Below are 223,790 nucleotides of genomic sequence, written 5' to 3'. Positions count from 1 at the left end.
ATGCGGCAGCGCTTGCCGACAAGCAGAGCGCGGAGGCGCGGCTCGATGTCGCAAAGGCGGAACTCGCGCTGGCCGAACTGCGGCTGAGCAAGGCCACGATCCGTTCGCCGATAGATGGCATCGTGCTCTACCGAAATGTCGATGTCGGCCAGACGTTTACAACCTCGCTGGAGGCCCCTACTCTCTTCGTGATCGCCGGCGATCTCAGCCGGATGGAGTTGCGCGTCGATATCGACGAGGCCGATGTCGGCAAGGTCGAACCGGGACAGAAGGCAAGCTTCACCGTCGAGGCTTTTCCGGACAAGCGTTTCCCGGCCGAAATCGATACGATCCGCTATGCCTCCGAACTCAACAGTGCTGTCGTAACCTACAAGGCGGTGCTGCTGGTCGACAATTCCGAGCGCCTGCTGCGCCAGGGCATGACCGCCACAGCCGATATTCTCGTCAGCGAGACCGACGACGTGATCCTGGTGCCGACGGCGGCGCTGCGCTTCGTGCCCGCGGGCTACGACGCGCCGACATCCGCCGGCGACGAGCGGACCGCATGGTTGCTCAGAAACGGAGAACCGCTGCCGGTCCCGATCACGGTCGGCGCCAGTGACGGCCGTTATACCGTCGTTGTCGGCGGCGATCTCAGGGCCGGCGACATGGTGATCACGGGCAACGGTCGCGACGCACGGGAGGGCCGCTGACATGAGCACCGCACCCCTCATCGAATTCCGGAATGTTTCGCGGATCTACGGTTCCGGCGAGGCAGAGATCGCGGCATTGAACGGCGTTGATTTTGCAATCGAGGCCGGCGAGTTCGTCTCGATCATGGGCCCGTCGGGCTCCGGCAAATCGACGGCGATGAACATTCTCGGCTGGCTCGACAGGCCGACCAGCGGACAGTTTTTCTTTCAGGGCGTCGATACCACCGAACTGCCCGGCCCCAAGCTGACATTGCTGCGCCGCCATCTTCTGGCCTTCGTGTTCCAGCGCTACAATCTGCTGCCGCGCTCCTCGGCGATCGAGAATGTCGAACTGCCGCTGCTCTATCGCGGCATCAACCGCACCGAGCGCCGCGAACGGGCCGAAAATGCGCTGAGCCAGGTAGGCCTCGGCGATCGGCTGCACCAGCGCACCATGGAGCTTTCCGGCGGCCAGCAGCAGCGCGTGGCGATCGCCCGCGCCCTGATCACGGAACCCGCCGTGCTGCTCGCCGATGAGCCTACGGGCAATCTCGATACCAAATCCAGCAACGAGATCATGGAACTGGTCACCAGCCTCAACGTCGATATCGGCATCACAGTCGTCATGGTCACCCATGAGGAAAATGTGGCGCGTTATGCCAGCCGGCGCATGCATTTCCTCGACGGCAGGGTCGACGGCAGCTATCGGCCGGGCCGCATCGAACGGCGGGAGAACGACAATGTTTCTTGAAATGCTCAAACTCGCGCTGCGCGCTATGCGGCGCAACCTGTTGCGCTCGTTCCTCACCGTGCTCGGCGTCATCATCGGCGTTTCGGCGGTGATCGTCATGGTGACGGTGGCAAACGGCACGGCGGAACGGGTGCGCGGCGAGATCGCCCGGCTCGGTACGGATATCCTGTTCGTGCGCCCCGGCCAGCGCGCGCCGGGCGCGGCTTCTGAAGCCGCGAAGGGCTTTACGGAGCGCGATATCGCGGCGCTGCGCAACCAGATCCCTGATTTACGCGCCGTAGCCCCTCAGAATATTTCCGACGCCACCGTCGTCGCCGGCGGCGCGAACCGCAAGACCGTGGTGATCGGCACCAATGACGAGTTTCTCACCGCCCAGGACTGGACCATCGAGAGCGGCAGCGATTTCGCCGGCGCCGAAGCGACCACCGGCGATACCGCCTGCATTCTCGGCGCCACCGTGAAACAGGCGCTGTTTGCCGATGATGATCCCGTCGGCCGCAATGTCCGCGTCGGCAATGTGTCCTGCGCCGTCGTCGGCACGCTTGGCGCCAAGGGCGAGACCGGCATGGGCCACGACCAGGACGACATCGTGCTGATGCCGATCGCAACCTTCCAGCGGCGCGTCGGCGGCGACAGCTATATCGAGAGCATCCTGCTCGCCGCAAGGGATGGCGTCTCCACACATGACCTCGCGGCCGAAGTCAGCGATCTGTTGCGTGAACGCCGCAACATCCTGCCGGGCCGGCCGGATGATTTCGAGGTCAACGACATGACCGAGATCACCAATGCCGTCTCGGGCACCAGAAGTCACCTGACGGGCATGCTTGCCGCCATTGCCGGCGTCAGCCTGCTGGTTGGCGGCATCGGGATCATGAACATCATGCTGGTTTCGGTCACCGAGCGCACCCGGGAAATCGGCCTCAGGCTCACCGTCGGCGCGCTCGAACGGCAGGTTCTGCTGCAATTCATCGTCGAGGCGCTGGTGCTGTCGATATCGGGCGGGGTTGCCGGCATATTGATCGGCCTCGGCCTTGCCTATGCCGCCGTGCAGTATCTCGCCCTGCCCTTCGTCATTGATCCGTGGCTGATTGCCGGCGCGTTCGGATTCTCGGCCCTGATCGGCCTGATCTTCGGCTATTTCCCGGCACGGCGGGCGGCGCGGCTGAACCCGATCGATGCGCTGCGGTTCGAGTGAACGCGTACACTTTGTCTTTGCTTGTTCTGACTATCGGCTTTCGCCCCTGCTTGTCAGCCTATGATCTCTCCCCTTGAGGGAGAGATGCCCCGACAGGGGCAGAGAGGGGTGAATTCTTACCGAGAGCACGGGGTATGCAGCCTATGCCCATACCCCTCTCTGTCGCTTTCGCGACATCTCCCCCTCAAGGGGGGAGATTGAAGGCGGCCAGGCCTCAAACAATACCGGCATCTCAAATGCGTTGCGTGGCATCTATTGGATGCCCTCGCCTCACCCCACAAAAGCCCGCTCGATCACGAACTGCGAGGGCTTGTTGTTGGCGCCTTCCGTCAGGCCGGCGGCCTCCAGCAGCGCCTTGGTGTCCTTCAGCATCTCGGTCGAGCCGCAGATCATGGCGCGGTCGGTCGCGGGGTTCAGCGCGGGAACGCCGAGGTCTTCGAAAAGCTTGCCGCTGGCGATCAGGTCGGTGATACGCCCGGTGCGCACGAAGTCTTCGCGGGTTGCGGTCGCGTAGTGTCGAAGCTTGTCGCCGACGATCTCGCTCAGAAGTTCGTCGTTCTCGATCTCGTTCACCAGATCGAAACCGTATTTCAGTTCGGCGACCTCGCGGCAGGTATGCGTCAGGATCACCTCGTCGAATTTTTCAAAGGTCTCCGGTTCGCGGATCAGGCTCGCGAACGGCGCAATGCCGGTTCCGGTCGAAAACATGTAGAGCCGTTTGGCGGGCGTCAGCGCATCGAGCACCAGCGTACCGGTCGGCTTCTTGCGCATCAGCACCGTGTCGCCGGGCTGGATCTTCTGCAGATGCTGGGTCAGCGGCCCGCCCGGAACCTTGATCGAGAAGAATTCCAGCGTATCCGCCCAGGCCGGGCTTGCGATCGAGTAGGCGCGATATATCGGCTTGCCGTCGACCATCAGACCGATCATGGCGAATTCGCCGGAGCGAAAACGGAAGCCGGCCGGCCGGGTCATTGTGAAGCGAAACAGGTGCTCGGTATAATGCTCGACGCTCAGCACCGTCTCGCCATAAACCCCGGCGGGCAAGGCAGTCGCAAGGTCGTCGGTTTTGGTCTGCACGTTCATGTCTGGTCCTGTCATTCTGTCTCGTCGGCGCCTTCGATCCGCTTGCGGGTCATATCCTCCAGCGCTCAAATACTACCGCTGGCGCATAATTGCAAAGCCAGCGGAAAATTCGCGTTGCTCACGCGCCCGCTCTGCGCCGCCAGCTATAGCCGGGAACCGTGGCAGCGGGTCTGGCAGCGGGCTGGTAGTATCGCGTCACCGCCGGCAACCGCCCTTCCCCGAGCCGTCGGATCGCGGTCTCGTTGGTCACGGCAAAGCTGTCGAACCCGCAGCGCAGCATATGCACAAGCGGATCGATCAGCACATCGCCCACGGCGCGCAACTCGCCGATATAGCCAAGCCGCTCGCGCAGCAACGTCGCCTGCGAGAACGCCCGTCCATCGCTGAAGGCCGGGAAGGTGAGCGCGACCAGCGTGATCCGATCGAGATAGGGCGCAAGCCGCGTCGGATCATCGAACGGGCCGAGCACAACGCCGACAGGCTCATTGCCTTCGACGCCATGCTCGATGATTGCGGCGTAGGGAATAAGCGCGCGCTCGCCCTCGCCCGCCTTGCGCTCCTCGGTCTCCACCACCCATGGGTCGTTTTCGACGAAGCCGCTTTCTTTCCAGATTGCAGTCATGCGGGTCTCCTCAGGCGGCCCTGGCTTTTTCGGGATAGAGCGCATCCTTGAACGGCTGCGCGCCAAGCCGGCGATAGGCGTCGATGAAGGTTTCGGATCTGTCGGTTCGAAGCGAAAGATAGGTATCGACGATCGTCTCCACCGCATCGGTCACCTTGGACGGCTCGAAGCCGCGCCCGATGATCTCGCCGATCGAGGTGTTTTCATCCGCCGATCCGCCGAGTGTGATCTGGTAGAGCTCCGCGCCCTTCTTCTCTACGCCCAGAAGGCCGATATGGCCGACATGGTGATGGCCGCAGGCATTGATGCAGCCGGAAATCTTGATCTTCAGTTCGCCGATCTCGGCCTGGCGCTCGGCATTGCCGAAGCGGGTGGAAAGCTCCTGCGCCAGCGGGATCGACCGCGCATTGGCAAGCGCGCAATAGTCAAGCCCCGGACAGGCGATGATATCGGTGATCAGCCCGGCATTGCCGGTTGCAAGCCCCGCGTCCTCAAGCGCGCGGTAGACCGCCGGCAGATCGGCGCGGGCAACATGCGGCAGAACCAGGTTCTGCTCGTGGCTGACGCGGATTTCGTCAAACCCGTAGCGCTCGGCGATATCGGCGACGACCTCCATCTGATGATCGGTGGCGTCACCGGGAATCCCGCCGATCGGCTTCAGCGAGATCGTCACCATCGCATAATCGCTGCGCTTGTGGGCGACGGTGTTGCGGGTCAGCCAGTTGATGTAGCTGGCATCGGCGGTATCGAACCGGTCCCGCTCGCGCGCGGGCAGTTCCGGCGGCGCGAAATAGCTGCGGATCGCCTCGACGTCGTTGGCCGGCAATGTCAGCTCGCCGCCCTTCAACGCGTCGAACTCCTGCTCGATCTGCGCCTTCAATTCCTCAAGTCCGGTCTCGTGAACGAGGATCTTGATGCGGGCCTTGTACTTGTTGTCGCGGCGGCCGTTCAGGTTATAGACGCGCAGGATCGCCGTCGCATAGGCCAGAAGATCGGCTTCGGCCAAGAAATCGCGCACCTTCTTGGCGATCATCGGCGTTCGCCCCTGCCCGCCGCCGACATAGACGGCAAACCCGAGTTCGCCGGCCTCGTTCTTTTTCAGATGCAGGCCGATATCGTGAACCTGGATCGCCGCCCGGTCGCGCTCCGCGCCCGTCACCGCGATCTTGAACTTGCGCGGCAGGAACGAGAATTCCGGATGCAGCGACGACCACTGCCGCAGGATTTCGGCATAGGGCCGCGGATCGGCGACCTCGTCGGCGGCAGCTCCTGAGAAATGATCGGCGGTCACATTGCGGATGCAGTTGCCCGAGGTCTGGATCGCGTGCATCTCGACGCTTGCGAGATCGCGCAGGATCGCCGGAATATCGGAAAGCCTCGGCCAGTTGAACTGGATGTTCTGGCGCGTGGTGAAATGGCCGTAGCCGCGATCATAGGTCCGCGCCACATGGGCGAGCATCCGCATCTGCCGGCCATTCATGGTGCCATAGGGCACGGCGATGCGCAGCATATAGGCGTGAAGCTGCAGGTAGACGCCGTTCATCAGCCGGAGCGGTTTGAAAGCGTCCTCGGTGATTTCTCCCGAAAGCCTGCGCTCAACCTGATCGGCGAACTGGTCCACGCGCTGGGTTACGAAATCGCGGTCGAATTCATCATAACGATACATGAGGTCTTACGCCTCCACGCGTTCTGGTTTGGCGGCGGCATAGCCAGCCGCATAAGGAATGGTCGGGCCTTCGGCGCGGATGCGCTCGCGCAGACGCAGCGGCCAGATGCGCCCGTCGGGACGCTCCTCGACGTCGATGACGGCGAGATCGACCACCTTGTTTGCGGAAAAATCACGCTTGCCGATCGCATCCAGGCTTTCAATCGCCTCCTCGTGGCGGGCGACCAGCGCTGTCTGCAGATCCTCGCACCAGCGGCCATTGGCATCGAGCCAGACGGCGAGACCATCGGTCAGGCGGTTTGCGGTCAGAACCTTAGCGGACATGGGCAACTCCCTTGAATTTGGTCAGGGCGGCGTTGTTGTTGAGCGCGAGCGCGCTCGAATGCTTCAGATTGGCGCCGGCCACCGCATCGCCGATGATCACCATCACCGGGCCGGTCAGGTCCTCGCGGGCCTCCAGCAGCGCCATTTCGGACAGCACGCCGTGAAACAGGCGCTGATTGCTCCGGCTGGCATTCTCGATCACGGCGATCGTGGTATCGGCGGGAACGCCCGCCCGCTGCAGCTGTGCGCCGAGTTTTGCGGCGACGGAACGGCCCATATAGACGGCAATGGTGGCGCCCCGGACCGCAAGCGCGGCCCAGTCCGGCAGGGTTTCACCATTGAGGTCGTGGCCGGTCGTAAAAACCAGGGTCGATGCCACGCCGCGCAGCGTCAGCGGCAGCTCGAAATCGGCGGCGGCAGCGGTGGCGGACGTGATGCCGGGCACGACCTCATAGGAAACACCGGCCGCGCGCAATGCGGCCATTTCCTCGCCGGCGCGGCCGAAAATCAGCGGATCGCCGGATTTCAGCCGCACGACGCGCTTGCCTTCTCTGGCAAGTTCCACCAGCAGATCGTTGATTTCGTTCTGAGATTTCGAATGGCAGCTCTTGCGCTTGCCGACGGCGATGCGTTCGGCGTCGCGCCGGCCCATATCGACGACCGCCTGCGGCACGAGCGCGTCATAGGCAATCACATCGGCTTCCATCATCAGCCGGTGGGCGCGGATCGTCAGCAGGTCCTCAGCGCCCGGTCCGGCGCCGACAAGCGCCACGTGGCCGGAAATCTTGGCTCCATCGGCAATGATCTCGTCAGCGAGACACTCGGCCTCAAGCGCCCTTCCCTTCTCGATCGCGTTTGCAACCGAGCCGTTGAAGAAACGCGACCAGAAGGCGCGGCGGGCGGCGCCGCGCGGGATATTGGCGTCGACCTTGTCGCGCAGGCGGTTGGCGAGTTCTGCCAGCGGACCGAGCGAACGCGGCAGCATGGTGTCGATCTGCGCCCGGATCATCTGGGCAAGCACCGGCCCCGCGCCTTCCGTTCCGATCGCAACGGCAACCGGCGGGCGGGCGACCAGCGCCGGCGTATAGAAATCGCAGTCATCCTTCTGATCCACGGCGTTGACCGGTATCGAGGCCGCGCGCGATGCCTCGGCGATCAGGTGGTCCTGCTCGCTGAGCCCGGTGGCGGCGAAAGCAAGGACCGCGCCTTCGATCTGGGCGGGATCGAATGCCGCTTCCACGAGGTCGTAGCCGTGTTCGGCGAGAAACGCGCGATAGTCCTCGCCAATACTCTCGCCATAGGCCACGATCCTGGCACTGGTCTTGGCCATCAGCCGGGCCTTGGCAAAAGCCTCGTCGCCGCCGCCGAAAATCGCGACCTTGCGGCCATCGACGCGGAAAAACGCCGGAAAAGTCGTCAACAAATCGTCTTTCGTGCCCATTGCGCACAGTCCTTCTCAAGATTGCGGCTACAATCGCCCGGCGACCAGGAAGTTTGAAGAAACGAAAATGCGCGACGTCCGGGGATGGAACATTTCATTCCTCAATTCAGCGCGATGCAGGGCAAATTTACCCGCTGGGCTTGCACGAGGCTTGCGCTTGAGCGCCAATCCCCCTTTAGTCAGGCATTATCATCTGCCGAAGTGGAATCGACATGGACGACCAGACCCTCACCGACCGCCTGCTTGCCGTGATCGAAGACGATATCCTGCCCATGACCTTCAAAGGGGTCAGCGGCGGCAACAAGGTTTTCGGCGCGGCGATCCTGCGCAAGGCCGACCTGTCGCTGGTGATCGCCGGCACCAATGACGAGACCGCCAATCCGCTCTGGCACGGCGAGATCCATACGCTGAAGCAGTTTTACGAACTGCCGGAGCCGCCGCTCACGAAGGAACTGATCTTCCTGTCGACCCACGAACCCTGCACCATGTGCATGTCGGCGATCACCTGGGCCGGCTTCGACAATTATTTCTATTTCTTCAGCCATGAGGATTCGCGCGACAGCTTCGCAATTCCCCACGATCTGAAGATCATGAAGGAGCTTTACGGCCTGGAGCCGGGCGGCTACCGCCGCCGGAACGCCTTCTTCACCGCGCGCTCGATCGTCGAGATGGCCGAGGCGAGCGAGGAGCCGGCGCGCGCCGGCTTCAGGGAACGGATCGGCCGGCTCCGGCAGGCCTACGCCCTTGCATCCGACACCTACCAGTCGCATAAGGGCGACACAAAAATACCGCTCGGATAATCCCGCAATACGGAGCCAGAAACCGTGGAAGCCTCCCGCGATATCGCTCGCCTCATCGACATCATGGCCGCCCTGCGTACGCCCGAAACCGGGTGTCCGTGGGATCTGAAGCAGGATTTCGATACCATCAAGCCCTATACGATCGAGGAAGCCTATGAGGTTGCCGACGCGATCGAGCGCAAGGATTTCGACGATCTCTGCGACGAACTCGGCGATCTCCTGCTGCAGGTCGTGTTCCATGCCCGCATGGCGGAGGAAAAGGGCCTGTTTTCCTTCGGCGACGTTGTGCATGCGATTACCGCCAAGATGATCCGCCGCCATCCACACGTCTTCGCCGTCAACGCCGCCGATACGCCGGAGGCGGTCAAGATCCAGTGGGACGAAATCAAGCGGCAGGAAAAGGCCGAGCGCGCCGAACGGCGGGCGAAAAACGGGATCACGGAAGACCTCAAGGCTGGCCATCTCGGCGGCGTCCAGCGGACTTTCCCGGCGCTGACGGAAGCGCTCAAACTGCAGGAACATGCTGCCCGCGTGGGCTTCGACTGGTCCGAGCCGGAGCCGATCCTCGACAAGTTCGAGGAGGAGATCGGCGAATTGCGCGAAGCGCTTCAGGGCGGCAATAAGGCCCGGATTTCAGACGAACTCGGAGATCTGATCTTCGCCGCCGTCAACCTCGCCCGCCATACAAATACCGATCCCGAACAGGCGCTGCGCGGCACCAACACAAAATTCCGCCGCCGCTTCAACCATATCGAGGAATCACTTGACGCATCCGGCGAAACGCTCGACGCCGCAACGCTGGAGCGAATGGAAGCGCTCTGGCAGGACGCCAAGGCGATCGAACGAACGCTTGCAGAATAGCCAAAGCAGTTTCTGATCGCGCCTGCCGTTTTACCTGTTGACTTAGAGTGCGCTCGAAGCCGTAGCGTTTCAGGCGTCGTGACAAAAGCAGGATTTCGATGAAGATTGGTGAACTCGCAAAACGCTCGGGTCTGACGGCGCATACCATCCGCTATTACGAGAAGATCGGCTTGCTGCCCGATGCCGGTCGCGATCACGCAGGTCATCGCGACTATGACGTCTCGGCGCTGGTGTGGATTGAATTTCTCGGTCGCCTGAAAACGACGGGAATGCCAATCCGGCAAATGCTCCGCTATGCGGAACTGAGACGGCAGGGGCCGGCAACGCAGGCGCAACGCCAACGCCTGCTCGAGCAGCACCGTGATGCCGTGCGCGAACACCTATCGGAACTCACATCCTGTCTTGATGTCCTCGACACCAAAATCGCCGGCTATGCCGGCCGTGACCGGAATGAGGATTGAAGACGCTATGAATCAACAGAACCAGACAATCGGCGAAAGCCGCCTCGAACGTGGCAAGCGCATGCTGGCGGCAATCGACGGGCGGGCGGGACAGAACGTCATCGATGCGCTTGACGATATCGCCCCCGATTTCGCCCGCTATGTCTTCGAGTTTCCTTTTGGCGATATCTATGCCCGCCCGGGATTGAGCTTGCGCGACCGCGAGATTGCAACGGTCGCCGCGCTCACCGCGCTCGGAAACGCGTCCCCCCAGCTCAAGGTCCACATCGAAGCAGGCCTGAATGTCGGGTTGAGCGAAGAAGAAATCGTCGAAACCATCATGCAGATGGCGGTATATGCAGGCTTTCCGGCCGCGCTCAACGGGTTGTTCGCGGCCAAAGAGGTTTTTGGCGCCCGCTCTCAGGCCGACTAACCTATCGTTGCAAGAAGACATTAACTGGCGGGTCTATCCCGCCAGCATGCTCTCCAGCCGCTGCGCTTCAGAGCCGGCGAGCCTTAAATCGAGGCTTACCGAGCCATCCTCGAGATCGCGCCGCTCGTCGACGAGCGCATGCTCGTAAAGCCAGGGCAGCAAATGCATTTGCTCTGGGCCGAGCGTGATCGTCACTTCGGTCAGTACGCCGGAAAGCCGTTCGGCGATCCGGTCCACGAGCGCGTCGACTCCTTCGCCCGAAATGGCAGAGACGGCCATGACATTCTCGGCGGACGAAGCCCGCGCCATCAACGCGTCATGCTCTTCCGGCCCCAGCAGATCGACCTTGTTCCAGACCTCCAGAATGCGCTCATTCTGCTCGGCTTCATCGATGCCGAGATCGGTGAGAATGCGCAGGACGTCAGCCGATTGCGCGTCGCGGGCCGGATCGGCCATGTCGCGGACATGGAGGATCAGATCGGCCTCCAGCACCTCTTCCAGCGTTGCGCGGAACGCGGCCACCAGATGGGTCGGCAGGTCGGAAATGAAACCCACGGTGTCGGACAGGATAACGGTGCGTCCGTGCGGCAGCTTCATGCGGCGCAAGGTCGGATCGAGGGTCGCAAACAGCATGTCCTCGGCCAGCACCCCTGCCCCGGTGATCCGGTTGAACAGCGTCGACTTGCCGGCATTGGTGTAGCCCACCAGCGCCACGATCGGATGCGGCACCTTCTTGCGCTTGGAGCGGTGGAGCTGTCGGGTGCGAACGACCTGCTCCAGCTCGCGTTCCAGCTTGGTAATGCGCTCGCGCAGCATCCGGCGGTCTGCCTCGATCTGGGTTTCGCCGGGACCGCCCATGAACCCGCCGCCGCCGCGCTGGCGTTCAAGGTGGGTCCAGCTGCGGACCAGACGGCCGCGCTGATAGTTCAGATGCGCGAGTTCGACCTGCAGCCGGCCTTCCTTGGTGGAGGCGCGCTCGCCGAAGATTTCGAGGATCAGCCCGGTGCGGTCGATGACCTTGGCGACCCATGCCTTTTCGAGATTGCGCTGCTGGACCGGCGACAGCGGGTGATCGACCACGACGAGGCCGATATTTTTTTCATCGAGGATAGCATCGAGTTCTTCGATCTTGCCGGTGCCGAGCAGGGTTGCCGGACGCGGATCGTTGACCGTCACGATTGCGGAAGCCGCGATCTCGAGACCGATCGCGCGGGCAAGGCCCTCGGCTTCCTGCAAGCGGCTTTCGGGCGCGCGTGAGGACAGCCCGGAGCGTTCGCTCTCGGCGCGCGACTGCTTGATGACCGGCACGATCACGAGGACACGGGAGGAATCCCTGTTCTCGTATTCGCTTTCGGGAAATTGCGTATTATCGGAAATGGAGGTTCACCAAATCAGGAAGCGTTTTCATCGCCTTCGAACATCTGCACCGGCTGGCCGGGCATGATCGTCGAAATCGCATGCTTGTAGACAAGCTGCGAATGACCATCGCGGCGCAACAAAACACAGAAGTTATCGAACGACGTTACCACGCCGGTCAGCTTGACCCCGTTGATCAGGAAGATCGTAAGGGAAATTTTCTGCTTACGGACCGTATTGAGAAAAAGATCCTGCAAATTCTGAGAACGTTCCGCCATCGCGCCGCTACTTTCTTTCTCTTGCCGGCCTGGGCCGGTTCCACCTCTTCGTCGCTTCCGTGAATACAAAAGCAACAGATCATGAACTTCTGGTAGCAAATCACCGGCGCTTCCGCAACGGCGAAAAAGATGAGGCTCGTCGACACCTTTTCCCGGCCCTGTTCCCGGCCTGGCCAGACGTACCGGCCGGGGCGCTCAGAAATACTGGATCGAAACCCGGAACAATTGCTCTACGTGCCTCACAGCCGATGCCGCCGCGAACAGGATGACGCGGTCATGCGCCTTGATCTTGAGATCGCCATGCGGCTGGATAACCTCTTCGCCGCGGTAGATCGCACCGATGCGGATGCCATCGGGCAGATCGAGGTCGCGGAACGGCGTGCCAACCAGCGGCGAGGTCGCCAGCGCCTCTGCCTCGATCACTTCGGCCGCCCCCTTCTGCACGGCATAGACCGAACGGATACGGCCCTTGCGCACATGCTGCAGCACACGCGAGATCGTCACCGCGCGGGGATTGATATAGGCATCGATGCCGAGCGACTTGGTGACATCGTGAAACGACGGATTGTTCAACAGCGCCAGGTTGGACTTGCAGCCAAGCTGCTTGGCGATCACCGAAGCCAGAATATTGGTCTGGTCGTTATTGGTAAGCGCGACCATGAGATGGGCGTCGGGAACATCCGCCTGCATCATGATATTCTGGTCGAGCGCTGAGCCCTGAATGACGATGCAGTGATGAAGCGCGTCCGACACCGCGATCGCCTTGTCGCGATCCTGCTCGATCATCTTGACGCGGGTCTTGGGCTGAAGGTCCTCGATCGATTTGGCGACGAAGAAGCCGATATTGCCGCCGCCGGCGATCACGATCCGGCGGGCCTCCTGCTCCTCATGGCCGAACAGCGCCAGCGTGCGCCGGATATGCTCGTGTTCGCAAACCACATAGACAAGGTCGCCGGCCAGGATCTGGTCGGTCGAATGCGGGATGATCACCTCTTCGTTGCGATAGATGCCGGTGACCGTCGCGTTCAGATCCGGGAACAACTGGCTGAGCTGAACCAGCGGCGTGTTCAGCACCGGGCAGTCGTCATTGCACTCGACGGCGAGCATCGCGATCTTCTCGTCGGCGAACCGCACGATATCGGTGGCGCCGGGAAAGGAAATGCGCCGCAGCACCATCTTGCCGACCTCGACTTCCGGCGAGATCGTGACGTCGATCGGCATGTGATCGCGCGAAAACAGGTCAGAATAGTGCGAATGCAGATAGCTTTGCGAGCGGATACGGGCGATCTTGGTCGGCACGTTGAACAGCGAATGCGCCACCTGGCAGGCGACCATGTTGATCTCGTCATGCAGCGTGACGGCGATGATCATGTCCGCCTGGTCGGCGCCGGCCTTGGCCAGCATATCCGGATGGGCGCCATGGCCGACATAGCCGCGCACGTCCAGAAGCTCGGTAATGGCGGTGATGAGCGAGGCGGACGTGTCGATGACGGACACATCGTTATATTCCTGGGAAAGCCGTTCGGCGATGCCGAAACCGACCTGACCAGCGCCGCAGATGATGATTTTCATAAGAACCCCTCGGGGGTTTGGTAAGTTCAGTTGGCCGCAATCTGCCCGGTTTCAGCTCAAATGCCAAGCGACTTAAGCTTGCGGTGCAAAGCCGATCGCTCCATTCCGACAAATTCGGCGGTGCGTGAAATGTTCCCGCCGAAACGGTTGATCTGGGCCATCAGATAGTCGCGTTCGAAGCGCTCGCGGGCTTCCCGCAGCGGCAGCGTCATGATGTGGGCGTCGCCCGAGGTCTGGATCTGCGGAAGGACATCGGAAAGATCGGCCGGGAGCAGATCGGCGGAGATCGGTACCGAGGCATCTTCCTCGCGCGACAGAATCAGCAGCCGCTCCAGATTGTTGCGCAACTGCCTTATATTCCCGGGCCAGTCATGCGCCTGCAATATCGCCATGGCGTCATCGCCGATCGAGCGCTGGCGGATGCCGGCCTGCTCGCAAAGCTGGCGCATGACGAAATCGATCAGGAACGGAATATCCTCGCGCCGCTCGGACAGCGAGGGAATGCGCACCGGCACCACCGCCAGCCTGTGAAACAGGTCCTGGCGAAACAGTCCCTCGTCGATCCGGCCCTTGAGATCGAGCGCGGTGGATGACAGGATCCGGACATCGACCGAAACCCGCCGGCTGCCCCCGACACGCTCGAATTGCTGATCGACGAGCACCCGGAGGATCTTCTTCTGGGTTTCCGGCGGCATTTCGCCGATCTCATCCAGATAGAGCGTACCGCGATGGGCGCGTTCGAGCGCGCCGGTCTTGCGCGTCCGTCCGCCGCCGGCCTCGACGCCGAAAAGTTCGGTTTCCATGTTTTCCGGGGTGATCGCCGCGGCGTTCAGCGCCACGAAAGGCCCTTCCGCGCGCTGGCTCTTCTTGTGCATCAGCCGCGCCACAACCTCCTTGCCGGAACCGGAGGCGCCGAAGATCATCACACGGGAATTGGTCGGCCCGACCTTGTCGACCATCTGACGCAATTGCGACACCAGCAGCGATGAGCCAACCAGTTCCTCCGGGTCGCCGCTCTTGCGCTTGAGTTCCTGCACTTCCGTCTTCAGCCGCGAATTTTCCAGCGCGCGCTCGGCGATCAGCACCAGACGATCGGCCTTGAACGGCTTTTCGATGAAGTCGAAGGCGCCGCGCTTGATCGAGGAAACGGCCGTTTCGATATTGCCGTGGCCGGAGATCATCACCACCGGCAGGTCGGCGTAGCGCGATTTGATCTCCTCCAGCAGCGCCAGACCGTCGAGGCGGCTTCCCTGCATCCAGATATCGAGAAAGATCAGCCGCGGAACCCGGTCTGTGATCGCCGCCAGCGCGCTGTCGCTGTCATGGGCAACACGGGTTTCGTGTCCCTCGTCGGAAAGGATACCCGAGACGATATCGCGGATATCGGCTTCGTCATCGACGACAAGAATATCAGAGGCCATCTTGTTTTTCCTTGTCCGTTTCCTGGCGCGCGGCTTCGCCGTCGTGGATATGCGGCAGCTCGACGCGGATCATCGCCCCTCGCCCACCGGCGAAGTCCTGGGGCGCATCATGCAGTTCAAGTTTGCCGCCATGTTCTTCGATGATCTTGCGAACGATCGCAAGTCCGAGCCCGGTACCCTTTTCGCGCATGGTGATATAGGGCTCAAGGATCATGTGGCGGTTTTCGACCGGCAGTCCCTTGCCGTTGTCGATGAAGTCGACGACGTAGCGGTCACGTGCCTCGTCATGCGCGGCCCGCACCAGTATCTTGCGCTCGTCATCTAGTTCATTTGTCGGAACGGCTTCAATGGCTTCGACGGCGTTCTTGATCAGGTTTCCGAAGGCCTGGCCCAGCATGCGATCGTCGAACAGCCCCATCAGCGGCTCATCCCCGAGATCGCGCATGAAGGTCACATCGGTGCGCCCCATTTCCAGCAGGAAAATCGCGTCGGAGAGGATCGTGCGCAGGTCGCCCTGGGTCTTGGAAGGCTTGGGCATCCGGGCGAAGGAGGAGAACTCGTCCACCATCCGGCCGATATCGCCGACCTGACGGACGATTGTATCAGTACATTGATCGAAGACCCTGCGGTCCTCCTCGTCCTCAATCTTTTTCCCGAAGCGGCGCTTGATCCGCTCGGCGGAAAGCTGGATCGGGGTCAGCGGATTCTTGATCTCGTGGGCGATGCGCCGCGCGACATCGGCCCAGGCGGTGGAACGCTGCGCGACGATCAGGTCGGTGATATCGTCGAGCGTGATAACATAGGCATTGGAGCCGTCGCGCGAATCCTCGCGCGTAACCTGCACCGAAAGCGTCCGCTCCTTGCCAAGCCGCACGAGATTGATCTGCTGACGGAAATTCTGCCTGCTCCGGCGCATGGCGGCGGTCATCACAAGATCGATCTCGGGCGATATGTCCTCGAGCTTGCGGCCAAGCAATTCGTCGTCCCTTGCCGCCAGAAGTTCGCCGGCGGAGACATTCACGATCGTGACCGTGCGGTGCTCATCGACGCCGATAACCGCGGCCGTCACCCCGGAAAGCACCGCCTCGATAAACCGGCGGCGATCGTCGACCTCATCCTTGGCGACCAGAATTTCACGCTGCTGTTCCCGAATTTCGGCGACCATCTTGTTGAATGTGCTGGAAAGCCTGCCGACATCGCCATCGATCGAGCGCACCGGCACGGCAACCTTCATATCGCCGGAGGCTACCTGGTCGGCGGCCCCGATCAGCAGGCGGATCGGCAGCACGATGCGGTCGGCGACGGCAATGCCGGTCCAGATCGCGGCGAGCAGCACGATCAGGGCGAAACCGAGATAGAGCACCGCGAAGGCGACCTGGATCGACACCCGCCCCGCTTCCATCGAACTATATTCGGAGACATTGTCCTCGATCATCCGCATCGCGCCCATCACGTTCGGATCGACGGCGCGAACGGTATAGAGCAGGCTGTCAGGGATCGCCTCGAGCGCGATGATCGCGCCGACCAGATTGGTGTCGCCCGGTGGTATAAGCGTTGGCGAGCCGGTAGCTGCCTTTTCCAGCGCGTCTTTCGGGATGTCGGGCAGCGGCGTATCATCGCCGAGATCGGCCTCGACGATCACGCTGCCGTCCGCCCGCACGAGGAAGGCGCCGAGCAGGCCGCGACCCCGCGCCTGACGCGACATCAGGTCCGAAAAACCCCGGCGGTCGAGCAGGTAAAGCGAGCGGTTTCGTTCCAGGTCGTTGCCCATGGACAGCGTCTGGCCCTGCAGGTAGCTGGCATTTTCCATCATATAGGCCTGCGCCACATTGAGCGAGGACTGGACGATGGACTGGGTTCTGAGCGCAAACCAGCGGTCGAGGCCGGCATTCAGCGTCAATGTCGCAAAGATCGCCACAAGAATGGCGGGGGTGATGGCGACGATCGAAAACAGCGCCACAATGCGGATATGAAGCTGGGCCGCTGCGCGGCCGCGCCTGCGGGCTTTCAGAAGCTGGCTGACCTCGCCGCCGATCAGGTAGGTCAAAGTGAGCACGAACAGCGAATTGGCGGCGACGAGTGCGATCACGACCTTGCCGGTCGGCTTGATCGGCGTCAGGCCAAGCAGGATGAAAAGCGACAGGAAGGCCGTGATCAGCGCGCCGCTGACGAAGAACATGCCGGGCGACCTGAGAATAGCCCGCGCCCCGCCGCGCCCGTACGGCGCGCCGTCATGTTCCCCCTCGTGGTGAACGGGATCAGTGTCCGCCATGCTGCCTTCTGCAGTCATTCTCACCCTTTTCGAAAGGCCGCTCGAAGCGTCGCCGACCGGCACCCGAGCGAGCAAACGCAGCCATTCGAAACGACTCGCGTTTTTCCCCTTAGCGTGAGGATATGCAACAGATTGTGGCACAAATGCAACGGAAAGCTGCAACAGGCAACACTCAGACCGAGATGATCAGGAGCTGCGGGAACTGCGATAGACCGATACGCCAAGCTCCCGGATCTTCTTGCGCAGCGTGTTGCGGTTGAGGCCGAGAAGATCGGCGGCGCGGATCTGGTTGCCGCGCGTGGCCGTCAACGCGGCCAGGATCAGCGGATACTCGACCTCGTTGAGCACCCGTTCGTAAAGGCCGGAAGGCGGCAGGTTGTCGCCGAATCCGGCGAAATAGCTGCGCATGTTTTCCTCCACCGCCTGGGCTATGGTCGGCATGCCGTTGCGCACCGTGGCGCCCTCCGCCGGCGCGTCCGGCTGCTCGGACTGCAGTTCCTGCTCCACGATCTCGCGGGTGATCACCTCCTGCGGATAAAGCGCCATCAGGCGGCGGACAAGGTTTTCCAGTTCGCGGACATTGCCCGGCCAGCCATAGGATTTCATCACGTCGAGCGCCGGCTGTTCGAACCGCTTGCCGCCGAGACCCTCGACCTCGCCCTCGTTGACGAAGTGACGCACCAGATCGCCGATATCCTCGGCGCGTTCGCGCAGCGGCGGCAGCCGCAGCGGCACGACGTTGAGCCGGTAATAGAGATCCTCGCGGAACAGGCCCTGATTGATTGACTGCTTCAGGTCCTTGTTGGTCGCCGCGACGATCCGGACATCGGTGCGGATCGGGGTGCGGCCGCCGACGGTGGTGTATTCGCCCTGCTGAAGCACACGCAGCAGCCTGGTCTGCGCATCCATCGGCATATCGCCGATCTCGTCGAGAAACAGCGTGCCGCCCTCGGCCTGCTCGAACCGGCCGGAAGATCGGCTCTGGGCGCCGGTAAAGGCGCCTTTCTCGTGGCCGAAAAGCTCCGATTCGATCAGATCACGCGGAATGGCCGCCATGTTGATGGCGACGAACGGACCGTTGCGACGCTTGCCGTAATCATGCAGCGCGCGTGCCACCAGTTCCTTGCCGGTGCCGGACTCGCCGGTGATCATCAGCGTCAGGTCGGTCTGCATCAGCCGTGCCAGCACGCGGTAGATTTCCTGCATCGCCGCCGATCGGCCGACCAGCGGCATGCCGTCCTGCATGTCGTCGCCAAGCTTGGCCGGCTTGCGCTTCGGCTCCGAAAGCGCGCGGCCGACGATCGCGATCAGCTCGGTCAGGTCGAACGGCTTCGGCAGATAATCATAGGCGCCCTTTTCCGAGGCGCGCACCGCCGTCATGAAGGTATTCTGCGCGCTCATGACGATAACCGGCAGCTCCGGCCGCGATTTCTTGATGCGCGGCAACAGGTCGAAGGCGTTTTCGTCCGGCATCACGACATCGGTCAGCACCAGGTCGCCCTCGCCGGCGGATACCCAGCGCCAGAGCGTGGCGGCGTTGGACGTGATGCGAACGTCATAGCCGGCCCGGCTCAGCGCCTGGTTCAGCACGGTGCGGATCGCCGCGTCGTCATCGGCAACAAGGATCGTAGCTGTCATGTCATGTATCCATATTCGGGCTGGCCATTTCGCGCGGCAGCGGCAATACGTCTTTCGAAACCGGCATGAGAATGCGGAAAATCGTGCGGCCGTTCGCGTTTTCGCATTCGATGATCCCGCCATGGCCGCCGATGATCTTGGCAACCAGAGCAAGGCCCAGGCCTGTGCCGTTCTGCTTCGTCGTGATGAACGGGTCGAACAGATGCGGCATCAGGTCCTCCGGCACGCCGGGACCATTGTCCTGTACACAAAATTCAAGAGGCAGCGAAATCTTCTCCCTTGTGCCCGCCACAGACATCCGGATGCCGGGTCGGTAGGCGGAGGTCAGGATGATCTCGCCATCCGGCCTGTCGGCAACAGCTTCGGCGGCATTCTTGACCAGATTGAGGAACACCTGCACCATCTGGTCGCGATTGGCGAAGATCTGGGGCAATGACGGGTCGTATTCCTCGGTGATCTTGATGTTGCGGGCGAAACCGGCCTTGGCCACCGCCTTCACGTGATCGAGCACGGAGTGAATGTTGAGCGGCACCCGGTCGATCGCCCGTTCGTCGGAAAACACCTCCATCCGGTCGACAAGCGAGACGATCCGGTCCGATTCATCGCAGATCAGCCGCGTCAGCGCCCGGTCGTCGTCGCTGGCATTGGTTTCCAGAAGCTGGGCCGCGCCGCGAATGCCGGAAAGCGGGTTCTTGATCTCGTGGGCAAGCATCGAGGCAAGGCCGGTCACCGACCGGGCCGCCGCACGATGCACCAGTTGCCGGTCGATCTTGTCGGCCATGGAGCGGACCTGAAAGACGAGAACAACGGCGCCCTCCTCCCCCACCGGCGCCACGTAAATGTCCACCAGCTTGTCCTGCCCAAGACGCGGCGACGACAGGTCGACGCGATATTCGTTGACCGGCGCCCGGCGCTCGCGCACCTGCGCGATCAGGGCCAGAAGCGGGCTGTCGAAGGGAATGAAATCGGAAAGCGTCTTGCGCGACAGATGCGAGGCGCTCGCGCCGAAGAAAACCTCCGCCTCCCAGTTGGTATAGGAGATGCGGTCGTCCTCCTCGATCAGCACGACAGGATTTTGAATGGCATTCAGAACCTGAAGCGCGACGGCTGCCGCGCCGAGGCGCTGGCTGCCATTGCCGATGACGGTATTCATGCCGCTTTCCTTTCGGGAGGTGCGTGTTCGAAGATGGCGGCAAGCTTCGCCGTGACGAAATCGGGATCGTCGGAGGTCATGATGGAAGACCTTGTATCGGCGCTGACCCCGGGCGCAAGCCGCTCCAGATACCAGCCGAGATGTTTGCGCGCGTGACGGACGCCAACGCCAGGTCCGTAAAAGCGTATCATGGCCCGATAGTGCTCGATCGCGATCCGCGCCTTCTCGGAAAAGCCCGGTTCAGCGAGACCCGCCAGATAACCGGCATGCCACGGCCGCCCCTGGCACGCTCTGCCAACCATTACCGCCGTGATGCCGGGGCGCGACAACAGATAGTCAACGTCCGTCCGGCTTTCGATATCGCCATTGGCGATGAAGGGCACCGTGACGGCTTCCGCCACCCGCTCGATCGCCTGCCAGTCGGCCCTGCCCTTGTAGAACTGCATCCTGGTGCGGCCGTGAACCGTGATCGCCTGAACGCCCGCCTCTTCCGCGCGCTTCGCCAGATAGGGCGCGTTGATGCTGTCATGATCCCAGCCGAGCCGCATCTTGACCGTGACCGGCACCTTGACCGCGCCCACCGTCGCCGCGATGATTTCAAGCGCCCGTTCGGGCTCGCGCATCAGCGCCGAACCGGTATAGCCTCCGACAACCTTCTTGGCCGGGCATCCCATGTTGATGTCGATGATATCGGCTCCGTTCGCCTCGGCGATCCTCGCCGCCTCCGCCATATAATGCGGATCGCGCCCCGCGAGTTGCACCATATGCGGCTTCAGCCCCGCGCCGCGCAGCCGGACCCAGCTTTCCGCGGTATTGAAAGTCAGCTCACGGCTTGCAATCATCTCCGTGACCACGAGCCCCGCGCCGTGCCGCCACGCAAGCGCGCGAAACGGCAGATCGGTGACGCCCGACATCGGCGCGAGAATCAGGCGGTTGCGAATCTCGATCGGGCCGATCCGAAAGGAATCGGAAGGTTTGCGGTGAGGCAAGTGGCTATCTTTCATGCAGCATATCACTTTGCCCCATTTTTAGACAAGACGCCAATCCTTGCCAAGCGTTTTCGCTGGCGCTTTATAAAATTTAGGCAAATGCTGGAAAAATGGGTCAATCCGGGTAAGTTCCGGCGATCGGGAATCAACACGCAGGTTCTAGCCGAACATGGCAGCAGGTGAAAGCTACAATCCGGGGGTCGTTGTGGTTGCGGCCGGGCGCGGAGAACGCGCCGGCGCGCCCGAGGAAGGGCCGAAGCAATATCGCCTGATCGGAGGCCTGCCGGTGATCGCCCACACATTACGCGTGTTTGCGGATTGGGGCGGTGCCACTTGCGGCATTATCGTGGTGATCCATCCGGATGATGAAGCCGTTTTCAACGAAGCGCTTGGCCATGTGGCGGATGCCGACAACATCCGTTTCGTGCATGGCGGCCCGACCCGCCAGCAATCGGTGTTGCGCGGCCTGGAGGCGCTTGAACGCGATGCCCCCAGCCATGTGCTGATCCATGATGCGGTGCGGCCGTTCTTCGATGCGGCTCTGCTCGAGCGGATATCGCAGAGCCTCCGCGCAGGCCACGACGCCGTGCTGCCTGCCGTGGCGGTCGCCGATACGCTGAAGAAGGCGGGCGACGACCGCACCGTCAGCGCCACGGTTCCGCGCGCCGGCCTTTACGCTGCCCAGACACCGCAGGCCTTCAGCTATCCCGCAATACTCGCCGCACATCGCAAGGCGGCGGCCGGGGGCCATTTCGAGTTCACCGACGATGCCGGCATAGCCGAATGGGCCGGGCTTGCGGTGCGGCTGGTCGACGGGCTCGCCGACAATGTGAAACTGACCTACCGGAGAGACGTCGCCATGGCCGACGAGAAGCTGTCGCGCAGCCTGATCGCCGATATCCGCACCGGCAATGGCTACGATGTCCATCAGCTCGTTGCCGGCGACGGCGTCACGCTCTGCGGCATCAAGATACCGCATGACATGACGCTTTCCGGCCATTCGGATGCCGATGTCGCCTTCCACGCGCTGACCGACGCGCTGCTCGCCACCTGCGGCGAAGGCGATATCGGGGATCATTTTCCGCCGTCCGACCCGCAATGGAAGGGCGCCGCCTCGCATATCTTCCTCGCCCATGCGGCGAAGATCGTGCGCGACAGGGGCGGCGTGATCCTGAATGCCGATGTCACGCTGATCGCCGAAGCGCCGAAAATCGGCCCGCATCGGCTTGCCATGCGCGAAAATATCGCCACATGCCTCGGTATCGATCTCGCCCGCTGCTCGGTCAAGGCCACGACCAACGAGACCATCGGCTTCGTCGGCCGCCGAGAGGGCATCGCGGCGATCGCCACGGCCAGCGTGAACTATGGAAACATGACATGATCGACGCCGACATCACCGAGCGCGCCCGTATCCTGATCGAGCATTGCAAGGCCGCGGGCCTCACTATCGCCACCGCCGAATCCTGCACCGGCGGCATGGTGGTGGCAGCACTGACCGATATCGCCGGTTCCTCGGCCGTCGTCGATCGCGGTTACGTGACCTATTCCAACGCAGCGAAGATCGAGATGCTCGGCGTCAGCGCGCGAACGCTTGCGGCACATGGCGCGGTTTCACGCGAAACCGCGCTGCAGATGTCGGCGGGCGCGCTGATGCGCTCCGACGCCGATCTGGCGGTCGCGGTTACCGGCATTGCAGGCCCCTCCGGCGGCAGCCCGGAAAAACCGGTCGGTCTTGTCCATCTCGCCGCGCGCGATCGCCATGGCCACCTTCACCACATCGAAAGCCGCTATGGCGATATCGGCCGCGACGGCATCAGGCTCGCCACCGTCCAGACGGCGCTCGGCATGCTGGAAGGCCTGATTCAGGCGTAGATTTCATCGGCCCGCGTTTCGAACGCTTCCGAGAACTTGCGGAACGCCCGCTCGAACATCGATCCCATCATCGCGCCCAGAATCCGGTTCTTGAATTCGTAATTGATATAGAACCGGATCGCGCAGGCGCCCTCGCCTTCCGGCTCGAACCGCCAGCGATTGTCGAGAAAACGGAACGGACCGTCGACATAGCTGACATCGATCTTGCGCTCGGCCTGGTTCAGCAGCACCTGGGTGGTGAAACTTTCGCGGATGCCCTTGTAGCCGACGGTCATGTCGGCGATCAGCAGCGTCTTGCCGTCCTTCTCGCGCGACGAGCGGACGGTCAGCGCCTCACAAAGCGGCAGGAATTGCGGATAGCGTTCGACGTCGGCAACCAGATCAAACATGCGATCGGCGGAATGATTGACGTGACGGGTTGTGTTAAACTCTGGCATGATGTTTCAGCTAATGTGGCAGGGCGCAGATGGCAAGTCTTTCGTTTCGGGATGGCGAAGTTTGAAGACTGCAAAGCTTGTTCAAGGCGCGACAGCGCGGTTCTTCGCCGCCATCCCCGCCCTTTCGGGTCACCCTCGGGCTTGACCCGAGGGTCCAGGCAGCATTCCCCGTGTCGCCTGGATGCTCGTGTCAAGCACGAGCATGACTCACCGAAGATGATGGAGAAAATGTCTGGCCGGTGGATTTTGCAGTCGCGAATTGCCTTCCCCCTTGCAAATCCTGCCGCATACCGGATAATCCACGCATATCGTGCTGGGAGAAACCACATTCTCGTGGTGCCGAAGGAGCAACCGCCCCGGAAACTCTCAGGCAAAAGGACCAGCGCGAGGTTCTAAACTCTGGAGACAAGGTCACGGCATTTCACGTGCTGTGGCTGGCCGAAGGGATAATAATCTCAGGCACACGGGACAGAGGGGGCTCATTCGCTGGGCGTTCTTCGGAACGCCAACCCTTGAGCCGGCGTTTTTCCATAAACGCAATCCGGAGGCAAACTCTTGGTCTCGCCACTGAAACAGACCCCGCTTCACGCGCTTCATCTGGAACGCGGCGCCCGCATGGTGCCGTTCGCCGGCTACGACATGCCGGTGCAATATCCTATGGGCGTTCTCAAAGAACATCTCCATACCCGCGAAAAGGCAGGCCTTTTCGATGTTTCGCACATGGGGCAGGTTTATCTCTATCCGATTTCCGGCAATCTCGCCGATGCAGCACTTGCGATTGAAAAGCTGGTGCCGGTCGATATCGCCGGGCTGAAACCCGGCCGCCAGCGCTATGCCTTCTTCACCAATGACGAGGGCGGCATTCTCGACGACCTGATGGTCGCCAACCGCGGGGATCACCTGCTGGTCATCGTCAACGCCGCCTGCAAGGATGCCGACCTCGCCCACATGAAGGCCTATCTTTCGGACCTCTGCAATGTCGAGGAACACTTCGATGACAAGGCGCTGCTGGCGCTGCAGGGTCCGAAGGCGGAAGCCGTTCTGGCGCCGCTGTGCCCGGCCGTCACCGAGATGAAGTTCATGGATGTCCGCGCCGCCGAAATTCTCGGCGTCACCTGCGTCATCTCCCGCTCCGGCTATACCGGCGAGGACGGCTTTGAAATTTCCGTGCCGGCCGAGAAAGCGGAAGAACTCGCCCGCGCGCTTCTCGCCCATGAGGACTGCGAACCGATCGGCCTCGGCGCCCGCGATTCGCTGCGGCTCGAGGCCGGGCTCTGCCTCTACGGCAACGACATCGACGAGACCACGACGCCGGTGGAGGCAGCCCTCGTCTGGGGTATCCAGAAGGCCCGCCGTCCGGGCGGCATTCGCGGCGGCGGCTTTCCCGGCCACGAACGGATCTTCCGCCAGCTCGAGGACGGCGTTTCCCGCCTGCGCGTCGGACTGAAGCCCGAGGGCCGCGCGCCCGTCCGCGCGCCCGCAAAGCTCTTTGCCGATGACAGCGGCGAGACCGAGATCGGCCACGTCACCTCCGGCGGCTTCGGTCCCTCCGCCGAAAGCCCGGTCGCCATGGGCTATGTCGCGGCCGAACGCGCCGCCACCGGCTCCACGATTTTCGCCGAGGTGCGGGGCAAATACCTGCCCGTCACCATCGCCGACATGCCTTTCGTCACACCTACCTACAAGCGCTGAGAGAGCGGGAACATGACCATCAAATTTACCGAAGAACATGAATGGCTGAAAATCGAGGGCGATGTCGCCACCGTCGGCATCACGGCGCACGCCGCCGAGCAGCTCGGCGACCTCGTTTTCGTCGAACTGCCCGAGGTCGGCGCGACCTTCGCGAAGAATGACGACGCAGCGACCGTCGAATCGGTCAAGGCCGCTTCCGATGTGTTCTGCCCGCTCGATGGCGAGATCACCGAGGTCAACCCGGCGATCGTCGACAATCCGGAACTGGTCAACTCCGCGCCGATGGGCGATGGCTGGTTCTTCAGGCTGAAGCTTGCAAACCCCGCCGATGCCGACGCGCTGATGGATGAAGCGGCCTACAAGGAGTTCATCGCCTGATGACGACCCCCGCGGAATTCAAGTTCACCGACTACCAGCCCTACGACTTCGCCAACCGCCGCCATATCGGCCCCTCGCCTTCCGAAATGGAGGCGATGCTGAAGGTGATCGGCTATGACAGCCTCGACGCGCTGATCGACGCCACCGTGCCGGCCGGCATCCGCCAGAAGGCGCCGCTCGCCTGGGGGCCGGCGATGACCGAGCGCGAGGCGCTCGACAAGCTGCGCGAGACCGCCAACAAGAACAAGCCGCTCGTCTCGATGATCGGCCAGGGCTATAACGCCACGATCACGCCTCCGGTGATCCAGCGCAACATTCTGGAAAACCCGGCCTGGTACACCGCCTATACGCCCTATCAGCCGGAAATCAGCCAGGGCCGCCTCGAGGCGCTTTTGAACTTCCAGACGATGATGGCCGACCTCACCGGCCTCGACATCGCCAATGCCTCGCTGCTCGACGAGGCGACCGCCGCCGCCGAAGCCATGGCGATGGCGAACCGCGTGGCGAAGTCGAAGGCCATCGCCTTCTTCGTCGATGAAAACTGCCACCCGCAGACCATCGCGCTGATCAAGACCCGCGCCGAACCCGTCGGCTGGGACGTGATCGTCGGCAACCCCTTCACCGACCTTGCGCCCGAAACCGTGTTCGGCGCGATCTTCCAGTATCCCGGCACCTATGGCCATGTGCATGACTTTTCCGGCGTCATCGCCGATCTTCATGCAGCCAACGCCATCGCCACCATCGCCGCCGATCCGCTGGCGCTGACGCTCCTGAAGTCGCCGGGCGAGATGGATGCAGACATCGCCATCGGCTCGTCGCAGCGTTTCGGCGTGCCGCTCGGCTATGGCGGCCCGCATGCGGCCTATATGGCCGTCAAGGACGCCTACAAGCGCTCCATGCCCGGCCGCCTCGTCGGCGTTTCGATCGATGCCCGCGGCAACCGCGCCTATCGCCTCGCCCTGCAGACCCGCGAGCAGCATATCCGCCGCGAAAAGGCGACGTCGAACATCTGTACGGCCCAGGTGCTGCTCGCCGTCATGGCGTCGATGTATGGCGTGTTCCACGGCCCGGAGGGGCTGAAGGCAATCGCCCAGCAGGTCCACCGCAAGGGCGTGCTGCTCGCCAAGGGCCTCGAGGCGCTCGGCTTCACGGTCGAGCCGGAAACCTTCTTCGACACGGTCACGGTGGAGGTCGGGGCCTTCCAGGCGCTGATCATGAAGAACGCGGTCGAAAACGGCGTCAACCTGAGGAAGGTCGGCGACACGAAGATCGGCATTTCCGTCAACGAGCGCACAAGGCCCGCCCATGTCGAGGCCGTGTGGGACGCGTTCGGCGGAAAATTCTCGATCGCGGAGTTCGAGGCCGACTACCGCCTGCCGCAAAGCCTTTTGCGGACAAGCCCTTACATGACGCATCCGATCTTCCACATGAACCGCGCCGAAAGCGAGATGACCCGCTATATGCGCCGGCTTGCCGACCGCGATCTGGCGCTCGACCGCTCGATGATCCCGCTCGGCTCGTGCACCATGAAGCTCAACGCCACGGCCGAGATGCTGCCGATCACCTGGCCGGAATTCGCCGATATCCACCCGTTCGCGCCGGAAAGCCAGACGGCGGGCTACCGCGAGATGATCGCCGACCTGTCGGAAAAACTCTGCCAGATCACCGGCTATGACGCCTTCTCGATGCAGCCGAATTCCGGCGCGCAGGGCGAATATGCCGGGCTGCTGACGATCCGCCGCTATCACCGGGCGAATGGCGAGGCCCACCGCAATATCTGCCTGATCCCGACCTCGGCGCATGGCACCAACCCCGCCTCCGCCCAGTTGGCCGGCATGAAGGTGGTGCCGGTGAAATCGCGCGACAATGGCGATATCGACATCGACGATTTCCGCGCCAAGGCGGAACAGCATGCCGAAAACCTCGCCGCCTGCATGATCACCTATCCCTCGACCCATGGCGTGTTCGAGGAGACGGTCACCGAGGTCTGCGACATCACCCATGAGCATGGCGGCCAGGTCTATCTCGACGGGGCCAACATGAACGCGATGGTGGGTCTCTCCCGGCCGGGCGATATCGGCTCGGATGTCAGCCACCTGAACCTGCACAAGACCTTCTGCATACCGCATGGCGGCGGCGGGCCGGGCATGGGGCCGATCGGCGTCAAGGCCCATCTGGCCCCGCATTTGCCCGGCAATCCGGCAACGGATGCCGACGGCGGCGCGGTCTCGGCCGCCCCGTTCGGCTCGCCCTCGATCCTGCCGATCTCGTGGAGCTACTGCCTGATGATGGGCGGCGAAGGGCTGACGCAGGCAACCCGCGTGGCGATCCTCAACGCCAACTACATCGCCGCCCGGCTGAAGGGCGCCTACGAAGTGCTCTACAAGTCGGAAAAGGGCCGCGTCGCCCATGAATGCATCATCGACACGCGCCCCCTGAAGGACCTGGCCGACGTCTCCGTCGACGACATCGCCAAGCGCCTGATCGACTGCGGCTTCCACGCCCCGACCATGAGCTTCCCCGTCCCCGGCACGCTGATGATCGAGCCGACGGAATCGGAGACCCGGGCCGAGCTGGATCGCTTCTGCGACGCCCTGATCGCGATCCGCGCCGAGATCACGGAGATCGAGGAAGGCCGCGCCGACCGCGAGGACAACCCGCTCAAGAACGCCCCGCACACGGTCGAAGACCTCGTCGGCGAATGGACCCACCCCTATTCCCGCGAACAAGCCTGCTTCCCCCCCGGCGCCTTCCGCGTCGACAAATACTGGCCGCCGGTGAACCGCGTGGACAATGTCTATGGGGATCGGAATCTGGTCTGCGCCTGCCCGCCGATGAGTGAGTATGCGGAGGCGGCGGAGTAAGGGAGAACGGGAAGTAGTTGGCTAGCCCCGGCAGCAACAAGCGGGCGGGTCTAGCCGCACTGCCCAACCTTCTCACCTACCTAACGTTTGGGTTTGAGCCTTGCGTGAAATAGTTGATTTGATCGCTCAATAAACAAAGCTGCATTTTCGGAAATTCGACATATATCTAGACGATGTCTAGGCTGTGTATTAATCCATTGTGAACACACATATTTTCATCCATATTCATCACTTTTGTTTCGCTCTCATATGCGAATACTCTATGATTTCCTGACGTAATATTTCCAATTACATTAAAGTGAAAAAGTATCTTTAAAATTTGACTTTCACTTAGAATTCTTTTGCTGTTGGAGTTTTGATTTAGGTATTCCCGATATCTGTCGTTAAATTCTTTTCTAGTAAAAATGGGCTTTCTTATCTTTGAAAGAACGCCAAGAATTTCTGAAACATCTTCAATAACAGGAAACAGCTCATCCACGACTTCACGGCGCATATAAGCGGAGTGCGCAGCCCCCGCGCCTTTGATGTCAATGTTGTCAATCTTTAAATGTTCATTAAAGAGAGCTACGTTGGCACACTCTCTGATGTGACTAATTACATCCCTTGGCCGCAGAAAAGTTCTACTTGTCAAGAATGTAAAGGTGTCCACTGACCCTTTTCGCCTAAAGCGAGTATTGCGCACACCAAAAACGTGATCCCAAGCAGCCGATATCTCTACCTCCTTCTCGGTAATCTTCTTAATCGCCCTTGAAAGCCTAAAATTTATAAGCTCGCGTAGCTTCCTCTCGTTCCAGTTAAGGGTAATAGCTCGATCTAGCCATTTATTTCTATCTACATCTCTACACAGATCAAAAATATCATCCCTTAAAAAGATAACAGGCCGCAAATTAATCCCCTGGCTCGAAAAATCGCTTCTTATTATTTGGACAGCTTTAAATAGGCTGATGAGCAATTCGAAGTAAGAGTCCTTCCGATCAGGATTAAGGACATCTCTGTAGTCCTCGTCGAGTTCGTCAAAAATAACATAGTACTCGCTATCGTCAGCAACAGAAAGAATAAACTCTCTCATAGCTTCATTTGCTTTTACATAGTCAAATTCACCGTCCTCAGTTGAGCACTGTATCCCTCCGCCAAACCCAGCGAGATTCACATTATAACCTCTCGCAGTAATTTTTTTTACCGATCGAACCAATGCACCTTTTATGTCAAAATCAAAGGATTTCCGTAGGTCAAAGTCAACTTTACTGTAGACCCTCTGGTTCTCAGCGAGCATAGAGCAAATATAATGGTAAATAACATAAATCCATAGCGTGATAAATTGGTTTGGTCTATTATAATCATTATCGGCGTATTTGTATAAAGAGTTAAAAGGAAAGTTTTTAAAAGAGAGCAATCTGGTAAATTTATTATACCTACTCTCGTTGTGAAGGTATTCAGCTATAGCTGTTTTTCCGGTTCCTTTTCGTCCGATCACATAATTCTTTCTTCCATTTTCGATATCAGAAACGTCAGAAAAATGAAAAAAGTAGACGGCATTATCCTCATCTTTCGCTTCAATTGACCATTGAGATATCTCCTTTAATACACCTGAATTTTCCATACCACGTCCTTTGTCAAAATCGAATTTCGAACGATTTTTGAGTCTCTAATCGGTAAAATCAAGAAAATAATCTCAAAGACTTCTCCACGATGGATCGCTCAAGGCACCAAAAACTCAAACGGCGTCGCCTCTTTCATCAGCCCCGCAACATCCCCACCCGGTACCGCCGGATCGTTCAGCGCCAGCGTCTTCGCCGCTGCCCCCTCGCTCAAATCAAAATCCCCCAGATCGACCCAGAACACCGACGGGTTGATCACCGAGTCGAAATAATAGCGTTTGTGCTCGTGCTCGGCGACGGTGCGCCAGAGGGTGGAGGAGATGTTGGGTTTGTCGGGGTCCGACATGCCGAGCGGGGTGGAGATGGCGCGGATCTGCGAGAATACCGAGGCGAGCGCGGCGCGGCGGTCCTTCAGCGGTACGGCGGTCTTCAGGTTGTAGCTGGCGCGGGCGAAACGGTCGGCGGCGTTGACCGTGCCCGGCAGGAAGCTCCTGCCGCCGACGAGATCCCAGTAGGAGTTGATGGCGAGCTGCTGGTCGTAGGTCGGCGAATTGGTCATCACCCGGTAGTCGCGGCCGTGATGGATGGTGAGTTTGCCGCCGACGAATTCGAGGATCGCGCTGTCGCCCGCGGCATCGGACAGCGCCAGATGGACATTGGCGGGCGCGCCGTTCGGCGCATCGCCGCTGATGATGGTCAGCGGGTCATCCGCCATCGCCGCGACGGCCTCGGCGACGGTCGCGAAATTGTCGAGCATGTATTGCAGCCAGGCGCCGACCGAGATCAGCGGCTTGCCCCGCGCGGCCGGATCGCCATAGGACGATTCCACCAGATAGAGCATGTTGCCGGCAAGGCCCGCCTCGTTCATGCCGTCGGAGGTGGCGAGATTATAGATCGCGACGATCACCGAGCCGTATTTCGAGGTCCATGTGGCCGAGCCCTCGCCCACCCCGCCATTGCGGGGCATCCCGCGCGGAAAGACCCAGAGGTCGGATTCCATCGTCACGTCGCGCCAGTCCATCGAGCGGCCGGTGATGTAGGTTGAGGTTCCGGTCTCGTAGAAAATCCGCGTGCACATGATCTGTCCTCCGTCGCACCTGTTTTTGGTTGGCTGAGGCTAACCCGGCAGCGCGCGGCGGACAATCAAAATCGCGTCAGAACCGGCTGTGCTTCGCCACCAGTTTGGCGAGGATCGGTCCCAGCGCCATCACGAAGAAGAACCGCGCGATCTGCATCGACATCACGAAGGCGACGTCGACATCGGTGGAGGCGGAGATGATCGCGATCGAATCCGCGCCGCCGGGGCTGGTCGCGAGATAGGCCGACAGCGGGTCGATCCCCGTGAGCCACACCAGGATGGCGGCCAACACGCCGCAGATGGCAACCAGCGCGACGATCGAGGCGATGACCCGCGGCATGGCACGGCCGGCATGGAGGATCACCTCGCGGTCGAAGCGCGCGCCGATGCCCCAGCCAACCGTGGCATAGGCGACGGCAAGCAGAACCTGCGGCAGTTCGATCTCGATCAGGCCAAGCACGTTGAGGATCGAGCCGAGGATCACCGGCACCAGCATCGGTCCGGCCGGGATCGGCATGCGCCTTCCGGCCATCACGCCGATCAGCACCAGAGCAAGCGTCTGGGCGAGCGACCACCAGTCCGGTTCCGCGAACCACAGCATGGGTGCCGCGGTTTCAGCCGTGCCGCCGGTCCACAGCCGCGCGAAGGTGGCGGCAACGACAGTGACGATCACCACGCGGGTATATTGCATGAAGGCGACGAGCCGCATGTCGGCCCCGAACGAGCCCGACATCAGCGTCATCACGCTCGCCGCGCCGGGAAACGCGCCCCAGATCGCGGTTGTGCCGGGCAGCACCTGATAGCGCGCGAGCATCCAGCCGATCGCGATGCTGGCGAACACGACCGAGAGCACGCCGGCGGCAAAAATCATCCAGTCGGCGCCGATTTCCTGCAGCACCGGCCATGTCAGCGTCCGGGCGATCAGACAGCCGATCACGCCCTGCGCCAGGTTGAACGGCAGTCGCGGCATGGCGATCCGCCGGCCGGTGAAGACGATCACGATCGCCGCCAGCATCGGCCCGAGCAGAAGCGAGGCCGGCAGCGCGACAAGCTGCAACATGATCACGAGAACGACGGAGAGCGCCAGTAGCGGAAGCCAGATGCGCAGAAGCTGTTTGTTGCCGCCTGTGGCGGGGGCCGGTTTTTCCGGCCCTTCTGCGGAAGTCATCGTGCGGTCAATCCTGAAACGCCGGACCGCCCGCGCGCCGGGCAATCCCCCTTGTCCCCGTCAGGCATCGGGCGGGGACGCTGATACACCGAAACCCTTCCCGTCATCCGGGTATCGGCTTCGCTCTTCTATACGCGCTGGCCAGGAAAACGCAATTGCGTCACATCGTGCAATTCTTCCGGCGCATCGCGATGTCGAGGGCGTTGACGCGGCCCTTGGCATAGGCGATCGCGGTTTCCTGGTCCTTCACGCTCGCTTCCGACATGCTGCCGAGACTTGCGCCGAACATCCGCATATCGCCGACGATCGCGCCGTCCTGCAATTGCGCAAGGTCCTTCAGTTTCGCGTTCTCGACCTCGTACTGGCTCAGAAGCGTTTCGCAACTGCTGCCGGCGAATTCCTCGGGCGAAACCGGGATCGCGCCGATCGAATCGGCGCGCTGGGTGCAGGCGGCAAGCGTGGCTGCAAGGGCGATGACGGTTAGGGCAGAGCGCATGGATATGACCTTTGCGGAAGAGAGTAAGCGACAGCGTATCAACGCCGGTGCGCGGGGCAAGTTCCGTGAACATAGCCGATAAATCCGCTCAGTCCTCGTCGAATCTGGCGTTGCTACGGCCGTTCGTCAGTTCACGCACAAGTTCTTCCAGCGCCGGGGCATCCACTTCCGGCACCTGCAGATGAAAATCGGCGCCCGTTTCGGTAAAATCGCGCCTGCCCACCACCAGGCCTTTGAACGCCTGGAGCCTGGCCACGACCAGCGCCAGATCGGAGAACGCGACGGGCAGAACCAACGCCGTCATCGCCACCACCGGCAGCTTTTCGGCCAGCCGCAGGCATTCCGCCGCGCTGCCGCCATAGGCGCGCGCAAGCCCGCCCGTGCCAAGCTTCACGCCGCCGAACCAGCGCGAAACCAACACCGCAACACAATCGACCTCCTGCCCCTCGATTGCCTGAAGGATCGGTTTTCCTGCCGTCCCGCCCGGCTCGCCGTCATCAGAGAAGCGATATTCGGTTCCAATGCGCCACGCCCAGCAATTGTGGGTGGCGTCGGCGAAGCTGTTTTCTGCGATGAACGCCCTTGCCGCGGCCTCGTCGTCAACCGGCGCGGCAATGGTGGCAAAGCGGCTTTTCCTGATCTCCCGCTCCGATGTCGCGGGGCCTTTCAGCTTGAACATGACCGACACCCTTCCGCGCCTTTCAAACGGCACGAAAGGGGCAAAGTCAAGCCGGGCGGCGCGTGAGCTTCAATGTTGCAACAGAAGCGACGAAACCGGTCAGCCCGGTGGCGAATGCGCCCCATGCCATATCGACCGCGACGACGGTCCACGACCAGCCGGCAAGGGTCGCCATGTTGGTGAGATCGTAGGTGCCATAGGCCATCAGCCCGAAAAGCGCGCCATTGACGAGGCCCCTCAGAGCCGCGCCGGCTTTCGCGCCGGGCAGCACGGCGAAATAGCATATGCCGATCAGATACATGAAATAGAAACTCAGGCCGGCGTTCCAGTTCGGGGATGGCAGCAGCAGCGGGCCGATTTCGGACTGGTAGAAATCGAACGCGACCGTGCCCAGCCAGATGAAATCCAGCGCGGAAAAGCAGATTGCCGTAAACGCGAAGGCGATCAGGGAACGTTTCATCGTCTTGCCTCAGATACCCAGAAGCGGCTGGAGCATGCGCATCAACCGGCTCTGGAACCGGAGCGGCGCATCGGTCACGACAAGGCAGATACATTCGGATTCGGGACCGACGACCGGGCTATGTACAGTCTCGTCGTCCTCCTCCTCGAAATCGCCGGGCCCATAGACCTGGCCTTCGGCGGTAAAGCTTCCGCTCAGCACCAGCGTCAGTTCACGGCCGCCATGGCTGTGTTCGGGCAGCGGCTTGCCGGCATCGACCCTCAGCAGACGCACCTGAATGTCTTCGTCTTCGGTCGCAATCTGCGCCTGATGGGCATAGAGCCCGAGACGACGCCACGGTGCGTCCTTGAGCGAGCCGCCGACATAGGAGCGAAGCGGCTCGGGTATGAGCAATGCGCCTGAAGCGGCTGATGCCGGTTTGGCCGCGACGCCCGTATCGACGTCTGCCGTCTTCAGCCGGTCCACAAGCGCCGCCCATGACGCATCCTCGGAGACGCCAGCCGTTTCCGGCGCGGCTTCCTCTATCAACGCGCCGCCCGCCGCTTCCATAAGCCGAAGTTTTGCGCGGCAATGCGGACAAAGCGCCAGATGGGTCGCGACCGCGAGCGACCAGCCCTCTTCAAGGCTGCCTGCCGCATATTCGAGCAGAAGCGCTTCGCTGATATGATGATGGATGGTGCCGGTCTTCATCGGTTTTCTCCAAGCGCGGCTCGCAGCCTGGAAAATGCTGCTCTGATTCTGGATTTGACGGTGCCCAGCGGCAGGTCCAGCCGTTCGGCAATCATGCTGTGAGACACATCCTCGAAAAACGACATCCGCAAAAGCTCGGCCTGCTCCTCCGGCAGGCCGGCGATCGCGGCGCGCATCCGCGCTGCATCCTGGTCCTGCTCGAACCGGGCATCTGGCGCTTCGGGCGCGTCGGGAACCAGTGCCGGATCCTGCGGGTCGAATTCCGGCCGGCGCGCCTTTCGAAGGCTGTCGACCCTGACATTTCGCGCAACGGTGAAGATCCACGCCGATGCATTGCCGCGCTCGGGATCGAAGAGCCTGGCCTTGCGCCATACCATCATCATGGTTTCCTGCATCAGTTCCTCGGCAAGCGCCGGGTCCGAGGCCCGTTTCAGCATATAGCCGCGAATGCGCGGGCCGAAATGGCGGAACAGCTGCTCATAGGCAGCCATGTCCTGCGTCCGTCCGACGCGCTTCAGGCACTGGGTCATTTCCTCTACCGACAGATCGGCCAAACTCCTCACCTTCCCGGTGCGCATCCGTTTTCGCATGACACGGCCTGTAACCCCTGGTCGGGGCGCTGCAGGTATCGGACCGGTGACCGGTATGAGGCGATTGCTTTCAAGCATACCGGCTACTACGGCCGCGATTTCCGTCCGGATCACAGGGTTCAATAAATTTTCCGCCTTTTCAATCCATCAAACGGTTTGTCTCGTATTTCATGCTGTACAAACAGGCGGAAAGACAGATGCAGCAACTCCGGGAAAACACTTACAGAAAAATCCGCGCCGACAGGAAGGTCGCGGTCATCGGCTCCGGTATTTCCGGATTGTCCGCCGCCTGGCTTCTGAGCCGGTCCTGCCAAGTCACGCTGTTTGAGGCCGACGGCCGTCCGGGAGGACATTCGAATACGGTCGATGTCGCCATAGGCGATCGCAACATCCCGGTCGATACCGGCTTTATTGTCTATAACGAACGCAACTATCCCAATCTTACCGCGCTGTTTTCCTATCTTGGCATCGAGACCGAGGCCTCCGAGATGTCATTCGCGGCCTCGCTCGACAATGGCGCCTTCGAATATGGCGGCAGCAATATCGCCACCCTGCTGGCACAGAAATCGAACATATTGCGCTTCAGCTTCTGGCGTATGGTCTATGACATCTTCCGGTTCTACCGTCATGCGCCGTCGATTGCGAAGACCAGTACCGACCGCGATCTGACGCTTGGCGATTATCTCGATGCACGGGGGTATTCGAAGCGGTTCGTGCAGGACCATATCCTGCCGATGGGGGCTGCGATCTGGTCAACGACGCCGGAGCAGATGCGCGCCTATCCGCTTGCCGCCTTCACCCGCTTTTTCGAAAGCCACGGCCTGTTGTCGCTGGTGGACCGGCCGCAATGGCGAACGGTCACCGGCGGCAGCCGCGTCTACGTCACGCGCATGCTGGAGCAGATCAGCGGGCCTGTGCATCTCAACACGCCGGTGCAAAGGATCATCCGCGAAAAAGACGGCGTCAGGCTGTTTGTCGACGACGCCGAGGAGCGTTTCGACGCGGTGATTGTCGCGACCCATGGCGACCAGGCATTGAAACTGCTCGATGATGCCGGCGAGGAGGAGCAAAGGCTTCTTTCCGCGTTCCGCTACACCACCAACGAGGCCTGGCTGCACAGCGACGAACGCCTGATGCCGGCCCACCGCAAGGTCTGGTCCAGCTGGAATTATCTTGAACGCCGCGACGGCGGCGCGCCCAGCCTCTGCGTGACCTACTGGATGAACCGGTTGCAGAATATCGACGAGCGTATCCCGCTGTTCGTCACGCTCAACCCATGCGAGGCCATCCGGCCCGAACTGGTCCATGAGCGCCTCACCTACACGCATCCGCTGTTCGACAAGGCGGCGATCGAGGCGCAGCGCGATCTCTGGCGCATTCAGGGCCGGGGCAATGTCTGGTATTGCGGCGCGCATTTCGGCAGCGGGTTCCATGAAGACGGGCTGCAATCCGGCCTCGCCGCCGCCGAGGCGGTTGCCGGGGTGCGCCGCCCCTGGACCGTCAACGACGAATCCGGCAGGATATTTCTCGAACCGGAGCGCGTGGCGGCCGAATGAGTTTTCGCTCTGCAATCTTCAGAGGAAAGGTTGTCCACCGGCGACACCGGCCAAGGAAACACGCGCTCGACTATCGCGTTTTTTCCCTGCTGATCGATCTCGACGAACTGCCTCTGCTGGCCCGGCAACTGAAACTGTTCGCCCATAACCGGTTCTCGCTCTTCAGCGTTCACGATCGCGACCACGGCGCGCTCGATGACGGCGATCTGAAGGCGTGGGCGCTCAGTGAGCTGGAAAAGGCCGGTCGGAGGGCGTCGCGCGTCGAAATGCTCTGCTACCCGCGCATTCTGGGATATGTGTTCAACCCGCTCACGGTCTATTTCTGTTACCGCGAGGACGGCCGTCTGACGGCGATCCTCTACGAGGTGTGCAACACCTTCAGGGAACGGTTCACCTACATCATTCCGGTGGACGACGAGGACCGGCCGGTCCGCCAGACGGCGGACAAACAACTCTACGTCTCGCCATTCATTCCGATGGAATGCACGTACCATTTCACCATCCGGCCGCCGGAGGAAAATGTAACGATCTCCATCAATGAAACGGATGCGGACGGCGCGCTGCTGTTCGCCTCCTTCAGCGGCAGGCGTGAAGCGCTCAGCGACCGCGCGCTGGCGCGCGCATTTTTTTCCTATCCGCTGATGACGGTCAAAATTATTGCAGGTATTCATTTCGAGGCATTGAAAATGATATTGAAAGGCATGCCGGTGTTCAGGCACCGGCCTTCGGAGAGCCGCATTCAAAGCGCGGTTGCCGACGGTGCGACAGGGGACGAGAATTATCATGAGCAAGCATCATCCTGAGAATGCAAGTCATCGCCGGCTCAAGCTCTGGCAGCGGCTGATCGCCGGGATGGCCGACCGGATTGCCGTCGGCTCCCTTGCGATCACATTTCCCGATGGACGGATCTATCGGACGGAAATTCGCCAACCCGGTCCCGCCGCCGCCATCAGCCTCAAAAATGCCCGGCCGTTGCTGGAACTCCTGAAGGACGGCGATCTCGGCTTTGCCCGCGCCTATATCGACGGCGACTGGGATACGCCGGATCTTGCCGCCGTGCTCGATCTTGCAACCGCCAACGAGACCGAGCTTTCGAACACGCTCTCCTCGTCCTTCCTGTTCCGCCAGATCAGCATTCTCAGGCACAGGCTGAAGCGCAACAGCAAGTCCGGCAGCCGCCGCAATATCGCCTTCCATTACGATCTCGGCAACGCCTTCTACAAGCTCTGGCTCGACGAGACGATGACCTATTCCAGCGCGCTCTACGAAGGACGGGAGCGCTCGCTGTCCGAAGCCCAGATCGCAAAATACGACCGGATCATCGCCCGGCTGCAGATCGGGCCCGAGGACCGGGTGCTGGAGATCGGCTGCGGATGGGGCGGGTTTGCCGAACACGCCGCGGCCCGCACCGGATGTCACGTCACCGGGCTGACGCTGTCGCAGGAGCAGGCGAAATATGCCCGCGAGCGGCTCGCCGCCAAGGGTCTTTCAGACCGGGCGGATATCCGGCTCGAGGACTACCGGGATTGTACCGGGACATTCGACAAGATCGTCTCGATCGAGATGTTCGAGGCTGTCGGCGAGGAAAACTGGCCGGTGTTCTTCAACACCGTCAACGAACGCTTGACGCCCGGCGGCACGGCGGTGATCCAGTCGATCGCGATCGAGCATCACCGGCTCGACTATTATCGCCGAAATCCGGATTTCATCCAGACCTTCATCTTCCCGGGCGGCATGCTGCCCTCGATCGAGAGTTTCAAGAACGGCGCCGGCAACGCCGGGCTCGCGGTCAAGGAACTGTTTTCCTTCGGCAAGGACTACGCCCGTACGCTGCTCGAATGGGAACGCCGGTTTCTGACCGAATGGGACGCGATCCGCCCGCTCGGCTTCGACGACCGGTTTCAGCGGATGTGGCGCTACTATCTCAATTATTGCGCGACAGGGTTCGATACCGGCAGGATCGACGTGGCGCAGTTCCACCTGATCAAGCCTGCGGCGTGACAATTGCGGCCCGGCATCGCAAGAAACGCAGCGCGATGAACGCGGTATCGGCGGTTCCCACGGCGACGATGCCGAGCCTTGCTGCGAACGCTTTGCGGTTGCGCGCGAGCCACCAGACAGCAACATAGAGCGGCATCGTCAGCGCCGCGATCAGCGAAAGCGACACGGCGCTTTCCGCGACAAACCAGACATAGAGTGGATAGACCGGCTTGTTCAAAGCAAGGATGAGGGCGACGGACCCGGCAGCATCCGCCAGCGGATCTCGCGCCGAGTTCATCGGTCGGCCTTTTTGGGGATCGGGAAGAATGCCCTGACGCGCTTCCTGTAGTCGCGGAAAGCGTCGCCGCGCGATGCCTCCATATGCTTTTCCAGATAAGGGATGCCGGAAACGTGGTTGAGCAGCCAGTACATCATGATGGGGGCAAGCAGCGAGACCGCAACCGGCAAAATTGCCTGAAAGCCCGAAAGCGCAAGGCACGGCCATGCACACCACCACAGCCATTCGAAGAAATAGTTGGGGTGGCGCGAATAACCCCACAGCCCAATATCGCACACCGTCTTGCCCGCGGGTTTTTCCCGCTTGAAACGCGAAAGCTGCCGGTCGGCCGTGCCCTCGCCCGCGATCGCGATGATCGCGATTGCCAGCCCCAGGAAGTCCAGAATGCCGGGGAACGGCGCCGGATTGAGGATCGCGGCATAGATCGACAACGCCAGGATGAAGCTCGCGAATGCCTGGATCATCAGGAACCACCAGAGCCGGAAGCTCGCGGATGCGCCCCATTCCTCGATCAGCGCGGCATAGCGCGGATCGTCCTTCTTGCCGAGCGAGCGCGTGGCGATGTGGCTTGCCAGCCGCGCGGCCCACAGGCCGACGACCAGCCCCGCCAGCCATTTTCGCGATGGATCGCCGCCCTCGGAAAATATGATGACCGACAGACCGCCCAATCCCGTCAGCACCGACCAGATCGCATCGATCCAGCCGCTGTTGCGTGTCATCCGCTGGACCGCCCAGGCGCCGGTCATGCCGACGCAAAGGCCCGCCAGAACCAGTATCAGAAGTGTTATCGACATTACCGCCCCCGGGTCGTTGTTGTGCTCTGCACACTATTACGGGGGACGGCGCCGGTCGGATCGGTCAGCCCGGAGAAAGACCGCGCTGCCGCTCGGAACGGCGGCGCATCAGCTCCAGGAAGGTGAGCAGTACCACCGAGAGCGCGACCAGGATCGAGGCGACGGCCAGGATCGTCGGCGATATCTGCTCGCGCAGCCCGGTGAACATCTGCCAGGGAAGCGTTTTCTGCGAGGCGGAGCCGAGGAACAACACCACAACCACCTCATCGAACGATGTGATGAATGCGAACAGCGCCCCGGAAATCACGCCGGGCAGGATCAGCGGCATCTGCACCTTGAAGAAGGTCGTCAGCGGATTGGCGCCAAGGCTTGCCGCCGCGCGCTCCAGCGAGCGGTCGAAGCCGACCATGGTGGCGGTCACGGTGATGATCACGAACGGCGTGCCGAGCACGGCATGCGCCAGCACGACGCCCCAATACGTGCCCTGGAGGCCGATGCGCGAATAGAAGAAATACATGCCTGCCGCCGAAATGATCAGCGGCACGATCATCGGCGATATCAGGATCGCCATGATTGCCCCGCGAAACGGGACATGGCTTCTGGCAAGACCGATCGCGGCCAGCGTGCCGAAGGCGGTTGCCAAAAGCGTTGCCGCCGGCGCGATCATGACCGAGTTCCGCAGCGCCTGCTGCCAGTCCGGATTATGGAAGAAATCCTGATAGTGCTTGAACGAGTAGCCGGCGGGATCGAGCGCCAGCATTTTCGGCGTGAAGGTGAAGAAGTTCGCGGCGTTGAAGCTGAGCGGAATGATCACCAGGATCGGAAAGATCAGAAAGAAGAAGATCAGGCCGCAGATGACCAGAAAGACATAGTGCCAGATCTTCTCAAGCGGCGAATCATAGGGCTGAATGGCCATGGTCCCTCTCCTATCCGAGCTTCACATTGTCGATGCCGACGATCTTGTCGTAGAGCACGAACATGAACATGACGACCACCAGAAGCAGCGTGCCAAGTGCTGCGGCAAGCCCCCAGTTGAGCGAACTGGAAATGTGATAGGCGATCCGGTTCGAGATGAAGATACCGGAGGTTCCGCCGACGAGTTCGGGCGTGATGTAATAGCCGATCGACAGGATGAAGACGAGCACCGCGCCGGCGCCGATGCCGGGCACGGATTGCGGGAAGTAGATCCGCCAGAACGCCGTCCAGCTCGTGGCGCCCAGGCTGCGGGCGGCGCGCACATAGGTCGGCGAGATCGTCTTCATCACCGAATAGAGCGGTAATATCATGAACGGCAGCAGAATGTGGGTCATGGCGATGATCGTGCCGGTGGCATTGTTGATCATCACCAGCCGGTGGGCATTGTCGACGATCCCCGACCACACCAGCAGGTCGTTGATGACGCCCTGCTGTTGCAACAGCACCTTCCAGGCGGAGGTGCGCACCAGAAGCGAGGTCCAGAACGGCAGCAGCACAAGCACCATCAGCAGGTTGGCGCGGCTCAGTGGAAGATGTGACAGAAGGTATGCAATCGGGTAGCCGAGAACGAGGCACGAACAGGTGATGATCATCGAGAGCATCAGCGTCCGCGCGAACAGGAACAGGTAGATCCGTTCGTTTTCCGGCTTCATGCCGATGCCGTCCGGCCCCATTTCCGCATCGACGGCGTTCAGAAAATAGCCCGGCGTATAGGCCGGCGAGTACAATTTCAGGATCGCCCAGGTATCGAGGTCGCCCCATTTGGCATCGGATTCGATCAGTTGCGCCTTGATGTCCGGCGAACCCGGCTCGATCTGGCGCACCGTGCGGCCGGCCTTGCGGAACAGGCTCGACATGCCGGACTGCTCATAGTTGAGGCGCGAGCCGAGACGGGTGTGGGTCTTTTCCTCGACCGCAACGGTCAGATCGTCATAAAGCGCCTCATAGGCGGCTTCGTCCGGCAGTTGCCCCGTGGCCGGGTCCCAGTCGCTGAGCGCCACGGTGGTCTTCGGCAGGGTGTCGGCGACGATGTTGTTTTCCACCGAGCGGAACAGCATATCGCCGATCGGTGCGATGAAGGCGACGAGAACGAAGGCAAGCAGAGGCGCTATCAGCAGCAGAGAACGCATCTTCTCGCGCCTCAAGGCCCTCCTCAACGCCTGTTTGAGCGGTTTGCCCTCGCCGGTCAGGATTAATTGCTCAGCCACGCCGATCTGTTCCCCTGTTTTTTATTAGGTTTGGAGCGGATTGCGCAAAAGGGTCGCCGCGCCGTCTTGCGCAATCGGCTCCCTGCCCCGGCGTACCGGGACAGGGTTGTTCAAAGAACTTAGATCCTATGCCTTACTGGGCAAGCCAGGACTGGAACTTCTGCTCCACATCGTCCTGGTTGTCGGCCCACCACAGGATGTTGTTGACCAGGTAATTGCCCATATTGGCCGGGTTGGTCGGCATGTGCGGAGCCATCGGAATGCCGAGCTCGGCATGGTCGCCGACGAGCGGCTGCGACGACGCGCGGGCCGGGCCGTAGGAGATATACTTGGCCTGGTCGGCAAGGCGCTGGGTGTCGGTGGCGAACATGATGTAGTCCTTCACCAGAGCCAGCTTGTCATCGGGAAGACCGGCGGGGATGATCCAGCCGTCATAGTCGAACACTTCCCAGTCCCACAGCATCTTCACCGGCTGATCCTGCTCGGCGATCACGCTGAACAGACGGCCGTTATAGGTCGAGCCCATCACGATTTCGCCGTCGGCGAGAAGCTGCGGCGTTTCCGCGCCGGCCGACCACCAGATGATATCGTCCTTGATGGTGCCGAGCTTGGCGAGCGCGCGTTCAACGCCTTCGGGCGTGGACAGAACATCATAGAGATCTGCCTTGGCTACGCCGTCGCAGATCAGCGCCCATTCCAGGTTTTTTTTCGGACGCTTTTCAAGCGCGCGCTTGCCCGGGAAGGTCTCGGTGTCGAAGATGTCGCAAAGCTCGTCCGGCTCCTGGCCGTTCCAGGCGGCGACATCGGTGCGATAGCCGAAGGTGGTCGAGAACACGATCTGCGGAATGAAGCAGTCATTGATCACGGCGTCGCCGAAATCCTCGACCGCGGGCGTGCCGTCGGGCGCGGGCTTGGTCCACTCGTTGAGGTCGATTTCCATGGCCAGGCCTTCGTCGCAGAGACGCTGGCTGTCCGGGCCTTCCACGTCGACGATGTCCCAGGTGACATTGCCGGTTTCAGCCATGGCGCGCAGCTTGGCGACGGCCTCGTTGGACGATTCATCGTTGATGATGGTGACATCCGGATGCTCGGCGAGATAGGGCTGGTGATAGGCATTGTCCTGCGAGGCCGAATAGGCGCCGCCCCAGGACACGATCGTCAGGTCCTCGGCCAAAGCCGCATTGCCCATCGCCACGGTCGCGGCGGAGGCGAGAATTATACTACGGAGTTTCATATCAGTTCCCCTTTTTACAGATTTCACTGGTTACGATTGTTTGAACGGCCGCGTCCGCGGCCGCCACGGTTCACCTGCGGTCAGGCGGCGTAATCGAGGGCCTTGCAGTCACGGGCGGCAAAACCGACCGTTCGTGTCTGGCCAACCTCGAGATCCCAACGTTCGCCGCGATTCCTGACCTTGACGATGAATTCGTCATTGCCGCACACGCTCATGCGCACGCGGATATGGTCGCCGAGGTAAATCAGTTCCTCGACCCGGCCGGTCACCTTGTTCTCGACCGTATCGGCCGCGATCAGCTCCACCCTTTCGGGCCGGAGCGACAGTGTGGTGCGGTCGCCTTCGCTCGCGACATTCACCTTGTCGGCGACCAGTGTGGTCCCGTCCTCGACGCGAACGGTGCATTCATTCCCGTCGATGGATGTGACGGTTCCGTGCAGGGTGTTGTTCTCACCGATGAACTGGGCGACGAAGGAATTGCCCGGCCGCTCATAGAGCACCTCGGGCGCCGATAGCTGCTGGACGATGCCGTCGTTGAACACGGCAACCCTGTCCGACATCGTCAGCGCCTCCGTCTGGTCGTGGGTGACGTAGACGAAGGTGACGCCGAGATTGTCGTGGATGTGCTTGATCTCATACTGCATCTGCTCACGCAGCTGCTTGTCGAGCGCGCCGAGCGGCTCGTCCATCAGCACCAGTTCGGGATCGAACACCAGTGCGCGCGCAACGGCAACGCGCTGCTGCTGGCCGCCGGAAAGCTGGCCCGGCCTGCGGTTGCCGAACTTGCCGAGCTGGACCATGTCGAGCGCGTTTTTGACCTTTTCCTCTTGCTTGGCTTTGCTCATGTTTCGCAGTTGCAGCGGAAAGGCGAGGTTCTCCGCGACCGTCATATGCGGAAACAGCGCATAGTTCTGAAACACCATGCCGATGCCGCGCTTGTGCGGGGGCACGTTGTTGATCGGTCGCTCGTTGAGGTAGATTTCGCCGCCCGTCGCGGGTTCAAAACCCGCAAGCATCATGAGGCACGTCGTCTTGCCTGAGCCGGAAGGCCCCAGCATCGTCAGGAATTCGCCTGGCGGGATATCGAGATTCAGCTTTTTGACGACCAGGCTTTCGCCATCATAGCTTTTTTGAACATTTTCATACTTAACCGATGCACCACGGTTATTCGCCATATTGTCCCCATCTGGTTTTGCCCACCGCTTTCTGTTGCGCGATTTTCAGGCAGTCCGTACCCAATACTGCAATTCGCGCCCGTCAAATCAACCTCAAATTTCAACTTCATGGGCAGAAAGGTCGATTTTGCCTTGCGGTTCAGCCGGAGCGCCGGCTGCATAAGACTTTGGTCTAATGGTTGCGGGTAGAATGCGAACCGGATCGCACTCCGCTGTTGCGTTGTTTCAAAATTCGAAGGGCAGTATAGCGCGAGCGCCGATCGCCCCCGCGACTGTTTGCGACGCGGGATGATGCCGCCTGCGGCGGCAATCAGGCGTCAGGGGAGATCGCATTCGATCGTCAGGCCATCATAACCCGGTACGACGTGGTCCGGCGTTTCCGCCATCACCGTGTCGTAGTCGAGCGGGGTATGCATATGGGTCAGCACCGCCCGCCGCGCGGCGAAGCGTTCGATCCAGCCGAGCGCCTGCGACAACGACAAATGGCTCGGGTGGGGGTCATATTGCAGTGCATCAATAATGATCAGGTCCAGCCCCTGAAGCTTCGCGATCGCCGCGGCGGGAAAGTCGCTGACATCGGTACAGTAGGCGACGTCGCCGATCCGGAACCCGAGCGAAATGATATCGCCATGCTGCTGGGGGAACGACTGGAATTCGATGGTCCCGCCCGGCCCGTCGATCTTCACCGGCGTGTCGAGGTCCTCAATGAGGTTCGGCTCGGCGATCGCCGGATATGTGCTGCCTTCGGGAACCCGCAGACAGTAGGAAAAGCCATCCAGTATCCGGCTCATCGTCACCGGCTCCGCGTAGACCGGGATGCGGCGGCGCTGGGCATGGAAATAGCCGCGGATATCATCGATGCCGTGCAGATGGTCGGCATGGGCATGGGTGTATAGCACCGCGTCGAGCCGGGTCACGCCGGTGCGAATCATCTGCTCGCGAAAATCCGGCCCGGTGTCGATCACCACCGTCGTCACCCCGCCATCGGGGGCGAACTGTTCGACCAGAAGAGCGGTGCGGGTACGCCTGTTCTTCGGATTTTCCGGATCGCAGCCCCCCCAGTCGCCGGTAATCCGGGGCACACCGGGTGACGACGAGCAGCCGAGAATGGTAAAACGCCGCCTGTATCCCAAAGCTCACACCCGCGTCATCTTGGAAAAGCAGCGAAACGCGTTGTCAGTCGTGATCGCGGCGATCTCGGCTTCGCCGATGCCCTTCACCTCGGCCAGAACCCGCGCGGTATTGACCACATAGGACGGCTCGTTGCGCTTGCCGCGATAGGGCGTCGGCGCAAGATAGGGCGCGTCGGTCTCCACCAGCAGCCGGTCCATCGGAACATCCGCCGCGATCGCCCGTATTTCCTGCGAGTTCTTGAACGTCAGGATACCTGAAAACGACACATAACCGCCGAGCGCGACACCGGTTTCGGCAAGCGCCCTGCCCGATGAAAAGCAATGCAGAATGAACGGAAAGGCGCCCGCTTCGCTCTCCTCGGTCAGAATCGCGGCCATATCCTCATCGGCATCGCGGCTGTGGATTACCAGCGGCAGGCCGGTACGCCGCGCCGCATCGATATGGCGCCTGAGGCCGGTTTTCTGCGCCTCGGCCTTTTCCGGCTGATAGTGATAATCGAGCCCCGCCTCGCCGATTGCGACCACCTTTGGATGCGCCGTCAACGCAATCAGGTCTTCCGCGGCGATATCGAGTTCCTCATCGGCATTGGCGGGATGGGTACCGACGGAGCAGAAAACGTTCTCGTATTTTTCTGCGATATCAATGATCTGTGGGAACTTCTTCACGCGGGTTGAGATCGTCACCATCTGCGCGACGCCCGCTCCCTTCGCGCGCGCGACCAGTTCGTCCCGCTCGGCGTCGAAATCCGGGAAGTCCAGATGGCAATGGGTATCGATCAGCATGAATGTCTTTCTATTGTTCTGGCTATTCTTCGGGCGCGACGTAGCGCGGAAACACCGGTTCAGGCTTTGCCAGCGGCGTACCCGGTTTCAGACGACCCGCCTCACCCAGATGCGCGAATGTGCGTTCGGTTTCCGGCACGGCGACCAGATCGAGCAGTTTCGCCGCTGATTCGGGCATGGCCGGCTGCAGCAGGATCGCAACCTGACGCACCACTTCGGCCGTGACGTAAAGCACCGTCGCCATGCGTTCCGGATCGGTCTTCTTCAGCGCCCAGGGTTCCTGTCCGGCGAAATAGCGGTCGGCATCCGAAACCACGCCGATGATCGCTGCGAGCGCGCGGTGGATCGCCAGCCGGTCCATGTCGGCGCGCACCGTCGCGATCACGCTATCGGCGCTGGCGAGCATGGCCTTGTCCGCGTCGTTAAGCGGACCGCAGGCCGGCACCTGACCATCGCAGTTCTTGACGATCATCGACAGCGAGCGGCTGGCGAGATTGCCGATCCCGTTCGCAAGGTCGGAATTGATCCGGGTCCCTATCCCCTCGTCGCTGTAACTGCCGTCATGACCGAAAGAGACCTCGCGCAGGAAGAAATAGCGGATCGGATCGAGCCCGAAATGTTCAACCAGGTTGAACGGATCCACGACATTGCCGACCGATTTCGACATCTTCTCGCCCTTGTTGAGCAGGAAGCCATGGGCATAGACCCGCTCCGGCAGCGCCACGCCGGCTGACATCAGGAAGGCCGGCCAGTAGACGGCGTGGAAGCGGATGATATCCTTGCCGATGATGTGAATGCCGGGCCAGAAATCCCAGAGCGCGCCGGTTTCATCGGGAAAGCCGAGCGCCGTGATATAGTTGGTCAGCGCATCGACCCAGACATACATGACGTGATCGGGATTGCCCGGCACGGGTATGCCCCAGTCGAAGGTGGTGCGCGAGATCGAAAGGTCCTTCAGGCCGGATTTGACGAAGGACACAACTTCGTTGCGGCGTTCATTGGGACCGATGAAATCGGGATGCGCCTCGTAATAGTCGAGCAGCCGGTCGCCATAGGCGGACAACTTGAAGAAATAGCTCTCCTCCTCGACCCATTCCACCGGCGAGCCGAGCGGTTCGCGGCGCACGCCATCCTCACCGAGAGTGGTCTCGCTTTCGTCGAAATAGGCCTCCTGACGGACCGAATACCAGCCGCCATATTTGCCGAGATAGATATCGCCATTCTCCTCCATGCGCTTCCACAGTGCCTGGACGGAGATGCGATGGCGCTCCTCGGTGGTGCGGATATAGTCGTCATTGGAGCAGTTGAGCCGCGCCAGAAGGTCGCGGAACACCGCCGAGTTGCGGTTTGCGAGTTCGATCGGCGGGATACCTTCCTTTTCGGCGGTCTGCTGCATCTTCTGGCCGTGTTCGTCCGTGCCGGAGAGGAAACGCACATTCTTGCCGTCGAGGCGGGCAAAGCGCGCCAGCACATCGGTTGCAATCATCGTATAGGCGTGGCCGATATGAGGCGTGCCGTTCGGATAGAAGATCGGCGTCGTGATGTAGAAATTGTTGGCCTTGTCGCTCATGTCCGAAGTCCGTCCGCTTGGCTGCTGCTGCCGGGCGCGTGAAACGCGGCGCCGGCGTCGATCGTTTCGCCGGTCTTAACGCCAGTGCCGCATCGCATCAAGTCAAACCGAGCGGAGCGCGGCGTTCATTTGACGGCAAGCCTGATGCGGGAGAGCAGATCGAGGACAAGCTGCTTGCGGTCGAGATTGAAGGCGTCGGCCGTCGCCACATCATTGCCGACCTCGGAGGAGAGCGCGGCCAGCCGCTCCGCCCGCGCGATCGCCCCGGCCTCCGCCGCCTCACGCGCCCGGCTTCGGATATCCTCTTCGATATGGCCGAGCAGGAAGTCGAACACGGTTTCGTTGTCGCGCTTGGCAAGGGTGTCGGCAAGCCGGTGCATCATCGCACGGGCCTCGGCGTCCGAACCCTCAAGCGTGGCCTGATAGGCGTCGATGATCTCGCCGCCGCCGTAATTGACCAGCTTCAGCGCCTCGGACACGCTGCCATTGGCAAGCGCTGCAAGCCGTGCCCCGTCTTCGCCACCGCTATCAACACCCAGAGCGCCGAGCGCCTTCAGCAGATCCTCCGGCGCAAGCGGCCGCAGGCGAAACGGCAGGCAGCGCGACCGGATGGTCGGCAGCAATCGTCCCGGCGTGTGCGAGATCAGCAGGAACATCGCGTTCCTGGGCGGCTCCTCGAGAATCTTGAGAATGGCGTTGGCGGCCGAACGGTTGAGGTCGTCGGCGGCGTCGACGATGACGATCCGCCAGTTTCCGGTTCCCGATGTCTGCGACAGGAAATGCCCGGCCCGGCGGACCTCGTCGACGGTAATGGCGGTGCGCCGCTTGCCGGTTTTCACATCGACCGGCCGTTCCAGATGGAGCAGGTCGTGGGACGCGCCGGCGATGATCTGGCGCGTCAGGGGGGCTGCATGATCCGGCGCGATGAGATGATCGGGCGCGGAGTGCGGCTCGGGATAATGCAATACGTGGTTTGCGAACCGGAAGGCGAGCGTCGCCTTGCCGATCCCCTCGCCGCCCTCGAACAGGATCGCGTGATGCCCCTTGCCGGAGCTATAGGCCGTCGCAAGATAGGCCTCCGCCGCTTCGTGCCCGAACAGATTGCGATTGGCGGCCGGATGGACCGCGCCTTCGAGAACCATGTCGTCAGCCATCGCCATGAACCTCCAGAAGGGGTGAAACCGCCTGCCAGACCGCGCGCGCGACAGTCTCGGGCGCGTCGTCGGCGCGGATCACCCGGCATCTGTCCGGCTCCGCCTCGGCGATCTTCAAAAAGGCCCGGCGGCGCGCCTCGTGGACCGCGATATCATCCTTTTCGAACCGGTCCGGCGCGCCCGCAAGCGCCTGTTCGGGCGAACGCGCCTTGACGCGCTTCAACCCTTCAAGCGCATCGAGATCGAAGATCAGGGTGAGATCGGGGATCGTGCCGTCGACGGCGACCCGTTCCACGGTCGAGACGAAATCAGCGGCAAGCCCGCCCGCAGCGCCCTGATAGACGCGCGAGGAATCCATGAACCGGTCGCACAACACGATCTTGCCCTCTGCCAGGGCGGGCCGGATGACCTCCTCGACATGATCGTTGCGGGCCGCCGCAAACAGCAGCACTTCCATGCCGACGCCAAACGGTTCGGCGGCGCCCGAAAGCAGCACGTGCCGCACGGCCTCGGCGCCGGCGGAACCTCCCGGCTCACGCGTGACCACCACCTGCCGACCAAGACCCGCAAGGCGGCCGGCAAGCAGGCGTATCTGTGTCGACTTGCCGGCGCCCTCGCCGCCTTCGAAGCTGATAAAAATTCCACGCTTCACGCTGTCTCATTCCTCCGACCATCGGTTCGTCCGGGTTTAGAGGAATTCACGCCGGGGCAAAAGGCCTGCGCGGGCTATCTTTTGAACGGGATCGGGACCGCGTAGCCGGTATTGTCGGCGAGGATCGATTCTGTGGCCGCACCGGCGTCGCTCGCCGTGACGGGCTTTGCTTCCTCCACCAGCGCCAGTTGTGCGGGCGCCGGTTCCGGTTTTACCGGAGCTTCAGCAACCTCGACGGGCTTTTCGCTCGCCTCTGTCTTGGCCGCGACTGCGGGGATTGCGGCCGGCGTTTCCGCGTTTGCGACCTGCACCTCGCCGAAACGCCCGGGATCGACGCCCTCGGGAACCTCTTTCTTCTCGTAGGAGGCCACCAGATAGTTCATGTCGTCGGCATTGCGCGAGGCCGGGCCGACGTAATCGACGCGGACATTGGCCACGCCCGCCCCCGTCATTTTCAGCATTTCCGCGGCTTTTTTGGAAAGGTCGATGATCCGGCCGGACACAAAGGGTCCGCGATCATTGACGCGGACGATGACGGAACTGTCATTGTCGAGATTGGTCACGCGGACATAACTTGGCAGCGGCAGCGTCTTGTGGGCGGCAGAGAGGTGATACATGTCGTAGATCTCGCCGCTCGCCGTGCGCCCGCCGTTGAATTTCGGCCCGTACCAGGAGGCTAGACCGGTCTTGGAGTATTTGGTGTCGGACTTCGGCGTGTACCATTTGCCGCGCACCTGATAGGGCTTGCCGATCTTCTGATAGGCAAGCGCATCCGCTTCGGAAATGCCATTGGCCGCAGCATCGGCGACTTCCGCCGCTTCATCTTTGATATCTTCGGATGTATCGCCCGTGGTCGTGCACGAAGCCATCAATGCAGTCAAAGCCAGCATTGCCAGCGAGGTGGAAAACCGGATTTCTTTCATGCCAACATTTCTTCCGTCTATGTCGATGTACCGTCAGAACTGCCTGCCGGAACCCCTGGACCTTGAAATTGTGTCAAACTCTCCTGTGCGGATGCTTGATGGCCGCTTTGTGGCGCGTTACCAAAATTGGCGGAAATGCGCAACCCAAAATTGATCCTGACGTGTTTCGACCGCCGCCGCGTGTCCGGGTCAGTTCATCCGATATCATCGGGATTGACCGGCCCGAGACCACGATGCTAAAGGCCAGCATCTACGCGGCATATGCGAATATTTCGTGAATGCGCCGCTGCCGGAGGAGTGGCCGAGCGGTTTAAGGCACCGGTCTTGAAAACCGGCGTACGGGAGACCGTACCGTGGGTTCGAATCCCACCTCCTCCGCCACCCCCGCCGATTCTGCGCTAAGGCGCGATATTCTTCGCTACAGTGGCCCAATTGCCGCCGGTTGCCGTTCATTCCCATGCGACCAGCCTGTTTTCTGAACGGACTTTTTTGGCCAAATTCGCGGTAGGCAGACACGATCCACTGCCCTGATGACCGGCTCGCAGATTCAGGCTGGACATATTTAGACCATCGGTCTAAATATGTCCGAGTGACTGAGATTGTTATGGATCATCCCTTGGATCAGCGGCTTCAGGCCCGTGTGCGACTGCGGCAACTGCCTGATCACCAGCGGGCCGCCTGGCTCGATGTGGCGGAAGAGGAATTCAGGGCGCTCGGGTTCGAGGGCGCGTCGATGAACCGAATTCTAACGCGTGCCGCGCTCAGCAAGGGGCAAGCCTACTATTATTTCGCGGATAAGAGCGAACTCTACCGCGCCGTCATCGAGCGCGCCATCGCCGAACTTGCCGACCTGATCAACGCAAGGCCGGTTCAGCCAGAGTCCATTGCTGATTACTGGGAACAGTCCGCCGCGCTTTTCGGCCATGTGACGGCGACCCTCAAGCAGAACGACCGCTTGGCTGAATTGGGTCGCGGCGTCTACCAGGAAGCGGCGGCTCAGGCCGCCATCGCGGATCTGCTCGAAGCGTTTCACGCCCAATTTGAGCGGTTGATAGAAGCCGGACAGCAGATCGGCGCCGTCCGCTCGGACCTGCCGCTCGCCTTGCTGACGGACATGGCTTTCGCTGCTGCGCGTGAAGCCGACCGTTGGTTTGCCCTGAATGCGCAAAAACACGATTCGCAGAGCCTCCGCGTCCTCAACCGCCGGGTGTTCAGCATGTTCGCCGCAATGCTCGCGCCAGGCGAATGCGGCGCGGCGTCAGCGAATGTTTCCGAATCACCCGAGGATTAGTCGAATGTCCAACTCCCGCCTTGTCATCACTACGCTTCTGGTCGCATCCGCCCTGAATCTGGCGCTTATGATTCCCGGGGGACTCGTTGAAACCCGAGATTTCAGCGCCTATCCCTCCGTTGTGCTCGGCGCATTCAACGTGTTTTTGACGGTGCTTGGTTTGGGCAGTCTTGTACTCGCCTATACGATCACGAAGGCCGGTAGAGGACATAACTGGTCCGCCCTTGCCGGCCTCAGCTTCGTCGGCGTTTATCTGCTCGATCTCGGGCGTATTTTTCCTGTGCCGCCCAATCCGATGTCGACGCTCCTGGCGACGCTGGAATGGATCGGCACAGGTCTGGGCGTCGCCTTGGTCATAGTCTCGCTCGTTCTGTCACGGCGCGCCGTGGCGACCTCAGCTACGCCATCGTTGCCGAAGCCGGTCATGTTCGGCCTTGGTCTGGTGGCGCTGATCATTGTCGCCTTTGCGACAAAGGCCGCAATGGGCGTCTAAGGCCCATTCCGATCAGACGGCAGCTAAGGCGCGGTTGGCTGCGTAGGGCGATTGCAGCGCCAAGCGGCATTAGAGGGTTATAGCGTAGACGTAGTGCTCATCTTCGTCGGCGTGGCCCGCCAAACCCGCCGATTGCCGCACAGGCTATCCTGGAACGATGCCCCCGAAGGGCAGTTGATAGCCCACCCCTGTCGTTTGATCTATGCGCCAGATGCCGCAAAGCTGCTGAACAGATCGACCACACTGCCCGGGGCAGTGTTACCGAAGAACAGCCTCAGGTTCTGCGCCGAGAGACCCGCGACTTCGCGGCTTCGCGCAAACAGGGCCGCCTCATACCTGGATAAGGCCGCTTCAATGTCGTGGGGGGTGTCGATGATCGCCTGGGCGAGTTCGGCGCCGTCGTACATGGCCAAGTTGGCGCCTTCACCGGCGAATGGGGACATAAGGTGGGCCGCGTCGCCGACCAGCGTCAGGCCGGTCTTTCGCGGCCACTCATGCCCGACTGGCAGCGCGTAGATCGGGCGGATCGTGGGATCGGCAACGCTGCCGGTGATGAAGCTGACAAGGTGCGGCGCCCAGCCTGCAAATTGCCGGGCGATGAAGTCCAGCCCGGCGTGAGCCTCGCTGAAATCAATGGACCTGACCCACTCTTCCGGCTCGTTCAGCGCGACATATCCGGCAACGCTGCCATCGGCATTGCGGTGCGCGATTATACCTTTTCCCGGCGCTGCAGCGATGAGGGTGCCGGCTCCGATTTCCGCCACGCTTTCCGCATGGCGAGTGTCGTCGGCAGCAAACGCTATCTCGATGAAGCAGGTGCCGGAATAGACCGGCTTGGAATCGGAAAGCAGTGGGCGGACCTTCGACCAGGCGCCGTCAGCGCCGACGAGCAGATCAACCGTCGCCTGGGTTCCGTTGGCGAAGCCGACCGCGTGCCGGCCCTCTGCGGTCCGCGCCAGGTCCGTGACCTTGTGATCCCACCGTATCGCGGTGTCCGGAAGCGAGGCGATCAGCATGGCGCGAAGTTCACCACGATCGACCTCCGGGCGCCGGGGCGTGCGGTTCCCTGCCTCGTCCAGCAGGATGATCCCATCCTTGTTGACGACGCGCTTTGCATCTTCACCTGGCCGAACAAGCCGCAGGAATGCGTCATACAGACCAGCCGCCTTGAGCGCGAGTTGACCGTTATGCTCGTGAATATCGAACAAGCCTCCCTGCTTTCTGGCGATCGGTGACGGCTCGGCTTCGTAGATCGTCGCTTCGATCCCGTGCTGGTGTAGGGTACGGGCGAGCGTCAGGCCGGCAAGGCCGGCGCCGATGATAGCTATGGTGTTTCGCATGTGCGCGCTCCAGTGCAGCAGCATCCTTCGATGCTGGCGGTTGTTGGGAGACGCTGGGCGGCCACGTAGGGCGGGACGACGTGTATGCGACGGCTTGCGGAGCATGGGCGCTGTGCAAAAGCAGTCGTTTTGCGCGACCCTCAACAGATACAGGAAACTGTCGGATTCAACAAGGCCCGGTACCTGCTCCTCGCGGTCTTCAGGATACCGTTGTATTCGAGACGGCATCTATGCGCGGCCTCCGCGCCCAAAAGCCGCCTGTCCGCGGACCACCAGACCAAGTTCATTCGGCAACTGGCGGAACCGCGGGTAAAAGCTTCGAAAGTCACGACGTGCGGCGTTAGAGGTCTACAGCGTAGACATAGTGCTCATCATCGTCGGGCGTGGCCCGCCATTGTATTTCTTCGTAAATTTGATATTGCGGTTATAAAACAACAAGTTATAAATTTTGATATAGTTGTCCTGCTGTAGCGCGCAAAATCGGATGGCGCCGCGCTTTGCGGAGCTCAATTTTCACAAAAACGAAAACGGGTTGAAATAGAACTGTCACACGACCGGTGCATTGATGGCGGCGAGGATTGCAAAGCATTGCAAAACGCCACTCCACCGGTCTCAGGACGGTTCGTCCGACTGCGACCGACAGCTCGGAACAGACCATATGAGCGCGATCGAAATCGAGAATGTCGACAAGTCTTTCGGCAAGACCGGCGTGTTGCACGGTATTTCGCTTTCGATCCGTTCGGGCGAGTTCGTTGCAGTGCTCGGCCCGTCCGGCTGCGGCAAAACCACGCTGCTGCGCACCCTTGCCGGTTTCGAGCAGATCGACCGCGGCGCAATCCGGGTTGGAGACACGCTCCTTTCCGGCCAAGGCCGGCATGTCGCCCCGGAAGAGCGCGGTATCGGCGTCGTGTTTCAAAGTTACGCGCTGTGGCCGCACATGACCGTGGCCGGCAATGTTGCCTACGGCCTCAAGGTCAAGGGGCTTGGCCGCAGTGAGCGCGAGGCGCGCACGGCCCGCGTTCTCGATACGGTCGGGCTGACGGCATTTGCGGATCGCCGGCCAGCCGCGCTTTCCGGCGGTCAGAGGCAGCGCGTGGCACTTGCCCGCTGCCTTGCCATGGATGCGGGCCTCGTGTTGCTCGATGAGCCGCTTGCCAATCTGGATGTCCATCTGCGTGGCGAGATGGAGGAAGAATTCGCCCGCTTCCACACCCGCTCAGGCGCCACCATGTTCTATATCACCCATGACCAGTCGGAAGCGCTCGCGCTTGCCGACCGTGTCGCGGTGATGGACAGGGGGACGATCAGTCAGTTCGCGAGCCCTTCCGAGCTCTACAGCCAGCCGGCAAATGAAATGGTCGCGACCTTTATCGGCGAGGGCCAGATCGCGCCGATCGCGGATTTCCAGCCTGATCGCAGCGGCTATGGCTTCGCCCGCTTCTTCGGTGAACGCGTTCGGGTGCGCAACCGCCCCTCGGCCCTGCCACGCGGCGAGGCATGCGTCGCCTTTCATCCGGGTGACCTGAGATTGACAGAGACAGGCGGCCTTGCCGCCACCATCCGCCGCATCACCTATCGCGGCGACATCCTGCGGGTCGAGCTTTCTGTCGGCCCGGATGAGAAAACCCTTTTCATGAACGTCCCTGCCCCGGCAAGCATCGAAGCCGGGCAGCGCGTGGCCGTCACGCTTGCAGACGGCTGGGTCCTGCCGGACCTGAAAGCAGCAGAAATCTCCCACTGAGCACAAACAATCAAGGAAATCCCCGATGAAACTTTCCATGCTTGCCCTTGCGACCGTCAGCGCGCTTGTCTTTACGGCTGCCCACGCTGAGGAAACCATCACGCTTTACACCAGCCAGGCGCCGGAACAGGCCCAGGAAACGGTCGACGCTTTTGAGGCCGCCAATCCGGATATCAAGGTCAACTGGACCCGCAACGGCACATCGGCGCTGATGAACGTGATGCGCGCCGAAATCGAAGCCGGCAACATCCAGCCCGACGTCCTGCTGGTTGCCGATCCGATCAACCTCGGCACGCTTAAGGCCGAGGGCCATCTCATGGCCTATCCGGACGCCCCGGTGGACGGCTATGACAAGGCGGCCTTCGACAAGGACATGACCTTTTTCGGCACCAAGGCGATCACCACGGGCATTGCCTACAACACCGACATCGCCGAGCCGGTCGAAAGCTGGAACGACCTTCTGGTCGAAGACAATCGCGGCATGATCGCCGTGCCGAGCCCGCTTTATTCGGGTGCCGCGCTGAACCATCTTCACGCCCTGATCAACACGCCGGAAATCGGCTGGGCCTTCTATGAGGGTCTGAACGATCTCGACGTCGTACCCGAGGGCGGCAACGGCCCGGCAACCAAGGCAGTCGCTTCCGGCATGGCAAAATACGCAATCCTCGTCGACGCCAACACGCTGCGCGCCAAGGCCGATGGCTCCCCCGTCGACTATATCGCCCCGAAGGAGGGCGTATCCTTCATCGGCGAACCGGTTGCCATCATGAGCACGACCGAACACGAGGAAGCCGCGAAGAAATTCGTCGACTTCCTGCTTTCCAAGGAAGGTCAGGAACTGGTCTCCGCCCAGGGCAACATCCCGCTTCTGCCGGGTGTTGCCGCACCGGAAGGCTATCCCGATCTCTCCTCGATGAAGCTGATCGGCTATGACGTCGATGAAGCCGTGAAGAACAACGACAAGGTGCGCGAACAGTTCGCCGAGATCTTCGGTCTGTAATCGCAATGTCCCTGTCGACCACAGCCACCGGAGAGCGTCCTTCATGGACGCTCTCCACCCTTTCCGGGCTCCTGAAGAACGAGCGCGCGCTGATGCTGGCGCTGGCGCTGTTTGTCGGCGTCCTGTCGATCCTGCCGCTTGGCAGGCTCGTCTACGCGGCCTTTGTGACGGGCGCCGGTTTCGACCTTAACCGCATCGCCGACGTTCTCGGCGGCCGCCGCGTGTTCGAAGCGACGGTCAACACGATCTGGATTTCGCTGGCAGCCACAGCCCTTGCCACGGTCGCCGGAACGATCGCGGCGCTTCTTGTCGGCGTGAGCGACATGCGCTGGCGGACCGCGTGGGTGTTCGGCTTCGTTCTGCCGCTGATGATCCCGCCGCAGGTCATCGCGCTCGCCTGGATCCAGGCCTTCTCGCCGGCAAGCCCGGTCATGAACCTTCTCGGCATCACCCTTCAACCCGGTATGCGGCATCCACTTTACTCGGCCAGCGGAATCGTCGTTCTGCTCGGCCTTTATAACGCGCCTCTGGTATTTCTGGCCGTGCGTGCCAATCTGCGCCGCGTACCCGCCGATCTGGTGGAAGCTGCCCGCGCGGTGGGCGCCTCGCCGCTCCGGGCGACAATCGGCGTGATCCTGCCCTTGATCCGCGGGGGCGTTTTTGCCGGAGCGGCCTTGGCCTTCGTGTCATCGATCGGCAATTTCGGCATTCAGGCCATGCTCGGCATTCCGGCCCGCGTGCCGACGCTGATCACTCTCATCTACAGGCAGCTCAACGCCTATGGCCCGTCGGCGTTGAACGACATGGCGCTCCTGGCGCTGCTGCTGGCCGGTTTGACCGTCCTCGGCATGGGCATTGCCGGCTTCCTGAGCCGCATGGGCGACCAGCGCGTCGATGGCGCCTCCAGACCTTTCAAATTTCCGCTTGCCCGCTTCCGCCTTCCCGTCACCGCTCTGGCATGGGGCTACCTTCTGTTTGCGTTGGCGCTGCCGCTTTCGGCACTTGCCGCTTCCGCTCTGGTGCGCGGATACGGGCAACCGCTCACGCTTGAGACGCTCACCTTCGACAATTTCTCCAATGCGATCTTCCATCACGAGGGCATCCGCAAGGCCTTCTTCACGAGCCTCTGGCTGACGGGTGTCGCGGTTGCCATCCTCATACCGGTTTCCGTCGCGCTCGGCTATTTCCTGAGCTGGCGTCGAGGCGTCACCCCGCGCCTGCTCTACCTTTCCTCCCAGCTTGCCTACGCCTTGCCCGGCATCATCATCGGGGTGGCCATGATCCTGTTTTTCCTGAAACCCCTACCGGTCGTGGGCGCAAGTCTCTACGGAACGATCTGGGTCATTCTTGCGGCCTACCTCTCGAATTTCCTGGCGCTGGCGCTGCAGCCGATCCTTGGCGGGTTTGCGCAGATCGAGCGGTCGCTCGACGAGGCTGCGCAGGTGGTCGGCGCGGGTATCTTCCGCAGGCTCAAGGATATCATCCTGCCGGTCCTGGCGCCTGCCGCCGCGGCCTCTGCCATCCTGGTGTTCATGACCGCCATCAACGAGATCCAGACCTCCGTGCTCCTGGTATCGTCGCGCGCGCAAACCATCGGCCCGATGATCATTTTCCTGGAGGAAGCCGGGTCATCGACGCTGGCCGCCGCTGTCGGTTGCCTGATGATCATCGTCATCCTCGCGCTGATGATCTTCAGCCTCACCTTCGCAAGAAGGCTTCCGCAGGGAGTGCTGCCTTGGCACGACTGAAGGTGATCAGCGGACTGAACCGCAAGAGCGCGGCCATCTTTCTCGTCGAGGCGGCGGGCAAGCGCGTCCTGTTCGATTTCGGAGACGGCCTCGATAAGGACGAGCATCCCGATATCGATGTCATCGGCGCCGTCGATGCGATCTTTCTCAGCCATGCCCACCGCGACCATGCCGGTTCGATCGGACGCCTCGGCGCGGTCGGCAATCCTTGCGTCTTCGCAACCGCCCGGACGCTGGATTTCCTTCAGGGTAGCCTCCCTCCGGGCGTGGCGCAGGTCATTCCCGAACAGGGGTCTTTCGAAGTCGGCGGACTTGCGCTCACGACCGGACGGTGCGGTCATGCGCCCGGCGGCGTCTGGTTCCACATGGAGACTGCGGCTGGCGGTTTCGTCTACACCGGTGACATCAGCCTTGAATCGCGCGGCATGGCGTTCGACTATCCGCCGCCGGCGTCGACCCTTCTGGTCGACGCATCCTATGGCGACCGAGCGCAGGATCTCGATGACCAGATCGCGGCCATTTCCGACTACGCGGAAGGGGGCGCCGTGCTTTGCTGTCCGTCCGCCGGACGCGGGACGGATATGGTGCTCGCCCTCGCCTCTCAGGGCCACGAGGTGCATGTCAGCGCGGACGTTGGCCAGGAAGTCGAGGCCGCGACCGGCAGATCATTCCCCGTTGTGGACGGGAAAAGCGCAGAGCCTGACCAGGTGATCGTTGCGACCGAACCCAATGCAGAGGCCGGGCTTTCGGCAGGGCTCCTGCAGCGCGGGGGCTTTCGCTTCGTATTTTCGAGCCATGTCCCGAACGGAACGCCGGCGCGTGTCCTGATAGAGCGCAATGAGGCCGTCTGGCTTGCCTGGAATGTCCATCCGCGCAAGGGCGATGTCATAGACCTTGCGGATCACTGCGGGTCGCGGCAGGTTCTGCCAGCCTTTGTCGACATGACAGCCGCCCCTGAACTTGCCCGTGCCCTTGGTGCACGTCTAACACTGGAACCCGAGACGGAGATTTGACCATGACAGAAAAACGCCTCGGTGTTCCAGATCACGTGCCCGAGGGCGAAGCGCGCGAGGATGACCGCCCGCTTCTCTTTCCGGTCATCGAAGATTTCGGCCCGCAAGGAAAGACGCTCTTTCTCGGCAATCTCGCGGCCGCCGAAGACCCCGATTGCCTGCTTCAGGCGGGGATCACGGAAACCCTCAACGTCTCGATCAACATGTTTCCCGGTCCGCTGCTCCTCTCAGACGGCACCCATGTCCGGCGCTACCAGATCGGGATGATCGACGGCACCGGCAACGATCCGCATCTTCTGGCGGCAAGCGTGTTCACCGTCGAAGGCCTGATGCGCGGCTATGTTCCTTCGAAGCCGCATTATCCAAGCCATCGCAAGGGAAATGTCCTGGTCCATTGCCGCGGTGGGCGCTCGCGATCGGTTACGCTGATCGCACTGTGGCTCTCCGCATTCGCCCCTGAACGGTTCGCAAGCTTCGAGACCGCGCTTGCGCATCTGAGACGGCTGCGCGGGCTCGACGACAGCTATCCGCTGCAGCCGATGCTTGCCCTCGCCGATGAGGTCAGGTCGCGCAACCTGCTTGGCGAAAAACACGCGACATAGGTGGGGCATGGCCGAAAAATTCATCTCCGCGGGCGATGTCGCCCGTCTCGCCGGCGTATCCCGCTCTGCCGTCTCGCGCACGTTTACCGAAGGCGCCAGCGTGGCTCCCAAGACCCGCGACCGGGTGATGAAGGCAGCCGAAGAGCTTGGCTACCGGGTCAATCTCCTTGCCCGAACGCTGCACAAGGAACGCTCGGATCTCGTCGGCCTTGTCGGCGCGAACCTCTCCAACCCCTATATTTCCGCCCAGGTCGATGCACTGACGGCGGCGCTCTACGCAAACGGGCTGCAATGCATGCTGCTCAATCTGGCGGGTCAGCAGGACGACATGGGGAACGCGGTTGCAAAGCTGCTTGAATACAGGGTCCGCACAGTCGTGCTTCTGTCTGGGGCCGTGCCGGATACGCTGATGCGGTTGGCTGCGGCCAATGGCGCGCGCCTCGTGCTTATCAACCGGCCGCTGCCGGAGAAAATAGGTCTTGTCGATCAGATCGAGGCGGATTCGGCTGCTGGCGGCGCGCTGGCGGCACAGCGGCTGATTGCGGCCGGTTGCAGGAACGTGGCCGTTGTCCTGTCGGGCTCCCGCACTTCCGCCAAACTGGCACGCGCGGAAGCTTTCATCGCGGTGATGAAGGATCATCTTGTACCGGTGACCCAGTGGAGCCGGGGGCGCAACAATTACGAGACCGGTGTCGAGGCTGCCCGCAGGCTCCTTGCAAAGCCCGGCATCGACGGAATTTTCGGAGTGACCGACGAAATCGCGCTCGGCGTGATGAACACGGCGCGCCATGAGCTTGCCCTGTCCGTTCCCGGCGATGTCTCGGTGATCGGGTTCGACGACGCTCCGATTTCCGGCTGGTCTTCGCACCAGCTCACCACCGTCAGCCAGTCGCTGTCCTCGCTGACTCGGGCAACGCTGAAAGCCATTACCGGACCGGCAAACGCCCCCTCCTCCCACCACTTCATCCCCGTGAGCCTGATCGAACGCCAGTCGGTGCGCGCGGGAGGTGCTGCGGGCGAAACAACAGGCATTTGAAACGCCTGGGAACGGCGGCCGGACAGCGGCTAACGGGCCCGGGCGGAGCCTAGGCTGCCCTCGAAATTCGGACACCGACGTAAGCTATGATTTTCAGCTTGCTGATCTTCGACGAAAAGGAGATCACACAGTGCCTTTCGTTACGGTCGGCCTGCGTTTTCTGAACTGCTACGCTTGGGCAACCGACTTACGCGATCCTCGACCAGTTGCGAGTGAGGGCATGGAACCATCACCAAATGCTACACAATATGCTACGCATAGTCCCTAATATCAGAATTCTATGTCATTGATTTTTTATGCTTTTATATAAAAGCCAAGCTCCTATTGAAAGACACCTCTCCGCCATTTTTCTCAAGGCACAAAGCTTCGCGCAGGCGGCCTCGCCCGGACGGCTACACCGCCACGGGCGCGGCGATGGCCGGGTGGGGGTCGTAGGCGGTTACTTCGAAATCCTCTATCCGGTAGCCGTCGATCGATGCCGGACGGCGCAGCAGGCGCAGTTTGGGGAACGGGCGTGGTTCCCGGGCGACCAGTTGCTGCGCCATTTCGAGATGGTTCAGATAGAGGTGATAGTCGCCCGCCACCCAGATCAGTTCGCCGGGGACCATATCGACCTGTTGCGCCACCATCGAAAGCAGCGCCGCCGAGGCCGCGCAGTTGAACGGCGCGCCGAGGCCGACATCCAGGCTTCTCTGGAAAAGGAGCATGGAGAGCTTCAGCCTGCTCTCGCCCGGCCCCGCGCCCTTGTTTTCAGAGGTATGGAACTGATAGGTCATATGGCAGGGCGGCAGCGCCATCTGGTCCAGTTCGCCCACATTCCAGGCGTGAAACAGCATGCGCCGGCTCGCCGGATTGGTTTTCAGCGTCTCGATGACGGTTGCGATCTGATCGTGTTCCTTGCCGCTGGCATCGAGCCAGCGCCGCCATTGCTTGCCGTAGACGGGGCCGAGATCGCCCCATTGGCGGGCAAATTCGTCGTCGGCGAGGATGCGTGCCTCGAAGGCCTCCTGCGCGATCGCCTCGCCCGTCGCCTTGCGGTATTTCTCAAGCGGCCAGTCGGACCAGATACGGACGTTTTCCCTCAGCAGCGACTGGATATTGGTTTGCCCGGTCAAAAACCAGAGCATCTCCTTGATCGCCGTTTTCCAATAGACGCGCTTGGTCGTGAACGCCGGAAACGTGCCGTCGGAAATGTCGAACCGCATCATCGCGCCGAAGGCTGAAAGCGTGCCGACGCCGGTGCGGTCTATCCGGCGGTCGCCTTTTTCCAAAAGGTGCTCGAGCAGATTGAGATACTGGTATTCGGGATGACGCGCCATTCGCAACTCCGTGGACTTCGGGCGGCAAGTCTGGACACGGCGCGTGTCCAAAGCAAGATATCCACGCTGAATTTCGAGGGTTGTCCAACCGGAATACGGCCCTTGCCCATCGCGCGCATCGCAATTTATCGGCCATGCCCCTTTCCAGAAGCTTTTGAAACACTTATATCACGGGTGCCGGCTTGACCGGCTATGGTGATAAACGGCAATGCAATAAGCTTTTTGGACCCGGGGGCGGTACCCGGCGCCTCCACCACGATCAGGCGGAAAGGCCTGATTTTGATGGGGGCGAAACAGGATCGACAAGAGTGTAAAGATTGACCTTTTGCCCGGCATGATACCACCGTTATCGGGTCACAAGTGTAGTTGCAAATGACAACAACGCTCAGGGTTACGCTGTAGCTGCCTAATGGCGGTTCCAGAAACCCAATCGAAGTCCTTGCGGGTAGCACCGTAAGGCGGGGTCCGGAGGCACCTGGCAACAGAAGCCTCCACCTGAATTTGAACAAAATCCCCTATAATGATTGCGATTCGGAAAAAGCCGACTTATGGCTGGGAACAAGACGCATCAACCGGGCGACAGGCAGGAAGATTTTATGGGGCAGGACCATATTCGCTACGACGTTTTGGCACAGGACGCATTGCGGGGCATGATCCGCAAGGTTCTGGCCGAAGTGGCCGCAACCGGTCACCTGCCCGGCGAACATCACTTCTTCATCACCTTCCTGACCGGCGCGCCGGGCGTGAAGATCTCGCCGGCGCTGAAGGAAAAATACGCCCAGCAGATGACCATCGTCATCCAGCACCAGTTCTGGGATATGAAGGTCACCGACACCCTGTTCGAGATCGGCCTGTCGTTTTCCGACGTGCCCGAGCGCCTCGTCGTTCCCTTCAATGCGATTGTCGGCTTCTACGATCCTTCCGTCAATTTCGAACTCGAATTCGATGTCGCGACGCTCGAGGTTGAGGACGAGACCCCGACCGATCCGCCGATGACCGATGGCGACGACGGACCCGGCGGTGACGACGGCGCCTCCATCGTCTCGCTCGACGCCTTCCGCAAGAAGCACTGACCTGCAATGTGCGCCGAGATCGTCAATCTGCGGCAGCAGCGCAAACGCATCGACCGCCGCAAATCCGAACAAAAAGCCGCCGAGAATCGCGCGCTTCATGGCCTTGCCAAGGGCGAGAAGCAGCGGGAGAAGCTTGAACGCGACAAGGCCCTGCGCCAGTTCGATCAGGGACGGCGCGAGCGCGGCGACGACGAGGCGTGATTCGCAAACACTCCGTCAGCCTTCATGGCCATCGCACCAGCTTTTCGCTCGAGGATGAATTCCACGCCGAGTTGACCCGGATCGCGGACACCCGCGATCTCAGTCTCGCAGCCCTTCTCGCCGAAATCGACGACAACCGGGAAAGCGACGTCAATTTGTCGTCGGCAATCCGGCTTTTTGTGTTGGCGACATTGAAGGCGGGAAGCTGAAAGGCGTCAGGCCTTGCCGTAAAACGCCTTGTGAAAGGCAACCTTGCCCCGCGGCATCACGCCATCGAAATCAAGCGCCATGAAATGCCCGGGCGGCGCACCGTCCAGCGTCAGCGCCGGTTCGTGACGGAAGCCGAAGCGCTGATAGAAGCCGGGCGCGCCCAATACCACGACCCCGCGCGCGCCGTCGTCCTTCAGAAGCTCCAGCCCCCCGAGCACAAGCGCGGCGCCGATCTCGCGACGCTGAAACGCCGGGTCGACGGCGAGCGGGCCGAGACCGAACCAACCATCGTTGCCGTCGGATATGCCGACCGGCGAAAACGCGATATGGCCGACGGGGCGCCCCTCCTCCTCCGCCACCAGCGCCAGCGACAAGGCCCCGGCCTTGCGCAGCCTGCGGATGATATCGGCTTCGTGGCCGTCGCTATAAGGCATTGCCGCAAAGGCTTCGGCCACGAGTTCGGAGATTGCCGCCACATCGTCCAGGCGTTCCCGGCGGATGATCATTCCACCGTCACCGCCTTGGCCAGATTGCGCGGCTGGTCGGCATCCGTGCCCATGAATACGGCGGTATGATAGGCGAGAAGCTGGATCGGCAGCGAGAACACCATCGGCGCGATGAATTCCGGCATATCCGGCAACACGATGGTCTGCATGGTTTTCAGCTCGGAGGCCCGTGCGCCGCTTTCATCGGTGATGAAAATGATCTTGCCGTCGCGGGCCGCGACTTCCTGCATGTTCGATACCGTCTTTTCGAAGAACCGATCATGCGGCGCGATCACGATCACCGGCATGTTTTCGTCGATCAGCGCGATCGGGCCGTGCTTCAGCTCGCCGGCGGCATAGCCTTCGGCATGGATATAGGTGATTTCCTTGAGCTTCAGCGCGCCCTCCAGCGCCAGCGGATAGCTGGTGCCGCGGCCGAGATAGAGAACGTGATGGAAGTGCGAAAGTTCGCGGGAGAGCTTTTCGATCTGCGGCTGCACGGCGTGCAGCACCTGGCTCATCAGCCGCGGCACTTCGGAAAGCGCGTGCACCAGCGTCCTTTCGTCGTCTGGCGCGAGCGTGCCGCGTTCGCGCCCGGCCCGCAGCGCCAGCGAAGCCATCAGGGCCAATTGGCAGGTGAATGCCTTGGTCGAGGCGACCGAAATTTCGGGGCCCGCCAGGATCGGAAACACCGCATCGGCCTCGCGCGCGATGGTCGATCCGGTAACGTTGACGAGCGCGCCGGTCTTTGCGCCCTGCTCCTTGCAATATCTGAGCGAGGCGAGCGTATCGGCGGTCTCGCCGGACTGCGAGACGAAGAGTGAAAGCGTTTGGTCCAGAATCGGCAATTCCCGATAACGGAACTCGGAGGCAACGTCGATCTCCACCGGCAGGCGCGCGTACCGCTCGATCCAGTATTTGCCGATCAGGCCCGAGAGATAGGCCGTGCCGCATGCGGCGATGGTGAGCCGGGAAATCTTCGAGAAATCAATCCCGTCATCGGCCTTGGCGCTTCGCCCGGCTGCGAAATCGCAATAGCGGCCGAGCGTGTGCGAAATCACCTCCGGTTGGTCGAAGATTTCCTTTTCCATGAAATGGCGGTGATTGCCCTTGTCGATCAGCATCGAGGACAGTTGCAGCGGCTGGCGCTGGCGGCCCACCGGCGCGCCGGTAAAATCGCAGAATATGACCCCGTCGCGATCGACGATCGCCATATCTCCGTCTTCCAGATAGGAAATTCCGGTCGCCAGCGGCGCGAGCGCTATGGCATCGGAGCCGACATACATCTCGTCATCGCCATGGCCGATGGCAAGCGGCGGGCCGTAGCGGGCGACGAACAGCGTATCCGGCCGATCCTTGAACAGGATCACCAGCGCGAAGGCGCCGCTGACCCTTTGAAGCATGGCCAGCACCGCATCGCGCGGCGCCATGCCCTCGCGGCGATAGCCGTCCAGCAGGCGGGCAACCACTTCGGTGTCGGTGTCGCTCGAAAACGTGACGCCCTGGGCCTTCAGCTCCGCGCGCAATTCGGCGAAATTCTCGATAATGCCGTTATGGACGACGGCGACATCGCCGGCGATGTGGGGATGGGCATTGGCCTCGTTGGGAACTCCGTGCGTTGCCCAGCGGGTGTGGGCGATGCCGGTCACGCCGTCCACCGGATCGTCCGCAAGGCAGGATCGCAGGTTTTCGAGCTTGCCCGGCGCACGGCGGCGCACCAGTTCCGTTTCCTCGATCACCGCGATACCGGCCGAATCATAGCCCCGATATTCAAGCCGCTTCAACGCATCGACCAGCCGTCCGGCCACCGGCCTGACACCTACGATCCCGACAATTCCGCACATATGGTCACTTGCCCCCGGTTTTGTTGCGTGCCGCCTTGATGGCCAGCGAGCGGGCGCGCAGCAATTCGGCGCGCCCTTCCTTGTTTTCCTGGCGTCCGCGCGCAAGCGCGAGCGCATTATCGGGAACATCGCGGGTTACCACGCTGCCGGACGCGACATAGGCGCGGTCGCCGATGCGGACTGGAGCCACGAGCGATGAATTGGAACCGACGAAACTGTCCGCCCCGATTTCGGTCCTGAACTTGTTGACGCCATCATAATTGCAGGTGATCGTTCCCGCTCCGATATTGGCCCGCGCGCCAACGTTCGCATCACCGATATAGGTCAGGTGGTTGACCTTGGCGCCGACGCCGATATCGCCGTTCTTTACCTCGCAGAAATTGCCGACCTTGGCATCCTCGTGCAGCACGGCGCCCGGCCGCAGCCGCGCGAACGGCCCGACCTTGCTGCCCGGAGCGATCTTCGCGCCCTCGATATGACTATAGGCATGGATCGTGACATTTTCTGAAATTTCCACGCCGGGACCGAAGAAAACGTTCGGCTCGATCAGGCAGTCGGCGCCGATGACGGTATCGTGGCAGAGGAACACGGTTTCCGGCGCAATCATGGTCACGCCGGAGAGCATCAGCGCGCGGCGGCGGCGGCCCTGCCAGATGCGCTCAAGTTCGGCGAGTTCCGCGCGGTTGTTGCAGCCCAGCACTTCCTCGGCATCGGTCATCACCACACTTGCGCGCCCGCCACTCGCCAGCGCCGCCTCGACGATGTCCGTCAGATAGAATTCGCCCTTGGCGTTGTCATTGCCGATCGCATCCAGCAGTTCGAGCGCGCGTCTTCCGCTGAAGGCCATCAGGCCGCTGTTGCAGCGCGTGACCTTACGCTCCTCGTCGCTGGCATCCTTTTCCTCGCGAATGGCGTAAAGCGCGCCGTCGCGGGTCAGAAGCCGGCCGTAACCTGTCGGCTTCTCGCTTTCAAAGCCGATCACCACGACGTCGTTGCCCTCGCCAAGCCCCGCCCGCGCCCTTGCCAGCGTATCGACCGTCACCAGCGGCGTGTCGCCATAGGTCACGATAACATCGTCATAACCGCGCTCAAGCGCCGCGCGGGCGGCAAGCACGGCGTGGGCGGTGCCAAGCCGCTCGCGCTGCTCGTAGGTCTCGAGCGCCACGCCGGGCAGCGCACAGGCGTCAGCAACCTTGTCGCCGTCGCGACCGACAACCAGCGCGACCGCATCGACGCCGGAACGGGAAACCGTGTCGACCACATGCGCCGCCATCGCGCGGCCCGCCACTTGATGCAGCATCTTGGTCTTTTCCGACTGCATCCGCGTTCCGTCGCCCGCTGCCAGAACAATCGCCAGTGCACTGCGTGACATGAAATCTCCTTCCGTTCCCGGCCGTTATTCCAGTACGGTTTGTAGCCCAATCCTGACCGACTCCTATTCAAAAAATATGAACAAATTTCATGTGCGGCGCGCGCGGATGAAGAGTTTGCAAAATATCCTTGTCCAGGCTCCCCGCTTGTTGCTGAAGCGGCGCGGAAACGGTCTTGACCCAGGTCAATGAAACCCGGGCGCAGTTGATCGCAAATGGCAGGATGATAGCGGCGGCAAAAGCCGCTCTGCGATTTCGACAAGCGGGAAACGGATGTGAGCAAGACCATCCTGGGCAAAAACCTGGCGCCGTTTTCGGCCCTCTCATCGACACATGGCACGATTGCCGGGCTGTGCGATGCGCTGGAAGCTGTTGCCGATTCTCTTCCCGGCAATATCGATCGTCGGAGTTGCCAGTGTCTGGCGGAAACTCTGGTGCCCCTTCTCAAACTGGCGCAGCAACAGGAGGAACGGCAGGTGTTCCCCGTATTGCGCGTAAGAGGCGGCGCCGCCGAAACATTCGAACGGCTCCTCTACGAACATTTCGAAGACCTCTGCTTTGCCGAGGAAGCAAGCGAAGCGCTCTCGGGGCTCGCCAGCGAAAACGACGTCAATACGGAGGCGGTCGGCTATCTGCTGCGCGGCCTGTTTACGATGCTGAGACGCCACATCGCCTTCGAAAGGCAGTTCCTTGAGAGCCAGTCGGCGACGGAATAGGCAGCGTTTCCGTGAAAGCAGGAGACGCGTCAAGACCGCTTCCGGCGGTTCCAGCGGTCGTGATACCAGAGCCACTGCTCGGGATATTCCCGCACCCAGCTTTCAACCTTGTCGTTCAGCACCTGGGCCGTGGCCGGTATGTCGATCGCGCCTTTTTCATTTCGCGGAAGCGTGATCTCGTCTTCCAGCACCAGCCGGAACCGGTTGTCCGGCAGACGGATGCAGCGTGCCGGATAGATCGCGCAGTCGAATTGCCGTGCGAGCTTGCCGAGCAGCGGATTGGTCTGCACCTCCTGCCCAAAAAATGACGAGTGGGTGCCGCGCTTGAACTTCTGGTCCACCAGCACGCCAACGCCGCCGCCCTGATCCAGCGTTCCCGCCAGCGCGAACGCCGATCCGGCATGCGAAGGCACCAGATCGCCCATGCGCTTTCTTCGGAAACGGAACACCTTCTTGGCGATGTACGGATTGTTCGGGGGGCGGAACAACACCGAGACATGGAGGTGGAACGACGCGGCGGCGACCGGCAGCAGCTCGAAATTGCCGGTATGGGCGGTGAAGACGATGAACGGTCGATCCCGATTGAGCAGCGTCAGAAAACGCTCCGCGCCCTCGACCTCGATCCGGCCATGGATGTCGTTCTCCGGATCGAAATCGAAAAGCTCGTCCAGAAACACATATTCCGCGGCCAGCCGGCCGATATGACCCCAGCTTGCAATCGCGATGCGCTTGATCTCGGCCTCGCCCTTTTCGGGAAAAGCTTTCCCGAGGTTTTCGAGAATCAGCTTGTGGCGACCGGTATGGGGGCCGACTTTTCGCATCACCCAATCGGCAAAGCGTATAGAACCGTCCGCGGGAAACAGCTTGAACACCGAAAGCAGCGCGAAAATCAGATAGGCCACCAGCCATTGCTGGAACTGGCGGGCTTTCAGGACAATACGGGTTATGAAGGATTTCAACGGATCGGGCCCATATTAGAACAATGCGGCGCAACTGCCGCGCCGTCCGTGTTTTATCGGCGAAAGCACGTCAGTCAAGCCAAGCCGCAATCAGTCCTCGATCCTGAGCACGATCTTGCCGAAGACCTGTCGCGTTTCCATCCGCTCCAACGCCTTGTCGATGCCGTCGAAATCGACCAGCGTATCGATCACCGGATGAACCAGCCCCTGCGCCATTTTCTGCATCGCATTTGCCATGTTTTCCATCCGGCAGCCGAAAGAGCCGAGCAGCTTGAGCTGCTGCTGGAACAGCATCATCAGGTTGATGCTGGTGGATACGCCCGAGGTCGATCCGCAGGTCACCAGCCGGCCGCCGCGCTTCATCGCCAGCATCGAGCCCGCCCAGGTATCGGCGCCGACATGCTCGAACACGACGTCGACGCCCTTCTTCTTCGTGAGCTTGCGCACCACGCCCTCGAACCGGTCCTCGCGATAGTTGATGATGTGATCGGCGCCGAGCGCGCGGGCCTTTTCCATCTTGTCATCGGAGCCGACCGTGGTGATCACGGTGCAGCCGGTCTTCTTTGCAAGCTGGATCGCGGCCGAACCGATGCCGGAGCCGCCGGCATGGACGAGGATGGTTTCGCCCGGCTGGAGCTTCGCATTGTCGAACAGCATATGCTCCACCGTCCCGAATGTGACGGGCGCGAGTGCCGCGGCAACCGGATCGACGCCGGGCGGGGCCGCAACGAGCTGACGGGCGGGAATATTGATCTTTTCCTGCGCGAAACCATCGAGATGAAAGCCGTGAACGCCGCCGACATGTTCGCACAGATTCTCGCGGCCCTCGCGACAGGCCTTGCAGCGCCCGCAGATGCGCGCCCCGTAGATCGCCACCAGATCGCCCGGCAGCACGTTCGAAACCCCTGCCCCGATCGCCTCGACCACGCCGGACGCTTCAGCGCCGATCGTCAGCGGCAGCTTGCGCTTGGCAAACGCCATGCCGCGCCAGCCCCAGACATCGATATGGTTGAGGGCGACCGCCTTCAGCCGCAGCGTCACTTCGCCGGGCGCCGGCGCATCGGGCTCTGCCACGTCGCGCAATTCGATCTTGCGGTCATCGGTCAGTTGCAGGGCGCGCATGGACAATTCCTTCATATTCAGAAACTTAATGGCATTTCATAACTAGATGCATCAAAATCTTCACCGGTTCAGGCGGGCTCTCGCGTCATCACCAGGCAGGCGTTCTGGCCGCCAAAGCCGAACGAATTGGAAAGCACCGATCCGGCATCGGCCGACCGCTTCACATTCGGAATAACATCGAGTTCGATGGTCGGGTCCGGGTTGACGTGGTTGATGGTCGGCGGCAGCACGCCGGTCAGCATCGACTGGAACGAGAACACCGCCTCGACAGCGCCCGCCGCCGTCAGCGTGTGCCCGATCATCGACTTGTTGGACGACAGCGGGATCGACTTCAGCCGCTCGCCGAAGACGGCGCTGAGCGAGGAATATTCCATCTTGTCGTTTTCCGGCGTGGAGGTGCCGTGGGCGTTGATATAGTCGATCCCGTCGATATCAAGCCCCGCATCCTCGAGAGCCGCGCGGACCGTCGCGATCGCCGGCGCGCCATCGGGCGAGGACCGGGTGCGGTGGAAATGATCGGCCTTCTCGCCGCAACCGCGCACGATGCCGTAGACCTTCGCGCCGCGGGCGACAGCGGAGGACAGTGATTCGAGGATCAGCGTTGCCGCGCCCTCGGCGATCACGAAACCGTCGCGATCCTTGCTGAAGGGCTTGGAGGCCTTTTCCGGCGGGTCGTTCTGGGTCGAGAGCGCCGAAAGCAGCGAGAACCGCACCAGCGCCTCGGCGCTGACGGAGCCGTCGGTCGCAACCGTCATGGCGCGCTCGGTGCGGCCCTGGCGGATCGCCTCGACGCCGAGCTGGATCGCCGTCGCCCCGGACGCACAGGCCGTCGATGTCGTCACCGGCAGGCCGCTTGTGCCGAACCGGTCGGCGATCCGCTCCGAAATCGAGCCGAACAGCACCGCCTCGTGAAAAGCGGGATCGCCCTTCTCGCGCATGGCGGCAAGGAAACGGATATAGGCGTCGTTTTCCTCGACCGGCGGGCCGGCGCGGTCGGCCAGCGCGAAGCGCATCGACCATTCCGGCTCCACGGGCGGGGCAGCGAGAAACAGCGGCGCGTTGAAATCGCCCGAAAGACCGGCGGCGGCAAGCGCCTCCTCGATCGTTGCCTCGGCAAAGGCATAGGAGCGGGAGACGGCATTGTCTTCCGCCGGGATGAAGTCGACCGTGCCGGCAATGCGGGTGGAAAGGTGATCGGTCGGAAAGCGCGAGATCTGGTGGATACCCGACACGCCTTCCGTCAGCTTTCTCCAGTTGTCCTCGATGCCGCGACCGAGCGAGGTTACCACGCCCATGCCGGTGACGGCGACGAGCGGGCGGCCGAGATGATCTGTATAGGCATTGGTCATCTGCCGGTCCTTCCTTATTTCTCGGCCGAGAGCACGGCAACGCCCTCGCCGCGCTGGTGCCCGACAGTGGTCACCGCGATCTTTTCGGCCGGCGCCGTCATCGGCTGCTCGCGACCGGAATTGAACACGGGCGGAACGGCCTTCCTGTCGAGCGAAAGCGCTGCCAGCGCGATGCCGAGCGTGAAATTGGCTTCCATGGCGTGGCCGGTCATGCCGGTATAGCCGCGTAGCGGCGCCGACGGGAAATGCTCTTTCAGGAAAGCGGACTCGCGCATGGTGATATCGGTCAGGCCGGTTGCGCCGGAAAACACGGCCTCGTTCGCGGAGCCGGAAAAACCGGCATCCCTGAACAGCCGCTCGAGCCGCTGTTCGAAACGGCCATCGTCACGCTTCCCGCGATCGCCCTCGACGCCGGAAAGCACGGCATAGATGTGCGCGTCGCGGGCCTTGGCATGTTCACGTGATTCGAGCACCACGAACGCCCCGACCGTGCCCATGATCATGCCGCCTTCAGCTTCCGCGGGCCGGTCCCACAGCGGCGTCCAGTCTCCGCGGGAAAGCGCATGCGCCGATTCCATCATCAACAGGATATCGCGCCGCTCGGCGATGAACGATGCGCCCACCAGCGTATGGCTCGACTGGCCGGCCAGAATGCGTGCATAGGCCGTTGCGACTGCGGAAATGCCGGCAGCTTCCTCGCCCATGAAGGTGCGCGAGGAACCGGCAACCTTGTGCACGATCGAGATATTGCCCGCGACCAGATTGGCAAGCTGGGCCAGAAACAGCGTCGGGCGCAGTTCGGTGGTCAGCTTCTCGTTCAGCAGGATCTCGCGATCATTGCGCTCGCGCGCCTCATTGGCGATCAGGCTGTCGACGGCGATATCGCGTTCGCCGCCGCCGGCGGCGACGATCATGTCCATCGTCGCGCAAAGGTCCTCATGTTCCTTCATACCGGCATCGTCGAGCGCGAGGCCGGCGGCGTAGACGCCGAGGCGCTGCCAGTTTTCCATCTGGCGCTGGTCGCCGCGCTTCGGGATCTGGTCCTTCCAATCGATTTCCGGCAGCGGGTGCACCGGATAGGGCGCGCAGATGTCGGCATCGATGCGGATTTCGGGTTGGCCGCCGGTCAGCATCGCGACGTGCGGCTCAAGGCCGACGCCGAAACTTGTGACCAGGCCGACGCCGGTGACCACGACATCATTGGCGGATTTTGCCATTTCAGGACCTCTCCGCGACCTGTCCGGCAATTGCCGCAAACAGGCCGACTTCCTCGGCGCGCCGCTTCACGATCGGCGCAAGTTCATTGTCATCGAAAGACATCGTGCGGAATTTGAGCTGGGCGCTCGCGATCGGCTTTCCGCCGGACGCGATCTTTGCCTTGGTGACGGCAAAACCAGAGCCTTCATGTTCCAGTCGGGCTTCGATATCGAGTACGGCGTTCGGCGCCACGAAACCGCGCAGCTTGGCGCTGTCGACCATCATCAGAAACGGCATCGCCGTGCAATCGTTAACGGCGAGGAGCAGCATGCCGGATGCCTGCGCCATGGTCTCGATCAGCAGCACGCCCGGCACCAGCGGCATGCCCGGAAAATGCCCCTCGAAAACCGGGCTTTTTTCGGGAACCGTGGAACGCGCGACAACCGTACCGGCGCTGATATCCGCCGACACGATCCGGTCAATCATCTGGAAATATTCGAGCAGCATGAATGCTTTCAGCCCCTGCATCAGTTCCGCAGCGAAGCCAGGCGGGCTGAGATGCCGGTCCGCAAACCGGCCGCCCTTACGACTGCTTTGCCGCTCTCAACTCGTCGATCTTGGCGCAGAGATTCTTCAAAATGAAGTACTCGTCTGCGTCGACCTTGCCCTCGTTGACGTCCTGCGTCCACTTTTCGAGCGGGATCTTGATACCGAATTCCTTATCGATCGCAAAGACGATATCGAGGAAATCGAGGCTGTCGATGCCGAGATCGTCGATCGTATTGCTTTCCGGCGTAATCTGATCGCGGTCGATTTCACTCGTTTCCGCGATGATATCGGCAACTTTATCAAATGTAGCGCTCACGCCTATTACCTCTTCATCTTTGAATTCTGCCCTCCTCATAGGCAAAGATTGGCGAAAAGCCAATGGCCGCAAGGTGAGTGAGGGCAATTTTTCGACTGTAGCTCAGACAGCCGCCGAATGGCGACCCTTCCCGCGTCCAAGATAGGTATCGAAAACCGCAGCAACAGACCGGGCGAACGGAAACGCCTCATTTTTCAACCGAAATCCGAACCGGTCATGGTCGCACACCTCCGGATTTTCCCGCGCATAGGCCTCGGCCTCGGCAATGATGACGTCGGCTGCCGCACCGAATCGGGCTCTGAGTTCGCAGGCGGAGAACCCGTAGGCGCACATGATTCGCTCGATCACGAAAGCGCGCAGACGATCCTCAGGTTGAAGCGCGATGCCGCGCACCGCCGCCAGATCGCCGCTCTCGACCATACGCCGGTACTCCCCGGTCGCCGGCATGTTCTGCCAGTAGCCCTCGGGCAACTGGCTGATCGACGACGCGCCGAGACCGATCAGCGCATCGGCGCTTTCATCGGTATAGCCCTGGAAATTGCGCCGCAGCCTGCCGGCGCGCGCCGCGCGCGCAAGACTGTCCTCGGGAAGAGCGAAATGGTCGATGCCGATCGCCTCATAGCCGGTCTCGGCAAGCCACCCGGCCGCAAGCGACATCTGGCGGAACCGGGCATCCGCATCCGGAAGCGCGTCTTCGGGGATCAGCGCCTGGTGTTTCTTCATCCATGGCACATGGGCGTACCCGAACAAGGCGATCCGATCGGGTTTGAGGGAAATGATCTGCTCGACGGTCTTCGCCATGGTGTCGATCGTCTGATACGGCAGGCCGTAGAGCAGATCGCAATTGACGGACTTCACGCCGCGCGCCCGCATCGCCGCGATCACCTCGGCCGTCTGCCCGAAAGTCTGAAGGCGATTGATGGTTTTCTGCACCCTGGTGTCGAAATCCTGGACCCCGAGGCTCGCCCGCGTCACGCCGATCCCGGCAAGCGCATCATAGCGCTCCTCATCGAGATCGTTCGGGTCCATCTCGACGCTGATCTCGGCATCATCGGCGAAATTGAAGGCCTCTCGCAGCCAGCCCATCAGGCGGTGCATGTCTTCGGGCTCCAGCATGGTCGGCGAGCCGCCGCCCCAATGCAGGCCCGTCACCTCGACATCGGGCGACACCAACCGGCCCACGGTCTCGATTTCGTGTCTCAGGCTCTCGAGATAGGCGGCAACGGGTTCGTATCTGAGCGTGTGCTTGGTGTGGCAGGCGCAAAACCAGCAGAGGCGGTCGCAATAGGGAATATGGACATAGAGCGAGAGTTTCTGGCCGGCGCCGAGCATCGCGATCCAGCTTTTCGCCGTATCCGAACCGATGCCCTGGTGAAAATGCGGGGCCGTCGGGTAGCTGGTATAACGCGGAACCGGCTCTGAAAATTTCCTCAACAACTGCCGTTGCGACGTCATGACGCGCCCCTTCCTGACTGATGATGCAATCGGGATAGACGGTAGCGCTTGCGGCAGCTTTGACTTTAATCAAGTATGGCTGCAGAGTGGTTCCGTTAGGCTGGGAACACGGTTGGAGCGGCGCCTGGCTAAATCGACCGGTGTCGCAGAAAATAAAGCAAGTGGTTCCACGCCACGGCGGATTGGAAACGCGCAATGACCGAAAAAACCTATCGAACCTATGAAGGCGACGACATCGTACCTCATGTATGCCGGGCCTGCGAGGCGCGGCACGGCGGCATCTGTTCCGTCTTGTCGTCCGAACAACTGGCGCTGCTCAACAAGCATTCCTCGCGCCGGGTGATCGAAGGCGGAGCGGAAGTCGTTGGGCAGGGCGAGAGTGTCGACAGCTATTCGAACATTCTGCGCGGCGTGGTGAAGCTATCCAAGATGATGTCCGATGGTCGCCAGCAGATCGTCGGCCTGCAGTTCGCGCCCGATTTCATGGGCCGCCCGTTCTCGCGCGAGAGCGCGCTGACGGCGGAAGCTGCGACCGAGACGGAAATATGCACCTTTCCGCGCGCGGCGCTGGAACGCATGATCGCGCAGTCGCCCGAACTCGAACACAAGCTCTACGACCAGTCCTTGCAGGAACTCGACGAAGCGCGCAACTGGATGCTCACGCTCGGCCGCAAGAGCGCGCGCGAAAAGGTCGCTTCCTTCCTGCATCTGATCGCAACCCATATCGATCCGCTCGCCGACGACGGCTGCACCTTCGATCTGCCGCTGTCACGCGCCGATATCGCCGATTTTCTCGGCCTCACCATCGAGACGGTCAGTCGCCAGATGACCAAGCTGCGCAACGAGAAAATCATCATCGTCGAAAACAACCGCCATGTCAGCGTGCCGAATATCGACAGGCTGAACGCGGCCGCCGGCAACGACTGAGGCGGGCTCAGTCGCCGATCACCACCGTGACATTTTCAAGCCCCATCGTTCGGGCGAGTTCGAACAGCAGCGCCGCGTTGTCGGGGTGCAGGCGCACGCAACCGTGCGAGGCGGGACTGCCAAGCCGCGACAGCTGATCCGTGCCATGCACGGCATAACCGCGGTGAAAGAAGATCGCAAACGGCATCGGCGCGTTGTTGTATTTGCGCGAGCGGTGGTTCTTCGACAGCCATTCCGCGCCGTAGACGCCGGGCGGCGTCGAGTAACGCCCCGCCCCCGTGGAGACCGGCCAGACATAGCGCTCATACCCGCCGACGATGACCTTCATGGTCTGCGTCGTCAGGCTGACCGCCGCAACCACCTTGCCCGGTTCGAAAATCTCGTCGCCGGATTTGCGGGCGGCATTGGCAGTCGACGCCGCGCCAAGCAACACCAGTAGTGCAAGCAGTATCCCACGCATAGCAACCCCCGACACACATATGTCCATCGAGAACAGTATGTGCGCCGGAGTTTACTATCAACGCGATACTAATTTTAAGGTAAACACAACCGGCGAAAGCGCCGGTTCGATTTCCGCATCAGGGAGCAAGGGTGCGCGCGACCAGATCAACCGCCTTCACAGCTTCGATCGTCATCGCGACCTCCTGCTCGGGCTTGTCGTCCCAGGGGCTCGGCGGGAAGAACTGCGCGGAAGGTTTCTGGAGCGTGAGACCGTCGGCGATGCCGCCGCAAACCACCCGCACCGACCCCTTGCGCAAACCGAACAGTTCCGGGGCAACGACATAGACGCAGGCGCAGCTGTCATGCACCACCATTCCGTCATCGACCTGCTGGCTGTAGAAATCGATATAAGGATCGGAAATCCGGGCAAGCAGTTCGACCGCAGGTCCGCCGCGCAGCGCCAGATCCTTCATCATCGTGCGCGTCATCACCGTCTGGATGGTGACGTCGAGGCCGATGATCACCACCTTCCACGGCGCGGTGAAAACGATATCGGCGGCTTCAGGGTCGCCGTGGATGTTGGCCTCGGCCGCCGGCGTCACATTGCCGTTCTTCTCGAACGAACCGCCCATAACGACGATCTGCTTGACGAGGCCGGCGATTTCCGGGTCGCGCGCCAGCGCCATCGCCAGATTGGTCATGCGGCCGACGGCGACAATCTCGACCTCGCCGGGATGCTCGCGCACCGTATCGATGATGAACTGGAAGGCCGGGCGCGGATCGAGCGGCACATCGTCGATCGTCTCCGGCATCTCGATGTCGCCGAGGCCGTTGACGCCATGCACGATCGTCGGCCACGGCGCCATTGGCCGGCCCGGATCGAAGGTCACGTCGGCGCCGCGCGCGACGGGCGCATCAATGCCGAATTCACGCTTCAGAAACTGCGCATTGCGCGTGGTCGTGTCAGCCGACGCATTGCCGAACACCGAGGTGATGCCGAGGAGTTCGATATCGGGATGGCGTTCCAGGAAGAGCAGCGCCATGGCATCGTCAATACCGGGGTCCGTGTCGAAAATTACCTTGTGCATGAAAACGCATCCTGTTTTCAGAAAGTGGAGAACGGCGTTTGCGCCGCGTCGAGAAAGGCCCTACACGATCCGGAGACAAAAGGAAACGCCGCTTGTCCGCGCGGTGGTTCACCTGCCCTTCGGAGGGTATTTTAGTGTTTGAATCCAGTATAGAATTGCTGCTGATCCTGTTTGCGGCCGCCTACATCGCGGGCTTCGTCGATTCGATTGCGGGCGGCGGCGGGCTGATCACGATACCGGTGCTGCTGATCGCCGGCGTGCCGCCGCTGCAGGCGCTCGGCACCAACAAGCTGCAGGGGATATTCGGCGCCGCCTCGGCCACGATCTCCTATACCCGCGCCGGTCGGGTCGATCCGAGGACGCAATGGCCGATGGCGTTGCTCGCCGTTGCCGGCGGCGCGCTCGGCGCTCTTGTCGCCACGATGATTTCCGGAGATGCGCTGCGCGCCGCCCTGCCCTTCCTGCTGGTCGCGATCGGGCTCTATTTCGCGCTGCGCACGGGTCTCGATGACAGCGATCGCCACGAGCGGCTTTCAGCCCCGCTTTTCGCCGCGCTGATCGTGCCCGCCATCGGCTTTTACGACGGGGTATTCGGGCCGGGAACCGGATCATTCTTCATGATCGCCTTCGTGACGCTCGGCGGTCTCGGCATGCTGAAAGCCACCGCACACACCAAGTTCCTGAACCTTTCGACCAATATCGGCGCTTTCGCGGTATTCCTGTTCGGTGGCGCGATCCTGTGGAAGGTCGGGCTGATCATGGGCGTGGGCCAGTTTCTGGGCGCCCGCACGGGTTCCAATCTCGCCATGAAGAACGGCGCGAAAATCATCCGCCCGCTGCTGATCCTGTCCTGCATGGCGATGGCAGTCAAGGTGTTCTTCGATGAGAATAACCCTGTGTATCAATGGCTTATGATGAATTTTTAAGATAGAGCGGCAAGCCGGCGGCCATGAAGACCACCTCCGCCGAGACTGCCGCGATGCGCTGGTTCAAAATACCGGCGGCGTCGCGGAAACGCCGGGCCAGCGCGTTGTCCGGCACGATCGACAGGCCCACCTCGTTGCTGACCATGATCAGGCGATAGGGGCAACGCGCGACGAAATCCGCAAGCCGCGCGCCCTCCGCCTCGATATCGCGCTCCGCCAGCAGCAGATTGCTGAGCCACAGCGTCAGACAGTCGAGCACGACCACCGGCGCATGCTCCCGTTCCAGCGCTTCCAGACGCTCGACAACCGCAAATGGCGCTTCATGGGTGACCCAGTCGCTGCCGCGCTCGGCCCGGTGTCGCGCGATCCGCGCCGTCATTTCGGCATCGTCCATGCTTTCAGCGGTCGCGATATAATGCAGGTTGTCGCCGCTTTGGCGCGCCAGCATTTCGGCATGACGGGACTTGCCGGAGCGCGCTCCGCCGAGAACGAGGCAAGCGGCGTTCATCCGGCCGTTCCCGGTCGGAGGCTCGATCGGGAGGAAGATGCGCCGGCGGGCGGCAGCTTGGCGAAAGCGAACGATTCGTAGTTCATGGAGGCGTCCGCTGTGTTGATCGCAAAGCGTCACGATGACCGAACGGGGACCATCCCCGCAGGCGTTTCTGCCGCCCTCGCCGGCGCGCATCAATGATAACGGCGACCGGCGGACAGCGCAATCCGCCAACGGTCAGAACTTGTCGGCGACCTTTGCCGCGACGTCTTCCGGCAGCCAGGCCTGCCAGACATCGGGATACTCGGCTAGGAAATGGCGCGCCGCAGCTTCATTGCCGACCCCTTCCTGATCCATCCAGGCCAACACTTCGTTTACCGTGCCGTTGCTCCAGGAGCGAGTGTTGAAATAGTTCATCAATTCGGGATTTTCATCGACGAAATCGGCGGAGATCAGCGTGTAGACGGCCGAGACGGGATAGGTATTGAGCTTCGGGTCGGGACAATCCGGCACGATGGTGCAGCTATCCCACTCCTCCTTGCTGAATTCGACCCCGAAGCTGAGTTTGACCATGGGGTGATCGCCGAGAAGTGCTGTGGGAGCCCAGTAATAACCGAGCCAACCTTTCGTTTCCTCGAAGGCCTTCCTGATCGATTCGTCGAGAGCGGGAGCCTCCTTCACATCGTAGAGCGTGAAGCCGGCCTTGTCCGCATCGAGAGCGCGGAACAGATTTTCGGTCGAGGTCCGGCAGGCCCAGCCTTCGGGACAATTGAAGATGGCCGGCTTGCCGCCCTCCTCGGCCGGCATGAAAAGCTCCGGATGCTGCAAAGCCTGCTGCACGGTGGTGATGCCGGGATTGGCATCGACAATGAATTTGGGAATCCACCAGCCCTGAACGCCGCCCTCGCTCAAAAGCGCCGCGCCGAAGGCGACGCGCTTGTCGGCGACCGCCTCTTCCAGCGCCGGCGACATGCTTTCAAACCAGAATTCCGGTACGATTTCGGGCTTGCCGGTCTGCACGATCGTCTCGACGGCGCTGTTGGTGTCGCCTTCGACCAGCGTCACCGTGCAGCCGTAGCCCGCCTCCGCGATCAGCTTGTCGACCCAGGCCGCAAGCCCGGCCGAGGGCCAGTTCAATTCCGCGATCGTCATGTCGCGACAGTCGACCGCGGCGGCAGCGGGACTGGAAAACAAGGCAACGGCGGAGGCCAATGACAAAGCGACGACATGGGACTTCATTGTTGCTGTTTCCTCCGATAACCGCACTGGGCCGGTTTGCCGCCCCTTGAGGGCTGTAACGCCCCATTCGTTCAAGGATACGTCTGTCGCGCTAAAATAACAAATCGCAAAGCATGGCTTTTGTGCCGAAATTCGCCAGGTTTCCGCCTTTATGCGCAACCGCTAACCAACCGGTAAGGTTCTGCCGCTAGAAAAGACGTCAGCGGACGGTTGCGCGGCAAATGACCTCCCGGCTCTATCAGTTTCGCGTTTCCGGGATTGCCGTTTCAGGTATTGCGTATGCAACCGCCGCACAGGGTCGGGCGAGGCGCTAGATCTTCTTCACCACCCAGGAATAGCTGTCGGTCACCACATGCAGCGGCGCCGTCAAAACGGTTCCGAGCGTCTGGCGCGACGGCACTATCCCCATCAGCGCCGCCATCGATCGCCCGCTCAGGCGCCGAAGCAGGCTCGGCGTGTCGGTCTCCGACGCCACGCTCGGTTTCTCAGGCACGGTTACGGATGAAGGCAAGCCGGCATCCGGGTTGCGCCCAAGCGCGACATTGACGAGTTCGCCCGGCTCGCGGCAGACAGCAATGATAGTGGGATAGCCGGCGGCGTCATAAGCCGACAGGGCCTTTTCCAGCTCGCCATCGCAGGCCTCCACGGTGGCGTAGCGGGTTTCGGCCATATCAATGTAGCTGCACTGGTTCAGGCTGTCATCACAGCCGAAAATCGTCATCGCAATCAGCGCCGCCTGCATGCCTCACCTCATTCGTTTCAGGGCTGACTACATCTTCCGCGCGAATACGCCTCAAACAAGGCGGCGACGCTCAAACGCCGCTCCAGATTCTTTATTTTGACGCATCGGGTTAACGAAAAACCGGATTCCACTTTTTCGCCCGACACTGCCTTACTGAATCTGCGCATCGGGCAGAGGGAGCATACGCGTACTCCCGGCAAAGGCCGATCGACTTAGGCCTCGGCTGCCACGGAAGCCCGCTGTTCCTTGAGGAGTTGAAGGGCGACGACGCAGGCGTTCTCTACGTGCAGGGAGGCAATCCTGGCGGCTTCCTCCGCGTCGCGTTTCTCAAGCGCTGCTGCCAGGGCGTCGATTTCGGCGAGGCTCTGGTCGATGCGTTCGGGATGCATCAGCGAGGTCGCGCGGAGGATATTGATCCGCGAAAACAGGCTTTGCAGCACCTCGCGGACGAGGTTGTTGCCGCAATTGCCGAGCATGGTGTTATAAAGCCGGCTCTTGGCTTCCAGCACTTCCGACTTGTCACCGGACAGGGCATGCTGGCGAAGCGCCTCGGCGCCCCTGGCAAATTGACTGATGGCTTCATCGGAGCCGTTCAGGGCGAATTCTCGCGCGGCGAACCCTTCGAGCACGCCACGCAGCGCATAGAGTTCCTTCGCTTCCTCCAGCGAAATGACGGCGACGACCGGGCCCTTGTGCGGCACGATCTCGAGCAGCTTTTCGGCTTCCAGCTTGCGCAGCGCTTCCCTGAGCGAGGTGCGGCTTACGCCGAGTTCCTCGCACAGTTCCCGTTCGATGAGCCGGGCCCCCGGCTTGTACCGGCCGGAGGTGATCGCCTGGCGGACAGCGTTCTCGATCTGCCGACGCAATGTGTCAGGTTGCAGCGCTGTCCCACGTGAATTCATCAAGCCATCCCGTATTACATTATGACTATCCGCCATTAACACGAAATACCCGCACGCAACAAGCCGCCTGCCGCGCGGCCCCGCCCGGCAGGCGGCTATTTGTCGGCGGAGCGATAGTCGGCTTCGGCGACCTCCTCCAACCAATCGGTCCTGCCGATCGAGATGGCGGTGTGCAGCAGATAGCTGTCGGCGGCCGCGCCATGCCAGTGCTTTTCACCCTTGGCGATCCAGACCGTGTCGCCGGTGTTGAGTTCCTGCGCCGCTTCGCCTTCCTTGCAGACCCTGCCCTTGCCGGCAATGACCGTCAGGACCTGGCCGGTTTCATGGGTATGCCAATAGGTGCGCGCGCCGGGCGAGAAGAACACGTTGTTGATCACAACGCCATCCGTCGGCGGCATCACGGGATCGGCGTGAACCGTTCCCGTGAAAGTCTCGGTTTTCACTTCCGATGGGGCGCCGGTCTGGCGGCCGTGGAAAATCTTCATATCCTCAATCCTTTTCGTGGAGGCGAACTTTGCCGGAAATGTCGCCGATGGCATCGACGACACGATTGCTGATGACATCGCCATAGCCAAGCGCGGTTGCAAGGCCGAAGCTCGCCATCGGCCCGGAGGCGTTCAGCGAGGCAACGCCCAGTTCGTGGAGCAGATCGCAATAGAGTAGCACGTCCTTGGTCATCAGCTTCGAGGTAAGCCCGCCCTCGAGATAATCGCCATCGACGATCTTCGGGAACCGGTTCAGGGTCGCGAAGTTCACGCCGCTGCTGGCGTTGAGAACCTCGAGCAGGCGGTGAAGGTCGAGACCGGCCTTCCTGCCGGCGACCATGACCTCGGCTGTGGCGGCCAGGCTGACGGCATTCAGAAAATTGTTCAAGAGCTTGGCGGTGTGCCCCGCGCCGCTTTCACCCATCAGAATAACCTTCCTGGCGATCAGCGCAAACACGGGTTCAAGCCGCCCGATCGCACCGGCGTCACCGCCGACCATCAGAGTGAGCGCGGCCTTCTCCGCCGCCGCAGCGCCGCCGGAGATGCCGGCATCGACATAAAAGGCGCTCTTCTCCGAAAATTTCGCCGCGATCCGCCGCGTCGAGGCCGCCGAAGCCGTGCTCATGTCTGCGACGATCTGTCCGGCGCGGACATGGCTCAGCAGACCGCCCTCGCCCTCCACCACCTTCTCGATCACCGTGCTGTCGGGCAGGGACAGAAAAACGATGTCGGTCTGCTCCATGATCTGCCGGGTCGAGGAGGCCCGCACCGCACCGAAACGGTCCGCGGCGCTCTCGTCCATGTCGAACCCCAGCACCTCGATGCCGCCCGCCACGATGCAGCGGGTCATCCGCCCGCCCATGTTTCCAAGTCCGATGAAGCCTATCGTGTCGATTGACATCCTGCGCTAACCTTTACTGAGCGTATCCGTTTTACAAAGGGGCAATGCTGTTGCCCTCCGACCCGCAACGACGCGCGGTGCTATTCGTTCGGCGCGGACTGATCCTGCTGCTCGGCGGACCAGTCATTCAGCACGGCGCTTGCCGTCCTGAAGGCGGCAAGCGCCGCCGGCGCGCCGCAATAGACCATCGCCTGCAACAACACCGCCTGGATCTCCTCGGGCGTCACGCCATTGTTGAGCGCGCCCCTGACGTGGACTGCAAGTTCGTGATGCTGGTTCATCGCGGTCAGCATTGCAAGGTTCAGCATGCTGCGGGTGCGGAACGGTAGCGTTTCATCGCCCCACACCTCTCCCCAACAGTATTCGGTCACAAGTCTCTGCGCCGGGCGGTTGAACTGATCCGCCTTTTCCCACGACTTTTCGACATGAGAAGCGCCCAGCACCGCCTTGCGGTTCCGGAACCCTTTTTCGAACATTTCGTTTTCAACTTCACCTGACATGACATCCAACCTTCCCCGCTCCGCGCGGTCGTCCAGTTCCCAAATGGCAAAGGGCAGGCGTCATTGGCCCGCGCCGTAACCGATCATCGCTTTCGTTTCGAGATATTCGCGTAAACCCGCCTCGCCCCATTCGCGGCCGTTGCCGGACCGGCGAAAGCCGCCGAACGGCGCCGCAAAGTCCGGCGGCGGGTAGTTTATGTGCACCTGACCACCTGAGAGCCGCCGCGCGAACCCGCGCGCGCGTTCCGTGTCGGCAGACTGAACATAGGCGGCAAGCCCGTATGAGGTGCCGTTGGCGATCGCGACCGCCTCATCGTCGCTGTCGTAAGGAATGATCGCGAGCACGGGGCCGAATATCTCTTCGCTCGCGATCGTCATGTCCGGGGTGACGTCGCTGAAGACGGTGGGCCGCACGAAGTAACCCTTGTCGAGCCCCTCGGGCCGGCCGGGTCCGCCGGCCACCAGCGTCGCGCCTTCCTCGATGCCCTTGCGGATGAAGTTCTGGACGCGCTCGAACTGGCTCCGGTTCACGATCGGGCCGAGTTGCGTGTCCTCGCGGTCCGTCGGTCCCACGCGATAGGTCGCGGCGGCTTCCGCGGCAATCGATGCGGCTTCCGCCATCATCGCGCGCGGCACCAGCATGCGGGTCGGGATCGAGCAGGACTGCCCGGAATTGGTGAAACAGCCGGCCACGCCCCGGCGCACGGCATCGTCGAGATTGACATCGTCGAGCAGGATATTGGCGGATTTGCCACCGAGTTCCTGGGCCACGCGCTTGACTGTGGGAGCGGCCGCGCGCGCAACTTCGATCCCGGCCCGGGTCGAGCCGGTAAAGGAGACCATATCGATATCCTCGTGGCCCGCAATCGCCGCGCCGACCTCAGGGCCGGCGCCGTTCACGAGGTTGAACACGCCCGGCGGCACGCCGGCCTCATCGATCACCTCGGCCATCAGCAGCGCGCTCACCGCCGAATACTCGCTGGGCTTCAACACCATCGTGCAGCCGGCAGCAAGCGCCGGGGCGACCTTGACGATCACCTGGTTCACGGGCCAGTTCCAGGGCGTGATCAGCCCACAGACACCGACCGACTCATAGCGCAGCCGCGTGGTGCCCTGGTCTTCCTCGAAGCTGAAACGATCGAGCACGTCGAGCAGCGCGTTGACATGGATCGGCACGCGGGGGGCCTGAAATTTCGTGGAAAACCCGATCGGCGCTCCCATTTCCAGCCGCATCGCCTCGGCAAATTCATCGAAACGCCGGTTATAGATATCGAGAATCCGTCTCAGAAGCCGCCGCCGCTCGTCCACCGATGTCCCTGCGTAAGCGGGGAAAGCCCGTCGCGCGGCGGCAACGGCCCGGTCGACATCTTCCTTGCTTCCAAGCGCAAGCCGGGCGTAAATCTCCTCGGTTGCCGGATCGACGAGATCCATCCAGTCCGGATTGGCCGGATCGACCCACATGCCGTCAATATAGAAGCTGGCGAAATCCTTCATTGCGGGTCTTCCGAAAGGAACCGATATATCTCGGTGTGGTCGGTCGCGGGCGAAACGCCTTCGGCAATCCGGTGCCAGGCATTTATGCCGTAAGCGCCGAAACTCAGCGTGTAGCCGACCGATTCGGCAAGCGAGCCTGCAATCGAGAGGTCCTTGTCCATCAGCTTGAGCGAGAAACCAGAGCCGAACGTGCCCGAGAGCATGAACTGCTTGACCTTGTTTTCGGAGGTATTGCTGCGACCGCTCGAGGCGTTGAGCACATTGGTCATGACGTCTTCGGCGATGCCGAACCGCTTGGCGACATGCAGCGCCTCGACCGTGATCATCAGCCCGCAGGCCGAGACCAGATTGTTGAGCGCCTTGGCGGCGTGACCGGCGCCGGCCGGCCCGATGAACAGGATGGACTGCCCCATGACCTCAAGGATCGGGCGGGCTTCATCCATCTGAGCCTCGCTGCCGCCAACGAGGATCGCCAGCGTACCGTTTTCGGCGCGTTTGACGCCGCCTGAAACCGGCGCGTCGAGATAATGAAGACCGCGCCCGGCAAGCGTCCCGGCAAGTTCGCGCGAGCGCACCGGCTCCGAGGAGCTCATGTCGATCATCAGCGCGCCGGGTTTCAGCCGGTCGGCCCAGCCGTTTTGCAGCAGAACGGTCTCCACGATGGCAGAATTCGGAAGCATGGTGATCAGCACGTCCAGCTCTGTCGCCGCAGCCTCCGTCAGGGGCATGGCGGAAAGCTTCGCGCAGATATCGCTGACACGCTCCGGATCCGCGTCTGCGACATAGAGCGTGTGGCCGGCCCCCTTGATGCGCGCGCACATCGGCGCGCCCATCATGCCAAGCCCGATAAAGCCGACCCTGCGCGCGCTCATGACCCGCTCTCCGAAAACCTGAATTCCATTTCCGATACGCCCTCCCTGGCGAATTTCTAGCGCAAGGCCGAAAAGTCGGTGGGCGCGAGAAAGCTGTTCTCGACCCGGGCGACGATCGGCGCGTTTCGTTCGGATTCGGCGCGCGCGGCAATCCAGTCGGGGTCCGACTGGAACGCATTCCAACGCTTTTCGCGATCGGCCATGCTCTCCCATTTCAGCAGATAGGTGAGCGCATGATTGTCCGGGCCGACGACAGTCGTCCAGAAGCCGATCTGCTCGATGCCGTATTTATCGAAGAAGCCCAGCGTCGTTGACCGGAACCGTTCCATCAGCGCCGGCAGACGGCCCGGCGCACAATAATAAATCCGGAGCTCCACGATCATTCGACAATTCCTTCTCTTGACAGGGTTGGAGTCTATTTGCGCTATGACATTCCGTCAATAATACAATGTTTGCTTTCGCGAGTTAATCAGCGTATTTCACAGAGTGAAACCAGCGCCTTGCGAGCGTTCGTCCTCGTCAAGCTTGACCGCAAACGCCGCGGTTTGATCATTGAACGACGGATACCGGTTCATCACCGCTGGATCATGTCCGGGGACGATGTGGCTGTCCCTGCCGGCCAGTTCCTTCAGCCGGTGATACCCGACCACCGTGTCGGAAACGCTGTCGCAGGTCGGAAACACCCGCCCCGTCTGAAAGTGCTCGTAAAGATGGCTGGCGTCGGATGCCAGCACCACCGGGCCGCGTTTCGTCTCGACCCGAACGCATTGCAAGCCACGGGAATGGCCGCCGATGTGATGGACGGTGATACCCGGAAAGATCTCGCGATCGCCGACGCAGAACGAAACCTTCCCGGCATAAATACGTCGGACCATCCCGGTGATGTCGTCCACCTCATAAGGGTGGTTAAGGTAATGATGACACATGCAGGGACCGGTGGCGTAGCGCATCTCGCTTTCCTGCATGTAAAAGCAGGCATTCGGGAACAGATCGTTATTGCCGGCGTGATCGTAATGCATATGCGTGGTGATCACGTGTTCGACGGCGTTGAAATCCACGCCGACGGCCGACAGAGCCGTGTGGACCGGGGTTATCAGTTCACGGCCGCGGCGCCCGCCGGACTGCGGATTGAACCCGGTGTCGACCACGATCGTGCGGGCCTCGTTGCGGATCACCCAGACATAGTAATCGATCGGCATCGAGTGGTCATGGGCATCGCCGCCGATGAAGTTCTGCGACGCCGGACGATCATTGCGGGCGTATTTCAATGCCAGGATTTCGTATCTGTCGGTCATTCTGCTCTCGCCTCAACTATCCGATTTTCCCTTACCGGAAACGGAAAATGCGCGTCCGGCGATCGCGCGACCGCCGGACGCTTGTTGCTACTTCTTCGGCCACATCGGCGCGGACAGCGCCAGGTCTTCCGGGAACACGGTGACCGGAACGCCGTCCTGCCACTGAATGACCGTAAGGCTCGCTCCCTCGCGACGGCCCTTGTCGTCGAAGCTCAGCGTGCCGCCGGGATAGTATTCGGCCGGCCCGGCGTCGAGTTCGCGCAACGCGTCGCCGAGGGCGGCGCGATCGCGGCTGCAGCTCTTCTCAAGCGCTTCCTTGAACAGCCAGATATCGCCATAGGTCGAAACGGCATTCTGGGTCATCCAGGGTTCGCCGTAAACATCGTTCAGCCGCTTGATCAGATCCTCCTGCCCCTTGGTGCCCCAATTGGCGACGGCGGACATGACGCCCTCCAGCATTTCCGGCGGCATCGTGTTCAGGACTTCGGGTTCGGCAATCGCGATGCCAAACGAAATCACCGGAACCTCGACCCGGAATTCCTTCATCTTTTCAAGGATGAGCTTGCTGTCCGAAATCACCGTCGGCAGGAAGAACAGCAGATCCGGACGCTTCTGGCGAACCTGCTGGACCAGTGCCGTGGCGTCGGCGAGCGGCGGCGTGAACACTTCCTCGAACACGAGGTCGAGGCCGACATCGGCCAGCAGACCGTTCTTCATGCGCTCGACCGAGGAGAGCGACGCGGCGGTATTGTCGGTGATGACGGCGACCGTCTTCGGCCGCTTGCCGGTCTGTTCCTCGGCAAGATCCAGAATGATCGGCAGGGCGAGCTGTGCCTGTACGCCGGCGGTGGCCGAGGTCTGGAATACGTTCCTGAAGCCCCGATCGGTGATCTGGTCGGAATAGGAAAGCGTCAGCATCGGCAGGTTCGCGCGCTCCGTGACCTCGGTAACGGCCAGCGTGAACGAGCTGAGATAGGCGCCCGTGCCGCCCACCAGTTCCGGATATTCGGCGACCATACGCTGGGCGGCATTGGTTGCCTTCTCGACGGTATCGCCGGAATCGATCACGACCAGCTCAAGCGGCGCACCGTCCATGCAGGCAATGCCGCCGGCATCGTTGACATCCTGCACGGCAAGCTCTGCGCCCATTTTCATCACGGTTCCCGGCCGGGCGTAGATGCCCGAAGTCGGCGCGATCAGGCCGATCTGGACCGGCTTTTCCTGCGCCAGCGCCGGAACACCGGCAATCGCGGCGGTGGTCGCCGCCAGGGCCAAAGCGAAACTTCTCTTCAAATGATCAGTCATGTCTTCCTCCTCCTTTATTGATCTCAAATTACATTCCAAGATAGGCTTGGCGGACGCGGTCGTCGGCCATCAGCGTGTCGCCATCTCCCTCCAGAACGATGCGGCCGGTTTCGAGCACATATCCGCGATCGGCAAACTGCAGCGCTTCGGCCACGCGCTGCTCGACCAACAGAATGGCAAGGCCCAGATCCCGCCTGATTTCCATCAGCTTCTCGAACACGAAATCGGCGGTCGAGGGCGCGAGCCCCATCGACGGCTCGTCGAGCATGATCAGCTTCGGCGAGGATGCGAGGCCGCGACCGATGGCGAGCATCTGCTGCTGGCCACCGGAAAGCGTACCGGCATATTGCGAGGATCGCTCGGCCAGCACCGGAAACCAGGTGTAGATCCGCTCCAGGTTTGTCGCCCATTGGTCCCGTCCCGCCTTGGGGACAGCGCCCATTTCGAGGTTTTCCAGAACCGTCATCGAGGGAAACACCTGCCGGCCTTCGGGAACATGGGCGATGCCGAGATGCGGCCGCCGCGACGGCTCGAGGTCGGAAATATCCTCGCCCTCGAAGCTCAACTTTCCGCTGTTTCGGGTGAGCGTTCCCGAAATCGCCTTGAAAAGCGTCGTCTTGCCCGCCCCGTTCGGCCCGACCACGGAGATGAACTGCCCGGCTCCGACGCTGATCGAAACATCGTGCAACACGGGAACGCTGGCGGAATATCCGACCGTGAGATTTTCAATCGTCAGCATTTGCGCTCCACTTCTTGCCAAGATAGGCCTCGATGACGTGGGGGTTCCTGGTGACCTCCGATGGCGGGCCCTCCATGATGACCTGGCCATGATCGAGAACCAGGAAGCGGTCGACGAGTTGCACCATTGCCTGCATCGTGTGTTCGATGATCGCCACCGTCATGCCGCCGGCAGAAAGCCGCCGGATCACCGCCACGACCTCCGCGGCCTCATCGCGACCGAGGCCGGCAAGCGTTTCGTCCAGCAGCAGGGTGTGGGGTTTTCCGGCAAGCGCCCTTGCAAGCTCCATAAGACGCAGTTCCTTGGTGGTGAGTTCGCCGGCGAGACGGTCCGAGATCGCCGACAACCCGACCTGACGCAGCGCGTCGTCGGCAATCTCTTCGGCCTCAGCCTCGCTGCCGGCCGTGACGTAGGCCCCGATGCGGACATTGTCGCGTACACTCATGCGCGTGAACGGGCGCATGATCTGGAACGTGCGGCCGACCCCTGCCCGGCACAGCACATGCGGCTTGCACCGCGCCATATCCTGTCCATTGACGAAGACTTCGCCGGATGTCGGAACCTGGAACCCGTTCAGCAGGTTGAAAAGCGTGGTCTTGCCGGCCCCGTTCGGACCGATAATCCCCAGGATCATGCCCCGGCGCACCTGAAAGCTGACATCCTGAACCGCCTTCAGCCCGCCGAAATTCTTGGACATGTTGCGCACATCGAGCACGATGTCCGATGCGTCGGTTGCCGGAGCGAATTCCCTCGGTTCGACGACGATCTCATCCAAAGGCTGGGTCGCCGGATGGGTCTCGACTTCGTCCTTCTTTCGGGCAGCCCCCATCCAGTCGCGCACCTTCCAGAAGATGCCCTCCGGCGCGAGCGTGATCAGCACCACGATCGCGACGCCATAGACGACGCCCTGGATGCCGGGGAGTATGCTGCCGAGTTCGGCATGCAGTATTTCGGCGATCGGGATGAGGAAACCCGCGCCGATGATCGGACCCCAGAACGTGCCGATCCCGCCGAACATGGCAACCGTCAGCGCCTGCGCGGACACCAGCATGCCGAAGACAGATTGCGGCGTGATCACCAGGATGACCACGGAATAGAGCGAGCCCGCCATCGCCGCGATTGCGCCGCTGACGGCGATGGCTCTCAGTTTCCAGCGCAGCGAGTCGATCCCGGCCGCCTCGGCGGCCGCCTCGTTCTGCTTGATCGCGATCAGCGCCATGCCGAACCGGGACGATTCGATCTTGCGCGACAACAGCACGACGACGATGAGAAACACCATCGCGATCAGCGTGTAGATCCGTCCGTCGGAAAACTGCATGTAGGCGGCCGGATTGTCATGGACGCGCGGAACGCTGACTTCAGGGAAACCGAGCCACAGGAAGACGTACATGAATGCCAGCGGATAGGCGAGCATGCTGAGCGCGAAATAGTGGCCGCGCAGGCGAAATGTCGGAAAACCGATCGCAAGCCCCAGCGCCGCGCCGATCAGGCCGGAGCCGAAAAACATGATCCAGGGCGACAGCGACCAGTAGATCTGCGCCAGCACAGTGGCGAACGCGCCGGCTCCAAAGAACGCCGCGTGGCCGAAGGATATCAGCCCGGTATAGCCGCTCAGGATATTCCAGCTCAGGCCGAAGGTCGCCCAGATCAGAATGAGCGTCAGCATCAGCTGGTAATAGGAATTGGTGACGAACGCCGACAACGCCAGATAGGCGAGCGCGGGAACGATGAAGTAAATGAGGGATCTTCTACTCGGATTTTTCATCATGTCCGTTCCACGTTGCGGCCGAACAGACCCTGCGGCCGCAGCATCACCACCAGCAGGAAGCACACGAAGATGGTCGCGTTCTGAAGCTGTGTCGGGAGCACCAGCGTCGAGAACTGCTGGACGAGGCCGATGATCATCCCGCCCCAGAACGCGCCGATAATGCTGCCGATGCCGCCGAGCACGACGCCGGCATACATGATGATCACATATTCCAGGCCGACGAACGGGCTGAAAGGATAGCTGGTGGCGAGAAGCCCGCCGGCAATCGCCGTGACCGCGGTTCCGATAGCAAAGGCGATCCGGTGCGCCCGGTCGACATCGATGCCCATATAGGTCGCCGCCTCCGCGTTGTCGGCGGCGGCCCTCAGCGATTTTCCGAGGAAGCTCCGCTGGATGAGCAGCCACAGGGCGATGATGACCGCGCTGGAGACCAGCATCGCGAAGATACGGGATTTGTTGAAGAACAGCATGACGGGCATGCTCTCGCCGAACGGTTCGAGCACCCAGGCTTCGCTCGAAAGCGGCGTGCGGATCGAGACCAGGTCGGCGCCGACGAGGATCATCGCGCCATTTTGAAGGATCAGCGCGATGCCGAGCGTCAGGATCAACTGGGCATAATGGCCCTCCCCCTCCATCCCCGAGGATTGCCGGCCGGTGACCCGGCGGATCAGGAAGCGATGGATCAGCCAGCCAAAGGCGTACATTGCCGGCGCCGCGGCGAGCACGGAGACATAGGGGCCGAGTCCGCTTCCGAACAGGGCCTGAAAGCCGAGCGCGGTGAACACGAAATAGGCGGCATACATGCCGACCATCATGAAGTCGCCCTGGGCGAAGTTGATGACCCGCATGATCCCGAAGATCATCGCGAGACCGACGCACATCAGCCCGTAGATCGCGCCGAGCGATACGCCGGTGATCAGGAGCTGCAGGATATTCTCGATGAAGAACTGGAAATCCGTCACGAGACGCGCTCCCCGACTTCTGCGGCCGCAAGCCCTGCCAGCGCGGCGAGACTTGCGGTATCATTGCCGCCGTCCGCAAGATGATCGATCGCCCGGTCGAGATCGCCCGCCCGGCCTGCGCCCAACCGCGCTTTCGCAACCTTCGCAAGCCGCGCGCGCACAAGTCCGGGCGATGCCGAGCGGATATCGTCGAGCGCTTCCTCGATCACCGCGCCCGCGGTCGTCTCGATCCTGACCCGCGCGCCCTGTTGCGCGGGAAATGCGCGGTTGAGGTCGTCGGAAATCGAAACGCTGGTCATTCCGATCAATTCCGCGATCCTGGGATCATCGAGCATCGCATAGTTGGCCTCCGCGATCTCGCCGCGCGCAATCGCCGCCGCCATGCCGAAATAGATGCTCATCTTAGCCTGCAGCGGCGTCTCGAACGGCCCGCGATAGGCGCAGCCCGGATAGTTGAGCGCGGCGGCGTAGGTCGACAGGTGAATGGCCTTGATACTGTCCCCCGCGCCCACGCGTTGCGCGGCTGAAAGCGCCACCTGGCATGGCGACTGGGCGAAATTGCAGGCCGGCACTTCCTTGTTGAACACCGCCATGATCTCGCATTCGCCATCGGGATAGAGAACAAACTCGCGCGGCGCCTTCTGGCGGCCGAAAGCGGCGAACAGCCCCGCCACGCCGTCGATGGCCGATGCCGAACCGTGGGCTCCAAGCCGCGCCAGCCGAAGCGCCGTCAGCACGTTGCGGGAGGCGAAACCGGGATGGAAATACATGTCGTCGGCGCCGCTGTGCGGCCATTCGTTGAGACCGCCGGCCGTGTTGATGGCCAGCGCCAGCGCATTGACCGTGGTCTGCCTGTCGAGACCGAGAAGGAGAGCGCCCGCAAGCGTGCCGGACAGCGGGCCGATGAGCCCCGTCGGACGGAAAAGCCGGGCCATTTCCGGGGTCATCAGCGCCCGGCCGATCCGGCCGCCAATCTCGTATCCCGCGATTGCCGCATCGAGCGGCCGCGTCTTCAGGTCCGCCGCCTCGCCCGCAAGCGACAGCAGCACCGGCCAGATCACCACGCCCATATGCGAAAGGCTTCCGGCATGCATATCCTCGCGGACAAGGCCATGTCCGCGCACCGCATTGGCGAAAGCCGCATCCTCGGCGGTAAAGCCGCCGGCCTCGCCCACAATCACGCAGTCGCCCGCCCTGCCTGCCGCAAGCGCAAAGGATTGCCGGCTCCATGGCAGATCCGCCGCTTCCAGTGCACAGGACAGAAAATCTGCAAGGCAGGTCGCGGCCTTGTCGCGCGCAGCCTCGGGAAATGTGTTTTTTTCAAAGGCCTGATCGACCAGATTCGTCAATACGGTCTTTGCGGTCATGAAATTCTCCTCCCCATTGTACCCGTGCCCCTGCATCCCGGCTTCCTTGTTTTCAAGGTCGGCACGAGCAGCCCTCAGGCGCCCTTGATCGACATGCCGCAATCCACTTTCAACGTGACGCCGGTGATACAGCGCGCATCCGACGATGCCAGGAATGCCACCGCGCGGGCGACATCCTCCGGCTCCGCAAGGCGGCCCAGCAATGATTTCGCGGTCCGTTCCTGCCAACCGCCGTCGGTGATGACGGCGGATGCGCCGGGCGTGCGCACGGAACCGGGCGCCACGGCATTGACCCGGATACCCTTTGGTCCAAGTTCGGCTGCCTGCTGGCGGGTCAGCGCGTCGAGCGCGCCCTTGATCGAGGAATAGACCGAGGCCGTACCGATCGCGATCGACACCGCGATCGACGACAGGTTGACGATGCTGGCGCTCTTGCTGTTTTCCAGAAACGGTATCGCCGCCTGCGACGCCCAGAACGTTCCCTTCAGTCCGACATCGAGCATCCGATCGATCTTTTCGGGCGGAAACACTTCCAGTTCGGCATAGTGGAACGCCACCGCGTTATTGACGAGGAGATCGAGCCCGCCGTCTTTGGCGAAACCCTCGATCGCGGCCATGGTTGCCGTGCGGTCGGAGATGTCGCAGCAAAGCGGAACGAGCTTGCCGTCCTCCACCTCGTCGGCCATCCGCGACAACCCATCCCGGTCGATGTCGAGCGCACCAACGGTCATACCGCGGGCGATGAGATCAAACGCGATCGCGCGTCCGATGCCGTTTGCCCCGCCTGTCACGACCGCGCGCAATCCTTCGAGCATGAAAACCACCTCCCGTTTCACGCAGCCTCCCTGCCGCGTTCAAATGATTCCGTAACATATACGTACAATAATACAATAATAAAATCTGAGATCGACAGGCTTTTGCGTCCACCCACCGCTGTTTCCAGAGCGCATTGCGCGGAACCGCAAGGGACGCATCGCCGTCATATCGCGCGATGAAAAGCGCGGAAGGCACGCAGAAGGCACAAGGTCCACCCCTTGCGCGGATGGACCTTGTGCCTTCGACGCGCCCCGTTCGAAACGGAAGCTCAAGCGCGATGGCAGGGATCGGACGTCACAGGCAGCGGTCAACCGCGAGACCGTCGGGCGGCAGCTCAACACGCGCGTGTCGGCCATGTCGCCGGGCAGTCAGTTCAGCCTGTCTTGGAAACAAGTCTCAGCGTCTTGATTTCGAAGGCCGAAAACGCGAGTTCGACCATATCATCATGTGGTTCCAGCGCGGCAATCGGCTCCTCGAGAAGATCGGTTTCGGCAATGGCCTTGAGACCGGGGGCGAGCCTCACCCACGCCCGCTGGCGCGCGCCGAGGCGCTCCCATAGCCGGACGATAAGTCCCTCGCCGTCTTCGGCGCGTTTCACCGCCTCGACGGCGATCGCCGGGTTGTCGATGACGATCGGCGGCGAGAGCGTCTGCCCGAAAGCGTCTCCCTCACCCTCGATGGCGCTGAGCGGATGGTTGAAACGCTCAGCGATCGCCGACACCGACGACGTGTCGACGCCGTCATGGGGCAGCATCGCATAGCGAAACCGGTGCTCGCCCTGATCCGCCTCGGGCCAGGGATAGGTGGGCGATCGCAACAGTGTGAGGCGAACGGTGGTATCGCGGGCGTCGTAGCCATATTTGCAATCATTGAGAAAGGCGACGCCGAAACCCGGTTCCGACATCGAGACCCAGCGATGCATCGGGCTTTCGAACCGCGCCTCGTCCCAGCTCGTATTGACATGCGACGGGCGGCTGACATGTCCGAACTGGATTTCGGCTTCCGTGGCCGACGCATGAACCGCAAGCGGGAACTCTACCTTCACCATCGTATTGTGCTCGCGCCAGTCGATGAAGGTGTCGAATTCCAGCAGACGCCCCTCCGCTTCCAGCGAAACGACCTGCACGATGCGAGACGCCTCATACATCCATTCGAAGCGGATCGCCGCCCGCCATGGGCCGGTTTCCACGATTTCGGCGCCGACCAGTCCGTCGATCTCGAAAACCTGGTCCTCGAAGGTCCGGTCGATGTCCCAGGCATCGAAGGCCTCGGGCATATCTCGGAACGCCTGCAGGCGGTTGCCCTTCCGCTTCAGGCATTCGCGTTGCGCCTGCTTGTCGTAGAGCGAGACCAGCCTGCCTGCCGCATCAAAACATGCACGGATACAATCATTTTCCAGCCGATCGGACGTCACGGAAAGCGACGATGGTTCGCCCGCCCGGTCCTTGCCTTCCGCCAGCGCCAGACGAACGGCGCCAAGCCCCGGAACCGCATCGATCGGGACGGCCTGCCGGACCGAGCCGTCGGGGAGGACGAGGGTCTGCGATGTCCGGCCGCCAACGGTAATCGCGGCGTCGCGGTCGAAGCGTACCAGTCCTTCGGTCGCTTGCGCGAAGGGATTGACCACCAGGACCTCGCCTGCCCCCGCAAGCCCGGCGACAAGGCCTCGCCGCAACGCCTCCGCCCGCGCGAAAAAACGCGCATAGTCCTCATCGCTGTCGTCATAAACGAGGCCGATGGAGGAGCCCGGCAGGATATCGTGGAACTGGTTCAGCAGCGCGATGTCCCAGAGCGCGGCGAGTTCTTCGACCGGATAAGGCCGGCCGGAACCGAGCCAGGCGAGGCTCGCGAGCAGTTCGAGTTCGCGCAGCATCGCCTCGGCGCGGCGATTGTTGCGCTTGACCTTGGCGACCGAGGTAAAAGTGCCGCGGTGGAATTCCAGATAGAGCTCGCCGACCCAGACCTGATAGGCGGACGGTTCTTCATGCATGCGCGACACGATCCGTTCGAGCGCCGGTCCCATGAAGCCCTGCGATACGCGCGGGCACCCCGGAATGCCGCGTTCCATCCGCCGGATATGCTCAAGCATCTCCCGGGTCGGGCCGCCGCCGCCATCGCCGAAGCCATAGACCAGAAACAATTCGTCATTGGTCTCCTTCCTGGCATAGCGCCGCCACGTGCCCATCACGTCGCTTGCGCGGAGATCCGGGCAGTAGGAGGTCTCGATCGAGGTGCTGTCGGCAGGCTGGGTGGTCAGGAAATAGGTCGGCGCGCGGGTACCGTCGATGCCCTGCCAGAAAAAGGTCTCGCTCGGCATCCGGTTGGTATCGCTCCACGACATCTTGTGGGTAACGAAGACGGACAGACCGGCAAGCTTCATGATCTGCGGAAACGCCGCGCTGTAGCCGAACGTATCCGGCAGCCACAACACGCGCGGACGGACGCCGAATTTTTCGCGATGGTAGCGAACGCCGCGCAGGACGTGGCGCGCCAGCGATTCCCCGCCGGTCATGTTCGCGTCCGGCTCCAGCCACAGCGCGCCCTCGATCTCGAACCGGCCAGCGCGCTGCTGCTCCCTGATGCCGGCAAACAGCGCCGGATAGTCCTGCTCCAGATAATCGAGCAGGATGCCCTGATTATACATGAACCGATATTCCGGATATTCCGACATGAGCTGAAGCGCGGTCGCCATCGAGCGCGCCATCTTCTGCCGGGTTTCGCGAATCCGCCAGAGCCAGGCGACATCGATATGGGTGTGGCCCGTGACCGTGATATGCGGCGCGAGTTCGGTATCGGCGGCCTCATAGATACGCGCCGCGATCCGGCGCGCCCGCATCAGGCTTTCGCGAAACCGGGTTTCATTTCCGGGACGATAGTCGACGACTTTGACGGCCTCGCGAACCGTCTTCACGATGAAATCGCGACGATGGTCGTTGACGTCGAGATGCTTCGCCACGTCGAGCGGGGTCTTGAGGTCGTAATAGAGCGCCTCGGCCTCGGTATCGTGCACGAGGAGCCGCGCGCCAAAACCGAGCTGGCGCCGGTCCTCGATCGTTCCGGCCTCGATCATGATCTCGAATGTCTCGCCGGCGCGGGCCTCCTTCGACAGCAGGATCTCGCGATGGTTATAGTCCGCGCCCTGTGCGATCTCGCCATTGACCCGCACCAGGCATTGCGGATCGGATCGGCCCATCACCCGGCCGAACATCGCCTCGATGCCGAGGCAGATCCTTTTGCCTTCAAGCGCCGGCGGGATCGAGACCGTGCCGTGAAACCAGAAATAGCTCTGAGGCTCGCCCCAGACCGTGTCGGCTGTGACCGGCTTCCAGTCCGGCCCCGGCCCCGCCAGCATCGCGGCCCGCTCGGACGGCGCAGCCTGCCTGAAGACGAAGTCGACGGTGGTCTCTGTCGCCACGAAAATGCGGTCGCGCAATATCTCCACGAAATGCGCGAGCTTGGAGAATTCTTTCATAGCGACCTCCCATGACTATCCGGCCTGGATTCCCGAAATTCCCTCCCATGCCGAATTAAATAACACTTTTAAGATTTTGTTTTGTATCGTTTTATATATTCTGTTCCAGATCACCTCTGCCCGGACCCGATATAGATCGGGTTGGAGAGCGCGCGGAGGAATGGCTGGGCCGCGATCGCCGCCTCATCAACCCCGCCCGGCCATGGCTTGTCGCCAACGGCTTCCCTGAAAGCCTCCATCAGAGCCGGCCTGCTAGCCTCCGCGATGATTTCAGCCCGAACAAACCCTTTGGCCGTGCCGCTGTAGCCGCCGCGCCAGTCATCCGCATCGACCGGCTGACGCGCGATTTCGCCGGTGGCGTCGTACCAGACGAGGCAGTCGCCGTTCGCGCCGCGCACAACGGCCTCGGCCTCAATCGGACCGTCGGGCGCCTCGCCGCCCATGGCCATGTCGCCGACGGTGATTTCCAGATGCGGCCCCGTCGGGCTCTCGGTGACATAGCCCCGCCCCGCCTTCATGGCCGCCAGAATATTGTCCTCCGACAGGCCATCCATCCACAGAACCGTGGTCGGTCGCGCCAGAACCAGCGGCCCCTCGGGCAGGAGCCGCTCCGGCTGATGGTAATCGCTGCCGCCGATCGCCGAGATCCGCAGTCCAGACGCCAGCCGCGCCTGCCAGCGCGAAAGCGACACCCAGTTCCACAGCGGCCAGGCCGATTGCCAGACCTCCATCAGCCCGCATTCGGGTAGCGGGTAATCCCAGGGAATCGTCGGCTTGTCGTGGTTGATGGACAACAGCCCGCCGCGCCGGTGAACGGCAGCAGCCATCGCGTGGGCATCTTCCGGCGTCTCCATACGGAAATCGATCCAGTCATCGACGCCGAAGACATTGGCATGGCCGATCGCCGTGGTGACCTCCATCGCCCGCACGAAGACAAGGTCCGGCGAACTCTCGCGGTGGAAATAGCGCCGCTGGGTGATGGTGTTGTGATCGGCGACAGCGAGAAAATCGAGCCCGGCCTGCCGGGCGGCCGCGTGCAGCACTTCGGGCGCGCCGCGCGCATCGGAGTGAAAGGTGTGGCAGTGCAGGTCGCCGCGATACCAGCCGGCGCCCTCGCGCACGGGAAAACGGCGCCCGGGCTGCGGCAAAACCGGACGCTCGGCATTGTCTGCGCTCACCGTGATCCTGACCTCTGTGCCGGTCTGCGGCAGCTTGTAGAGGCCGAGCATGACCTGCCATCGTCCCGGCGGCATCTCGCCATGGATATAGCCTGGGGTCGCGTCATCGGTGGCGATGAAGAACCGGTCGCGGGCCCCACCGCTCCAGCCGCGAAAGCCGTGATCGGCCGGAAACGGGGTGATCCGCGGATCGACGCAGCCCAGATCGATGACGCAGTCATCGGCCTTCGGATAGTCAAGCGTCACATCGATGCGCGTGGTCCCCTCCGGAACCGCGAAGGGCACGTAGGCATAGGGCGAGCGCGCCTGATCGGCCGGCGTCAGCGTCAGCGTGATTTCCCGCATGTCACGCCGCTTCGTCATCATGCTTCAGCCGGTAGCCCTCGGCGTCGAACAGCGTGATGTGCTCGGCCCGGAGGCTGAGGGTCACGGTGTCGCCGAGCGCAATCTCGTCGTCGGTGAATATCCGGGCGGTAAAGCGGGCCGCGTCGTCGCGTTCGAGCGTCACCAGCTTTTCCGGTCCCATGTTCTCGTTGGCAAACAGCGCCCCGGTAATGGTGTTCGGCCCGGCATCGCCGATCGCCAGATGTTCCGGCCGCACGCCGAGCGTCAGTTGGTTGCTGCTTTTGAGAACCGCCGCAACCGATGCATGGACGGCGAGCGGTTCGATGGCAATACCGTCCGCGCGCAGATGCAGCCTGCCATCGGCGATCATCGCCTCGACCGGCAACAGGTTCATCGGCGGATTGCCGACGAAATTGGCCACGAATGTGTTCGTCGGGCGGCGATAGATCTCGATCGGCGGCGCATATTGCACGATCCGCCCCCTGTCCATCACGGCCACGCGGGTGGCCAGCGCCATGGCTTCGGCCTGATCATGGGTCACGTAGACCGCCGTCATGCCAAGGTCGTGCTGGAGATGGTTCAGAAAGCCGCGCGCCTCCAGACGCAATTTGGCGTCGAGATTGGAAAGCGGCTCGTCGAACAGATAGACCTGGCTTGGATAGACCAGGGCGCGCGCCAGCGAGGTGCGCTGCTGCTGGCCGCCGGAAATCTGGCTCGGCAGGCGCTTCATCAGGTCGCCGATCTTGAGGACGTCGGCCACTTCCTTCGCACGGGCGTGGCGCTTGTCGACAGCCTCGCCGCGCACCTTCAGCGGATAGGCGATATTGTCCTCGAGGTTCATATGCGGGTAGAGCGCATAGTCCTGGAACACCATCGATATCTGCCGGTCCTTGGGATGGAGATAGGTGACATCCTTGCCATCGATCAGCACCTGGCCGGAGGTCGGAAACTCCAGCCCCGCCATCATTCTGAGGCTGGTGGTCTTGCCGCAGCCGGACGGGCCGAGCAGGCAGACGAACTCCCCGTCCCCGATTTCGATGTTGAGCTCCGAGGCGGCCGTGAAGGCGCCGAACCTCTTGGTTACGTTCTTGAATTCAACCGATGCCATGTGACTGGGTCCGTTTAGGCCTTGATCCCGCCGAAGAACCGGAAGCCGAACTTCCAGCTGACGAACAGGTAGAGGGCGATGACAGGAAGCGAGTAGATCAGCGCGTAGGCTGCAAGCAGCGTGACCACGGGCGTGCCGGCCTCCGAATAGAAGGAGTAGATGGCGACCGACGCCGGCATCAGATCCTCGGAGCGCAGCAGGATGAAGGGAATGAGGAAACTGCCCCAGATATTGACGAAGGCCCAGACCACCACAACGACGATACCCGGACGGATGACCGGCAGCGCGACGTCGAAGAAGGCCTGCACCGGCGAGGCGCCGGCGACCATGGCGCTTTCCTCATAGGATCGCGGAATGCCGTCGATGAAGTCGCGCAGGATGAACATCGCCGTCGGCAACAGCCCGCCGGCAAACACGAGGATGACGGCGAGATGGCTGTCGATCAGCCCCATGGCGGACACGATCAGGAAGATCGGCACCATCGCCGCCGATCCCGAAACCACCGAGGAAAACAGCAAAAGCACGTAGGTGACGGCACCCTTGCCCGGCATCGACGAACGCGAAAGCGCATAGGCCGCAAGCGTTGCCGCAGCGCCGACAAGCACGACGCCGCCAACGCTCTGGATCAGGGAATTGAGAAGCGCGCGGATGGCAAAGCTGTTTTCGAACACCGTCACGAAATTCTGCAGCGTGAACGGATCGGGAATGGCGAGCCCCAGTTCGGCGCGCGCATTGAACGGGGCAAACAGGAACCAGACCAACGGCAGCGCGAACACGGCGCCGAGAATGGCCGCGAATGCCGAAAATCCGACGCGGGAGAGATATCGGCTGAAACCGGGCTTCATTGCGCTTCTCCCGCCGCCTTCTTGCGCGCCACCCTGAGATAGATCAGGGCGAAGGCAAGATTGATGAACATGATGACCACGCCGACGGCCGCGCCTTTGCCAAACTCGAAATCGCGGAAAGCGATGCGATAGGTGTAGATCGACAGAACCTCGGTCCGGTAGGACGGTCCGCCCTTGGTGAGCAGGTAGGGCGTGAACACGTTGAAGGTCCACATCGTGATCAGGATCAGGTCGGTGACGACATGGCCGCGCACCAGCGGCAGAGCGATATCGCGAAACTTCTGCCACGAGGAGGCGCCTGCGACATCGGCCGCCTGAAAATAGCTCGGCGGGATCGACGAGAAGGCCGAATTGAACAGCATCATCGAAAAGGCGGCGCCCCGCCAGGTGTTGAAGAACACGATCACCCAGAACGGATAGTCGAGCAGCCAGTCGCCGCGCGGCAGGCCGAGGCTGGTCAGTATCCCGTTGAGCGTACCATTGTCGTAGTCGAGGAAGGCGAACCACGCGAAGCCGATCACCACCTCGGGCAGGATCCAGGCCCCGATGACCGCGGTTTCCGTCAGGCTCTTCACCGGCTTGGGAACCGCCTGCATCAGCCACGCCAGAAGCAGGCCGAGCACCGCCTGGCCGATAACGGCCGAAAACAGCACGAACTGGATCGTCAGGATCAGCGAGAAGCCGAACTGACCGCGGGTGAAGAAGTTCGAGGGATCGAACAGCGCGATATAATTGTCGAGACCCACGAATTCCGGATTGACCGCCGTCTTGCCGAGAAGCGTCCGGTTGGTGAAGGAAACGAAGATGATCCAGAAGAACGGCGCGATAACGAAAGCGCCGACAAGCGCTGCCGCGGGCGCCATGAACAGCGACCCCGCTTTGTTGGATAGAAGCGTGAACTTTTTCAATGTTTGGCTCCGCGCGGGAATGCGGATGCCGCATGGTCCAAGCCATGCGGCATCGCCGAAAGTCTACTGAAGGCTTACGGTATTGTCGGCGCCGACAATCTCGGTCACCGCGGTCTTGTATTGCGCCATGGCTTCCTCAGGCGACATCTCGCCGGAAACGACGGCTTCGGTCATCCGCTGGACCTCGGCCGAAACCTTGTTGTAGTCGGCGTCGTTCGGACGGGCCGTCGTCAGGGGCAGAAGCGCCTCCGAGCTCTCCGACAGGAACGGCGAATCCGGAATGCCGACATCGTCGCGCAGGCGGATACGGGCCTGATAGGTCTGGAAGGCCTCGAGCTGGTCCTTGCTGTTCATGTAGGCCAGCAGGTCCCACGCCTCCTCCGGCGCATCGGTGTTCGGATTGAGCACGAAGCCGGTGCCGCCGGAAATCGTCACGAAATCCTGGCCGCCGAAGCCCGCGCCCGGTTCACGGGCCGGCATCTTCTTCCAGGTCATGAGATTGTCGCGGTCCTTGAGCTCGAATTCCGAGCCGGGCGCGGTGACCGACCGATAGAACCAGTCGCCCTCGACCAGCATGGCGGTCTTGCCGTCGCGGAAATTGGCGAAGGTGCGGTTACGGCCATCGCCCAGAAGCTGGGCGCGCCGGTCGCCAAGTTCCTCGTCAAGATAGACCGTCTTGTAGAAATTCAGCGTATCGACGATACCGGGGCTCGAAACGATCCATTTGCCGTTCTCGTCCCTGAGGCCCTGATCGGCGCCCAGAACGAGCATGTAATAGCCCTGCATCGTGGTCGCTTCGCCCATGGAAACGCCGGCATTGATCTGCAGCGGATGGGAATCCGGCACGGCTTGCTTGATCTTGCGCGCGGCGGCGAGCAGATCGTCCCACGAGGTCGGCTGCCAGCTGTCGGGGTCGATGCCGGCCTGTTCGAACAGATCCTTGCGGATGAAGATCATCCGGACATCCGTGCCAAGCGCGATCCCGTAAACCTTGCCGTCGAACGACATCAGTTGCTTTGAACCTTCGGAGATGTGGTCCCAGCCCTCCCATTCGTCGACGGCCGGCCCGGCCAGTTCGTCAAGCGGCTTCAGAAGGCCCGCTTCGACGAAGCTCGGAATGAGAAAGCCGTCGAAGCCGTTGACGTCGGCGCCGGCACCCGTGGAAAAATCGAGCGCCTGCTGCTGGGTGAGTTGCTCGTCCTGCCCCGCAAACTCCTTGAGCGTGACGCTCACGTCCTCGCCGTTCTCGGACTTCATCTTCTCGAAGCCCGGAATGACGCTGTTCTTGATCCACTCGGCCATCTGGCTGTTGGCGCCGCCCTCTACGCAGCGGCATGTAATGCTGAGATCGGTCGCAAACGCCGGTGCGGCCATCGCACTGGCGCCGGCAAGCGCGATCAACAAGGTTTTCAAACGTCCGGCCATCACAAATCTCCTCCCTGATTGAACGACGCCGGCAGCCCGGCGCGAGCCATGTCATGCGCGGACGCCTCCACGCACCGCAATTCCAAGAATGCACACGTTTTCATTTTTCCGTCAACACGATCCATCGAAAATCGACTCCTCAGATTTTAGGATTTTCCGCGAGAAGCCATACTATCACTGATTTTATAAGAATATTGTGACAGGTGGAGCAAAGACGCGCTTGACTTCACACAGGGGTTCGGTGGATAAAATCCAGGTATTTTTGCAAACGATTTCATATTCGCGAGGCATTGGCATTGTCGGATCAACCGGTCAGAAACGGCGCAAGAGCAACGGCCGACATGGTCGCCGCGGCAGCGAATGTATCGCGCACCGCCGTCTCCCGCGCCTTCAACCCCAACGCCTCGCTGAAACCGGAAAAGCGCCAGCGTATCCTCAAGATCGCGCAGGAACTGAACTACACCCCCGACATGGCGGCGCGCGCGCTGGTGACCCGTCGCTCGCATCTCGTCGGCGTCATCGTTCCGGCGGTGTGCAGCCCGTGGGAAAGCCAGGAGATCGATGCGCTCACCACGGCGTTGCAGGACAAGGGGTTCGCCACGCTGCTGTTCAAGACCCGCGCCGACCGGGCGATGGACGTGCGGCTCCTGACCTATATGAGGGGCTTCAACCTCGATTCGATCGTCGCGTTCGCCGAAAATGTGCGGCCCGATACGCTGGCGCGCTATCTCGACCGGGCGGTTCCGATCTATCTCAGCTACCCGCGGGAAGATGGCGGGCTGCCGCCGCTGTTTCGCGAAAGCAAGGCCCATTTCGACCGGGTCGACGTGCTGCAGCGCGACGGTCTGGAAAAAGCGGTCGCGCTCGTGCAGGGCTATGGCGGAAAGCGTTTCGCCTATCTCGCCGGCGACCCCCACACGCTGGCCAATACCGAGCGAAGCCGGACGCTTGTCGATATCCTCAAGGCCAGAGGGCTGGGCGAACCGGTGATCATTCCCGGCGACTTCACCTATGAGACCGCCTTTGCGGCAACGATAGACCTGTTCCGCCATGGCAGCGATGTGGATGCCATCTTCGCCGCCAACGACGTCAGCGCGTTCGGCGCGATCGATGCGCTCCGACACGAACTGGGCCTTCGCGTGCCCGAAGACGTCAAGGTGGTCGGGTTCGACGACATCGACCAATCGGCCTGGCGCAGCTACAATCTGACGACCGTCAAGGTCGATCTTGCCGAGCGCGTGGCAACGCTCATCCGCCTGATCCTGCGGCGCCTGGACGACCCCGCGGCGCCCGCCATGTCCGAAACCATCCGTACGCGCCTCGTGGTGCGCGGCACCGTCGGCTAGCCCGCCCAATTCAGAAAAGCCTGCCCCAATGCGCCAGCCGACCATTCACCTTGTCTTCAAGACTCACCTCGATATCGGTTTCACGGACCATGCGGAAAAGGTCCGCCGCCAGTATCATGAGGTGTTCATTCCCCAGGCGCTGACCACGGCCGAGCACTTTCACCGTGAAAACCCGAATCGGCCGGCGTTTGTCTGGACCACCGGCGCGTGGCTGATCTGGGACCATCTCGAAACCCGCCCGGCCGCCGAAGCCGAACGGCTGGAGCGCGCGATCACAAACGGCCTCATTCGCTGGCACGGCCTGCCCTTCACGACCCATTCCGAGCTGATGTCCCCCGCGCTGTTTCGCGCGGGCCTATCCTATTCGCAAATGCTCGATGCCCGTTTCGGCCTTGAGACCCGGGCGGCCAAGATGACGGATGTTCCGGGCCACACGCTCGGGATCGTGCCGCTGATGGCGGCGGCGGGCCTTCGCTTTCTCCATATCGGCGTCAACACCGCCTCGCCCGTTCCCGCCTTTCCGCCGCTTTGCCGCTGGCGCGCGCCGGATGGATCGGAAATCGTGGTGATGTACGAGGCGACCTATGGCGGCGTCCAGTTCCCGGAAGGTCTTTCGGATGGGCTCGGCTTCGCCCATACTCAGGACAATATCGGCCCGCAGACGGTCTCGCAGACGGCCGAGATCTACCGCGCGCTCCGCCACGCCCATCCGGATGCCGATATCCGCGCCGCCACGCTGGAGACCTATGGCGAAATCCTGTGGGCACGGAAGGAAACCCTGCCCGTGGTTGAAATCGAACCGGGCGACAGCTGGATCCACGGCGCCGCCGCCGACCCGGTGAAGATCGCCCGTTTTCGCAGCCTTCAGCGACTGTACGACGCGTTTGAAGCCGACGGGCTGAACGATGCCCGCAAAGGCTTCGGGCGCGACCTTGCCATGCTTGCCGAACACACCTGCGGCGTGGACATCAAGACCTATCTGCGCGACGAAAAGGCCTGGGACCGCCCAGCCTTCGAGGAGGCGCGCCGGAACGACTACCGTTTCGCCTACAGCGAAGCCTCCTGGGCGGAACAGCGCGGTTATATCGATATGGCGGCGGCAAATCTCACAGGCGAAGACCGCATCCGCGCGGACAACGCCCTTGCCCAGACGGAACCGCCGCGCCGGCAATCGGCGCCGGCGCTTGTGCAGGCGGACGGGTTTTCGCTGGGCGAATGGTCGTGCGGCCTCGATCCCCGGACCGGCGACATCATCCGGCTGACCGCGCCGGACGGTCGGGCTTTTGCGGGCGACGCCCTGATCGGCTATCGGCACGAAAGCTACGATGCCGGCGATGTCGCCGCGCATATGGACAGCTACCTGACCCATCGCGAGGAATGGGCAATCCTCGACCACGACAAGCCCGGCCTTTTACGCGCGAAAACGGCGCGCTCGGCGGTCTTCGCTCCCCGGTTTCTCGGCATCGAGCATGCCGGCGAGACCGTCGTCATCCATCAGGACATGCCGCCGGAAGCCCATCGCGATCTCGGCGCGCCGAAAAGTATCGAACTGCATCTGTCGAGCGAGAGCGGAAAGCTCCGCCTGGCGCTTGTTCTGCGCGAAAAGCGCGCCAATCGCATGCCGGAAGCCGGCTTTCTCTCGTTCGCCGGCAGCCAGTTCAGCCGATGGACCTTTCTGAAGACCGGATTATGGCATGAGGCCGGGCGCACGGCGGTCAATGGCGGCGGCCAGCTTCAGGCAATCTTCGCCGCGCAATGCCGCCCGGCGAGCGGCCCCGGCCTCGAAATCGTGCCGCTCGACACCCCCCTCGTCGCCCCCCATGGCCAGCCGTTCATGCCCTATGCGAAAGAACCAGCTGCCTATGATAGCGGCATACGCTTCAATCTCTACAACAACAAATGGGGCACCAATTTCCCGATGTGGTGGGAAGGCGACATGCAGGCCCGCTTTCACCTGTCGGTCACCGGCAAGGCTTGACGGCATGACAGCGGCCCGTGGGCCGCGTCCCGGCGATGGTTGGCGGCGCCTTGGCGAAGGTGATGCCGGCAGTGACGCTCGTCGCGTGCGGCAAGCTTGCTCTAATCGGGGACACGTGGCGATACGCGCTCAAAGAACTGCCGGGCGGATCGCCGCGCCAGCCAACAGATCGCTGCAGAATACTCTAATAGGGAATTTCGTCGCGCAGGAAGCGCTCTTACACGGATCAAACTGCCAGAGCGACAGACATCAGCTTTTTCATGGGCTGAGTAGAACACGCATCGCGTGTTTTTGGTGCGGTCGAGAAGACCTTGCATGTATCAATTTTACAAGCATTTTCAACGTCAAGGTGACCCACGATATGGATACATTGACCTTCGCGAGAACAGCAGCTTACGGTGCGAGTGCCCCACGCATCCACAGTTTTCGCAGGCTGTGGAAAAGCAAAATCAGCGACAAAACCGCCGCCCCGCGAGACATTAGCGTACATGCGGCTTTCACCAAATCGACGGCCCCATAATTAGTAAACTTATTTTACGATTTCGCTGATTTCCTATTTACAAACGTAAAATAGTTTGTCATATTTAACTCATCGAAACGCAGACAACTCGGAGATAAGACAATGATCCATCAGTGCCACATGCCTCTAGATGCCCGCGCGGCCTTTGACGACGGAGACCTTGAAGCGCTCCGCACCGAGTTTTTGAAGGCCGACGTTGCGGTCAAAGAAGCCTATAAACTTTCCATTTTGCCTTACGAAAAGAGCCAATCGTTCCGTCATTTGCCCGATTACAAAGACTACGTTCTGCGTCAGCAGGGCGCGATATACTATGGCGTGATGTCGCTGCTAGGCTTGGACGCCATCAACGATAGCGATGCTGACGCTAAAACAAAAGAATTTTTGAAGGTTAAGTAGGAGCAAGTCCAATGACCAACTATCACTCAACACTCAAGGAAGCAGTCGAAGCCGCGTTCATTGAAGCGCAGGAAAATATCGACGGACTTGATATCGACGCGGCAAACCACTTGATGGCTCAACGACGCGTATATGGTGACGGCTCGACCGGTTGGGCTGTTCGTTTTTCTGATAGCTTCGATTCCGATTGGATGACGCATCTTTACGATAGCGCACGGGATTGCGCAGGTAACGTCGATGAAGTCGTTAAGCGGATTTCGTCAGACTGGGACGAAAACTGGGATGAGATCCAGGAAGAAAACGCAGCCGGCGACTTCAGCTTGGGCAGCAGCGACTTTGTAACACGCTCGCACTGAAGTAATTGAAATGACCCCCGAACAATTCTCACGCGCCGCGCTCGAACTTCAAGAGCGCGGCATTATCCCGACCGGCCACGGCTGGAAAACAGCACTTGCCAACAAGCTCGGTCTGACCCGGCAGCAGATCGACAATTTCGAGCGCGGCGGAACCGCGAAGCGACAGACGGACTACGCCATCGCCGCCCTTCTGGCCGGTCTCAATCCCTACGCCTGAAGCACAAAAAAACCGCCCCGGTCTCCCGAGGCGGCTATCGGCTTGAAAGCCAGCTCCATATGTTTTCCTTCTGCCCGACCAGCCAGACGGCGATTGCCAGCAGAAAACCGCCCGCGACCCACAACATCCTGCCCAGCCGGCCGGCGCCCTCGACCTGGGCTTTCTTGAGCGCGTAATCCTCAAGCGTCGGGGCCGCGTCGTTGACGGCTTTTTCGACATTCTCAAGCCGGTGATTGATCCGCAGCAGCTCGCGTTCGTGGGTTTCCTGCCGCTGATGCATGCCGCGCCGGCTTTCGCTGGCCCGGACCTCGGAATCCTCAAGCCTGTGATCGAGGCGGTCCACGCCCTTTGCGACCTCGTCGATGCGCTTGAGGATAAGGTCGGTAATGCGACTTTCCTCCACCTACCGCCCTTCCTGTCATCCGATTGATAGCGGTCGTTGGTCACGCGATCACCTCCGGATAACAACCCTGAGCGCGCCGGCGCCGGAACCGACATAGAAAATCCACTGGATCATATTGCCCGCCCAATCCCGCATTTCAGGCGTCGGAAGATTGGCGACATCCCAGGGGAAATTGAAGACGCTGTCGAGGATGACCGCAGACCACCAGAGCGCCAGCGGACCGAGGAATGCGGCAGCGAAAATCCAGAACCACGGAAACGAAAGCTTGGCGGTGTTGTAGTCCGCCATGATCCGCGTTTCGTTGACGACCTGCCGCAGATACTCGGCCGACAGATCGGCCGCTATCTTTTCCCGGTCGTTGGCAAGTTCGCCGCGCTTTTCGATCAGCGTGATCGCCCGATCGACGAGGCCGCCCGCACCGAGCTTCAAGAGCCATGCGATAGCGGTTGCGATCATACCTCGACACTCCGACCTGTCAGCGTATTCAAGCGCCGCGCGATGACATCGCGGTAGCGCCAGGCGAACCACGCTGCGGCAACGATGACGACGCCACCGACGATCCACCCGACAGGCAGGCCGGACGCCCAGGCGACAGCGCCGGAGGCCACGGCCGAGGCTCCGGATTTCTCCGCAGCATCCTTCAGCGCTGCCATGTCGCGCCTGAGCTGTGCGATCGTCGCCGGGCCGATGATGCCGTCATTCTTCAGATGCGGGTGCGCCATCTGATAGGTCATCACGGCCGCTTTCGTCTTCTGCCCGAACCAGCCATCGATCTCGCCGGGATCGAAGCCGCGCTTCTTCAGCATCTCCTGCACGTCGCGCACAACGGGATCGCCGGTCTCGGGCGCGGTTTCGGTCGCTTCGCGCGCCACACCTTCCGGCGCGGCCGCGACGGTATCGACGCCGGTGTAGACACCCTTTTCGAACATCAGCGCCTCTTCCTTGCGCCGGCGCACGAGGCCGGGCAGGCGCTTGCCCTTCGATGTGTTGTAGTGCGAACCGAGATAGTCGGCCGCCTGCTTGATCTTTCCGGCCCGCCAAAGCTTACCGAACGTCCATTTGCTCACCACCCGGCCTCCGAGGTTATAAGTCGCGCTCGCCGACGCATCCATCTGGTATTGCGTCCGGTTCGCCGGGGAATTGGCGACAACCTCGCGGCCATAGCCGGTATCGAGGACCACATTCAGTATCCGTTCGGCATCATCATTGGCGATCGTCGTCTTGCCGGGCACGATTTTCGTGATCCCGATCTTCGCCAGCTCCGTCCGACAATAGGGCGAAGCCATCGTGAAGCCCGGCCCGAGCGTCGGCGTACCGGTCGGATCGAGATAGGCAGTGCGGGGATTGCCCTCATGCAGGCGCACAAAAGTTGCCCCCCGGCGCGAGACCGTGGTGATTTCCATGTCGATTGTCCTTTTTGAAAGAGCCGCTGGCGGCCTAATAAATCCTGACGACACCGCCAGCCATACGCCCGCGTTTCATGGCGGCGTCATAGTCGATCTTGCCATCGGCATCGACGCCAAACTCAGTAGCGACTTCTTCGGCGGTCGCGCCGGTAAGGCCAACAGAACCGGTAATGGTGATCGTCGGAGCCGACGTATAGCCATCACCACGATCGCTGATCGCAACCGACGTGACCACCCCGCCCGAAACCGTGAATGTGCCGGCCGCACCAGATCCGCCACCGCCAGTGATCAGCAGCGCAAACGTCCCGTTCGTCCCGCCGCTGCCCGCCCCGGTGATTGCAAGATTTGCCATCGGGCCGGGAAGGTATGGGCGGGCGATTTGTCTCGACAGCGCGATATGGCCGTTGTCGCCGGCCAGAATATCGCGATATATCCAGCCTTCCGGGCGATCATCCTCGCCACAGGTCGCAATGGTTTTTGTGCCGGTGAGCTTGGCAAATCGGCCCTTTTCGATTGTCGAGTTCGTATTGTTCAATACCCGACGCTTGGGCGCGGCATCCGGAACCCATTCAAACTGGATATCGACAATGCTGACCGGATAGGTAGTAATCGATGCGTTGATGGCCGATAGAATATCCCCGTTCGACGTAGCCCGCAGGTTGGTGTTGAATGTATGGGTCTCCCCGCCGATCGTCAGGGATTTACTGGTTGACGAGCAGTCACCCAACTTTTCCCCCAAACTGTTGCCCATCATCACTGACCCTCTGCCAGTTCCATCGACTGTTCCGAAAAGATTTCCGCCGACCGTTCCTCCCACGTCTTCCCCCGCCGTCGTCTTCAGAACGTTCTCGCCCGCCGGGATACTGACAGGATAAGACGTGATCGATGCGTTGATTTCCGAAAGGATCGTTGCGTTCGATTTGACGGACTCGTTTTCCGTAAATGTGTGGGTCTCCCCGCCGATCGTCAGTGTCTGGCTGATAACCGTGCAGTTGCCGATTAGCTGCCCGATGGCGTTGTCATTTGGAGCGGAGATAAATTTGTCGCCGCGCCCGAATTCATCGACCGTACCGAAAATGAGCGCAGCGGCGTCACCGCTAGCGGTCTCACCCGCCGTCGTCTTGAGCACGTTCTCACCGATCGGATCTTCTCGCAAAAATGGCGTTGGCAACACGCCGCCGATCCGCCATGCGTTGCGGTCCTTCGCCAAGTCCGGCCTCACTGCAAAACCGCCAGCCGTGCCGATCCGAATGAGGCCCGGAAAATCACAGTCGATCAGTGTCAAACTGCATACCGCCGATGTTGCAAGCGTCGAGAGTTCGATTGCTGTCCGGTCAGGCGAGGAACATCCGCGCATAACCACGCGCGCCGGCTTGTAGCTGTGTTTGATCGTCGGAGATGCGAGCGTCGGCCCGCTATTGTGAAATCCGAATGCCGCTCGGGTCGCGTCTGGATCAAGATGCTCGCCAGTTACGTCCTCGAAGTATATCGCTTGGCCCGACGAAATACCGCAGCCAAAGAGCCACCCGTCGTGACCTTCGCCACCGACCATCTTGACCCGCTTATAGCTCTGCATCAGCCGGGTTGTCTGGTTGATGCCGCCGACCATGTTACGGTTGAAATCGTCGCTATGAATGCAATATTCGGATGGCGTATCCGAAATCATCGTGCAATCAAAAATCTTGCCCGTGATGCGTTGTTCAAGCAGCGGCTCCGGGTCCGTGTTTTCGCGCCGAACAATAGTCCCGCCCTCGCCATTCATGCGAAACTCGACCCATTCAGGAGAATATAGACCGGTCATATTAAATTCGCCGTCATCAACAACATCGATCAGCACACGATTGTTGTAGTGGGCAAACTCGCAGATCGGAGAGCCGTTGATCAGCGTTGCGCCGGAAATAGGCGAGTATGTCGCCTCCACCGCCGCGCGCAGCGTCGTATAGGTCTCGCCAGCGCCAACGCGGATGACCTGATCCCACCGATCCGTGTCCAGGTAATCAGCCACATCTTCAGCCGAATAGATATTGTCCGGATGGATGCCAGCCGCCGCAGTCGTGGTGCCGCCCAGATTGGCAAAGTACGCCGTCACGGCCGACCAGTCGAGATCAAGCACGGCGTACATGCCCGTTTTCGTGGCAAGCAAATTGTCCGTCAGCTTCAGCGTGTTCGGGATCGCGGCGATGAAATCGGCGAATGTGATCGTGCCAGAGGCTACATCTTTTCGCGTCGAACAGACGGCAACACCCAGATCCTCGTCATAGATTTCAAACCCCATACGCGTCAGGTTCGTCGGACTACCAAACTGCGAAATACTGCAATTCGAAATCGTGTATCGGTGGCTCGGCTCAGCGCCATAGACATTAATGCCGCGAACGAACCGACGCAGAGTTTTGCTTCCGGTCATCGCCGCCGCAAATGGCTTTTTGCCATCCGGAGAGTAGGACTGAGATTCCTCGATACTCTCGCTGATATCGTTCGAATAGACGTTTGAAAGCTGGAGCGCGTTGGTGCGATATCCGCCCTCATCATAATCATATTTCAGCGAAAAATAGGTCCCGAAAACTTCACCGCCGCCGAAATCAACCAGAGCGCGTCCGATCTTGGTGCTGATCGGAACGCCCATATTGGTCGTCAGCGTCAGAAGATCGATCCACACCAGGCCGGTATATTCACTGCCGGAAACCGCGATATAGCCCGCGCCAGCGCCAGCCTTGTATTCGCGGAATTCCTCGGTGTAGGTCGAGACCCCGTCATAGCTGGCAAAGCGCAGCCGGAAGCGCCCTCCGGAATTCGCATCGCGCGCGATCTCGCGGACACATAGACGGGCCGGAAGCGCAACACTGGTGCCATTGACGGATGTATAGATTTCGACCTTCAGAAGCCGGATCAGCGGGTTGGTCGGCGGCGGCGGGATTATGAATGCGGGATTGACGGCCGCCTTCTCGCCAAGCTTCGCATTGACCTCCGCATCGAACGAATCGATCAAAACCTTCAAGCCGCCGGCGTCTACCACCGGAGTTTCAAAATCTGCCATGACTATGTCCTGTTAGCTGATGGTGCGGGTAAATGGCCCGGAAGGGGTTCCGAGCGTGTAGCTTTGACTGACCGGCACAACCCAATAATCATAGGTGCCTGCCGCTTCGCCGCCGATCGTCGCCGAAAGTGCTGCCTGCGGCTGCAGCCCGTATTGTTCGTGGATCACGGCAGCGCTCGCGAACACCGCGCCGCGGCGCACCTGCCAGCCGAAGAATACCGCGTTCGCCGGGGCGGTGGCCGCGACATCCACTTCGCCGACGCCGCCGGTGACCGTGACGGAAACAAGAATGAAGGATCTGGAAAGCCCCGGTACAATCACCCAGCCGGAAGGCCCGCGATTGCCATTGGCGCGGATCCGGAAATCCTGCAGCTCTGTCTGGCTCAAAATACCGCCATACATGATTGTCGGGTCGGCATCGCTGTCGGCCAGCGCATTGATTTCCGCAGGCCAGCCTGCGCCATCGAGCCGTATCTGCCATTCATGCTTGTCGACCGATCCGGACGGCGACGGCGAGAATTCGCACCGGAAACGCGGCACCACGACGCCGGACTCTGTCGTGTCGTTGGAGTCATCCATATAAACGTCGACATCGTCTGGCGGCGCCACCGCCGGCGTCTCGGCATCGAAATCATATTGCGCGACGGCAACCTCTTCCGTGTCCGCATCCCACGCGAAAATCGCATTGGAATATTCCCGGAGCGAAAGCCCGCAGCGCCCGAACACGCCGCCCGTCGGATCACCGTTCTTGTCGGTTTCGGCAAAAAGCTGCGGGTCGGAAGTCTCGACCTCCCACGTCCCGTCCCATGGCGAAAACGGCGCTTCGAAGTCCGTCGTCACCACCGATCCGGAAACCAGATTGAGCGAGATCGGCGGAAACTCGGCGGCGATCTGCTTTTGCATCCGGGTCCGCATCAGCATGATTTTCTGCACCCGCTCGCCCTGGCGGTAGTCCGTCACGAATTTCAGGCTGGGTTTCAGCACCCGCTTTCCGGCTTCGCCGGGCACGGTGTAAAGCGGCAGGCTGGAGTCCTCGAGGTAGCGATCAGGCGCGCTATAAGTCGCCTGCACCGCGTCATAGATCGCGCTCGATGGCTGGTAGCGCGTGAAATTCGCGGCGCTGCTGTCGAGCATGTCAGTCAGCACCATGGTCACATCAACCGGCGCGCCGGCGATGACGCCAAGCTGCCCGCGCGCCCTGGTGAACCGCGCGGCCCCAGCCTCCAGAAGCGGTTGTATCTGATCTTCCATTTCGGCCTCGCTGCTATAGACCAGCGTTCCGTTGATCTCATAACGCGGTATCGTTCCGCCGCCCGCCACAGCCGTCGCCTCGTCGGCGACATCTGCCGCCCAGATCAGCGTTTCCATCCAGATCTGTTGCTCGGTGTAGGGCTCGATCGGGTTGTTCATCATCGCGTCGAGAATGCACAGCCCGTGATTGGCCGACCACGTCCATGTCGCCGGATCGGCTGCGCTCTGGCCCGGCTCGCGCGGGTCCCAGACCTTTGTCCATTTGCCGTGCACCATCACTTCCGGTCGGCCAGCGGGCCAGCGCTCGGAACGCTTTTCATTGTCGCCGCAATCGAGCCGCAGCCACATCACCGTGCGGCCTTTCCATGCGTCGGTCGAAAGGTAATCGGCCGGGAACTCGGAAACCAGCGCCGCCGGCGCGGTGGTCTGGTCGCCGCGCCCGATCCAGAGCTTCGCGAGGCTGTCGAATGGCGCATTGGTCACGGTCGCGCCCGCGCCGTTGAAATCATAGGGATCGCCGGAAAGCGTGAGCGGACGCTTGTCGAAATAAACGGTGAAATCGCCATGGCTCTCGCGGCTGGACAATATCCAGCACCCCGTCAGGATGCTGTCATTGACTGCGATCCCGGTCGGCGTCCCCATCGCCAGCGTCTCGCCATAGACCACGCGATAATCCGGCAGGCCGGTATCGCGGGCGAGGTCAAACTGCTGTTCCTGCGTCTTCTGTTTGCCGTTGCGGCCGGCAAGCAGCAATTGCCCGCCGATCGCAAGGCCGATGCCGAGCACGGTCGCGATCGTCGTCGCGGCGGCGGCGCCAACCCCGAATATCGCCGTGACGGCCGAGGCAATCAGCGGGATCGCATGCGCTTGGGCAGGCATCATCGACGCCAGAACCGCGATGATCACAAAGCCCATGCGTCGATCCATTCGCTCACAAATCCAAATCCGGTTTCGGTTTTCGCCGCCATAAGCCCAGGACCCACGATGATCCCGAGCGAAAACCCGGCGCCATTGCGAAACAGGCCTATCGCCCCGGCATGGCCCGCGACCCGGCGCAATCCGGCGCGCGCCATGCAGTCTTGCGCAAGATGTCTTGGCCCGCCGGCCCTGGCGATGATCCGTGCTGCGGAAAACCGGCTGTCATAACGCCCGCGCAGATGCGCCAGCGGATCGCGCCCGGTCAGCGCCTCAAACGCAGCACACGGCCCAGACCAGCAATCGCATGCGCCCCAGACAAACGGCCCGCCCATATGGGTCTCGACGGCCGCCATCACGGCCGGCGCGCTCAGCTCTCCGGCCATAGCTGTTTCTGGGCCTTGGCATAGGCGTTGACGGATAGCCGCCCGGCGGTGTCGCCGGGATATTCCGCCGCCTGCGCCTCCTCGGAGTGAAACGCATAGGCCTTTTCGCGCGCGGCGGGGCCGGTCGCGAGCCCGACATTGATCTGGGTCTGGACGCCGCCGCTATCGTCCGGCGCGACATTCATGCCGAGCGTATCCATGCTGCCGAAAAACAGCGTCACCGGCGCGCCCACAAGCGTCGTCGATTTCCCCGGCCTGCCGGTCAGGCAACCGAAATCGGATCGCCCGGCGCGCCCCTTGATATTGTCGTCGAGATAGTCGTTGATCATCGCCGGCGAGGCGACCAGCGAATAGGTCGCCTCGGTCGCCGCCATCGAGCCGATTATTTCCTGCGGCAGGCTGATCGAGCCGAGATTGCCCACCCCTGTCCAGCTATTGCCGCCATAGCTGATATCGCCGACGGCGGTGTGCATCCGCACCGCGCCCCCCGGCCAGTCGAGATAGGTGAATATCACCGGGTAGAACACGGCGGATGAAACCGCCGCCAGCATCCCGGCATCCATGCCCCGGTTCAGTTCCACGGATCAACCTCCGTAAACCCGCCCGGAACCTCATCGGCGAACACTTCCTGAAACGACCATGTGTATTTCCAGTCGCCCTCCAGCGGCTGCACAGAGCGCGGTAGGTTCAGCACTTCGAAAACGCCGGTGTCGCGGGTGCCGATGCTGACCACCCCCGATCCGACAAGCGCGTCGAAAACCCGAACGATCGCGCCGCCGGACGCATTGCTATAGGCCGGCGCCACGATCTGCGTGGTGACGGTCGAAGCGCCGTAGAACGTCAGAAACTCGCCGGGCAGCGCCACCAGCGAATTCGGCGGATATCCGCTGACGGTCACGAAATTGAGCCCGCCGGCGGTGGACCCGGTACCGGTCACGAATCCGCCGGTAAACCATTTGACGGCAGCGCCGTCATCTTCCCAGTCGACCGGATCGCCGCCATCCTCCCACGACACCGGATAGGACTGCATGCTGGTGTCGCGCTCGGCGTCATCGAAAATGCTGTTGATCGCATAATTGTAGAGCCGCACCAGATGTTCGCCGCCCTGCAAAAACCGCTTCAGCATTTCCATGTACCCGGCGCCCATCGCGCCGTTGGTCAACGCCGTCGCCTCGAGCGTCACCACCCGTCTTTCGCGGGCGTGGGCGCTGACATAGCGGCGACCGGAAATCAGCGAGCGCGAGCGGTTGACCGGGGCGATCCGGCTCCATTCGCTGCCGACAGCGCCGACCGGCGGCCAGGCATAAACATTGGTCATCGCTGCCCCCCGAAGCCTTTCGTCTTGCGCATCGCCGCATCCGTGGCCTTGAGCGATCGGTTGACGATACCGGGCGTGGCGCTATCGAGCGCCTGCCGGATCTGCTCGGCAACGCCCTGCTGCGCGCCGCGCGCGTCGATGTAGAAATTATTGCCGCTGCTTCGGTTCTGGTTCGCCGCCCCCATCTGCCCGGGTTTTGTCACCGACACGGTCTCATTCGGGCTGGCACGAAACGCCACCAGCTGACTGTCGATCCCGCCCGCGCCGCCAACCTGAAATTCGCCGCCATTGGCAAAGCCCAACAGCTTGACGATGCCGGAGAATATCCCGCCAAGCCCACCGCCGGCACTTCCGCCGCCAGCACTGCCGCCGCCGCCCGAGCCGAACCCGGTAAACAGATTGTCGATCAGGCCATCGAGCAACCGGTCGGAAATCCGGCCAAGCGCATTGACGGCGGCATCGCCGAAGGATTTCCACAGCCCCTTGCCGCTCGAAAGCCCGCTCGACAGATCACGGAAAAAGCCTTTCGTCGTGCTCTTGGCAAACTCGAAGGCATCCTTCGCCTTGGAAACAGCAACCTCCAGCGCCCCCATTTCGGCGCCGAGCCCCGTCAGTTTCTCGCGCTGCCCGTCGGTAAGCGTGATGCCCTTCTGCTGCGCCTGGTTCAGCAGGTCCGTCTGGTGGCGAAGCTTCGCGGCCGCCTCTTCCGTCAGGCCTATCGCCGCGCGCTCATCCTGCCACGCCTTGACGCGCCGCGATGCGTCCTCGAGGATCGCGGAAAAACCATCGCCCGCGCCCTTTCCGCCGCCGCCTCCACCACCGCCGCCGCCGCCGCCGCCACCGCCCGCATCGCTCGCGACAGGCATGCCAGCGCCGCCGGTAATTTCGTTCTGCTGGCCGAGAATTCTGTTTTTCGCGTCGCTGATATAGCGCGTGGCAAGATCCTTGCCGCCGCCGATATAATCCCGGCTCCGCGCGTCCTTCATGGCCGACGACCATGTGTCATAGACCTTGCTCGCCGCGCCGCGATTTGGGTTGTTGAGCCGCCCGATATTGACCTCAGCGATGCCGGAAAACCCGGAAAAGGCATCCTCCATGCCCGGGATTGCCTGTATCGCCGACTTGATGCCGTTCAGGAACTTGTTGATCAGCCGGATCGATTTGTTGATCATCGACTCGGTCGCGCCGATCACGGCATTGGTCGCGCCAATGGCAACGTCCGACATCGCCGCAGGCAGCATCGACCATGTCGCCCGGATCGCCTCGAAGGCGCCGACATAGTCGCCGATTGCGCGATTGGCCGCATCCTTGATGACCCCGACGACATCGACGCCAATTGCCGTGGCAATCTCATCGCGGAAAATCACCACCGCACCGACGATCGCCGCGATTGCCGCGACGATCAGCGTCAGCGGCGCCGCGGCGGCCGCCCAGGCCGCGACAAAGCTGGCCGCAGCGCGAATCGCGGATAGGGCAAGCCCACCCATCGATATCGTCATGGTCGTAATCATGCCGACGACCGACGGCCCGAACGCGATCGCCATCGCAACGCCGATCCCTTCCAGCAAGCGCGGCATGCCGGAAAGCCAGTCGATCAGCCCGGAAATCCCGTTGACCATGCCCGCGATCGCGTTCGTGGCAAGCGCCACGGCGCCGAAAAGCCCGACCCCGATCGTCTTCACAAAGGCGATGAATGTCGGGTTCGATATCGCGGTGACAAGGTTCTCGATTGCCAGCCGCAGCAGCTCGCTGCCGGCGCGGCCGATTTCGAACAGATCGCCGAACGAATTCTTGAGCGCCTGAATGGCCCCGCCGAGAACGCCACGCGCGGCCTTCGCCGATCCGCCAAACTGGGTTTCCAGTTCCTTCAGGATCAGCGCCTGCGCCTCAGCCTCACGTCCGGTGTCGACCAGGCTTTCGATCACATTCTTCTGGTCGTCGGTAAACTGGATACCCGCGCGCGACATGGCGCTGATCCCCTTGACCGGATCATTCAACGCCTTGCCGACCATCACGGTTGCGCTGCGCAGATCCATTTTCATGGCGGTCGCCATGTCAAGGATCGCCGCCGTCGCCCTCGGGAAAATGTCGCCCTGTACTTTGGTGAAGGTCAGCAGCATCGCCTGGGCGGTGTTGACGACCTCGTCGCCATAGGTGGTGTTGCCCTGCAGCGCCGAGGCCTGCTTGTTCAGCGCCGCAAGCGTCTGCCTTGCCGCCGCGCCCGTGGATTTGATCGCCGCCGCAAGCTGGGCCTGCCCGGCCTGGGCAAAGGTCGTGCCCTCGATGAACTTACCGAATAGGTTCTTCGCGCCGAAACCGGCAAGTGCTGCGGCAAGAATGCCGCCCAGGCCGGCAAAGCTTTTCTTCAGCCCGGAAACAAGGCTGTTGCCCTGCTTCTGCGCCCGCTTCGCGCCCTTCTCGAAAGCAGCGCTGTCAAGCCCGAGCGTGACGCGCAGCGCACCGATTACCGCATTTGCCATGTCACGCCTTTCTCTTGCCGATCCATGCCGAGACCACCGCGAACTGATCCTGCCAGCGCACCGCGGCGGGTTTCGATTTCGGTTTTCGGTATGTCATGAAGTTGTCAATTGAGGGAAACTTGGATGCCTTCTCGGGCGCGTAGGCGGAAAGTCGCGCGCCGAACCATGCCGCCGCGCGCTGCCTGTCCTGATCGAGCGCGTTGCGCCCGATCTGCCCGGAGACGATGGCCTGCGCATGGCGCGGCGTCACCCGCCAGAACAGCTCCGGATCGAGACCGATCTCGATCCAGAATATCAGCCGGTCGCGCCACCGGTCGCCGCCGCTTTCCGCCGCGTCGCCCGGTTCTGCTTTTTTGGCTGCTTGTCATCGCCCTCCGCATCGCTCGGGATCGATGCCATGATCACCTCGCCCAGAAGCCTGAAGGCATTGATCAGGCCCATGGTCGCGGCGATCCGACCTGCATCCTTGTGGGTGACTTCTGGTGATGCGCTCGAAAGCATGCCGCGAAACAGGACGCGGAAGAACTTCATATCGATCTTTTCCTCATCCGCCATCGCCTGAAACCGACGGAGAATGGCGGTGGTCTCCATGCCCAGCTCTTCCTCGAGCTCGCACCATTCATTCATGCCGAGCATGAGTTCGACGGTCTCGCCGTCGATCTCATGCGTTACCGTGCCCTTGACCGGATTGCTCATATCGTCAGCCCTCCGTTACGCCGCGGCGATGACATTGGCGGTCGCGGCGGTCGCCACGGTCGTCGCAAAATCATCATTGGAGGCGGTGACATCGCATGTCACTGCCGATCCGATGTCACCGGTGACCGGCACATAGGTCGTGCCGGTCTGGCCGGAAACGGCATCGCCGCCGACCTTCCACTGATAGGCCAGCGTATCCGCGCCGGCGAACATTCCGCTGTCGACCTGAAGCACCACCCCGACTTGCGCCGTGCCGACGATCGACGGGGCCACCAGCGCCCGCGGCGCCGTCGGGTCCGTCATCGTCGCCTCGCCGGCGATCTTGAACGACAGGCTACCCGTCATCTTGTCATCGATCGGTGCGGCCTTCTCATAGGTCTGCCGATTTCCGTTTGCCAGCATCTGGCAACCGTTGGGGAAGGTGACCCGAATTCCGCTCTTTTTGCCCTTGGCGGAAATCAGCAGCTTGTCGGTAGCGGAACCGGGAACGAAATTGGTATCGAAGGTGAGTTCGCCGCCATCCGTCAGCCCACTGATGAACTCGCGCGTCTTGTTCGGGCTACCAAAATGCGTCACGTCCACCTGGTCGGTGCTTTCCGACGCAATGCCAATTTCGCCGGTTGCTTCGGCGACATAGACATAGGTGCCGCCGGTTGGTACGGCCAGTTCGATCGTCGTGCCGTAGCCGATATTTGCCTCTGATGCTGACATGGAAACGCTCCTTTTAAGCCGTGTGCCAGATGATGATGTCGGTGGATCGCCGGAACAGCGCGCTGTCATCGCCCGGCGAAATTTCATTGAAGTCGCGGCGCGCATCGATGAAGCCGGCATGGATCTTCACGCCGGCGACAGTGCGGCGACAGCCGGACAACACGTTGCAGAGCGCGTTCGCGCCATTGCGGACGGAAAGATAGGATGCCCCCCAGACGTCGAACTGCACCCGCGCGGCTGAAAGCCTGTCGGCGCCGCTCGAAACATAACTGTCCGGCCAGCTGATCACCTGCATCGTCAGATATTTTGAGCCCGTCGCGCTCTGCGGCCGACGTCCCCAATAAATCTCATTGCCGAACTGAAGGACCATGGCTGCATCGCCGAGGAGAATTTGCGTGATTGCCGCTTCCATCATCAGCCTTTCGCGGCCAGTCGCGCCGCCCGTTTCGCCGCGCGGGCGACGGACTTGTCGATTTCCTTGCCAAGCTCGATCTTGACGATCTCAAGCGCCTGGTGCTTGTTGCCGTCCCATGCGGGCCGAAGATGCGGTTCCGCCGCCTGATGCTCGTTCCCGAACTCGGTCTGGATCGCCGCCGGATCGTTCGGCCCGACATGGACCTCGACATGGTTCTTCGTCTCGCGCCGCGCCATCTTCGCCTGCCGCTGCGTCAGCTTCGTGCCAACGCCATAGGATTTGTTCAGATTGCCCGTCGGACCGACGGGCGCGGCGGCGGCCCCGGCCTCGGCGATCGGCTCCCCCGCCTTCATCAGCGCCCGCCGCACCGCCGCCTTGCCGGCCGCCTTGCTCAGTTCCATGAGCGCCTTGTCAAGATCACGCCCGCCCTCGACCTTCGTCTTGCTCGCCATATACAGATCCTCGAAATATTGACTTCCGTTCCATACCGAGCGACCCTGATTTTTTTGGTCGCACTGCGAGGAACAGATGCTGAAAACCGTGTTGATTTCGTCCGCATTCATGTTGGCCGCCGCCAATTCCAACGCCGAACCAAAGAAAGTTTCGCCATCTGTGGTTGAGCAATGCCAGGCAATTAGCGAAACATTCACTGAGCTTTCAGACTGTCTGCCGCAAATGGATATCTACCTATCCACCCTCGATGCCTTTTCAGAAATATATCCGCCAGAAGCGAACCTTCTCCTCGATGAATGTGAAGAACTGAACACCGACAGTATCGGCACAGCCGCCTGCCTTCTGGACGCGATCGAAAAGGCTGTCAGCATCAGTCAGTCATTGCCAGAAGGAACGAAGATTGATGACCCGATCTATGTTCCCGTTTCAGACCCTGCCAGGTTCGAAGCACTGCAAGCGGCCAAAGACGCCGCGATGGCCGAGCATCCCGATATTCGCGTGTGGTACGGGTTCAGCTACTTTCCTTACAAATAAGGCCTCACCCTTCCGCCGTCGCAACGCAATCGATCTCGCTGACCTTGCGCCGGCCGACCTCGCGAATATCCTTGATGTTGTAGGCCCGCCCCTCATAGACGATCCTGTCTTCCCGGGTCAGATCGCCGCGAAACCGAATGTGAAACGTCATCACGATCTGGCCGGCAAGCTGGCCGGATGAAAACCGCTCGTCACCCCGGTTGGGCCGCTGCTGGGCCCAGACAGTCGTGACAGTCGTCCATGCGGGCATCGGTTCGTTGAGCTCGTTGCGCCCGGTCTCGTCCCACCTGTCGATCCTGATACGGCGATCAAGCTTTCCGGCCTGCATCAGATCACCATCCGCTGCAGCGGCGACAACAGCCATCGCACATTGACCGATGGCGGAAGCGCTGAAACCGAAACGCCGATAACCGTTTCCTCGCGGTTGTCGTACCAGGCGCCGACGATCAGCCGGATCGCCTGCTTGACGCGTTCCGGAACCGGGTCATACCCCGCAAGATAGGTGACCGAGACCGCCCCGGCCTCGTCGAGACTGACCGGCAACGCATAGGCGTTCTTGAACCGGCACCAGCTTTCGCCGCTGGCGTCGGTGAGAAGCGCGTAGTTTGCGGAATCGACCGCGGTGACATTGCCATCCTTGTCGCGATACGACACCGAAACGATCGATGACACCGGCCCGAGTGTGAGTTTCAGCGCGCGCGCGAAGCAATCGAAATCCTGTTGCCATGTCGAGCGCGATATGACCCGACCCAGCATGCTGTCGAGCCCCTCGATCGTCTCGATCGACGCCTTGATATAGGCTTCGAGAAGCGCTGTAACCTCGGCTTCCGCCGTTGCGTCGAGCGCATCCGCGTCGATCCGGCATTGCTGCATGGCCTCCGCCACCGTTATCGGCAGATCTTCGGCCTCCGTCACCAGTACTGGTCGGTAGATCATCACAAAACCTTTGACAGGATTGGATAGAGATCGCATGTGACGGCGGTTCCGTCTGCATTGACAAGGCTCAAAACGCCGTCATCGTCGATGCTCACTTCGGATACCGAAGACGTCACGGCAATCCCGCGTTCGCCCTGCTTGCCAGGCTTTCCGGTCTTGCCCTGCATCGCGATCATCTGCCACCCGGCGCCGGGGCAAACGCCCGGATCGTCATGGCGCGCGATGAAGGCGGCGCCGTTGAGCGACACGATGTCGAGCGCCTGATAGTCCTCATCCGCGCGCCATGTGTTGCGCACCGTCGGCGATCGTCCGTCGGCGCCGTCGAGGCCGCGACGAACGATCATCTGCCAGTCATCGTTTGGCGGCGCTTTGCCGGTGTCGCGCAGCGCCTGGAATATCTCGCCGCAGAAAGTGACGACATCGCCCGTGTAATAGACCTTGTCTTCCCAATAACCGATCAGCGGCAGCGATCCGGGCGGACCCGGATCGCCCTTTTCGGGCGGCGGCAATCCGTCAACGGCGGCGCGCACGGCATCGGCCACCATCGCGGCGATTTCATCCGGATCGGCATCCTTTCCGGGCGCCGCCGGCGGGATATTCGAAACAGCCTCGTCGACCATGGATCGCAGCAGTTCCGGGTCAGGCTCGGCAGGCTGCAATCCGGCGACGGCAGCGCGCACGGCATCGGCCACCATCGCGGCGATTTCTTCCGGATCGGCATCCTTTCCGGGGGACGGCGGCGGGATATTCGAAACCGCCTCATCGACCATGGAGCGCAGCATGTCCGTATCGACGCGCTCCGGCTCGACGGGCGGCAATCCGGCGACGATATCGTTGACGATGCTTTTGATGTCATCATCGGTGCGCGGCGGCGGCATAATCTCCAGAGCGGACGAGACCGACTTTCTGGCCATTGCCTCTACATCCTCGATTGTGACCGGCGACGCCATAATTTCAGTGGCCGCCTGCTCGATCATCGATGGCAGATCGTTCATCCGCTTTTCGATTTCTCCCGTGATCATCGGTGCAACGTCATCGATCGTGACGGATCGCCCCGGTTCGCCGGATCTCACCGTATCCATCTTGTCGGCAAGCGCTTTTTCAAGCGTTCGCACGGCAGCAATCCGCGTTTCCAGTTCCGCCATGCGGGCGGCAAACTGCGCCTCCCGCAGTTCACGCTCGCGGGAAGCCTCCATCTTCATCTCGGCGATCGCGCGGGCGACGCTCGAAACTGCCGCGTCAGTGAAGGCTTTGAATGTTTCGCGCCACGAGTTCGTCGATCTGCCCTGCATAGTCGTCTTCGCTTCCGGCATCGTCATCCTCGTTTGGTTCCTGCGGCGCGGCGACCGCCGGCGGCTGCATCTTGCTGCCATAGCTCAGCGGCACCACCTGCTGCTGGACGCGCGGTTCCGCGCCGTGGCCGCCCGGCACTTTCGACAGGCCCTCGCGATTGCGGGCCTCGTCCGGCGCGAATATTCCGCCGATCACGGCTTTCGACAGTCCGTCCATGCGATCCTTGAAAGCAGAGCGCATCAGGGCTTCGGTATCGAGCTCCAGATATTCTTCCGGCTGTCCGTCAAGCCGGAACAGCAGCCCGAACGCCTCCTCGATATGGTTGAGCGCGAAGCCGAGGCCCGAGGCCTTCCATGACGACATCAGCGCTTCCGTGGACGCAAACGGCGTCGCGCCGATACCGAGAACGGCGAGCGGCATGCGAAACGCAAGGGCAATCGATTCGTTGTTGATCTTGAGCATGTTGGCAAGCTGGGTATCAGCCGCCGATATCGTCACCGGCTTTGCCTTCAGGCCCCAGGCGAGAATCGGCGTTCCGCCGGCGTTTTCGCCGCGCGTCTGCTCGTTCCAGCGCTCCCGCAATTGATCCGTCTGTTCCTTCGTCAGCTGCTGTTCTGTTTCCAGCATGAAGGATGGCCGCGCCTGGTTGAGATAGAACGCAACCTGCTGGTTGAGCGCCGCGCCGGCCATGGTGCGCTCCAGAACCGTCGCAAGAATCGGACTTACGCCCTTGAGCGGATGTTTCGGCGTCTGAAGCCGGACATGAAGGACATCGCGCGCCGGTATCGGCATCGAAAGGTCGAACCGGTTTTCGGCGATCTCATTGCCCCAGAGATCGTAATAGATCGAACCGTCGACGCCGATATAGGGCAGGCCGAGGCGCATCAGGTGCAATTCTGCAATCTCATTGCGATCGTTGCGGATCGCAAGCGCGAACCCCTCGCCTTTCTCGTAAAGGGCGCGGGTCAGGTTCAGCAGGAAATCCGAAATCGACTGATAGTCGTTCGGCTTGCGGATAACCCTGGCGAGCGGCGAGTTTGCCACCCGGACCCGTCCGCCGTCCGCCGTGGTGCGCCAGTGATCGCCCGGACACATCGCGATGGTCTGCGCATAGGCCGCAACACAGGCCTCGACCATGGCGCTTGACTCGCCATATGGCTGCACATTGTAGCCCATCTGCCAGAAATTCCAGAAACTGCCGGCCTTCGCCGAAAGCCAGCCTTCGGAAAGCTGGTACGGGCCAGGTCGGTATTCGCCCTCTGCGGCGCGCCGGCTCCATGTCGGCATGATGCGTGAAAGCCAGTTGGCCACGGTCTGAACCTCGATTTATCGGGTCTTGTATCCGCCCTTTTGCGCGGCGGGCTTCATCTCGGCGGTTTTCTTCTGCCCGTCGACGCTGTCATCGTCGTCAGGTTTCATGTCCTTTTTCGGTGATCCGGTGTCTTCACCCTTCGTGGTTTCCTGCTGAGGATTCTGCGGATTTTGATCGGGGGTAGGTGCCGGCGCGCTGGCCTTTTCGCGTTCGCCGATCGCATCGACGCCGCCGCGCGTGCGCGGGCCGTGTGCTGCATAGGCAACCGCTCGGCCGTCGGCATGGCGAAGGATGCCGGTGTCATCCGGCCTGATCAGGCGCGGATCGCCGACGCTGTCGTCTTCCATGACATACCAGGTCTCTTCCATTGGTAATCTCCGTTTCTATTGACTGCGGCCCGCATGGCGCGGGTCGCACTTTTCATCATCTTGCATCATCGACGGCGATGACGAAGGTTCCGGACGTGCCGTTGCCGCCCTGGGCGACCGCGATCTTGACGCGGTCGCGGCCGAGCGCCACGCGGTCGAGAACCGGCCGCGTACCGTCGAAGGTCGCGGCGACGCCGGCCGTCGAATGCGTTGCGGCGCGCGGATGCTTGATCACGGCGGCATTGACGTTCAGTTCGCTCCAGATGGTTTCGCCGGTCGTCTCGGCCGTGATCGTGAAATCGACGCCATCGGCGAACGGGTCAGCGCCTGGCTTGATGTACTGGATCGATTCGATATAGCCCGACAAAAACGGGCTGAAGCCCTCGCCGGTTGCGGTCCCCGTGGTGACGGTCACCGTGAATTTGCGGATAGCCATTTGGGTATTCCTTTGTTTCGGGCTTCAGCCGTCGATGAGAACGTGGAAACTGCCAGATGTCGCGTTGCCGCCTGCGGCAATGACGAACTTCAGGCGATCGGCGCCGAGCGTGATCTTGTCGAGCACGGCATAAGTGACGTCATATGTGGCGGCGACGCCGGCGGTGGTGTGCGTGGCGGCGCGCGGCGCGCGGCGGGCCGTCGCATTGACGTCTTCTTCGGCCCAGATGGTGGCGCCAGTCGTTTCCGATGTGATGACGAAATCGACGCCGTCTGCGAAGTCGTCTTTGAGATAATGGATGCTGATCAGCTTTCCGGAAATGACCGGGCTGTAGACTTCGGCATCGCCGCTTGCATCGACGGTGACCGGAACAACAAAGCGTCTGACTGTCATGATGTTTCTCCCGCGGACTATCCCGCACATGGTAAGCGACGCGGGACCGTCATGGCCCCGCGTTCATCAATCCGAAAGGATCAATAACTGGTGCCGTCGATCCACTGCACCATGTCCGGACGGCCCATAACCCAGGATACGTCCAGCAGCATCCGGACGCCGACGGTCGCCGTCTGGTAGAAGCTGCGAATCGGGTCGGCGACAGTGCCGTTGGCCGCGACGAGTTCCGCGGGTGCGGCATCTTCCATGTGCACGGTCGCCGTCTCGTTGATGTCGAATTCGGGCGCATCGCCGACCGCCGTATAAAAGTCGCTATTGCGCACGGCGACCAGACGACCGGGCGTCGCATAGGTCGATTCGACGATGTTGACCCGGTCCGCAATGGCGTTGAACCAGCCGCTGTTATTATCCGGACCATCCATCATGGAGATCGAAAGGCCCTGTGACGGGTTCATCGCGACGGTGATGTTGTCGGCCGCATTGGCCGTGATGAACGGCTGGAGCAACGCCTGGAAGTCCTTCTTCACGGCCACATGATCGTCGCCACCATATCCGCTCGCAACCGCGGCGACGCCGTTCAGAAGTCCGGCAGGCCTGGCGGAGCTGACCGCCGTGGCATCGAGCAACGCTGCATCGAGAATTGATGCGGTATCCTCGAGAATCGCGCGGCGCACCAGCGCCTCGATCGCCGGCGTCGAGCGCCGCGCCAGTTCCCGCGAGAACGGCACGATGACGCCCATCTTCTTCGGCGTGAGTTCCGCCGCAGCCGTTGTCATCCGACCGACGCGGATCGGCGAGCCCTCGGCGACAAATCCGCCGCCTGCGCCGCCGGCATTGCGGCGCGGAAGCTTGATCGTACCGGTTCCGTCGAAATTGAGGCCGACGCCGCGATCGCGCAGCGCCGGATAGATCGACATTCCGGTCAGCGCCTGCAGAAAACCCTGGTTGACGGTTTGCAGCAGTTCGGATGACCAGCCGGAAACGGTGGTGGTGCCGATCGTCTGGTCGGCCTTGGCGATGATGGCGGTTGCCTCATGGCCCGGATAGCGTTCGTCCAGCACCTTGTCGATCGACTTGTGACCGGCGCCGAAGGCGGAAACGCCCTGCACCGTGATCGCCCTGACCAGCAGATCGAGCGGCGAAACCTGTTTCTGCTGCAAGCCGAGCGGACGGCGATGGATGGCGGGCGATGCCGGATCTTTGCCATCGGCGGCGCCGAGGCCGATCTTGGCTTCGGAAGCCTTCAGGTTTCCGAGGCTGCGTTCGATGGTTTCGATTTCCTCGTTGAGGGCTTCGATCGCATCATTGTCGATCTCATCGACGGATGTCAGTTCGGTCAACTTGTCCTTTTTCTGGACAAGCAGTTCCTGCGCATCCTCGATGCGCTTTGCAAGTGTGGTCATGTTCGTGGCCTTCGTTTTTCTGGGATGGATCGCGACTTTGTCGGGATCGTCTTCTGTGGTCTCGGCGTGCTGGCCGTTTGCGGACACGTCCCGACGCCTCGTTTCGGCATGCTCGCCGAAGGCAAGGGACATGGTTTCCGTGGAAAGATTGAGCGATTTGGCAAGCGCCACCGCTGCCGGGTTCGCCGGTACCGAGACCAGCGATGTCTCGAGAAGCTCCTGCTTGAGATAGCGCTGGGCGCCATAGGGCTTTTCCGGGTTGACCGATTCCGCTTTCATCGGCCGGAACCCGACCGAAACCGCCCGCAATATCCCCTGCTCGACAAGTCCGATCAGTTCGTCGAGCCTGTAGCTGGTACCGCGTTTTGCAAGCTTCAGCCGTCCGATCAGCTTTCCACCTTCAACGCGAAGGTCGCTCCATGTGCCGATCGGAAACGAGGAATTGTGGCCGAACAGCGCGATCGGGTTCTTTCTGAAATTCTTCAGATCCCAGCCCGCCGGCTCCACCACGTCGCCGTAACGGTCGACGCTCGCGTCGGAAAGAACAAATTCCAGTCCCTCGCCGTCACTGGCGACAGTCTTGTGAACAATCATGGTAAGCTCCTGTGAGATCAGGCGACCATCGCGTCGACATCGAGCGAAACGCCGAAATCCTTGCTGGCGAGACCGACCGCCATGACTGCGGCCACGATCCCGTCGATCTTGTCCCGCGAATGCTTTTTGTCCGGCACATAGTTCAGATTGACATTGAACCGGATCGAGCAATGGCCGGCCATCCATGCCAGCACCGGGTGGCCGCCGTGATCGAGGTTGCCCGAAAAAACAAGGCCCTCGAATTCCGTCGTCGGTCCGCTCATGGACTGGTGACCCTGCCGTATTTCCTGCATCATCTCCGGATCTAGACCGCTTTTTTGCAGGTCTCCGACCAGTTTTGACGCGTTCCACGGGTCATAGCCGAACATTTCGACGTCAAACCATCTGAACGCATCTTCGATCGCGTCCTGAATAATGCCCTGATCGACGAAATCGCCTGGCGTCGTTTCCAGTGCGCCGGTTTCGATCCAGTGGTGCCAGTTGACGCGCTTATCGTCTTCCGCGCGGACATCGAGCGTTTCCTCCGGGATCCAGAAGCGCGGAATGACGATCCATTTTTCATGGGTCTCGTCAGGCGGAAGAACAGCCACCAGGGCGGTGATATCGCGTTTCGCGGAGATATCGGTGGCCAGAAATGCGCGCCGACCTTTGTTTTCCTCGCGAAAATCACGCCATGATCCGGGCTTTGCACAGCAGGCATCCCATTTTGAGCGCGGTATCCATCCTGCGACATCGTCAACCCAGCGGTTCAGATGATAGCACTGAAAAACGGCTTCCTTTGCCGGCCGTCCCTTTGCCTTCTTGGCCTCGGCCCTGAGATGATCGATCGTCGGCGTCAGGCCGAGGCTTGGATTTGCCTTGCGCCAGATTGCCTCATCGGTCCAGTCGTCATCCTCGGCGATCCCGAAATAGACAACAAAGGTCGATGGATCGTCGACAACGCCTTCCACGATTTCCATTGATTCCTTGAACCAATCGAAACCGATCCGATCCTGTCGCCGCCCGGCCGTCGAGGCATAGAGCTCGATCGGCTGCAGCCGTGTCCCCGTCCCCTGTCGCAGCGTGTCGGCAATCTCGGTGGACTTCCACTCGTGAATCTCGTCTCCGACGGTGACCGTCGGTGATTTGCCGTGCTTGCCCTTCGGCGAGCCCGTCAGAAGCTGGCAAAGCGAGGCGGTTTCGCGCAGATAGATGTTTTTTGCGTTGATCGTGATCCGTTCATTGCCTTGCCTGTCCTCTCTAAGTCCGTCGGCCGCCTCGATGATCTGCACCATCTTGTTGAACGGGATCAGCGCCTGTTTTTCATCGCGGGCGAATACGTAGGCCTGTGCGCCCTGAATTTTCTCCAGAACGAAAAACAGCACGGCAAGTGCTGCAAGGAACTCGCTTTTCCCGTTTTTCCGGGGAATCCAGAGGTCCAGCCGGCGAAATATCCGCACATAGATGGTTTTTTCCTCATGCGTGGCTGGATCGATGATTTCGACGGGCTTCTTCCAGCCGACGAGCATGCGAACCGTGATTTCCTGCCATGGCAGAAGTCTGAACGAAATGCCGGCAAACCGGTCATCGGTAAGCCGGAATATTTTCGGCCACCGCGATACGATCCGATCAGCCTTTGCGGCGTCGAACCAAGATCCTTCGACCGCCGATGCGCGCCTCCAGTTCGATCTGGCCCATTCATACGACGGATCGTCGTCGTGACGCGAAAGCCACGCCGGAAAATCGTCAGTTTGGCTTGAGTCCGGGAGGCATTGCATCATCATCGTTCATCAGGCCGATCGGATCGCCTTCAAGTGGATCGTCGCCGTCAGCGCTATGCGCCGAGCGCGGATGATCGCCGAATTTGAAACGACCCTGGGCGGCGTTGAATGTCTCGACCCGCATCAGGTCCTGGTCACGCATCGGCGTGAAACCGAATTCGGCATCGAGCAGCCGAAGCTGCGTTTCCGCCTTGGACATGAACTCGAGGCCGGGATGGGTGCGATAGACCTCGTTGCCATCGCCCTTCCTGACCTTGACCGTCGTGCCGCCTTTCGGAAGATCCTTGTTGAGCTGGCTGGCCGTCGAGTTGAAAAGCTGTGTCCAGATGCAATACCTGGTAAGCGCTGGGCGATAGCCGGGCCTCAGCCTTCCGGCGGATTTCAGGACCGACGAAAGTTCGTGCCAGAGCGCAGCGGCCTCCCTCCAGTATGCCGGCTGCTTTTTGAACAGCGGCGGAAGCGGAAACGGGTCGCGGCCCTTCGCGGCCTCGCGCTCGCCCTCGTTGACCGCCGATTCGATTTCGGCGATCGCGGATTCGACCTTGACGCGGCGCCGGCCGGGAAATCCTTTCGCGGCCTGCTCAAGCGGGTTGTCTTTCCGTCTGCCCATCGTTCATCCCGGCCGCAACCGTCACCTTGTGTCATCACCGAAAACCGATACGGTGCCCAAAAAAAAAGATATCGCCAAAAATACCGCGCCATTTTTTGTGCACTTACAGCGCCGGTCTCCTGTCGGGGCGTGGTGGATAATTCGACCGCCCCCCCCGCCATCAAAATTCGGTGGTGCCAAGGGTCAGTTTCTTTGCCGCGTAGCTGTTGAGCCACAATGCCGAAACGCCGATCGTTCCCTTGTCGTACATCTGCTCGAGCCGCTGCTTGATGTGGTCGTGATGCCACTTGCAGCACGGCTGCCACATCGATGTATCCCAGAACTTTTCCGGATCACCATGATGCGGATCGACATGATCGACGACGGTCGCCGCGCTCACCGTGCCGACGGCCTCGCAGCCGAGGCATAGCGGATTGCGAGACAGAAACGTGATCCTGGCTTTTCCCCATCGCCGATTGTAACCGCGGCTTGCCGCCGAACCGCGCCGATTGTCGTGGCGGCGCTCTCTGTCTTTCGGCGCCGACTGCCCGGCTGGTCTGAAGTTCCTGGGAGATTTAACCATCTACCCTTAGACGCACAAAAGGCGGACCGCTTTCACGATCCGCCTCGATCTGGTTGCAGGGGAAGGATTCGAACCTTCGGCCTCCAGGTTATGAGCCTGACGAGCTACCGGGCTGCTCTACCCTGCTTTGTCTGATGTCTGTTAATGATGAAACGCATAGCTCACGCACTGACCCTGAATCGCATCTGCCATATCGGCACATCGTCAGGGCAGGTATGTGGCCGGCGAAACCCTGTCGTCTATCCAGACCAAGCCGCTTACCAGAAGCGACGGCTCGCACATCCAAACCACATATCCAAGGGGATTACGGTCACAGTTTTCTCACCAATGCAACAGGAAATTCCATCTTGAGTGCCGTACTGGTATCAAGACCCGTGCCGTAAATCTCCACCATAACCCTGCCAGCCTGCACCTTGTGCCGGCGCACATATCCGCGCAGATCGCCAAATGGACCGCCCATTATTTCGACATGCTGCCCGCGCGCAAATACATCATCCACTTCCTCAACACGGTCCAGCAAGCCGATGAATGATTTCATTTTCTCATGCTCGAATGTGTAGACATCACCGCCCATCGTCCGCAGCAGGCCGTGAAAGTATTTCGACACCCGGCAGCGCCCTTCATCGCGTCGCATCATGTCAAATCCGGTGATTGCAGCAGGCCCGATCAGCGCCCGTACAAACACAAATCCACTGATCGCGATACGACGGCTTTCCACAACATGTGCGCGGCGGCGGTTGACGATCTTCACGTTTTCCATCGGTATCTCGGCCTCGATACCGCACTGGCAAAGCCATTCGGCAACGCCATGCTCGCAACGCGGCTTGACCTTGAGGCATATCCACAGCGCCTTTTCCGGGCAGTTCTGCCAGTGCCTGCGGCTTGCCGCATCCAGAAAGTTCGCGGTGATCGACCGCATTTCAGCCCACCGTGCAAGGGCCTGCTGTTCACGCCGGGAAAGCTCATCAATCCGTGCCGCCATCATTGCGCCGCCTCCGTGGTTATGGCCGCATCGGCGGCCTGTTTGAATGCCGCAAGCCCGTCCGGCCCGCCCTTCGGGAAATAGACCACCCGCTGGTTGCCGGTCTCCGGCACGAATGGCAGGTTGTGCTGGTCGTGCCAGTCTTCCCAGCGCCGCCACATGGCGCTGTCGACGGGCACCGCCTCCATCATCGCGGCAAGCCCGTCATAGATCGGCTCGACCTGCTCATAGCGCCTGTCACGGGCAGCGCGGTGCAGCGCGTTGACCTCTGGAAAACCCGCCAGTGTCCGCCGCGCCAGTTCGGCATCCTCGAAATCGTCTGGATAGGCAAACCCGCCGCCCGCCGCCACGCTCACGCCTCGTTCGGTGGCGTAGCGCATCGCATGGGCCCGATCGCGCTTGTTGAACAGCGCAAACCGCGCCTCAAACAGGCCGCGAAGCTCAATCCGCGCAGGCATCTCCGCAGGTCCGGCCAGAAGCAGCGCCATGCGCTTGGCGCCCCATGCCGGGCCCCAGGGCGCTGCCCGTTCGGTGCGGGCGGCGGTTTCCTGTCTGGTCTCCGCCTCCGCCGCCCCGACATCGGTCCACAGCTTCTCGGCGAAATAGGTCGATGGCATCGGCGGAAAATCGCGTCCGTTGCGTTTCAGCATCCGGTGCCAGGCGACGCAGCGTTCCTCGGCCAGCGCCCGGTCCTCGGGCGAAAGCGCGATCCATGCCGCCCACCACTGCTTTTTCGGCAGCCCCTTGGCGTTCTTCCAGTGCTTCAGCACGTCGGCAAACCGCCGCTCCAGTGCTTTCGGCGTCTCGCCGCTCTCGGCACTTGCTGTTTCCGGTTTTTCATAATCCGGAAAATCCGCGCGCTCGCGCGCCTCTCTCTCTAAAGGTGGTTTAATAGGTGGTTCTAAGGTGGTTCGGGTGACAGGGTGACACCCCTCAGACGACACAGTGTCACCCCTGCCCGACACAGTGTCACCCCTGCCGGGCTCCACGGGTGACACGGTGTCACCCCTGAATGGCGCTGATGGCGGTCGTTTTCCGATGCCTTTCGGGCTCACCTCAGGGTAGTTTTCGAGCTTTTCAAGCGCCATGTCGTAGTGGTTGGCAATGCCCACCTTGCCGGTTGCCGCCCGCACCAGCACCAGCAGCCCCTCATCGAGAAACTGCTGGATACAACGCTGTACGCTACGCTCCGAAAACTCGGTTTCACGAGCGATCCGCTCGACGGAAACCCATACCCCGCGCCCGTCATCGCTGGCGGCATCCGCCATGCGCAGCGCCACGGCCTTGCGTGTCGGGCTGCCAAGGTTGCGGCGGCGCACCTCCACCTGCACGAGATTGCTCATTCCGCCGCCTCCATCATCTCAGGCACCGCCCGCAAATGCCCGCAATTGGCCGCCACCAGCGCCGCCGCCACTGGCGGGCACACGGAATTGCCGCAGGCGGATACCTGCTGCGATTTTGTGAAGGGCTTGCCGTCCGGGCCGCGATCGATCTCGTAATCGGCCGGAAAGCCCTGGGCATTGAACAGCTCACGCGGCGTCAGCATGCGCATGCCGATATCGACCACCACGAATGTCGCCTCGCCGATCGTCAGCGTCACGAACTCCCGCTCATCCCAGAACCCGTGCTTGCGCAAAAACGCCGCCACCTGCCGCGCGCGCTCGGCCTGGGCCTCGGTGAACGGCGGCGCATCAAGCGCGGCCTGCACATGGCCGAACCGGTCTTTCGTCGTCACCGTATGCAGCGGACCGCCATAGCCCGCGCCGTCGCCCGTGCCGAAATACTTGGCGCAATAGGCCGCCACTGCGCCCTGCTGCGCGCCGGAGGCGGTCACGGTGGAAAGCGGAGCGTCTGCTGCCCGCCCAGGACGAACCCAGTCTGAACGCCCGTCATTGTTGTGCTGGGCAACGAACATTGCGGCAAGGCAGGTGTCCGCCTTGGCCGTCACCGTGTGTATCGGCTCGTTTCCGCCGCGCGGGCGGCTTTGCCCGGCCCTGCCGCCGCAGCCGACAAGCGAGGGGATGACGACGGCGTGTTTCACCCCGCCCGCCACCACCGTGCCCAAAGGTCTGCCGATATCGAGCGCGCGCGGCTCCTGCCCCGCCCGCTCGCCATATCCGGTCTGGATCAGCGTCGGGGCGATCACCGCCGAATGCCCGCCACCCGCAAGCACGGTCGGGTGCGGTGCTGTCACCGCACTGTCGCGCCGCGCGCTTCCCTTGAGGCTCATCAGATGCGGCGTTACCAATGCCGACTTATTCACGCCTGCCGTCACCGTGGCCGAAGGCGTGGTGACCGGATGCCCGATCGAGGCACCGAACTGGCGCGACACGAAGGCCGACACCAGAGAAAGCCCCGCCCCGCCCGCAGTGATCGTATGCGTCGGCTCATCGGCCCCGTTGAACGGCTTTTGGGAATTGCGCATCGTCATTAGATGCGGCGCGATGATGCCCAGCGGCGCGCAGCCGCCCGGGCGCTTGATAAAGCTGTTTGCGGTCACCGTCGGCAACGGCGCATCCATGGCGCTTCCGGTCGCGCCGGAATTGAAGCGCACGACGCTTGGCGAGACCAGCGCATGCGAAATCCCGCCCGCCGTCACCACGCCGAAGGGATCGTCGAGCGGATATTCCCGCCGCCCGCCGCTGTCACCGTGCGCGATGGAAACCAGAAACGGCTTTTCCGCCTCCAGTACATAGCGGTGAAACCCGCGCGCGATCCGCGCCTCGGTATTGTCCGCCAGCGGCCGCACCGCGCGCAGCCCGTGCTTTTCCATGATCTCGGCGGACGTGTCGAAGATCGAGGGACACGGCAGCGACCAGTCGATGATTTCCGCAGCCGTGCGCCAGATCATCTTCTGCCCGAAATAAACCCCGGCATCGTCCGGTTCGCCATGGGTCTCCTCCGGCCACACGATCGGCCTGCCATCAAACCGGATTATCACGAACAGCCGGTTGCGGATCGTCGGCGCGCCATAGCGGAATGCCCGCAATTCCTTCATCTCCAGCCTGCCGCCCAGCCGCCGCAGCCGCCTGCACCATTTCTGGAAGGTCTCGCCCCGGCGCGCCGGATCCGGCACCTCGCCCTTTTCGGTGCGCATCAGCGGCCCCCAGCTGGCGAATTCCTCGACATTTTCCATGATGATCACGTCGATCTTGCCGCCGGATTTCTGGATGCGCTCGACCCAGAACGGAATGATATGCGCCAGATCGCGGATGTTCCGCTCCACCGGCTTGCCGCCCTTGGCCTTGGAAAAATGCTTGCAGTCGGGCGAAAACCACGCCAGCCCGATATGCCGGCCCGCGACATAGTCGAGCGGGTCGACATGATAGATATTTTCCGAAAGGTGCAGCGTGTCCGGATGGTTCACCTCATGCATCGCCAGCGCCACCGGATTGTGATTGATCGCGATATCCGGCGAGCGCCCCAGCGCCATCTCGATACCGGTCGAGGCCCCGCCGCCGCCGGCGAAACTGTCGACGATCAGCGGCAGGCCGCCAAACCCCGCCGGTCTGGTCATCCCGGTATCGAGGTCGAAAAGCGTATCTCTCAGCATCCCACCGCCCTCCATGCATCCAAAATCCGGCACACCGCGCTTTCGTGAATGCCCAGCTCCAGCGCGATCTCATAGGTGGAAAGCCGGCCCGTCTGCCAAAGGCGGATGACGCGGGCGCGGATGACGCTGGCATTGTGATCCGCAGCCGCCATCATGCGCTTTCCTCCGCAAGCAGCGCGCGGTCATCGGCCAGCACGGCCCATACGTCCGCCGGCTCAACGGGCGGCAAAAGCCCGTCCTCGATCATCTGTCCGATCTTTCGAACAGCATGCAGCACGGTCGTATGGTCGCGGTTGAACACCACGCCGATCTGCGGCAGGGAGGCGCCGAAGGCGATGTAGATTTCATACATGGCCCGCTGCCTGACAATGGAATGCCGCTTCTGCCGGCCCGGTCCGAAGAAAATCGCGGTCGGAATGGACTCCTTGACCGCCCTGATCCTGGCGTAGCGCTTCATGCGAGAGGTGCTGCGCCGCATCATAGCAAGCCGCCAGACGCGCACATGCTCATCGAAATGGATCGTCGCATAGCGCCACAGCGGCGGCGAAACAGGTGCCGGCAAGGCTGTGGGGCGGGGCGGGCATGTCATCAGCCGCCGATGCGTTGCCGCATAATGCGCCAACAGCTGTTCCGTCGTTTCCACGCCCTTCGGCATGCAGCTTGTCAAACCGGTCATGGTCTATCCTCCAAAAAGCGCCAGCGGTTGCGCGTCAGGCTTTTCCGGCAGGCGGCGCACCACGCGCCAGTCGGCCTCGATGCGTCGGCGCGCGATCGCCGCATAGTCGGGATTGAGTTCGATCAGGCTTGCCTTGCGGCCATGGCGCAGCGCCACCAGCGCGGTGGTGCCGGCCCCGCCGAAGGGATCAAGCACCAGCCCGCCCTTGGGGCATCCGGCCAGAATGCAGCGTTCGGCCAGCTCCGGCGGAAAGGTTGCGAAATGCGCCTCTTTGAACGCCTGCGTAGCCATCTGCCAGACAGTCACCTGCGCGGGTTCGTAATTGCGCAGATAGCGCCCCTCGCCCCGCCCGAGTTCGTCGAGCCCGGTATGATTGACATGGCCCTGATGGCGCGGCGTGACCTCGATCACCTTGCCCTGTTCGCGGCCCCGCCGATGGCGCGAGCCGCCGACCGCTTTCATCGCGCCATTGGTTTTTCTGCCGCCATTGGCTCGCGCAGAGCCCTGTTGAGCGTCGATATCCTGACCCCATCGCTGTATGGACGCGGGCGAGGCATTCATCCGCACCGTCCCGGCATCGTAATACGCCCCGATCCGCGACCAGCGCGCGGCGCTGCGGGCGGCATCGGTCACCAGTGCGCAGGTTTTCGAAAGGTCTGGAAAGAATGAAATCTCGCCGGTGTCGCGCGCCCGCCAGACATCGCCGTCCGCGCTTTTGGTCAGCAGGAAAATCTTCTCATGCGCAGTCGAGGGACGATAAGCGCCGGAACTGTCCGGCATCGGATTGCTCTTGCCCCAGATGATTTCCGAACGCACCCACCACCCGGCATCCTGCAGCGCGATCGCCAGCCGGTTCGGGATCATGCACAGGTCTTTGGGTTTCAGGTATCCGCCGGCGCCTATCCGTCCGGCGTTCTCCCGACGGGCCTGCCGATCTGCGGCGACAAATTCGCCACGCGGGTTTTCTATTGGCTTGTAAACAGGCCCGACCGTCGAAAACGGCTTGTCGCGAAACGTCCGGTCATCCGTGCCGGCGGTTTTGGTATCGGCGGCGCTCCGTCCGTTCGGCGCGGTAGCATAGCAATCGCCATAGTTCAGCCACAGCGTGCCCGTGGGCTTCAGCACCCGGCGCACCGCCTCGAACACGGCCACCATCACATCGAGGTGTTCGGCAAGCGTCGGCTCCAGCCCGATCTGGCCGTCCACGCCGTAATCGCGCAGGCCCCAATAGGGCGGCGAGGTCACCACGCAATCCACGCTGTCGGGCTCCATCCGGTTCAACTGGTCGATGCAATCGCCGGCATAAAGCCGCACCCGCCCGTCGAGAAATTCCGTGATCTTTTCGCCGCCGCTCATGCCGCCCTCACCGGCTGGTACACCACCCGGTAATGCGCCGCGCACCAGGCCTGCCCGCGCAGCGTCACGGCCCCGCAACACGGCATATCCTCCCCGTCGGGCGCGGCAGCATCACCCACCGGAAACCGGCATCCGCCGGAAACGATCGCCTCTGCAAAGGGCACGGCAGGCACATCGGCCAGCCGCATGGCGGAAAAGTCGTAATCATGCCTCGGCGCTTTCACGTCCGCCGGCGCGGCGTTGATGCCGACGGCCGCAAGCCGGGCCGAGCCCCGCCCCTTTGAACGCTTTTCGCCGCGCGCGGGAAACAGCGCCCGGTTCTTGTTCGCCAGCGCCGCGATTGCGTTGCGGCTACGGCCAAGCCGCGCGCCGATCGCCTCGCAGCTTTCGCCCGCGGCCCAGGCCTTCGCGGCCACCGCCATCTCCGCATCGCTGATCGGCGAACCAGCGCCGCCGCGCGCCGGAAAATCACCGGGAAACGCCTGCCGCCGCCGGCGAAAGGTCACGATCGCGCATGAAAGCCGGTCGCAGATTTCCTTCGGGCTGAAGCCTTGCGCCCAAAGCGCCTTGGCCTTCGCATGGTTTTCGTCCGTCCAGTTCATGGCCTGCCTCCGTTCCGTTCGGGATGCCCGCCCGGAAAACGGGCGGGACACCGGAGCGGAACGGCGCATCAGGCCTCGGGCGCGCCCTCATAGACCGGCAGTTCGCAGGCGGTTGCCGCCGCCTCCATGTCGCGCCGCAACTGTTCGGTGATGTGCACATCGGGGCGGTAGATGTGGAACGACCAGGTAATCGCCCCGCCGCGCACCCGGTAGCGCAGCCGCACCGGAATGCGCGCCCGCTCGCCCATGAAGAACGGCGAAATCGACAGCAGGAACATGCCGGGCACGGCAAGCTTGTTGCCGCTGGCGTCGCGATGCTCCTCGGCGAAGGTGATTTCACCCTCGCCCGATTGCAGCGTCACATTGCTTTTCACCAGCGTTTCGGCATGCACCTGCAGCCCGCGTGAAAGCATCTGCAATTCGTTCGGAAACGCCGCCTTGAAGCCGAACGTCTTCAGAATCTCTTCGCTATCGGCGGCGTCGGGCGCGGCAAGCTCGGTGATATGATCCTCGATCCATTGGGCAAAATCGCCCTGCCCCATCGGCTGGCCGTCCTGGGCAATCCAGGCCTTCCATTCCTCCGACAGCGGAAAATCATAGTGGATCCGGTGCTTGCAATTATCCGCCGCCCCGCCGGCCGCACTGGCTTCGTGATAATCGATCACGGCGGTCAGGCTCGGTGCCCGCCAGTCGCTGTCGGCAAAGATCGCGCTTGGCGGCAGTTTGTGGCGGTTGGTCAGCTCGATAAAGCTATCCAGCGTCAGCGCCCGCGCCGTGCCGCTGCGGCGCTCCGGCACAAACCGCCAGGCCTCGAACAGCGGCCGCAGGTCGCGGGTCGTGCCGCTTGTGCGGTCCAGCAACACGGGAATGCTGGCAGGCAACCCCCAGCCCTCTTCGTAGAGCTCGACTTGTACAACCTCGGTGCCCGCCTTGTCGGCCAGCGCCTTCAGCTGGCTGATGTCGACCGCGCCGCCGGCGGCGATTTCATCGTCTTTCATGGGAATTTCCTTTCTCGAAAAAACGGGCAAAAAGCCCTGTTAAGGTTCTGATTTCATGCGCATCCAAGGAGGGTTGCGATCAGTTCGAATTCACCTCGCGCGGGCCGGAAAACATGTCCGACTGGCGCGGATGCTCGGTCGAAAGCGCGCCGTCATCCGTCAGCCAGAAGAAATCCGTCCGGCGGGGGCGTTCCGGCGTTTTGGTGGTAAAGCTGGGGTCGATCGTCACCGCGCCATCCTTGACCGCCAGAGCGAGCTTGATGGTGAGATTTCCCTTGAATTCCCTGTTCGGGCTGTTGTTGGAAAGCTCCATCAGCTCGCCCAGCGCCTCGCGCATTTTGTCGGAAATATCGGTGTTCAGATCGCCGTTCTCGAGCGCGCCGAGCAGCGTTGCAATGTCACGCACCTGTTTCATGCCTTTTCCTTTCGGTTTTCGTTGACAAACTGTTCTGGCGAGCGCCAGCCGAACGCGCCCTCAAGCGCCATCATCGCCGCGCGGTCGCAGCGCTCCTCTTCTGCCCGCTCCGCCACCGCCCGGCCGCACACATGCGCCAGGCCGGAAAGCTCGCCCCAGTGGCATTCGCGGCAGAAGCCATAGCCGCAGCCATCGCCAAGCGGGCAATCGGGGCGCGGGGAAAGGTCAGTGGTCATTGCCGCCTCCAACCACGCTCAGCTCGGCGCGCATGCCGCCGCCGGCGGCGGCAACGGCAAGCTCGTTCTGCATCGTCTGGGCGCTGCGGATCAGATCGGAAAGCTCATCCCTGCACTGGTTGATTTCGGCCGGGGTGAACGAAAGGTCCGACCATGCCCCGGTATAGGCGCGGGTGAAATTCGCCTCCTTCTCGGCAAGCGCCGCCCGCGCGGAAAACAGCGATCTGATGGCCGCCCCGCCCGCCGCCGCCTCATCCGCCAAGGTCAGTTCGCGGCCGACAAGCGCCGCCAGCGCCGCCGTCATGATCGGCTGTCCGGTTTCCGCCTCCAGCCGCATCACGGCGGCAAGCGGCATCAGCGTCGGGTCGGAGCGGTTGTGCCAGCGCCCGACCTCGCTCTTGGAATAGCCGCTGATTTCGGCTGCGGCCTGAATGCCGCGCGCCAGCGCGATCAGGTCGCGCTGGGCGGATTTCAGGCAATAAAGTCGTTCTGCATCCTGCATGGCGCTTGGCCTCCGTTGATATTGCATTGCGGGAAACACGCCCCGCCTTTCCCGTTCCGGTTTCAGGCGCGAAGCGCTAAGCCTTGCGGAAACCGATCAAGGGGACGAAAAATGATGCGAACCGATGAAAAGCGCGGCAGGCCATGGGGAGGAGGATCATGGCCCGCCGCGAAGAACGGCAAATGCGGGAGGAGGAAAACACTTGCCGCCCAGCCCGCCGCCCAAGGAAACCGGCGGCGGGATGCAAACGAAAAAGCCCCGCCCCGGCCAACGCAGTACCTGCGGCCAGGGGCGAGGCAGTTGGCGCGCGGTCAAGAAACGCAAAACCCCGCGCGCCGGGGGAACCTGAATAAAACCCGGAAAGGCCCATCAATAGCCCTCCCATTCATCCTTGAGATCATTGGCGAAGTCTTCCGCCGCCAGGCCGTCGCCTTCCGCCCACAAGATCAAAACCAGCGCGCAACACATGCCCGCAAAAAGCCCGAAAAGCGGATGCATCAGCTCCAGCCGCGCGGCGACAACCGCGCCGAAAACCCCGGCCATGCCGGCGGCAAGCGTTGCGCGCGTCATGGCGCGGCCTCCTCGGCAACCGGACGCTCGATCCCCTCCGGCCAGTCCGCACCTTCGGGCCAATGGTCGGAAAACCAGATCATCGCGCGCTCATACGTGCCCGTGGTCACGTCGCTGTCGCCGCTGGCCAGCCGGTCCAGCGTGCTGCCGCGGTTGAGAACGAGCGTGGAAAGCCGCTTGCGGCCAATGCCCTTCGCGGCGCAGAACACATCGCCGACCAGCACAAGATTTTCACGTAGTGTTGTCATGGCCGTACAATGCGGATTTCAATCCGCACTGTCAAGGGATTTTGATCCCGCTGTTATCTGGCTATCTTTGCGGATAAAATTCCGCACATGAGCAAGACCTTTGCAGAGCGCCTTAAGGGGCTGATTGACAACAAGGGAATGAGCGTGAGCGCCGCCAGCAAGGCCGCCGGCGTCGACCGCGCCACCTTGCGCAAGCTGCTGGACGGCACAAACCAACAGCCATCCGTCAAGACGCTTGAAGGACTAAGTTCATTCTTCAACGTCAGCCGGGATTGGCTGATGACTGGAAACGGTGACGGTGAGCCGCCACCCACACAACCTGCCTCACCTCCGCAGATGGCAGCCGTCCAGCGCTCCTCGCGAGAAATCACGATCAAGGGAACAGTATCAGCGTCATATTCGCAAGGCGCACCATCACAGGACACGGGGACGATCGGCACAGTTCCGCCGCCGCCCGCGCTCGCCTCTATCTCCGGCATATACGCGCTTTACGTCGACGGCGCGTCAATGGAACCACAGTTTTTCTCGGGCGACCTGATATTCTTGAATCCGGCGCGACCGCCGCGCCTCAATGATTGCGTCGTGGTTATTACCGACCACGGAACAGGGCCGCAAAGAACTCTCGGGATCCTGGAGGCCGAAGACGCGGAGTTCATCCGCCTCCACAAACACACCAGGGAAGGCAGCAATGGCCTCACGATCACCATCCCGAAAAAATACGTCAAGGCCCGCCACAAGGTCCTAAGCACAAACGAGATGTTCGGCGCCTGAATTGCGTTAGCCCCGACTGCGGCATAAACTGCCGTTGCAACATCCTGCACGGAGGACGGCATGCGGCGTTTTGGTTTTTGTCTTGTTGTCTTTGGCCTGTCGGCAACAGGCGCCGGCGCTGATTATATGCGTTGGAGCGCTGAACGCGTTGACGATCCTTTTGCCGACCAGAACCGCATGATCATGAGTTTCGTCGACGGATCAGAATCCGGACTGTTCCTGATTTGCGACGAGGCGAGCGACTATCTCACCATACGGCTCGCCCTGCCCCTGTCATCCCTGGACTACAATCTTCCGACCTATAGCCTCAGCGAACACCTGCAGGTCGACGACTTTGAAAGCCATATAGAACTCGGCAACGCCATAACGCTCGCCAATGGCAATCTCGGCGTCGACGCAGGCATGGAAGGCGAAAGCGCACGGCGATTTCTTGATGATCTGGTCGAGGCGCGCTCGGCGCTTTATCTGAAAATATCCGAAGTCATCGAAACCACGCAATTTCCGGTGAATGGCTCGACCGCAGCCGCCCGCGCGATGATATCCTTTTGTTTGACCGAAGAATCCATTCCGGAACCGTTGCCAGAACTGACGGCAGAAGATCGCAAGCCGAAGACTATCGACTGGGAAGCTTATAAGCGCGAGCTGGACGCAAATCTGGAAGCGGCGGGGACGCTTCTTTCGCCACCGACGGATAGGCGAACGGCCATTGAGCATATCGCTAACGCCCGCGCTATCGCGCACATATGCCAAAGCGAAGAACTTGACTTGCAAACACTGTCATCCCTGGCGGCCAGGTGGCAGATCGATATGAATATCGGCACCCCTGACTTCAGCGACCTGCTGACAGCGACAGAAAACCAAATTGCCTACCATAAGTCGAACCGGGAAGAGGCAACCTGCCACTCCGGCGACTATCTCTACGGCCCCGATGGTCGAGCAATTACCGCTCTTATCAAGCCCCTTGACTGACTCCCGCAGAGCCTTCGGCGAGCAGTAGACGCCGAAGTTCGACCACGCTCCTCGCACTTCATGCGGATTATTATCCTCATCATCTATTGACGCGGATTATCATCCGCATTAATCTCCTCCCCTCATCAGGCCCCGCCTGACACCCCGCCGCCGCCGGAACCGACCACCCCACCCGGCGGCGGCAACCAACAGGGAAGGAAGAGCAATGCCCGAAACTGTAAATGCAACGAGCGACGACCGCACGGTCAACAATGTCATGCGCCACGCCTATCGCGTTTTGAGCATCGACGAGAAAGCTCAGATGCAAGACATCAAGGATCGCGGCCTCGAGTTTGTCGAGATGCTGGATCGCATCGGCACCAGCCGCGAACTGTCGCTGGCCAAAACCAAGATCGAAGAAGCCGTCATGTGGGGCGTCAAGCACGTCACCGCATAACCCCTTCCGCTCCGGTGTCCGGCTCCCCGCGAGCCGGCATCCCGAACGGAAGAAGGAAACCAAACGATGCAGGAACTGAAGGAAATCGGCTGGGCGATCGTCGAGCTTATGGGCCATCGCACAAGGCCCGGCCGCGCCAGGGAGATCGAGCTTGCCGGCGGCATCATGCTGCAGGTCGACATACCGGTCTCGGACGATGATTTCGTCACGGAATTCTACGGCGTGTCGTCGATCTACTCGATCCGGCCATGCACCGAGGAGATCGCCCGCGACCGCGCCAATTACAGCCATATCGACCCGCGCCCGATCCGCCCCGTCGATTACCGCCCGCAGCTCGAACAGCAAGACGACGAACGGCCTTTTTGATCCGCTCCGGTGTCCGGCGCGCGCACCGCGCCGGCATCCCGAACGGAAGACGGGAGAACCGCAATGTCTGAATTCGAAAAACTCAATGAAGTCCGCATCCGCCTGACCGGCGAGAGCGGCACGATCTGGGATATCGATCACAGTAAAACCAACCCCTATCTTGTCAGGATAGAGGAGGGGAAAGGCATATTGCGTTGCGTCAGGTTCGAGGCATTTCATGCCGGCGAACTTGAACGGGTCGAGAAACCAGCGCAACCGCCCTCAGCCGGCCCCAGCGGCGGGCATGCGAACGATGCCAGCCGCTATTACAAAGGAGCGTGGCTCGCCCCCGATCCGCCCGCGCCCTCCGACGATTGGGTCAACATCAGTGATGACCTGAAGCTTATCAAGTGGCGCTTGGCAGAGATCGCGGACGCCATCGAGAAGCGCCCCACGGGCTGGCAGCTGTTCTGGATCATCACCCTCGCCGGCCTCGCCATCATCGCGGCGCTGCAGGTTCGCGAGGCATGGCTATGACCGCGCCCGACGGCCGCCCCTGCACCATGGAAGCCTATGTCACCGCCCTGTTTCAGGAAGTCCCCAGCGAGGCCCTGCTGCGCGGCTCGATCCGCGCATGGATACGCGGCGATTTCACCGCCGCCCTCCGCCCCCTCCCCGACCACGCCAGACAACGCCTGACCGGCGAAGGCGAGGCGGCATGTCTGAGCCTTGAAGAAATGAAGGCGCAAGCCAGCCGCTGCAACTGCCGCGGGGCCGATGACTATTGCCCCTGCCAGAATGCTCCAGATCGCGAGACGCGGCGGCAGCGGCTCATTGCACAGAAAGGCGGTGACGCATGAACGTGAAACCACTTGCCTTCATAGGCGAAGAAAAGCCCGTCCTGTTCGCTTGCGGCGAATGCGGCCTTGTATATTCGCCCAAGCGTGATGGCGGCGACACCGCCGCTCTCACAAAGGCGGAACAATGCTGCCAGCCCCGACTGTGCGACTGCGGCAACCCGCTTGATCCCTATTGGTCGAAATGCGCCGACTGCCGGAATGAAGCCACGCGCCAGAAAACCATCGAGACGCTGCGCGCCGCAGAGGTCATCCCCGCCGCAGCATATAACGATGCGGTTTACACCCCTGATCACGACGGCGACTGGGGCGACGGTTATTCCTCATGCGTGGATGCGTTTCTGGAATACGCCGATCCGGTTTATTGCCACCCCTGCACGCCGACCCCCCTCGCCCTTGATGTGGAAACCATCCTTGAGCACGCCACAGAGGAAATGCACGAAGACGCCCGTAGCCAGGTCATTGACGAAAAGGGCCTCGCCACCTTCCTCGCAGACTGGAATGAAAAGCAGACCGCCACGACCTGGTATCCAGATTTTTCAAAGGTGATCATCGTCGACGCCGAAAAATTCGCGGCGCTGCTTGCGAAAGGCGGTGACGCATGACCACACCTTCCGCTGACGGCAAGCGCGCGCTCGCGGCGGCAAAATCCATTTTCGATGGCCGCGTCCCGCCGCGCGAAATGGGCGCGATCATGGTGACGCTGGAACACGCCGTGGCAACGGTGCTGCTGGCGGTGATGGACGGCGACGCCGGAAAGGCAGCGGCCATGCTCAACGAGGGCCTTGCCCCCGGCATCGAACAGCGTCTGGCGCACCATGCCAGCCGCAAGGGCGGTGCGACATGACCAACCACCTGCGCGGCCACAAGATCACCCTCAGCGCCGGCATATGGCGCTATGCCGATACCGGCGCGCCCACGGCCGCCACCTGGCGAACCCGCCCCTGCGGCCATTGCGGGCAACACGACACGCCAGAAGGCCATGACGCCTGCCTCGGCAGGCTTCCGGCCGTGAAGAACGCCTGCTGCGGACACGGCCACCGGCGCGAGGCCTATGCGCAATTGCGCCACGGCCCGACCCTGCGCGGCCGCGCGGCGCGCGCCTTCTTCGCGCTCGCCCGCCACGCCCCCGCCTTCACCCTCTATCTCGCCATCCTCGCCGTCACCGCGCTGTTCTGGTGGCGGCTGGAGGCGTTTCTCTCACTTTGAAGGAACACGCCATGACCAATGAAACCCGCAAGGGCGATTGGATGCAGACCTATACCGGACGCCAGTTCTGGCCGATGGACCCGCGCCCTGAAGACGTGGCGATCGAGGATATCGCCCATGCGCTTTCGCACCAGTGCCGCTATGCCGGCCATTGCCGGCGCTTCTATTCGGTCGCAGAACATTCCATTCTGGTGTCCAGCCAGTTGCCGCCGGAATTGCGACTATGGGGCCTGCTTCACGACGCCAGCGAGGCCTACCTGGTCGATGTGCCCCGCCCGGTAAAACCCTATCTCACAGGATACCGCGAGGCGGAGGACCGCGTCATGCGCGCCATCTGCGAACGCTTCGACCTGCCGCCCGAAATGCCAGCCGCGGTCAAGCGCGTCGACAATGCCATCCTCGCCGATGAAAAGGCCGCACTGATGGGCCCGGAGCCGGCGGAATGGCACCTGCCCGAGCCGCCGCTTGGGATTCGCATTGTCTTCATGGCCCCGCCCGAAGCTACCCACTATTTCATGGAAGAGTTCAAATTTCTCATGGCGAAAGCATGGTCATGAGCGACAACACAAAAATCGAATGGACCGACGCCACCTGGAACATCGTCACCGGCTGTTCCGTGGTCTCGCCCGGCTGCACCAATTGCTATGCCATGAGGCTGGCAGGTACCCGTCTGAAGCACCACGAAAGCCGCAAGGGCCTCACCCGGGAAACAAAAGCCGGCCCGGTCTGGACCGGCGAGGTGCGGTTCAACCAGCAATGGCTGACCCAGCCGCTCGCATGGAAACGCCCCCGCCACATCTTCGTCGCCGCCCATGGCGATCTGTTCGCCGATGGCGTGACCGACGAGCAGCTCGACCGCATTTTCGCCGTCATGGCGCTTAGCCCGCGGCACACGTTTCAGGTGCTGACCAAACGGCCGGAGCGGATGCGGGATTATCTGCGCCCGGCCCGCTCTCACCCTGTGGCACTTGAGGCCCTGCACATTACACTGATGTCGCATTTTCTCGATCACAATTCGAAGGTGGGTGAAGGCTGCCTGATTGAAGGTGACATGGCACACCTTTCCACATGGCCGCTCCCAAACATCTGGCTCGGCGTCAGCGTCGAGGACCAGACCCGCGCCGACCAGCGCATACCGGTGCTGCTCGCAACCCCCGCCGCCCTGCGCTGGATCTCGGCAGAGCCGTTGCTGGGCGGCTTGCGGCTTTCAGGTACATCTGCTGACAAACAGAACATGTGGGATTGGTTGCAGGGGCTGGATGCGAGAATGTATCCCGATGGCCCGGATTTCGATTACGGTCCAAAGCTCGACTGGATCGTCGCCGGCGGCGAGAGCGGCCCGAACGCCCGCCCAATGCACCCGGACTGGGTGCGCAGCCTGCGCGACCAGTGCGCCGCCGCCGAGGTGCCGTTCAATTTTAAGCAATGGGGCGAATGGTGGGAGGTCGCGAGCGATGCGCGCGACGATGATGGCAATCATCTGACCTGCTACACCGATAGCATCGAAGCCACAGAAATGTTCGACCAGGCATCGGATTGCCTTCTGACAGCTGATGGTCGTCGTTTCACCATCGACGACCTTCCACCCGAAACACCCGGGCGCCACATGACGCGCATCGGCAAGAAAGCCGCCGGCCGCCTGCTCGACGGCGTGTTGCATGACGCCTTTCCGGAGCTGCGGCCATGACCACGCGCTTTCAGACAATGCGGCTGATCTGGATCGATGCATTCATCGAAGCCGGTGAGTTCCCGCTCCGGCGGAAGCATCTGTGCTTCGCCTTCGACATATCAGACGCGCAAGCAGCAATCGATCTGAAACGGTTTCATGGGCTCTTTCCGGACCGGCTGGACTATGATCGCTCGGACAAGGGCTATCGGGCGGCGGCCGGTTCCTCCCCCGTGTTTCTAGAGGTGGAACACAGCGCGATCTTTGTCGCATGCGCCCGCGCCGCCCATGCCCATGATCGCATCGCTGCGCTCGAAAGCGACGAGGCCGCGCCATGACCATCGCCCCCTCCGCCGGCGCGCTGCGCATCACCTGCAATGCCTGCGCCATCACCGACCACGCGCTGGCCGAGCCCCTGCCCGCCAACGCATCCAACCATGATCACCGCCTCGCCCGCCAGCGCCTGGCCGCAGCAGCCAGACGCGCCGGCTGGATCATCCGCAAAACCGCCGGCCAGTGGCAACACCACTGCCCCGCATGCGCCCGCCGCCGCGCCGGCGACATCACCAGACAGGACCGATTGCTATGACCGACAAAACCCTTTTTCCCGTGCCCCAAGACGACACCGACCACGTCACCAGATACGTTCCCGACGATTGGGTCGATGAGGCATGCCCCGAACCGCATGCAGACCCGAACGATTTCCTTTGCCATGTTTCGGGCTCATGGTCGCTGGTCGCCGCCGAGATGGAAGAAACATGGGAAAAGCCCGTTACCCATGGCGACCTGATCCGGTTTTGCAGCTTCCGCGATTATGGCAGCGGCAAGCTTTCCGTGCGCGCGGATATGTCATGGGAAACAAGCTTCAGCTATCCGGATGATGCCAATTACTTCTATGTCGACTTCGACCACGACACAGCCATGACCTCGATCGAGGATGTCATTCGTTGTCAGATGGAGAACGACCCCGACTGCTGGACACCGCCTTACGAGATTGACATATCAGTCGCCTTTTTCGGCGAAACCACCACCTTCCGCGTGGTCATCGAGGAGGGATCGGCCCGGCTCGACCGCCTGCCCGAACCGCCGCTCACCATGCCCTACACCAACTGGCGCGGCGAAACCGCGATCCGCAACCTCCGCCCGATCGCCGTGAAATTCACCGCCACCTCATGGCACAAGGAACCGCAATGGATCCTCGACGCCTATGACTACGCCCGGCAGGAAGTGCGCGGCTTTGCGCTCAAGGATTTCGGGCCGGCGCCATTCCAGCCGCGCGTCGACCCATGGATGCAAGCCTGCTTTGGCCCGAAGATCAGCGCCGACCGGCTGGAGCGCGGCGACCGCCTGATCGAGGAGGTGCTGGAACTGCTTCAGGCGGTCGATTATCCGCGCGAGCGCATAAAATCGCTGATGGATTACACATGGTCCAAGCCGAAGGGCGAGCCCGCGCAGGAAGTCGGCGGCGTCATGGTCACGCTCGCCGCCTTCTGCCTCGCCTACGGCCTCGACATGCACGACGCCGGCGAAACCGAACTCGCCCGCGTCTGGACCATGGTCGAGATAATCCGCGCCAAGCAAGCCGCCAAGCCGACAGGCTCCGCACTGCCGCAGGCATGGCCAAGCGGGGATGACAGCAATGGATAACCTCCCGCACAAGATGGCAATGGACGCTATCGGCTTCGCCGCGCAGATCCTGACGCCGCAAACCGACCACCTTGTCGCGCTGGTTGAGGCAGAACGGTCAATGCACAGCTACATGCATATCACCGATCCGACCATGTACATGCGCGCGATACACAGCGACGGCCTGCGCCAGCAGGTTGAACTGGCAAAAGCTGCTCTGGTTTTCATTGACGCCGTTCAGAAGGTGAAGGGTGAACTGGCTGCGGCCGAAGAGACCTCCAATGTCTGACCGCATTCGATGGTGGACCCGCAACGATCACGGTTTCTGGTGCGATTTCTGCGGCGACTGCCTGAAGCCTGATTTCCATTTCGACAGCGAGGACGAATGGGACGCGTTCGAGAAAGACATCGAGGATAGCAACTGCCGCAACTGCGGCGCACCTGACGAATTCGACCCGGAGGCAATCTAGATGACCAAGAAACCTTTCACCTCTGCCGATTTCCGCAAGGAGCTGATCAGCATAATGCCCGGCTACAAGTGGACGGTCCACAAGACGAACTCAGATATCCGCATGGAAGCGACAGGAATTCAGTCCAGCGGCTTCAACCGGATATCAACGCTGCAGGTCATCCGTCGCGAGAGCGACGAGCGCGTTGAATATCAAGCGACATCGGCTGGATATGGCACGAAGGCGAGATGGCGAGGATGCAGCCGCGATAAGACGCTTGCTCGCTCGCTGCGTGGACTGGAGCAGCATTACGACCGCCAGTCCTTTGAATTCCACCATCTGGCCGCGCGCCTGAATGCGGGCCGTCGCGCTCCAAGGGATGATCGATGACAGAATGGAATGACAAAGACGCGGCTTTGAAGCTTGCGAAAAAGCTCTGGGATGACGGGGAGCAACAATTACCTGCCGAGATTCTGCGGATTGACAGCAAGACTTCGGCGGTGGTCGTCGACCTCGAGGGCGTCGACTACATCCTCACCATGATGCGCCTTCCCGATCAGCGTCCGCGCCCGATCAGAAACTAAGGAGTTCGCGTTTTCATGAACCAGCCCCGCCCGCCATCCGCCGACCGTCTCGCATCCTACCACGCCCTTGTTGCCGGCGCGGTGCGGATCGAGGAGGTCTATGCGGATGCGGACGGCCACCATTTGATGATCACCACGATGGACGAGGCCGAGGCGATCGCCATCATCCCCCACGCCTGCCCGCCGGCAAACCGCGCGCTGCTGCTGCGACATATCGACATCATCACCGATCTGCTGGCGCTGCTTGGGGCCACCGGCCGCCATCTCATTGCCACCAGAAAGGAGCGCGATGCGCTCGCCGCCCGCGCCGCAAACGCCGCTGCCCCCGGCGCCAAGGATTACGCCGCCGAATGCGCCATCAAATGCGCCGAGCCGCTGTTCCAGCGCTACCTTTCCGAATGCCATGATCTGCGCCTGCCGACCGACGCCGACAAGACCGCCACCAGAGTCAAATCCGTGCTGGCGATCAAAAGCCGCAAGAACCTCAACACCGACCCCGCCGCCGCCGCCCGCTGGCGCGATATGGTCCGGTCCTTCGACGCATGGCGGAGAAGCTGATGGCACAGACGGCAGCACCGCCCGCCCGCCAGACCCGCGCCAGCGAGGCCGCCCTGCGCAAGGCGCTGCGCGCCGCCCGCGCCGAAGGGCTTGCGGTGGAAAGGCTGTGCATTACCGGTGGACAATATGAAATCCACTTTGCCGGCGTTGAGCGCAAGGCCCCGCCGGCCAAGGATGAAGGCCTCGAACAATGGTAGGGGTCGACATGAAAATCCACATGAAGGGGTTGATGCGCGAGGTTCTGCCCTCCGGCGCTATCCGCTGGCGGGTGCGGCCGGAAGGCCGGCGCACGGTCAAGATCACGCTGTCCTGCGGGCCGGATGATGAGGATTTTCATCGGCAATATCTGGCCGCCCGCCGCGGCGAAAAGCCGGAACCGCTACGCCAGGCGTCGGACTATGCCAAGCCGCGGTCGATCGCATGGCTGGTCAATCTCTACCTCGAACATTTGCAAAAGCGCATCGAGGCCGGCACGGCCAGCCCGAAAACGTTGAAGAAAAAGAAGAACCTGCTGGCCCGCCTGCTCGCCACCCCGGACAAGGTGATGCTGATCCCGCAGGAGCGCCTGATCGCCATGCAGGATGCAATGGCGGCAACGCCGGCGCAGGCGCATGCCTTCGTCGAGGCGGTCGCGGTCATGTATGACTGGGCAATCAAGCGCAAGCTGATCGGCCACAACCCGGCCAGGGGCATCGACAAGGTCTATGTCAAGGGACCTGGCGCCACGCCCTGGAAGCGCGCCGATCTCGATCGCTATTTTGCCCATCACAAAAAGGGTTCGAAAGCGCATATCGCCCTGTCGGTCCTGCTGTGGACCGGTTGCCGCGTCGAGGATCTGACGATCCTGGGGCGCGGCCATGAATGCGTCATCGATGGCTATGAGGCGCTGCGCTGGACGCCGCCGAAAAAGGGATCGTCTGAGGTGATGATCCCGCTGCTGGCGCCGCTGAAACAGGCCACGCGCGCGGCCACGGTGCAGGGCGCGACCTATGTGCTCGGCCGGGGCGGCAAGCCGTTTTCCAGCGCGGACAGCATGTCGGCGATGGTCAAGCGCTGGTGCGCGGACGCCGGCCTGCCGCATCTGTCGGCGCACGGCGTCCGCAAGGGCCTGTCGGAGCTGCTGGCCGAACTCGGCGTCAGCCAATACGCCCTGATGTCGATTCTCGGCCATTCCGAAGCCAAGACCAGCGAGGTCTACACCCGCCGCGTAGAACGCTGGAAACTCGCCTCAGACGCCATGAACCGCCTCACAGTGCCCCACACATGGCTCTGACGTGGGGCACAACACAACGTAACACATTGATTTTAATTGATTTTATTTCAAGAATGGTGCGGTCGAGAAGACTCGAACTTCCACGGGTTGCCCCACAGCGACCTCAACGCTGCGCGTCTACCAATTCCGCCACGACCGCATCGTGGTAGATGCCGGTTTGTGCCGGCGCCGCAGCATTTAGCAAAAGCGAACTCGCCACACAAGCGTCCATGACTGCTTTTTTTTCATTTCTACACGCGAACTGTGAAACCGCCCGGCCCGCCCGCTTGGGCCGGCCTTGCGCCGCTTGCCGTTCGGCCCCAAATCTGCGAGGAAAAGGCCGAAGGATGCCGACATGCAAAGAAGCGAAATCGAGACCCTGATGCACCCCGAGCCCGGCACGCCGCCGGTGCGCTGGCGGGTAAGCGAGGGACTGACGGAATATCCGCAAGCGCTTGCCGAAATGGAGCGCGAAGTGGACCTGATCGCGGCCGGAGAGGCGGATGAACTCGTCTGGCTGGTCGAGCACCCGCCGCTCTATACCGCCGGCACCAGCGCCAATGCGGGCGACCTGCTGATTGCCGACCGGTTTCCCGTCTATGACGCCGGCCGCGGCGGGGAATATACCTATCACGGTCCCGGCCAGCGGGTCGCCTATCTGATGCTCGACCTGAAGCGCCGCCGCCGCGATGTGCGCGCCTTTGTCGCGGCGATCGAGGAAACCATCATTCACACACTTGGCTCGATGAATGTGCGCGGCGAGCGGCGCGAGGACCGGGTCGGCGTCTGGGTCAGGCGGCCCGAGCGCCCGCCGCTGCCGGATGGCTCGATGGCCGAAGACAAGATCGCCGCGATCGGCATCAGGCTGCGGCGCTGGGTGAGCTTTCACGGACTGTCGATCAATGTCGAGCCGGAACTCGATCATTTCGGCGGGATCGTGCCCTGCGGCATTTCAGGCTACGGCGTCACCAGTCTGGTCGACCTCGGCCTGCCGGTGACCATGGCCGACGTCGACGTCGCGCTGCGCAAAGCCTTCGAGGATGTGTTCGGACAGACGGCGTCCGAGAGCTGAAGCCGCTACTGCAACGTCCTGTTGCCGGCCGCGAGAGCAACCGCGCGGGTGAGCGATACAGCGCCTCCGGCATCACTGTCGGAGCCGCGGCGGCAGGTTTTGCCGACCCGGTTGATCCCCATCACCATGTCGGTGAGATTACGCTCGGTTTCGGCGCAGTCCTGTTCCCAGTCGCCGGAAATCAGCCAGAACGGCCGCACGCCGAGAATATCGGCCATCCGCACCAGACGTTCGACGGTGGGTTCGCAGCGATCGCATTCCCAGTTCCTGAGCGTCAAGGGCGTGACGCCGAGCCGCTCGGCCGCGGCGTCGAGGCTGAGGCCGGCGCTTTCGCGGGCGGCAAGCAGGCGGCCGCCCAGCGTGTCGTCGGCGTAGAATTCCTCGTCCATCGCGCTTCCTTCCCGTGAACATCGCCGGTTCGCCCAGTCTTCCCCCTTCATAGACAATCCTGGCCAAAATCGCCAGCCAAACCGGAAGCTTTCCGCAAATCCACTTAAATTGGTCGCTTGCATACTTGCCGATGATGGAGCGCGCATGCGAAACTCCACCGGAAAACAATACGATGCGGGAGTAGCACCGATGGATGTACGCGCGGCAGTGGCTGTTGAAGCGGGAAAACCGCTGGAAATCATGAATGTCCAGCTTGAAGGCCCGAAGGCGGGCGAGGTTCTGATCGAGGTCAAGGCGACCGGTATCTGCCACACCGACGATTTCACGCTGTCCGGCGCCGATCCGGAGGGCATTTTTCCGGCGATCCTCGGCCATGAGGGCGCGGGCGTGGTGGTCGATGTCGGCCCGGGCGTGACCTCGGTGAAGAAGGGCGATCACGTTATCCCGCTCTATACGCCGGAATGCCGCGAATGCCCATCCTGCCTGTCGCGCAAGACCAACCTCTGCACCGCGATCCGCGCGACCCAGGGCCAGGGCCTGATGCCGGACGGCACATCGCGCTTCTCGCTCGATGGCAAGCCGCTCTACCATTATATGGGCTGCTCGACCTTCGCCAATTTCACCGTCCTGCCGGAAATCGCGCTGGCGAAAATCCATCCGGACGCACCATTCGACAAGGTCTGCTATATCGGCTGCGGCGTGACGACCGGCGTCGGCGCGGTGATCAATACGGCCAAGGTGGAAATCGGCGCGACCGCGATCGTCTTCGGTCTCGGCGGCATCGGCCTCAACGTCATCCAGGGCCTGCGGCTCGCCGGCGCGGACATGATCATCGGCGTGGACCTTAACAACGACAAGAAGGAATGGGGCGAGCGCTTCGGCATGACCCATTTCGTCAATCCCAAGGAGATCGGCGAGGAGATCGTGCCCTATCTCGTCAACCTGACGAAGCGCGGGGCGGATACGATCGGCGGCGCCGATTACACCTTCGACTGCACCGGCAACACCACCGTCATGCGCCAGGCGCTGGAAAGCGCCCATCGCGGCTGGGGCAAATCGGTGGTCATCGGGGTTGCCGGCGCGGGCCAGGAAATTGCCACCCGCCCGTTCCAGCTCGTCACCGGCCGCACCTGGATGGGCACCGCATTCGGCGGCGCGCGCGGGCGCACCGATGTGCCAAAAATCGTCGACTGGTACATGGACGGCAAGATCGAGATCGACCCGATGATCACCCATCTCCTGAAGCTCGAGGACATCAACAAGGGTTTCGACATGATGCACAGCGGCGAGAGCATCCGTTCGGTTGTCGTCTACTGATGACATTTACCGTCGATATCGCCCGCCTCGACGCGCTGACGGCGGGCGAGTTGCATGACGTCTTCAGGCTGCGGATCGAGGTATTCGTGGTCGAGCAGGCCTGCCCCTATCCCGAACTCGACGGCAAGGATCCGCAGGCGCTGCATCTGCGCCTTCTGGACGAGGGCCGGCTTGCCGCCTATGCCCGCATTTTCGCGGCCGGCGAAACCGCGCCTGAAGCCCGCATCGGCCGTGTCGTGGTCGCTCCCGGCTTTCGCGGCCGGCGGCTTGGCGAGCGCGTGATGCGGGAGGCGATTGCCGCCTGCGGCAAGCTCTCGCCCAGCGCCGATATCGCGATTTCCGCACAGGCGCATCTCCAGCGCTTCTATGGCAGTCTCGGCTTCAGCGTGACGTCGGCGGAATATCTCGAAGACGGCATTCCGCATGTGGACATGGTCCGCGCCGCCGAAAGCATCGCCTCATGATCTATGTCGATGCCGATGCCTGTCCGGTGAAACCGGAGATCATCAAGGTGGCCGAGCGCCACGGCCTGCCGGTCACCCTGGTCGCCAATACCGGCCTTCGCCCGTCGCGCGATCCGATGATCACCAATGTCATCGTCTCCGGCGCGTTTGATGCCGCCGATGACTGGATCGCCGAGCGGGCCGGCCTCGGCGATATCGTGATAACGGCCGATGTTCCGCTTGCCGAGCGCTGCGTTCTCGGCGGCGCGCTTGTCACAGGTCCGACCGGCCGGGTTTTCGACGAGGGCAATATCGGCATGGCCCGCGCCATGCGCGATCTCGGCCAGCATCTGCGCGAGAGCGGCGAGAGCAAGGGCTATAACGCCCCGTTCTCGCCCCGCGACCGATCGGCCTTTCTGCAGACCATGGAGCAGCTGTGCCGCAAGGCGAAATCAGTGACAAAACCCGCCGATTGAATGACGAAGGAATCGCAATGAACATTATTTCCGAAAACGCCGCCTTTGGCGGCATGCAGGGCGTCTTCTCGCACGAATCCGAGGTCTGCGGCACGGAGATGACCTTCGCCGTCTTCCTGCCGCCCCAGGCCGTCGAACGGCCCTGCCCTGTGCTGTGGTACCTCTCCGGCCTTACCTGCACCCATGCCAATGTCATGGAAAAGGGCGAGTACCGGCGCATGGCCGCCGAACTCGGCCTGATCATCGTCTGCCCGGACACCAGCCCGCGCGGGGCGGATGTCCCCGACGCGCTGACGGACTGGCAGATCGGCAAGGGCGCAGGCTTCTATGTCGACGCCACCGAGGAGCCGTGGTCAAGAAACTATCAGATGGAAAGCTACATCACCGGGGAACTGCCGGCGTTGATCGCGAAGAGTTTCCGGGTCGATATGGATCGCCAGGGCATTTTCGGCCATTCCATGGGCGGCCATGGCGCGATGACGCTGGCGCTTAAAAATCCCGGGCGCTACAGGAGCTGCTCCGCCTTCGCGCCGATCGTCTCGCCATCGACATCGGCCTGGGCGCAGGGCGCGTTCACGAAATATCTGGGGCCGGACCAGACCGTGTGGCGCAAGCACGATGCCTGCGCGCTGGTGGAGGACGGCGCCCGCTTTCCGGCATTCCTGATCGACCAGGGCAAGGCCGACAATTTTCTGGAGGACGGGCTGAAGCCGTGGCTGTTCGAGGACGCGGTCAAGGGCACCGATATCGACCTTACCCTCAGAATGCACGAGCGCTACGACCACTCCTACTACTTCATCTCGACCTTCATGGACGATCATTTGCGCTGGCATGGCGAACGGGTGTGACAGGGAACCGCTGAAACCGTGGGCCGGGCATCTGGCCCCGATGTGTACTGGGGCCTTGCCGCCATCAATCTCCCCCCTTGAGGGGGAGATGTCGCGAAAGCGACAGAGAGGGGTAAAGGGCATAAGCCGCGAGCTCCGTGCTCTCGGAAAGGGTTCACCCCTCTCTGCCCCTGTCGGGGCATCTCTCCCTCAAGGGGAGAGATTATGGGGGCGGGTTGAGACGCTGCGTACCACCACAGAGCTGTCCCATCGCTACCCCAGCGCCATAAACAGGTCGTGCGCGGCCTTCATGTCCTCGAACCGCTTCGCGCGCCGGGCGGCGGCTTCTGCGTCCTCGCCCCAATGCTCGATGGTCCAGTCTTCTTCCAGATTGGCAAGCGCCCAGGCCTCGTCAAGCGTCAGCCGGCCGCGCGCGAGCGCGAGCGTCGCCAGCGCAGAGCCGGTAAGCGTGGTCATGACGTGCAGGCTTCCGAGCGCGAAGGGGGGGCGATGCCGGTCTAACTCAACCATGAAAGCAGTAATGCTCTCAGACGGTTGCTCGGAAAACATAATCCCTTCCACGAGCACGAAACGCGCACCGAATTCCTCCGCCGCCCAGTCGAGAACCGGGTCCCAGCGCGCGGCCTGCCGCGCAACGAGTTCTTCGGGGCTCTCGGCGCGATAAAACAGCATGTCGTTGCCGGCATGGGCGATGATTTCCTCGAACACGGCATCGGCATTCTGTGTCACGCCGTCGATCACGGTGTTGGCAAGCCGGGTGACCGGCATTTTCGCCGGATCGATGACCTTCTCCTGCGCCTGCCATTCGGCGCGCACCATCTCGGCGGCGGCCGCCGTGGGCAGGACCAGCGGTTTGCGTCCGGGCGTCTTGACGCCGCGGCCATCGAGCTTGACCGCAACCCCCTCGCCATCCTGTGCAACGGTGGCGTTCTGATAGAATTTTTTCGGCAGTTCGGCGCGCATCAGTTCCTGCGAGCGGCGGATCGGATCGGTCTCGGTCATTGGACGGTCTTCAACACGAGTTTCAGGATATCCTCGGGGTTTTCCGCGATCGCGGAGGCGCCCGCGGTCGTAAGGTCGGCAGTTGCGCCATAGCCCCACGACACGCCGATCGCATCGGCGCCTGCGGAGCGGGACATCTGCATGTCGTAGACGGAATCGCCGATCACCAAGGTTTCGGCCGGATCGACGCCGGTCTCGACGCAGCATTCCAGCACCATCGCCGGATGCGGCTTGGACGGGCAGTCATCGGCGGTGCGCGAGACCACGAATTTGCGGGCATAGCCATGAAGATCGAGCATGTGATCGAGCCCGCGCCGCGACTTTCCGGTCACCGCCCCGATCAGGATACCGTCCTGCAGGAAAAGGTGCTCCAGCATCGGCGCGATCCCCTCGAACAGCCGCTCCTGCATGGCAGGATCGGCGCGCACGTCGGCGAACAGCGAGCGGTAATAGGCCATCATCTCGCGGCATTCGTCATCGATCGCCTCACGACCGAGCAACAGCGAAATCGAAACGTCGAGCGTCAGTCCGACAGTCGCGCGGGTCTTCTCGATGGCCGGGACCGGGTACCCGTAACGGGTGAAGGTGCGCGCCATCGATTCCTGAATGATGGCGATCGTATCCACCAGCGTGCCATCGCAATCGAACAATACAAGTCTCATGTCATTCCTTGTCGAGATCCACACGGTCGGCGTCGAAGCCGAGCAGGTTCCAGCTTTGCACCATATGCGCCGGCAGCGGCGCGGTTACCCGCAGGCGTCCGCCATCGGGATGGGGAACATCGATGTGGCGGGCATGGAGGTGCAGCCGCTTCTGGACGCCGCCCGGAAATTCCCAGTTGGGATCGTCATCGAAATATTTCGGATCGCCGATGATCGGGTGTCCGATATGGTGGGCGTGAACGCGCAACTGATGGGTGCGTCCGGTATAGGGCTCCATTTCCAGCCAGGCCAGCGTGTTGGCGGCAGTGTCGACAACCCGGTAATAGGAAACCGCGTGGTCGGCGTCCGCTTCGCCGTGCTTTGCGATCCGCATCCGGTCGCCATCGGGCGTCTGTTCCTTGACCAGCCAGGTCGATATCTTGTCCTCGCGCTGGCGGGGCACGCCCTTGACCAGCGACCAGTAGGTCTTCTTGGTGGTGCGGTGGCGAAAGGCCTCCGTCAGCGACTGCGCGGCGCGGCGCGAGCGGGCGATCACCAGAACGCCGGAAGTATCACGATCGAGGCGGTGCACGAGACGCGGCTTCTCGCCCTTCTTGTTGGTCCAGGCTTCCAGCATCTTGTCGATATGGCGCACGACCCCGGAACCGCCCTGCACGGCGAGGCCGGCGGGCTTGTTGAGCACGAATATCCGCTCGTCCTCATGCAGCAGCATGCGCGACAGCAGTTCGCCATCCGGTGAATGCTTCAGATCCCTGCCCGGTATCGGGCCGGATTTCCTGGGGTCGACATTCATCGGCGGCACGCGCACGGTCTGACCGGGCTCGACCCGCGTATCGCTTTTCACCCGGCCGCCATCGACGCGTATCTGGCCGGAGCGCAGGAGCTTTTGCAGCGCGCCGAAGCCGAGGCCCGGATAATGCTGCTTGAACCACCGGTCGAGCCGCATGCCCGCCTCGTCGTGATCCACCTTGATATGTTCAATGCCTGCCATTCGATACGACCCTTGTTCTCAAGCAACGGCTTCTATCGCATGAACGACCGGATTGAAACGGGCTAAAATATCATCCGTCCGATAGCAAGCCCCGCCCAGACCGCCCCAAGCGCCACCACCACGCTGCCGATGACATAGGCAACGGCCGGAACGACGTCGCCGCGCTCGATCATGTTCATGGCGTCGAGCGAGAACGACGAGAAGGTGGTAAAGCCGCCCAGAAAGCCGATCACGATGAACATCCGCGCCTCGGCGGACTCGTTCAGAACCCGCGCCACTGCTTCCACCAGCAATCCGATGAGCAGCGAACCGATGATATTGACGGCAAGCGTCCCCCAGGGGAAATTGACCGCCCCCATGCGCGTTGCCACAACGCCGACGAAATGACGCCCGACGGAGCCTAGCGCGCCGCCGGCGGCGACGATAAGTGCGTGTTGCAGGAAGATTGGCAAAGACCCTCTCCATTATTGCCGAAGGGAAGGATGAAAGCCCGGGTTACTCCGCCGCGACCATGGCAAGCTTCTTTGCACGATTTTCGCGAAGACGGGCGAAGTCCTCGCCGGCGTGATGGGACGAGCGCGTCAGCGGGCTTGCCGACACCATCAGGAAGCCCTTGGTATAGGCGACCGTCTCGTAGGACTTGAACTCGTCGGGGGTGACGAAATTCACCACGCGGTGATGCTTGCGGGTCGGCTGCAGGTACTGGCCGATGGTCAGGAAATCGACGTCGGCGGTCCTGAGGTCATCCATGAGCTGGAGCACTTCGTTGCGCTCCTCGCCAAAGCCGACCATGATGCCGGACTTGGTGAACATGTTCGGATCAAGTTCCTTGACCCGCTGCAAAAGCCGGATCGAATGGAAATAGCGCGCGCCGGGGCGCACCGTCAGATATTTCGATGGCACGGTTTCGAGATTATGGTTGAAGACATCGGGCCTTGCGGCCACCACGCGCTCCAGCGCGCCGGGCTTGCGCAGGAAATCGGGCGTCAGCACCTCGATCGTGGTTGCGGGCGAAGCCGCGCGAATGGCGTGGATCACCTTCTCGAAATGCTCCGCGCCGCCATCGGCCAGATCGTCGCGGTCGACGGAGGTGATGACGACATGCATCAGCCCCATCTGGCTGACGGCCTTGCCGATATTTTCCGGCTCGTTCGGATCGAGCGCGCCCGGTTTTCCGGTCGACACGTTGCAGAAGGCGCAGGCGCGGGTGCAGATCTCACCCATGATCATGAACGAGGCATGCTTCTTTTCCCAGCACTCGCCGATATTCGGACAACCGGCCTCCTCGCAGACCGTGACCAGCTTGTTGTCCTTCACGATGCCGCGGGTTTCCTGATAACCGCGCGAAACCGGCGCCTTGACGCGGATCCAGTCCGGCTTGCGCAGCACTTCGGTATCGGGCTTGTGGGCCTTTTCGGGATGGCGCACCCGCTTCGGTGCGTCGCCGGTCATGTCGAGAAGCGTAACCATCAACTCATCCTTGCGCGCCGCCGGGCCTCACCGGCCCGGTCGGCTTCGTTTTCTTACCGGATCGGATCCGCCTTTCGCAGATCCGATCCATCCTTTTCTCGTCGCATTTTCGCGGGCGCCAGACGATCCCGCCTGACTGCGAATTGCTTCAGCGCCGGATCAGACGTCCGACAAAAATCAGTATTACCGCGCCGATGAAACCGGCGATCAGATAGCCAAGCCAGCCGCCAAGGGCAATGCCGAATACGCCCAGAATCGCGTTAGCTACAATGGCGCCGACAATGCCGAGGATGATGTTCATGAGGATGCCCAGATCGGACTTCATGAACTTCTCGGCCAGCCATCCGGCGATACCGCCGATGATGATGGCGGCAATCCAGCCTACACCTTGTTCGTCCATAGAATGCGTCTCCCTTTTTTTGCTAGACGTCAACGCAGGTCCTCTCGTTCCCGCAGTCGCCAGCATAGAGGAATCATGCATTAAGTACACGGCCATATGCGTCGAGCACGCTTTCCTTCATCGTTTCGGAAAGGGTCGGATGCGGGAAGATCGTATGCATCAACTCTTCCTCCGTGGTCTCCAGATTCATGGCGACAACGAATCCCTCGATCAGTTCGGTCACTTCCGCGCCGACCATATGGGCGCCGAGCAATTCGCCCGTCTTCTTGTCGAACACGGTCTTGACCAAGCCCTGATCCTCGCCGAGCGCGACCGCCTTGCCATTGGCCGCGAAGCTGAAGCGGCCGACGCGGACGTCATGACCGGCTTCTTTCGCCCTGGCCTCGGTGAGGCCGACGGAGGCGACCTGCGGATTGCAGTAGGTGCAGCCGGGAACCTTGCGCTTGTCGAGCGGATGGACGTTCTTCTCACCCGCGATCTTTTCGACGCAGATGACAGCCTCATGCTCGGCCTTGTGAGCGAGCATCGGCGGACCGGCGACATCGCCGATCGCATAGATGCCCTCGACATTGGTCTTGCAGTAATCATCGATGACAATGCAGCCGCGATCGGTCTTGATGCCGAGCTTTTCCAGCCCGATATTCTCGATATTGCCCTGAACGCCGACGGCCGAGATCATCCGGTCGGCGGTGATCTTCTCGACCTTGCCGTCCCTGGTCTCGACATGGGCGGTGACCGAATCGCTCGCCTTCTCGACCTTGGCGACCTTGGCCTCCAGCATGATCTTGATGCCGCGTTTTTCGAGCCGTTTCTGGGCGAACTGGGCGATTTCATTGTCTTCGACCGGCATCACCTGCTTCATCACCTCGACCACCGTCACCTCGACGCCGAGCGAACGGTAGAACGACGCGAATTCGATGCCGATCGCGCCCGATCCCATCACCAGCAGCGATTTCGGCAGTTTCGCCGGCTTCAGCGCATCGAAATAGGTCCAGATCAGCTTGCCGTCCGGCTCTATGCCGGGAAGCGCGCGCGGACGGGCGCCGGTCGCGACAATTATATGTTTTGCGGCATAGACGCCTGGCCCCTTGGCGCCCTTCGGCGTCGGCGCCTGCGGCTCAACGATCTTCTTCTTTACCTCGGAGACGGTCACCTCGCCGGGCTTCGACAGCGTCGCCTCGCCCCAGATGATGTCGACCTTGTTCTTCTTCATCAGATAGATGACGCCGGCATTCATCCGCTCGGCAATGCCGCGCGAGCGCTTGACGATGGCGTCGAGGTCGGCCTTGACCTGGCCTTCGATCGAAAGTCCGTATTCCTTGGCGTGCTGGGCGAGATCGAGGACTTCCGCGGATCTGAGCAGCGCCTTGGTCGGGATGCAGCCCCAGTTGGAGCAGATGCCGGCCATGTGTTCGCGCTCGACGACGGCGGTCTTCAGGCCAAGCTGTGCGGCGCGGATGGCGGCGATATAGCCACCGGGACCGGCGCCGATGATGAGGACATCGTAGGTCTCAGACACGGGTGTACATCTCCTTTAAGGGGAGCCGGGCGAAAGCCGCCCGGCCCGCTTGAGGGATGCCGCCGCAGCTATTGTTTCAGCATCCCGTAGATTTCGTCCTTCAGAACCATCCGGCGCTTGCGCATTTCTTCCATATGCGCGTCATCGGTCGGTTCGATGTTTTCCTCCGCGCGATGGATCGCGCGGTTCACATCGTGATATTCGTCGAAGAGCTTTGCAAAATGCGCATCCTCGACCTTCAATTCGTGAATTCGGGCGGTGAATTCGGGGAATTCCTCGGCCAGTTCGTGCGGCGTGTTCGACATGGGTATCTCCTCTGATTGTCGTTGATACCCAGCCTAGCCGCGCTTCGTCTTCACTCCTTGATGTTGATCAAAAAAAATTCAATGTCCGAGCATCATTCGCACGATCGGCTCGATGCCGCGGCCGATCGCCCGGGTATTCCCGGCATCGAGATGGACGCCGTCCACAGGGCTTGCGCTCGCGACCGATGCGGCATCGTAGAAACCGCAGCCGAGTTCGTCGGCAAGCTCGCTGTAGAAGGTCGAGAGCATCTGCGACTGTTCGACGAGACCCTGCAGAAACCCCATGCCGGTATCGTTTGCGGTCGGCACGGCATGTGGCGGCGAGACCACGAGAATGTCCGGCGCCGTATGGTCGAAGGGATAGGGATGCGAACGCACGATCTCGATCAGGCGCTTCATGCCGTTTCGCGCGGCAAACGCGCCGCCCCCGGTCCACGGCTTCAGATCGTTGGTGCCGAGCATGATGATGATCAGATCGAGCGGCGTGTGGCTGCCAAGCAGCGTCGGCAATATCCGCGCGCCGTTGCGGTCCGCCGCCGCCGTATGATCGTCAAAGGCCGTGGTGCGGCCGCCAAGCGCCTCGGGGAGAACATGGACGCCCTCCCCCAGAGCCTTTTGCAGCACCATCGGCCAGCGGTCCTCATGCGCGTGACGGCCCTGACCGCTCGGATCATGGCCGAATGTCAGCGAATCGCCGTAGCAGAGAACAGACTTCATCGGTTCGCCCTCAGACCAGCATCGACATCGGGTTTTCGATATAGCCCTTGAACGCGGCCAGAACCTGGGCCGCAAGCGCCCCGTCGACGCAGCGATGGTCGGTCGAAAGCGTGACCGACATCACGGTTGCGATCGCCAGTTCGTCGTTCTTGACCACGGCGCGCTTCTCGCCGGCGCCGATCGCCAGGATCGAGGCATGCGGCGGGTTGATGACGGCGGCGAAATCCTTGACGCCCATCATGCCCATGTTCGAAACCGCCGTCGTTCCGCCCTGATATTCGGCGGGCTTCAGCTTCTTGTCGCGCGCGCGTTTGCCCAGATCCTTCATCTCGTTGGAGATGACCGAAAGCGGCTTTTCCTCCGCCCGGCGCACGATCGGGGTGATCAGCCCGCCCGGGATCGAGACGGCAACGCCGACATCGACATGCTTGTGGACGACCATGTTGCTCTCCGTCCAGGAGACATTGGCGGTGGGCACGTCGCGCAGCGAGAGCGCCATCGCCTTGATGATCATGTCGTTGACCGAAAGCTTGTAGGCCGGCTTGTCGTCCCTGACGGGGGCCGACTTGTTGAGCTGGCTCCTGAGCGCCAGCAGTGCATCGAGCTCGCAATCGACCGTCACATAGAAATGCGGCACGGTCTGCTTGGACTCGACCAGACGTTTCGCGATCGTCTTGCGCATGCCGTCATGCGGCACCAGTTCGTAGGAGCCTTCCTCGAACAGCTTGAGAACCGCTTCTTCGGAGGTTGCCTTCGCCATCGGGGCGGCGGCCGCTTCTTCCTTCGCGGCTTCCGGCCTGGCAGCAACCTTGCCGACGCCCTCGCTCTCGGCCTTCTCGATATCGCGCTTGACGATCCGGCCATGCGGGCCGGAACCGGACAGCGCCGTCAGGTCGAGACCGGCTTCCTTCGCCAGACGACGCGCCAGCGGCGAAGCGAAAATGCGCTCGCCATCGGCCTTGGGAGCTGCCGGGGCCTTGGGTTCGGGAACCGGCGTGTCGGAAGACGGAATTCCGCCCTTGGTAATTTCTTCCGCAGTTTCGTCGGAGGACGATTTTTCGGCCTTGGCCTCTTCCTTTGCGGGCTCTTTCGGCTTGTCGTCCTTCGGCTTTTCCGCCTTGGCAGGCGCTGCGCCGCCTTCAGCCGCCTTGGCAGCCTCGGCGACATCCTCGCCATCCTCGGCCAGAACCGCGATCAGGGCATTGACCGCCACGCCTTCCGTGCCGGCGGGCACGACGAGCCTGGCGACGGTGCCTTCATCGACGGCTTCGACCTCCATCGTCGCCTTGTCGGTTTCGATCTCGGCAATCACATCGCCGGCCGAAACGCTGTCGCCTTCCTTGACCAGCCACTTGGAAAGATTGCCCTCTTCCATGGTCGGCGAAAGCGCCGGCATCGTAATCTTGATGGGCATCTTGACGCTCCCTTACTTGTAGCAGACGGCCTTGACGGCATCGATGACTTCGCCAACATTCGGCAAAGCGAGCTTTTCGAGGTTGGCGGCGTAGGGCATCGGAACATCCTTGCCGGCGATCGTCATGATCGGCGCGTCGAGATAATCGAAGGCCTGCTGCATGACGCGGGTCGCGATCTCGGTACCGACGGAGGACTGCGGGAAGCCCTCCTCGACCGTTACCAGACGACCGGTCTTCTTGACCGATTCGATGACGGTCGGAAGGTCCATCGGGCGGATGGTGCGCAGGTCGATGATCTCGACATCGATGCCGTCCTCGGCGAGCTTCGCCGCCGCTTCGATCGCATAGGTCATGCCGATGCCGAAGGAAACGATGGTCGCGTCCTTACCGACCTTGTGGATGCGGGCCTTGCCGATCGGCAGAACGAAATCATCCATTTTCGGCACGTCGAACTTGTGACCGTAGAGGATTTCGTTCTCGAGGAAGATCACCGGATTGGGATCGCGGATCGCCGCCTTCAGGAGACCCTTGGCGTCAGCGGCGGTATAGGGCATGACGACCTTGAGACCGGGAATATGGCTGTACCACGAGGCGTAGCACTGCGAGTGCTGGGCGGCCACGCGGGCGGCGGCGCCGTTGGGGCCGCGGAACACGATGGAACTCTCCATCTGGCCGCCGGACATATAGTGCGTCTTGGCGGCGGAGTTGATGATCTGGTCCATCGCCTGCATGGCGAAATTGAAGGTCATGAACTCGACGATCGGCTTCAGGCCGGCAAGCGCCGCGCCAACGGCAACGCCGGTAAAGCCGTGCTCGGTGATCGGCGTATCGACCACACGCCTGGCGCCGAATTCCTGCAGCAGGCCCTGCGTGATCTTGTAGGCCCCTTGATATTCGGCGACTTCCTCGCCCATGACGAAGACATCGCCATCGGCGCGCATTTCCTCGGCCATCGCATCGCGCAGCGCTTCGCGCACCGTGGTCGACACCATTTCGGTGCCTTCCGGAATATCCGGATCGGATGCCGTCTCGACCGCCTTCGGCTGAGCGGGCGCATTTTCGGGAGAAGCCTGCGGCTTTTCTTCCTGCTCGACCTCGGGGGCCTTATCGGACTGTTTCGGCTGTTCGGAGGCTTCCGCCTTGCCGATATCGTCGGCGCTTTCGCCCTCTTCCAGCAGCACAGCGATCGGGGTGTTGACCTTCACGCCCTCGCTGCCTTCGGCGACCAGGATCTTACCGATCGTGCCTTCGTCCACGGCTTCGACTTCCATCGTCGCCTTGTCGGTCTCGATTTCGGCGAGCACGTCACCGGCGGCGACACTGTCGCCTTCCTTCTTGAGCCATTTCGTCAGATTGCCCTCTTCCATCGTCGGGGAGAGTGCCGGCATGAGAATATTGGTAGGCATGGTATCCCTCCCCGTCTTAACGCAGGATGTCGGTGTAGAGCTCGGACGCATCCGGCTCCGGATCGGTCTGGGCGAAATCGGCGGCGTCGGAGATGATCGATCGCACATCCTTGTCGATCGCCTTCAACTCGTCCTCGGTGGCCCATTCCTTGTCCAGCAGCCGCTTCCTGACCTGCTCGATCGGGTCGTGCTCGGCGCGCATCTTCTGGACCTCGTCCTTGCTGCGGTATTTCGCGGGGTCGGACATCGAGTGACCGCGATAGCGATAGGTCATCATTTCCAGAATGAACGGACCGTTGCCCTCACGCGCGAAGCTTTCCGCCTCTTCGGCAGCCGCCTTCACGGCGCGGACATCCATGCCGTCGACCTGCTTGCCGGGAATATTGAATGAAGCGCCGCGCTTGGAGAAATCGGTTTCCGCCGACGAGCGCGAGACCGAGGTGCCCATGGCATAGCGGTTGTTTTCGACAACATAGACCACCGGCAGCTTCCACAGCTCGGCCATGTTGAAGCTTTCATAGACCTGACCCTGATTGGCCGCGCCGTCGCCGTAATAGACCACGGCGACCTTGTCGTCCTCGCGATAGCGATTGGCAAAGGCAAGACCGGTTCCCAGCGGCACCTGCGCGCCGACGATGCCGTGACCGCCGTAAAACGCCTTCTCCTTGGAAAACATGTGCATCGAGCCGCCCTTGCCCTTGGAATAACCCGAGCGGCGGCCGGTCAGCTCGGCCATCACGCCGCGCGCTTCCATGCCGGTTGCCAGCATATGGCCGTGGTCGCGATAGCTGGTGATGATTTCATCGCCATCCTTCAGCGCCATCTGCATGCCGACGACGACCGCTTCCTGACCGATATAGAGGTGACAGAAACCGCCGATGAAGCCCATGCCGTAGAGCTGGCCGGCCTTTTCCTCGAAACGGCGGATCATCAGCATCTCGCGAAGAGCGTGCAGCTCCTGCTCGCGGTCGAATTCCGCGATCTTCGGGCTGTCCTGTTTTTTTGATGTTTTCCGTGAGCCGGACGCTTGTGACGCCATCAAGGCCTCCTTTAGTAAGGAAAGACGTGGAATTGGCAGTCACAATAGGCGGTTTTTTGCGGCACGGCAATGCTAGATTTAGCATCACGTATGACACACCAAGTTATTGATACAAAATATCAAAACTACAATTAACTTGATTTAAGTTTATTGGAGATGGCGCTCGAAAATGACGATCTCGTCCGGTTTCAGCAGGTTCAGCGCATAGCGCGCCTGCTCGTCAAGCGCATCCTTCATCAGCGAGCCGTCGGAGAGCATTTTCACATGCTTCTCCATCGCCTCGCGCTCGACCACAAGCTTCTGCAGCTTTCGCTCGCTCAGCGCCTTGTGGGCCTGGAAGCGCTCGCCGGCGATCAGGCCGTAATCGCCATGGATCGAGTGAAAGATGAAATAGCTCATGAAGCAGACAGTGATCGCTGGAACGACCAGGCGTCCATAAAACCGGGATTTATGATGTCGGGTCCACATGAAGCTGTCCGGAAGGCTACGCAAAACAATGGCTTCACAGTAGCGCTTGAACCTTAACCAAGGCTAAATCGGCGGACGATGTGATGAAGTGAGTTATGGCTTGCTGCCAGAAACCGACGTCGGCAATCAAGTCCCGGCTCAACAGCAACCAGGTGCTTGCTCAAAACGATGTCTCAGCTTCGTTCGACATCAGTTTCGCCCGAGGAACTGGCCGTCATCAATCTCCCCCCTTGAGGGGGAGATGTCGCGAAAGCGACAGAGAGGGGTGTCGGGCATGGGCCGCATACCCCGTGCTCTCGGAAAGGGTTCACCCCTCTCTGCCCCTGTCGGGGCATCTCCCCCTCAAGGGGGGAGATTATTGCCTGAAGCCCCGGGTGGCCCCTGGAGCTCGCGGAAAAATCAGCCCTTCAGGATCGACTTGCCGGCATAAACCGCCTGGGCGCCGAGTTCTTCCTCGATGCGGATGAGCTGGTTGTACTTGGCGAGACGATCCGAGCGCGACAGCGAGCCGGTCTTGATCTGACCGCAATTGGTGGCGACCGCGAGATCGGCGATGGTGGCATCCTCCGTCTCGCCGGAGCGATGCGACATCACGCTGGTGTAGCCGGCCTTGTGGGCGGTTTCGACGGCGTCGAGCGTCTCGGTGAGCGAGCCGATCTGGTTGACCTTGACCAGCAGCGAATTGCCGACGCCCATCTTGATGCCGTCCTTCAGCCGCTTGGTGTTGGTGACGAACAGGTCGTCGCCGACGAGCTGGCACTTGTCGCCGATCAGCGCGGTCAGTTCCTTCCAGCCGTCCCAGTCGTCCTCGGCAAGGCCGTCCTCGATCGAGAAGATCGGGTATTTGCCGATGAGATCGGCGAGGTAGGCCGCCATTTCGCCGGAGGAGAAGGTCTTGCCCTCGCCTTCCATGACGTATTTGCCGTCCTTGTAGAATTCGGTCGAGGCGGCGTCCATGGCGAGATAGACGTCGTCGCCCGGTCTGTAGCCGGCCTTTTCGATCGACTTCATGACGAAATCGAGCGCCGAGGTCGTGCTGTCGAGCGCCGGCGCGAAGCCGCCCTCATCGCCGATCGCGGTGTTGTAGCCGCCGGCCGAAAGCTCTTTCTTCAGCGTGTGGAAGATTTCCGAACCCATCCGCACCGCATCGCGCAGCGTGTCGGCGCCGATCGGCATGATCATGAATTCCTGGAAATCGATCGGGTTGTCGGCATGCTCGCCGCCATTGATGATGTTCATCATCGGAACCGGCAGCGAATGGGCGAACACGCCGCCGACATAGCGGTAGAGCGGCAGGCCGCAGGCGGTGGCGGCGGCCTTGGCGGTTGCCAGCGAAACGCCGAGAATGGCATTGGCGCCGAGGCGGCCCTTGTTGGAAGTGCCGTCAAGCTCGATCATGGTCTGATCGATTTCCATCTGGTTCTCGGCGTCGAGGCCGACAATCGCCTCGAGAATTTCGTTGTTGACGGCATCGACCGCCTTTTCGACGCCCTTGCCGAGATAGCGCTCGCCGCCATCGCGCAATTCCACGGCCTCGTGGGCGCCGGTGGAAGCGCCGGAGGGAACGGCCGCGCGGCCGATCGTGCCGTCTTCCAGATACACATCGACCTCGACCGTGGGATTGCCACGGCTGTCGAGGATTTCACGGGCGAGAATGTCGGTGATTGTCGTCATGTCTGTCTACCTGTCGACCTTGATGAAAATTGAAGAGACCACGCCACAGCGGTGGGGCATCGCCATGCTGCCGCCCCCTTGGGTGGAAGGCAGCATCGTCGCAACACTGAATAATGCAGTTCCTGTGCCCACACTATGACGAATGAAGAATTATTGGCGGTTTCAGGGCAAAAAACTGCCGCGAAACCGCTGGGAATGCGATCGAGCTTACCTTCCCTTTGCAACCGCGTCAAAAGCCAGCAGCTTTTCCAGAAGCCGCGGCATGTCGTCGAGCGGCACCATGTTCGGTCCGTCCGAGGGCGCGTTGTCCGGATCCTCATGGGTTTCGATGAAGACGCCGGCAACGCCGACAGCAACCGCCGCCCGCGCCAGCGTCTCGACGAATTCGCGCTGTCCGCCGGTCGAACCGCCCTGCCCGCCCGGCTGCTGCACCGAATGGGTGGCATCGAAGATCACCGGCGCGCCGGTGGCGGCCATGATCGGCAGCGAACGCATGTCGGAGACCAGCGTGTTGTAGCCGAAGGACACGCCGCGCTCGCACAGCAGCACATTGTCATTGCCGCTGTCGACGAACTTGGCGAGCACGTTCTTCATGTCCCAGGGCGCCAGAAACTGGCCCTTCTTGACGTTGATGACCCGTCCGGTCTTCGCCGCGGCTACCAGAAGGTCGGTCTGGCGCGACAGGAAGGCCGGGATCTGCAGTACGTCGACGACGGTCGCCACCTCGGCGCATTGCTCCTCGGTGTGAATATCGGTCAGCACCGGAAAACCGAACTCCGTCTTCAGGTCGGCGAAGACTTCGAGCGACTTGTCGAGCCCCATGCCGCGCGTCGCCTTGAGCGAGGTGCGGTTGGCCTTGTCGAAGGAGGATTTGTAGACGAGGCCGATCCCGGCATCGGCGCAGATTTCGGATAGCCTTCCGGCCATCATGAAGGCATGATCGCGGCTTTCCATCTGGCACGGTCCCGCGATCAGCGAGAGCTTGCCGGCATTGCAGAAGCTGACGGCGCGCGCGCCGGCTCCGGCGGTAACGGTTCGGTCGGTCATGCTAGTTTTCCCTGAATATGAAGGTCACGCCCTGGCCGGGCGCCGGCGGCACGCAGATGCTGTCGCCGGCCTGCCGCGAGGCGATGTCGTTGGTCCTGAGGATATCGGCGAGATTTTCCAGATCGGCCGCCGCGAATACGATTGCTGCGGGCTCGAGACCGCGACCGGCGCCGGAGCGGGCTATGCCATGGTTCCTGTAGAGGTGATCATAGGTAAAGACCGAAAGCCGCACCGCAAGCGCATCGGTGCTGAAGCCGTCGGGATGGATATCCGCTTCACCCGCGCCGGTGAGCGTTTGCAGCAGCGGCTCGAACTCCATCGGATTGTCCTCGCCCAGCAGAATGGCGGAAATTCCGGTCACGCCGTTCTGATGCCCCATCAGCGCTTCATCGGGAGCAAGCGATTGCATGCGCTCGCAGGTAAAGAAGAACAGATCCGGCGCGCGCAGATCGGCGGCGAAGGCGAGCCTGAAGCCGGCTGTCGCTTGCGCCCCATCGGCGCGCAGATATGGCCGCGAGAAGCTGAACAGTTCACCGACGCCAATCCCGGCCTCGGCGAAATCCGCGTGATCGGCCGCCGCGTCATCGCTTTTGAAGACAATGGCGGACAGACCGTCATCGCCGCGGCGAAAGCGATAGGCCCGGTCGCGGCGGACGAATTCGGCGCGCGCGATATTCTGGTCGTAGATCTGCTGGTCGGCGATGGCGAGCGGCTCGAGATAGGTCGAGTCGGCAAAATAGACGCAGGCATTCTCCGTGCCGAACGGATGCCGCGCCTCCGGCGCGACGGCGAAACCGAGCGCCGAGAGCCTGAGCCTCGCGGTTGCAAGATCGACGACCGGCAGAACCAGATGATCGAGAGGACGGTGGGAAAGCGACATGGCCCCTCCTTTTCGGGGCTCTTGATGGCACAGAAACGTCCTGTCCTCAAGAAGGTCCGTGACGCCCCTGGCGCAAGCCTACCAGATATAGCGCAATTTCGCCGATGCGATCAGCGCCGAATAGTCAGCGCCCCACTCGCCATAAGCGCCGAAGCTCAGATCGGCCTGCGCGGTGAGCTGGATTCTTGCAGCGACATTGGCGGCGACCGCGCTGCCGGTCGGTGCGTTGCTGGAAATCGAGAAGCCATAACCCGGCAAGGCCAGGAAACTCGCGCTGGCGTCGCCGCCGCCGCCATAGCGGTAGAGATAGGAGACGCGGCCATTGATCGCGAAGCGGCGCGCTATGTCGCCGGCTGCCGTGTCGAAACCGAGCCCGGCCTCGACCGTGCCCCGGAACAGGCCGACATCGGAATAGGCGAGCGCCGCGTTGCCATATCCAGCCGCCACCTCTTCCTGGTAATCGGGCGCGTGGGTATAGACCGCGCTTGCCCCGACAAACGGCATGATCGCCACGCCATTCTGAACGATGCGGCCGCCTGCCTCGATCCGTCCGCCGACGGTCGTCGCCGAATAGGAGCCGCGCAACTGGTCGACGGCATTGCCGAAGGCGACGGTGCGTTTTGTATCGATATTGTCGACGCCGCCGCCGAGGGCTGCGGTCGCATAAAGCCCCTCCTTCGACTGTGTCACGCCGTTGATGGCGGCATGGAAACTCTGCGCGTCCGCCGTGCCGTCCTGCTCTGTCTGCTTGTAGGTCGAGCTTCCGCCGCCGAACACGATGCCGATCGCATTGGCGTCGTCGAGCCGCGCCAGATAGCCGCCCTCGACCATGCTGCTGTCGATATCCGCGCCGGAATTGCCGGCCTGGGCATCGCCGTCAACGCTGGAACTTCCGCCGTTATATTCGAGCCAGCCGGTATTGACCGGGTTGAGCGAGGCGAAAACCGAACGGCGGCGCTGTGCCGACCAGTCCCAGCGCGGGTCGCCCGCCGCGCCCGCATAGCCATCCAGCCCGCCGACCGCCCAATAGGCAAGCCCGGACGTTGCCGCGGGCGCATTCTGCACCGCATCGTCGTCGGCATCCTTTTCCACCGGACGCCAGCCGGCCAGAAGCCGGTTGGGATTGGACGAGCGGCGCAGGAAACTGTCCATCCCGAGCGTTGCCGTCATCGTTGCATTGATGCCGAGTTCGCCGCCAAGCGTCGTCATCGCCGCCTCGTAGGCCTGGCCGGATTGCAGCATGCCGGCGGCAAGCGTGCCTTGGAGCGCCACGCCATCGTTGAAAGCGCTGACGAGCGCTGTGTTGACGCCCTGGCCGAGAGCGGAGAAATTGAAATTGCCGCCGACATAGGCAAGCCCGAGCTTAAGGGCATTGTCCTCTTCGCTCAGCGATCCGCGAAACTGGGACGGCAAGGCATCGAGCGAGGCATCATAGGTGCCGGTGATATCGCCGGCCTGCAGCAGCGTGTATTCCTTCTTCAGAACCCCGCCCTGATCGAAGTCGAGATCGATCTCGGTGTCGTCGAAGGCGACCGTGCCGGTAACGAGCGCCGGTTCCTGATTGACCGTGATCACCGCGACATAGGTCGCGCCGGCATCGAAATCGAGATCGCCATCGACCGTGATCGCGCCCTGGTCGTCGCCCGCGCGGAAAGTGCCGCCGGTGCTGACATGGGTATCGCCGATGATGCCGGAGCCGCCGAGGATAGCACCGCTCGCAACTTCAGCGGTGGCGCCGCGCAGATCGGCGTCGATATCGAGCGAACCGCCCGCCGCCTCGAGCGAACCGGTGAAATCCGCGCTATCGGTGGAAAGGTTGAGCTCGCCCGGCCCCTTCTGCACCAAAGCACCATCGCCGCTCAGCGCGCCGCGGAATTCGATATCGTCGGAGCGGGCAAAGCTCAGCGTGCCGCCGGATTCAACGGCGACATCGCCGCCGAGCGTGCCTGTCGTGCCGCCGGCGCCGACCTGAATTTCAGCGCCGGAGCCGATCGAGGTCAGGCCACTATTGGTATTGTCGGCGGTCAGGATCGTCGTGCCGGAAAGCGCGCTGATCTGGCCGGTTCCGCTGATCGTCGGCGCGAAGACATAGTCGGACGAGGTATGGTTGAAGATGAGCAGGCCGTTGCCCTGGCCGAAGGCGATGGTGGGTATCGCCACTTCGCCCGGCGCGACAGCGCTACCGACACCCGGAATGCCGCCAATGACAAGACCGCCCTGGGAGCCGCTTGCGGCGGCAAGAACAAGACTGTCGGCTATCACGACACCGTTTTCGGCAACGTCGAGAACGCCGGAGCCGCCATTGCCGACCACAAGGCCGCCATTGACCGTCCAGGTGCCGCCATAGACTTCGGCAAGGCCGATCGATCCCGCCGTATCGGCCACAACGCTTGCCGTGCTGATGGCCGTCGCCCCGGTCGTGACCGAGAACAGACCCGTGCCGCCTGCGCCGACAGTGATGCCGCCGTCGACATCCCAGCTCGAGCCGGCTCCAGAGACCAGCACCCCGCCGCTCCCGGACGCCGAAGCGCCGAGTACGGCCGTTTTGTTTGTCACCGTCGCGCCGCTATCGATAACAAGAAGGCCGGTGCCATCCTGGCCGACAGTGAGATTGGAGGTGTTGGTCCAGATGCCGCCGGTCGTCAGCGCGACGCCGCCCTCGCTGCCGACGTCGCGGCCGATGACGCCGCCATTGGAGTTCAGCGTGGCGCTATCGAAAATGCCGAGCGCGCCAACGCCATCGGCGGCGACCGTCATCCGGTTGGTCAGCGTGACGCTGCTGCCGGCACCGATAATTCCCAATGCGCCCTCACCCGCTGTATTGACGCCCAGCATCGCGTAGTCGGCGGTCACAGTTGCGCCTTCCGACACGGTAAGGATGCCTTCGCCGGAATTGCCGACCTTCAACGCCCCCGAAAGCTGCAACGCTGTCCCGGAGCCATCGATCGTGACCGTGCCTTCGCCGCCGGTGACATAGCCGACCGTCATGTTGCTGGCGGTCATGGTCGCGCCTGAAAGAACGGAAAGCTCGCCCGATCCGCCGGAACCGCTGCCCGTCACGCTGCCGCCGATCGCGATGTCATTATAGACGTTCCAGAGCGATCCCGCGCCCGTAACGGTCGCGGTATTCCCTGTGGAGGAACTGTATTGGCCGATGCTGAGCGAACCGCTGATCGCGTGGCCGCCGTCGCGGATGACGACCGATCCCGTTCCCGACTTCCCCAATATCAGGTCGCCATAGCCGTTCCATTCGGAGTTCGCCCCGGTAATGACCACCGTACCGTTGCTGGATTCAATGTTGCCTATGATCGTTGCGTTCGATTCGAACTTGGCGCCATTGGTGACATTCAGCTGGCCGACGCCCTCATTGCCGATAAAGACGCTGTAGGCACCCGTTCCGTAGGTGCGGATCTGCGTTCCAGCGCCATCCAGATTCAATGTGCCGTTGGCCGTCGTGCTGGCATTGCCGAGGCTGATCGCTCCCGCCTGCCCCTGCGCACCCGCCTGCAGCGAAAGAACGCCGACACCCGAACCGCCGACAATGATGGATGTGTCGAACTGGATCGCACTCCCTGCCCCCGAGATGATCACGGTACCGTTTGCGCTGGCCGAAGAGCCGATGGTCACGGTTTCCCCGCTCACCGTGGCATTCGACGTCAGCAGGCCGGACGCGGTATCGCCCACGATGAGAGTGCTGATATATTCCGTGCCGCGGTCAGGCGTCAGGACGGGAGCGTTGTTCAGCGTATCGATGGTTACGTTATCACCGGATTTCGGCGGAAGCGGCGGCGGGCTGCCGTCGACCGTCCAGTTGGTTGTCGCATACCAGTCGGTGGAGGTCGCGCCGGTCCACTGGAAATCGGCGGCCAGACCCGGCGCGCCCCAGGCAACAAGAAGTGCAGAAGAACTTAAGAATACCGCCTTCGCAGCGCCCTGCCGAAATTTCAAACCACGCATTACCTACCCCTTGCGACCAAGACACCCGTTCCATCCGGAGGGAATCGCGAAGTCGTCCAAAACCTGGGGTGATTCTGGCGGCAGGACCTTAAGAACATATTGCCGCGCGTTGTTTTGCGATCATGCTTAATATTTATGGTTAACGACCGGTTATCACCGCCTGTCGGACCGCCCGCCGCATCAGCGTCTTCAATTCGGTTGCATCTTCGTCTATGAAGCGTCACAAAACCGAAGGCTCGGCAAACAGGGACTGCACAATAATGCTTGAGACAATGCGCAAAGGCGCCCAGACTTGGGTCGCGAAACTCCTCTTGATCCTGCTGATCATCTCCTTCGGCGTATGGGGCGCATCGAGCGCGTTCTTTTCCAGCAATTCGGATGTGGTGGTCAAGGTCGGCGACAAGACCGTTTCGGCCAATGAATACCGTCTCGCCTATCAGCGCCAGTTGAACAGCCTCAGCAACCAGTTCGGCCGGCGGCTGACCGGCGAGGAAGCCCGCATGGTCGGCGTCGACCAGCAGGTCAATGCCCAGCTCGTCGCCGGAGCCTCCCTCGACCAGCTTGCCGACGACATGAATCTCGGCCTCTCCGAGGACCGGCTGGCGGAGATCATCGCCCAGGATCCGGCCTTCCAGAATGCCGATGGCCGTTTCGACCGTCAGCGCTTCAGCGCGCTGTTGCGCAATGTCGGCCTCAACGAGGATGATTACGTCGCCGAACGCAGCAAGGTCGCCGTGCGCTCCCAGATCGTCGACGGCATGGCGGATGGGTTCGTGCCCCCGAAAACGCTGGTGGACGCCATCAGCGAATACCGCAACCAGTCCCGCGGCGTCGACTACATCGTCCTCAACAACGCCTTCATCGAGCCTGTCAAATCGCCGGGCGAAGAGGTGCTGAAGCCGTGGTTCGAGCAGCGCAAGGCCGCCTACCGCGCGCCGGAATACCGCAAGCTTTCCTATGTGGCGCTCCATCCTTCCGACATCGCCGACCCGGATGCCGTCACCGATGCCGCCGTCCGCGAGGATTACGACGCCCGGATCGCAAGCTTCACCGCGCCGGAAGAGCGCCGCATCCAGCAGCTCACCTTCTCCGATCAGGCGGAAGCCGAACAGGCGGCCCAGGCGCTTGCGGATGGCGCCAAGACTTTCGATCAGCTTGTCAGCGAACAGGGCAGGTCCACCGGCGACGTCACGCTCGGCATCTATCGCAAGGGCCAGTTTCCCGACGCCGCGATCGACGAGGCCGCCTTTGCCATCGGGAAAGAGGGCGGCACCAGCGACGTCGTTCAGGGCAATTTCGGTCCGGTGATCCTGCGCGTCACCGCGATCTCGCCGGAACAGGTCACGCCGTTCGATCAGGTCAAGGACCGGATTCGTCAGGAGCTTGCCGAACGGCAGGCAGCCGATGACATTCTGAACGTCGAGAACCAGTATGAAGACCAGCGCGCGGGCGGCGCATCCATGGCCGATGCAGCGCAAAGCCTGGGCCTGACGCCGGTAACCATCGACGCCATCGATACCAGCGGCCACGATCAGAGCGGAACGCCCGTTGCCGATATTCCGCTCGGCACCGAGCTTGTCGCCGCCGCGTTCGACAGCGATACCGGGGTCGAGAACCTGCCGCTCACGCTCGATGATGGCGGCGTCGTCTGGTACGAGGTCGTCGACATCATCCCCTCGCGCGACCGTGAATTCGATGAAGTCCGCAGCCAGGTGGAAGCCGACTGGGCGGCCGAGCAGCAGCGCGATGCCCTTGCGGACAAGGCCAGCGAATTGCAGGCCCGCGTCGAGGGTGGCGAGAGCCTGCAGCAGATTGCCGACGAACTGGCGATCGACGTCAACAGCGCTCCGTCGGTCACCCGCACCGCGCAGAATGACGACCTCGGCCCGGAAGCCATTGCCGCAGCCTTCAGCGGCCCGCTCGGAACGGTTGCAACCGCGCCGCGCGACAGCGGAACCGAGCAGGTGGTGCTGAAGGTCGCGGCGGTGGTAAACCCTCTCGGCACATTGGCGGCCTCCGGCGACGATCAGGCGGTCAACGCGATCGCGGCCTATGCCGGCGATGACATCCTCGATGAAATGATCAACAAGCTGCAGGGTCAGTATGGCGTCTCGATCAATCAGACGCTCGCCCAGCAGGCCGTCAACATGCGATAGCGAGAGCGAACAATGTCGGAATTGAAGCCCTTCATCGCAAAGGTCGCCAGCGGCCAGTCGCTTTCCAGTGACGAGGCACGGCGAGCCTTCGATCTGCTGATGTCGGGCGAGGCCACGCCCTCGCAGATCGGCGGCTTCCTGATGGCGCTCAGGGTCAAGGGCGAAACGGTCGACGAGATCGTCGGCGCGGTCTCGACCATGCGCGCCAAGATGACGCCCGTCAAAGCGCCGGCCGATGCCATCGATATCGTTGGCACCGGCGGCGATGGCGCCGGGACCTACAACATCTCGACGCTGGCCGCGATCATCACTGCCGGCGCCGGGGTAACGGTCGCCAAACACGGCAACCGCGCGCTCAGTTCCCGCTCCGGCACCGCCGACAGCCTGTCCGAACTCGGGGTCGATCTCGATATCGCGCCGGCCCTGATCGAGGCCTGCCTGGAAGAGGCCGGCATCGGCTTCATGTTCGCCCAGAAACACCATGCGGCGATGCGCCATGTCGGCCCCTCCCGCGTGGAGCTTGGCACCCGCACGATCTTCAATCTGCTCGGTCCGCTTTCCAATCCCGCAGGCGTCAAGCGGCAATTGCTCGGCGTGTTTTCCGCCGAATGGGTGCGCCCGCTTGCCGAGGTCCTGCGCGACCACGGGTCGGAAAGGGTATGGGTCGTCCATGGCCAGGGCCTCGATGAAATCACCACGACGGGCGAGACGCTGGTGGCCGAGCTTGACGATGGCAAGATCCGGGAATTTACGCTGTCGCCTTCCGATTTCGGCGTGGCGCGGGCCGAGCTCAATGCGCTGCGCGGCGGCGATGGCAAGGTCAACGCTGCGGCGCTGCGCAAGGTGCTCGCCGGCGAAAGGAACGCCTATCGCGATATCGCGCTCTGCAATGCCGCCGCGGCCCTCGTGGTCGCGGGCAAGGCCGATACGGTTGCCGATGGCATGACAATCGCCACGGAAGCGCTGGAAAGCGGCAGGGCCGCCCTCGCGCTCGAACGGCTGGTCGCCGTTTCGAACCGCAAACCCGAACATGGAATCCGGCCATGACCGATATCCTGAAGAAGATCGAAGCCTACAAGCGCGAGGAAATCGCGGCCGCCAAAACCGCGGTTCCGCTCGCAGAACTGAAGGCCCGGATACGCGACAACGACAAGCCGCGCAGCTTTGCCGACGCGCTTCTCGGCCGGAAGGCTGCGGGCGAATTCGGCCTCATCGCCGAAATCAAGAAGGCAAGCCCCTCCAAGGGCCTGATCCGTCCGGATTTCGATCCGCCGGCCTTCGCCAAAGCCTATGAGGACGGTGGCGCGGCCTGCCTTTCGGTGCTCACCGATACGCCGAGCTTTCAAGGGGCACCGGAATTTCTGGCCGCCGCCAGGGCAGCCTGCGCGCTGCCCGCGCTGCGCAAGGATTTCATGTTCGAACCCTATCAGGTCCATGAGGCCCGCGCCTGGCAGGCGGATTGCATCCTGATCATCATGGCGAGCCTTTCCGATGATGAGGCCCGGCTTCTGGAAGAAACCGCCTTAGAACTCGGCATGGACGCGCTGATCGAGGTCCACGACGAGGCCGAATGCGAGCGGGCGCTGAAGCTCGCATCCCCTCTGATCGGCATCAACAACCGCAATCTGCGCACCTTCGAGGTCTCGCTTGAAACCAGCGAACGCATCGTTCCGATGATCCCGGAGGACCGGCTGATCGTTGGCGAAAGCGGCATTTTCGTTCATGACGACTGCCTGAGGCTGGCAAAGGCGGGCATATCCACCTTCCTCGTCGGTGAAAGCCTGATGCGCAAGGACGATATCGCCTCGGCGACCCGCGCGCTTTTGAAAGGCAGCGCCGAGGCGGCGTCATGACGGACAAGCCCGCCGGACTGACGCATATCGGAAAAACCGGCGAAGCCCGCATGGTCGATGTCGGCGCCAAGGCCGAAACGGTGCGCAGCGCCACGGCGGAAGGCCATGTCCGGATGCGACCGGAAACGCTGGCGCTGATCGAAAGCGGAAACGCTAAAAAAGGCGACGTGATCGCCACCGCCCGGCTTGCAGGCATCATGGGCGCGAAGCAGACCGCAAACCTCATCCCGCTCTGCCATCCGTTGATGCTGACGAAGATCGCCGTCGACATTGAAGCCGACCCCGCCCTTCCCGGCCTCCGGGTCGTCGCCACCGCATCGCTGACCGGCAGGACCGGGGTGGAGATGGAGGCGCTGACCGCCGTTTCCATCGCCTGCCTCACGATCTACGACATGGCCAAGGCCGCCGACCGCGACATGGAAATCGGGGCGATACGGCTGGTCGAAAAGTCCGGCGGCGCGAGCGGCGACTTCAAACGTGGAGGCTGACACATGGCCGATCCGCTGCTGAGCGTAGAAGACGCCGGCGAAATCCTGCTGGAACATGCCCCGCAGGTGGACGAATCGGAAACCGTGGCGCTGTCCGAGGCCGATGGCCGCGTGCTGGCCGAGGACGTCGCCTCCCGCATCACCCAGCCGCCCTTCGCGGCCTCCGCGATGGATGGCTATGCCGTTCGCGCGGCCGATATCGGTCCAAAGGGCGCGGAGCTTCAGGTGATCGGCGAGATCGCCGCCGGCGCAATGTCTGACGCGCATGTTACCGCCGGAACCGCGATGCGGATTTTCACCGGCGCACCGGTTCCGCAAGGCGCCGACTGTGTGGTGATACAGGAAAATACCGAGAGGCGCGGCGACGCTAACGTCTTTTTCAAAGCCCCGGCATCGGCCGGCGACAATATCCGCAATGCCGGACAGGATTTTGCTGCCGGCGATATCCTGCTGCGTCATGGCCGTCTTCTCAACGCGCGCGCGCTTTCGCTTGCAGCGTCTGCCGGCCACGGCACGCTTTCGGTCTTTCGCCGGCCCCGTGTCGCGGTGCTGGCGACGGGCAATGAACTGGTGCCGCCCGGCACGCTTCCCGGTCCCGGCCAGATTTCAGCTTCCGGCAGCGTTGCCATTGCCGCTCTTGCCCGCGGCAATGGCGCGGATGTCATCGATCTCGGCATTGCCGGCGACACCGAAGCAGACATCCGAAGGGCTGTCGAAAAGGCGGTCGAGGCCAGCGCCGACATTCTCATCACGATCGGCGGCGCATCGGTGGGCGATCACGACCTGATCCGTCCGACGCTTTCCGCCATGGGCATGGAACTCGATTTCTGGAAGATCGCCATGCGTCCGGGAAAGCCGCTGATGGTCGGGCGGCTTGCCGACATGCGGGTGCTCGGCCTGCCCGGCAACCCGGTCTCAAGTTTCGTCTGCGCACTGGTTTTCGCCGAGCCCCTGATTCGCCATATCGGCCGCCTGAAGCCGCTGGAGCGCGAGACGAGCGCCATTGCCGCGTCAGCGCTCGCCGAAAACGGCCCGCGTCAGCACTATATGCGCGGCTGTTTCGATGCCGACGGACGGGTCGAGATATTCGAGCGACAGGATTCCTCGCTACAAGCCACGTTGGCTGATGCCGATTGCCTGATCATCCGTCCGCCCTTTGCCGCAGCGGTTGACGCGGGCCAAACCGTCAGGATCGCGAAACTCGGCTGAACGGGTACGCTTTTCAGTAAAACAGCGTACCCGTTCAAGCCGTTTCAGGCGGGATCAGTGCTCTGAGTCGCAGCCAGCAAAAATTCGCTCATCTTGGCGTGAATGGTTTTCTCGTCCATTTCCACGCCGGCCGCGGTGAAGTCTTCCATCAGCTTGCCCGTCAGGTCGGCATCGCCGGCCTCGATGAAATGGCTGGCCATGACCTCGCTGATATAGGCCTGCTCGCCTTCACGGCCGAGCAGCTCTGCCGCCCAGTTGGCCAGCATGCGGTTGCGTCGCGCAACAGTATTGAACTGTGCATGTTGTTCCGCCGAATAGGCCGCCTCGTGAGCGCGACCCCGGTCTGCAAAGATTCGATCTGCCATGTGTGCCTCCCTGATAAACTCACCTATTAAGATGGTATGGTTCGCCGCCGTTGAGAAGAACCAAAGCCGCATTTGCTTCAAAAATCGTCCGCATGCGACAGTTTGTCATCAGCAAATCGTGCAAAACCGTAATTGCCTTGAAAAACACGTGGTTTTGATTGAGAAAGCGGCGCAAACTCGCTATTCCAGCGAAAGAGATGATATCAGCGCGCTCTCCCGCTGCGCGCCAACGTATACGAGACAGACATGAGTCGCCGCCGCCGGGTTTATGAAGGCAAGGGCAAAGTCCTTTATGAAGGCCCCGAGCCCGGGACCCTGATCCAGTTCTTCAAGGACGACGCCAGCACCGAACCGGGTGCAGGCACCGACGTGATCGACGGAAAAGGTGTTCTGAACAACCGCATTTCGGAATATGTCTTCGGGCATCTGAATGCGATCGGGATTCCCACCCATTTCATCCGCCGCCTCAACATGCGCGAGCAGCTCGTCCGCGAGGTCGAGATGATCCCGCTGATCGTCACCGTGCGCAACATCGCCGCGGGTTCGCTGTCGCGCCGGCTTGGCATCGAGGAGGGCGTTCCCCTGCCCCGCTCGATCGTCGAATTCAGCCTGAATTCGGATGAACTCGACAATCCGCTGGTGACCGAGGAACACATCACCGCCTTCGGCTGGGCATCGCCGCCCGAACTCGATGACATGATGGCGCTCGCGATCAGGATAAACGACTTTCTGTCCGGCCTGTTTCTGGGCGCGGGCATGCAGCTCGTCGATTTCAAGATCGAATGCGGCCGCCTGTTCGAGGGCGACATGATGCGCATCATCCTGGCCGACGAGATATCTCCCGACAGCTGCCGGCTGATGGATCTGGCGACCCGCCAGCGTCTCGATTCGCGCGTCGGGGGAAGCGACGGCACGTCCGTCAGCGCCTATTCCGAGGTCGCCCGCCGGCTCGGCATCATGAATGAGAACGAGCCGGCGCGGGCCGCCGGTCCCGTCCTGGTCAAATAGAATTTTCGAATAGAACTGAGGTTTAAGCCAGTGATCAACGCACGCGTCATCGTCACCTTGAAAAACGGCGTACTCGATCCGCAGGGAAAGGCGATCGAAGGCGCGCTGCATGGCCTCGGCTTCGATGGCCTTGCCGGCGCACGACAGGGCAAGGTCTTCGATCTGGTGATCGATACCGATGACCGCGCCACGGCGGAAGCCGATGTCGCCGCCATGTGCGAGAAGCTTCTGGCCAATATGGTGATCGAAAATTACGCCATCGAACTGAACTGATCGGAGCCGCCATGAAATCCGCTCTTATCCAGCTTCCGGGCCTCAATCGCGACCGTGACATGTTTGCGGCCCTCAGGCAGATCTCCGGCTCCGATCCGGTCACCGTCTGGCAGACCGAGACCGAATTGCCGGATGTCGACCTGATCGTGATCCCGGGCGGTTTTTCCTATGGCGATTACCTGCGCTGCGGGGCGATCGCCGCACGCATGCCGGTGATGCGCGCCGTCGCCGAGAAGGCGGCCGCGGGCGTCCGCGTCATCGGCGTGTGCAACGGGTTCCAGATCCTGCTCGAGGCCGGCCTTCTGCCGGGCGCCCTGATGCGCAATGCATCGCTGAAATTCGTCTGTCGCGAAGTGAAGCTCGAGGTCGCCAACAACCGCACCGTCTTTACCAGCGGCTATGCGGCCGGCGAAGTAATCCGCTGCCCGGTCGCCCATCACGACGGCAACTACTTCGCCGAGGCCGACACCCTTGCGGCACTGGAAGATCGCGGCCAGGTGGTGTTCCGCTATGCCGAGAGCACCAATCCCAACGGCTCCGTCAACGATATCGCCGGCCTCGTCAACGAAGCCGGCAATGTGCTGGGGATGATGCCCCACCCCGAAAACCTGATCGAACCGGCCCATGGCGGCACCGATGGAAGGCGTCTTTTCGAGGCGGCGCTCGGCCAGTTGGAGACTGCCTGAAATAAGCCATGTTTGACTTGACCTCGAACTATAAGAAGATCACTAATATGAGAAAGTGAAGCGGCGCGTTGCTGTTGCCAGAGTGATTCGAATAGGTCGAATATATGTACTTGAATAGGTTTTCGAAGTCGGCTGCGGGCTTCGCGGTCGCTTTGATATCCCTGACTACCGCCTCCGCCGCCGATATGAACGGCATTGGAAGTCCTTCCGCGCCGGTCCCCACAGACAGTATTTTCGACGAAGCCCGGTTCGAGGTCGCCGCCTCTCTTGGCGCCAAGTCGGATTTCGAGAGCGGCGTATTCCTGATTCCGAGCCTGTTCTTCGATCCGCTGCACAGCGAAGGCCGGGAGGGTTTCGACAAGTTCTTTCACCCCCGCTTCTTCCTGAGCGCCAGCATCTCGACCGATGACGAAGCATCGCAGCTCATGGCGGGCGCGAGCTGGAAATTTCCGCTTCTGGGGCCGACCTTCGCCGATATCGGCTTCGGCGGCGCCCTGACCAATGGCGATCTTGATGAAGGCGGCCGTGGGCCCGGCGTCGGCTCGCATGTGCTGTTTCACGAATACATTGCTCTCGGCGTCAATATCGACGAGAACTGGAGCCTGACGGCCACGGTGCGCCATTCCTCGAACGCCGATCTGGCGTCGCCGAACAGCGGCCTTACCTATGGCGGCATCGGGCTCGGCCGGAGTTTCTGATTCCCGTCGCGACCTCCCTGAAATCGCTCTGAAGCAGAACCGTGCCGGGCACGAAGCGCGGGGTGGCAACGATATTCTGGCGCCGCCTTTAAATCGCCGAAAAGTTAACCATATTTGGGAACTATACGGACACAGCCTACGTTTTGTAGCTATACGTTCGAAGATGACCCCCAAAGAAACGCCCCGGCATCCCCCCTGCTCCGGGGCGTTTCATTTTCCTGCCGTCCTCACAAGACCATGTCGCTCTCGGCCCGATCGAATGCGCTGCGCGCATCGCGTATCTGTCCGTGGTTGTCCTTCGCCCATGTGACCAGCAGCGAAAACGGCCCGAGAAAGGAACGACCTGTCTCCGTCAGATCGTAGACCACCTTGGGCGGCTTGGTCGGAAACACGGTGCGGGTGATGTAGCCATCCCGGTTGAGGTCCCTCAGCGTCTTGGTCAGCATCCGCTGCGAGATGTCCGGCGTGAGGCGCTTGAGTTCGGCAAAGCGCAGCGGCCCGCTCGAAAGCGCCATCAACAGCAGCGTGCTCCACTTTCCCGAAACCTGATTGAGCACATCGCGCACCGGACAATTCTCGACCATGTCGTCGGAGACGATTTCGGCGAGTTGCGCGCGGCTCCATACTGAAAGATCGTCAGCCATTCTTTCTCCCGGGCACAGCCGTGTAACCTGCGAACAAATTAAACCCGTCTTTACATCACCGCCAATCGCATTAAATGGAAGGCGGTCTCTTTTTGAGACTAGAGCTCATTGATAGTTTTACTCTTACAGGAAGACCTCTCCATGACCAACCCTACAATTCTCGTTACCGGCGCGTCCGGAAAGCTCGGCCGCGAAACGCTGGACTTTCTGCTGGCCGCCGGCAAGGATCCCGCCCGGATCATCGCCACCACGCGCGACGTGGCCAAGCTTGCCGACTATGCCGAAAAAGGCGTCGTCGTGCGGCAAGCCGATTTCAATGCGCCGGAAACCCTTGCGCCGGCCTTCGAAGGCGCAGAGCGTGTCGCGATCATCTCCACCGATGCCGTTGCCCCCGGCAGCGATCGGGTCGCGCAGCACAGCGCAGCCGTTGACGCCGCCAAAGCGGCCGGCGCCCGTCATATCGTCTACACCTCGCTGCCGGACCCCGAAGGTTCGCTGATCAGCTTTGCGGGCGATCATCTGGGGAGCGAAAAGGCGGTCAAGGAAAGCGGCCTCGGCTACACCATCCTGCGCAATACCTGGTATCAGGAAAACCTGCTGATGAGCCTGCCGCAGGCGTTGGAGCATGGCGGGATCATGTCTGCCGCCGGCAGCGGCAAGCTCAACTACATCGCGCACGAGGATTGCGCACGGGCGCTTGCGGCGGCCCTGCTTGCGGAAACCGACGAGAGCACGATCTATACGCTTGTCGGACCCGAGGGCCATTCCATCGACGATGTGGCGGCGCTGGCGCGTGAATTCAGCGGCAAGCCGCTTGCGGTCCAGCATGTCGACAGCGCCACGCTGCGCGCCACACTTCAGGGCGCCGGCCTGCCGCCCTTCCTCGTCGACATGCTCGTCAGTACCGACGACAACGTCCGCGCGGGCGGCTTCGACATCGTCAACGATGACTTCGAGCGCCTCACGGGTCACCGGCCAAGGCCGCTCCGCGCCTTCTTCGAGGAAAATCGCAACGCCTTTTAATCCGGAAGCGGCTGCCGCTCAGACCGGTTCACCGCAAGCATGGCGGAAGCGCCTGACGCTCTCCGCCATGCCGTATTCCAGAGCGTCCGCGGTAAGGCCGTGGCCGATCGAAACCTCAGCAAGGTCCGGTATCGCGGCGACGAGCGGCGGAAGGTTGGCGACGGTCAGGTCGTGGCCGGCGTTGACGCCGAGCCCCAGTTCACGGGCGAGCCGAGCGGTCTCGCCCAGTTGCGCCGCAAGCGCTACCTCCCGCGCGGGGTCGTCGAAACAGGCGCCATAGGGCCCGGTATAGAGTTCGATCCGGTCGGCGCCGCTGTCACGCGCGGCATTCAGCTCGGCCGCGCTCGCATCGCCATCGGCAAACATCGATATCCGGATATTCTTCTTCTTCAGCCGCTCGACCGCTTTTTTCAGCAGTTGCCGATGCTCGGCGAATTTCCAGCCATGATCCGATGTCGCCTGCTCCGGGTCGTCCGGCACCAGCGTCACCTGCTCGGGCTCGGCTTCCAGGCAAAGACCAATGAAAAAATCGCTCGGATAGCCCTCGATATTGAATTCCGCCTTAGGGAACTCGTCATCGATCAATGCCCGCAACACCGGCAGGTCGGAAAAACGGATATGGCGCTGGTCGGGCCGGGGATGCACCGTCAGGCCATGAGCGCCGGCTTGAAGCGCGATCCTGCCGAAATGGCGCACGCTGGGCCACGGCAGATCGCGCCGGTTGCGCAACTGGGCAATCGCATTCAGATTAACGGACAGCTTGGCAACCATGGCTCCCTCCAGATGTATCGCGCAGCGACGCGTATGGCCGTATATGCGACAATGCCTCAGTCGACGCAACAACAGGTTGCATCAATTACATAACCACCGTCAATTTTTCGGCCGCGCGCGTAATCGCCGTGTAAAGCCAGCGCTCCCGCGTGTCGCGGAACGCCCAGCTTTCATTGAACAGCACGACATTGTTCCATTGCGAGCCCTGGGCCTTGTGGACCGTGAGGGCGTAGCCATAGTCGAAATCATCATAGCGCTTCTTGGTCGACCACGGGATTTCGGTTCCGCTGTCCTCGAATGCGGCCTTCAGCAGCTTGATGCGGGAAGCACCGCGATCGGGATCGTCCTCTTCCGGGTTTACCAGCAGGTTGATGCCGGGCTTCACGGTTTCGCGCGAAGACGACAGCACCTTCCAGAGCGAACCGTTGAGCAGGCCCTTCGCCGGATCGTTTCTGAGGCATACGAGCTTGTCGCCGGCTTGCGGGTGAACTTGTGAGAAGCCCTTCAACTCGCGCAGACGCTGGTTATAGCGCCTTCGGGTGCGGTTGGTGCCGACCAGAACCTGATCGGCCTCCAGCACAAGTTCCTGGGTGACGTCATGCTTGGATATCACCTTGGCCTGGCCGTAATCGCCATAGCCGATCTCACTGCCCTCGCGCACCTTCATGGCGAGATCGATGATCGGATTGTCGCGGGCCTGGCGATGGATTTCGGTCAGCAGGAAATCGGGGTCGTGATTGGTGAAATAGCCGCCGCCCGAGACCGGCGGCAACTGGCCGGGATCGCCGAGCACCAGCACCGGCGTACCGAAGGACACCAGATCCTGACCGAGCTTTTCGTCGACCATCGAGCATTCGTCGATGATGATCAGCGCCGCCTTGGCGAGCGGGCTCTGGCGGTTGAGGGTGAACATCGGCGACACCGAGGTCTTGCCGGTCTCCTCGTCCTCGATCATCTCCTCGCCCTTGGGGCGATAGATCAGCGAATGGATGGTGCGGGCATTGGTGGCCCCGCGCGAGCGCAGCACCTGCGCCGCCTTGCCGGTGAAGGCGGCAAACAGCACGTCGCCATCGACATGCTCGGCGAAATAGCGCGCAAGCGTGGTCTTGCCCGTTCCGGCAAAACCGAAAAGGCGAAACACCGGCGCCCGGCCTTCCTTCAGCCAGCGGGCCACCGCCTGTAACGCTTCATCCTGTTGCGGTGAGAATTCCATGTGCGTGAATTGGCAGGATTCGCCGTCCTTGGGCAACATAAAATCGCAAGCTGCGGGAATAAACCGGCATGCTGAGGTGTCTATAACACGTATCGACCGCAATCAGCGGTTATCACGACACGGAAAAACAACCATGATGAAGACAACGATCCTCGCAGCCGTCGCCCTTGCAGCCTTTGCCGGCATTGCCCAAGCCGGCACCACAACCTTCCAGGCCGTCAATACGCCTGACGGCCAGGTTCTCGCCGGCCAGAACGGCCTGACGCTTTACACCTATGACAAGGACGCAAGGGACCAATCCGTTTGCTACGGTAGCTGCGCCCAAAATTGGCCCCCATATATCGCCAACTCATCCGCGCAACCGTTTGCACATTACAGCTTTGTGGTGCGCAAGGATGGTCAGAGACAATGGGCACTGAATGGCGAACCTCTCTACTTCCGCGCCGCGGACAAGAAAACCGGCGATATCACCGGCCAGAACGCCGATAGCGGCAACTGGCAGGTGGCGCGCCCGGCATGATCGCCGTCAGCCGGCGCAGCGTCCATGCGAGGCTGCGCCGCCGCGTCCCGAATTCGAGACCGAGCTCGTGCGTCAGTTGCCGCGCCTTCGCCGCACCGCCGGAGCGCTTACCGGATCGGCCGCGGACGGCGATGACCTGTTGCAGAATGCGCTCGTGGTCGCGTTCGAGCGGCGCCTGCAATGGCGGGGTGAAAATCTCGCAGGCTGGCTCTGCGCGATCATGCGCCACATCGACGCCAACCGCCGCCGCCATGAACGCGTTCTGCCGATGATGGTCCTTGATGAGGATTGCGGACTTGACGACCATTCGGCAGAAGCCGTCGAAATCGAACGGCTCGGCGTCGAGGCCGCGCTCGACACGCTCGAACCCCATTTTCGCGCGATCGTGATCCTGAGGGATATCGAGGGCTATGGCTACGAGGAGATCGCGGCCATGCTCGCTATTCCGCTCGGCACGGTGATGTCGCGCCTGTCGCGGGCACGCCATCGGCTGGCAATCGCGCTTTCAGGCGAGCATCGGCCAGAGGCTCGCGACCAGCAGGACCGCCATACCGATATTGAACCATTTGAGCCGGCTACCCGCGGACAGCCAGTCCCGCAGCCCCGCACCGAATCCGCCCCAGATCGAAAGGCTCGGTACCGACACCACGCCGAAAATGCCTGAAACCAGCGCCACCGAGAGCACATAATGTTCCGGATCGGTATAAACCGACATCGCCGTCAGCGACATGATCCAGGCCTTGGGGTTGACCCACTGAAACGCCGCGGCCTGAAGGAAGGTCAACGGACGGCCGGAAACCGCCCGGCCCGAGGACATCTGACGGGTGTTCGCGATCTTCCAGGCGATCCAGAGCAGATAGGCGGCACCGGCGACCTTGGCGACGATCAACAGCTTCGGAAACGCGCTGATCACCGCGCCAAGCCCAGCCCCGATGGAAGCCATCAGCAGCACGAAGCCGATCACAACGCCCGCCATGTGCGGGATCGTGCGCAGCAAGCCGAAATTGACCGTGGATGTGAACACCATGAAATTGTTCGGCCCGGGGGTCAGGGAGGCCGCGATAGCAAAGCCGATCAGGGCCAGCAATGTTTCATGGGTCATGTTCCCGCTTCCTTGACCGATATTACCGCCAGCAAAGACCTCCCCGCGCCAAGAAGGGGAAGGCCATTGGCAAACTTCTACCTTTTATTGCGGATCGGGAACAAGCTTTTCTGATATCCGGGAGCCCGTAGCTCAAGCCATCCGCGCACGAGAATCCGGCCTTGTGGGCGGCAAACGGCACGTGCGTGGCGGTCGCAAGCGGGCGCGCGATGCGCTCGCTGCTCTCAGCGCCTCAGAAAAGGATGGTGGAAACAGGCCTACGGCCACCGAGAGGCCTCGGTAAAGCCTCCAGGTCCGCCATATCTTCCCACGTCCGCGAAAACGCGTCGCAGCAAAAAGAGCGGGTCCGCGCTAAGGCGGACCCGCAAGATCACGTATCGGCTGCGGATTTCCGGGCCGCCTTGCCGGATTTGCCCTTGGGACCATCGGACTTGAGTTCGCTGGGCCTGATCGGGGTGGTCTCCGGAATTGCCTCCAGCGACAGTTCCTGCTTGCCATCCTTCTCGGTCACGCCGACACGGACCACGCCGCCCTTCTTGAGCTTGCCGAACAGGATCTCGTTGGCGAGCGGCTTCTTGATGTGTTCCTGGATCACCCGCGACAGCGGCCGCGCGCCCATCTTTTCGTCGTAGCCGCGTTCGGCGAGCCACTCGACGGCCTTGTCCTCCAGTTCGAAGGTGATATTGCGTTCCGAAAGCTGGCTTTCGAGCTGCATGACGAACTTCTGGACGACCTGGTGGATAACCTCGGTCGGCAGCGGCGCGAACTGGATGATCGCGTCGAGACGGTTGCGGAACTCCGGCGTGAAGATGCGGTTGAGCGCTTCCTCGTCCTCGCCGGTGCGCCGCGATGACCCGAAACCGATGGCCGATTTCGACATCTCGGCCGCGCCCGCATTGGTCGTCATGATCAGGATGACGTTGCGGAAATCGATCTTCTTGCCGTTGTGGTCGGTCAGCGAGCCATGGTCCATCACCTGCAACAGGATGTTGTAGATATCCGGATGCGCCTTTTCGATCTCGTCCAGCAGCACGACGCAATGCGGGTGCTGGTCGACGCCATCGGTCAGCAGGCCGCCCTGATCGAAGCCGACATAGCCGGGAGGCGCGCCGAGCAGACGCGAGACCGTGTGCCGCTCCATGTATTCCGACATGTCGAAGCGCAACAGCTCGACGCCGAGCGAGGAGGCAAGCTGCTTCGACACCTCGGTCTTGCCGACGCCCGTCGGGCCGGAGAAGATGTAGGAGCCGATCGGCTTGTTGGGTTCGCGCAGGCCGGCCCGGGCGAGCTTGATCGACGTCGCCAGCGCATCGATCGCGTTGTCCTGCCCGTAAACCACGGAACGCAGTTCCTGCTCCAGATTGGCGAGCACCTGCTCGTCGTCCTTGGAAACGGTCTTCGGCGGGATCCGGGCCATGGTCGCGACCGTCGCCTCGATCTCCCTTTCGGTGATCATCTTGCGCCGCCTGGAAACCGGCACCAGCATCTGCGCAGCACCACTCTCGTCGATCACGTCGATCGCCTTGTCCGGCAGCTTGCGGTCGGTGATGTAGCGCGCCGAGAGTTCCACCGCCGCCTTGATGGCTTCGTTGGTGTAGCGCAGGTTGTGGTATTCCTCGAAATAGGGCTTCAGCCCCTTCATGATCGCGATGGTATCGTCCACGGATGGTTCGTTGACATCGATCTTCTGGAACCGGCGCACCAGCGCCCGGTCCTTTTCGAAGAACTGGCGGTATTCCTTGTAGGTGGTCGAACCGATGCAGCGGATCGCGCCCGATGACAGCGCGGGCTTCAACAGGTTGGAGGCATCCATCGCCCCGCCCGAAGTCGCGCCGGCGCCGATCACGGTATGGATCTCGTCGATGAACAGCACCGCGCCTTCATACTCCTCGAGTTCCTTGACGACCTGCTTCAGCCGCTCCTCGAAATCGCCGCGGTAGCGGGTGCCGGCCAGAAGCGTGCCCATGTCGAGCGAGAAGATGGTGGCATCGATCAGCGCCTCGGGCACCTTGCCCTCGACGATCCGCTTGGCGAGGCCTTCGGCAATCGCCGTCTTGCCCACGCCGGGATCGCCGACATAGAGCGGATTGTTCTTCGAGCGGCGGCACAGCACCTGAATGGTGCGGTTGACCTCGGCGTCGCGGCCGATCAGCGGGTCGATCTTGCCGCTCAGCGCCTTTTCGTTGAGGTTGACGCAATAGGCCTTCAGCGCGTCCGGCTGCTTGCGGGCGCTGTCCTCGCTCTCGCGCGGGCTGCCGGTATCGCTTTCCTCCGGCTCGTTGACGCCCCGCGGGGTGCGGGTCTCGGACGCGCCGGGACGCTTGCCGATGCCGTGGGAAATGTAGTTCACGGCGTCATAGCGCGTCATCTCCTGCTGCTGCAGGAAATAGGCGGCATGGCTCTCGCGCTCGGCGAAAATCGCCACAAGCACGTTGGCGCCGGTCACCTCTTCGCGACCGGAGGACTGCACATGGATCACCGCCCGCTGAATGACGCGCTGGAAGCCGGATGTCGGCTTGGAATCCTCGTCATAGCCGGTGATCAGGTTTGCGAGTTCGGTATCGACATATTCGGTTACAATCTTGCGCAACGCGTCGAGATCGACATTGCAGGCCCCCATGACGGCGGCTGCATCGCCATCATCGATCAACGCCAGCAGGAGGTGTTCCAGCGTCGCATATTCGTGGTGCCGGTCATTGGCATAGGTCAGAGCTTGATGCAGCGCCTTTTCAAGACTGGGGGAGAAAGTTGGCACGATCAGATCCTCACTTCTTTTCCATGACACATTGCAATGGATGTTGATGCTGGCGCGCGAAATCCATCACCTGGCTGACCTTGGTTTCGGCCACTTCAAAGGTAAAGACCCCGCATTCGCCCACGCCATTGTTGTGAACGTTGAGCATGATTCGGGTCGCCGCTTCGCGATCCTTCTGGAAGAAACGCTCCAGAATATGGATGACAAATTCCATTGGTGTGTAGTCATCATTCAACAGGAGAACCCGGTATAGACTGGGTTTCTTTGTTTTCGGCTTGGTACGCGCGATGACCGCCGTTCCGCGGCTCGGATTGTCCCCGTTCTTGGAGGGATCGTTCTGCATCCGGATCGACATCGCGATCATTCTCACTAACTCCGTAAGTCTCTCAGGCGTGTTCACCAAGTCTTTTGTTGGTGCTCATATCTGTATCTACCGAGTCCGTTTCAAGCTCCCTTCGACTGATCCGATCTTAATGCCGATGCTCCGGCCTTGTCATTAACAAAATAGCGGAATTCCGAGCATCTTGAGATTGTGCAAAAACGGGTCGCGCCCGCGAAAGTCGCGCGCCTCCGCCATCGCCGCGGTCGAAACAGCGCAACGAGAAGGAAATGAATCGCAAAGACAGGGGCGGCGGGAAGCCTGAAACGACAGCGCTACCGTGATCCAGAACGGCGCGGGGCCTACTTGCAGTAGCTCCGGTCGGAATTGCGCTGCATCAGGTCGAAGTGAAGGTGGTCGTCATGCTTGGGGTAACCCGGGCCGAGAACGGTGTTGAAATAGTCGCAGCCGCTGGCGCGAACCGTTTTCAGCAGGCCTTTTTCCCGGAAGGCGAAAAAGCTCTTGGACGATACGTCGATGGTTTTTCCGGTATTCAGGGTAAAGCCGCCGACATCGATGGCGTTGCCCTGCGAATGTTCCGACCATGCGCGGGTCCCGGTGCCGTTGTTCATGCGCCGGCAGGAATAACCGCCCATGGTGTTCACCGACTTGAGCCCGGTGAGGTAGCGTACGCGCGCGGCGGGCGCGACATCGTTCTGGACCCATTCGGCGAAGGCAAGCGCCGTCTGGCAATTGACCGTGACATTGGGCGAGACCGCGATCTTGCCCGAAAGCGATTGCAGCTTGACGGGGTAGGCAATGCCGCAATGACTGCCGTTCGCAATCTCCTCGACATCGGAAAAGCTTACGCCCATTTCCCTGAGCGAACTGCGGCACTGGCGTTCGGCAAGCGGCATCAGCCCGGGCAAGCGGCCCTTCTGAGCCGAAGCGCCGGCGCCTGGATCGCTCAGCGGCAGAAGCGAGGCGGTTTGGATCGGGTCGATACCGGCATCCGGCGCCGGGCTCTCCGGCTTGATGTCGGCGGGCGTCAGCGGCGCGGCGGCGTTGGCCGCCACCACGGCGGCCTCCTCCTTGGTCGAGATGCCGAGATAGCTGTCGATCGGCACGCCCGCTTCGGTTTCGGTGCTGGCGATCAGTTGCTCGATCGAGGGCGGCGGCTCCGGCGCGGCGGCGGGAGCCTGTGTCGCTACCGCTGTAGCGGCGACCTGTTGCAGCGGCCCCTGCCCGGCTTCGTCGCCGCGGGTGACGACCTGGGTCCCCTTGTCGCTGGTATCGACGGAAAAAGACGTCATCAATCCGCCGATGGAACAACCGGTGAGCGTTGCCGCAATGGCTGCCAATGAAACCGCACGTCGCAAGGGAAACGTCATACTGAACCGAAACTGCGTTGATACTCCGAACCCGAGTAGACCAGACAAGAGTAAACAAATGCTTTTGGATCGATGCGCGATGTTCAAAAGGCGACCGGTATTGCCGCTTGGCAAACATGCCCCGAGTTGCAATTCCCCACCCGTGCAATATTGTCTGGACCTGATCAGGGTGAAGCGCCCGAAAACGACAGGAGAGCTAAATGAATGACGAGAAATCACCCAATGGCAACCTGACCATGCGCACCGTTGCGATGCCGGCCAATGCCAATCCGTCAGGCGATATTTTCGGCGGCTGGGTGATGTCGCAGATGGACCTTGCCGCCTATGTGGCCTCCTCCGAGCGCGCCGCGAACAGGACCGTCACCGCCGCCGTGAATTCGATGGCGTTCGAACAGCCGGTCAAGGTCGGTGATACGCTCTGCGTCTACACCTCGTTCGAGAGGGTCGGACGGACCTCGATGACGGTCCATGTCGAAGCCTGGGTCCACCGCCATCGCATGCCGAACCGGGAACAGGTGACCGCCGCGCAGTTCGTGATGGTGGCGATGGATGACAGCGGCAAGCCCGCGGTGGTGCCGCCGGAGGCATGACAGGCCGGGCCAAGCCAGTCCATTCGACGTCGTTTACATCAATGATCGCTCATGCGCGGAAGATGAACGCCGCGCCGAGCGCAATCAGCGCGAAACCGATGACATGGTTGATGGTGATAGCCTCCTTCAGCCACAACACCGAGAAGCCGGAAAACACCAGCAGCGTGATGATCTCCTGGATCGTCTTCAACTGCGCGGTCGAGTATACCGACGCGCCGATCCTGTTGGCCGGAACCGCGAGGCAGTATTCGAAAAAAGCGATCCCCCACGCGACGATGATCACGAGCAGCAGCGGTGCGCTTTTGAATTTCAGATGACCGTACCATGCAAAGGTCATGAACACGTTCGAGCAGACCAGCATCACAACCGGCCAGATGGCCGCAGGCGAAAGCGAAAAGGGCATGAATTTTCTCCGGAGACACGGCCGCCAATGCAGCTGCCAGCGTTCTTAGCGCAAACATCTGAAACCGGCATCAGAAAATTCAACAGCAAAACTTGACCGAATCGCTGCAAAAGTTCTACTTTTGTTCCAACGCAACGCCCTTTTCTTTTGCAGGCTAGTTCCCCATATTCGACCGATGGCCAGATCACCCAAGAAATCCCCCAGCAAATCTGGGTTCGAGGAAGCGCCCCAGGCACCGTTCGAAGGCGCTCCTTTTGAAGGATCGATGTCGGACTGGCTTGCCGGGCTGGAGAAAGAGGCAGAGGCAGAGACCGTCGATTCGCAGCGCAAGCTCGCCTCGAAAGCCGGCAAACATCGCCGCAAGGCCGCCGAAAGCGGCGGCGCAACGGCCAGCCGGACCGCGCGCGGCGTATCGATCGGGGGCTCCTCCGATCCCAAGACTCGCGCCGCCGCCGGCCTCAACCCGGTCGCAGGCGTCGATGTTTCGCTGGAGGACGCCCAGAACCTTGCACAGGGCGGCGTCACCGCCACCGTGGATGCGCTCTCCAGCCTGATCGAAAGCGGCAACCCGCTGTTCAAGAACGGCAAGATCTGGACCCCGCACCGGCCGGAGCGCCCGGAAAAGTCCGAGGGCGGCATCCCGATCCGCATGGTCACGGAATACAAGCCCTCCGGCGACCAGCCGACCGCGATCCGCGACCTCGTCGAAGGCCTGAAATCCGGGGACCGCAACCAGGTTCTGCTCGGCGTCACCGGCTCCGGCAAGACCTTCACCATGGCCAAGGTGATCGAGGAAACCCAGCGCCCGGCCGTGATTCTCGCCCCGAACAAGACGCTCGCCGCCCAGCTCTATTCGGAATTCAGGAACTTCTTTCCCGACAACGCCGTCGAGTATTTCGTTTCCTACTACGATTACTACCAGCCGGAAGCCTATGTGCCGCGCTCCGACACCTATATCGAGAAGGAATCCTCGATCAACGAGCAAATCGACCGGATGCGCCACGCCGCCACCCGCGCCATTCTGGAGCGCGACGACTGCATCATCATCGCTTCGGTGTCCTGCATCTACGGTATCGGCTCGGTCGAGACCTACACCGCCATGACCTTCCAGATGGCGGTCGGCGACACGCTCGACCAGCGGCAACTGCTGGCCGACCTCGTGGCCCAGCAATACAAGCGCCGCGACATGGATTTCCAGCGCGGCTCGTTCCGGGTGCGCGGCGACACGATCGAGATCTTCCCCGCCCACCTTGAGGACGCGGCATGGCGGATTTCGATGTTCGGCGACGAGATCGACTCGATCACCGAATTCGATCCGCTCACCGGGCAGAAGACCGGCGACCTGAAATCGGTGAAGATCTACGCCAATTCGCACTACGTCACCCCGCGCCCGACGCTGAACGCGGCGATAAAATCGATCAAGGAAGAGTTGAAGGCGCGCCTTCAAGAGCTTGAAAAGGCTGGACGTCTTCTCGAAGCACAGCGCCTCGAACAGCGTACGCGATTCGACATCGAGATGATGGAGGCGACCGGCGCGTGTCCCGGCATCGAGAACTATTCGCGCTATCTGACCGGTCGGCGCCCCGGCGAGCCGCCGCCGACGCTGTTCGAGTATATTCCCGACAATGCGCTGATCTTCATCGATGAAAGCCACGTCACCGTGCCGCAGATCGGCGGCATGTATCGCGGCGACTTCCGGCGCAAGGCGACGCTGGCCGAATACGGTTTCCGCCTGCCCTCCTGCATGGACAACCGGCCGCTGCGCTTCGAGGAATGGGACGCGATGCGTCCGGATACGGTCGCCGTCTCCGCGACGCCCGGCAACTGGGAGATGGAAGAGGCCGGCGGCGTGTTCGCAGAACAGGTGATCCGCCCGACCGGGCTGATCGATCCGCCGGTGGAAATCCGCGAAGCCAAGACCCAGGTCGATGACGTGCTGTCCGAAATCCGCGAGGTTTCGGCCAAGGGCTATCGTACGCTGGTGACCGTGCTGACCAAGCGGATGGCCGAGGACCTGACCGAATATCTGCACGAACAGGGCATCCGGGTGCGCTACATGCATTCCGACATCGATACGCTGGAGCGCATCGAGATCATCCGCGACCTGCGGCTCGGCGCCTTCGACGTGCTGGTCGGCATCAACCTGCTGCGCGAGGGCCTCGACATTCCCGAATGCGCCTTCGTCGCCATCCTCGATGCCGACAAGGAGGGTTTCCTGCGCTCGGAAACCTCGCTGATCCAGACCATCGGCCGCGCTGCGCGCAATGTCGACGGCAAGGTCGTGCTTTATGCCGACCGGATTACCGGCTCGATGCAGAGGGCCATGGACGAGACCAGCCGCCGGCGCGAAAAGCAGCTCGTCTATAACGAGGAACACGGCATCACCCCGGAATCGGTCAAGGCCAGGATTTCCGATATTCTCGATTCGGTCTATGAGCGCGACCATGTCCGCGCCGATATCAGCACCAAGGGCGGCAAGGGCTTTGCGGCAGACGGCCACTTGGTCGGCAACAATCTTCAGACCCATCTCGACGCCCTTGAAAAGCAGATGCGCGATGCCGCGGCCGATCTCGATTTCGAGACCGCCGCCCGCGTCCGCGACGAAATCAAGCGCCTCAAGGCGGCCGAACTGCAGGGTCTCGACGACAAGATCGAACGGCAGGAATCGCGGCAGGCCGAAAGCAGCGCCGCTCCGAGCGGCTATTTCGCCAAGCCCTCGCTGGACGACATGGGCCCGGGCACGGATACCGCCCGCCCGTTGTTCCGCAAGAACGATCTTGACGAAATGACCGTCGGACGCACCGAAAAGCCGCTCGGCGGCAATGCCAAGCCCGTTCAGCGCGGCAAGATCGGCGCCGGGTCCTACGAAGATCCCGGCGAACAGAAGCGTCGCGGGCGGCGCACCGGAAAGACCGGCAAGCCGGGGCAGTGATACCGACTTCGGCAGTGGTTGTGCGACCTTGCCGTTGACGCTACGATGGCGCTGATCAAACAGGTATATGGTTTAGAAATGACAGATTACGGAAATGTTCAAGAGCATGTGAAATCGGCGTTCAAGAGCGCCCAATCCAATGCCGCCCCCTATAGACACTGGCTGCTTGCGGACATGTTTCCGACGGACCTGCTGAACGATATCCAGTCGCTCGATTTCCCGAAGCCCGAACTGGACGGCGTATCGGGCACGCGCGAGGTCCACAACAAGAGCCGGCATTATTTCGACCAGCCCAATATCGCCCGATATGACTGCTGCGCTTCTGTCGCCGAGGCATTTCAGGACCCCGCCGTCGCGTCGACAATCCAGGATACCTTCAAAACCGATATCGAGGGTTCGAGCCTTCGCATCGAATTCGCGCAGGATATCGACGGTTTCTGGCTGGAGCCGCACACCGATATCGGCGTCAAGCTGTTTACCCTGCTGATCTATCTCTCAGATGGCCCCGGCCACGAGGAGCTCGGAACCGATATCTATGTCTCCAGGGAAGAGCATTTCGGCCGCTCGCCGTTCGCGCCGAACTACGCGATGATCTTCGTGCCCTCCAACAATACCTGGCACGGTTTCGAGAAACGCCCGATCCAGGGCGTACGCAAATCGCTGATCATCAACTATGTGACTCCGGAATGGCGCGCGCGCGAACAACTCGCCTTCCCCGACCAGCCGATCACGGTCGCGTAAGAGCGAAATCTCTCAGCCCGTAATCTCCCCTTGAGGAACGGGCAATGACCTTGCGGCTTGCTCCCGATACTCTCTCCCGCTTGTGGGAGAGATGCCCAGAAAGGGGGAGTGAGGGTGAATCAGCATTTCTGACCCGTGAGGGCTTCAGTGTGGATAGACTCGCCCCTCACTGTCGCTGTCGCGACATCTCTCCCCTCCGGGGCGAGAAGGTTTGCGGGCTATGCGGCGAAGCCATATGCGACCGCACCTATAACAGCCTCAGTGGCTACGCTTTGCGAACCCCTGCCGAATCGCTTCCGCGATCTCTTCCGTCGCATCGACCGGTACGTAATCATAGGGTTCAAGCGCGCCCTCGAACGGGCGCGTCTGGCCGGCCGCATCCAGCCTGTCGATGAAGCCGGCAAGTTTGGGATTGAGCCGATAGGGCCGCAGCGGAAACACCGGCGTGCCGGTGGAAAGCGCCTCGCTCATCATATTGTGTGAATCGGCCGTCACCGCCAGCATATCGGCAAAGCCGAGCATAGCGCGGTAGGGATTGTCGGTTTCGGGCGACCAGATCCAGTGCGGGAAGCCTTCGAGCCGATCGCGCAATGCCGCCATCACCGGTTCCGGCGTGCGCCGCGACTGGGTGACGATGATGCTGCCGATCTCGTTTTTCGCATGATCGATCTGCTTCATGAAGTGGTCCAGCGCCGCCGCCCGATCGCGCGCGCCGGAGACCGGGTTGCCGATCAGCACGCCGAGCCGCGGCGACGGCAGCCGGTCCCATTCGGCCGGCCGCACTGCCGCCGCCTCGGCGATTGCGGCAGGCGTCAGCGGGTGCGGCCCGGTATCGGTGACCAGCACATTTTCGGCGCGAAACCGGTCATGACTCGGCATCCAGATAAGATCGGCGGCGGATTCTCCGATCCTCGGATCCTTTAAGAATACCGTGAAAGTCCTGCCTCCCGAGGCGGCCTTCACCGCCTTCAGATACGGCACCATGCGCCTGCCGCTGGCAATCGCGACATCGGGGAAAGGCGGCGCGATCGGGCTTCCGGGCCGCCCCGGACGGTGCTTCGGCGGCACGGGTCCGCGCGGCATCAGCCATTCCCACGGTTTTCCCGGCGCGATCACCTTCTCCTCGGCCTCCGCGCCAAGCCGCGAGACCACGCCAAGGCATTGCATCCGATCCCCGATCTTGCCGTCCGTGAGTATCCAGATATGCAATGGAAAAAGCCCTTTCCCGCGAGAAGCGATACGCGGTTGTGACGCGTCACAACAAGACCGTCAACAGCCGGAGCGCTGGAACGGCCTGCGGGAAGACGAGAGAGAGCGAAAGCTGTTTGTCCTTACCGCATAGCCCCCGGTATTCTCGCCCCGGAGGGGAGAGATGTCGCGACAGCGACAGTGAGGGGCGAATCTCTCCCCTCGGGCGCCCTCACAATTGGAAAGGCTGCTTCACCCTCACTGCCCCTTTCGGGGCATCTCTCCCGCAAGCGGGAGAGAGTATTTGGAGCAAGCCGCGAGGCCACCTGCAATTTTACAGTGCAGGACCCGGGCCGCTTCTTCGTCAGGCGCTGGACGCTCCTACATGCCGTCCGGGCCGCGGTTCATCGAGGCCGGTCCCGTGCGGCAGATCTCGACGAGACCGAGCGGCTTCATGATGGCGATGAACTGATCGACCTTCGACACCTTTCCGGTGATCTCGAACAGGAAATGCTCGACCGTCGCGTCGACCACCTTGGCCTCGAAGGCATCGGCGAGTCGAAGCGCCTCCTGGCGCTGTTCGCCGTTGCCGACGACCTTGACCAGCGCGACCTCGCGTTCGACCGGCGGGGCCTGGCCGAGTTCGCGGGCGCGCACCGAAAGATCGACGACCTTGTGAACCGGCACCATCCGGTCGAGCTGGGCCTTGATCTGCTCCAGCACGTCCGGCGTCCCCTTGGTGACGATGGTGATGCGCGAGAGATGCGCCTCGTGCTCGGTTTCCGAAACGGTGAGGCTTTCAATATTGTAGCCGCGCCCGGAAAACAGGCCGATAACCCGAGCGAGAACGCCCGGCTCGTTGGCGACAACGACCGAAAGCGTGTGGCGTTCGGGTGCTACGGTCTGGCTCGACATGAAATAGGCAGAGCCGGTGGGCTGTAGTTTCGCGTTCATTGATCTGACCTCTTTCAAACGTTAGACGAGCTGACGGCCCTTGGCGTCGATGGCGGTGGCGACGGCCTCGTCATTGGCCTCGTCCGGCAACAGCATGTCGTTATGCGCCCTGCCCGACGGGATCATCGGGAAGCAGTTGGCGAGATTGGCGACGCGGCAATCGAAGATCACCGGTTTGGGGCTGTCGATCATCCGCTGGATCGCCTCGTCAAGTTCGCCCGGTTTGTCGCAATAGATGCCTTCGGCGCCATAGGCTTCCGCCAGCTTGACGAAATCCGGCATCGCCTCGGTATAGGAATGCGACAGCCGGTTGCCGTGCAGCAATTGCTGCCACTGGCGCACCATGCCCATATACTGGTTGTTCAGGATGAAGATCTTGATCGGCGCATTATGCTGGATCGCCGCCGACATTTCCTGAATGCACATCTGGATCGAGGCATCGCCCGCGACATCGATGACCAGCGCTTCCGGGTGGGCGATCTGGACGCCGAGTGCTGCCGGCAGACCATAGCCCATCGTGCCGAGCCCGCCCGATGTCATCCAGCGTTTCGGTTCCTCGAAATGCAGGAACTGCGCGGCCCACATCTGATGCTGGCCGACCTCGGTGGTGATATAGGCGTCGCGGTCCTTGACCGCCGCGTTCAGCCGCTCAAGGGCGTATTGCGGCATGATCACATCCTTGTTCGGCGTATAGGCGAAGCAATCGCGGCCGCGCCAGCGGTCGATATTCCGCCACCAGTCGTCAAGCGACGGCTTTTCGGCGGGCAGCGCCCGCCACAGCCGCACCATGTCTTCCAGAACATGGGCGACATCGCCGAGGATAGGGATATCGACGCGGATGTTCTTGTTGATCGAGGACGGATCGATATCGATGTGGATCTTCTTCGAATTCGGCGAGAAGGCGTCGATCCGACCGGTGATGCGGTCATCGAAACGCGCGCCGATGCAGACCATGACATCACAGTCATGCATCGCCATATTGGCCTCGTAGGACCCGTGCATGCCGAGCATGCCGAGCCAGTTCTTGCCCGATGCCGGGTAACAGCCGAGCCCCATCAGCGTCGATGTGATCGGGAAATCGGTGAGCTTGACCAGTTCGCGCAGCAGACGCGATGCCTCGTCGCCGGAGTTGACGACGCCGCCGCCGGTGTAAAGAACCGGACGCCTTGCATGGGCCATCAGTTCGACAGCCGCCTGGATCGCTTCGGCATTGCCCTGAACCTTCGGCTGGTAGCTTTCGCGGATCAGGTGTTCAGCAAGCGGCGTGTAGCGGCCGGTGGCGAACTGGATATCCTTCGGAACATCGACGACGACCGGCCCGGGGCGGCCCGTCTGGGCGATGCGGAACGCCTCGTGGATGACGTCGGCCAGTTCGTTCACGTCCTTGACCAGCCAGTTATATTTGGTGCAGGGCCGGGTGATGCCGACGGTATCGCATTCCTGGAAGGCATCCGAGCCGATCAGCGCGGTCGGCACCTGGCCGGAAATACAGACCAGCGGGATCGAGTCCATCAGCGCATCCTGCAACGGCGTCACCGCATTGGTCGCGCCGGGGCCTGAGGTGACAAGCATGACGCCGACCTTGCCGGTGGAACGGGCATAGCCTTCGGCCGCATGGCCGGCGCCCTGTTCATGGCGCACAAGCACATGCTCGATTTCGTCCTGCTGGAAGATTTCGTCATAGATCGGCAGTACCGCGCCGCCGGGGTATCCGAATATGTGCTCGACCCCGTTTTCCTTCATCGCCTGCAAAACGATCTCGGCGCCTGTCATCATGTTGTCCGCTGCGGTCATCTCATTTTTCCGTTTGATGGTCCTGGGTTTCCTCGGGCATAAAAAAAGGCCCCTTCAAGGAGCCTGTCGTCGCGCATGGGTGGCTATTGCCGGATGGTTACACCATCCTGCCCATGCGCGATCCCACCACAATAAGAAGTTCTTTCTTAGCCATGCCTGGCCTGATAGCCCGACTTTCCGGCCGCGTCAACGCGCAACTGCAAGAAAAAAACCTTATAGCCTGCCCGCGCGCAATAATATTAGCCTGAAAATACATCAACTTGGCCGTCTAACCTATTGCCGGATCGAGCCTTTTCCATTCCGAACCCATCTGGTTGCGAAACCAGGTCATCTGGCGCTTGGCATATTGCCGGGTGGCGGCGCTGGCCTTTTCGATCACCTCGGCGCGGCTCATCTCGCCGGAAAGCATTGCCGCGATTTCCTTCACTCCGATGGCCCGCATCACCGGCGCGGCAGGGTCAAGGCCAAGCGCCAGCAACGCCTCGACCTCCTCGACAGCGCCGGCCTCCAGCATCGTTTCGAAGCGGTGGTTGATGCGCTGGTGCAGAACCGGCCGTTCGGGCAGCACCACGATCTTGTCCGCCGCAGCCGCGTCGATCAGCGGCGGCGGATTTTCGGACTGAAAATCCGCGATCGAACGCCCGCTTGCCGAAAACACCTCCAGCGCGCGCACGATCCGCTGACCATCGGAAGGCCGGAGCCGCATGGCCATTTCAGGGTCGCGTTTGGAAAGCCTCGTATGGAGGGTCAAAGCCCCCTCCTCCTCGAGCGCTCGACGCCATCGGGCGCGGATATCGGCGGGAACCGGCGGCATTGCGGCAAGCCCCTCCGTCAGCGCCTTGAAATAGAGCCCCGTGCCGCCGACGATCACCGGCATCCGCCCCTCATCATCAAGCTGCGCCAAAAGCGCGGCAATGTCGCGCAGCCAGCCGCCGGTCGAATAGTCGGCGCCCGCCGGGACATGGCCATAGAGACGGTGCGGAATACCCTGCATATCGGCAAGGGAAGGCCGCGCCGTCAGCACATGCAGCGTGTCATAGACCTGCATGCTGTCGGCGTTGATCACCACGCCGCCGGCAGCTTCAGCCCGTGCAACCGCATAAGCGGACTTGCCGCTTGCCGTCGGTCCCGTTATCAGAACGGCACGCCAATGTTCACCCGAGGAGTTCGTCATGGCTCTCGTTGCCACGCTTGTCGCCAATCCGTCAAACCCTGTCGTGACCGGGGACCTCGTTTCCCGGCTTTCAAGCGCAGTCAATGCCGGGAAAACGGAGTGGCTGGCGACAGGCGTCGCGGCCGATCTGATGCTGGCTGAAAATACCGATGGCCCGGCGGCAGAGACCACGCTTCGGTCCGCGATCGGCGCGCTGCCCGTCGATGTCGTCATCCAGAAGGCGTCGACACGCCGCAAGAAGGCGCTGCTGGCGGATATGGATTCCACCATGATCGGCCAGGAATGCATAGACGAACTCGCTGCCGAGGTGGGCCTCAAGGACAAGGTCGCGGCGATCACCGCGCGCGCCATGAATGGCGAGATCGAGTTCGAGCCGGCGGTGCGCGAGCGGGTTGCCCTGCTGAAGGGGCTTTCGATCGACATCGTCGACGAGATCATCGAAAAGCGCATCACGCTCACCTCCGGCGGCAAGGAACTGATCGCCACGATGAAGGCCAATGGCGGATACGCCGCCCTCGTCTCCGGCGGTTTCACCGTATTCACCAGCCGGATCGCGGCAATGCTGGGCTTTGACGAGAACCGCGCCAATATCCTCCTTGAAGACAAGGGCAGGCTGACCGGACACGTTGCCGATCCCATTCTCGGCCGCGAGGCCAAGGTCGAGGCGCTGCGGGACGTTGCGGCAAGGCGCGGCATTTCCGAGGCCGATATCATGGCCGTCGGCGATGGCGCCAATGACCTTGGCATGATCAGGCTTGCCGGCAGCGGTGTCGCGCTGCATGCCAAGCCGAAGGTTGCCGCAGAGGCGTCGATCCGCATCGACCATGGCGATCTGACCGCACTTCTTTATATTCAGGGCTATCGTCTGGAGGAGTTCGCAAGATGAATATTGCCGAGACCGAACGCCTGATCATCCGCAACTGGGAAGACCGCGACCGCGACCTGTTCCACGAAATCAACTCCGACGACGCGGTGATGGCGTTCTTCGCCATGCGCCGCACCCGGGCAGAAAGCGACGAAATCTTCGACATGATCCGCAAGATGATTGCGGACACCGGCTATGGCTTCCCTGCCGTGGAACTGAAGGAAACCGGAGAGGTCATCGGCTTCACCGGCCTGAACGACGACTACAAGGCCGATATCAAGCCCGAAGGCACGCCCGAAATCGGCTGGCGGATGGCGACGCGCCACTGGGGCAAGGGCTACGCCACCGAAGCCGCCCGCGCCATGATCGCGCTGGCCTTCGACGAACGCGGGCATGACCAGCTTGTGTCATTCGCCGTCGCCAACAATCATCGCTCGACGGCCGTTATGGAAAGGCTCGGCATGCGCCGGGACCTTGAGGGCGATTTCGACCATCCCTCGATCCCGGACAGCCATCCGCATCTCAAGCGCCATGTGCTCTATCGCCTGCACAAGGCTGACTGGCAACGCTCGGTCTGAGATCGCTACTCCAGCACGAGGCTGACAATGCTGAGCGCGCCGTCAGGGGCGGCAACCATCAGCGACACGCTGCGGCGGCCTTCGGAGATCAGCTTGACGATGCGCGAGCGCACCTCCTGCGGGGTCGAGACGGCGTTCTGTTCCACCTCGACGATCACCATTCCAGGTTCGAGCCCCTCGTCGGCGCCGGCGCTTTCAGGCTCGACCCCGGTGATCAGCACGCCCTCGACATCGCCGTCGATCTGGTAGAGCGCCCGGCCATTGTCATCGAGATCGCCGAGCGTCAACCCGTAGAGCGTGACCGGCAGGCCGGGCGGATCGGCCGCGCCGCCATCCGGCAGGGCTTCATCCCCCATGGCCGGTTCGCTGGCTGCCAGTTCGGGGTCTTCGAGCAGTTGCGGCGTCACCTGAACCGTCATCCGCTCGCCGTCGCGCACGATCTCGACATCGGCCGGCTCGCCGATCCGGCCCTCGGCGACAAAGCGCGGAAGGTCGCGCGGACTGTCGATTTCATGACCGTCGAAACTGAGAATGATATCGCCCTCCTCAAGCGGTCCGCCATCGCTCGGCCCGCCCTCGATGATCGAGCCGACGGCGACGCCGGACGGGTCATCCGCGCCGAGCGAGGCCGCGAGATCGTCGCTGACCTCCAGCACGCGAACGCCGATCCAGCCGCGACGGGTCCGGCCGAACTCGACGATCTGGTCGACGATATTCTCCGCCAGTTCGCTTGGCACCGCGAAACCGATGCCGATCGAACCGCCCGAGGGCGACAGGATCGCGGTATTGATGCCGATCACCGCGCCGTCCATGTTGAACAGCGGACCGCCGGAATTGCCCTTGTTGATCGCCGCATCGGTCTGGATGAAATTGTCATAGGGCCCGTCGAGCTCGCGCCCGCGCGCCGACACGATGCCGAGCGTCACCGAGCCGCCGAGACCGAAGGGGTTGCCGATCGCCACCACCCACTCGCCGATCCGGACATTGCGCGAATCGCCGAATTTCACCGCCGGCAGCGGTGTTTCGGGCTCGACCTTGAGGACGGCGAGATCGGTCTTGTCGTCGATGCCGAGCAGCGTCGCGTCCAGGGTCTCGCCGCTGGCGAGCGTTACGGAAATCGTATCCGCGTTCTCGATCACATGATTGTTGGTGACGATGATGCCCGAAGGGTCGATGATGAAACCGGAGCCGAGCGAGGATACCGGCCGGTTGCCGAGCCCGTCTTCTCCATCAAAGAAATCCTCGAAGAACTCCTCGAAGGGCTGGCCTTCCGGCACCTTCGGCACCGGCCGATCGCCGGCATCGGCGTCGCCCTCCTGCGAAATCGAGATATTGACAACGGAAGGCAGCAGCGTCTCGGCCATATCGGCAATCGAGACATCGCTGAGCGTTTGCGCGACAACCGCGCCCACCATCGCCCGGGGCGGCAGCATGAGAGCGGTTGCGACGATCAGACCGAAGCCGGCGCCACGGATCGCGGGGCGAACAGAGGAGATCAAGCTGGACATACTGCCTCCGTGCAGAATGATATTCATCATAACGGATGATGCTCCAAAATCCTATCAGCGTATCAGCCAGACCATGCCGACGCCGATCGCAACGGCCACCAGACCCGTGATCCTGAGCGAACCTTCCGAAAAGCCCGGCAGCAGCTTTGCCATGGCTATCAGAAACGAAGGGGCCAGTGCATAGACCAGCCCCTCGATAATCAGATAAAACGCCAGGCCGAGCAGAATATCCTGCATCAGCATGGATCAGTTGCCTTGCTGCGGAGCGTCTTGTGCCGGCGGCGGGTTAGACAGCGCCGGGCTCGGCGGCAGATCGCCGGTTCCGCTCGTCTGGAAATACTCGAAGAACTCCGAATCCGGTGACAGCACCATCGTCGAATTTTCGCCAAGCACGTCCTTGTAGGCATTCATCGAGCGGTAGAAGTAGAAGAACTCCGGATCCTTGCCATAGGCTTCGCCGAGAATGCGGTTGCGTTCGGCATCGCCCTCACCGCGCAGAAGCGACGAATCGCGGTTGGCGGCGGACTGGATTTCGATCACTTCACGGTCGGCCGCCGCGCGGCGGATTTCCGCCCGCTCGCGGCCATCCGCACGCGTCGCCTCGGCTTCGGCCAGACGCTCGGATTTCATCCGGGCGTAGGTTTCATCGGAGACTTCCTTGGTCAGGTCCGTGCGGCGGATGCGGACATCGACCACGCTGAGGCCGAGCGATTCGGCGGCCGGACGAAGCTGGTCGCCGACCTCCTGCATCATCGAGGCGCGTTCGCTCGAAAGCGCCGCCTGGAAATCGCGCAGGCCGTAGACCCGGCGCAGCGACGAATCGAGACGGGTGCGAAGCCGCGATACCGCGACCTCGCGATCGCCCGACACCGCCTGGCGGAAACGTTCCGGATCGGTGATGCGGTAGACGACGAAGGCGTTGACCTCATAGAACTTGCCGCCGGAAACCTGGACGCGGATATCGTCCAGATCGAAGCGCATGTCCTGATTGGAGACATACTGAACCTTGTCGGCGCCGATGAACGAGAACGGGAGCTTGAAATAGATGCCCGGCTCGCTTCTGACTTCCTTGATCTCGCCGAAGCGGATCACCAGCGCCTGCTCACGCGGGTTGACGATGAAGATCGAGGCATAAACCAGCAGCAGCAGCGCCGCGATGACGGCCAGGACGGCGAGTATACGATTGGATGACATTACTGGCTCGCTCCCTGGGTAAGATTCTGCGTCGCCGGTGAAGGCGTGGTCGTCTGCGATACCGGACGCTTGTCCTGGGCCGCACGGTCGATCGCATCGAGCGGAAGATAGGGAACGACGCCCTGCCCGTCGCTGTCGATGATGACGTTCTTGGACCTGCCGAACACCTGCTGCATGGTTTCGAGATAAAGCCGCTTGCGGGTGACTTCCGGTACGGCCGTGTAGGTCTCGTAGATCGAATTGAAGCGACCGGCCTCGCCTTCCGCGTCCTTCACGACACGGTCCTTGTAGGCGGCTGCCGCTTCGCGGATCTGGGCCGCGTCGCCGCGGGAAGCGCCAAGCACCTTGTTGGCGTACTGGTTGGCCTCTTCATAGTAGCGGTCTTCGTCCTGCTCGGCGCGCTGCACTTCATCGAAGGCGTCCGCGACTTCCGAAGGCGGCGCGGCCTCCTCGATCGACACCGCGTTGATGGTGATCCCGGCGCCGTAGTTGTCGAGCGTCGACTGGATGATGTCCTTGACGTCGAGCGCGATGCCCTCGCGGTCATCACGGAACACGTCCTGGGCGGGACGGGAGCTGACCACCTCGCGCATGGCGCTTTCGGAGACCTGCTGCAACGTCTGGATCGGGTTTTCGACGTTGAAGAGATAGGCTTCCGGATCGGTTACCGAAAACAGCACGACGAATTCGATATCCACGATGTTCTGATCCCCGGTCAGCATGATGCCGGACCGGCCCGAAGTGCCGGTCCCGATATTGAGCTGCTGCTCGGTGATGTTGACGGTCTCGACCTGATCGATCGGCCACGCCATCAGGTGCAGGCCGGGGCCGGCGATTTCCTGCTTGGGCTTGCCGAGGCGAAGCTCGACCCCGCGCTGGTCCGGCTGGATCGTATAGAGCGATTGCATCACCCAGAAGGCCGCGACCACGAGAATGATGATGGCGATCAGGCCGGTGCTGAAACCACCGGGGAACATGCCCTTGAACTGATCCTGGCCCCTGCGGAAGAAATCCTCGATATCGGGCGGGCCGCCATTGCCGTTGCCGCCACTGCCGCCGGAAGGGCGCTTCGGCCCCTGGCCCCAGGGCCCCTGATTATCGCCGCCGCCTCCCCAGGGACCGCCGCCATTCTGATTGCTCCAGGGCATCCACACCTCTTATTTGTTTGTTTCCTCTGGACCGCTCAGGGCGGCCCCATTTACGCGCAAGGCGTTTGTCCCGTTATAGGGACGCGAACCGCCGCTTTCAACGCGATCCGTGATAACGAAAGGGTTTTCTCGGTAAATTCCTGTTCAACGGCGACGCTCATAGACCTTGTAACAGGTCGGATAGTCGTCCTTTTCGCCGGCGGGCAGCCTTTCCTCCTCGGTCACCTTCCAGAGCGCCGGATCGATTTCCGGAAATGTCGTATCGCCTTCGAGCGCGGTCTCGACATGGGTGATGCGCAAACGGTCGGCATTATGGATTGCCTGCCGGTAGATCTCGCCGCCGCCCTGAATGCAGATTTCGTCCATGCCCTTTTCGACGGCATCGGCTTTGGCGAGCGCCAGAGCATCCTCCAGCGTGGCCGCGGTCAGGCAGCCCTCGATGGCAAGGCCCGGATCGCGCGACACGACGATGTTGGTGCGGCCGGGAAGCGGCTTGCCGATGGACGCGAAAGTCTTGCGGCCCATGATCTGCGGCTTGCCCATGGTGATCGCGCGGAAGCGCTTGAAATCGGAAGCCAGATGCCAGGGCATGTCCCCCGCCCGACCGATCACCCCGTTTTCGGCCACGGCGGCGATCAGCACGATATCGATCTTGTTCATCATACCGCCCCTTCAGCGTCTGAAAGGCTGTCGGTGGATTTGCTGCAGCTGAAAAGCCACGATTTTCGTATGTGCTTCCGGGTCGTGATGAAAGGCATCTTGTGAAACATCCGATATCATTTTTCCAGATGATGTCATACCTCTGTCGCAAAGGCCAACGCCAGAGCGAGTTGCCAAAGCGACCGCGAAACGGCGCGCAATCCCCGCGAATCAGACGTGACGGGAGCGCGCAGAGCGCGCTTCTCCGCAAATCGGGCTGGACGGGTGTGCGGCGGCTGCATAATCTGGCGCCCGAAGCCTCCGAACGTCCGACCTTCGAGAGAATAGCCCTTGACCCAGATCGACCAGACCCAGAAATTCATCATGCGCGGCAGTTTCGGCGCCAACAGCTTCATACCCTGGATGGAACGCCATGCCCGCAAGCTCGGGCTGGAGGAGCGGATCATCGCCGCCTCGCCGGAACGAATCGAAATGGCGGTCAAGGGCCCGTCCGCTCTCATCGATGCGATGGAAGTCGCCTGTTTGCTGGGGCCGATCGATATATGGGTCGACGACATCGAATGCCTGCCGCTTGAGAATATGCCGCCAGATCGTCTCGCGCCTCGGTTCGCCAGCCATTGACGAAACGGTTTCGAGTACCGGAGCGCCGAAATCCCCGTTCAAATTATGTTTGCACTAAATTTGTTCATTCTTGCCAATGCATATTTGCTGTGCAAACTTAAACGCCGTCGCCGCGATGGCTTGCCGAAAAACTGCGGTGACAGATGACAAACCGATATGTGGAAAGTCCATAAATGCACCCCCAGACAACGGGCAGATGGACGCCGGCAGCGCTGTCGGCGGATTTGACGGCGGGCACGGCGATGCCGGTCAATCTGGCCGCCGGAACCATAGCCCTGTGGCGCAGCGCTTCCGGTCGTCTGTCCGCCTCCGACGATCGCTGTCCCCACAGGGGCATGCGCCTTTCGCACGGCTTCGTGCGCGGCGAGAAACTGTCCTGCATCTATCATGGCTGGAGCTATGGCCAGGACGGCCAGTGTCTGCGCATCCCGGCCCATCCCGACCTCACGCCGCCCAAAACCATCCGCGTTGAAACCTATCCCGTGGTCGAGCAGGACGGCGTCATCTGGGTCGCGGACGGCAATGAGCCGGACGCGCCGCCGCGCCTGGAGGGGTTTACGCCGCTTCGCTCGCTGAACGTCCACGCGGGCATCGCCGCCATCGAGCGCGCGGCCGGCGCGAAGGCGGATGCCGACGGCATCCTGAAATCCGCAGGGGAGACATTGCGCCTCCTGCTGTCGGATCACGGAAATGATGAGACGCTGATGCATGTTCTGGTCTCCCGCGAGGCGACGCCGGCAGAGCGGATCGCGGCCTCGCGAGAGGCGGAGGCGCTGCGCCGGAAAGCCGAAGCTGCCGGCATCGAGGGAGGCAAATCATGAATGCCATGATCGACGAATGGTATCCCGTCGCGCTGTTCAGCAAACTCGATGTCCGCGAGACGCTGCTGATGGGTGAAAACATCACCGTTGCGCGCGTCGGCGCCGATGAAGCGAAGGTAACGGCCGAAGACGGACGCACACTTCCCGTGCGGCTGCGCTATGGCCATGTCTGGACCTCGCTCGGCGCGCCCGGACATGAATTGTTCGATATTCCGGAAGCCACTGACCCCGATCGCCGGCTTGTCGATGTCGGGGTCGTCAGGGTTCGCTGTTCGCCGCTGAGAGCCGTCGAGAACTTCCTCGACATCGCTCATTTCCCGTTCGTCCACACCGATATTCTGGGTGCGGAACCGCATACCGAAGTCTTCAACTACAAGGTCGAAATCCGCGAGGAGGAGGACGAGGTCTGGGCGACCCAGGTGAAATTCTACCAGCCGCAGGCCGCCAGATCGGCAAGCGGCGGCATCGATACCGACTATATGTATCGCGTCCCCGCCCCCACCTGTTCGGTGCTCTACAAGTCCAGCCCGCCGCGCCCTGGCGAATGGGATGTGATCGCGCTGTTCGTCCAGCCGCTGACGGAGGAGTTGTGCGAGGTGTGGCCGTGGATGGCGCTGTTCGACGACGATGCCTCGATGACCGACCTGATCCAGTTCCAGCAGCTGATTTTCCTGCAGGACCGCTCGATCCTCGAAAACCAGATTCCCGCGCGCCTGCCGCTCGATCCGGGCAAGGAAATCCCGACGCGGGCAGATATGACCTCGATCGCCTACAGGCGCTGGCTGAAGCGCCATAATTACACCTATGGCGCACAATTGGTGGCACAATGAAGCTCTACGATTACGTTCTTTCTCCAAGCTGCTACAAGGTGCGCCTGATGGCCGCCCTTGCCGGCATCACGCTCGAAACCCGCGCGGTCGACTTTCATCCCGGCAGGGAACACCGCGGCCCGGCGATGCTGGCGCTCAATCCGGCGGGAACGCTTCCTGTGATGACGGATGGCGATCTGGTTCTGACGGAATCCTCGGCCATGCTCGCCTATATCGCGGCGGGTTCTGCCCCGTCCTGGCTTGGCCGCGCCGATGACGCCCGCGAGACGGCCCTGGTTCAGCAATGGCTCGCCTTCTCGCCCCGACTGACAACAAGCCTTGGCGGCGCGCGGCTCCACCGGATGCTGAATGTGCCGGGCGATATCGATGCCATGACCGCCGGCGGCATCGCAGCACTTCGGGAACTGGAAATGGGGCTTTTCGAACAGCGCGAACGCGGCATGCGGTACCTTGCCGCCGACCGCCCGACGATTGCCGACATCGCCTGCTTTCCCTATGTGGCGCTCGCGCCGGACGGCAATATCCTGCTCGATAGCTATCCCAGCATCCGCCTCTGGCTGCGGGCCATCCGCGCGCTGGACGGCTTCATCGAAATGCCGGGCATTCACCGGCTGCACGAACTGAAGCCGGAACCGGACTACAAGGCGGAGGAAGTCTGACATGGCCGGCTATCTGCTGGAGAACTGCGCAGCCGTCGTTGTCGACGATGGCAATGGTCCGATGGTGCTGCGCGATGTCGATCTTCTGACCGACGGCCCGGCGATCAAAGCGATCGGCCACGGGCTTGCCGACAGCGAATTGCCGCCGGGCACTATCACACTCGACGCGGACGGCTGGTTCGTCTATCCCGGCCTGGTCAACACCCACCATCATTTCTTCCAGTGTTTCGTGCGCAACCGGGCCGATCTGGACTGGACCAAACTGTCGGTCATCGAATGGCTCGACCGGATCTACCCGGTGTTCTCGCGCCTCAACGAGGACTGCTTCTATCATGCCTCGGTCACCGCCATGGCCGAACTGATCAAGCATGGCTGCACCACCGCCTTCGATCATCAGTATAATTTCCCGCGCCATGCCGGCAAACGGCTGGTCGACCGGCAGTTCGAGGCCGCCGACCTGCTCGGCATGCGGTTTCACGCCGGGCGCGGCGGCAACAGCCTGCCGAAATCCGAAGGCTCGACCATACCCGACGAGATGCTGGAGACCACCGACGAGTTCATCGATGACTGCGCGCGGCTGATCGACGCCTATCACGATGCGCAACCCTTCAGCATGCGCCAGGTCGTCGTCGCCCCCTGCCAGCCTGTCAACAGTTATCGCGAGACCTTCGTGGAATCGGCCCGCCTCGCGCGCGACCGCGGCGTCTTCCTGCACACCCATGTCGGCGAAGGCGAGAGCCCGGTAATGGAGGCCCGCCACGGGCTTCGCACCGTCGACTATCTGGAAGAGATCGGCTTTGCCGGTCCCGATACCTTCTATGCCCATTGCTGGGAACTGACCCATGACGAACTCGGCCGGATGGCTGCAAGCGGCACCGGCGTTTCCCACTGCCCGGAGCCGGTCTATCTGGTCGGCGAGCAGATCACCGACATTCCGGCGATGGCCGCCTTCGGCATGCGCGTCGGCCTTGGCTGCGATGGTGCTGCATCCAACGACAATTCCAATCTGATGCACTGCCTGCATTCGGCCTACATGCTCCAGTGCCTCGTCTCATCGACCCGCAAGCACAAGGTGCCGCCACCAGCCGATTTCCTGGCCTATGGCACCACCGGCGGGGCAAGCCTGCTCGGGCGCGGCGATATCGGCAGGCTGGCGCCCGGCATGGCCGCGGACCTGTTCGCGATCGACAGCCGCCGCATGGATTATGTCGGCACCCGCCATGACCCGCTGAGCCTGATTGCCCGCGTCGGGATCGGCATGGCGACCGACATGACGATGATCAACGGACAGATCGTCTGGCAGAACGGCGAATTCGCCGGTCTCGACGAGAGAAAACTCTTTGCGGACGCCGAAGCGGCGCTCGCCGGCATAGCAATGTGAACGCCAACTCCAGGGGACCAGAACATGACGAAGATTACCCGCAGAACCTTGATCCAGGCCGCAGCCGCGACCGGCCTTGCCGGCGCACTCGGCGCACAGCGCGCCTTTGCCGCCGATGAGCCGCTCGGCATCACGCTCGTGGTGCCGTCACCGATCGGCGATGTCGGCTGGGGCCACGCGCTTGCCGCCGGCCTCGAACCGGTCAAGCAAGCTTACGGCGACAAGGTGAAGGTCACCGTGCTCGAAAACATCGCGGAAGGCCCGGACGCCGACCGGATCATGAACAAGACCGTTGCCGATGGGAATAATTTCCTGATCGCCGGCTCGTTCGGCTATCAGAACGGCGCGTTCCAGATCGCGCGGCGCAATCCGAAGGCAAGCGTGCTGCATGCCTCGGGCTATATGGTCGCGCCGAACTTCTCGCCGTTTGCCGCCAAATATTTCCAGGGCACCTACCTGCTCGGCATGGCCGCCGCCGCGCTTTCCAAGACCGGCAAGCTCGGATCGGTTTCGGCCTTCGCCATTCCCGAACTGATCACCTCGATCAACGCCTTCACGCTCGGCGCGCAGGCGGTCAATCCGGATGTCGAGGTATCGGTCGTCTGGGTCAACTCGTGGTTCGATCCGGCCCAGGAACAGGATGCCGCCAAGGCGCTGATGGCGCAGGGCTGCGACGTGATCTTCTCCAACGCGCAGGACACGCCCTCGGTGATTTCGGCCTGCGAGGAAGCCGGCGTCTACGCCTTCAACCTCAATTCATCGATGAAGAAATACGCGCCGGAGAAATATCTCGGCTGTGTCGCGACCGACTGGTCGCCCTATTTCAAGGCCCAGGTCGACGCCCATATGAACGGCACGTTCAAGGGCGCGAACGCATTTCTGGGCGTGGCGGACGGCGTGGTCGCGGTCATCGATCTCAACGACGATATCCCCGCCGACATCATGGACAGGATCAAGGCAACCGAGGCCAGGATCGCCGATGGCAGTTTCTCGCCGTTCACCGGGCCGATCACCAAGGCCGACGGCAGCGAAGGCGTCGCCTCGGGCGAAACCATGACCACCGAGCAGATCGTCGCCATGGACTGGCACGTCAAGGGCGTCACGACGCCGCTGCCGAAATAAGGCCTAAACAGGAATGGAGACGCCACTCCTTTCGCTCAGCGGCATTTCGAAGAGCTACGGACAGGTCCAGGCCAATCAGGGCATCGATCTTTCCGTGGCGCCGAAATCGATCCATGCGATCCTCGGCGAAAACGGCGCGGGCAAATCCACGCTGATGAAGCTGATCTATGGCGTCGAGCAGCCCGACGAGGGTAGCATGGCGTGGAACGGCAGGCCGATCGCGCTTGCCTCTCCCGCCGCCGCAAGGCGTCAGGGCATCGGAATGGTGTTCCAGCACTTCTCCCTGTTCGAGACGCTGACCGTCGTCGAGAACATTCAGCTCGTGATGCCCGGCGCCAAGGCCGCGCTTGCCGAACGGATGCGCGCCCTTGGCCGCGATTTCGGGCTGGAGGTCGACCCGTTCGCCCATGTCCACGCGCTTTCCGTGGGCGAGCGCCAGCGGGTCGAGATCATCCGCTGCCTGATGACCGATCCGAAGCTTCTGATTCTCGACGAGCCGACATCGGTGCTGCCGCCGCAGGCGGTCACCAGGCTGTTCGAGACTTTGCGGCGCCTGCGCGATGGCGGCGTGTCGATCCTGCTGATCTCCCACAAGCTGGAGGAAATCCAGGCGATCTGCGACCGGGCGACGATCCTGCGCGCCGGCCGCGTCACCGGCCATCTCGATCCGCGCGCGCATGACGAACATACGCTTGCGAAGATGATGATCGGACGCGACATACCCGAACCGCTGCCCGCCGAGCCGGTGGAGCAAGGCGACAGGCAGCTCGAGATCATCGGCCTGGATTATACGCCCGAAGACCCCTTCGGCGTCACCCTTGACGGCATCACGCTCACCGTTCGCGGCGGTGAAATCCTCGGTATCGCCGGCATTTCCGGCAACGGCCAGAGCGAGCTGAGTGCGCTGATTTCCGGCGAAACCCGGCTTGCCGCCTATGACCGTATCTTCATGATGGGCAAGGATGTCGGCCCCATGGGGGCGGCAGCGCGGCGCAGGCTCGGCTTCGCCTTCGTTCCCGAGGAGCGGCTTGGCCGGGGCGCCGTGCCGGAAATGTCGCTGGCGCTGAACGCCATTCTGACGGCTCATTCCCGCGACCTCGTCAAAAATGGTGTGATCGACAGGAAACAGGCCGAGACCTTCGCCCGCCAATGCATCAGCGAATACGACGTTCGCACCCCGGGACCGCAGGCCGAGGCGGGCTCGCTTTCCGGCGGCAACCTGCAGAAATTCATCGTCGGACGCGAGATCATGCTGGCGCCGAAACTGCTGTTCGTCGCCCAGCCGACATGGGGCGTTGATATCGGGGCTGCGACCGCGATCCGCCAAAGGCTGATCGCGCTGCGCAATGCCGGCATGGCGATCCTGGTGATTTCCGAGGAGCTTGAGGAGCTGTTCGAACTTTCGGACCATATCCAGGTGCTCCACCACGGCAGGCTGAGCCCACCGCTCGTCACCCGCGACACCCGGCCGGAGGATGTGGGCCGCTACATGATCGGCTCCGAAACAGGAACACGCGCCTCATGAACGCCTTTTCATCCCTGCCCACTCTTGTCCGGCGCGAGCAGGCCTCGCTGACGGCGACGTTGCTGGCGCCGCCGCTGGCGCTTCTGGCGGCAGTCATACTGAATGTCGGGCTCTATGTGCTGATGGGCCGTAGCCCCGTGGCGGTCGTCTATGCGATGCTGCTCGAGCCGTTCATCTCATGGACCTCGTTTTCGGAAGTGCTCTTGAAAACCGGGCCGCTTCTCTTGATCGCGCAGGGTCTGGCGGTCGGGTTCAGGGCGAAGGTGTTCAATATCGGGGCCGAGGGGCAGTTCATTCTGGGCGCGATCTTCGCCTCGGCGATCCCGGTATGGTTCCCGACGGCGACGGGCGTGTGGATCTGGCCGCTGATGCTGCTGCTTGGCGCGGTCGGCGGCGCGCTCTGGGCCTCGATCACGGCGTTCTGGCGCGCAAGGCTCAACGCCAATGAAATTCTGGTCTCGCTGATGCTGAGCCTCGTCGCCCTGCAACTGCTCTATTACCTGTTGCTCGGGCCGTGGAAGGACCCGAACGGCTTCAATTTCCCGCAATCGGTGATGTTCCAGTATGATGCGATGGTGCCGCTGCTGATCCCCGGCACCAGGGTCAATGTCTCACTGCTGATCGCGCTCGCGCTCTCGGTCGCCGCCTTCATGTTCATGCAGAAGAGCTTCATGGGCTACAAGCTGCAGGTCGGCGGGCTCGCGCCGAAGGCGGCGGGCTATGCCGGGTTCAGCGACAAGAGCGCGATCTGGCTTTCGCTGCTGATCGGCGGCTTTGCGGCGGGCCTTGCGGGTGCCGCCGAAGTTGCAGGCCCCGTCGGCCAGCTCCAGCGCTCGATTGCAACGGGCTATGGTTATGCCGCGATCATCGTCGCCTATCTCGGCGGCCTGCATCCGATCGGCATCATCTTCTCCTCGCTGTTCATGGCAGCCCTTTATATCGGCGGCGACAATGCCATGGTTTCGGCCAACCTGCCGGTCGCAGCCGTCCGGGTGTTCCAGGGCAGCCTGCTTCTCGCCTATCTCCTCGCCGCCGCCTTTGCGCGCTATCGGCTGGAATGGCCGACCTCACATCGTGAGAGGGCGGCATGAACGCAATCGAATTCATATTCGCTGGCATGCTGGCCGCCGCAACGCCTTTTCTTCTGGCCGCCCTCGGCGAGCTTGTCGTCGAACGCTCCGGCGTCATCAATCTCGGCCTTGAGGGATTGATGGCGCTCGGCGCGGCGATTGCTTTCATCGTGGTCTATCACAGTGGAAGCCATATTCTCGGCTTTGTGGCCGCCGGCATCGCCAGCGCCCTGCTGTCGCTGATCTTCGCATTCGTCGTGCTGGGGTTTCGGGCCAATCAGGTCGCGGCCGGGCTTGCGATCGGCATTCTCGGCCAGGGCCTTTCCGCACTTTTCGGCAAGACCTATGAGAGCCTGACGATCAGGGGTCTTCCGAAACTTTCGATCCCGGGCCTTTCCGATATTCCGGTGGTCGGCGGGCTGTTCAGCCAGGATATCGTCGTCTGGCTGTCGCTTCTGGCGACATTCGGCGTCTGGTTCCTGCTCGGCCGCACCAGGACCGGCCTCGTCGTGCGGGCGGTGGGCGAAAACCCGACGGCGGCGCATGCGATCGGCTTTCCCGTGATCGCCGTGCGGCTGGCGGCGATCGTCTTCGGCGGGGCGATGGCGGGTTTTGCCGGCGCCTACGCGGCAACGGTCTATACCCCGCTCTGGGCCGACGGCATGATCGCCGGACGCGGCTGGATCGCCATCGCTCTCGTTGTCTTCGGCACGTGGATGACGGGACGGGTGTTTCTGGGCGCGTGCATGTTCGGGCTGGTTTCGCTGCTGAGCCTTGCCGCGCAGGCCGCAGGCGTGGGGCTTCCCTCGCAGCTGCTCTCCGCCCTGCCCTATATCGTCACGATCATCGTCCTCGGCATCATCTCCGCCGATCGCCGCCTTCTGAAACTGAACGGCATAGCCTCGCTCGGCGAACCGTTCGAGCGTTAGACTGTTTCAGCTTTGAAGCGGTTCGCGTATCCTCGAGCAGGCGCTTTCCCGGGAGTTTAAGGGCAATGTCGCCCTCACCTACGCGTTCGCAGGCCTTCGATATGAATTGACGCGCGCGAGCCTACGACGCCTCGAAGGGATGAATGTGCACCTTTCCGACATTGCAGCAATGGTAGCCGGTCTCCGCCAGGTCGCTGACCCAGGTCGACGGTCAGCACGAAATCCGGCACCTGCAGGAACATGAGGAGACGGAGCTTTCCGTGGGTTCAGGCCCGATCTGGCTGACTGGAGCATCGGGCGATCAGTTGACACGCCCGATGCTCCAGATTCTCTATTTTGACGCGTCGGGTTAACGAAAAACCGGATTCCACTTTTCGCCCGACGCTCTAGGCCTCGTCCTCTTCGGACACGCTCTCCTCCTCGGCGGTCTCGCCCCGCCGGCGCTCGACAAGTTTCGCGGCATAGATCGCCACCTCGTAAAGCAGGATGGTGGGCAGCGCCAGTCCCAGCTGTGACAGCGGATCGGGCGGCGTCAGCACGGCGGCGATGATGAAGGCGATGACGATCGCGAACTTGCGCTGCTTGGCAAGCCACTCGGAGGAAAGCAGCCCGACGCGCGCCATCAGCGTGGTGACCACCGGCAACTGGAACACCAGACCGAAGGCCAGCACCAGCGACATGATCAGGCTCAGATATTCCGAAACCTTCGGCAGCAGCGAAATCGCCACCTCGCCGTCTTTCGGGGATTGCTGCATGCCGAGGAAGAACAGCATGACCACCGGGATCAGGAAGAAGTAGACGATCGCGCCGCCGATGATGAACAGCACCGGCGAGGCCACCAGAAACGGCAGAAACGCCGAACGCTCGTTTTTGTATAGCCCCGGCGCGACGAAGCTGTAGACCTGAAAGGCGATCACCGGGAATGCCAGAAGCAGGCCGCCGAACAGCGAAATCTTGATCTGGGTGAAAAAGAATTCCTGCGGCGCGGTATAGATGAGCTGCATCTTTTCCGGGTCGTGGCCAGACCATATCACCGCCCATTTATAGGGCAGGACCAGAAGATTGAAGAGATCCTTGGCAAAGGCGAAACAGAGCAGAAAGCCAAGGAAGAAAGCCACGAGCGACCAGACAAGGCGCTTCCTGAGCTCGATCAGGTGCTCGACAAGCGGCTGCGGCTTGTCATCGATATCGCTTTTTTCACTCATCGCCCGCTCCTGCGTCCACCGGACGATTTCGGTTTGACCGGTCGGGGGGCCGCCTTGAAGCCGGGCCTGTGGCTGACCAGCTTTTCTTCCTGACGCTTCGATACCAGCGCGGGCGCGGCCTCATCCTTCCTGGCCGCCGCCTTGTCGAAGGCATTGACAGGGGAGAAATCGGAATTGACGCCCGGCGTCGGATAGGACGCCTTCTTCAGCTCCGGTCCATCGGCCTTGTGCTTCGGCTTGGTGTCGAGCGCCGTCGATTTCCTGAGGTCCGAGTCGATATCGCGCGCGGTCTGACGCAGAGGATTGATCGCATCGCGCAACTGATTGGCGGGATTGATCCTTCTGACGTCCCGGATGGCCGTCGAGACGTCTTCCATATCCGCCTCTTTCAGCGCATCATCCATCTGGGACCTGAAATCGGACGCCATGCGCCGGAACTTCGTCATCGTCTTGCCGAAGGTTCTCAGCAGATGCGGAAGTTCCCGCGGCCCGACGACGACAATCATCACGATTGCCACGACCAGAAGCTCGGTCCAGCCAATATCAAGCATTCACATTCTCCTGCGGCCAGCCGTTGCCGGCTGCCCGGCATCAGCCCTGCTTGGTCTCGTCTGCCCTGTGGTCGACGGTCTTGTCCTTCTCCGCCGGCTTTTCGTCTTCGTCCGAAATGCCCTTCTTGAAGCTTTTGATGCCCTTGGCGACGTCGCCCATCAGTTCGGGAATCTTGCCGCGACCGAAAAGCAGCACGACAATCGCCAGAATGATGAGCAACTGCCAGATACCGAGATTACCCATAACCAAATCTCCTGTTACTAATTGTCTCTGGTGTAAGGTGTTTGTCAGCGATTTTCAAATACCAAAATAGTCTGATCCGCGACTTCGACAAAAACCCGCTCCGCGCCCTCGGCAATCGAGCCTGCGGAAACGCTGGCTTCCAGAACATGCGGCGTGCCCTCGATCCTGAGCCGGAACAGTTCCGCAGTCCCTAAAAATCTTCGTTCGAGCACCTCGGCGGGTTGGCCGGAAAGCGAGGCATCCTGCGCCAGACGGATATCGCCGGGACGCACCGCAATCGTGACCGGGCCGTCGGACACCTCCGCGGCGACCGGGCGGCGGCCAAACGGGGTTTCCACCTGTCCGGCTTCAACTTTCCCCTCGAAGCGATTGATTTCCGAGAAGAAAGAGGCGGCGAACAGGCTTTGCGGATGGCAAAAGAGCGCGCGCGGGCTGCCCGTCTGCACCAGATGGCCGTCCTTCAGCAAGGCGATCCGGTCCGCCATGCCCATCGCCTCGCCCGGATCGTGGGTGACGATGATGACGGTGGCGCCGGTATCGCGCAAAACCGCCAGCGTTTCGGCGCGAACCTGATCCTTCAGCCTCGAATCGAGCCCGGAGAACGGCTCGTCCATCAGCAGCACGGAAGGTCGCGGGGCGACCGCGCGCGCAAGCGCCACCCGCTGCTGCTCGCCACCCGACAACATATGCGGATATTTGTCGCGGTAGCCGGACAGGCCGACCCGTGCCAGAGCCTCACTGACGGCTGTCTGTCGCGCCGCCCTTGGCAGGCGTTGCAGACCGAAGGCGACATTGTCGCCGACCGTCATATGCGGAAACAGCGCGAAATCCTGAAACATCAGCCCGATGCCGCGCCGCTCCGGCGGCAGGAAGACCGATGGCCCGGTCACCTCGACGCCGTCGATCAGCAGCCTCCCCTGATGCGGCAGTTCAAGGCCCGCGGCAATGCGCAAAAGCGTGCTCTTTCCCGATCCGGAAGGTCCGAGCAGGCACAGAACCTCGCCCGCCGATGCCGACAGCGACACGTCCTTGACGACATCGCCCTGGCCGTAGCCGTGGCGAATGTTCTCGAAACTGAGCCGTGCGGTCTGACCGCTCTGGCCGATAGGGCGCCGGGCAAAATTCATCGCCGCTCCAGACTGTTTTGTCCCGACCTACAACGGATTGATGGCTTTTTCTAGAGCTTATTCATCATGTTTGCCGCCCGGTGTCAAAAGCCCCAGATCCTCGAGGTCCGCGGCGTCCAGCGGCTCCTCGTCATCGGTGAGTTCCTCATCGTCGTTGAGCGGCAGCGGGATCTGGAAACCGGGCGGTATCCGGCCCGACAGCAGGCCCGCGCCGCGCAGCTCGTCGAGCCCCGGCAGATCCCGGATTTCCTCCAGACCGAAATGATCGAGAAAGCTGCGGGTCGTGCCCATTGTCACCGGCCGGCCGGGCGTTCGTCTGCGCCCGCGAAACCGGACCCAGCCGGCCTCCATCAGCACGTCGAGCGTTCCCTTGGAGGTCTGGACGCCCCGGATTTCCTCGATCTCGGCGCGGGTGACCGGCTGGTGGTAGGCGATGATCGACAATACCTCAAGTGCCGCGCGGGTCAGCTTGCGCGCCTCGCGTTCGCCGCGATGGATGACGAAGGAGAGATCGGCGGCGGTGCGGAACGCCCAGTGATCCTCGACCCGCACCAGATTGACGCCGCGATTGCGATAAAGCTCGGCAAGACGCGCCATCACCTCCGTGACGTCGACGCCATCGGGAATGCGCTCGGCGATATAGCCCTCGCTCACCGGTTCCGCGGCGGCAAAGACCAACGCCTCGGCGATGCGCTCGGCCTCAAGCATCAGCTCCGGGCTCAGCGCCTCCTCACCGTCCTCATCGGGCTCGCTCATTCGGCGGCCTCGCCGGCAAAGGGGTCGGCCCTGCGGCTGCCGCGGCGCATCATCAGCGGCGCGAAGGCTTCGTCCTGCCGGAGATCGAGGCTGCCCTCGCGCGCCAGTTCCAGCGATGCGGCGAAGGTGCTGGCAATCGCGGTGCGCAGGTCCTCCGGCCGGGTGAGATAGCGCAGCAGATAGCGGTCGAGCGCGGTCCACTCGCCGATCTCGCCGATCAGCCCCTGCAGCAGTTCCCGCGCATCGGTGAGCGACCAGACATTGCGCATGACGATCGTCACCTCGGTGATAGCCTGGCGCTGGCGCAGATTGGCATAGGCATCCAGCAGTTCGTACAGCGATGCGATGTAGGTTGAGCCGGTTTCATCAGGGATATGCTCCGGCGCGCCCCGGCGGAAAACATCGCGGTCGAGCCGGTTGCGGTTGACGAGCTGACTTGCGGCATCGCGCATCGCCTCCAGCCGCTTGAGGCGGAAGGCCAGCGTTGCCGCCATATCCTCGCCGGAGGGTTCCTCGTCGCTGGGACGCTTCGGG

The 223,790-nt window shown here is 62.0% G+C and carries 238 protein-coding genes, 3 tRNA genes, 1 other RNA gene, 1 pseudogene and 1 riboswitch (2 of these 244 cut by a window edge); of the genes and pseudogenes, 90 read left to right on the top strand and 153 right to left on the bottom strand.

Annotated features, from left to right (window positions below; genetic code table 11):
* The 3 genes in view from HQ843_RS18110 to HQ843_RS18100 are tightly spaced (at most 1 nt apart) and all read left to right on the top strand, a layout consistent with a single transcriptional unit that may run on beyond the window.
* Positions 1-692: the 3' portion of an efflux RND transporter periplasmic adaptor subunit gene (locus HQ843_RS18110; protein WP_180901843.1), read on the top strand. It extends 559 nt beyond the left edge of the window; only the last 692 of its 1,251 coding nucleotides appear in the window; the start codon falls outside the window, past its left edge; it ends in the stop codon at positions 690-692.
* 1 nt (position 693) lies between these two features.
* Entirely contained in the window at positions 694-1,422 is a 729-nt protein-coding gene (locus HQ843_RS18105) for an ABC transporter ATP-binding protein (protein ID WP_180901844.1), read from the top strand.
* On the top strand, positions 1,412-2,617 hold the full coding sequence (locus HQ843_RS18100; RefSeq protein WP_180901845.1) for an ABC transporter permease: 1,206 nt from the start codon (positions 1,412-1,414) through the stop codon (positions 2,615-2,617). Before HQ843_RS18105 ends, HQ843_RS18100 begins: the two co-directional genes overlap by 11 nt.
* 270 nt (positions 2,618-2,887) lie before the next feature.
* On the opposite strand, the gene HQ843_RS18095 is transcribed toward HQ843_RS18100, so the two are convergent.
* From HQ843_RS18095 to cysG, 5 genes are all read right to left on the bottom strand, one after another.
* Positions 2,888-3,700, bottom strand: coding sequence for a ferredoxin--NADP reductase (locus tag HQ843_RS18095; protein ID WP_180902141.1), 813 nt, complete (start codon positions 3,698-3,700; stop codon positions 2,888-2,890).
* A 118-nt stretch (positions 3,701-3,818) separates the two neighbouring features.
* Positions 3,819-4,322, bottom strand: coding sequence for a DUF934 domain-containing protein (locus HQ843_RS18090; protein ID WP_180901846.1), 504 nt, complete (start codon positions 4,320-4,322; stop codon positions 3,819-3,821).
* A gap of 10 nt (positions 4,323-4,332) precedes the next feature.
* Positions 4,333-5,988, bottom strand: coding sequence for a nitrite/sulfite reductase (locus tag HQ843_RS18085; protein ID WP_180901847.1), 1,656 nt, complete (start codon positions 5,986-5,988; stop codon positions 4,333-4,335).
* 6 nt (positions 5,989-5,994) lie between these two features.
* Positions 5,995-6,312, bottom strand: coding sequence for a DUF2849 domain-containing protein (locus HQ843_RS18080; protein ID WP_180901848.1), 318 nt, complete (start codon positions 6,310-6,312; stop codon positions 5,995-5,997).
* Entirely contained in the window at positions 6,302-7,753 is a 1,452-nt protein-coding gene (cysG, locus tag HQ843_RS18075) for a siroheme synthase CysG (protein WP_180901849.1), read from the bottom strand. The genes HQ843_RS18080 and cysG overlap by 11 nt, the downstream gene beginning before the upstream one ends.
* A gap of 212 nt (positions 7,754-7,965) precedes the next feature.
* On the opposite strand from cysG, the gene HQ843_RS18070 reads away from it, so the two are divergent.
* From HQ843_RS18070 to HQ843_RS18055, 4 genes are all read left to right on the top strand, one after another.
* Positions 7,966-8,553 carry a nucleoside deaminase gene (locus HQ843_RS18070; protein ID WP_180901850.1) on the top strand — a complete coding sequence of 196 codons (588 nt, stop codon included), beginning with the start codon at positions 7,966-7,968 and terminating at the stop codon, positions 8,551-8,553.
* Positions 8,554-8,577: 24 nt separating this feature from the next.
* A complete protein-coding gene (gene mazG, locus HQ843_RS18065) occupies positions 8,578-9,414 on the top strand; it encodes a nucleoside triphosphate pyrophosphohydrolase (protein WP_180901851.1) in 837 nt (278 codons plus the stop codon).
* Positions 9,415-9,512: 98 nt separating this feature from the next.
* On the top strand, positions 9,513-9,875 hold the full coding sequence (locus HQ843_RS18060) for a MerR family transcriptional regulator (protein WP_180901852.1): 363 nt from the start codon (positions 9,513-9,515) through the stop codon (positions 9,873-9,875).
* Positions 9,876-9,882: 7 nt separating this feature from the next.
* Positions 9,883-10,287, top strand: coding sequence for a carboxymuconolactone decarboxylase family protein (locus HQ843_RS18055; protein ID WP_180901853.1), 405 nt, complete (start codon positions 9,883-9,885; stop codon positions 10,285-10,287).
* A 33-nt stretch (positions 10,288-10,320) separates the two neighbouring features.
* Here HQ843_RS18055 and hflX read toward each other — a convergent pair whose 3' ends face one another.
* From hflX to dusB, 8 genes are all read right to left on the bottom strand, one after another.
* Positions 10,321-11,601 carry a GTPase HflX gene (gene hflX, locus HQ843_RS18050; RefSeq protein WP_246710145.1) on the bottom strand — a complete coding sequence of 427 codons (1,281 nt, stop codon included), beginning with the start codon at positions 11,599-11,601 and terminating at the stop codon, positions 10,321-10,323.
* Between the two features lie 77 nt (positions 11,602-11,678).
* Positions 11,679-11,921: an RNA chaperone Hfq gene (gene hfq, locus HQ843_RS18045; RefSeq protein WP_180902143.1), complete on the bottom strand. Its 243-nt coding sequence runs from the start codon at positions 11,919-11,921 to the stop codon at positions 11,679-11,681.
* Between the two features lie 195 nt (positions 11,922-12,116).
* Positions 12,117-13,493, bottom strand: a complete 1,377-nt coding sequence (gene trkA / locus HQ843_RS18040) for a Trk system potassium transporter TrkA (protein ID WP_180901854.1) — start codon at positions 13,491-13,493, stop codon at positions 12,117-12,119.
* Positions 13,494-13,549: 56 nt separating this feature from the next.
* A complete protein-coding gene (ntrX, locus tag HQ843_RS18035) occupies positions 13,550-14,914 on the bottom strand; it encodes a nitrogen assimilation response regulator NtrX (protein ID WP_180901855.1) in 1,365 nt (454 codons plus the stop codon).
* Positions 14,904-17,186, bottom strand: a complete 2,283-nt coding sequence (locus HQ843_RS18030) for a sensor histidine kinase NtrY-like (RefSeq protein WP_305793962.1) — start codon at positions 17,184-17,186, stop codon at positions 14,904-14,906. Before HQ843_RS18030 ends, ntrX begins: the two co-directional genes overlap by 11 nt.
* Positions 17,187-17,372: 186 nt before the next feature.
* Positions 17,373-18,824 carry a nitrogen regulation protein NR(I) gene (gene ntrC / locus HQ843_RS18025; RefSeq protein ID WP_180901857.1) on the bottom strand — a complete coding sequence of 484 codons (1,452 nt, stop codon included), beginning with the start codon at positions 18,822-18,824 and terminating at the stop codon, positions 17,373-17,375.
* A gap of 1 nt (position 18,825) precedes the next feature.
* A complete protein-coding gene (locus HQ843_RS18020) occupies positions 18,826-19,977 on the bottom strand; it encodes a two-component system sensor histidine kinase NtrB (protein ID WP_180901858.1) in 1,152 nt (383 codons plus the stop codon).
* The gene (dusB, locus tag HQ843_RS18015; protein ID WP_246710435.1) at positions 19,974-20,990 is read right to left on the bottom strand and encodes a tRNA dihydrouridine synthase DusB; all 1,017 of its coding nucleotides are present in this window, start codon (positions 20,988-20,990) and stop codon (positions 19,974-19,976) included. The genes HQ843_RS18020 and dusB overlap by 4 nt, the downstream gene beginning before the upstream one ends.
* A 145-nt stretch (positions 20,991-21,135) precedes the next feature.
* Here dusB and HQ843_RS18010 point away from each other — a divergent pair, with 145 nt between their 5' ends.
* Both HQ843_RS18010 and HQ843_RS18005 read left to right on the top strand, forming a co-directional pair.
* Entirely contained in the window at positions 21,136-22,347 is a 1,212-nt protein-coding gene (locus tag HQ843_RS18010; protein WP_180901860.1) for a bifunctional 2-C-methyl-D-erythritol 4-phosphate cytidylyltransferase/2-C-methyl-D-erythritol 2,4-cyclodiphosphate synthase, read from the top strand.
* Complete coding sequence (locus HQ843_RS18005) at positions 22,344-22,838, top strand: CinA family protein (RefSeq protein WP_180901861.1); 495 nt, start codon at positions 22,344-22,346, stop codon at positions 22,836-22,838. Before HQ843_RS18010 ends, HQ843_RS18005 begins: the two co-directional genes overlap by 4 nt.
* Here the strand turns inward: HQ843_RS18005 and HQ843_RS18000 are convergent.
* Positions 22,829-23,275 carry a type II toxin-antitoxin system RatA family toxin gene (locus tag HQ843_RS18000; RefSeq protein ID WP_180901862.1) on the bottom strand — a complete coding sequence of 149 codons (447 nt, stop codon included), beginning with the start codon at positions 23,273-23,275 and terminating at the stop codon, positions 22,829-22,831. The genes HQ843_RS18005 and HQ843_RS18000 overlap by 10 nt on opposite strands.
* 304 nt (positions 23,276-23,579) lie before the next feature.
* Positions 23,580-23,667, top strand: a riboswitch (glycine riboswitch).
* A 163-nt stretch (positions 23,668-23,830) separates the two neighbouring features.
* Between HQ843_RS18000 and gcvT the strand changes: the two genes are divergently transcribed.
* Genes gcvT through gcvP form a run of 3 tightly spaced genes read left to right on the top strand, consistent with a single transcriptional unit; the run spans position 23,831 to position 28,209 of the window.
* Positions 23,831-24,967, top strand: coding sequence for a glycine cleavage system aminomethyltransferase GcvT (gcvT, locus tag HQ843_RS17995; protein WP_180901863.1), 1,137 nt, complete (start codon positions 23,831-23,833; stop codon positions 24,965-24,967).
* A 12-nt stretch (positions 24,968-24,979) separates the two neighbouring features.
* A complete protein-coding gene (gene gcvH / locus HQ843_RS17990) occupies positions 24,980-25,345 on the top strand; it encodes a glycine cleavage system protein GcvH (protein WP_180901864.1) in 366 nt (121 codons plus the stop codon).
* Positions 25,345-28,209, top strand: a complete 2,865-nt coding sequence (gcvP, locus tag HQ843_RS17985; RefSeq protein WP_180903270.1) for an aminomethyl-transferring glycine dehydrogenase — start codon at positions 25,345-25,347, stop codon at positions 28,207-28,209. The genes gcvH and gcvP overlap by 1 nt, the downstream gene beginning before the upstream one ends.
* Positions 28,210-28,375: 166 nt before the next feature.
* Here gcvP and HQ843_RS17980 read toward each other — a convergent pair whose 3' ends face one another.
* The 8 genes from HQ843_RS17980 to HQ843_RS17945 form a co-directional block, all read right to left on the bottom strand.
* Complete coding sequence (locus HQ843_RS17980) at positions 28,376-29,809, bottom strand: P-loop ATPase, Sll1717 family (RefSeq protein WP_180901865.1); 1,434 nt, start codon at positions 29,807-29,809, stop codon at positions 28,376-28,378.
* Positions 29,810-29,907: 98 nt separating this feature from the next.
* Entirely contained in the window at positions 29,908-30,885 is a 978-nt protein-coding gene (locus tag HQ843_RS17975) for a linear amide C-N hydrolase (RefSeq protein ID WP_180901866.1), read from the bottom strand.
* 76 nt (positions 30,886-30,961) lie between these two features.
* Positions 30,962-32,053 (bottom strand): AbrB family transcriptional regulator, encoded by a 1,092-nt coding sequence (locus HQ843_RS17970; RefSeq protein ID WP_180901867.1) that lies wholly within the window; start codon positions 32,051-32,053, stop codon positions 30,962-30,964.
* A 160-nt stretch (positions 32,054-32,213) separates the two neighbouring features.
* Entirely contained in the window at positions 32,214-32,549 is a 336-nt protein-coding gene (locus HQ843_RS17965) for a hypothetical protein (protein WP_180901868.1), read from the bottom strand.
* 88 nt (positions 32,550-32,637) lie between these two features.
* On the bottom strand, positions 32,638-33,228 hold the full coding sequence (locus HQ843_RS17960) for an IMPACT family protein (RefSeq protein WP_180901869.1): 591 nt from the start codon (positions 33,226-33,228) through the stop codon (positions 32,638-32,640).
* Positions 33,229-33,274: 46 nt separating this feature from the next.
* Positions 33,275-33,688 carry a DUF2177 family protein gene (locus HQ843_RS17955; protein ID WP_180901870.1) on the bottom strand — a complete coding sequence of 138 codons (414 nt, stop codon included), beginning with the start codon at positions 33,686-33,688 and terminating at the stop codon, positions 33,275-33,277.
* 9 nt (positions 33,689-33,697) lie between these two features.
* Positions 33,698-34,378: a ChrR family anti-sigma-E factor gene (locus HQ843_RS17950; protein ID WP_180901871.1), complete on the bottom strand. Its 681-nt coding sequence runs from the start codon at positions 34,376-34,378 to the stop codon at positions 33,698-33,700.
* Positions 34,375-34,941 carry a sigma-70 family RNA polymerase sigma factor gene (locus HQ843_RS17945; protein ID WP_371822164.1) on the bottom strand — a complete coding sequence of 189 codons (567 nt, stop codon included), beginning with the start codon at positions 34,939-34,941 and terminating at the stop codon, positions 34,375-34,377. Before HQ843_RS17945 ends, HQ843_RS17950 begins: the two co-directional genes overlap by 4 nt.
* Before the next feature lie 224 nt (positions 34,942-35,165).
* Here HQ843_RS17945 and HQ843_RS17940 point away from each other — a divergent pair, with 224 nt between their 5' ends.
* Genes HQ843_RS17940 through HQ843_RS17930 form a run of 3 tightly spaced genes read left to right on the top strand, consistent with a single transcriptional unit; the run spans position 35,166 to position 38,525 of the window.
* Positions 35,166-36,524, top strand: a complete 1,359-nt coding sequence (locus HQ843_RS17940; RefSeq protein WP_180901872.1) for an NAD(P)/FAD-dependent oxidoreductase — start codon at positions 35,166-35,168, stop codon at positions 36,522-36,524.
* Positions 36,521-37,327: a DUF1365 domain-containing protein gene (locus HQ843_RS17935; protein ID WP_180901873.1), complete on the top strand. Its 807-nt coding sequence runs from the start codon at positions 36,521-36,523 to the stop codon at positions 37,325-37,327. The genes HQ843_RS17940 and HQ843_RS17935 overlap by 4 nt, the downstream gene beginning before the upstream one ends.
* Positions 37,308-38,525 (top strand): SAM-dependent methyltransferase, encoded by a 1,218-nt coding sequence (locus HQ843_RS17930; protein ID WP_180901874.1) that lies wholly within the window; start codon positions 37,308-37,310, stop codon positions 38,523-38,525. The genes HQ843_RS17935 and HQ843_RS17930 overlap by 20 nt, the downstream gene beginning before the upstream one ends.
* Here HQ843_RS17930 and HQ843_RS17925 read toward each other — a convergent pair.
* From HQ843_RS17925 to HQ843_RS29845, 12 genes are all read right to left on the bottom strand, one after another.
* A complete protein-coding gene (locus tag HQ843_RS17925; protein ID WP_180901875.1) occupies positions 38,509-38,802 on the bottom strand; it encodes a hypothetical protein in 294 nt (97 codons plus the stop codon). The genes HQ843_RS17930 and HQ843_RS17925 overlap by 17 nt on opposite strands.
* Positions 38,799-39,596 (bottom strand): DUF1295 domain-containing protein, encoded by a 798-nt coding sequence (locus HQ843_RS17920; protein ID WP_180901876.1) that lies wholly within the window; start codon positions 39,594-39,596, stop codon positions 38,799-38,801. The genes HQ843_RS17925 and HQ843_RS17920 overlap by 4 nt, the downstream gene beginning before the upstream one ends.
* A gap of 64 nt (positions 39,597-39,660) precedes the next feature.
* A complete protein-coding gene (locus HQ843_RS17915) occupies positions 39,661-40,512 on the bottom strand; it encodes an ABC transporter permease (RefSeq protein ID WP_180901877.1) in 852 nt (283 codons plus the stop codon).
* A 10-nt stretch (positions 40,513-40,522) separates the two neighbouring features.
* Positions 40,523-41,779 (bottom strand): ABC transporter permease, encoded by a 1,257-nt coding sequence (locus HQ843_RS17910; protein WP_246710144.1) that lies wholly within the window; start codon positions 41,777-41,779, stop codon positions 40,523-40,525.
* Positions 41,780-41,912: 133 nt separating this feature from the next.
* A complete protein-coding gene (locus HQ843_RS17905) occupies positions 41,913-43,013 on the bottom strand; it encodes an extracellular solute-binding protein (RefSeq protein ID WP_180901878.1) in 1,101 nt (366 codons plus the stop codon).
* 80 nt (positions 43,014-43,093) lie between these two features.
* Positions 43,094-44,188 (bottom strand): ABC transporter ATP-binding protein, encoded by a 1,095-nt coding sequence (locus HQ843_RS17900; RefSeq protein ID WP_180901879.1) that lies wholly within the window; start codon positions 44,186-44,188, stop codon positions 43,094-43,096.
* 317 nt (positions 44,189-44,505) lie between these two features.
* Entirely contained in the window at positions 44,506-45,321 is an 816-nt protein-coding gene (locus tag HQ843_RS17895; RefSeq protein WP_180901880.1) for an MBL fold metallo-hydrolase, read from the bottom strand.
* 3 nt (positions 45,322-45,324) lie between these two features.
* Positions 45,325-46,104 (bottom strand): TatD family hydrolase, encoded by a 780-nt coding sequence (locus tag HQ843_RS17890; protein ID WP_180901881.1) that lies wholly within the window; start codon positions 46,102-46,104, stop codon positions 45,325-45,327.
* A gap of 22 nt (positions 46,105-46,126) precedes the next feature.
* Positions 46,127-47,674 carry a methionine--tRNA ligase gene (gene metG, locus HQ843_RS17885; RefSeq protein WP_180903267.1) on the bottom strand — a complete coding sequence of 516 codons (1,548 nt, stop codon included), beginning with the start codon at positions 47,672-47,674 and terminating at the stop codon, positions 46,127-46,129.
* Between the two features lie 125 nt (positions 47,675-47,799).
* Positions 47,800-48,834, bottom strand: a complete 1,035-nt coding sequence (locus HQ843_RS17880) for a DNA polymerase III subunit delta' (RefSeq protein WP_180901882.1) — start codon at positions 48,832-48,834, stop codon at positions 47,800-47,802.
* Entirely contained in the window at positions 48,821-49,480 is a 660-nt protein-coding gene (gene tmk / locus HQ843_RS17875; protein ID WP_180901883.1) for a dTMP kinase, read from the bottom strand. The genes HQ843_RS17880 and tmk overlap by 14 nt, the downstream gene beginning before the upstream one ends.
* Before the next feature lie 74 nt (positions 49,481-49,554).
* Entirely contained in the window at positions 49,555-50,403 is an 849-nt protein-coding gene (locus HQ843_RS29845; RefSeq protein ID WP_180901884.1) for a septal ring lytic transglycosylase RlpA family protein, read from the bottom strand.
* A 291-nt stretch (positions 50,404-50,694) separates the two neighbouring features.
* Between HQ843_RS29845 and HQ843_RS17865 the strand changes: the two genes are divergently transcribed.
* The 3 genes from HQ843_RS17865 (at position 50,695) to HQ843_RS17855 (ending at position 52,187) form a co-directional block, all read left to right on the top strand.
* Positions 50,695-50,784 (top strand) — tRNA-Ser (locus HQ843_RS17865).
* 223 nt (positions 50,785-51,007) lie between these two features.
* A complete protein-coding gene (locus HQ843_RS17860; protein WP_180901885.1) occupies positions 51,008-51,694 on the top strand; it encodes a TetR/AcrR family transcriptional regulator in 687 nt (228 codons plus the stop codon).
* 4 nt (positions 51,695-51,698) lie between these two features.
* Positions 51,699-52,187: a hypothetical protein gene (locus HQ843_RS17855; protein ID WP_180901886.1), complete on the top strand. Its 489-nt coding sequence runs from the start codon at positions 51,699-51,701 to the stop codon at positions 52,185-52,187.
* A gap of 200 nt (positions 52,188-52,387) precedes the next feature.
* On the opposite strand, the gene HQ843_RS17850 is transcribed toward HQ843_RS17855, so the two are convergent.
* Positions 52,388-53,551 carry an FAD-dependent oxidoreductase gene (locus tag HQ843_RS17850; RefSeq protein WP_246710143.1) on the bottom strand — a complete coding sequence of 388 codons (1,164 nt, stop codon included), beginning with the start codon at positions 53,549-53,551 and terminating at the stop codon, positions 52,388-52,390.
* Positions 53,552-54,185: 634 nt separating this feature from the next.
* Between HQ843_RS17850 and HQ843_RS17845 the strand changes: the two genes are divergently transcribed.
* From HQ843_RS17845 to HQ843_RS17820, 6 genes are read left to right on the top strand one after another with little or no spacing between them, the layout of a single operon-like run.
* Complete coding sequence (locus HQ843_RS17845) at positions 54,186-55,268, top strand: ABC transporter ATP-binding protein (RefSeq protein WP_180901887.1); 1,083 nt, start codon at positions 54,186-54,188, stop codon at positions 55,266-55,268.
* 25 nt (positions 55,269-55,293) lie between these two features.
* Positions 55,294-56,268 carry an ABC transporter substrate-binding protein gene (locus HQ843_RS17840; RefSeq protein WP_246710142.1) on the top strand — a complete coding sequence of 325 codons (975 nt, stop codon included), beginning with the start codon at positions 55,294-55,296 and terminating at the stop codon, positions 56,266-56,268.
* Positions 56,269-56,273: 5 nt separating this feature from the next.
* Complete coding sequence (locus HQ843_RS17835; protein WP_246710141.1) at positions 56,274-58,016, top strand: ABC transporter permease; 1,743 nt, start codon at positions 56,274-56,276, stop codon at positions 58,014-58,016.
* A complete protein-coding gene (locus HQ843_RS17830) occupies positions 58,004-59,029 on the top strand; it encodes an MBL fold metallo-hydrolase (protein ID WP_180901888.1) in 1,026 nt (341 codons plus the stop codon). Before HQ843_RS17835 ends, HQ843_RS17830 begins: the two co-directional genes overlap by 13 nt.
* Before the next feature lie 2 nt (positions 59,030-59,031).
* Positions 59,032-59,631, top strand: coding sequence for a dual specificity protein phosphatase family protein (locus HQ843_RS17825; protein WP_180901889.1), 600 nt, complete (start codon positions 59,032-59,034; stop codon positions 59,629-59,631).
* A 7-nt stretch (positions 59,632-59,638) separates the two neighbouring features.
* On the top strand, positions 59,639-60,667 hold the full coding sequence (locus HQ843_RS17820; protein WP_180901890.1) for a LacI family DNA-binding transcriptional regulator: 1,029 nt from the start codon (positions 59,639-59,641) through the stop codon (positions 60,665-60,667).
* Positions 60,668-61,059: 392 nt separating this feature from the next.
* Here the strand turns inward: HQ843_RS17820 and thyA are convergent, their stop codons facing one another.
* A complete protein-coding gene (gene thyA, locus HQ843_RS17815) occupies positions 61,060-61,986 on the bottom strand; it encodes a thymidylate synthase (protein ID WP_180901891.1) in 927 nt (308 codons plus the stop codon).
* A 137-nt stretch (positions 61,987-62,123) separates the two neighbouring features.
* Here thyA and ssrA point away from each other — a divergent pair.
* From ssrA to HQ843_RS17795, 4 genes are all read left to right on the top strand, one after another.
* Positions 62,124-62,482, top strand: a transfer-messenger RNA (tmRNA) gene (gene ssrA, locus HQ843_RS17810).
* 100 nt (positions 62,483-62,582) lie between these two features.
* Complete coding sequence (locus tag HQ843_RS17805) at positions 62,583-63,059, top strand: SspB family protein (RefSeq protein WP_180901892.1); 477 nt, start codon at positions 62,583-62,585, stop codon at positions 63,057-63,059.
* A gap of 6 nt (positions 63,060-63,065) precedes the next feature.
* Positions 63,066-63,260: a DUF4169 family protein gene (locus tag HQ843_RS17800; protein ID WP_180901893.1), complete on the top strand. Its 195-nt coding sequence runs from the start codon at positions 63,066-63,068 to the stop codon at positions 63,258-63,260.
* The gene (locus HQ843_RS17795; protein ID WP_180901894.1) at positions 63,257-63,469 is read left to right on the top strand and encodes a ribbon-helix-helix domain-containing protein; all 213 of its coding nucleotides are present in this window, start codon (positions 63,257-63,259) and stop codon (positions 63,467-63,469) included. Before HQ843_RS17800 ends, HQ843_RS17795 begins: the two co-directional genes overlap by 4 nt.
* 6 nt (positions 63,470-63,475) lie before the next feature.
* Here the strand turns inward: HQ843_RS17795 and HQ843_RS17790 are convergent, their stop codons facing one another.
* From HQ843_RS17790 to glmU, 3 genes are read right to left on the bottom strand one after another with little or no spacing between them, the layout of a single operon-like run.
* On the bottom strand, positions 63,476-63,976 hold the full coding sequence (locus tag HQ843_RS17790; RefSeq protein ID WP_180901895.1) for a GNAT family N-acetyltransferase: 501 nt from the start codon (positions 63,974-63,976) through the stop codon (positions 63,476-63,478).
* Complete coding sequence (gene glmS / locus HQ843_RS17785; protein WP_180901896.1) at positions 63,973-65,799, bottom strand: glutamine--fructose-6-phosphate transaminase (isomerizing); 1,827 nt, start codon at positions 65,797-65,799, stop codon at positions 63,973-63,975. Before glmS ends, HQ843_RS17790 begins: the two co-directional genes overlap by 4 nt.
* Before the next feature lie 4 nt (positions 65,800-65,803).
* Positions 65,804-67,171, bottom strand: coding sequence for a bifunctional UDP-N-acetylglucosamine diphosphorylase/glucosamine-1-phosphate N-acetyltransferase GlmU (glmU, locus tag HQ843_RS17780; protein WP_180901897.1), 1,368 nt, complete (start codon positions 67,169-67,171; stop codon positions 65,804-65,806).
* A 273-nt stretch (positions 67,172-67,444) separates the two neighbouring features.
* Here glmU and HQ843_RS17775 point away from each other — a divergent pair, with 273 nt between their 5' ends.
* Entirely contained in the window at positions 67,445-67,885 is a 441-nt protein-coding gene (locus HQ843_RS17775) for a hemerythrin domain-containing protein (protein ID WP_180901898.1), read from the top strand.
* A gap of 29 nt (positions 67,886-67,914) precedes the next feature.
* On the opposite strand, the gene HQ843_RS17770 is transcribed toward HQ843_RS17775, so the two are convergent.
* From HQ843_RS17770 to hemN, 7 genes are all read right to left on the bottom strand, one after another.
* Complete coding sequence (locus HQ843_RS17770) at positions 67,915-68,844, bottom strand: lipid A biosynthesis lauroyl acyltransferase (protein WP_180901899.1); 930 nt, start codon at positions 68,842-68,844, stop codon at positions 67,915-67,917.
* A gap of 90 nt (positions 68,845-68,934) precedes the next feature.
* Positions 68,935-69,966, bottom strand: coding sequence for a zinc-binding dehydrogenase (locus HQ843_RS17765; protein ID WP_180901900.1), 1,032 nt, complete (start codon positions 69,964-69,966; stop codon positions 68,935-68,937).
* Between the two features lie 68 nt (positions 69,967-70,034).
* Positions 70,035-71,315, bottom strand: coding sequence for a beta-ketoacyl-ACP synthase (locus HQ843_RS17760; RefSeq protein ID WP_180901901.1), 1,281 nt, complete (start codon positions 71,313-71,315; stop codon positions 70,035-70,037).
* 14 nt (positions 71,316-71,329) lie between these two features.
* Positions 71,330-72,532 (bottom strand): beta-ketoacyl-ACP synthase, encoded by a 1,203-nt coding sequence (locus tag HQ843_RS17755; RefSeq protein ID WP_180901902.1) that lies wholly within the window; start codon positions 72,530-72,532, stop codon positions 71,330-71,332.
* Between the two features lies 1 nt (position 72,533).
* Entirely contained in the window at positions 72,534-73,019 is a 486-nt protein-coding gene (locus HQ843_RS17750) for a 3-hydroxyacyl-ACP dehydratase FabZ family protein (RefSeq protein ID WP_180901903.1), read from the bottom strand.
* Positions 73,020-73,095: 76 nt separating this feature from the next.
* Entirely contained in the window at positions 73,096-73,383 is a 288-nt protein-coding gene (locus tag HQ843_RS17745) for an acyl carrier protein (protein WP_085986543.1), read from the bottom strand.
* A 96-nt stretch (positions 73,384-73,479) separates the two neighbouring features.
* Complete coding sequence (hemN, locus tag HQ843_RS17740; protein WP_180901904.1) at positions 73,480-74,832, bottom strand: oxygen-independent coproporphyrinogen III oxidase; 1,353 nt, start codon at positions 74,830-74,832, stop codon at positions 73,480-73,482.
* Between the two features lie 195 nt (positions 74,833-75,027).
* Here hemN and HQ843_RS17735 point away from each other — a divergent pair, with 195 nt between their 5' ends.
* Positions 75,028-75,759 (top strand): Crp/Fnr family transcriptional regulator, encoded by a 732-nt coding sequence (locus HQ843_RS17735; RefSeq protein ID WP_180901905.1) that lies wholly within the window; start codon positions 75,028-75,030, stop codon positions 75,757-75,759.
* Positions 75,760-75,766: 7 nt separating this feature from the next.
* Here the strand turns inward: HQ843_RS17735 and HQ843_RS17730 are convergent, their stop codons facing one another.
* Together HQ843_RS17730 and HQ843_RS17725 are read right to left on the bottom strand one after the other, a co-directional pair.
* Positions 75,767-76,219: a L,D-transpeptidase gene (locus tag HQ843_RS17730; protein ID WP_246710140.1), complete on the bottom strand. Its 453-nt coding sequence runs from the start codon at positions 76,217-76,219 to the stop codon at positions 75,767-75,769.
* A gap of 118 nt (positions 76,220-76,337) precedes the next feature.
* Positions 76,338-77,288, bottom strand: a complete 951-nt coding sequence (locus HQ843_RS17725; RefSeq protein WP_180901906.1) for a nucleoside hydrolase — start codon at positions 77,286-77,288, stop codon at positions 76,338-76,340.
* A 134-nt stretch (positions 77,289-77,422) separates the two neighbouring features.
* Here HQ843_RS17725 and HQ843_RS17720 point away from each other — a divergent pair, with 134 nt between their 5' ends.
* On the top strand, positions 77,423-78,214 hold the full coding sequence (locus HQ843_RS17720) for a TSUP family transporter (protein ID WP_180901907.1): 792 nt from the start codon (positions 77,423-77,425) through the stop codon (positions 78,212-78,214).
* On the opposite strand, the gene cobU is transcribed toward HQ843_RS17720, so the two are convergent.
* From cobU to HQ843_RS17605, 23 genes are all read right to left on the bottom strand, one after another.
* Positions 78,198-78,722: a bifunctional adenosylcobinamide kinase/adenosylcobinamide-phosphate guanylyltransferase gene (cobU, locus tag HQ843_RS17715; RefSeq protein WP_180901908.1), complete on the bottom strand. Its 525-nt coding sequence runs from the start codon at positions 78,720-78,722 to the stop codon at positions 78,198-78,200. The genes HQ843_RS17720 and cobU overlap by 17 nt on opposite strands.
* Positions 78,723-78,941: 219 nt before the next feature.
* Positions 78,942-79,943, bottom strand: a complete 1,002-nt coding sequence (locus HQ843_RS17710) for a glycine betaine ABC transporter substrate-binding protein (RefSeq protein WP_180901909.1) — start codon at positions 79,941-79,943, stop codon at positions 78,942-78,944.
* A gap of 310 nt (positions 79,944-80,253) precedes the next feature.
* On the bottom strand, positions 80,254-80,685 hold the full coding sequence (locus tag HQ843_RS17705; protein WP_180901910.1) for a hypothetical protein: 432 nt from the start codon (positions 80,683-80,685) through the stop codon (positions 80,254-80,256).
* Positions 80,686-80,897: 212 nt separating this feature from the next.
* A complete protein-coding gene (locus HQ843_RS17700) occupies positions 80,898-81,587 on the bottom strand; it encodes a GntR family transcriptional regulator (RefSeq protein WP_180901911.1) in 690 nt (229 codons plus the stop codon).
* 95 nt (positions 81,588-81,682) lie between these two features.
* Entirely contained in the window at positions 81,683-82,072 is a 390-nt protein-coding gene (locus tag HQ843_RS17695; protein WP_180901912.1) for a cupin domain-containing protein, read from the bottom strand.
* A 4-nt stretch (positions 82,073-82,076) separates the two neighbouring features.
* Entirely contained in the window at positions 82,077-82,973 is an 897-nt protein-coding gene (locus HQ843_RS17690; protein ID WP_180901913.1) for an NAD(P)-dependent oxidoreductase, read from the bottom strand.
* 80 nt (positions 82,974-83,053) lie between these two features.
* The gene (locus HQ843_RS17685) at positions 83,054-83,473 is read right to left on the bottom strand and encodes a carboxymuconolactone decarboxylase family protein (RefSeq protein WP_180901914.1); all 420 of its coding nucleotides are present in this window, start codon (positions 83,471-83,473) and stop codon (positions 83,054-83,056) included.
* Between the two features lie 60 nt (positions 83,474-83,533).
* Positions 83,534-84,967, bottom strand: coding sequence for an aldehyde dehydrogenase family protein (locus tag HQ843_RS17680; protein ID WP_180901915.1), 1,434 nt, complete (start codon positions 84,965-84,967; stop codon positions 83,534-83,536).
* The gene (locus tag HQ843_RS17675; RefSeq protein WP_180901916.1) at positions 84,964-85,839 is read right to left on the bottom strand and encodes an NAD(P)-dependent oxidoreductase; all 876 of its coding nucleotides are present in this window, start codon (positions 85,837-85,839) and stop codon (positions 84,964-84,966) included. The genes HQ843_RS17680 and HQ843_RS17675 overlap by 4 nt, the downstream gene beginning before the upstream one ends.
* A gap of 56 nt (positions 85,840-85,895) precedes the next feature.
* On the bottom strand, positions 85,896-86,222 hold the full coding sequence (locus HQ843_RS17670; protein ID WP_180901917.1) for an NIPSNAP family protein: 327 nt from the start codon (positions 86,220-86,222) through the stop codon (positions 85,896-85,898).
* Between the two features lie 96 nt (positions 86,223-86,318).
* Complete coding sequence (locus HQ843_RS17665) at positions 86,319-87,134, bottom strand: N-acyl homoserine lactonase family protein (protein WP_180901918.1); 816 nt, start codon at positions 87,132-87,134, stop codon at positions 86,319-86,321.
* Between the two features lie 87 nt (positions 87,135-87,221).
* Positions 87,222-88,439 carry an ABC transporter substrate-binding protein gene (locus HQ843_RS17660; protein WP_246710139.1) on the bottom strand — a complete coding sequence of 406 codons (1,218 nt, stop codon included), beginning with the start codon at positions 88,437-88,439 and terminating at the stop codon, positions 87,222-87,224.
* Positions 88,440-88,467: 28 nt separating this feature from the next.
* Positions 88,468-89,178, bottom strand: coding sequence for an ABC transporter ATP-binding protein (locus HQ843_RS17655; protein ID WP_180901919.1), 711 nt, complete (start codon positions 89,176-89,178; stop codon positions 88,468-88,470).
* Positions 89,165-90,946 carry a branched-chain amino acid ABC transporter ATP-binding protein/permease gene (locus HQ843_RS17650; RefSeq protein ID WP_180901920.1) on the bottom strand — a complete coding sequence of 594 codons (1,782 nt, stop codon included), beginning with the start codon at positions 90,944-90,946 and terminating at the stop codon, positions 89,165-89,167. Before HQ843_RS17650 ends, HQ843_RS17655 begins: the two co-directional genes overlap by 14 nt.
* On the bottom strand, positions 90,943-91,908 hold the full coding sequence (locus HQ843_RS17645) for a branched-chain amino acid ABC transporter permease (RefSeq protein ID WP_246710138.1): 966 nt from the start codon (positions 91,906-91,908) through the stop codon (positions 90,943-90,945). The genes HQ843_RS17650 and HQ843_RS17645 overlap by 4 nt, the downstream gene beginning before the upstream one ends.
* Complete coding sequence (locus HQ843_RS17640) at positions 91,905-93,275, bottom strand: MmgE/PrpD family protein (protein ID WP_180901921.1); 1,371 nt, start codon at positions 93,273-93,275, stop codon at positions 91,905-91,907. Before HQ843_RS17640 ends, HQ843_RS17645 begins: the two co-directional genes overlap by 4 nt.
* 74 nt (positions 93,276-93,349) lie before the next feature.
* Positions 93,350-94,090, bottom strand: coding sequence for an SDR family NAD(P)-dependent oxidoreductase (locus HQ843_RS17635; RefSeq protein ID WP_246710137.1), 741 nt, complete (start codon positions 94,088-94,090; stop codon positions 93,350-93,352).
* A 374-nt stretch (positions 94,091-94,464) separates the two neighbouring features.
* Positions 94,465-97,563, bottom strand: coding sequence for an alpha-mannosidase (locus HQ843_RS17630; RefSeq protein WP_180901922.1), 3,099 nt, complete (start codon positions 97,561-97,563; stop codon positions 94,465-94,467).
* 110 nt (positions 97,564-97,673) lie between these two features.
* Complete coding sequence (locus tag HQ843_RS17625; protein WP_246710136.1) at positions 97,674-99,104, bottom strand: CehA/McbA family metallohydrolase; 1,431 nt, start codon at positions 99,102-99,104, stop codon at positions 97,674-97,676.
* The gene (locus HQ843_RS17620; protein WP_180901923.1) at positions 99,088-100,194 is read right to left on the bottom strand and encodes an ABC transporter ATP-binding protein; all 1,107 of its coding nucleotides are present in this window, start codon (positions 100,192-100,194) and stop codon (positions 99,088-99,090) included. The genes HQ843_RS17625 and HQ843_RS17620 overlap by 17 nt, the downstream gene beginning before the upstream one ends.
* A 14-nt stretch (positions 100,195-100,208) precedes the next feature.
* Complete coding sequence (locus tag HQ843_RS17615) at positions 100,209-101,039, bottom strand: carbohydrate ABC transporter permease (protein ID WP_180901924.1); 831 nt, start codon at positions 101,037-101,039, stop codon at positions 100,209-100,211.
* Complete coding sequence (locus HQ843_RS17610) at positions 101,036-101,947, bottom strand: carbohydrate ABC transporter permease (protein ID WP_180901925.1); 912 nt, start codon at positions 101,945-101,947, stop codon at positions 101,036-101,038. Before HQ843_RS17610 ends, HQ843_RS17615 begins: the two co-directional genes overlap by 4 nt.
* 63 nt (positions 101,948-102,010) lie before the next feature.
* Positions 102,011-103,372: an extracellular solute-binding protein gene (locus HQ843_RS17605; protein WP_180901926.1), complete on the bottom strand. Its 1,362-nt coding sequence runs from the start codon at positions 103,370-103,372 to the stop codon at positions 102,011-102,013.
* A gap of 296 nt (positions 103,373-103,668) precedes the next feature.
* Here HQ843_RS17605 and HQ843_RS17600 point away from each other — a divergent pair, with 296 nt between their 5' ends.
* From HQ843_RS17600 to HQ843_RS17580, 5 genes are all read left to right on the top strand, one after another.
* The gene (locus HQ843_RS17600) at positions 103,669-104,718 is read left to right on the top strand and encodes a LacI family DNA-binding transcriptional regulator (RefSeq protein WP_246710135.1); all 1,050 of its coding nucleotides are present in this window, start codon (positions 103,669-103,671) and stop codon (positions 104,716-104,718) included.
* 28 nt (positions 104,719-104,746) lie between these two features.
* Positions 104,747-106,696, top strand: a complete 1,950-nt coding sequence (locus HQ843_RS17595) for a DUF5054 domain-containing protein (RefSeq protein ID WP_180901927.1) — start codon at positions 104,747-104,749, stop codon at positions 106,694-106,696.
* 622 nt (positions 106,697-107,318) lie between these two features.
* Entirely contained in the window at positions 107,319-107,612 is a 294-nt protein-coding gene (locus HQ843_RS17590; protein ID WP_180901928.1) for a hypothetical protein, read from the top strand.
* Positions 107,613-107,623: 11 nt separating this feature from the next.
* Positions 107,624-107,968, top strand: a complete 345-nt coding sequence (locus HQ843_RS17585) for a hypothetical protein (RefSeq protein WP_180901929.1) — start codon at positions 107,624-107,626, stop codon at positions 107,966-107,968.
* Positions 107,969-107,978: 10 nt separating this feature from the next.
* A complete protein-coding gene (locus HQ843_RS17580; protein WP_180901930.1) occupies positions 107,979-108,185 on the top strand; it encodes a hypothetical protein in 207 nt (68 codons plus the stop codon).
* A gap of 34 nt (positions 108,186-108,219) precedes the next feature.
* Here the strand turns inward: HQ843_RS17580 and HQ843_RS17575 are convergent, their stop codons facing one another.
* From HQ843_RS17575 to HQ843_RS17510, 14 genes are read right to left on the bottom strand one after another with little or no spacing between them, the layout of a single operon-like run.
* On the bottom strand, positions 108,220-108,588 hold the full coding sequence (locus HQ843_RS17575) for a hypothetical protein (protein WP_180901931.1): 369 nt from the start codon (positions 108,586-108,588) through the stop codon (positions 108,220-108,222).
* Positions 108,589-108,636: 48 nt separating this feature from the next.
* On the bottom strand, positions 108,637-109,044 hold the full coding sequence (locus HQ843_RS17570) for a hypothetical protein (RefSeq protein WP_210275325.1): 408 nt from the start codon (positions 109,042-109,044) through the stop codon (positions 108,637-108,639).
* Positions 109,041-109,991 carry a glycoside hydrolase family protein gene (locus HQ843_RS17565; protein WP_180901932.1) on the bottom strand — a complete coding sequence of 317 codons (951 nt, stop codon included), beginning with the start codon at positions 109,989-109,991 and terminating at the stop codon, positions 109,041-109,043. The genes HQ843_RS17570 and HQ843_RS17565 overlap by 4 nt, the downstream gene beginning before the upstream one ends.
* Before the next feature lie 34 nt (positions 109,992-110,025).
* Complete coding sequence (locus HQ843_RS17560; protein WP_180901933.1) at positions 110,026-113,028, bottom strand: hypothetical protein; 3,003 nt, start codon at positions 113,026-113,028, stop codon at positions 110,026-110,028.
* Positions 113,029-113,040: 12 nt separating this feature from the next.
* On the bottom strand, positions 113,041-115,206 hold the full coding sequence (locus tag HQ843_RS17555; RefSeq protein ID WP_180901934.1) for a phage tail protein: 2,166 nt from the start codon (positions 115,204-115,206) through the stop codon (positions 113,041-113,043).
* Complete coding sequence (locus HQ843_RS17550; RefSeq protein ID WP_180901935.1) at positions 115,182-115,580, bottom strand: DUF6950 family protein; 399 nt, start codon at positions 115,578-115,580, stop codon at positions 115,182-115,184. The genes HQ843_RS17555 and HQ843_RS17550 overlap by 25 nt, the downstream gene beginning before the upstream one ends.
* Positions 115,565-116,161 (bottom strand): hypothetical protein, encoded by a 597-nt coding sequence (locus tag HQ843_RS17545; protein WP_180901936.1) that lies wholly within the window; start codon positions 116,159-116,161, stop codon positions 115,565-115,567. Before HQ843_RS17545 ends, HQ843_RS17550 begins: the two co-directional genes overlap by 16 nt.
* Positions 116,152-116,898 carry a hypothetical protein gene (locus HQ843_RS17540; protein WP_180901937.1) on the bottom strand — a complete coding sequence of 249 codons (747 nt, stop codon included), beginning with the start codon at positions 116,896-116,898 and terminating at the stop codon, positions 116,152-116,154. The genes HQ843_RS17545 and HQ843_RS17540 overlap by 10 nt, the downstream gene beginning before the upstream one ends.
* A complete protein-coding gene (locus HQ843_RS17535) occupies positions 116,895-119,378 on the bottom strand; it encodes a hypothetical protein (RefSeq protein WP_180901938.1) in 2,484 nt (827 codons plus the stop codon). The genes HQ843_RS17540 and HQ843_RS17535 overlap by 4 nt, the downstream gene beginning before the upstream one ends.
* 1 nt (position 119,379) lies before the next feature.
* Positions 119,380-119,628 carry a hypothetical protein gene (locus HQ843_RS17530; RefSeq protein WP_180901939.1) on the bottom strand — a complete coding sequence of 83 codons (249 nt, stop codon included), beginning with the start codon at positions 119,626-119,628 and terminating at the stop codon, positions 119,380-119,382.
* A 44-nt stretch (positions 119,629-119,672) separates the two neighbouring features.
* Positions 119,673-120,074, bottom strand: a complete 402-nt coding sequence (locus tag HQ843_RS17525) for a hypothetical protein (RefSeq protein ID WP_180901940.1) — start codon at positions 120,072-120,074, stop codon at positions 119,673-119,675.
* 15 nt (positions 120,075-120,089) lie between these two features.
* On the bottom strand, positions 120,090-120,785 hold the full coding sequence (locus HQ843_RS17520) for a phage tail tube protein (RefSeq protein WP_180901941.1): 696 nt from the start codon (positions 120,783-120,785) through the stop codon (positions 120,090-120,092).
* 13 nt (positions 120,786-120,798) lie between these two features.
* Complete coding sequence (locus tag HQ843_RS17515; protein ID WP_180903265.1) at positions 120,799-121,200, bottom strand: hypothetical protein; 402 nt, start codon at positions 121,198-121,200, stop codon at positions 120,799-120,801.
* The gene (locus HQ843_RS17510) at positions 121,200-121,652 is read right to left on the bottom strand and encodes an HK97-gp10 family putative phage morphogenesis protein (protein ID WP_180901943.1); all 453 of its coding nucleotides are present in this window, start codon (positions 121,650-121,652) and stop codon (positions 121,200-121,202) included. The genes HQ843_RS17515 and HQ843_RS17510 overlap by 1 nt, the downstream gene beginning before the upstream one ends.
* Before the next feature lie 76 nt (positions 121,653-121,728).
* Between HQ843_RS17510 and HQ843_RS17505 the strand changes: the two genes are divergently transcribed.
* On the top strand, positions 121,729-122,187 hold the full coding sequence (locus HQ843_RS17505; RefSeq protein WP_180901944.1) for a hypothetical protein: 459 nt from the start codon (positions 121,729-121,731) through the stop codon (positions 122,185-122,187).
* Positions 122,188-122,191: 4 nt separating this feature from the next.
* On the opposite strand, the gene HQ843_RS17500 is transcribed toward HQ843_RS17505, so the two are convergent.
* The 25 genes from HQ843_RS17500 to HQ843_RS17380 all read right to left on the bottom strand — a co-directional run bounded on the left by HQ843_RS17500 (position 122,192) and on the right by HQ843_RS17380 (position 141,992).
* Entirely contained in the window at positions 122,192-122,515 is a 324-nt protein-coding gene (locus HQ843_RS17500; protein WP_180901945.1) for a phage head closure protein, read from the bottom strand.
* Complete coding sequence (locus HQ843_RS17495; RefSeq protein ID WP_180901946.1) at positions 122,515-123,123, bottom strand: head-tail connector protein; 609 nt, start codon at positions 123,121-123,123, stop codon at positions 122,515-122,517. The genes HQ843_RS17500 and HQ843_RS17495 overlap by 1 nt, the downstream gene beginning before the upstream one ends.
* Positions 123,123-124,415, bottom strand: a complete 1,293-nt coding sequence (locus HQ843_RS17490; protein WP_180901947.1) for a hypothetical protein — start codon at positions 124,413-124,415, stop codon at positions 123,123-123,125. Before HQ843_RS17490 ends, HQ843_RS17495 begins: the two co-directional genes overlap by 1 nt.
* Positions 124,363-125,727, bottom strand: coding sequence for a phage portal protein (locus tag HQ843_RS17485; RefSeq protein WP_180901948.1), 1,365 nt, complete (start codon positions 125,725-125,727; stop codon positions 124,363-124,365). Before HQ843_RS17485 ends, HQ843_RS17490 begins: the two co-directional genes overlap by 53 nt.
* 15 nt (positions 125,728-125,742) lie before the next feature.
* Entirely contained in the window at positions 125,743-126,075 is a 333-nt protein-coding gene (locus HQ843_RS17480) for a hypothetical protein (protein ID WP_180901949.1), read from the bottom strand.
* A 76-nt stretch (positions 126,076-126,151) separates the two neighbouring features.
* The gene (locus tag HQ843_RS17475) at positions 126,152-126,532 is read right to left on the bottom strand and encodes a hypothetical protein (protein ID WP_246710134.1); all 381 of its coding nucleotides are present in this window, start codon (positions 126,530-126,532) and stop codon (positions 126,152-126,154) included.
* A 24-nt stretch (positions 126,533-126,556) separates the two neighbouring features.
* Positions 126,557-126,925: a hypothetical protein gene (locus tag HQ843_RS17470; RefSeq protein WP_180901950.1), complete on the bottom strand. Its 369-nt coding sequence runs from the start codon at positions 126,923-126,925 to the stop codon at positions 126,557-126,559.
* An 80-nt stretch (positions 126,926-127,005) separates the two neighbouring features.
* Positions 127,006-128,922: a phage major capsid protein gene (locus tag HQ843_RS17465; RefSeq protein ID WP_180901951.1), complete on the bottom strand. Its 1,917-nt coding sequence runs from the start codon at positions 128,920-128,922 to the stop codon at positions 127,006-127,008.
* A 17-nt stretch (positions 128,923-128,939) separates the two neighbouring features.
* Entirely contained in the window at positions 128,940-130,430 is a 1,491-nt protein-coding gene (locus HQ843_RS17460) for a terminase large subunit (protein ID WP_246710133.1), read from the bottom strand.
* A gap of 217 nt (positions 130,431-130,647) precedes the next feature.
* Positions 130,648-131,292, bottom strand: coding sequence for a P27 family phage terminase small subunit (locus HQ843_RS17455; protein WP_180901952.1), 645 nt, complete (start codon positions 131,290-131,292; stop codon positions 130,648-130,650).
* A gap of 160 nt (positions 131,293-131,452) precedes the next feature.
* The gene (locus tag HQ843_RS29485; RefSeq protein ID WP_246710132.1) at positions 131,453-131,671 is read right to left on the bottom strand and encodes a hypothetical protein; all 219 of its coding nucleotides are present in this window, start codon (positions 131,669-131,671) and stop codon (positions 131,453-131,455) included.
* A gap of 233 nt (positions 131,672-131,904) precedes the next feature.
* Positions 131,905-131,981: transfer RNA gene (locus HQ843_RS17445), tRNA-Met, on the bottom strand.
* Positions 131,982-132,164: 183 nt separating this feature from the next.
* Positions 132,165-132,839, bottom strand: a complete 675-nt coding sequence (locus tag HQ843_RS17440; protein WP_180901954.1) for a hypothetical protein — start codon at positions 132,837-132,839, stop codon at positions 132,165-132,167.
* Positions 132,836-134,179 (bottom strand): helix-turn-helix domain-containing protein, encoded by a 1,344-nt coding sequence (locus HQ843_RS17435; protein WP_180901955.1) that lies wholly within the window; start codon positions 134,177-134,179, stop codon positions 132,836-132,838. The genes HQ843_RS17440 and HQ843_RS17435 overlap by 4 nt, the downstream gene beginning before the upstream one ends.
* The gene (locus HQ843_RS17430) at positions 134,176-136,389 is read right to left on the bottom strand and encodes a DNA cytosine methyltransferase (RefSeq protein WP_180901956.1); all 2,214 of its coding nucleotides are present in this window, start codon (positions 136,387-136,389) and stop codon (positions 134,176-134,178) included. The genes HQ843_RS17435 and HQ843_RS17430 overlap by 4 nt, the downstream gene beginning before the upstream one ends.
* Positions 136,383-136,544 (bottom strand): helix-turn-helix domain-containing protein, encoded by a 162-nt coding sequence (locus HQ843_RS17425; protein WP_180903263.1) that lies wholly within the window; start codon positions 136,542-136,544, stop codon positions 136,383-136,385. The genes HQ843_RS17430 and HQ843_RS17425 overlap by 7 nt, the downstream gene beginning before the upstream one ends.
* Entirely contained in the window at positions 136,541-137,065 is a 525-nt protein-coding gene (locus tag HQ843_RS30065) for a helix-turn-helix domain-containing protein (RefSeq protein ID WP_180901958.1), read from the bottom strand. Before HQ843_RS30065 ends, HQ843_RS17425 begins: the two co-directional genes overlap by 4 nt.
* A gap of 3 nt (positions 137,066-137,068) precedes the next feature.
* Entirely contained in the window at positions 137,069-138,421 is a 1,353-nt protein-coding gene (locus HQ843_RS17415; protein WP_180901959.1) for a DNA-methyltransferase, read from the bottom strand.
* Positions 138,418-139,023, bottom strand: coding sequence for a GcrA family cell cycle regulator (locus HQ843_RS17410; RefSeq protein ID WP_180901960.1), 606 nt, complete (start codon positions 139,021-139,023; stop codon positions 138,418-138,420). The genes HQ843_RS17415 and HQ843_RS17410 overlap by 4 nt, the downstream gene beginning before the upstream one ends.
* 68 nt (positions 139,024-139,091) lie before the next feature.
* Entirely contained in the window at positions 139,092-140,021 is a 930-nt protein-coding gene (locus tag HQ843_RS17405) for a DUF2303 family protein (protein WP_180901961.1), read from the bottom strand.
* A 79-nt stretch (positions 140,022-140,100) separates the two neighbouring features.
* The gene (locus HQ843_RS17400; RefSeq protein ID WP_180901962.1) at positions 140,101-140,436 is read right to left on the bottom strand and encodes a hypothetical protein; all 336 of its coding nucleotides are present in this window, start codon (positions 140,434-140,436) and stop codon (positions 140,101-140,103) included.
* Positions 140,433-140,672: a hypothetical protein gene (locus HQ843_RS17395; protein ID WP_180901963.1), complete on the bottom strand. Its 240-nt coding sequence runs from the start codon at positions 140,670-140,672 to the stop codon at positions 140,433-140,435. The genes HQ843_RS17400 and HQ843_RS17395 overlap by 4 nt, the downstream gene beginning before the upstream one ends.
* Positions 140,662-141,174: a hypothetical protein gene (locus tag HQ843_RS17390; RefSeq protein ID WP_180901964.1), complete on the bottom strand. Its 513-nt coding sequence runs from the start codon at positions 141,172-141,174 to the stop codon at positions 140,662-140,664. The genes HQ843_RS17395 and HQ843_RS17390 overlap by 11 nt, the downstream gene beginning before the upstream one ends.
* A 369-nt stretch (positions 141,175-141,543) precedes the next feature.
* Complete coding sequence (locus HQ843_RS17385) at positions 141,544-141,744, bottom strand: hypothetical protein (protein ID WP_180901965.1); 201 nt, start codon at positions 141,742-141,744, stop codon at positions 141,544-141,546.
* The gene (locus HQ843_RS17380; RefSeq protein WP_180901966.1) at positions 141,741-141,992 is read right to left on the bottom strand and encodes a hypothetical protein; all 252 of its coding nucleotides are present in this window, start codon (positions 141,990-141,992) and stop codon (positions 141,741-141,743) included. The genes HQ843_RS17385 and HQ843_RS17380 overlap by 4 nt, the downstream gene beginning before the upstream one ends.
* An 87-nt stretch (positions 141,993-142,079) precedes the next feature.
* On the opposite strand from HQ843_RS17380, the gene HQ843_RS17375 reads away from it, so the two are divergent.
* The 21 genes from HQ843_RS17375 (at position 142,080) to HQ843_RS17275 (ending at position 152,735) form a co-directional block, all read left to right on the top strand.
* The gene (locus HQ843_RS17375; RefSeq protein WP_180901967.1) at positions 142,080-142,763 is read left to right on the top strand and encodes an XRE family transcriptional regulator; all 684 of its coding nucleotides are present in this window, start codon (positions 142,080-142,082) and stop codon (positions 142,761-142,763) included.
* Positions 142,764-142,823: 60 nt separating this feature from the next.
* On the top strand, positions 142,824-143,732 hold the full coding sequence (locus tag HQ843_RS17370) for a hypothetical protein (RefSeq protein ID WP_180901968.1): 909 nt from the start codon (positions 142,824-142,826) through the stop codon (positions 143,730-143,732).
* Between the two features lie 205 nt (positions 143,733-143,937).
* The gene (locus HQ843_RS17365; RefSeq protein ID WP_180901969.1) at positions 143,938-144,168 is read left to right on the top strand and encodes an Acb2/Tad1 domain-containing protein; all 231 of its coding nucleotides are present in this window, start codon (positions 143,938-143,940) and stop codon (positions 144,166-144,168) included.
* Between the two features lie 66 nt (positions 144,169-144,234).
* Positions 144,235-144,534 (top strand): hypothetical protein, encoded by a 300-nt coding sequence (locus HQ843_RS17360; RefSeq protein ID WP_180901970.1) that lies wholly within the window; start codon positions 144,235-144,237, stop codon positions 144,532-144,534.
* Between the two features lie 63 nt (positions 144,535-144,597).
* A complete protein-coding gene (locus tag HQ843_RS17355) occupies positions 144,598-145,050 on the top strand; it encodes a hypothetical protein (RefSeq protein WP_180897145.1) in 453 nt (150 codons plus the stop codon).
* Entirely contained in the window at positions 145,047-145,373 is a 327-nt protein-coding gene (locus HQ843_RS17350; RefSeq protein ID WP_180903261.1) for a hypothetical protein, read from the top strand. The genes HQ843_RS17355 and HQ843_RS17350 overlap by 4 nt, the downstream gene beginning before the upstream one ends.
* Positions 145,370-145,975, top strand: a complete 606-nt coding sequence (locus HQ843_RS17345) for a hypothetical protein (RefSeq protein WP_180897146.1) — start codon at positions 145,370-145,372, stop codon at positions 145,973-145,975. The genes HQ843_RS17350 and HQ843_RS17345 overlap by 4 nt, the downstream gene beginning before the upstream one ends.
* On the top strand, positions 145,972-146,217 hold the full coding sequence (locus HQ843_RS17340) for a hypothetical protein (RefSeq protein WP_180897147.1): 246 nt from the start codon (positions 145,972-145,974) through the stop codon (positions 146,215-146,217). Before HQ843_RS17345 ends, HQ843_RS17340 begins: the two co-directional genes overlap by 4 nt.
* Positions 146,214-146,579, top strand: a complete 366-nt coding sequence (locus HQ843_RS17335) for a hypothetical protein (RefSeq protein WP_180897148.1) — start codon at positions 146,214-146,216, stop codon at positions 146,577-146,579. Before HQ843_RS17340 ends, HQ843_RS17335 begins: the two co-directional genes overlap by 4 nt.
* Before the next feature lie 11 nt (positions 146,580-146,590).
* The gene (locus HQ843_RS17330) at positions 146,591-147,136 is read left to right on the top strand and encodes a phosphohydrolase (protein WP_180897149.1); all 546 of its coding nucleotides are present in this window, start codon (positions 146,591-146,593) and stop codon (positions 147,134-147,136) included.
* Positions 147,133-148,266, top strand: a complete 1,134-nt coding sequence (locus tag HQ843_RS17325; RefSeq protein ID WP_180897150.1) for a phage Gp37/Gp68 family protein — start codon at positions 147,133-147,135, stop codon at positions 148,264-148,266. Before HQ843_RS17330 ends, HQ843_RS17325 begins: the two co-directional genes overlap by 4 nt.
* Positions 148,263-148,583: a hypothetical protein gene (locus tag HQ843_RS17320; RefSeq protein ID WP_180897151.1), complete on the top strand. Its 321-nt coding sequence runs from the start codon at positions 148,263-148,265 to the stop codon at positions 148,581-148,583. The genes HQ843_RS17325 and HQ843_RS17320 overlap by 4 nt, the downstream gene beginning before the upstream one ends.
* A complete protein-coding gene (locus HQ843_RS17315; protein WP_180897152.1) occupies positions 148,580-148,834 on the top strand; it encodes a hypothetical protein in 255 nt (84 codons plus the stop codon). The genes HQ843_RS17320 and HQ843_RS17315 overlap by 4 nt, the downstream gene beginning before the upstream one ends.
* Positions 148,831-149,892 carry a hypothetical protein gene (locus tag HQ843_RS29475; RefSeq protein ID WP_246710130.1) on the top strand — a complete coding sequence of 354 codons (1,062 nt, stop codon included), beginning with the start codon at positions 148,831-148,833 and terminating at the stop codon, positions 149,890-149,892. Before HQ843_RS17315 ends, HQ843_RS29475 begins: the two co-directional genes overlap by 4 nt.
* Positions 149,885-150,160 (top strand): hypothetical protein, encoded by a 276-nt coding sequence (locus HQ843_RS17305; RefSeq protein WP_180897153.1) that lies wholly within the window; start codon positions 149,885-149,887, stop codon positions 150,158-150,160. The genes HQ843_RS29475 and HQ843_RS17305 overlap by 8 nt, the downstream gene beginning before the upstream one ends.
* Positions 150,153-150,341 carry a hypothetical protein gene (locus tag HQ843_RS17300; protein ID WP_180897154.1) on the top strand — a complete coding sequence of 63 codons (189 nt, stop codon included), beginning with the start codon at positions 150,153-150,155 and terminating at the stop codon, positions 150,339-150,341. The genes HQ843_RS17305 and HQ843_RS17300 overlap by 8 nt, the downstream gene beginning before the upstream one ends.
* On the top strand, positions 150,342-150,710 hold the full coding sequence (locus HQ843_RS17295; protein WP_180897155.1) for a hypothetical protein: 369 nt from the start codon (positions 150,342-150,344) through the stop codon (positions 150,708-150,710). It begins immediately after the preceding gene.
* Complete coding sequence (locus HQ843_RS17290) at positions 150,707-150,904, top strand: hypothetical protein (RefSeq protein WP_180897156.1); 198 nt, start codon at positions 150,707-150,709, stop codon at positions 150,902-150,904. The genes HQ843_RS17295 and HQ843_RS17290 overlap by 4 nt, the downstream gene beginning before the upstream one ends.
* A 15-nt stretch (positions 150,905-150,919) precedes the next feature.
* Positions 150,920-151,462, top strand: coding sequence for a hypothetical protein (locus HQ843_RS17285; RefSeq protein WP_180897157.1), 543 nt, complete (start codon positions 150,920-150,922; stop codon positions 151,460-151,462).
* Complete coding sequence (locus tag HQ843_RS17280; protein ID WP_180897158.1) at positions 151,462-151,659, top strand: hypothetical protein; 198 nt, start codon at positions 151,462-151,464, stop codon at positions 151,657-151,659. The genes HQ843_RS17285 and HQ843_RS17280 overlap by 1 nt, the downstream gene beginning before the upstream one ends.
* Before the next feature lie 8 nt (positions 151,660-151,667).
* Positions 151,668-152,735, top strand: a complete 1,068-nt coding sequence (locus HQ843_RS17275) for a tyrosine-type recombinase/integrase (protein ID WP_246710129.1) — start codon at positions 151,668-151,670, stop codon at positions 152,733-152,735.
* Positions 152,736-152,789: 54 nt separating this feature from the next.
* Here HQ843_RS17275 and HQ843_RS17270 read toward each other — a convergent pair.
* A tRNA-Leu gene (locus tag HQ843_RS17270) sits at positions 152,790-152,874 on the bottom strand.
* Positions 152,875-153,069: 195 nt separating this feature from the next.
* Between HQ843_RS17270 and lipB the strand changes: the two genes are divergently transcribed.
* On the top strand, positions 153,070-153,786 hold the full coding sequence (lipB, locus tag HQ843_RS17265) for a lipoyl(octanoyl) transferase LipB (protein WP_180897160.1): 717 nt from the start codon (positions 153,070-153,072) through the stop codon (positions 153,784-153,786).
* A gap of 5 nt (positions 153,787-153,791) precedes the next feature.
* Here the strand turns inward: lipB and HQ843_RS17260 are convergent, their stop codons facing one another.
* Positions 153,792-154,175: a helix-turn-helix domain-containing protein gene (locus HQ843_RS17260; RefSeq protein WP_180897161.1), complete on the bottom strand. Its 384-nt coding sequence runs from the start codon at positions 154,173-154,175 to the stop codon at positions 153,792-153,794.
* A gap of 190 nt (positions 154,176-154,365) precedes the next feature.
* Here HQ843_RS17260 and HQ843_RS17255 point away from each other — a divergent pair, with 190 nt between their 5' ends.
* The 4 genes from HQ843_RS17255 to fghA are packed head-to-tail and all read left to right on the top strand — an operon-like array spanning position 154,366 to position 157,260.
* Positions 154,366-155,493, top strand: a complete 1,128-nt coding sequence (locus HQ843_RS17255; protein WP_180897162.1) for an S-(hydroxymethyl)glutathione dehydrogenase/class III alcohol dehydrogenase — start codon at positions 154,366-154,368, stop codon at positions 155,491-155,493.
* Positions 155,493-155,957 (top strand): GNAT family N-acetyltransferase, encoded by a 465-nt coding sequence (locus HQ843_RS17250; RefSeq protein ID WP_180897163.1) that lies wholly within the window; start codon positions 155,493-155,495, stop codon positions 155,955-155,957. Before HQ843_RS17255 ends, HQ843_RS17250 begins: the two co-directional genes overlap by 1 nt.
* Positions 155,954-156,412 (top strand): YaiI/YqxD family protein, encoded by a 459-nt coding sequence (locus HQ843_RS17245; RefSeq protein WP_180897164.1) that lies wholly within the window; start codon positions 155,954-155,956, stop codon positions 156,410-156,412. The genes HQ843_RS17250 and HQ843_RS17245 overlap by 4 nt, the downstream gene beginning before the upstream one ends.
* A gap of 17 nt (positions 156,413-156,429) precedes the next feature.
* Entirely contained in the window at positions 156,430-157,260 is an 831-nt protein-coding gene (gene fghA / locus HQ843_RS17240) for an S-formylglutathione hydrolase (protein WP_180897165.1), read from the top strand.
* A gap of 252 nt (positions 157,261-157,512) precedes the next feature.
* Here fghA and HQ843_RS17235 read toward each other — a convergent pair whose 3' ends face one another.
* From HQ843_RS17235 to eno, 14 genes are all read right to left on the bottom strand, one after another.
* Positions 157,513-158,262, bottom strand: coding sequence for an ATP12 family chaperone protein (locus HQ843_RS17235; protein ID WP_180897166.1), 750 nt, complete (start codon positions 158,260-158,262; stop codon positions 157,513-157,515).
* The gene (locus HQ843_RS17230; protein ID WP_180897167.1) at positions 158,259-158,924 is read right to left on the bottom strand and encodes an HAD-IA family hydrolase; all 666 of its coding nucleotides are present in this window, start codon (positions 158,922-158,924) and stop codon (positions 158,259-158,261) included. The genes HQ843_RS17235 and HQ843_RS17230 overlap by 4 nt, the downstream gene beginning before the upstream one ends.
* A gap of 1 nt (position 158,925) precedes the next feature.
* Positions 158,926-159,915, bottom strand: coding sequence for an RluA family pseudouridine synthase (locus tag HQ843_RS17225; RefSeq protein ID WP_180897168.1), 990 nt, complete (start codon positions 159,913-159,915; stop codon positions 158,926-158,928).
* Positions 159,916-159,977: 62 nt separating this feature from the next.
* Positions 159,978-160,355: a fluoride efflux transporter CrcB gene (gene crcB / locus HQ843_RS17220; protein WP_180902159.1), complete on the bottom strand. Its 378-nt coding sequence runs from the start codon at positions 160,353-160,355 to the stop codon at positions 159,978-159,980.
* 55 nt (positions 160,356-160,410) lie between these two features.
* A complete protein-coding gene (gene lipA, locus HQ843_RS17215) occupies positions 160,411-161,385 on the bottom strand; it encodes a lipoyl synthase (protein ID WP_180897169.1) in 975 nt (324 codons plus the stop codon).
* 148 nt (positions 161,386-161,533) lie between these two features.
* Entirely contained in the window at positions 161,534-161,785 is a 252-nt protein-coding gene (locus tag HQ843_RS17210; RefSeq protein ID WP_180897170.1) for a GlsB/YeaQ/YmgE family stress response membrane protein, read from the bottom strand.
* A 73-nt stretch (positions 161,786-161,858) separates the two neighbouring features.
* A complete protein-coding gene (lpdA, locus tag HQ843_RS17205; protein ID WP_180897171.1) occupies positions 161,859-163,304 on the bottom strand; it encodes a dihydrolipoyl dehydrogenase in 1,446 nt (481 codons plus the stop codon).
* A gap of 68 nt (positions 163,305-163,372) precedes the next feature.
* Positions 163,373-163,609: a YdcH family protein gene (locus HQ843_RS17200; RefSeq protein WP_180897172.1), complete on the bottom strand. Its 237-nt coding sequence runs from the start codon at positions 163,607-163,609 to the stop codon at positions 163,373-163,375.
* A 78-nt stretch (positions 163,610-163,687) separates the two neighbouring features.
* Positions 163,688-164,326, bottom strand: a complete 639-nt coding sequence (locus tag HQ843_RS17195) for an SGNH/GDSL hydrolase family protein (protein WP_180897173.1) — start codon at positions 164,324-164,326, stop codon at positions 163,688-163,690.
* 10 nt (positions 164,327-164,336) lie between these two features.
* Positions 164,337-165,701: a pyruvate dehydrogenase complex dihydrolipoamide acetyltransferase gene (locus HQ843_RS17190; RefSeq protein ID WP_371824622.1), complete on the bottom strand. Its 1,365-nt coding sequence runs from the start codon at positions 165,699-165,701 to the stop codon at positions 164,337-164,339.
* A gap of 51 nt (positions 165,702-165,752) precedes the next feature.
* Positions 165,753-167,147, bottom strand: coding sequence for a pyruvate dehydrogenase complex E1 component subunit beta (locus tag HQ843_RS17185; RefSeq protein WP_180903259.1), 1,395 nt, complete (start codon positions 167,145-167,147; stop codon positions 165,753-165,755).
* 16 nt (positions 167,148-167,163) lie between these two features.
* The gene (gene pdhA, locus HQ843_RS17180; protein WP_180897175.1) at positions 167,164-168,186 is read right to left on the bottom strand and encodes a pyruvate dehydrogenase (acetyl-transferring) E1 component subunit alpha; all 1,023 of its coding nucleotides are present in this window, start codon (positions 168,184-168,186) and stop codon (positions 167,164-167,166) included.
* 147 nt (positions 168,187-168,333) lie between these two features.
* The gene (locus HQ843_RS17175) at positions 168,334-168,654 is read right to left on the bottom strand and encodes an FtsB family cell division protein (RefSeq protein WP_180897176.1); all 321 of its coding nucleotides are present in this window, start codon (positions 168,652-168,654) and stop codon (positions 168,334-168,336) included.
* Between the two features lie 399 nt (positions 168,655-169,053).
* Positions 169,054-170,328, bottom strand: a complete 1,275-nt coding sequence (gene eno / locus HQ843_RS17170) for a phosphopyruvate hydratase (RefSeq protein ID WP_180897177.1) — start codon at positions 170,326-170,328, stop codon at positions 169,054-169,056.
* On the opposite strand from eno, the gene HQ843_RS17165 reads away from it, so the two are divergent.
* On the top strand, positions 170,327-170,467 hold the full coding sequence (locus HQ843_RS17165) for a hypothetical protein (protein ID WP_180897178.1): 141 nt from the start codon (positions 170,327-170,329) through the stop codon (positions 170,465-170,467). The two genes, eno and HQ843_RS17165, sit on opposite strands and share 2 nt — an antisense overlap.
* A 68-nt stretch (positions 170,468-170,535) precedes the next feature.
* On the opposite strand, the gene kdsA is transcribed toward HQ843_RS17165, so the two are convergent.
* The 3 genes from kdsA to HQ843_RS17150 form a co-directional block, all read right to left on the bottom strand.
* On the bottom strand, positions 170,536-171,375 hold the full coding sequence (kdsA, locus tag HQ843_RS17160; protein ID WP_180897179.1) for a 3-deoxy-8-phosphooctulonate synthase: 840 nt from the start codon (positions 171,373-171,375) through the stop codon (positions 170,536-170,538).
* Between the two features lies 1 nt (position 171,376).
* Positions 171,377-172,255, bottom strand: coding sequence for a VOC family protein (locus HQ843_RS17155; RefSeq protein WP_180897180.1), 879 nt, complete (start codon positions 172,253-172,255; stop codon positions 171,377-171,379).
* Positions 172,256-172,333: 78 nt separating this feature from the next.
* On the bottom strand, positions 172,334-176,212 hold the full coding sequence (locus HQ843_RS17150) for an autotransporter domain-containing protein (protein WP_180897181.1): 3,879 nt from the start codon (positions 176,210-176,212) through the stop codon (positions 172,334-172,336).
* A 260-nt stretch (positions 176,213-176,472) separates the two neighbouring features.
* Here HQ843_RS17150 and HQ843_RS17145 point away from each other — a divergent pair, with 260 nt between their 5' ends.
* Genes HQ843_RS17145 through HQ843_RS17125 form a run of 5 tightly spaced genes read left to right on the top strand, consistent with a single transcriptional unit; the run spans position 176,473 to position 181,918 of the window.
* Positions 176,473-178,368, top strand: coding sequence for a peptidylprolyl isomerase (locus tag HQ843_RS17145; protein ID WP_180897182.1), 1,896 nt, complete (start codon positions 176,473-176,475; stop codon positions 178,366-178,368).
* Between the two features lie 12 nt (positions 178,369-178,380).
* Positions 178,381-179,415, top strand: coding sequence for an anthranilate phosphoribosyltransferase (gene trpD / locus HQ843_RS17140; protein ID WP_180897183.1), 1,035 nt, complete (start codon positions 178,381-178,383; stop codon positions 179,413-179,415).
* Positions 179,412-180,221, top strand: a complete 810-nt coding sequence (trpC, locus tag HQ843_RS17135; protein WP_180897184.1) for an indole-3-glycerol phosphate synthase TrpC — start codon at positions 179,412-179,414, stop codon at positions 180,219-180,221. The genes trpD and trpC overlap by 4 nt, the downstream gene beginning before the upstream one ends.
* Positions 180,218-180,709 carry a cyclic pyranopterin monophosphate synthase MoaC gene (gene moaC, locus HQ843_RS17130; protein ID WP_180897185.1) on the top strand — a complete coding sequence of 164 codons (492 nt, stop codon included), beginning with the start codon at positions 180,218-180,220 and terminating at the stop codon, positions 180,707-180,709. Before trpC ends, moaC begins: the two co-directional genes overlap by 4 nt.
* A gap of 3 nt (positions 180,710-180,712) precedes the next feature.
* Complete coding sequence (locus HQ843_RS17125) at positions 180,713-181,918, top strand: molybdopterin molybdotransferase MoeA (RefSeq protein ID WP_180897186.1); 1,206 nt, start codon at positions 180,713-180,715, stop codon at positions 181,916-181,918.
* A 44-nt stretch (positions 181,919-181,962) separates the two neighbouring features.
* Here HQ843_RS17125 and HQ843_RS17120 read toward each other — a convergent pair whose 3' ends face one another.
* On the bottom strand, positions 181,963-182,283 hold the full coding sequence (locus HQ843_RS17120; protein WP_180897187.1) for a DUF1476 domain-containing protein: 321 nt from the start codon (positions 182,281-182,283) through the stop codon (positions 181,963-181,965).
* A 246-nt stretch (positions 182,284-182,529) separates the two neighbouring features.
* Between HQ843_RS17120 and HQ843_RS17115 the strand changes: the two genes are divergently transcribed.
* The 4 genes from HQ843_RS17115 (at position 182,530) to HQ843_RS17100 (ending at position 184,948) form a co-directional block, all read left to right on the top strand.
* The gene (locus HQ843_RS17115) at positions 182,530-183,291 is read left to right on the top strand and encodes a phosphoribosylaminoimidazolesuccinocarboxamide synthase (protein ID WP_180897188.1); all 762 of its coding nucleotides are present in this window, start codon (positions 182,530-182,532) and stop codon (positions 183,289-183,291) included.
* Between the two features lie 30 nt (positions 183,292-183,321).
* On the top strand, positions 183,322-183,564 hold the full coding sequence (purS, locus tag HQ843_RS17110) for a phosphoribosylformylglycinamidine synthase subunit PurS (protein ID WP_180897189.1): 243 nt from the start codon (positions 183,322-183,324) through the stop codon (positions 183,562-183,564).
* An 11-nt stretch (positions 183,565-183,575) separates the two neighbouring features.
* Positions 183,576-184,250: a phosphoribosylformylglycinamidine synthase subunit PurQ gene (gene purQ / locus HQ843_RS17105; protein WP_180897190.1), complete on the top strand. Its 675-nt coding sequence runs from the start codon at positions 183,576-183,578 to the stop codon at positions 184,248-184,250.
* A gap of 110 nt (positions 184,251-184,360) precedes the next feature.
* Entirely contained in the window at positions 184,361-184,948 is a 588-nt protein-coding gene (locus tag HQ843_RS17100; RefSeq protein ID WP_180897191.1) for an acyloxyacyl hydrolase, read from the top strand.
* 227 nt (positions 184,949-185,175) lie between these two features.
* Here HQ843_RS17100 and HQ843_RS17095 read toward each other — a convergent pair whose 3' ends face one another.
* A complete protein-coding gene (locus HQ843_RS17095) occupies positions 185,176-185,592 on the bottom strand; it encodes a winged helix-turn-helix transcriptional regulator (protein WP_180897192.1) in 417 nt (138 codons plus the stop codon).
* A 141-nt stretch (positions 185,593-185,733) separates the two neighbouring features.
* On the opposite strand from HQ843_RS17095, the gene HQ843_RS17090 reads away from it, so the two are divergent.
* Entirely contained in the window at positions 185,734-186,615 is an 882-nt protein-coding gene (locus HQ843_RS17090; RefSeq protein ID WP_180897193.1) for an SDR family oxidoreductase, read from the top strand.
* Between the two features lie 18 nt (positions 186,616-186,633).
* Here HQ843_RS17090 and HQ843_RS17085 read toward each other — a convergent pair whose 3' ends face one another.
* Both HQ843_RS17085 and HQ843_RS17080 read right to left on the bottom strand, forming a co-directional pair.
* The gene (locus tag HQ843_RS17085; protein ID WP_180897194.1) at positions 186,634-187,386 is read right to left on the bottom strand and encodes a pyridoxine 5'-phosphate synthase; all 753 of its coding nucleotides are present in this window, start codon (positions 187,384-187,386) and stop codon (positions 186,634-186,636) included.
* Positions 187,387-187,471: 85 nt separating this feature from the next.
* Positions 187,472-188,599 carry an ATP-dependent DNA helicase gene (locus HQ843_RS17080; protein ID WP_180897195.1) on the bottom strand — a complete coding sequence of 376 codons (1,128 nt, stop codon included), beginning with the start codon at positions 188,597-188,599 and terminating at the stop codon, positions 187,472-187,474.
* 133 nt (positions 188,600-188,732) lie between these two features.
* Here HQ843_RS17080 and HQ843_RS17075 point away from each other — a divergent pair, with 133 nt between their 5' ends.
* The gene (locus HQ843_RS17075; protein WP_246710128.1) at positions 188,733-189,119 is read left to right on the top strand and encodes a COG4315 family predicted lipoprotein; all 387 of its coding nucleotides are present in this window, start codon (positions 188,733-188,735) and stop codon (positions 189,117-189,119) included.
* A pseudogene (locus tag HQ843_RS30060) lies at positions 189,019-189,555 on the top strand (RNA polymerase sigma factor); the annotation flags it as partial. The gene HQ843_RS17075 and the pseudogene HQ843_RS30060, both read left to right, overlap by 101 nt.
* Before the next feature lie 69 nt (positions 189,556-189,624).
* On the opposite strand, the gene HQ843_RS17065 reads toward HQ843_RS30060, so the two are convergent.
* From HQ843_RS17065 to HQ843_RS17050, 4 genes are all read right to left on the bottom strand, one after another.
* The gene (locus HQ843_RS17065) at positions 189,625-190,221 is read right to left on the bottom strand and encodes a LysE family translocator (RefSeq protein ID WP_180897196.1); all 597 of its coding nucleotides are present in this window, start codon (positions 190,219-190,221) and stop codon (positions 189,625-189,627) included.
* Positions 190,222-190,591: 370 nt separating this feature from the next.
* The gene (clpA, locus tag HQ843_RS17060; RefSeq protein WP_180897197.1) at positions 190,592-192,976 is read right to left on the bottom strand and encodes an ATP-dependent Clp protease ATP-binding subunit ClpA; all 2,385 of its coding nucleotides are present in this window, start codon (positions 192,974-192,976) and stop codon (positions 190,592-190,594) included.
* 10 nt (positions 192,977-192,986) lie between these two features.
* A complete protein-coding gene (gene clpS, locus HQ843_RS17055; protein WP_174800869.1) occupies positions 192,987-193,340 on the bottom strand; it encodes an ATP-dependent Clp protease adapter ClpS in 354 nt (117 codons plus the stop codon).
* Positions 193,341-193,657: 317 nt separating this feature from the next.
* Positions 193,658-194,608 (bottom strand): extensin-like domain-containing protein, encoded by a 951-nt coding sequence (locus HQ843_RS17050; protein ID WP_180897198.1) that lies wholly within the window; start codon positions 194,606-194,608, stop codon positions 193,658-193,660.
* A 278-nt stretch (positions 194,609-194,886) separates the two neighbouring features.
* Here HQ843_RS17050 and HQ843_RS17045 point away from each other — a divergent pair, with 278 nt between their 5' ends.
* Positions 194,887-195,276: an acyl-CoA thioesterase gene (locus HQ843_RS17045; RefSeq protein ID WP_180897199.1), complete on the top strand. Its 390-nt coding sequence runs from the start codon at positions 194,887-194,889 to the stop codon at positions 195,274-195,276.
* Between the two features lie 49 nt (positions 195,277-195,325).
* Here HQ843_RS17045 and HQ843_RS17040 read toward each other — a convergent pair whose 3' ends face one another.
* Positions 195,326-195,679, bottom strand: a complete 354-nt coding sequence (locus tag HQ843_RS17040) for a DMT family protein (protein ID WP_180897200.1) — start codon at positions 195,677-195,679, stop codon at positions 195,326-195,328.
* Between the two features lie 175 nt (positions 195,680-195,854).
* On the opposite strand from HQ843_RS17040, the gene uvrB reads away from it, so the two are divergent.
* Together uvrB and HQ843_RS17030 are read left to right on the top strand one after the other, a co-directional pair.
* Positions 195,855-198,611, top strand: coding sequence for an excinuclease ABC subunit UvrB (gene uvrB / locus HQ843_RS17035; RefSeq protein WP_180897201.1), 2,757 nt, complete (start codon positions 195,855-195,857; stop codon positions 198,609-198,611).
* A 78-nt stretch (positions 198,612-198,689) separates the two neighbouring features.
* A complete protein-coding gene (locus HQ843_RS17030) occupies positions 198,690-199,352 on the top strand; it encodes a 2OG-Fe(II) oxygenase (RefSeq protein ID WP_180903257.1) in 663 nt (220 codons plus the stop codon).
* Between the two features lie 258 nt (positions 199,353-199,610).
* On the opposite strand, the gene HQ843_RS17025 is transcribed toward HQ843_RS17030, so the two are convergent.
* From HQ843_RS17025 to miaA, 4 genes are all read right to left on the bottom strand, one after another.
* Complete coding sequence (locus HQ843_RS17025) at positions 199,611-200,561, bottom strand: mitochondrial fission ELM1 family protein (protein WP_180897202.1); 951 nt, start codon at positions 200,559-200,561, stop codon at positions 199,611-199,613.
* A 360-nt stretch (positions 200,562-200,921) separates the two neighbouring features.
* The gene (gene ilvN / locus HQ843_RS17020; protein ID WP_180897203.1) at positions 200,922-201,494 is read right to left on the bottom strand and encodes an acetolactate synthase small subunit; all 573 of its coding nucleotides are present in this window, start codon (positions 201,492-201,494) and stop codon (positions 200,922-200,924) included.
* Positions 201,495-201,515: 21 nt separating this feature from the next.
* Positions 201,516-203,288 carry an acetolactate synthase 3 large subunit gene (locus HQ843_RS17015; protein WP_180897204.1) on the bottom strand — a complete coding sequence of 591 codons (1,773 nt, stop codon included), beginning with the start codon at positions 203,286-203,288 and terminating at the stop codon, positions 201,516-201,518.
* Between the two features lie 268 nt (positions 203,289-203,556).
* Complete coding sequence (miaA, locus tag HQ843_RS17010) at positions 203,557-204,462, bottom strand: tRNA (adenosine(37)-N6)-dimethylallyltransferase MiaA (protein WP_180897205.1); 906 nt, start codon at positions 204,460-204,462, stop codon at positions 203,557-203,559.
* On the opposite strand from miaA, the gene serB reads away from it, so the two are divergent.
* Together serB and HQ843_RS17000 are read left to right on the top strand one after the other, a co-directional pair.
* On the top strand, positions 204,461-205,348 hold the full coding sequence (serB, locus tag HQ843_RS17005) for a phosphoserine phosphatase SerB (protein WP_180897206.1): 888 nt from the start codon (positions 204,461-204,463) through the stop codon (positions 205,346-205,348). The genes miaA and serB overlap by 2 nt on opposite strands.
* The gene (locus HQ843_RS17000) at positions 205,345-205,905 is read left to right on the top strand and encodes a GNAT family N-acetyltransferase (RefSeq protein ID WP_180897207.1); all 561 of its coding nucleotides are present in this window, start codon (positions 205,345-205,347) and stop codon (positions 205,903-205,905) included. The genes serB and HQ843_RS17000 overlap by 4 nt, the downstream gene beginning before the upstream one ends.
* Positions 205,906-205,910: 5 nt before the next feature.
* On the opposite strand, the gene HQ843_RS16995 is transcribed toward HQ843_RS17000, so the two are convergent.
* The 5 genes from HQ843_RS16995 to HQ843_RS16975 form a co-directional block, all read right to left on the bottom strand.
* Entirely contained in the window at positions 205,911-207,413 is a 1,503-nt protein-coding gene (locus HQ843_RS16995) for a Do family serine endopeptidase (RefSeq protein ID WP_246710127.1), read from the bottom strand.
* A 54-nt stretch (positions 207,414-207,467) separates the two neighbouring features.
* Complete coding sequence (locus HQ843_RS16990; RefSeq protein ID WP_180902161.1) at positions 207,468-207,650, bottom strand: DUF2065 domain-containing protein; 183 nt, start codon at positions 207,648-207,650, stop codon at positions 207,468-207,470.
* 9 nt (positions 207,651-207,659) lie between these two features.
* Complete coding sequence (hflC, locus tag HQ843_RS16985) at positions 207,660-208,607, bottom strand: protease modulator HflC (RefSeq protein ID WP_180897209.1); 948 nt, start codon at positions 208,605-208,607, stop codon at positions 207,660-207,662.
* Positions 208,607-209,755 (bottom strand): FtsH protease activity modulator HflK, encoded by a 1,149-nt coding sequence (gene hflK, locus HQ843_RS16980; RefSeq protein ID WP_180897210.1) that lies wholly within the window; start codon positions 209,753-209,755, stop codon positions 208,607-208,609. Before hflK ends, hflC begins: the two co-directional genes overlap by 1 nt.
* Before the next feature lie 144 nt (positions 209,756-209,899).
* Complete coding sequence (locus HQ843_RS16975; RefSeq protein WP_180897211.1) at positions 209,900-210,415, bottom strand: dihydrofolate reductase; 516 nt, start codon at positions 210,413-210,415, stop codon at positions 209,900-209,902.
* Between the two features lie 330 nt (positions 210,416-210,745).
* On the opposite strand from HQ843_RS16975, the gene HQ843_RS16970 reads away from it, so the two are divergent.
* From HQ843_RS16970 to HQ843_RS16930, 9 genes are all read left to right on the top strand, one after another.
* Entirely contained in the window at positions 210,746-211,036 is a 291-nt protein-coding gene (locus HQ843_RS16970) for an acylphosphatase (protein ID WP_246710126.1), read from the top strand.
* A gap of 173 nt (positions 211,037-211,209) precedes the next feature.
* Positions 211,210-211,857 carry a Rieske (2Fe-2S) protein gene (locus HQ843_RS16965; protein ID WP_180897212.1) on the top strand — a complete coding sequence of 216 codons (648 nt, stop codon included), beginning with the start codon at positions 211,210-211,212 and terminating at the stop codon, positions 211,855-211,857.
* Entirely contained in the window at positions 211,854-212,687 is an 834-nt protein-coding gene (locus HQ843_RS16960; RefSeq protein ID WP_180897213.1) for an aromatic ring-hydroxylating oxygenase subunit alpha, read from the top strand. The genes HQ843_RS16965 and HQ843_RS16960 overlap by 4 nt, the downstream gene beginning before the upstream one ends.
* Positions 212,684-213,346 (top strand): glutathione S-transferase family protein, encoded by a 663-nt coding sequence (locus tag HQ843_RS16955; RefSeq protein ID WP_180897214.1) that lies wholly within the window; start codon positions 212,684-212,686, stop codon positions 213,344-213,346. Before HQ843_RS16960 ends, HQ843_RS16955 begins: the two co-directional genes overlap by 4 nt.
* Position 213,347: 1 nt before the next feature.
* Positions 213,348-214,727, top strand: a complete 1,380-nt coding sequence (locus tag HQ843_RS16950) for an amidohydrolase (RefSeq protein WP_180897215.1) — start codon at positions 213,348-213,350, stop codon at positions 214,725-214,727.
* A 24-nt stretch (positions 214,728-214,751) separates the two neighbouring features.
* Positions 214,752-215,849: a BMP family ABC transporter substrate-binding protein gene (locus tag HQ843_RS16945; RefSeq protein ID WP_180897216.1), complete on the top strand. Its 1,098-nt coding sequence runs from the start codon at positions 214,752-214,754 to the stop codon at positions 215,847-215,849.
* Between the two features lie 13 nt (positions 215,850-215,862).
* A complete protein-coding gene (locus tag HQ843_RS16940) occupies positions 215,863-217,374 on the top strand; it encodes an ABC transporter ATP-binding protein (RefSeq protein WP_180897217.1) in 1,512 nt (503 codons plus the stop codon).
* A complete protein-coding gene (locus HQ843_RS16935; RefSeq protein WP_180897218.1) occupies positions 217,371-218,465 on the top strand; it encodes an ABC transporter permease in 1,095 nt (364 codons plus the stop codon). Before HQ843_RS16940 ends, HQ843_RS16935 begins: the two co-directional genes overlap by 4 nt.
* Positions 218,462-219,373: an ABC transporter permease gene (locus HQ843_RS16930; RefSeq protein WP_180897219.1), complete on the top strand. Its 912-nt coding sequence runs from the start codon at positions 218,462-218,464 to the stop codon at positions 219,371-219,373. Before HQ843_RS16935 ends, HQ843_RS16930 begins: the two co-directional genes overlap by 4 nt.
* 386 nt (positions 219,374-219,759) lie before the next feature.
* On the opposite strand, the gene tatC is transcribed toward HQ843_RS16930, so the two are convergent.
* The 6 genes in view from tatC to HQ843_RS16900 are tightly spaced (at most 57 nt apart) and all read right to left on the bottom strand, a layout consistent with a single transcriptional unit that may run on beyond the window.
* Positions 219,760-220,578, bottom strand: coding sequence for a twin-arginine translocase subunit TatC (tatC, locus tag HQ843_RS16925; protein ID WP_180897220.1), 819 nt, complete (start codon positions 220,576-220,578; stop codon positions 219,760-219,762).
* The gene (gene tatB / locus HQ843_RS30055; protein ID WP_180897221.1) at positions 220,575-221,129 is read right to left on the bottom strand and encodes a Sec-independent protein translocase protein TatB; all 555 of its coding nucleotides are present in this window, start codon (positions 221,127-221,129) and stop codon (positions 220,575-220,577) included. Before tatB ends, tatC begins: the two co-directional genes overlap by 4 nt.
* 40 nt (positions 221,130-221,169) lie before the next feature.
* Positions 221,170-221,373, bottom strand: a complete 204-nt coding sequence (locus HQ843_RS16915) for a twin-arginine translocase TatA/TatE family subunit (protein WP_180897222.1) — start codon at positions 221,371-221,373, stop codon at positions 221,170-221,172.
* A 44-nt stretch (positions 221,374-221,417) separates the two neighbouring features.
* On the bottom strand, positions 221,418-222,500 hold the full coding sequence (locus HQ843_RS16910; protein WP_180897223.1) for an ABC transporter ATP-binding protein: 1,083 nt from the start codon (positions 222,498-222,500) through the stop codon (positions 221,418-221,420).
* A 57-nt stretch (positions 222,501-222,557) separates the two neighbouring features.
* The gene (gene scpB / locus HQ843_RS16905) at positions 222,558-223,256 is read right to left on the bottom strand and encodes an SMC-Scp complex subunit ScpB (RefSeq protein WP_180897224.1); all 699 of its coding nucleotides are present in this window, start codon (positions 223,254-223,256) and stop codon (positions 222,558-222,560) included.
* Positions 223,253-223,790 carry the 3' portion of a segregation and condensation protein A gene (locus tag HQ843_RS16900; RefSeq protein WP_180897225.1) on the bottom strand. It continues 278 nt past the right edge of the window, so only the last 538 of its 816 coding nucleotides appear in the window; its start codon lies off the right edge, out of view; it ends in the stop codon at positions 223,253-223,255. The genes scpB and HQ843_RS16900 overlap by 4 nt, the downstream gene beginning before the upstream one ends.

It is taken from the genome of Martelella sp. NC20, from assembly GCF_013459645.1.
Classification (GTDB): domain Bacteria; phylum Pseudomonadota; class Alphaproteobacteria; order Rhizobiales; family Rhizobiaceae; genus Martelella.
This window is presented reverse-complemented; position numbering and strand designations above follow the sequence as displayed.

Coding starts and splice junctions, on each gene's coding strand:
- HQ843_RS17400 (WP_180901962.1), bottom strand. CDS start 140,436: ATGAAACAGGTGCGTGACATTGCAACGCTGCTCGGCGCGCTCGAGAAC.
- HQ843_RS17840 (WP_246710142.1), top strand. CDS start 55,294: ATGAAACTTTCCATGCTTGCCCTTGCGACCGTCAGCGCGCTTGTCTTT.
- HQ843_RS17950 (WP_180901871.1), bottom strand. CDS start 34,378: ATGAAGACCGGCACCATCCATCATCATATCAGCGAAGCGCTTCTGCTC.
- HQ843_RS17245 (WP_180897164.1), top strand. CDS start 155,954: ATGATCTATGTCGATGCCGATGCCTGTCCGGTGAAACCGGAGATCATC.
- HQ843_RS17695 (WP_180901912.1), bottom strand. CDS start 82,072: ATGAAGATTTTCCACGGCCGCCAGACCGGCGCCCCATCGGAAGTGAAA.
- HQ843_RS17305 (WP_180897153.1), top strand. CDS start 149,885: ATGGATAACCTCCCGCACAAGATGGCAATGGACGCTATCGGCTTCGCC.
- HQ843_RS17115 (WP_180897188.1), top strand. CDS start 182,530: ATGAGTCGCCGCCGCCGGGTTTATGAAGGCAAGGGCAAAGTCCTTTAT.
- trkA (WP_180901854.1), bottom strand. CDS start 13,493: ATGAAAATCATCATCTGCGGCGCTGGTCAGGTCGGTTTCGGCATCGCC.
- metG (WP_180903267.1), bottom strand. CDS start 47,674: ATGAGCGACAAGGCCAACAATTTCTACATCACGACGCCGATCTTCTAT.
- HQ843_RS17690 (WP_180901913.1), bottom strand. CDS start 82,973: ATGTCAATCGACACGATAGGCTTCATCGGACTTGGAAACATGGGCGGG.
- lipB (WP_180897160.1), top strand. CDS start 153,070: ATGCAAAGAAGCGAAATCGAGACCCTGATGCACCCCGAGCCCGGCACG.
- HQ843_RS17710 (WP_180901909.1), bottom strand. CDS start 79,943: ATGAAGTCCCATGTCGTCGCTTTGTCATTGGCCTCCGCCGTTGCCTTG.
- hemN (WP_180901904.1), bottom strand. CDS start 74,832: ATGACGTCGCAACGGCAGTTGTTGAGGAAATTTTCAGAGCCGGTTCCG.
- trpC (WP_180897184.1), top strand. CDS start 179,412: ATGACCGATATCCTGAAGAAGATCGAAGCCTACAAGCGCGAGGAAATC.
- HQ843_RS18010 (WP_180901860.1), top strand. CDS start 21,136: ATGGCAGCAGGTGAAAGCTACAATCCGGGGGTCGTTGTGGTTGCGGCC.
- HQ843_RS29475 (WP_246710130.1), top strand. CDS start 148,831: ATGACCGACAAAACCCTTTTTCCCGTGCCCCAAGACGACACCGACCAC.
- HQ843_RS16965 (WP_180897212.1), top strand. CDS start 211,210: ATGCACCCCCAGACAACGGGCAGATGGACGCCGGCAGCGCTGTCGGCG.
- HQ843_RS17455 (WP_180901952.1), bottom strand. CDS start 131,292: ATGGGCAGACGGAAAGACAACCCGCTTGAGCAGGCCGCGAAAGGATTT.
- HQ843_RS17765 (WP_180901900.1), bottom strand. CDS start 69,966: ATGCGCGCCCTGCAACTGACCGATGACCGCAAGATCGAATTGCGCGAC.
- HQ843_RS17000 (WP_180897207.1), top strand. CDS start 205,345: ATGAATATTGCCGAGACCGAACGCCTGATCATCCGCAACTGGGAAGAC.
- HQ843_RS17290 (WP_180897156.1), top strand. CDS start 150,707: ATGACAGAATGGAATGACAAAGACGCGGCTTTGAAGCTTGCGAAAAAG.
- HQ843_RS18080 (WP_180901848.1), bottom strand. CDS start 6,312: ATGTCCGCTAAGGTTCTGACCGCAAACCGCCTGACCGATGGTCTCGCC.
- HQ843_RS17850 (WP_246710143.1), bottom strand. CDS start 53,551: ATGCTGCTGCACTGGAGCGCGCACATGCGAAACACCATAGCTATCATC.
- HQ843_RS17820 (WP_180901890.1), top strand. CDS start 59,639: ATGGCCGAAAAATTCATCTCCGCGGGCGATGTCGCCCGTCTCGCCGGC.
- HQ843_RS17255 (WP_180897162.1), top strand. CDS start 154,366: ATGGATGTACGCGCGGCAGTGGCTGTTGAAGCGGGAAAACCGCTGGAA.
- HQ843_RS17555 (WP_180901934.1), bottom strand. CDS start 115,206: ATGGATCGACGCATGGGCTTTGTGATCATCGCGGTTCTGGCGTCGATG.
- HQ843_RS17355 (WP_180897145.1), top strand. CDS start 144,598: ATGTCTGAATTCGAAAAACTCAATGAAGTCCGCATCCGCCTGACCGGC.
- HQ843_RS18055 (WP_180901853.1), top strand. CDS start 9,883: ATGAATCAACAGAACCAGACAATCGGCGAAAGCCGCCTCGAACGTGGC.
- HQ843_RS17620 (WP_180901923.1), bottom strand. CDS start 100,194: ATGGCATCGGTTGAATTCAAGAACGTAACCAAGAGGTTCGGCGCCTTC.
- HQ843_RS17675 (WP_180901916.1), bottom strand. CDS start 85,839: ATGAGCGCGCGCAGGGTCGGCTTTATCGGGCTTGGCATGATGGGCGCG.
- HQ843_RS17250 (WP_180897163.1), top strand. CDS start 155,493: ATGACATTTACCGTCGATATCGCCCGCCTCGACGCGCTGACGGCGGGC.
- HQ843_RS16995 (WP_246710127.1), bottom strand. CDS start 207,413: ATGTCCAGCTTGATCTCCTCTGTTCGCCCCGCGATCCGTGGCGCCGGC.
- HQ843_RS17030 (WP_180903257.1), top strand. CDS start 198,690: ATGACAGATTACGGAAATGTTCAAGAGCATGTGAAATCGGCGTTCAAG.
- miaA (WP_180897205.1), bottom strand. CDS start 204,462: ATGACGAACTCCTCGGGTGAACATTGGCGTGCCGTTCTGATAACGGGA.
- HQ843_RS17535 (WP_180901938.1), bottom strand. CDS start 119,378: ATGGCAAATGCGGTAATCGGTGCGCTGCGCGTCACGCTCGGGCTTGAC.
- HQ843_RS17670 (WP_180901917.1), bottom strand. CDS start 86,222: ATGATCGTGGAGCTCCGGATTTATTATTGTGCGCCGGGCCGTCTGCCG.
- HQ843_RS17430 (WP_180901956.1), bottom strand. CDS start 136,389: ATGCTGAGAGATACGCTTTTCGACCTCGATACCGGGATGACCAGACCG.
- ilvN (WP_180897203.1), bottom strand. CDS start 201,494: ATGAACGCGAAACTACAGCCCACCGGCTCTGCCTATTTCATGTCGAGC.
- pdhA (WP_180897175.1), bottom strand. CDS start 168,186: ATGGCGTCACAAGCGTCCGGCTCACGGAAAACATCAAAAAAACAGGAC.
- HQ843_RS17230 (WP_180897167.1), bottom strand. CDS start 158,924: ATGAGACTTGTATTGTTCGATTGCGATGGCACGCTGGTGGATACGATC.
- HQ843_RS17625 (WP_246710136.1), bottom strand. CDS start 99,104: ATGACGAAGCGGCGTGACATGCGGGAAATCACGCTGACGCTGACGCCG.
- HQ843_RS17190 (WP_371824622.1), bottom strand. CDS start 165,701: ATGGAAGAGGGCAATCTTTCCAAGTGGCTGGTCAAGGAAGGCGACAGC.
- HQ843_RS17920 (WP_180901876.1), bottom strand. CDS start 39,596: ATGTCGATAACACTTCTGATACTGGTTCTGGCGGGCCTTTGCGTCGGC.
- gcvP (WP_180903270.1), top strand. CDS start 25,345: ATGACGACCCCCGCGGAATTCAAGTTCACCGACTACCAGCCCTACGAC.
- HQ843_RS17440 (WP_180901954.1), bottom strand. CDS start 132,839: ATGATGGCGGCACGGATTGATGAGCTTTCCCGGCGTGAACAGCAGGCC.
- HQ843_RS17360 (WP_180901970.1), top strand. CDS start 144,235: ATGCAGGAACTGAAGGAAATCGGCTGGGCGATCGTCGAGCTTATGGGC.
- HQ843_RS17975 (WP_180901866.1), bottom strand. CDS start 30,885: ATGTGCACGCGGATTTTCTACGAGACCGGAACCTCAACCTACATCACC.
- HQ843_RS17435 (WP_180901955.1), bottom strand. CDS start 134,179: ATGAGCAATCTCGTGCAGGTGGAGGTGCGCCGCCGCAACCTTGGCAGC.
- HQ843_RS17685 (WP_180901914.1), bottom strand. CDS start 83,473: ATGTCAGGTGAAGTTGAAAACGAAATGTTCGAAAAAGGGTTCCGGAAC.
- HQ843_RS17335 (WP_180897148.1), top strand. CDS start 146,214: ATGACCAACCACCTGCGCGGCCACAAGATCACCCTCAGCGCCGGCATA.
- HQ843_RS17560 (WP_180901933.1), bottom strand. CDS start 113,028: ATGGCAGATTTTGAAACTCCGGTGGTAGACGCCGGCGGCTTGAAGGTT.
- HQ843_RS17200 (WP_180897172.1), bottom strand. CDS start 163,609: ATGTCGAACACGCCGCACGAACTGGCCGAGGAATTCCCCGAATTCACC.
- HQ843_RS17665 (WP_180901918.1), bottom strand. CDS start 87,134: ATGACCGACAGATACGAAATCCTGGCATTGAAATACGCCCGCAATGAT.
- HQ843_RS18095 (WP_180902141.1), bottom strand. CDS start 3,700: ATGAACGTGCAGACCAAAACCGACGACCTTGCGACTGCCTTGCCCGCC.
- HQ843_RS16930 (WP_180897219.1), top strand. CDS start 218,462: ATGAACGCAATCGAATTCATATTCGCTGGCATGCTGGCCGCCGCAACG.
- HQ843_RS18000 (WP_180901862.1), bottom strand. CDS start 23,275: ATGCCAGAGTTTAACACAACCCGTCACGTCAATCATTCCGCCGATCGC.
- HQ843_RS17890 (WP_180901881.1), bottom strand. CDS start 46,104: ATGCTGATCGATACCCATTGCCATCTGGACTTCCCGGATTTCGACGCC.
- HQ843_RS16940 (WP_180897217.1), top strand. CDS start 215,863: ATGGAGACGCCACTCCTTTCGCTCAGCGGCATTTCGAAGAGCTACGGA.
- HQ843_RS17755 (WP_180901902.1), bottom strand. CDS start 72,532: ATGGCAAAATCCGCCAATGATGTCGTGGTCACCGGCGTCGGCCTGGTC.
- HQ843_RS17640 (WP_180901921.1), bottom strand. CDS start 93,275: ATGACCGCAAAGACCGTATTGACGAATCTGGTCGATCAGGCCTTTGAA.
- HQ843_RS17425 (WP_180903263.1), bottom strand. CDS start 136,544: ATGATGGCGGCTGCGGATCACAATGCCAGCGTCATCCGCGCCCGCGTC.
- HQ843_RS17505 (WP_180901944.1), top strand. CDS start 121,729: ATGCTGAAAACCGTGTTGATTTCGTCCGCATTCATGTTGGCCGCCGCC.
- HQ843_RS17915 (WP_180901877.1), bottom strand. CDS start 40,512: ATGGCCATTCAGCCCTATGATTCGCCGCTTGAGAAGATCTGGCACTAT.
- HQ843_RS17405 (WP_180901961.1), bottom strand. CDS start 140,021: ATGAAAGACGATGAAATCGCCGCCGGCGGCGCGGTCGACATCAGCCAG.
- HQ843_RS17150 (WP_180897181.1), bottom strand. CDS start 176,212: ATGCGTGGTTTGAAATTTCGGCAGGGCGCTGCGAAGGCGGTATTCTTA.
- HQ843_RS30065 (WP_180901958.1), bottom strand. CDS start 137,065: ATGACCGGTTTGACAAGCTGCATGCCGAAGGGCGTGGAAACGACGGAA.
- HQ843_RS17935 (WP_180901873.1), top strand. CDS start 36,521: ATGAGTTTTCGCTCTGCAATCTTCAGAGGAAAGGTTGTCCACCGGCGA.
- HQ843_RS17605 (WP_180901926.1), bottom strand. CDS start 103,372: ATGGCCGGACGTTTGAAAACCTTGTTGATCGCGCTTGCCGGCGCCAGT.
- HQ843_RS17835 (WP_246710141.1), top strand. CDS start 56,274: ATGTCCCTGTCGACCACAGCCACCGGAGAGCGTCCTTCATGGACGCTC.
- HQ843_RS17330 (WP_180897149.1), top strand. CDS start 146,591: ATGACCAATGAAACCCGCAAGGGCGATTGGATGCAGACCTATACCGGA.
- trpD (WP_180897183.1), top strand. CDS start 178,381: ATGTCGGAATTGAAGCCCTTCATCGCAAAGGTCGCCAGCGGCCAGTCG.
- hfq (WP_180902143.1), bottom strand. CDS start 11,921: ATGGCGGAACGTTCTCAGAATTTGCAGGATCTTTTTCTCAATACGGTC.
- HQ843_RS17960 (WP_180901869.1), bottom strand. CDS start 33,228: ATGTTCAAGCTGAAAGGCCCCGCGACATCGGAGCGGGAGATCAGGAAA.
- HQ843_RS16990 (WP_180902161.1), bottom strand. CDS start 207,650: ATGCAGGATATTCTGCTCGGCCTGGCGTTTTATCTGATTATCGAGGGG.
- HQ843_RS17585 (WP_180901929.1), top strand. CDS start 107,624: ATGACCAACTATCACTCAACACTCAAGGAAGCAGTCGAAGCCGCGTTC.
- HQ843_RS17580 (WP_180901930.1), top strand. CDS start 107,979: ATGACCCCCGAACAATTCTCACGCGCCGCGCTCGAACTTCAAGAGCGC.
- ntrX (WP_180901855.1), bottom strand. CDS start 14,914: ATGGCCTCTGATATTCTTGTCGTCGATGACGAAGCCGATATCCGCGAT.
- HQ843_RS17495 (WP_180901946.1), bottom strand. CDS start 123,123: ATGATCTACCGACCAGTACTGGTGACGGAGGCCGAAGATCTGCCGATA.
- HQ843_RS17080 (WP_180897195.1), bottom strand. CDS start 188,599: ATGGAATTCTCACCGCAACAGGATGAAGCGTTACAGGCGGTGGCCCGC.
- HQ843_RS16975 (WP_180897211.1), bottom strand. CDS start 210,415: ATGAACAAGATCGATATCGTGCTGATCGCCGCCGTGGCCGAAAACGGG.
- hflK (WP_180897210.1), bottom strand. CDS start 209,755: ATGCCCTGGAGCAATCAGAATGGCGGCGGTCCCTGGGGAGGCGGCGGC.
- HQ843_RS18090 (WP_180901846.1), bottom strand. CDS start 4,322: ATGACTGCAATCTGGAAAGAAAGCGGCTTCGTCGAAAACGACCCATGG.
- cobU (WP_180901908.1), bottom strand. CDS start 78,722: ATGAACGCCGCTTGCCTCGTTCTCGGCGGAGCGCGCTCCGGCAAGTCC.
- HQ843_RS17475 (WP_246710134.1), bottom strand. CDS start 126,532: ATGGCTATCCGCAAATTCACGGTGACCGTCACCACGGGGACCGCAACC.
- HQ843_RS17465 (WP_180901951.1), bottom strand. CDS start 128,922: ATGATTGTTCACAAGACTGTCGCCAGTGACGGCGAGGGACTGGAATTT.
- HQ843_RS17570 (WP_210275325.1), bottom strand. CDS start 109,044: ATGATCGCAACCGCTATCGCATGGCTCTTGAAGCTCGGTGCGGGCGGC.
- HQ843_RS17730 (WP_246710140.1), bottom strand. CDS start 76,219: ATGCGTGGGATACTGCTTGCACTACTGGTGTTGCTTGGCGCGGCGTCG.
- HQ843_RS18060 (WP_180901852.1), top strand. CDS start 9,513: ATGAAGATTGGTGAACTCGCAAAACGCTCGGGTCTGACGGCGCATACC.
- HQ843_RS17410 (WP_180901960.1), bottom strand. CDS start 139,023: ATGAACTGGACGGACGAAAACCATGCGAAGGCCAAGGCGCTTTGGGCG.
- HQ843_RS18030 (WP_305793962.1), bottom strand. CDS start 17,186: ATGGCGGACACTGATCCCGTTCACCACGAGGGGGAACATGACGGCGCG.
- HQ843_RS18100 (WP_180901845.1), top strand. CDS start 1,412: ATGTTTCTTGAAATGCTCAAACTCGCGCTGCGCGCTATGCGGCGCAAC.
- HQ843_RS17380 (WP_180901966.1), bottom strand. CDS start 141,992: ATGACAACACTACGTGAAAATCTTGTGCTGGTCGGCGATGTGTTCTGC.
- HQ843_RS17700 (WP_180901911.1), bottom strand. CDS start 81,587: ATGAATTCACGTGGGACAGCGCTGCAACCTGACACATTGCGTCGGCAG.
- uvrB (WP_180897201.1), top strand. CDS start 195,855: ATGGCCAGATCACCCAAGAAATCCCCCAGCAAATCTGGGTTCGAGGAA.
- HQ843_RS17855 (WP_180901886.1), top strand. CDS start 51,699: ATGTCCAACTCCCGCCTTGTCATCACTACGCTTCTGGTCGCATCCGCC.
- HQ843_RS17280 (WP_180897158.1), top strand. CDS start 151,462: ATGGCACAGACGGCAGCACCGCCCGCCCGCCAGACCCGCGCCAGCGAG.
- HQ843_RS17185 (WP_180903259.1), bottom strand. CDS start 167,147: ATGCCTACCAATATTCTCATGCCGGCACTCTCCCCGACGATGGAAGAG.
- HQ843_RS17375 (WP_180901967.1), top strand. CDS start 142,080: ATGAGCAAGACCTTTGCAGAGCGCCTTAAGGGGCTGATTGACAACAAG.
- HQ843_RS17165 (WP_180897178.1), top strand. CDS start 170,327: ATGTCTGTCTACCTGTCGACCTTGATGAAAATTGAAGAGACCACGCCA.
- tatC (WP_180897220.1), bottom strand. CDS start 220,578: ATGAGTGAAAAAAGCGATATCGATGACAAGCCGCAGCCGCTTGTCGAG.
- HQ843_RS17630 (WP_180901922.1), bottom strand. CDS start 97,563: ATGAAAGAATTCTCCAAGCTCGCGCATTTCGTGGAGATATTGCGCGAC.
- HQ843_RS16960 (WP_180897213.1), top strand. CDS start 211,854: ATGAATGCCATGATCGACGAATGGTATCCCGTCGCGCTGTTCAGCAAA.
- HQ843_RS17340 (WP_180897147.1), top strand. CDS start 145,972: ATGACCACACCTTCCGCTGACGGCAAGCGCGCGCTCGCGGCGGCAAAA.
- HQ843_RS17760 (WP_180901901.1), bottom strand. CDS start 71,315: ATGACCAATGCCTATACAGATCATCTCGGCCGCCCGCTCGTCGCCGTC.
- clpS (WP_174800869.1), bottom strand. CDS start 193,340: ATGATCGCGATGTCGATCCGGATGCAGAACGATCCCTCCAAGAACGGG.
- HQ843_RS17880 (WP_180901882.1), bottom strand. CDS start 48,834: ATGGCGATGGCTGACGACATGGTTCTCGAAGGCGCGGTCCATCCGGCC.
- HQ843_RS17800 (WP_180901893.1), top strand. CDS start 63,066: ATGTGCGCCGAGATCGTCAATCTGCGGCAGCAGCGCAAACGCATCGAC.
- HQ843_RS17660 (WP_246710139.1), bottom strand. CDS start 88,439: ATGACTGATCATTTGAAGAGAAGTTTCGCTTTGGCCCTGGCGGCGACC.
- HQ843_RS17590 (WP_180901928.1), top strand. CDS start 107,319: ATGATCCATCAGTGCCACATGCCTCTAGATGCCCGCGCGGCCTTTGAC.
- HQ843_RS17370 (WP_180901968.1), top strand. CDS start 142,824: ATGCGGCGTTTTGGTTTTTGTCTTGTTGTCTTTGGCCTGTCGGCAACA.
- HQ843_RS17015 (WP_180897204.1), bottom strand. CDS start 203,288: ATGACCGCAGCGGACAACATGATGACAGGCGCCGAGATCGTTTTGCAG.
- HQ843_RS17680 (WP_180901915.1), bottom strand. CDS start 84,967: ATGAAGGATTTCGCCAGCTTCTATATTGACGGCATGTGGGTCGATCCG.
- cysG (WP_180901849.1), bottom strand. CDS start 7,753: ATGGGCACGAAAGACGATTTGTTGACGACTTTTCCGGCGTTTTTCCGC.
- HQ843_RS17120 (WP_180897187.1), bottom strand. CDS start 182,283: ATGGCAGATCGAATCTTTGCAGACCGGGGTCGCGCTCACGAGGCGGCC.
- HQ843_RS17300 (WP_180897154.1), top strand. CDS start 150,153: ATGTCTGACCGCATTCGATGGTGGACCCGCAACGATCACGGTTTCTGG.
- HQ843_RS17595 (WP_180901927.1), top strand. CDS start 104,747: ATGCGCCAGCCGACCATTCACCTTGTCTTCAAGACTCACCTCGATATC.
- HQ843_RS17705 (WP_180901910.1), bottom strand. CDS start 80,685: ATGCAGGCGGCGCTGATTGCGATGACGATTTTCGGCTGTGATGACAGC.
- HQ843_RS17565 (WP_180901932.1), bottom strand. CDS start 109,991: ATGGAAATCACCACGGTCTCGCGCCGGGGGGCAACTTTTGTGCGCCTG.
- HQ843_RS17845 (WP_180901887.1), top strand. CDS start 54,186: ATGAGCGCGATCGAAATCGAGAATGTCGACAAGTCTTTCGGCAAGACC.
- HQ843_RS29845 (WP_180901884.1), bottom strand. CDS start 50,403: ATGAAAGAAATCCGGTTTTCCACCTCGCTGGCAATGCTGGCTTTGACT.
- HQ843_RS17095 (WP_180897192.1), bottom strand. CDS start 185,592: ATGGCTGACGATCTTTCAGTATGGAGCCGCGCGCAACTCGCCGAAATC.
- HQ843_RS17540 (WP_180901937.1), bottom strand. CDS start 116,898: ATGACCAATGTTTATGCCTGGCCGCCGGTCGGCGCTGTCGGCAGCGAA.
- HQ843_RS17725 (WP_180901906.1), bottom strand. CDS start 77,288: ATGCACAAGGTAATTTTCGACACGGACCCCGGTATTGACGATGCCATG.
- HQ843_RS17415 (WP_180901959.1), bottom strand. CDS start 138,421: ATGAGCGGCGGCGAAAAGATCACGGAATTTCTCGACGGGCGGGTGCGG.
- HQ843_RS17470 (WP_180901950.1), bottom strand. CDS start 126,925: ATGACAGTCAGACGCTTTGTTGTTCCGGTCACCGTCGATGCAAGCGGC.
- fghA (WP_180897165.1), top strand. CDS start 156,430: ATGAACATTATTTCCGAAAACGCCGCCTTTGGCGGCATGCAGGGCGTC.
- HQ843_RS17350 (WP_180903261.1), top strand. CDS start 145,047: ATGACCGCGCCCGACGGCCGCCCCTGCACCATGGAAGCCTATGTCACC.
- HQ843_RS17510 (WP_180901943.1), bottom strand. CDS start 121,652: ATGGCGAGCAAGACGAAGGTCGAGGGCGGGCGTGATCTTGACAAGGCG.
- HQ843_RS17395 (WP_180901963.1), bottom strand. CDS start 140,672: ATGACCACTGACCTTTCCCCGCGCCCCGATTGCCCGCTTGGCGATGGC.
- HQ843_RS17285 (WP_180897157.1), top strand. CDS start 150,920: ATGAACCAGCCCCGCCCGCCATCCGCCGACCGTCTCGCATCCTACCAC.
- HQ843_RS17050 (WP_180897198.1), bottom strand. CDS start 194,608: ATGACGTCTTTTTCCGTCGATACCAGCGACAAGGGGACCCAGGTCGTC.
- HQ843_RS17075 (WP_246710128.1), top strand. CDS start 188,733: ATGATGAAGACAACGATCCTCGCAGCCGTCGCCCTTGCAGCCTTTGCC.
- HQ843_RS17735 (WP_180901905.1), top strand. CDS start 75,028: ATGACCGAAAAAACCTATCGAACCTATGAAGGCGACGACATCGTACCT.
- HQ843_RS17500 (WP_180901945.1), bottom strand. CDS start 122,515: ATGCAGGCCGGAAAGCTTGATCGCCGTATCAGGATCGACAGGTGGGAC.
- HQ843_RS17615 (WP_180901924.1), bottom strand. CDS start 101,039: ATGAAGCCCGGTTTCAGCCGATATCTCTCCCGCGTCGGATTTTCGGCA.
- HQ843_RS16955 (WP_180897214.1), top strand. CDS start 212,684: ATGAAGCTCTACGATTACGTTCTTTCTCCAAGCTGCTACAAGGTGCGC.
- HQ843_RS17940 (WP_180901872.1), top strand. CDS start 35,166: ATGCAGCAACTCCGGGAAAACACTTACAGAAAAATCCGCGCCGACAGG.
- gcvH (WP_180901864.1), top strand. CDS start 24,980: ATGACCATCAAATTTACCGAAGAACATGAATGGCTGAAAATCGAGGGC.
- HQ843_RS17925 (WP_180901875.1), bottom strand. CDS start 38,802: ATGAACTCGGCGCGAGATCCGCTGGCGGATGCTGCCGGGTCCGTCGCC.
- HQ843_RS16945 (WP_180897216.1), top strand. CDS start 214,752: ATGACGAAGATTACCCGCAGAACCTTGATCCAGGCCGCAGCCGCGACC.
- HQ843_RS18020 (WP_180901858.1), bottom strand. CDS start 19,977: ATGAATACCGTCATCGGCAATGGCAGCCAGCGCCTCGGCGCGGCAGCC.
- HQ843_RS16935 (WP_180897218.1), top strand. CDS start 217,371: ATGAACGCCTTTTCATCCCTGCCCACTCTTGTCCGGCGCGAGCAGGCC.
- HQ843_RS17790 (WP_180901895.1), bottom strand. CDS start 63,976: ATGATCATCCGCCGGGAACGCCTGGACGATGTGGCGGCAATCTCCGAA.
- thyA (WP_180901891.1), bottom strand. CDS start 61,986: ATGGCGCGTCATCCCGAATACCAGTATCTCAATCTGCTCGAGCACCTT.
- HQ843_RS17825 (WP_180901889.1), top strand. CDS start 59,032: ATGACAGAAAAACGCCTCGGTGTTCCAGATCACGTGCCCGAGGGCGAA.
- HQ843_RS17235 (WP_180897166.1), bottom strand. CDS start 158,262: ATGACCGAGACCGATCCGATCCGCCGCTCGCAGGAACTGATGCGCGCC.
- HQ843_RS17390 (WP_180901964.1), bottom strand. CDS start 141,174: ATGCAGGATGCAGAACGACTTTATTGCCTGAAATCCGCCCAGCGCGAC.
- HQ843_RS17980 (WP_180901865.1), bottom strand. CDS start 29,809: ATGGAAAATTCAGGTGTATTAAAGGAGATATCTCAATGGTCAATTGAA.
- HQ843_RS17930 (WP_180901874.1), top strand. CDS start 37,308: ATGAGCAAGCATCATCCTGAGAATGCAAGTCATCGCCGGCTCAAGCTC.
- ntrC (WP_180901857.1), bottom strand. CDS start 18,824: ATGACAGCTACGATCCTTGTTGCCGATGACGACGCGGCGATCCGCACC.
- HQ843_RS17210 (WP_180897170.1), bottom strand. CDS start 161,785: ATGGACGAACAAGGTGTAGGCTGGATTGCCGCCATCATCATCGGCGGT.
- HQ843_RS17260 (WP_180897161.1), bottom strand. CDS start 154,175: ATGGACGAGGAATTCTACGCCGACGACACGCTGGGCGGCCGCCTGCTT.
- HQ843_RS17860 (WP_180901885.1), top strand. CDS start 51,008: ATGGATCATCCCTTGGATCAGCGGCTTCAGGCCCGTGTGCGACTGCGG.
- HQ843_RS17490 (WP_180901947.1), bottom strand. CDS start 124,415: ATGCAGGGCAGATCGACGAACTCGTGGCGCGAAACATTCAAAGCCTTC.
- serB (WP_180897206.1), top strand. CDS start 204,461: ATGGCTCTCGTTGCCACGCTTGTCGCCAATCCGTCAAACCCTGTCGTG.
- HQ843_RS17905 (WP_180901878.1), bottom strand. CDS start 43,013: ATGAAACTCCGTAGTATAATTCTCGCCTCCGCCGCGACCGTGGCGATG.
- HQ843_RS17045 (WP_180897199.1), top strand. CDS start 194,887: ATGAATGACGAGAAATCACCCAATGGCAACCTGACCATGCGCACCGTT.
- HQ843_RS17365 (WP_180901969.1), top strand. CDS start 143,938: ATGCCCGAAACTGTAAATGCAACGAGCGACGACCGCACGGTCAACAAT.
- HQ843_RS17970 (WP_180901867.1), bottom strand. CDS start 32,053: ATGACTTCCGCAGAAGGGCCGGAAAAACCGGCCCCCGCCACAGGCGGC.
- HQ843_RS17345 (WP_180897146.1), top strand. CDS start 145,370: ATGAACGTGAAACCACTTGCCTTCATAGGCGAAGAAAAGCCCGTCCTG.
- HQ843_RS17085 (WP_180897194.1), bottom strand. CDS start 187,386: ATGGTTGCCAAGCTGTCCGTTAATCTGAATGCGATTGCCCAGTTGCGC.
- HQ843_RS18085 (WP_180901847.1), bottom strand. CDS start 5,988: ATGTATCGTTATGATGAATTCGACCGCGATTTCGTAACCCAGCGCGTG.
- HQ843_RS17460 (WP_246710133.1), bottom strand. CDS start 130,430: ATGCTCGTCGGCTGGAAGAAGCCCGTCGAAATCATCGATCCAGCCACG.
- HQ843_RS17275 (WP_246710129.1), top strand. CDS start 151,668: ATGAAAATCCACATGAAGGGGTTGATGCGCGAGGTTCTGCCCTCCGGC.
- HQ843_RS18070 (WP_180901850.1), top strand. CDS start 7,966: ATGGACGACCAGACCCTCACCGACCGCCTGCTTGCCGTGATCGAAGAC.
- HQ843_RS17635 (WP_246710137.1), bottom strand. CDS start 94,090: ATGCTCGAAGGATTGCGCGCGGTCGTGACAGGCGGGGCAAACGGCATC.
- tatB (WP_180897221.1), bottom strand. CDS start 221,129: ATGCTTGATATTGGCTGGACCGAGCTTCTGGTCGTGGCAATCGTGATG.
- HQ843_RS17125 (WP_180897186.1), top strand. CDS start 180,713: ATGGCCGATCCGCTGCTGAGCGTAGAAGACGCCGGCGAAATCCTGCTG.
- HQ843_RS17750 (WP_180901903.1), bottom strand. CDS start 73,019: ATGCTGCTCGAATATTTCCAGATGATTGACCGGATCGTGTCGGCGGAT.
- kdsA (WP_180897179.1), bottom strand. CDS start 171,375: ATGACCGACCGAACCGTTACCGCCGGAGCCGGCGCGCGCGCCGTCAGC.
- HQ843_RS17520 (WP_180901941.1), bottom strand. CDS start 120,785: ATGTCAGCATCAGAGGCAAATATCGGCTACGGCACGACGATCGAACTG.
- HQ843_RS18005 (WP_180901861.1), top strand. CDS start 22,344: ATGATCGACGCCGACATCACCGAGCGCGCCCGTATCCTGATCGAGCAT.
- moaC (WP_180897185.1), top strand. CDS start 180,218: ATGACGGACAAGCCCGCCGGACTGACGCATATCGGAAAAACCGGCGAA.
- HQ843_RS16915 (WP_180897222.1), bottom strand. CDS start 221,373: ATGGGTAATCTCGGTATCTGGCAGTTGCTCATCATTCTGGCGATTGTC.
- scpB (WP_180897224.1), bottom strand. CDS start 223,256: ATGAGCGAGCCCGATGAGGACGGTGAGGAGGCGCTGAGCCCGGAGCTG.
- HQ843_RS17480 (WP_180901949.1), bottom strand. CDS start 126,075: ATGGAAGACGACAGCGTCGGCGATCCGCGCCTGATCAGGCCGGATGAC.
- HQ843_RS17650 (WP_180901920.1), bottom strand. CDS start 90,946: ATGATGAAAAATCCGAGTAGAAGATCCCTCATTTACTTCATCGTTCCC.
- HQ843_RS17065 (WP_180897196.1), bottom strand. CDS start 190,221: ATGACCCATGAAACATTGCTGGCCCTGATCGGCTTTGCTATCGCGGCC.
- glmU (WP_180901897.1), bottom strand. CDS start 67,171: ATGTCACGCAGTGCACTGGCGATTGTTCTGGCAGCGGGCGACGGAACG.
- HQ843_RS17655 (WP_180901919.1), bottom strand. CDS start 89,178: ATGCTGACGATTGAAAATCTCACGGTCGGATATTCCGCCAGCGTTCCC.
- HQ843_RS17295 (WP_180897155.1), top strand. CDS start 150,342: ATGACCAAGAAACCTTTCACCTCTGCCGATTTCCGCAAGGAGCTGATC.
- HQ843_RS17325 (WP_180897150.1), top strand. CDS start 147,133: ATGAGCGACAACACAAAAATCGAATGGACCGACGCCACCTGGAACATC.
- HQ843_RS17195 (WP_180897173.1), bottom strand. CDS start 164,326: ATGAAGTCTGTTCTCTGCTACGGCGATTCGCTGACATTCGGCCATGAT.
- HQ843_RS17550 (WP_180901935.1), bottom strand. CDS start 115,580: ATGGCCGGAGAGCTGAGCGCGCCGGCCGTGATGGCGGCCGTCGAGACC.
- HQ843_RS17805 (WP_180901892.1), top strand. CDS start 62,583: ATGGGGCAGGACCATATTCGCTACGACGTTTTGGCACAGGACGCATTG.
- HQ843_RS17145 (WP_180897182.1), top strand. CDS start 176,473: ATGCTTGAGACAATGCGCAAAGGCGCCCAGACTTGGGTCGCGAAACTC.
- HQ843_RS17315 (WP_180897152.1), top strand. CDS start 148,580: ATGACCATCGCCCCCTCCGCCGGCGCGCTGCGCATCACCTGCAATGCC.
- HQ843_RS17175 (WP_180897176.1), bottom strand. CDS start 168,654: ATGTGGACCCGACATCATAAATCCCGGTTTTATGGACGCCTGGTCGTT.
- HQ843_RS17955 (WP_180901870.1), bottom strand. CDS start 33,688: ATGAAACGTTCCCTGATCGCCTTCGCGTTTACGGCAATCTGCTTTTCC.
- HQ843_RS18105 (WP_180901844.1), top strand. CDS start 694: ATGAGCACCGCACCCCTCATCGAATTCCGGAATGTTTCGCGGATCTAC.
- HQ843_RS16950 (WP_180897215.1), top strand. CDS start 213,348: ATGGCCGGCTATCTGCTGGAGAACTGCGCAGCCGTCGTTGTCGACGAT.
- HQ843_RS17385 (WP_180901965.1), bottom strand. CDS start 141,744: ATGACGCGCGCAACGCTTGCCGCCGGCATGGCCGGGGTTTTCGGCGCG.
- HQ843_RS17965 (WP_180901868.1), bottom strand. CDS start 32,549: ATGCGCTCTGCCCTAACCGTCATCGCCCTTGCAGCCACGCTTGCCGCC.
- HQ843_RS17320 (WP_180897151.1), top strand. CDS start 148,263: ATGACCACGCGCTTTCAGACAATGCGGCTGATCTGGATCGATGCATTC.
- HQ843_RS17900 (WP_180901879.1), bottom strand. CDS start 44,188: ATGGCGAATAACCGTGGTGCATCGGTTAAGTATGAAAATGTTCAAAAA.
- lipA (WP_180897169.1), bottom strand. CDS start 161,385: ATGGTTACGCTTCTCGACATGACCGGCGACGCACCGAAGCGGGTGCGC.
- hflC (WP_180897209.1), bottom strand. CDS start 208,607: ATGTCATCCAATCGTATACTCGCCGTCCTGGCCGTCATCGCGGCGCTG.
- HQ843_RS17155 (WP_180897180.1), bottom strand. CDS start 172,255: ATGTCGCTTTCCCACCGTCCTCTCGATCATCTGGTTCTGCCGGTCGTC.
- glmS (WP_180901896.1), bottom strand. CDS start 65,799: ATGTGCGGAATTGTCGGGATCGTAGGTGTCAGGCCGGTGGCCGGACGG.
- HQ843_RS17225 (WP_180897168.1), bottom strand. CDS start 159,915: ATGGCAGGCATTGAACATATCAAGGTGGATCACGACGAGGCGGGCATG.
- eno (WP_180897177.1), bottom strand. CDS start 170,328: ATGACGACAATCACCGACATTCTCGCCCGTGAAATCCTCGACAGCCGT.
- HQ843_RS16910 (WP_180897223.1), bottom strand. CDS start 222,500: ATGAATTTTGCCCGGCGCCCTATCGGCCAGAGCGGTCAGACCGCACGG.
- HQ843_RS17525 (WP_180901940.1), bottom strand. CDS start 120,074: ATGAGCAATCCGGTCAAGGGCACGGTAACGCATGAGATCGACGGCGAG.
- HQ843_RS17040 (WP_180897200.1), bottom strand. CDS start 195,679: ATGCCCTTTTCGCTTTCGCCTGCGGCCATCTGGCCGGTTGTGATGCTG.
- HQ843_RS17090 (WP_180897193.1), top strand. CDS start 185,734: ATGACCAACCCTACAATTCTCGTTACCGGCGCGTCCGGAAAGCTCGGC.
- HQ843_RS17515 (WP_180903265.1), bottom strand. CDS start 121,200: ATGATGGAAGCGGCAATCACGCAAATTCTCCTCGGCGATGCAGCCATG.
- purQ (WP_180897190.1), top strand. CDS start 183,576: ATGAAATCCGCTCTTATCCAGCTTCCGGGCCTCAATCGCGACCGTGAC.